Annotated in this window: 168 protein-coding genes and 2 tRNA genes (1 of these 170 only partly in view); 86 read left to right on the top strand and 84 right to left on the bottom strand. The window is 41.0% G+C overall.

All coding sequences use genetic code 11. The features are described from left to right. Positions 1 to 547: 547 nt before the first annotated feature. From rpmH to mnmE, 5 genes are all read left to right on the top strand, one after another. On the top strand, positions 548 to 682 hold the full coding sequence (gene rpmH / locus ACXAFE_RS14315; RefSeq protein ID WP_010376846.1) for a 50S ribosomal protein L34: 135 nt from the start codon (positions 548 to 550) through the stop codon (positions 680 to 682). A gap of 4 nt (positions 683 to 686) precedes the next feature. Then, on the top strand, positions 687 to 1,115 hold the full coding sequence (gene rnpA, locus ACXAFE_RS14310) for a ribonuclease P protein component (RefSeq protein ID WP_010561311.1): 429 nt from the start codon (positions 687 to 689) through the stop codon (positions 1,113 to 1,115). 79 nt (positions 1,116 to 1,194) lie between these two features. Further along, positions 1,195 to 1,461: a membrane protein insertion efficiency factor YidD gene (yidD, locus tag ACXAFE_RS14305; protein ID WP_010561312.1), complete on the top strand. Its 267-nt coding sequence runs from the start codon at positions 1,195 to 1,197 to the stop codon at positions 1,459 to 1,461. Positions 1,462 to 1,469: 8 nt separating this feature from the next. Continuing rightward, positions 1,470 to 3,098 carry a membrane protein insertase YidC gene (yidC, locus tag ACXAFE_RS14300; protein WP_475153576.1) on the top strand — a complete coding sequence of 543 codons (1,629 nt, stop codon included), beginning with the start codon at positions 1,470 to 1,472 and terminating at the stop codon, positions 3,096 to 3,098. Positions 3,099 to 3,191: 93 nt separating this feature from the next. Beyond that, positions 3,192 to 4,556, top strand: a complete 1,365-nt coding sequence (gene mnmE, locus ACXAFE_RS14295; protein ID WP_475153575.1) for a tRNA uridine-5-carboxymethylaminomethyl(34) synthesis GTPase MnmE — start codon at positions 3,192 to 3,194, stop codon at positions 4,554 to 4,556. A gap of 46 nt (positions 4,557 to 4,602) precedes the next feature. Here mnmE and ACXAFE_RS14290 read toward each other — a convergent pair whose 3' ends face one another. The 8 genes from ACXAFE_RS14290 to ACXAFE_RS14255 all read right to left on the bottom strand — a co-directional run bounded on the left by ACXAFE_RS14290 (position 4,603) and on the right by ACXAFE_RS14255 (position 11,747). Further along, positions 4,603 to 5,337, bottom strand: coding sequence for a siderophore-interacting protein (locus tag ACXAFE_RS14290; protein ID WP_475153574.1), 735 nt, complete (start codon positions 5,335 to 5,337; stop codon positions 4,603 to 4,605). A gap of 13 nt (positions 5,338 to 5,350) precedes the next feature. Continuing rightward, positions 5,351 to 6,655 (bottom strand): NtaA/DmoA family FMN-dependent monooxygenase, encoded by a 1,305-nt coding sequence (locus tag ACXAFE_RS14285; protein WP_475153573.1) that lies wholly within the window; start codon positions 6,653 to 6,655, stop codon positions 5,351 to 5,353. Then, the gene (locus ACXAFE_RS14280) at positions 6,648 to 7,478 is read right to left on the bottom strand and encodes an ABC transporter ATP-binding protein (protein WP_475153572.1); all 831 of its coding nucleotides are present in this window, start codon (positions 7,476 to 7,478) and stop codon (positions 6,648 to 6,650) included. Before ACXAFE_RS14280 ends, ACXAFE_RS14285 begins: the two co-directional genes overlap by 8 nt. Positions 7,479 to 7,498: 20 nt before the next feature. Continuing rightward, positions 7,499 to 8,539: a FecCD family ABC transporter permease gene (locus tag ACXAFE_RS14275; RefSeq protein WP_475153571.1), complete on the bottom strand. Its 1,041-nt coding sequence runs from the start codon at positions 8,537 to 8,539 to the stop codon at positions 7,499 to 7,501. Next, the gene (locus tag ACXAFE_RS14270) at positions 8,536 to 9,528 is read right to left on the bottom strand and encodes a FecCD family ABC transporter permease (protein ID WP_475153570.1); all 993 of its coding nucleotides are present in this window, start codon (positions 9,526 to 9,528) and stop codon (positions 8,536 to 8,538) included. The genes ACXAFE_RS14275 and ACXAFE_RS14270 overlap by 4 nt, the downstream gene beginning before the upstream one ends. Before the next feature lie 13 nt (positions 9,529 to 9,541). Beyond that, a complete protein-coding gene (gene fepB, locus ACXAFE_RS14265) occupies positions 9,542 to 10,498 on the bottom strand; it encodes a Fe2+-enterobactin ABC transporter substrate-binding protein (RefSeq protein ID WP_475153569.1) in 957 nt (318 codons plus the stop codon). A gap of 97 nt (positions 10,499 to 10,595) precedes the next feature. Continuing rightward, entirely contained in the window at positions 10,596 to 11,486 is an 891-nt protein-coding gene (locus ACXAFE_RS14260; protein WP_475153568.1) for a helix-turn-helix transcriptional regulator, read from the bottom strand. A 3-nt stretch (positions 11,487 to 11,489) separates the two neighbouring features. Continuing rightward, positions 11,490 to 11,747, bottom strand: coding sequence for a hypothetical protein (locus ACXAFE_RS14255; protein WP_100914457.1), 258 nt, complete (start codon positions 11,745 to 11,747; stop codon positions 11,490 to 11,492). 448 nt (positions 11,748 to 12,195) lie between these two features. Here ACXAFE_RS14255 and ACXAFE_RS14250 point away from each other — a divergent pair, with 448 nt between their 5' ends. From ACXAFE_RS14250 to nadE, 16 genes are all read left to right on the top strand, one after another. Continuing rightward, positions 12,196 to 12,630, top strand: a complete 435-nt coding sequence (locus ACXAFE_RS14250) for a flavodoxin domain-containing protein (protein WP_475153567.1) — start codon at positions 12,196 to 12,198, stop codon at positions 12,628 to 12,630. 428 nt (positions 12,631 to 13,058) lie between these two features. Then, positions 13,059 to 14,948 (top strand): tRNA uridine-5-carboxymethylaminomethyl(34) synthesis enzyme MnmG, encoded by a 1,890-nt coding sequence (gene mnmG / locus ACXAFE_RS14245; protein ID WP_475153566.1) that lies wholly within the window; start codon positions 13,059 to 13,061, stop codon positions 14,946 to 14,948. A gap of 30 nt (positions 14,949 to 14,978) precedes the next feature. Then, positions 14,979 to 15,599, top strand: coding sequence for a 16S rRNA (guanine(527)-N(7))-methyltransferase RsmG (rsmG, locus tag ACXAFE_RS14240; protein ID WP_010561325.1), 621 nt, complete (start codon positions 14,979 to 14,981; stop codon positions 15,597 to 15,599). Positions 15,600 to 15,615: 16 nt separating this feature from the next. Further along, entirely contained in the window at positions 15,616 to 16,401 is a 786-nt protein-coding gene (locus tag ACXAFE_RS14235) for a ParA family protein (protein ID WP_475153565.1), read from the top strand. Between the two features lie 16 nt (positions 16,402 to 16,417). Next, positions 16,418 to 17,326, top strand: coding sequence for a ParB/RepB/Spo0J family partition protein (locus tag ACXAFE_RS14230; RefSeq protein ID WP_475153564.1), 909 nt, complete (start codon positions 16,418 to 16,420; stop codon positions 17,324 to 17,326). Between the two features lie 218 nt (positions 17,327 to 17,544). Continuing rightward, the gene (locus ACXAFE_RS14225; RefSeq protein WP_475153563.1) at positions 17,545 to 17,922 is read left to right on the top strand and encodes an ATP synthase subunit I; all 378 of its coding nucleotides are present in this window, start codon (positions 17,545 to 17,547) and stop codon (positions 17,920 to 17,922) included. Positions 17,923 to 17,937: 15 nt separating this feature from the next. Then, positions 17,938 to 18,792 carry a F0F1 ATP synthase subunit A gene (atpB, locus tag ACXAFE_RS14220; RefSeq protein ID WP_100914453.1) on the top strand — a complete coding sequence of 285 codons (855 nt, stop codon included), beginning with the start codon at positions 17,938 to 17,940 and terminating at the stop codon, positions 18,790 to 18,792. Positions 18,793 to 18,841: 49 nt separating this feature from the next. Next, on the top strand, positions 18,842 to 19,075 hold the full coding sequence (gene atpE, locus ACXAFE_RS14215) for a F0F1 ATP synthase subunit C (RefSeq protein WP_010561330.1): 234 nt from the start codon (positions 18,842 to 18,844) through the stop codon (positions 19,073 to 19,075). A gap of 44 nt (positions 19,076 to 19,119) precedes the next feature. Next, complete coding sequence (atpF, locus tag ACXAFE_RS14210) at positions 19,120 to 19,590, top strand: F0F1 ATP synthase subunit B (protein WP_010561331.1); 471 nt, start codon at positions 19,120 to 19,122, stop codon at positions 19,588 to 19,590. A gap of 15 nt (positions 19,591 to 19,605) precedes the next feature. Further along, the gene (gene atpH, locus ACXAFE_RS14205; protein WP_475153562.1) at positions 19,606 to 20,139 is read left to right on the top strand and encodes a F0F1 ATP synthase subunit delta; all 534 of its coding nucleotides are present in this window, start codon (positions 19,606 to 19,608) and stop codon (positions 20,137 to 20,139) included. Positions 20,140 to 20,153: 14 nt separating this feature from the next. Then, positions 20,154 to 21,695 carry a F0F1 ATP synthase subunit alpha gene (gene atpA, locus ACXAFE_RS14200; protein WP_010561333.1) on the top strand — a complete coding sequence of 514 codons (1,542 nt, stop codon included), beginning with the start codon at positions 20,154 to 20,156 and terminating at the stop codon, positions 21,693 to 21,695. Positions 21,696 to 21,740: 45 nt separating this feature from the next. Next, complete coding sequence (gene atpG, locus ACXAFE_RS14195) at positions 21,741 to 22,601, top strand: F0F1 ATP synthase subunit gamma (protein ID WP_010561334.1); 861 nt, start codon at positions 21,741 to 21,743, stop codon at positions 22,599 to 22,601. A gap of 30 nt (positions 22,602 to 22,631) precedes the next feature. After that, entirely contained in the window at positions 22,632 to 24,017 is a 1,386-nt protein-coding gene (atpD, locus tag ACXAFE_RS14190; protein WP_054979385.1) for a F0F1 ATP synthase subunit beta, read from the top strand. 13 nt (positions 24,018 to 24,030) lie between these two features. Beyond that, positions 24,031 to 24,447, top strand: coding sequence for a F0F1 ATP synthase subunit epsilon (locus tag ACXAFE_RS14185; protein ID WP_237131053.1), 417 nt, complete (start codon positions 24,031 to 24,033; stop codon positions 24,445 to 24,447). A gap of 257 nt (positions 24,448 to 24,704) precedes the next feature. Next, on the top strand, positions 24,705 to 25,352 hold the full coding sequence (locus tag ACXAFE_RS14180) for a YceH family protein (RefSeq protein WP_475153561.1): 648 nt from the start codon (positions 24,705 to 24,707) through the stop codon (positions 25,350 to 25,352). Positions 25,353 to 25,367: 15 nt separating this feature from the next. After that, entirely contained in the window at positions 25,368 to 26,198 is an 831-nt protein-coding gene (nadE, locus tag ACXAFE_RS14175; protein ID WP_475153560.1) for an ammonia-dependent NAD(+) synthetase, read from the top strand. A 64-nt stretch (positions 26,199 to 26,262) separates the two neighbouring features. Here the strand turns inward: nadE and ACXAFE_RS14170 are convergent, their stop codons facing one another. Together ACXAFE_RS14170 and ACXAFE_RS14165 are read right to left on the bottom strand one after the other, a co-directional pair. After that, positions 26,263 to 26,664 (bottom strand): hypothetical protein, encoded by a 402-nt coding sequence (locus ACXAFE_RS14170; protein ID WP_475153559.1) that lies wholly within the window; start codon positions 26,662 to 26,664, stop codon positions 26,263 to 26,265. Between the two features lie 108 nt (positions 26,665 to 26,772). Further along, a complete protein-coding gene (locus ACXAFE_RS14165; protein ID WP_475153558.1) occupies positions 26,773 to 29,292 on the bottom strand; it encodes a zinc-dependent metalloprotease in 2,520 nt (839 codons plus the stop codon). 172 nt (positions 29,293 to 29,464) lie between these two features. Here ACXAFE_RS14165 and ACXAFE_RS14160 point away from each other — a divergent pair, with 172 nt between their 5' ends. The 4 genes from ACXAFE_RS14160 to ACXAFE_RS14145 all read left to right on the top strand — a co-directional run bounded on the left by ACXAFE_RS14160 (position 29,465) and on the right by ACXAFE_RS14145 (position 34,778). Then, entirely contained in the window at positions 29,465 to 31,540 is a 2,076-nt protein-coding gene (locus ACXAFE_RS14160; protein ID WP_475153557.1) for a S9 family peptidase, read from the top strand. A 1-nt stretch (position 31,541) separates the two neighbouring features. After that, entirely contained in the window at positions 31,542 to 32,132 is a 591-nt protein-coding gene (locus ACXAFE_RS14155) for a DUF938 domain-containing protein (protein ID WP_475153556.1), read from the top strand. A gap of 128 nt (positions 32,133 to 32,260) precedes the next feature. Further along, a complete protein-coding gene (locus tag ACXAFE_RS14150) occupies positions 32,261 to 33,568 on the top strand; it encodes an alpha/beta hydrolase (RefSeq protein WP_475153555.1) in 1,308 nt (435 codons plus the stop codon). A 124-nt stretch (positions 33,569 to 33,692) separates the two neighbouring features. Then, positions 33,693 to 34,778 (top strand): GGDEF domain-containing protein, encoded by a 1,086-nt coding sequence (locus ACXAFE_RS14145; protein ID WP_475153554.1) that lies wholly within the window; start codon positions 33,693 to 33,695, stop codon positions 34,776 to 34,778. A 29-nt stretch (positions 34,779 to 34,807) separates the two neighbouring features. On the opposite strand, the gene ACXAFE_RS14140 is transcribed toward ACXAFE_RS14145, so the two are convergent. The 6 genes from ACXAFE_RS14140 to ACXAFE_RS14115 all read right to left on the bottom strand — a co-directional run bounded on the left by ACXAFE_RS14140 (position 34,808) and on the right by ACXAFE_RS14115 (position 39,621). Then, positions 34,808 to 35,302 carry a YcxB family protein gene (locus ACXAFE_RS14140; RefSeq protein ID WP_054979375.1) on the bottom strand — a complete coding sequence of 165 codons (495 nt, stop codon included), beginning with the start codon at positions 35,300 to 35,302 and terminating at the stop codon, positions 34,808 to 34,810. A 6-nt stretch (positions 35,303 to 35,308) separates the two neighbouring features. Then, positions 35,309 to 36,208: a prenyltransferase gene (locus ACXAFE_RS14135; protein ID WP_475153553.1), complete on the bottom strand. Its 900-nt coding sequence runs from the start codon at positions 36,206 to 36,208 to the stop codon at positions 35,309 to 35,311. A 9-nt stretch (positions 36,209 to 36,217) separates the two neighbouring features. Beyond that, positions 36,218 to 36,925, bottom strand: a complete 708-nt coding sequence (locus tag ACXAFE_RS14130; RefSeq protein ID WP_475153552.1) for a substrate-binding periplasmic protein — start codon at positions 36,923 to 36,925, stop codon at positions 36,218 to 36,220. A gap of 149 nt (positions 36,926 to 37,074) precedes the next feature. Further along, the gene (locus tag ACXAFE_RS14125) at positions 37,075 to 38,346 is read right to left on the bottom strand and encodes a hypothetical protein (protein ID WP_475153551.1); all 1,272 of its coding nucleotides are present in this window, start codon (positions 38,344 to 38,346) and stop codon (positions 37,075 to 37,077) included. After that, a complete protein-coding gene (locus ACXAFE_RS14120; RefSeq protein ID WP_475153550.1) occupies positions 38,333 to 39,220 on the bottom strand; it encodes an ABC transporter ATP-binding protein in 888 nt (295 codons plus the stop codon). Before ACXAFE_RS14120 ends, ACXAFE_RS14125 begins: the two co-directional genes overlap by 14 nt. Before the next feature lie 2 nt (positions 39,221 to 39,222). Next, a complete protein-coding gene (locus ACXAFE_RS14115) occupies positions 39,223 to 39,621 on the bottom strand; it encodes a GntR family transcriptional regulator (protein ID WP_475153549.1) in 399 nt (132 codons plus the stop codon). Between the two features lie 66 nt (positions 39,622 to 39,687). Here ACXAFE_RS14115 and ACXAFE_RS14110 point away from each other — a divergent pair, with 66 nt between their 5' ends. Continuing rightward, positions 39,688 to 40,005: a DUF4144 family protein gene (locus ACXAFE_RS14110; protein WP_475153548.1), complete on the top strand. Its 318-nt coding sequence runs from the start codon at positions 39,688 to 39,690 to the stop codon at positions 40,003 to 40,005. Between the two features lie 22 nt (positions 40,006 to 40,027). Here ACXAFE_RS14110 and ACXAFE_RS14105 read toward each other — a convergent pair whose 3' ends face one another. Further along, complete coding sequence (locus tag ACXAFE_RS14105; RefSeq protein ID WP_475153547.1) at positions 40,028 to 42,016, bottom strand: winged helix-turn-helix domain-containing protein; 1,989 nt, start codon at positions 42,014 to 42,016, stop codon at positions 40,028 to 40,030. Positions 42,017 to 42,180: 164 nt separating this feature from the next. Here ACXAFE_RS14105 and ACXAFE_RS14100 point away from each other — a divergent pair, with 164 nt between their 5' ends. Then, positions 42,181 to 44,415, top strand: a complete 2,235-nt coding sequence (locus ACXAFE_RS14100) for a DUF5916 domain-containing protein (protein WP_475153546.1) — start codon at positions 42,181 to 42,183, stop codon at positions 44,413 to 44,415. Positions 44,416 to 44,456: 41 nt separating this feature from the next. On the opposite strand, the gene ACXAFE_RS14095 is transcribed toward ACXAFE_RS14100, so the two are convergent. The 4 genes from ACXAFE_RS14095 to ACXAFE_RS14080 form a co-directional block, all read right to left on the bottom strand. Beyond that, the gene (locus ACXAFE_RS14095; RefSeq protein WP_475153545.1) at positions 44,457 to 44,630 is read right to left on the bottom strand and encodes a hypothetical protein; all 174 of its coding nucleotides are present in this window, start codon (positions 44,628 to 44,630) and stop codon (positions 44,457 to 44,459) included. Positions 44,631 to 44,652: 22 nt separating this feature from the next. After that, a complete protein-coding gene (locus tag ACXAFE_RS14090) occupies positions 44,653 to 44,916 on the bottom strand; it encodes a hypothetical protein (protein ID WP_010561357.1) in 264 nt (87 codons plus the stop codon). Between the two features lie 107 nt (positions 44,917 to 45,023). Next, the gene (locus ACXAFE_RS14085; protein WP_475153544.1) at positions 45,024 to 46,904 is read right to left on the bottom strand and encodes an ATP-binding protein; all 1,881 of its coding nucleotides are present in this window, start codon (positions 46,902 to 46,904) and stop codon (positions 45,024 to 45,026) included. Continuing rightward, entirely contained in the window at positions 46,897 to 47,856 is a 960-nt protein-coding gene (locus ACXAFE_RS14080; protein WP_475153543.1) for an ABC transporter substrate-binding protein, read from the bottom strand. Before ACXAFE_RS14080 ends, ACXAFE_RS14085 begins: the two co-directional genes overlap by 8 nt. A gap of 187 nt (positions 47,857 to 48,043) precedes the next feature. On the opposite strand from ACXAFE_RS14080, the gene ACXAFE_RS14075 reads away from it, so the two are divergent. After that, on the top strand, positions 48,044 to 48,787 hold the full coding sequence (locus ACXAFE_RS14075) for a helix-turn-helix domain-containing protein (protein ID WP_475153542.1): 744 nt from the start codon (positions 48,044 to 48,046) through the stop codon (positions 48,785 to 48,787). An 80-nt stretch (positions 48,788 to 48,867) separates the two neighbouring features. Here ACXAFE_RS14075 and ACXAFE_RS14070 read toward each other — a convergent pair whose 3' ends face one another. Next, positions 48,868 to 49,281, bottom strand: coding sequence for an MAPEG family protein (locus ACXAFE_RS14070; RefSeq protein WP_475153541.1), 414 nt, complete (start codon positions 49,279 to 49,281; stop codon positions 48,868 to 48,870). A 99-nt stretch (positions 49,282 to 49,380) separates the two neighbouring features. On the opposite strand from ACXAFE_RS14070, the gene ACXAFE_RS14065 reads away from it, so the two are divergent. Then, positions 49,381 to 50,373 (top strand): GlxA family transcriptional regulator, encoded by a 993-nt coding sequence (locus tag ACXAFE_RS14065; protein WP_475153540.1) that lies wholly within the window; start codon positions 49,381 to 49,383, stop codon positions 50,371 to 50,373. Between the two features lie 22 nt (positions 50,374 to 50,395). Here ACXAFE_RS14065 and ACXAFE_RS14060 read toward each other — a convergent pair whose 3' ends face one another. Then, positions 50,396 to 51,670, bottom strand: coding sequence for a Xaa-Pro dipeptidase (locus ACXAFE_RS14060; protein WP_475153539.1), 1,275 nt, complete (start codon positions 51,668 to 51,670; stop codon positions 50,396 to 50,398). Positions 51,671 to 51,858: 188 nt separating this feature from the next. On the opposite strand from ACXAFE_RS14060, the gene ACXAFE_RS14055 reads away from it, so the two are divergent. The 4 genes from ACXAFE_RS14055 (at position 51,859) to ACXAFE_RS14040 (ending at position 57,552) form a co-directional block, all read left to right on the top strand. Next, on the top strand, positions 51,859 to 53,007 hold the full coding sequence (locus tag ACXAFE_RS14055; protein WP_475153538.1) for an efflux RND transporter periplasmic adaptor subunit: 1,149 nt from the start codon (positions 51,859 to 51,861) through the stop codon (positions 53,005 to 53,007). Between the two features lie 9 nt (positions 53,008 to 53,016). Next, entirely contained in the window at positions 53,017 to 56,145 is a 3,129-nt protein-coding gene (locus ACXAFE_RS14050; RefSeq protein WP_475153537.1) for an efflux RND transporter permease subunit, read from the top strand. 165 nt (positions 56,146 to 56,310) lie between these two features. After that, positions 56,311 to 57,342 carry a GGDEF domain-containing protein gene (locus tag ACXAFE_RS14045; protein WP_475153536.1) on the top strand — a complete coding sequence of 344 codons (1,032 nt, stop codon included), beginning with the start codon at positions 56,311 to 56,313 and terminating at the stop codon, positions 57,340 to 57,342. Between the two features lie 9 nt (positions 57,343 to 57,351). Next, on the top strand, positions 57,352 to 57,552 hold the full coding sequence (locus ACXAFE_RS14040) for a hypothetical protein (RefSeq protein ID WP_054979358.1): 201 nt from the start codon (positions 57,352 to 57,354) through the stop codon (positions 57,550 to 57,552). 11 nt (positions 57,553 to 57,563) lie between these two features. Here the strand turns inward: ACXAFE_RS14040 and ACXAFE_RS14035 are convergent, their stop codons facing one another. Continuing rightward, on the bottom strand, positions 57,564 to 58,346 hold the full coding sequence (locus tag ACXAFE_RS14035) for a TSUP family transporter (RefSeq protein WP_475153535.1): 783 nt from the start codon (positions 58,344 to 58,346) through the stop codon (positions 57,564 to 57,566). A 453-nt stretch (positions 58,347 to 58,799) separates the two neighbouring features. Here ACXAFE_RS14035 and folM point away from each other — a divergent pair, with 453 nt between their 5' ends. Genes folM through folX form a run of 3 tightly spaced genes read left to right on the top strand, consistent with a single transcriptional unit; the run spans position 58,800 to position 60,436 of the window. Then, positions 58,800 to 59,507, top strand: a complete 708-nt coding sequence (gene folM, locus ACXAFE_RS14030; RefSeq protein WP_475153534.1) for a dihydromonapterin reductase — start codon at positions 58,800 to 58,802, stop codon at positions 59,505 to 59,507. Positions 59,508 to 59,516: 9 nt separating this feature from the next. Then, on the top strand, positions 59,517 to 60,071 hold the full coding sequence (gene folE, locus ACXAFE_RS14025) for a GTP cyclohydrolase I FolE (RefSeq protein ID WP_010561370.1): 555 nt from the start codon (positions 59,517 to 59,519) through the stop codon (positions 60,069 to 60,071). Positions 60,072 to 60,073: 2 nt separating this feature from the next. Then, the gene (gene folX / locus ACXAFE_RS14020; RefSeq protein ID WP_475153533.1) at positions 60,074 to 60,436 is read left to right on the top strand and encodes a dihydroneopterin triphosphate 2'-epimerase; all 363 of its coding nucleotides are present in this window, start codon (positions 60,074 to 60,076) and stop codon (positions 60,434 to 60,436) included. Here the strand turns inward: folX and ACXAFE_RS14015 are convergent. After that, positions 60,433 to 60,855, bottom strand: coding sequence for a YqaA family protein (locus ACXAFE_RS14015; RefSeq protein ID WP_475153532.1), 423 nt, complete (start codon positions 60,853 to 60,855; stop codon positions 60,433 to 60,435). The two genes, folX and ACXAFE_RS14015, sit on opposite strands and share 4 nt — an antisense overlap. A 91-nt stretch (positions 60,856 to 60,946) precedes the next feature. Here ACXAFE_RS14015 and ACXAFE_RS14010 point away from each other — a divergent pair, with 91 nt between their 5' ends. Then, positions 60,947 to 61,444 (top strand): TlpA family protein disulfide reductase, encoded by a 498-nt coding sequence (locus tag ACXAFE_RS14010; protein ID WP_475153531.1) that lies wholly within the window; start codon positions 60,947 to 60,949, stop codon positions 61,442 to 61,444. A gap of 118 nt (positions 61,445 to 61,562) precedes the next feature. Next, on the top strand, positions 61,563 to 62,012 hold the full coding sequence (locus ACXAFE_RS14005; protein WP_010561374.1) for a c-type cytochrome: 450 nt from the start codon (positions 61,563 to 61,565) through the stop codon (positions 62,010 to 62,012). A 68-nt stretch (positions 62,013 to 62,080) separates the two neighbouring features. Here the strand turns inward: ACXAFE_RS14005 and ACXAFE_RS14000 are convergent, their stop codons facing one another. Then, positions 62,081 to 62,734, bottom strand: coding sequence for a cytochrome b/b6 domain-containing protein (locus ACXAFE_RS14000; RefSeq protein WP_475153530.1), 654 nt, complete (start codon positions 62,732 to 62,734; stop codon positions 62,081 to 62,083). A 219-nt stretch (positions 62,735 to 62,953) separates the two neighbouring features. Between ACXAFE_RS14000 and ACXAFE_RS13995 the strand changes: the two genes are divergently transcribed. The 3 genes from ACXAFE_RS13995 to ACXAFE_RS13985 are packed head-to-tail and all read left to right on the top strand — an operon-like array spanning position 62,954 to position 64,787. Next, on the top strand, positions 62,954 to 63,778 hold the full coding sequence (locus ACXAFE_RS13995) for a helix-turn-helix domain-containing protein (RefSeq protein WP_475153529.1): 825 nt from the start codon (positions 62,954 to 62,956) through the stop codon (positions 63,776 to 63,778). A gap of 26 nt (positions 63,779 to 63,804) precedes the next feature. Next, entirely contained in the window at positions 63,805 to 64,491 is a 687-nt protein-coding gene (locus tag ACXAFE_RS13990) for an AzlC family ABC transporter permease (protein WP_475153528.1), read from the top strand. Then, positions 64,485 to 64,787, top strand: coding sequence for an AzlD domain-containing protein (locus ACXAFE_RS13985; protein WP_475153527.1), 303 nt, complete (start codon positions 64,485 to 64,487; stop codon positions 64,785 to 64,787). Before ACXAFE_RS13990 ends, ACXAFE_RS13985 begins: the two co-directional genes overlap by 7 nt. A gap of 35 nt (positions 64,788 to 64,822) precedes the next feature. On the opposite strand, the gene ACXAFE_RS13980 is transcribed toward ACXAFE_RS13985, so the two are convergent. After that, on the bottom strand, positions 64,823 to 65,974 hold the full coding sequence (locus ACXAFE_RS13980; RefSeq protein ID WP_475153526.1) for an iron-containing alcohol dehydrogenase: 1,152 nt from the start codon (positions 65,972 to 65,974) through the stop codon (positions 64,823 to 64,825). Positions 65,975 to 66,116: 142 nt separating this feature from the next. Here ACXAFE_RS13980 and ACXAFE_RS13975 point away from each other — a divergent pair, with 142 nt between their 5' ends. From ACXAFE_RS13975 to ACXAFE_RS13965, 3 genes are all read left to right on the top strand, one after another. Then, positions 66,117 to 66,989 (top strand): LysR family transcriptional regulator, encoded by an 873-nt coding sequence (locus ACXAFE_RS13975; protein ID WP_475153525.1) that lies wholly within the window; start codon positions 66,117 to 66,119, stop codon positions 66,987 to 66,989. 83 nt (positions 66,990 to 67,072) lie between these two features. Further along, positions 67,073 to 67,555: a glutathione peroxidase gene (locus ACXAFE_RS13970; RefSeq protein WP_054979349.1), complete on the top strand. Its 483-nt coding sequence runs from the start codon at positions 67,073 to 67,075 to the stop codon at positions 67,553 to 67,555. Between the two features lies 1 nt (position 67,556). Beyond that, entirely contained in the window at positions 67,557 to 67,997 is a 441-nt protein-coding gene (locus tag ACXAFE_RS13965) for a MarR family winged helix-turn-helix transcriptional regulator (protein ID WP_054979348.1), read from the top strand. 286 nt (positions 67,998 to 68,283) lie between these two features. Here ACXAFE_RS13965 and ACXAFE_RS13960 read toward each other — a convergent pair whose 3' ends face one another. Next, positions 68,284 to 68,463 carry a PA3496 family putative envelope integrity protein gene (locus tag ACXAFE_RS13960; protein ID WP_040641207.1) on the bottom strand — a complete coding sequence of 60 codons (180 nt, stop codon included), beginning with the start codon at positions 68,461 to 68,463 and terminating at the stop codon, positions 68,284 to 68,286. Between the two features lie 278 nt (positions 68,464 to 68,741). Between ACXAFE_RS13960 and ACXAFE_RS13955 the strand changes: the two genes are divergently transcribed. Then, positions 68,742 to 69,560 (top strand): YggN family protein, encoded by an 819-nt coding sequence (locus tag ACXAFE_RS13955; protein WP_475153524.1) that lies wholly within the window; start codon positions 68,742 to 68,744, stop codon positions 69,558 to 69,560. Positions 69,561 to 69,633: 73 nt separating this feature from the next. Here ACXAFE_RS13955 and ACXAFE_RS13950 read toward each other — a convergent pair whose 3' ends face one another. Both ACXAFE_RS13950 and ACXAFE_RS13945 read right to left on the bottom strand, forming a co-directional pair. After that, a complete protein-coding gene (locus ACXAFE_RS13950) occupies positions 69,634 to 72,336 on the bottom strand; it encodes an HD domain-containing phosphohydrolase (protein ID WP_475153523.1) in 2,703 nt (900 codons plus the stop codon). Between the two features lie 76 nt (positions 72,337 to 72,412). Continuing rightward, complete coding sequence (locus ACXAFE_RS13945; RefSeq protein ID WP_475153521.1) at positions 72,413 to 73,276, bottom strand: diacylglycerol/lipid kinase family protein; 864 nt, start codon at positions 73,274 to 73,276, stop codon at positions 72,413 to 72,415. Between the two features lie 221 nt (positions 73,277 to 73,497). On the opposite strand from ACXAFE_RS13945, the gene ACXAFE_RS13940 reads away from it, so the two are divergent. The 3 genes from ACXAFE_RS13940 (at position 73,498) to ACXAFE_RS13930 (ending at position 76,328) form a co-directional block, all read left to right on the top strand. Next, complete coding sequence (locus ACXAFE_RS13940; RefSeq protein WP_157813522.1) at positions 73,498 to 73,638, top strand: hypothetical protein; 141 nt, start codon at positions 73,498 to 73,500, stop codon at positions 73,636 to 73,638. 400 nt (positions 73,639 to 74,038) lie between these two features. After that, the gene (locus tag ACXAFE_RS13935; protein ID WP_475153518.1) at positions 74,039 to 75,667 is read left to right on the top strand and encodes a sensor histidine kinase; all 1,629 of its coding nucleotides are present in this window, start codon (positions 74,039 to 74,041) and stop codon (positions 75,665 to 75,667) included. Beyond that, on the top strand, positions 75,648 to 76,328 hold the full coding sequence (locus ACXAFE_RS13930; protein WP_475153517.1) for a response regulator transcription factor: 681 nt from the start codon (positions 75,648 to 75,650) through the stop codon (positions 76,326 to 76,328). The genes ACXAFE_RS13935 and ACXAFE_RS13930 overlap by 20 nt, the downstream gene beginning before the upstream one ends. A gap of 85 nt (positions 76,329 to 76,413) precedes the next feature. On the opposite strand, the gene ACXAFE_RS13925 is transcribed toward ACXAFE_RS13930, so the two are convergent. Both ACXAFE_RS13925 and ACXAFE_RS13920 read right to left on the bottom strand, forming a co-directional pair. Continuing rightward, positions 76,414 to 76,707 carry a DUF3718 domain-containing protein gene (locus tag ACXAFE_RS13925; protein ID WP_475153516.1) on the bottom strand — a complete coding sequence of 98 codons (294 nt, stop codon included), beginning with the start codon at positions 76,705 to 76,707 and terminating at the stop codon, positions 76,414 to 76,416. A 295-nt stretch (positions 76,708 to 77,002) separates the two neighbouring features. After that, complete coding sequence (locus ACXAFE_RS13920) at positions 77,003 to 77,296, bottom strand: DUF3718 domain-containing protein (RefSeq protein WP_105173070.1); 294 nt, start codon at positions 77,294 to 77,296, stop codon at positions 77,003 to 77,005. A 240-nt stretch (positions 77,297 to 77,536) separates the two neighbouring features. On the opposite strand from ACXAFE_RS13920, the gene ACXAFE_RS13915 reads away from it, so the two are divergent. Continuing rightward, positions 77,537 to 77,627 (top strand) — tRNA-Ser (locus tag ACXAFE_RS13915). A 19-nt stretch (positions 77,628 to 77,646) separates the two neighbouring features. Then, positions 77,647 to 77,739, top strand: a tRNA-Ser gene (locus ACXAFE_RS13910). A gap of 464 nt (positions 77,740 to 78,203) precedes the next feature. Here the strand turns inward: ACXAFE_RS13910 and rraA are convergent. From rraA to ACXAFE_RS13890, 4 genes are all read right to left on the bottom strand, one after another. Then, positions 78,204 to 78,695, bottom strand: a complete 492-nt coding sequence (gene rraA, locus ACXAFE_RS13905; RefSeq protein ID WP_475153515.1) for a ribonuclease E activity regulator RraA — start codon at positions 78,693 to 78,695, stop codon at positions 78,204 to 78,206. A 102-nt stretch (positions 78,696 to 78,797) separates the two neighbouring features. Continuing rightward, the gene (locus ACXAFE_RS13900; RefSeq protein ID WP_237131344.1) at positions 78,798 to 79,115 is read right to left on the bottom strand and encodes a YbjQ family protein; all 318 of its coding nucleotides are present in this window, start codon (positions 79,113 to 79,115) and stop codon (positions 78,798 to 78,800) included. Positions 79,116 to 79,259: 144 nt separating this feature from the next. Beyond that, a complete protein-coding gene (locus ACXAFE_RS13895; protein WP_010561392.1) occupies positions 79,260 to 79,937 on the bottom strand; it encodes a LipL32 family surface lipoprotein in 678 nt (225 codons plus the stop codon). Between the two features lie 98 nt (positions 79,938 to 80,035). Then, complete coding sequence (locus ACXAFE_RS13890) at positions 80,036 to 80,914, bottom strand: helix-turn-helix domain-containing protein (RefSeq protein WP_475153512.1); 879 nt, start codon at positions 80,912 to 80,914, stop codon at positions 80,036 to 80,038. A gap of 167 nt (positions 80,915 to 81,081) precedes the next feature. Here ACXAFE_RS13890 and exaC point away from each other — a divergent pair, with 167 nt between their 5' ends. Together exaC and ACXAFE_RS13880 are read left to right on the top strand one after the other, a co-directional pair. Continuing rightward, positions 81,082 to 82,602 carry an acetaldehyde dehydrogenase ExaC gene (gene exaC, locus ACXAFE_RS13885; protein WP_100914415.1) on the top strand — a complete coding sequence of 507 codons (1,521 nt, stop codon included), beginning with the start codon at positions 81,082 to 81,084 and terminating at the stop codon, positions 82,600 to 82,602. A 210-nt stretch (positions 82,603 to 82,812) separates the two neighbouring features. Beyond that, on the top strand, positions 82,813 to 83,745 hold the full coding sequence (locus ACXAFE_RS13880) for a tetratricopeptide repeat protein (RefSeq protein WP_475153510.1): 933 nt from the start codon (positions 82,813 to 82,815) through the stop codon (positions 83,743 to 83,745). Between the two features lie 9 nt (positions 83,746 to 83,754). On the opposite strand, the gene ACXAFE_RS13875 is transcribed toward ACXAFE_RS13880, so the two are convergent. The 5 genes from ACXAFE_RS13875 to ACXAFE_RS13855 form a co-directional block, all read right to left on the bottom strand. Next, a complete protein-coding gene (locus ACXAFE_RS13875; RefSeq protein ID WP_475153508.1) occupies positions 83,755 to 84,240 on the bottom strand; it encodes a hypothetical protein in 486 nt (161 codons plus the stop codon). A gap of 186 nt (positions 84,241 to 84,426) precedes the next feature. Next, positions 84,427 to 86,601, bottom strand: a complete 2,175-nt coding sequence (locus tag ACXAFE_RS13870; RefSeq protein ID WP_475153507.1) for a cation:dicarboxylate symporter family transporter — start codon at positions 86,599 to 86,601, stop codon at positions 84,427 to 84,429. A gap of 58 nt (positions 86,602 to 86,659) precedes the next feature. Then, on the bottom strand, positions 86,660 to 87,397 hold the full coding sequence (gene deoD, locus ACXAFE_RS13865) for a purine-nucleoside phosphorylase (protein ID WP_475153505.1): 738 nt from the start codon (positions 87,395 to 87,397) through the stop codon (positions 86,660 to 86,662). After that, positions 87,397 to 88,176, bottom strand: a complete 780-nt coding sequence (deoC, locus tag ACXAFE_RS13860) for a deoxyribose-phosphate aldolase (protein ID WP_475153504.1) — start codon at positions 88,174 to 88,176, stop codon at positions 87,397 to 87,399. Before deoC ends, deoD begins: the two co-directional genes overlap by 1 nt. A 407-nt stretch (positions 88,177 to 88,583) precedes the next feature. Then, on the bottom strand, positions 88,584 to 89,492 hold the full coding sequence (locus tag ACXAFE_RS13855; RefSeq protein ID WP_475153503.1) for a DUF808 domain-containing protein: 909 nt from the start codon (positions 89,490 to 89,492) through the stop codon (positions 88,584 to 88,586). Between the two features lie 108 nt (positions 89,493 to 89,600). On the opposite strand from ACXAFE_RS13855, the gene ACXAFE_RS13850 reads away from it, so the two are divergent. Continuing rightward, positions 89,601 to 90,263 (top strand): MliC family protein, encoded by a 663-nt coding sequence (locus ACXAFE_RS13850; protein WP_475153502.1) that lies wholly within the window; start codon positions 89,601 to 89,603, stop codon positions 90,261 to 90,263. Here ACXAFE_RS13850 and ACXAFE_RS13845 read toward each other — a convergent pair. Beyond that, the gene (locus ACXAFE_RS13845) at positions 90,260 to 90,607 is read right to left on the bottom strand and encodes a thiol-disulfide oxidoreductase DCC family protein (RefSeq protein WP_475153501.1); all 348 of its coding nucleotides are present in this window, start codon (positions 90,605 to 90,607) and stop codon (positions 90,260 to 90,262) included. The genes ACXAFE_RS13850 and ACXAFE_RS13845 overlap by 4 nt on opposite strands. Before the next feature lie 105 nt (positions 90,608 to 90,712). Here ACXAFE_RS13845 and ACXAFE_RS13840 point away from each other — a divergent pair, with 105 nt between their 5' ends. Next, positions 90,713 to 91,012 carry a DUF6482 family protein gene (locus ACXAFE_RS13840; protein ID WP_475153500.1) on the top strand — a complete coding sequence of 100 codons (300 nt, stop codon included), beginning with the start codon at positions 90,713 to 90,715 and terminating at the stop codon, positions 91,010 to 91,012. On the opposite strand, the gene ACXAFE_RS13835 is transcribed toward ACXAFE_RS13840, so the two are convergent. Further along, positions 90,993 to 91,589 carry an acyl carrier protein phosphodiesterase gene (locus ACXAFE_RS13835; protein WP_475153499.1) on the bottom strand — a complete coding sequence of 199 codons (597 nt, stop codon included), beginning with the start codon at positions 91,587 to 91,589 and terminating at the stop codon, positions 90,993 to 90,995. The two genes, ACXAFE_RS13840 and ACXAFE_RS13835, sit on opposite strands and share 20 nt — an antisense overlap. Positions 91,590 to 91,655: 66 nt before the next feature. Between ACXAFE_RS13835 and ACXAFE_RS13830 the strand changes: the two genes are divergently transcribed. Beyond that, complete coding sequence (locus tag ACXAFE_RS13830) at positions 91,656 to 92,201, top strand: glutathione peroxidase (protein ID WP_237131355.1); 546 nt, start codon at positions 91,656 to 91,658, stop codon at positions 92,199 to 92,201. 179 nt (positions 92,202 to 92,380) lie between these two features. After that, positions 92,381 to 95,137, top strand: coding sequence for a PKD domain-containing protein (locus ACXAFE_RS13825; protein ID WP_475153498.1), 2,757 nt, complete (start codon positions 92,381 to 92,383; stop codon positions 95,135 to 95,137). Between the two features lie 54 nt (positions 95,138 to 95,191). Here the strand turns inward: ACXAFE_RS13825 and ACXAFE_RS13820 are convergent, their stop codons facing one another. From ACXAFE_RS13820 to ACXAFE_RS13805, 4 genes are all read right to left on the bottom strand, one after another. Next, complete coding sequence (locus ACXAFE_RS13820) at positions 95,192 to 98,008, bottom strand: TolB family protein (protein ID WP_475153497.1); 2,817 nt, start codon at positions 98,006 to 98,008, stop codon at positions 95,192 to 95,194. A 96-nt stretch (positions 98,009 to 98,104) separates the two neighbouring features. Then, positions 98,105 to 99,613, bottom strand: a complete 1,509-nt coding sequence (locus tag ACXAFE_RS13815; RefSeq protein WP_475153496.1) for a PH domain-containing protein — start codon at positions 99,611 to 99,613, stop codon at positions 98,105 to 98,107. Further along, positions 99,606 to 100,130 (bottom strand): PH domain-containing protein, encoded by a 525-nt coding sequence (locus tag ACXAFE_RS13810; protein WP_475153495.1) that lies wholly within the window; start codon positions 100,128 to 100,130, stop codon positions 99,606 to 99,608. Before ACXAFE_RS13810 ends, ACXAFE_RS13815 begins: the two co-directional genes overlap by 8 nt. 91 nt (positions 100,131 to 100,221) lie before the next feature. Further along, positions 100,222 to 101,073, bottom strand: coding sequence for a D-hexose-6-phosphate mutarotase (locus ACXAFE_RS13805; RefSeq protein WP_475153494.1), 852 nt, complete (start codon positions 101,071 to 101,073; stop codon positions 100,222 to 100,224). Positions 101,074 to 101,259: 186 nt separating this feature from the next. Between ACXAFE_RS13805 and ACXAFE_RS13800 the strand changes: the two genes are divergently transcribed. The 4 genes from ACXAFE_RS13800 to ACXAFE_RS13785 all read left to right on the top strand — a co-directional run bounded on the left by ACXAFE_RS13800 (position 101,260) and on the right by ACXAFE_RS13785 (position 106,135). Next, entirely contained in the window at positions 101,260 to 102,186 is a 927-nt protein-coding gene (locus ACXAFE_RS13800) for an endonuclease/exonuclease/phosphatase family protein (protein WP_475153493.1), read from the top strand. Positions 102,187 to 102,357: 171 nt separating this feature from the next. Continuing rightward, on the top strand, positions 102,358 to 103,437 hold the full coding sequence (locus ACXAFE_RS13795; RefSeq protein ID WP_475153492.1) for a DUF2157 domain-containing protein: 1,080 nt from the start codon (positions 102,358 to 102,360) through the stop codon (positions 103,435 to 103,437). After that, on the top strand, positions 103,434 to 104,228 hold the full coding sequence (locus ACXAFE_RS13790; RefSeq protein WP_475153491.1) for a DUF4824 family protein: 795 nt from the start codon (positions 103,434 to 103,436) through the stop codon (positions 104,226 to 104,228). Before ACXAFE_RS13795 ends, ACXAFE_RS13790 begins: the two co-directional genes overlap by 4 nt. Positions 104,229 to 104,437: 209 nt before the next feature. Continuing rightward, a complete protein-coding gene (locus ACXAFE_RS13785; protein ID WP_475153490.1) occupies positions 104,438 to 106,135 on the top strand; it encodes an alkaline phosphatase D family protein in 1,698 nt (565 codons plus the stop codon). 59 nt (positions 106,136 to 106,194) lie between these two features. Here the strand turns inward: ACXAFE_RS13785 and glmS are convergent, their stop codons facing one another. Together glmS and ACXAFE_RS13775 are read right to left on the bottom strand one after the other, a co-directional pair. After that, positions 106,195 to 108,018, bottom strand: coding sequence for a glutamine--fructose-6-phosphate transaminase (isomerizing) (gene glmS / locus ACXAFE_RS13780; protein WP_475153489.1), 1,824 nt, complete (start codon positions 108,016 to 108,018; stop codon positions 106,195 to 106,197). A gap of 74 nt (positions 108,019 to 108,092) precedes the next feature. Continuing rightward, complete coding sequence (locus ACXAFE_RS13775) at positions 108,093 to 108,857, bottom strand: DeoR/GlpR family DNA-binding transcription regulator (RefSeq protein ID WP_475153488.1); 765 nt, start codon at positions 108,855 to 108,857, stop codon at positions 108,093 to 108,095. Between the two features lie 146 nt (positions 108,858 to 109,003). Here ACXAFE_RS13775 and ACXAFE_RS13770 point away from each other — a divergent pair, with 146 nt between their 5' ends. Both ACXAFE_RS13770 and ACXAFE_RS13765 read left to right on the top strand, forming a co-directional pair. Continuing rightward, entirely contained in the window at positions 109,004 to 109,918 is a 915-nt protein-coding gene (locus ACXAFE_RS13770; protein WP_475153487.1) for an aspartyl protease family protein, read from the top strand. Positions 109,919 to 110,003: 85 nt separating this feature from the next. Beyond that, positions 110,004 to 110,687, top strand: a complete 684-nt coding sequence (locus tag ACXAFE_RS13765) for a hypothetical protein (protein ID WP_100914392.1) — start codon at positions 110,004 to 110,006, stop codon at positions 110,685 to 110,687. Positions 110,688 to 110,711: 24 nt separating this feature from the next. Here ACXAFE_RS13765 and glmU read toward each other — a convergent pair whose 3' ends face one another. Next, on the bottom strand, positions 110,712 to 112,073 hold the full coding sequence (gene glmU / locus ACXAFE_RS13760; RefSeq protein WP_475153486.1) for a bifunctional UDP-N-acetylglucosamine diphosphorylase/glucosamine-1-phosphate N-acetyltransferase GlmU: 1,362 nt from the start codon (positions 112,071 to 112,073) through the stop codon (positions 110,712 to 110,714). Positions 112,074 to 112,437: 364 nt separating this feature from the next. On the opposite strand from glmU, the gene ACXAFE_RS13755 reads away from it, so the two are divergent. After that, positions 112,438 to 114,684, top strand: coding sequence for a TonB-dependent receptor domain-containing protein (locus ACXAFE_RS13755; RefSeq protein ID WP_475153484.1), 2,247 nt, complete (start codon positions 112,438 to 112,440; stop codon positions 114,682 to 114,684). Between the two features lie 40 nt (positions 114,685 to 114,724). On the opposite strand, the gene ACXAFE_RS13750 is transcribed toward ACXAFE_RS13755, so the two are convergent. Beyond that, complete coding sequence (locus ACXAFE_RS13750; RefSeq protein ID WP_475153482.1) at positions 114,725 to 115,537, bottom strand: class I SAM-dependent methyltransferase; 813 nt, start codon at positions 115,535 to 115,537, stop codon at positions 114,725 to 114,727. A 220-nt stretch (positions 115,538 to 115,757) separates the two neighbouring features. Between ACXAFE_RS13750 and ACXAFE_RS13745 the strand changes: the two genes are divergently transcribed. Both ACXAFE_RS13745 and ACXAFE_RS13740 read left to right on the top strand, forming a co-directional pair. After that, complete coding sequence (locus ACXAFE_RS13745; protein ID WP_475153480.1) at positions 115,758 to 118,946, top strand: amidohydrolase family protein; 3,189 nt, start codon at positions 115,758 to 115,760, stop codon at positions 118,944 to 118,946. Between the two features lie 273 nt (positions 118,947 to 119,219). Further along, positions 119,220 to 120,293: an ABC transporter substrate-binding protein gene (locus tag ACXAFE_RS13740; protein WP_475153478.1), complete on the top strand. Its 1,074-nt coding sequence runs from the start codon at positions 119,220 to 119,222 to the stop codon at positions 120,291 to 120,293. 75 nt (positions 120,294 to 120,368) lie between these two features. On the opposite strand, the gene sodX is transcribed toward ACXAFE_RS13740, so the two are convergent. From sodX to ACXAFE_RS13720, 4 genes are all read right to left on the bottom strand, one after another. After that, positions 120,369 to 120,659 (bottom strand): nickel-type superoxide dismutase maturation protease, encoded by a 291-nt coding sequence (sodX, locus tag ACXAFE_RS13735; RefSeq protein WP_010561425.1) that lies wholly within the window; start codon positions 120,657 to 120,659, stop codon positions 120,369 to 120,371. Positions 120,660 to 120,976: 317 nt separating this feature from the next. Further along, positions 120,977 to 121,420: a hypothetical protein gene (locus tag ACXAFE_RS13730; RefSeq protein WP_475153476.1), complete on the bottom strand. Its 444-nt coding sequence runs from the start codon at positions 121,418 to 121,420 to the stop codon at positions 120,977 to 120,979. Between the two features lie 131 nt (positions 121,421 to 121,551). Further along, entirely contained in the window at positions 121,552 to 122,934 is a 1,383-nt protein-coding gene (gene ccoG / locus ACXAFE_RS13725) for a cytochrome c oxidase accessory protein CcoG (protein ID WP_475153475.1), read from the bottom strand. A gap of 203 nt (positions 122,935 to 123,137) precedes the next feature. Next, complete coding sequence (locus ACXAFE_RS13720) at positions 123,138 to 124,559, bottom strand: sigma-54 interaction domain-containing protein (protein WP_475153473.1); 1,422 nt, start codon at positions 124,557 to 124,559, stop codon at positions 123,138 to 123,140. Positions 124,560 to 124,733: 174 nt separating this feature from the next. Here ACXAFE_RS13720 and ACXAFE_RS13715 point away from each other — a divergent pair, with 174 nt between their 5' ends. The 3 genes from ACXAFE_RS13715 (at position 124,734) to ACXAFE_RS13705 (ending at position 127,297) form a co-directional block, all read left to right on the top strand. Beyond that, positions 124,734 to 125,690, top strand: coding sequence for an ABC transporter ATP-binding protein (locus ACXAFE_RS13715; RefSeq protein ID WP_475153470.1), 957 nt, complete (start codon positions 124,734 to 124,736; stop codon positions 125,688 to 125,690). Beyond that, complete coding sequence (locus tag ACXAFE_RS13710; protein WP_475153468.1) at positions 125,683 to 126,867, top strand: ABC transporter permease; 1,185 nt, start codon at positions 125,683 to 125,685, stop codon at positions 126,865 to 126,867. The genes ACXAFE_RS13715 and ACXAFE_RS13710 overlap by 8 nt, the downstream gene beginning before the upstream one ends. A 220-nt stretch (positions 126,868 to 127,087) precedes the next feature. Then, positions 127,088 to 127,297 (top strand): hypothetical protein, encoded by a 210-nt coding sequence (locus ACXAFE_RS13705; RefSeq protein WP_010561433.1) that lies wholly within the window; start codon positions 127,088 to 127,090, stop codon positions 127,295 to 127,297. Between the two features lie 83 nt (positions 127,298 to 127,380). On the opposite strand, the gene ACXAFE_RS13700 is transcribed toward ACXAFE_RS13705, so the two are convergent. The 3 genes from ACXAFE_RS13700 to ACXAFE_RS13690 all read right to left on the bottom strand — a co-directional run bounded on the left by ACXAFE_RS13700 (position 127,381) and on the right by ACXAFE_RS13690 (position 129,105). Next, positions 127,381 to 127,854, bottom strand: coding sequence for a Dps family protein (locus ACXAFE_RS13700; RefSeq protein WP_475153465.1), 474 nt, complete (start codon positions 127,852 to 127,854; stop codon positions 127,381 to 127,383). Between the two features lie 73 nt (positions 127,855 to 127,927). Next, positions 127,928 to 128,557 (bottom strand): PGAP1-like alpha/beta domain-containing protein, encoded by a 630-nt coding sequence (locus ACXAFE_RS13695; RefSeq protein WP_475153463.1) that lies wholly within the window; start codon positions 128,555 to 128,557, stop codon positions 127,928 to 127,930. A gap of 11 nt (positions 128,558 to 128,568) precedes the next feature. Further along, positions 128,569 to 129,105: a YaeQ family protein gene (locus ACXAFE_RS13690; protein ID WP_010561436.1), complete on the bottom strand. Its 537-nt coding sequence runs from the start codon at positions 129,103 to 129,105 to the stop codon at positions 128,569 to 128,571. A gap of 85 nt (positions 129,106 to 129,190) precedes the next feature. On the opposite strand from ACXAFE_RS13690, the gene ylqF reads away from it, so the two are divergent. Together ylqF and ACXAFE_RS13680 are read left to right on the top strand one after the other, a co-directional pair. After that, the gene (ylqF, locus tag ACXAFE_RS13685; protein WP_010561437.1) at positions 129,191 to 130,135 is read left to right on the top strand and encodes a ribosome biogenesis GTPase YlqF; all 945 of its coding nucleotides are present in this window, start codon (positions 129,191 to 129,193) and stop codon (positions 130,133 to 130,135) included. A 62-nt stretch (positions 130,136 to 130,197) separates the two neighbouring features. Next, complete coding sequence (locus tag ACXAFE_RS13680) at positions 130,198 to 131,001, top strand: ABC transporter substrate-binding protein (RefSeq protein ID WP_475153461.1); 804 nt, start codon at positions 130,198 to 130,200, stop codon at positions 130,999 to 131,001. Positions 131,002 to 131,864: 863 nt separating this feature from the next. Here ACXAFE_RS13680 and ACXAFE_RS13675 read toward each other — a convergent pair. Next, on the bottom strand, positions 131,865 to 132,368 hold the full coding sequence (locus ACXAFE_RS13675; RefSeq protein ID WP_475153459.1) for a hypothetical protein: 504 nt from the start codon (positions 132,366 to 132,368) through the stop codon (positions 131,865 to 131,867). Between the two features lie 158 nt (positions 132,369 to 132,526). Between ACXAFE_RS13675 and ACXAFE_RS13670 the strand changes: the two genes are divergently transcribed. Further along, positions 132,527 to 133,012, top strand: coding sequence for a transposase (locus ACXAFE_RS13670; RefSeq protein ID WP_475150640.1), 486 nt, complete (start codon positions 132,527 to 132,529; stop codon positions 133,010 to 133,012). Then, positions 132,964 to 133,851, top strand: coding sequence for an IS3 family transposase (locus ACXAFE_RS13665; protein WP_475152377.1), 888 nt, complete (start codon positions 132,964 to 132,966; stop codon positions 133,849 to 133,851). The genes ACXAFE_RS13670 and ACXAFE_RS13665 overlap by 49 nt, the downstream gene beginning before the upstream one ends. A gap of 72 nt (positions 133,852 to 133,923) precedes the next feature. Here ACXAFE_RS13665 and ACXAFE_RS13660 read toward each other — a convergent pair whose 3' ends face one another. Both ACXAFE_RS13660 and speE read right to left on the bottom strand, forming a co-directional pair. After that, entirely contained in the window at positions 133,924 to 135,939 is a 2,016-nt protein-coding gene (locus ACXAFE_RS13660; RefSeq protein WP_475153458.1) for a glycoside hydrolase family 97 protein, read from the bottom strand. Positions 135,940 to 136,081: 142 nt separating this feature from the next. Next, a complete protein-coding gene (gene speE / locus ACXAFE_RS13655; protein ID WP_475153456.1) occupies positions 136,082 to 136,942 on the bottom strand; it encodes a polyamine aminopropyltransferase in 861 nt (286 codons plus the stop codon). Between the two features lie 172 nt (positions 136,943 to 137,114). Between speE and speA the strand changes: the two genes are divergently transcribed. The 4 genes from speA (at position 137,115) to ACXAFE_RS13635 (ending at position 142,085) form a co-directional block, all read left to right on the top strand. Beyond that, positions 137,115 to 138,989, top strand: a complete 1,875-nt coding sequence (gene speA, locus ACXAFE_RS13650) for a biosynthetic arginine decarboxylase (protein WP_475153455.1) — start codon at positions 137,115 to 137,117, stop codon at positions 138,987 to 138,989. 95 nt (positions 138,990 to 139,084) lie between these two features. Continuing rightward, positions 139,085 to 139,972, top strand: coding sequence for an acyltransferase (locus tag ACXAFE_RS13645; RefSeq protein ID WP_475153613.1), 888 nt, complete (start codon positions 139,085 to 139,087; stop codon positions 139,970 to 139,972). Continuing rightward, positions 139,972 to 140,883: an acyltransferase gene (locus ACXAFE_RS13640; RefSeq protein ID WP_475153454.1), complete on the top strand. Its 912-nt coding sequence runs from the start codon at positions 139,972 to 139,974 to the stop codon at positions 140,881 to 140,883. Before ACXAFE_RS13645 ends, ACXAFE_RS13640 begins: the two co-directional genes overlap by 1 nt. 11 nt (positions 140,884 to 140,894) lie before the next feature. Then, entirely contained in the window at positions 140,895 to 142,085 is a 1,191-nt protein-coding gene (locus ACXAFE_RS13635) for a mechanosensitive ion channel family protein (RefSeq protein WP_475153452.1), read from the top strand. Here ACXAFE_RS13635 and ACXAFE_RS13630 read toward each other — a convergent pair. Both ACXAFE_RS13630 and ACXAFE_RS13625 read right to left on the bottom strand, forming a co-directional pair. Then, positions 142,075 to 143,016, bottom strand: coding sequence for a histidine kinase (locus tag ACXAFE_RS13630; protein ID WP_475153450.1), 942 nt, complete (start codon positions 143,014 to 143,016; stop codon positions 142,075 to 142,077). The two genes, ACXAFE_RS13635 and ACXAFE_RS13630, sit on opposite strands and share 11 nt — an antisense overlap. Beyond that, a complete protein-coding gene (locus ACXAFE_RS13625; protein ID WP_475153449.1) occupies positions 143,009 to 144,148 on the bottom strand; it encodes a sensor histidine kinase in 1,140 nt (379 codons plus the stop codon). Before ACXAFE_RS13625 ends, ACXAFE_RS13630 begins: the two co-directional genes overlap by 8 nt. Positions 144,149 to 144,533: 385 nt before the next feature. On the opposite strand from ACXAFE_RS13625, the gene ACXAFE_RS13620 reads away from it, so the two are divergent. After that, positions 144,534 to 145,307: a substrate-binding periplasmic protein gene (locus tag ACXAFE_RS13620; protein ID WP_475153448.1), complete on the top strand. Its 774-nt coding sequence runs from the start codon at positions 144,534 to 144,536 to the stop codon at positions 145,305 to 145,307. 73 nt (positions 145,308 to 145,380) lie between these two features. Further along, a complete protein-coding gene (locus ACXAFE_RS13615) occupies positions 145,381 to 146,022 on the top strand; it encodes a YiaD family glycine zipper/OmpA-like lipoprotein (protein ID WP_105173122.1) in 642 nt (213 codons plus the stop codon). Positions 146,023 to 146,081: 59 nt separating this feature from the next. Here the strand turns inward: ACXAFE_RS13615 and ACXAFE_RS13610 are convergent, their stop codons facing one another. Together ACXAFE_RS13610 and ACXAFE_RS13605 are read right to left on the bottom strand one after the other, a co-directional pair. Next, positions 146,082 to 146,429: a rhodanese-like domain-containing protein gene (locus ACXAFE_RS13610; protein WP_475153447.1), complete on the bottom strand. Its 348-nt coding sequence runs from the start codon at positions 146,427 to 146,429 to the stop codon at positions 146,082 to 146,084. 2 nt (positions 146,430 to 146,431) lie between these two features. Beyond that, positions 146,432 to 146,620 (bottom strand): YgaP family membrane protein, encoded by a 189-nt coding sequence (locus ACXAFE_RS13605; RefSeq protein WP_010561454.1) that lies wholly within the window; start codon positions 146,618 to 146,620, stop codon positions 146,432 to 146,434. Between the two features lie 134 nt (positions 146,621 to 146,754). Here ACXAFE_RS13605 and ACXAFE_RS13600 point away from each other — a divergent pair, with 134 nt between their 5' ends. The 3 genes from ACXAFE_RS13600 to ACXAFE_RS13590 are packed head-to-tail and all read left to right on the top strand — an operon-like array spanning position 146,755 to position 151,429. Beyond that, positions 146,755 to 147,060, top strand: a complete 306-nt coding sequence (locus ACXAFE_RS13600; RefSeq protein WP_054978265.1) for an ArsR/SmtB family transcription factor — start codon at positions 146,755 to 146,757, stop codon at positions 147,058 to 147,060. A gap of 13 nt (positions 147,061 to 147,073) precedes the next feature. Then, positions 147,074 to 150,373 (top strand): efflux RND transporter permease subunit, encoded by a 3,300-nt coding sequence (locus tag ACXAFE_RS13595; protein WP_475153444.1) that lies wholly within the window; start codon positions 147,074 to 147,076, stop codon positions 150,371 to 150,373. Between the two features lie 3 nt (positions 150,374 to 150,376). Continuing rightward, complete coding sequence (locus ACXAFE_RS13590) at positions 150,377 to 151,429, top strand: efflux RND transporter periplasmic adaptor subunit (RefSeq protein WP_475153443.1); 1,053 nt, start codon at positions 150,377 to 150,379, stop codon at positions 151,427 to 151,429. Between the two features lie 28 nt (positions 151,430 to 151,457). On the opposite strand, the gene ACXAFE_RS13585 is transcribed toward ACXAFE_RS13590, so the two are convergent. Then, positions 151,458 to 152,333: an EamA family transporter gene (locus tag ACXAFE_RS13585; RefSeq protein ID WP_475153442.1), complete on the bottom strand. Its 876-nt coding sequence runs from the start codon at positions 152,331 to 152,333 to the stop codon at positions 151,458 to 151,460. A gap of 365 nt (positions 152,334 to 152,698) precedes the next feature. Between ACXAFE_RS13585 and ACXAFE_RS13580 the strand changes: the two genes are divergently transcribed. Further along, positions 152,699 to 152,869: a hypothetical protein gene (locus ACXAFE_RS13580; RefSeq protein WP_475153440.1), complete on the top strand. Its 171-nt coding sequence runs from the start codon at positions 152,699 to 152,701 to the stop codon at positions 152,867 to 152,869. Here the strand turns inward: ACXAFE_RS13580 and ACXAFE_RS13575 are convergent. From ACXAFE_RS13575 to ACXAFE_RS13565, 3 genes are all read right to left on the bottom strand, one after another. After that, entirely contained in the window at positions 152,859 to 153,545 is a 687-nt protein-coding gene (locus ACXAFE_RS13575; RefSeq protein ID WP_475153438.1) for a pseudouridine synthase, read from the bottom strand. The genes ACXAFE_RS13580 and ACXAFE_RS13575 overlap by 11 nt on opposite strands. 31 nt (positions 153,546 to 153,576) lie before the next feature. After that, positions 153,577 to 154,032: an NfeD family protein gene (locus ACXAFE_RS13570; RefSeq protein WP_475153437.1), complete on the bottom strand. Its 456-nt coding sequence runs from the start codon at positions 154,030 to 154,032 to the stop codon at positions 153,577 to 153,579. A gap of 65 nt (positions 154,033 to 154,097) precedes the next feature. Continuing rightward, positions 154,098 to 155,015: an SPFH domain-containing protein gene (locus ACXAFE_RS13565; RefSeq protein WP_475153435.1), complete on the bottom strand. Its 918-nt coding sequence runs from the start codon at positions 155,013 to 155,015 to the stop codon at positions 154,098 to 154,100. A gap of 149 nt (positions 155,016 to 155,164) precedes the next feature. Between ACXAFE_RS13565 and ACXAFE_RS13560 the strand changes: the two genes are divergently transcribed. Further along, entirely contained in the window at positions 155,165 to 155,527 is a 363-nt protein-coding gene (locus ACXAFE_RS13560; RefSeq protein WP_475153433.1) for an outer membrane protein assembly factor BamB family protein, read from the top strand. Positions 155,528 to 155,552: 25 nt separating this feature from the next. Here ACXAFE_RS13560 and ACXAFE_RS13555 read toward each other — a convergent pair whose 3' ends face one another. The 4 genes from ACXAFE_RS13555 to ACXAFE_RS13540 all read right to left on the bottom strand — a co-directional run bounded on the left by ACXAFE_RS13555 (position 155,553) and on the right by ACXAFE_RS13540 (position 161,592). Continuing rightward, a complete protein-coding gene (locus tag ACXAFE_RS13555; RefSeq protein ID WP_475153431.1) occupies positions 155,553 to 157,685 on the bottom strand; it encodes a TonB-dependent receptor plug domain-containing protein in 2,133 nt (710 codons plus the stop codon). Between the two features lie 109 nt (positions 157,686 to 157,794). Beyond that, on the bottom strand, positions 157,795 to 158,823 hold the full coding sequence (locus ACXAFE_RS13550) for a metallophosphoesterase (RefSeq protein WP_475153430.1): 1,029 nt from the start codon (positions 158,821 to 158,823) through the stop codon (positions 157,795 to 157,797). A 137-nt stretch (positions 158,824 to 158,960) separates the two neighbouring features. Continuing rightward, positions 158,961 to 161,111, bottom strand: a complete 2,151-nt coding sequence (locus tag ACXAFE_RS13545) for a response regulator (RefSeq protein ID WP_475153429.1) — start codon at positions 161,109 to 161,111, stop codon at positions 158,961 to 158,963. A gap of 157 nt (positions 161,112 to 161,268) precedes the next feature. Next, positions 161,269 to 161,592, bottom strand: coding sequence for a DUF3718 domain-containing protein (locus tag ACXAFE_RS13540; RefSeq protein ID WP_475153427.1), 324 nt, complete (start codon positions 161,590 to 161,592; stop codon positions 161,269 to 161,271). A 664-nt stretch (positions 161,593 to 162,256) separates the two neighbouring features. Between ACXAFE_RS13540 and ACXAFE_RS13535 the strand changes: the two genes are divergently transcribed. Further along, a complete protein-coding gene (locus tag ACXAFE_RS13535; RefSeq protein ID WP_010561467.1) occupies positions 162,257 to 162,622 on the top strand; it encodes a DUF4870 family protein in 366 nt (121 codons plus the stop codon). 59 nt (positions 162,623 to 162,681) lie between these two features. Here the strand turns inward: ACXAFE_RS13535 and ACXAFE_RS13530 are convergent, their stop codons facing one another. Further along, entirely contained in the window at positions 162,682 to 163,587 is a 906-nt protein-coding gene (locus ACXAFE_RS13530) for a response regulator (RefSeq protein ID WP_475153612.1), read from the bottom strand. 82 nt (positions 163,588 to 163,669) lie between these two features. Here ACXAFE_RS13530 and ACXAFE_RS13525 point away from each other — a divergent pair, with 82 nt between their 5' ends. Then, complete coding sequence (locus ACXAFE_RS13525; RefSeq protein ID WP_475153426.1) at positions 163,670 to 164,467, top strand: chromosome partitioning protein ParA; 798 nt, start codon at positions 163,670 to 163,672, stop codon at positions 164,465 to 164,467. A gap of 1 nt (position 164,468) precedes the next feature. Here the strand turns inward: ACXAFE_RS13525 and cysC are convergent, their stop codons facing one another. From cysC to cysG, 5 genes are read right to left on the bottom strand one after another with little or no spacing between them, the layout of a single operon-like run. Beyond that, positions 164,469 to 165,065: an adenylyl-sulfate kinase gene (cysC, locus tag ACXAFE_RS13520; RefSeq protein ID WP_475153424.1), complete on the bottom strand. Its 597-nt coding sequence runs from the start codon at positions 165,063 to 165,065 to the stop codon at positions 164,469 to 164,471. A 22-nt stretch (positions 165,066 to 165,087) separates the two neighbouring features. Continuing rightward, positions 165,088 to 166,812 carry an SLC13 family permease gene (locus ACXAFE_RS13515; protein ID WP_475153423.1) on the bottom strand — a complete coding sequence of 575 codons (1,725 nt, stop codon included), beginning with the start codon at positions 166,810 to 166,812 and terminating at the stop codon, positions 165,088 to 165,090. Positions 166,813 to 166,814: 2 nt separating this feature from the next. Then, positions 166,815 to 168,233, bottom strand: coding sequence for a sulfate adenylyltransferase subunit CysN (cysN, locus tag ACXAFE_RS13510; RefSeq protein WP_475153421.1), 1,419 nt, complete (start codon positions 168,231 to 168,233; stop codon positions 166,815 to 166,817). Next, entirely contained in the window at positions 168,233 to 169,132 is a 900-nt protein-coding gene (gene cysD / locus ACXAFE_RS13505; RefSeq protein ID WP_475153419.1) for a sulfate adenylyltransferase subunit CysD, read from the bottom strand. Before cysD ends, cysN begins: the two co-directional genes overlap by 1 nt. A 37-nt stretch (positions 169,133 to 169,169) precedes the next feature. Further along, positions 169,170 to 170,594 carry a siroheme synthase CysG gene (gene cysG, locus ACXAFE_RS13500; protein WP_475153418.1) on the bottom strand — a complete coding sequence of 475 codons (1,425 nt, stop codon included), beginning with the start codon at positions 170,592 to 170,594 and terminating at the stop codon, positions 169,170 to 169,172. A 264-nt stretch (positions 170,595 to 170,858) separates the two neighbouring features. Here cysG and ACXAFE_RS13495 point away from each other — a divergent pair, with 264 nt between their 5' ends. Then, positions 170,859 to 171,038: a hypothetical protein gene (locus ACXAFE_RS13495; RefSeq protein WP_138631491.1), complete on the top strand. Its 180-nt coding sequence runs from the start codon at positions 170,859 to 170,861 to the stop codon at positions 171,036 to 171,038. Positions 171,039 to 171,122: 84 nt separating this feature from the next. Here the strand turns inward: ACXAFE_RS13495 and hemB are convergent, their stop codons facing one another. The 5 genes in view from hemB to tatC are tightly spaced (at most 4 nt apart) and all read right to left on the bottom strand, a layout consistent with a single transcriptional unit that may run on beyond the window. After that, entirely contained in the window at positions 171,123 to 172,136 is a 1,014-nt protein-coding gene (gene hemB, locus ACXAFE_RS13490) for a porphobilinogen synthase (protein ID WP_475153416.1), read from the bottom strand. Next, a complete protein-coding gene (locus tag ACXAFE_RS13485; RefSeq protein WP_475153415.1) occupies positions 172,136 to 173,992 on the bottom strand; it encodes a sensor domain-containing diguanylate cyclase in 1,857 nt (618 codons plus the stop codon). Before ACXAFE_RS13485 ends, hemB begins: the two co-directional genes overlap by 1 nt. Continuing rightward, positions 173,983 to 174,771: a TatD family hydrolase gene (locus ACXAFE_RS13480; protein ID WP_475153413.1), complete on the bottom strand. Its 789-nt coding sequence runs from the start codon at positions 174,769 to 174,771 to the stop codon at positions 173,983 to 173,985. The genes ACXAFE_RS13485 and ACXAFE_RS13480 overlap by 10 nt, the downstream gene beginning before the upstream one ends. 4 nt (positions 174,772 to 174,775) lie before the next feature. Further along, on the bottom strand, positions 174,776 to 175,273 hold the full coding sequence (locus ACXAFE_RS13475) for a type VI secretion system-associated protein TagO (RefSeq protein WP_475153412.1): 498 nt from the start codon (positions 175,271 to 175,273) through the stop codon (positions 174,776 to 174,778). A gap of 1 nt (position 175,274) precedes the next feature. Continuing rightward, on the bottom strand, positions 175,275 to 175,668 hold the 3' portion of the coding sequence (gene tatC, locus ACXAFE_RS13470; RefSeq protein ID WP_475153411.1) for a twin-arginine translocase subunit TatC. 365 nt of this gene lie beyond the right edge of the window; 394 of the gene's 759 nt are visible here — the last part of the coding sequence; its start codon lies beyond the right edge, outside the window; it ends in the stop codon at positions 175,275 to 175,277.

The raw sequence follows: 175,668 nt of genomic DNA, 5'->3' as shown, positions 1-175,668 counted from the left end.
GGCAACCCCCAATAATATTCCCGCTCACCAAAATAGAGCAGAAATTAAGCATCAAATCCAAGTTAAGACTGCCATTATGAAGCTAGTTTATCCACAACATCAACATTGATTTTTATATTTTTTATGATCTGGCACAGGTAAATATATAACTTGTTATTTTTAAATGCTTTTTAGTTAAAAAATAATGTGGATAAATTATTAATAAAAAGCTTGATCAAAATGATTAAAGTAGATCTATAAAAGTTTTCCAAAGAAAAGTCGCAATTTTTACACTATCATTGTGGAAAACTTTATTTTAAAATTGATCCTCGCTGGATCAAACAGAGAAATACTGTACGATCTCACCTTATATAAAGGTAAATGTAACTACCTTGTTAAGATTAGAACGGCTTTAATTCAATGCCTATAATTAACGCGACTATTGTGTGTTTTTTATTGACTTTGTGTGTGCTTCTCTATAACATCTCGCGCTCGCAATGGCACCTGTGCCAGGATCGCGACCTGCATAGGATGTTTTAATTTTTAACCGATCGGATGGAATATAGTTATGAAAAGAACTTTTCAACCTAGCGTTCTTAAGCGTAAACGTACTCACGGTTTCCGTGCACGTATGGCGACTAAAAATGGTCGTAAAGTTTTAGCACGTCGTCGTGCTAAGGGCCGTAAGGTTCTTTCTGCTTAATATAGTGGAAGACTTTCGCTTTGGTAGGGAGTTACGTCTGTTAACTCCCTCACACTACTCCCGCATCTTCAATGAGCCTGCTCGCGCAGCAAATCAACACTTTACTCTTTTAGCAAAACGAAATGATCTAGACCATCCACGTCTTGGTTTAACTATAGCTAAAAAACGCGTTAAAAAAGCGGTACAACGTAATCGCATTAAACGCCTTGCCCGTGAAAATTTCCGCTTAAACCGCCATCAACTCGACAATATTGATATTGTTTTAATGGTTAAAACTGGCGTTGATGAATTATCTAACGAAGAGTTACATAAGCAATTAACTAAGCTTTGGCGCAAAATTAATGAGCGTTGCCAACCTGGCTATAAGCCAAAACCACGCCCTAATCACTGGCAAAAAAACAAAAACGCAAAAAAACCGAATAACAAAGCCTAATAAACCTGTTGTTGCATAGCAAAACTAGGCAAATTTAGGTAAAGTTAGCTCACCTTTTAATCAGGCACTTTTTCATTAAATGCACTTTTTATTTGCTCTGCCGAGTAATCTGATGATCTTAATTATTAAGGTGTATCAAAAACTACTCAGTCCACTGCTTGGCCAAAACTGTCGTTTTACCCCGACATGCTCAAGTTATGCGATAGATGCAATAAAAATACATGGATTTGTAAAAGGGAGTTGGTTCGCAGCGAAACGCATTATAAAATGTCACCCTTTGCATCCAGGTGGGGATGATCCCGTGCCTGATAAACAAAATTCACTTAAACAACACCGCGAGAAATAAGAGCTGTTATGGAATCACAACGCACGTTTTTATTTATCGGTTTTCTTTTGGTAAGTTTTCTTTTATTCCAACAATGGAATATGGATAACAACCCGCAAGTAAATACCGAGACAAGTGCTACAACGCAAACATCTACAAACCAGTCTGCCAACAATGACTTTGTTCCACAGTCATCAACTGGCGACTTACCTGTAGCGAACGTCGCAAACTCACGTCAAATTATTGATGTAACAACCGATGTATTTTCTGTAAAACTTGATACCTTTGGTGGCGATATCATCGAAACCAAGCTATTAAACTTCAAAGAAAAAATCGATAGCGAAAACCCATTTATGTTGCTTGGCGTGTTAGACGGCAATCAATATTTCTCACAAAGTGGCTTAATTGGTTTACACGGACCAGACGCATCATCTGACGGTCGTCCAACATACCAAGCAGCACAAACAAGTTACCAGTTAAAAGGTGATGAGCTACGTGTTCCACTTACATTTGTTAAAGACGGTGTTAGCTATACCAAAACATATATTTTCACAGCGGGTCGTTACGATGTTGCTGTTGAATATCAAATTGCTAACAACACTGCTGAAACAAAGCAAGTTCAGTTATTTACGCAAATTAAGCGTTCGATCACCGAAAAAGGTGGCATGATTGACCAAACATATTTAGGTACAGCTTACGGTACAGCAGAAGAGCCTTACGAAAAGTACAGCTTTGACGACATTAAAGAGCGCGACCTAAATATTAACACTACAGCGGGTTATATTAGCTTTATCCAGCACTACTTTGTAAGTGCATGGGTGCCAAACCAAGAGCAACAAAATAACATCTACACTAAGGCTCGCAACGATAATTCAGTTATTATCGGTTTAAAGGGTCCACTAGAAAACGTTGCAGCAAATAGCACGCATACAATTAGCTCTACTTATTATATGGGTCCTAAAGATTCTGCTACGCTTGAAGCGTTACAAACAGACTTAGACCTAACCGTAGACTACGGCTGGCTATGGTTTATTTCACAGCCTCTACACTCATTACTAATGTGGTTATATGGCTTAATTGGTAGCCTAGGTTTAGCAATCATCGCGATTACTGTTATCGTGAAAATGGTGCTTTACCCACTTACTAAAGCGCAGTACACCTCTATGGCTAAAATGCGTAACCTTCAGCCAAAAATTATGGCGCTGAAAGATCGTTACGGCGATGACCGTCAGAAGATGGGTCAAGCAATGATGGAAATGTACCGCAAAGAAAAAGTTAACCCTATGGGTGGCTGTTTCCCACTATTGCTACAAATGCCAATCTTCCTAGGTTTATTCTATGTATTCATGGAATCAGTAGAAATTCGTCACACTGAATTTTTATACCTAAATGACCTAGCAGCAATGGACCCATACTTCATCTTACCAATTCTATTTGGTGCAAGTATGTTCCTAATGCAAAAGCTACAGCCAATGACGGTTACTGATCCAATGCAACAGAAAATGATGACTTGGATGCCTGTAATGTTCTCAGTATTCTTTATCTGGTTCCCATCAGGTCTTGTAATGTACTGGCTAGTATCTAACTTAATTTCAATTGCTCAGATGCTATACATCTACAAAGGCATGGAAAAGAAAGGTATCTCGGTTAAATCATAACCCGAACTAAATAAATGAAAGGCGGCACAGTGTGTCGCCTTTTTTATGTGTGCCAGTTACAATATAAGTAACTAAAGCTATCAACTCATCTCTATGTTTAATCAAGATACCATCGTTGCTCAAGCAACGGCCCCCGGTAAAGGCGGTGTAGGCATTATTCGCGTTTCTGGCAAACTATCACAACAAGTTGCTGAAAAAGTCTTAGGCAAATGCCCAAAACCTCGCTATGCCGATTATCTACCGTTTAATACCTTGCAAGGCGAACAACTCGATCAAGGTATTGCGCTGTACTTCAAAGGCCCTAATTCTTTTACTGGTGAAGACGTACTTGAACTACAAGGCCATGGTGGCCCAGTAATTATTGATATGCTGCTGCGCGAAATTACGCAAATTGACGGTGTACGTTTAGCAAAGCCCGGTGAATTCAGTGAGCGCGCGTTTTTAAACGACAAGATGGATTTAACCCAAGCTGAGGCGATTGCAGATTTAATTAATGCCAATTCAGAGCAGGCAGCCAAAAGCGCTCTGCACTCGCTGCAGGGGCAATTTTCAAAACATATCGATACGCTGGTGGAACAAGTTATTCACCTGCGCATGTATGTTGAAGCTGCCATAGATTTCCCCGATGAAGAAATCGACTTTTTATCAGATGGTAAAGTCGCCAACGACCTTAACGCTATTATTGAACAACTTGATAACGTCACCGCACAAGCCAAACAAGGCGCGATTATGCGTGAAGGTATGCGCGTAGTTATTGCAGGTCGCCCTAATGCGGGTAAATCGAGTTTACTTAATGCGCTAGCAGGCCGTGAAGCAGCTATTGTTACAGATATTGCCGGTACCACACGTGACGTTTTACGCGAACACATCGATATTGACGGTATGCCGCTGCATATTATCGACACTGCAGGTCTGCGTGAAAGTCCAGATGTAGTTGAGCAAATTGGTATTGAGCGCGCTTGGCAAGAAATTAATCAAGCAGATCGCATATTGTTTATGGTTGATAGCACCGAAACAAACGAAACCGATCCCGTAAAAATTTGGCCTGAATTTGCTGAGAAATTACCACAAGGCATGGGCATAAGTGTGATCCGCAATAAAGCCGACTTATCGGGCGAAAGCATTCAAATTGATGATTCACAGGAATCTCCTGTACTAAGCGTGAGTGCTAACAGTGGCGAAGGCGTTGAACTGGTTAAATCACACCTTAAACAAATCATGGGTTTCCAAGGCGCTACCGAAGGCAGCTTTATGGCACGCCGCCGTCACCTTGATGCTTTGGAAAGTGCAGCGTATCACCTATCAACAGGCAAAGATCAGTTAGAAATGCACATTGCAGGTGAAATATTGGCAGAAGAGCTGCGTTTAACCCAACAATATCTCAACGAGATCACCGGTGAATTCTCCTCTGATGATTTGCTTGGCAAAATCTTCAGCTCGTTCTGTATTGGTAAATAGCGTCAATACGTTAAAAGGCCAGCAATTGCTGGCCTTTTATATTGTTCTAACTAAGCTCTTGATGAGCAGCCACTTCACCTTTTTGCCAATAAACACTAAAACGCTGATCGTACTTATTAAACTGAGCACTCTGCTTAATACATTTACGCACAATTTTAATCATGCTTCCCTCACCTGCAGCCCATACAAGCCCGTCTCGCATCATGGTCTGCTGTGCTTGCAATGCGATTACTAATTTATGTACTGAATCAAAGTTAAACACATCAACTTTTGCGGTTAAGTGGTTGTTTAAGTACTCGGTGCAACCATTAAGCAAGTAAACATGTGTTTTAACAATGCTAGCAGACTCTTCTATTCGCCTTGCAATAGCGGGCAGTGCTGTATTATCACCAATCAATATTTGATGCGCGTAGCTGTTATTTGTGGTAATCGATGATCTGGGTCCAGCAACAATTAAGCTATCTCCCAACTTTGTATTGCAAGCCCAATTACTTGCAACACCGCCAGAATGCTTTTCAAAATCTATGGTTAACCGGTTATTAATATGAGAGAAATAACGCGGCGTGTAATTTCGCATAATGGTTTCATCGTTAATCTCACCAAAAACAAGCTTTACATGATCATCAAAGTTAGGCGACACAAAATTACTTAGTGATTCTCCACTAAATACAATTCGTATAAATTGCTCACCAATATGCTGAATATCCTCTACAAAAACATCGCGAAAAAGCACATCAAGAAATACCCGCTCACCATTACTAACAACGTCTTCCAACTGCATTACTACTCCTTAGTTATTTTGCACGTAGATGAGATAAAAAAGTGTCGCTGTCATAACTGTTATGAAAGACACCTCGATTAATAAGCTCAGGTACCAGTTTATCGAGCGCTAAATTTAACGAGCTGGTAGCGCCTCCGGGTAATAAAATAACGCCATCTATCGCGCCATCGTTAAACCAATCCGCTATTTCGTCTGCTGCTTGTGATACGGTACCGATAATTTGCCAATGAGATGATGCAGCCACTTCAGGCGATTTAAGCAATTCATCTACCGAGATCGGTTGCTGCTCTATTTTGTTACGTAATAACTGTGCATGTGTGCGGCTGCGAGGTGCAACTGATACTGACTGTAACATTGCTGCACTTATCACGGCATCGCTTGCCAGTGTAGATACATCTATTCCTGTTGCTTGCTTAATAAAGCCAATACGTTTACTTAAGCTTTTACTCGATTGTGTCTCGCTATAAAGCTGTTTAGCCTGAGCCTCAGATTCTGCTAAAAACAAACTTACTCCCGATAGCACACGAATATCTGACTTATCACGTCCAAGCTTGCTCGCTCTTTGCCTTAGCTCATTTCTAAGCGAAATAGCGACTTGTTTATTTGGTGTTGCGGCGAATATGGCATGAGCCACTGTTGCAGCAAATTCTTTACCTGTATCCGATGCGCCCGCTTGCACAATAGGCAAGGTTTCATCTTTAAATGCAGGTATTGAAAGCGGCCCCGCCACCTTAAAGTAATTACCATTGTGGTTTATCGGCTGAATTTGCGCACTATTCGCATACTGGCCTGTATCACGATTGAAACACAGTGAATGATTAGGAAAGCTTTGCCATAACGATTTTACAATCTCTGTGAATTCTGCTGCTTGTGTATACTTTTCCTCTGCTGGTGGCATCACCTCAAGACCAAAGTTTTGCTGACCATCCAATGCAGTAACAATATTCCACGCGATGCGCCCTTTGCTGATCCAATTTAAAGACTGTAGTTGACGAGCAACATGAAATGGCTGATTAAATGTAGTGGAAGCGGTCGTTATCAGGCCAATGTGCTGCGTATGAGTCGCAACCGCGGTTAATAATAACGTCGGATCAAGGCCACTAAATCCCGGTGAGTTTTCTAGCTCAGCATAATCAACAAATAACGAGTCTGGTCGAAACACAAAATCGAGTTTGAGTGCTTCTGCACGCTTTGCTAAATCAATGTAATAGTCGATATCGTAAAAGGCTTCGATTTGTGAATCGGATTGCCGCCAACTTGAGCCAGACACCCAAGTAGGCGCCAATGACAGCCCGATGATCATTGATTTATTAGTCATTTCCCAACTCCATACTAAGTTTTGATGTACTGTGTAACGGCACGATCAAAGGGGATTGTGTAGTTTCATCAAAATGCACATGAGCTTTAATGCCGAATACGTCTTGCAACAGCTCGCTTGTAATGACTTCGGTTGGCGACCCAGTTACAACTATTTTTCCGGCTTTCATCACAATTAAATGATCAGCAAAGCGTGCAGCCTGATTTAAATCGTGCAGCACCATAACTATGGTGTGCTTATGCATATGATTAAGGGTTTGGCACAGCGCTAACACATCCAGCTGATGTGAAATATCAAGAAAAGAGGTAGGCTCATCCATCAAAATAGTCGCCGCAGATTGCGCTAATACCATTGCAATCCATGCACGTTGGCGCTGACCACCAGAAACACTATTGAGCTGTTTATCAGCAATATCGAGTAAATCGGTTTGCCGTAGCGCATGAGTAATAGCTAATTGGTCTTGCTCACTGTTGTTTTGAAACCAGTTTTGATAGGCATAACGCCCCCGTGATACAAGCTCTTTAATTGTTATCCCTGCGGGCGAATGCGGGTTTTGTGGTAAATAAGCAAGTCGCTTCGCCCGTGTTTTAGGCTTCAATTGCGCCAAGTTTTCTTCTTCAAAAATCACCATGCCGTTATGCGGTGTGGTTACATTTGCCAGTAAGTTAAGTAATGTCGACTTACCACACCCGTTAGGGCCAACAATCATAGTAACTTTGCTAGCGGGGATGGTGATATTTAAGTTTTTAATAATGGGTGTATTGCCATAGTTAAACGACAAGTTAGCCGCTACAAATTTATCTGCTAAGTTAAAATCGATCATCTCGCTAACACTTCTCTTAATTAATGCTGTTTGCGCGTTAGCAACATCAGTAAGTACACCCCACCAAATACACCAACAACCCGACCAACAGGTAAAACATAAAAATCAGCTAGCAATAAGCCAATTAAATCGGATAACACAAGTAACAAAGCACCAATCAGTGCACTGGTAAAAATGGGTAGTGTGCGTTTAGAAAGCAACAGACGTTTTGCAATATGAGCAGAAGCTAAGGCAATAAATGCAATTGGCCCGACAGAGCCAGTCGCTAGCGCAGCTAAAATAATCGCGATAAGCAATAAACAGTTATTGGTAACACGTACATTTACACCCAAGCAATGAGCGGTTTGCATGCCCATTTCAATCAAGCTTGCTGCACGGGAAAAATACACCGCAATAGGAAGTAATATAAACACCGCGAACATCGGCATTAAGGCGTGAAACCAAGTACGTGCAGAGAGTGAGCCAGCTAACCAAATATTTGCATGAGCGGTATTGTCTAAATTCCCTTTAACCAATAACAAACCATTAATTGCACTTAAGGTTGCACCAACGCCAATACCAATTAACACCAACTGATTGCGATCAAAACCATGATCTTTTTTTGCCAATAGAAAAACCAATAACGCAACGCTCAACCCACCCAAAACAGAAAACAGAGCAATACCAAGTAAGTTATGTTCAAAGAAAACAAAGTGAGTAATCGCGCCAGTCGCTGCTCCAGTGGTGAACCCAATAATATCTGGTGAACCCAGCGGATTTTTTGATAACGATTGAAAAATAGCGCCCGAAATAGCGAGTGCGCCACCGGCGAAACATGCTGTTAAAGCGCGGGGTAAGCGAATATCGAACACTATTTTCTCAACAAAAGGAGAATTAGATTGATTCAACAACACCTGCAAAAGAGTTGCAAAATCAAGTGTCATTTTGCCTTGCATCAAATGCAGTAGCATGGCGCAACATAACAAAACGATTAACCCAAAACACAATAGCCAATCGCGTGGCACAATTAACCAAGACATGTTTGCTAACTTAAAAGTAAACTCTTTATTAATCGCGGTCATAACTTGGCCAAAGTGCGATTGCGCACCAATAAAACGAAGAATGGGCCACCAATTAGCGATAACATAATACCCACGCTTACTTCAGCAGGGTAAACAAGCACACGTCCAAGAATATCGGCGAGCAACGTTAACAATGCCCCCTGTATTATTGTTACCAAAAGCAATTTATTAATATTGTTGCCGACAAAATATCGCGCTATATGAGGCGCACATAAACCAATAAATGACAAGGGTCCAGCGGCTGCCGTTGCAGAGCCGCTAAGTAATACAATCACCGCAAAAGTCGCTAACACGGTTTGTTTAATATCAACACCATTGGCAACAGCTGTTTCGTTTCCCAACATCAACATATCAATGTCTTTTGCAATGCGAAAAGCAATTACTAAACAGACTAATGTAAGCATTAAAGTAAACACTAAGGTGCTGTAACCACGCCCAGCTAACGAACCAACGACCCAATGACGATACTGATCAAACACAGACAAATCGCTATTAACGGTGATGATTTGTGTCACTGAAAAAAACATCGCTGTGAGTGCTACACCAGCCAGAATCAATTTAAGTTTATCGCCATTGGTTTGCTGCCTGATGGCAAATATATACACTAGGTATGACGCCACGCCTGCACCTAGCATTGCCGCAATGTAACGAATAAAAATTGAGTGACTTTGTAACACCGCAATAACCAGTGCAACCGCTAAACTGGCCCCAGCATTTATGCCTAGTAATCCAGGTTCTGCTAATGGATTACGCGTAAGTACCTGAATGAATAATCCGGCAACCGCAAGTCCTGCCCCTACCGTTAATGCCAGGAAAGTGCGTGGAATACGCAAGTGGAAAACCAATAAATGATCGGTATTTGATGCATCAAAGGCTAACAAGGTATTCACCATATTTGCGATCGTAACGGTCTGATTGCCAACACATAAGCTGATCACAACGAGCAGTAAGGCAAACATCAGCCAAAAAACTGATAACTTAATTTTCATAACCGTTTATTAATCAAAGAGGTTTAGTCGTAAAGTCGCGTTTAATTTGCTGTATAACCTCAAGTGCACTGTAATAGTCGATGCGAAAAGAGTTCGCGCCTAATGCATATACTTGTTTGTTTTTAATTGAATTGAGGTTTTGTAATACAGGATCATTTAATACCCTTGGTACCGCGGAAGAATCGACTCGTAGTAAAAAGGTGGTATCACCCTTTAATTGACTCAATTTTTCATACTCTGCACGAACAAAGTCACCTGTGGCTTTTGTTCCTGAGTGCCAATGTGCAATAGGCTCTTCCAATTTAAAACCAAGAGATGCTAAAAGCTGACCGTGTGCACTTTTTACCGTCGCAATGGGATTGGTAATACCCGGCCCGTTGTAGCTAATGATATTGGCCTGCCCTGATGGGATCGTTATTTCATTTTTTGCTTGAGTTAATACACGTTCAAACTGCAGAATTACAGCATCGGTTTGAGATTCTACCCCTAACCCTTGTGCTAATTGCTGCGCCAATTGTTGCCAAGTAAGCACGCCATAATCTACCGTTATTACTGGCGCAATTATTTTAAGTTCATCAATATGAGCGAGCGCTGAGTCAGCGCCATTTACCGATACAATAATTAGATCGGGTTGCTGTAAAAATGCGGCTTCTAAGTCAACTTGTCCTGCGGGCCAAAGTGGCGCTACTTTCTTTGCTTGAGCAACATTTTGCCATTGCGCAAAGAAACTGGCCGTTGCAGTTTGAGCACTTGCAATTACTGGTGCATCCATCGCTAATAAAGTGCCGGTAACAGTAACCGAAGTGGATAAAATACGCTTTGGCTTTGCAACTATCTCCGTTGTTGAACCATCCGCATTAACAAAATTACGAGGAAATTCAGCAGCAAACGCTATATTACAAAACTGAATATAGACTAAAGAACCAATAAAAAGATAACGGAATAAACTTACACAACGACTGAGAAACATAGCATTTATTTTAAATGATAATTATTCTCATATTTTTACAAATAATCCTGCTTACAACATTCTTTGAAATGGCAAAAACATTCGCAAGTGTGCCAACTTATACTTTCTTTTTAACCGATTTAGGTGAAACGCCAAAATAACGTTTAAACGCTGTTGAAAAGCTATTAGGTGTTGAATAACCCGCAACTTCAGAGGCTTTACTCACATTTCCTTGCCCATTTTTAAGCATTTCATAGGCCATTTCGAGTTTAGCCTGCACAACAAAGTCTGAAATTGTAACGCCAAAGGCTAACTTAAAATGTCTTTGCAAGGTTGTTTTAGATAAATGAAATTGCGTTGCGATACGATCATTAGTAAGTGATGATGCTAAATTTTCAAATACCCAGCGCTTTACTTGTTGCATTTTAAGGTAGCTATCACTTGAAAGAGTACGATGCATAGCTTCATTATGATTATTACGCTTCAAGTAAGATAAGCCTTCTAATAGCAACTCAATAGCGCGACTTTCTAAATAAAGCCCCGTTAGATCCGTGCTAATCGCTGGTGGGTCGATCATTTGATTCACTATCGCAATCGCATGATCGGATAGTGGCCAATGACAATGAGCTAAATGCGGTAAATAGTCGTTTAATGCCAACCCTGAATGATCGAGCCATGTAGCACTAAAACCAATAGTTATACGCTTGGTGTAACAGTTTAAATGAGAATTCCGTGTAAATTGATCTGCTTGATTTAGATAAACAGCCGCAGCACACACTTTAGCGTTATCTCGATTATCAAGTTCCAGCTGATGAGGCCCAAAATGTAGCGACAAACGCCCTTCTAATACAATAAACAATCGCAACCCAGCATCAATTGATGCAAACCAGGTGCAATCATGTTGCTCATGTTGTGCACCAAAATGAAAACTTAAACCAGGCCGTAAGTTATAGTTTTCATAAGGCCTCATAACCAATGGCTTTGCTGCGCTGGATTTAAAATGACCCATACTTTACTTATTATTCCGTACTTGAAAACTACTTTGACCTAGCTTTTTAAGTAATAATGCAAGGCGATCTAAGCGCCATGATCTGAGCTCATCTACCCTTGCCTGACGAATAGTGTAGCCCTTTCCTGTTTGCGTATTAATCGCAAATAAGTGATACTTATTGGCCTCCAGGTTCGATTCTTGCGCTATAAAATCTGTCATAGAGCCAGTTTCAACCAAACGAACAAACTCACCTTCTTTGATCCGATAAAAATCAATCACTACATATCACCAATATAGATATTACATATTGCCATTTTGTCACAATGCGATCGAAAAAACAGATCAAACTTCGATTGACCATGCTAAAAGATCGACAGTTTTTAGAATATTTGGATCTTAAAACCAGTTAGTTAGATCTAATAAAAAAGCCTATCTCGAGCTGCATTGAATAGATCTATCCACAACGTCTTAAACTTGATGTTTTAATCAATGCTAAATGGATTTACATAGTCTTTGTTAAGGAGTAATAAAGAAGTTAGCAACGAGTTTTACACAGATTGATCGCAAATTTATTAAAACATTCTAAATAATAAAAAACACGTAATAACAACAACCTAAACAAAATACGTTGATTAAACAAACAAACTATTTCTATCCACTGTGAATAAGATCTTTTAACTAAGCTATTTATACCTTAAGATCGAGAAAAATACCTGATCAACTCATCATGAAAAATCTAAGCATTATTGTTGGTAGCCAAATGGGTTCGGCAGAATATGTCGCTGAACAGATCCAAGAGGCGTTAGTAGAACATGACATTCATGCAACTGTGCACGAGCATCCTGTACTTTCAGAGATCAAAGATAATGCTTGGTTAATATGCACTTCAACTCATGGTGCTGGTGAGTTACCAGATAACATTCAAAGCTTTGCGTCTGATTTAGCTGAAGTAGCACAACTTACACATCTAACATATGCGGTAATCGGTTTAGGCGATTCTAGCTACGATCAATTTAATCAGGCAGCGAAAGACCTAGATGAACACCTAGCTAGTAAAGGCGCTGTGAAGCTTGTTGACCGCTTAGAAGTTGACGCCCAATCGGAAGAATTACCTGAAGATATTGCACTGGCTTGGCTTCCACAGTTGTTAGCCAAGTTGTAATCACAGCACTAGGCTATTGATCATATGAAAAGGTTATTCACAATTTTTAATATATTTAGATCGAAATGTGGATAACCCTTGATCTAACCTTGTATTTATAGATGATTATGCATTGGATATAATTTTTACTTGATCGAGATGTTGATAACTAGGCAAGTTGATCAGTGCTTTTAAAGTACTTGATCCGATCATATCAACATCAATTGATCTGACTTAACTTACTGAAAGTAAAGTTGTAGTTAGACTTATCAACAGAAACAGGGCTACTATATAATAAAAATAACAAGATCTTTCTAAAGATCATTTATTTTATATTAGATCAGCTCTTTAGATCGTGTTCATTATTTAATCGTTTCACTTCTTAGAATTTCTAGGTAGAATACGCATCCTTTCAAAATCTAACTCGGATATTACGCAGGATCCTTTACATGCTATTTCATGAACAATTTGACGTTATTGTTGTTGGTGGTGGACATGCTGGTACAGAAGCAGCACTCGCTTCTTCACGCATGGGAATGAAAACATTACTGTTGACTCATAATATTGATACCTTAGGTCAAATGTCATGTAATCCTGCGATCGGTGGGATCGGTAAAGGCCATTTGGTTAAAGAAATCGATGCACTTGGTGGCGCTATGGCACAAGCGATCGATAAAGGTGGTATTCAGTTTAGAACGCTTAATTCTTCTAAAGGCCCAGCGGTGCGTGCTACACGAGCACAAGCTGACAGAAAGCTTTACAAAGAAGCAATTCAGCAAACCTTGCAAAACCAAGAAAACCTTACCATTTTCCAACAATCGTGTGATGATCTCATCGTTGATGGCGATACCGTAAAAGGTGTTGTAACTCAAATGGGGCTTAAGTTTGAAGCGCCAAGCGTAGTTTTAACTGTAGGCACTTTCTTAGGTGGTACAATTCACATTGGTATGGAAAACTTTAGCGGTGGTCGCGCTGGTGATCCACCGTCTATTGCCCTTGCTAAGCGTTTACGTGAATTGCCATTCCGTGTTGATCGTTTAAAAACAGGTACGCCGCCACGTATTGATGCACGTACTGTTGATTTTTCAGTAATGCAGCCTCAACCAGGTGATACGCCAACACCAGTGTTCTCATTTATGGGCAAACAATCTGATCACCCAACGCAGATCCCTTGCTATATCACTTACACTAACGAAAAAACGCATGACGTTATTCGTGAAAACTTACATCGTTCACCAATGTATGCTGGTGTAATTGAAGGTATCGGCCCACGTTATTGCCCATCGATTGAAGATAAGATCATGCGTTTTGCAGATAAAGACAAGCACCAGATCTTTGTTGAGCCGGAAGGCCTTACTACACACGAATTATATCCAAATGGTATTTCGACAAGTTTACCGTTTGATGTGCAAATGCAGATCGTAAGATCGATTAAAGGCTTTGAAAATGCCCATATTTGCCGCCCTGGTTATGCAATTGAATATGATTTCTTCGATCCTCGTGATTTAAAGCAATCTTTAGAGACTAAGTTTATTAATGGCTTATTCTTTGCGGGCCAAATTAACGGTACTACCGGTTATGAAGAAGCCGGCGCACAGGGCTTAATTGCAGGTATGAATGCTGCGTTACAAGTACAAGGTAAAGATGCTTGGACACCACGCCGTGATGAAGCATACACAGGTGTACTGATTGATGACTTAGCAACGCTTGGTACAAAAGAACCGTACCGCATGTTTACAAGTCGTGCTGAATACCGTTTATTATTGCGCGAAGACAATGCCGATCTACGCTTAACAGCAAAGGGTCGTGAACTTGGTTTAGTTGACGATGCACGCTGGCAGGCATTCAATGAAAAGATCGAAGTGATGGAGCTTGAGTCTCAACGCTTAAAAGATACGTGGATCCATAAAGATCACCCGGCACTTGAAAATGTTAATGCCTTACTGAAGATGCCATTAACGCGTGAAGCAAGTCTTGCTGATCTGGTTAAGCGCCCTGAAGTGAGTTACAATGATCTGGTTGCGATTGACGGCTTAGCACCTGAAACCACTAATGCACAAGCGCATGAGCAAGTTGAGATTCAAATTAAGTACGCTGGTTATATTGCACGTCAGCAAGACGAAATCGATAAGCAATTACGCCATGAGAATACCTTATTGCCAGCTGACTTTGATTACAGCAAGGTATCGGGTTTATCAAATGAGGTTGTTGCCAAGTTAACTGATGTACGTCCAACTACTATCGGGCAAGCATCACGAATTTCAGGTATAACACCTGCGGCAATTTCGCTATTATTAGTGTACTTAAAAAAACAAGGTTTATTACGCAAATCAGCTTAGTGCTGATTTGCTGCTTTCTGGGTTCATTACGTGATTCGCAATAAATTAGACGCCTTATTGGCAAAAACATCCATTTCATTATCTGAAACGCAAAAACAGCAACTGGTTAGTTATGTTGAAATGCTTGATAAATGGAATAAAGCTTACAACTTAACATCTGTTCGTGATCCACAAGAAATGGTGGTTAAACACATTCTTGATTCGTTAGTTGTTGCACCGCATTTAGACGGCAATCACTATATTGATGTTGGTACGGGCCCTGGCTTACCAGGTGTGGTATTAGCAATTGCTCATCCTGATAAACAATTTGTGTTATTAGATAGCCTTGGCAAACGCATTCGTTTTTTAAATCAAGTTAAGCTAAATTTAAAGCTTAAAAATATTACTCCGGTGCAATCTCGCGTTGAAGAATATCAACCAGAACAACCATTTGATGGCGTTTTAAGTCGTGCCTTTGCATCTTTGCAAGATATGGTAGACTGGTGTCAGCACTTAGTGGATCACTCTGGTCGTTTTATTGCGCTAAAAGGGCAATTTCCTGAACAAGAAATTGACCAATTACCGGCCTCGATTGAATACCAAGATAAAGTAGTATTAACAGTGCCTGAGCTGGATGCCGAAAGGCATTTAATAATTCTAAAAAAGAACTAATTTGTTAGGGGACACCGTGGCTAGAATCATTGCAATTGCAAACCAAAAAGGTGGGGTTGGCAAAACCACCACTGCGGTAAATTTAGCAGCGTCAATGGCTGCTACTAAGCGTAAAGTGCTGTTAATCGACCTCGATCCACAAGGTAATGCGACTATGGGTAGCGGCGTCGACAAATACGATGAAATTGCCACTACTTACGATCTTCTTGTTGAAGAAAAACCTTTCGATGACGTTGTTATTAAAGAAACCTCTGGCGAATATCACTTAATTGCAGCAAATGGCGACGTAACTGCTGCTGAAGTGAAGCTTATGGAAATGTACGCGCGAGAAATTCGCTTGCGCAATGCGCTTGAAAAAGTAGCCGACCAGTACGAGTTTATCTTTATTGACTGCCCTCCTTCGTTAAACATGTTAACGGTAAATGCAATGGCCGCAGCAGACTCGGTACTTGTGCCGATGCAATGCGAGTATTTTGCATTAGAAGGTTTAACAGCGCTGATGGATACCATCACGCAGCTTGCTAAATTAGTAAATCCAAAATTAGAAATTGAAGGCATCTTGCGAACCATGTACGATCCGCGTAATCGTCTAGCAAATGACGTGTCTGACCAATTAAAACAACATTTTGGTGAAAAAGTATACCGCACGGTAATCCCTCGTAATGTACGCTTAGCTGAAGCGCCAAGTTTTGGTGCGCCTGCAATGTACTACGATCGCGCATCAAGTGGTGCTAAAGCATATCTTGCATTAGCTGGAGAAATGCTGCGTCGTAAAGAGAAAAAAAGTCAGGCCGTTGCTTAATTTCTGAGGAATATGAATGTCTCCTAAAAAACGTGGTTTAGGGCGCGGCTTGGATGCCCTGTTAACATCTGCAAAACCAAAAGCGCAAGATGTTCAAGATCAATCAGTCGCGCAAACTGACGGTGTTAATGAATCTGCAAAAGCGACGCCGCCAAGTGAGCTACAAAAACTTCCGATTGAATTCTTAAATCCAGGAAAATATCAACCGCGTAAAGACATGTCAGAAGAGGCGCTTGAAGAACTGGCCTCTTCAATCCGCGCACAAGGGGTGATTCAGCCAATTGTGGTGCGTCCAATTGCACATAATAGCTACGAAATTATTGCCGGTGAACGTCGCTGGCGTGCGGCGCAACTCGCTAAATTAGAAGTTGTTCCTTGTTTAATCAAAGAAGTACCTGACGAAGCGGCTGTTGCCATTGCATTAATTGAAAATATTCAACGTGAAGACTTAAATGCGATGGAAGAAGCGGTTGCACTTGACCGTTTATTGAACGAATTTGAGCTGACACATCAACAAGTTGCTGATGCTGTTGGTAAATCACGTACAACCGTCACTAATTTGCTGCGTTTAAATAATCTCAATGAAGATGTTAAACGTTTACTCGAGCACGGCGACATTGAAATGGGTCATGCCCGCTGTTTATTAGCACTTGATGGTGAGGACCAGTCGGCCACTGCGCGTATAGTAGTCGCAAAAGCACTTACCGTGCGTGAAACGGAAAAACTAGTGCGTTCAGTGCTTGAACCAAAGCCTGAAGCGCAACCAAAAGAAAAAGATCCAGATGTATTGCAGTTAGAACAGCAGCTTGCTCAAAACTTAGGGGCTAAAGTTGAAATTAACTACAATCAGAAAGGCAAAGGTAAACTGGTTATTTCGTATACCTCTCTTGATGAACTTGACGGTATTTTAGAGAAAATTAATTAACGCTATATTAATTTTCGATATACATTTCATTAATATTAACTAATAGTCTAAAAATACCTTAAATTTTGCATAAAAATCACGGTTTAAAGCCTGTTTATGCACCTTCCAAAAGCCTATAAATAAACGGCTTTCAAGTTGCAAATCTGGCAAAAATAAGTATAATTTTGCCAGTTTTTTGTACCCTGTTTCATTGTGCATCGTGAAGGTTGATTATTTTTGTGGCAAATTCTTTAGCAAAACCTTTACGAACCAAAGCACTGAAGTTTATTTATTTGCAGGGCGTAGTAGCGCTTGTAAGTGCGTTAGTAGTTTGGCTTGGTTGGGGAGTGTTAGCGGGTAAATCGGCGTTAATGGGCGGATTTGTCGCGTTGCTTCCCAATTTTGTATATACCCTTTATGCGTTTCGCTTTGCAGGGGCCAGACAAGTACAACAAGTATATTCCTCGATTAAACGAGGAGCTGGATTAAAGTATTTATTAACCATTTTGCTATTCGCACTGGTACTTAAGTCGTCAACAGTGGTGTTGTTACCATTTGTCTCGGTTTATGTGTTGGTGATGATTGTGAGCTGGTTTGCACCGATTTTTTTTCATTAACTTTTGGGATAAAACATGGCTGAAGAAGTAACTCTATCGAGTCACATTCAGCACCACTTAACAAATGCTAAGATGTGTTCGACCGATGCTGGTCTTGCCTTCAATAAAGCATGTGCTGACAGTGGTTTCTGGACGTGGCATATCGATACCCTTGCTTGGTCTATCGGATTAGGGATCTTATTTTTATGGATCTTCCGTAGTGCAGCAAACAAAGCAACTACCGGTGTACCGGGTAAGTTTCAATGTTTCATTGAGATGATTGTTGAGTTTGTTGGCGACAACGTACGTGATACTTACCATGGTAAGAGCGCGTTAATTGCTCCGCTTGCACTGACCATCTTTGTTTGGGTTTTCTTAATGAACCTAATGGACTTAATTCCTGTTGACTTCTTACCTGCGTTTGCTGGCTTTGTTGGCGAATCAGCGTTTGGTATGGATTCACATGATGTCTACATGAAGATAGTACCAACCACAGATATCAACCTAACAGCTGCATTAGCGCTAGGTGTATTCTTGCTGATGATTGGTTACTCAGTAAAAATTAAAGGCATCAAAGGTTTCCTTGCTGAACTTACGCTTCACCCATTCAGCACTAAGAACAAAATCGGTATGTTGTTCTTAATTCCGTGTAACCTTCTTTTAGAAACAATTGCGTTAGTTGCTAAGCCGTTTTCACTAGCACTACGTTTATTCGGTAACCTGTATGCAGGTGAGCTTATCTTCATCCTAATCGGTGCAGTTGGCTTAATGCAGTTACCATTACACTTTATTTGGGCAGTTTTCCATATCTTAGTTATCGTTCTTCAAGCATTCGTATTTATGATGCTGACGATTGTTTACCTAAGCATGGCAAGCTCAGACAACCACTAATTTATACACTTTTTTAATTTAACTTTTAATTTACATTTTGGAGATAAAAATGGAACTAATGATTGGTCTTAAGTACATCGCTGTGGCTCTACTTATCGGTTTCGGTGCTATCGGTACTGCAATCGGCTTCGGTAACATGGGTGGTAAATTCCTAGAAGCATGTGCTCGTCAGCCTGAACTAGCGCCTTCACTACAAGTTAAAATGTTCATCCTAGCTGGTCTTATCGATGCGGTAGCAATGATCGGTGTAGGTATCGCAATGGTATTGTTGTTCGTACTTTAATTTTATTAATCGTTGAACAGCAAACTATTTAAGGAGGAGCGGTCGTGAACTTAACTGCCACTCTAATTGGTGAATTAATTGCGTTTACGGTTTTCGTACTTTTCTGTATGAAATATGTATGGCCACCGCTAAACGGCGCAATTGAAGCTCGCCAGAAAAAAATTGAAGAAGGTTTAGCTGCTACAGACAGAGCTGAAAAAGACTTAGAGCTTGCTCAGCAGAAAGCAGCTGACCAGCTTAAAGAAGCGAAAGCGCAAGCAGCTGACATTATTGAACAAGCTAAAAAGCGTGCGACACAAATCGTTGATGACGAGACATCTCGTGGTCAAGAGGAGCGTCAAGCTATCATTGCTCAAGGTCACTCAGAAGTAGAAGCTGAGCGTAACCGTGCTAAAGAAGAACTACGTAAACAAGTTGCTACATTAGCAGTTGTTGGCGCAGAGAAAATTTTAGAGCGCGAGATCAATGAAGCGGCACATAGCGACATCGTTGAAAAACTTGTTGCGCAGCTTTAATAGGAGGGTATGAGCATGTCTGAATTGACTACCATCGCTCGCCCATACGCGAAAGCGGCTTTTGACCTAGCGGTTGAAAAAGGTGCTGTAGAAAGTTGGAATGAAATGTTGTTCTTCGCTGGCGCATTAGCTAGCGATGAGCAGGTTAAAGCCCTACTTTCAAGCATCCCATCTGCAAAAGAGCAAGCTGATGTAATCATCAAGCTAGGCGCAGAGCAGATCAACGAACAGGGTCAAAATCTTATAAAGCTAATGGCCGAAAATGAGCGTTTAGCCGCTATTCCTGCTGTTGCTACGTTATATGCTGAGTTTAAATCAGAATATGACAAAGAAATCGACGTTGACGTGGTTTCTGCAACTGAGCTTTCTGCAGAGCAGAAAGCTACTCTTAGCGCAGCATTGGAAAAACGCTTCGCACGCAAAGTTAAGCTGAATTGTAGTGTTGATGCTAACACTATGGGCGGTCTAGTGATTAAAGCTGGCGATACTGTGATTGATGGAACAGTACGCGGCAAGCTAAATCGTCTTTCAACAACACTACAATCGTAATTGGGAAGAAGAGCATGCAACTTAATTCCACTGAAATTTCAGAACTAATCAAAAAACGTATTGAGCAGTTCGAAGTTGTAAGTGAAGCACGTAACGAAGGTACTATCGTATCTGTTACAGACGGTATCATCCGCATTCACGGTCTAGCTGACTGTATGCAAGGTGAGATGATCGAGCTTCCTGGCAACCGTTATGCTATCGCACTAAACCTTGAGCGTGACTCAGTAGGTGCAGTAGTAATGGGTCCATACGCAGACCTTAAAGAAGGCGTAAAAGTACAAGCAACAGGTCGTATCCTTGAAGTACCAGTTGGCCCTAAACTACTTGGTCGTGTTGTTAACACACTAGGTGAGCCAATTGATGGTAAAGGCGCTGTTGAAGCTGCAGGTTTCGAACCTGTAGAAAAGATTGCACCAGGTGTAATCGAGCGTCAATCAGTAGACGAGCCAGTACAAACTGGTTATAAGTCTATCGATGCGATGATTCCAGTAGGTCGTGGTCAGCGTGAGCTAGTAATCGGTGACCGTCAGACTGGTAAAACTGCCCTAGCAATCGATGCTATCATCAACCAAAAAGACACAGGCGTTAAGTGTGTGTACGTAGCGGTTGGTCAAAAAGCATCTACAATTGCTAACGTAGTACGTAAGTTAGAAGAACATGGTGCACTTGAAAACACTATCGTTGTTGTTGCATCTGCTTCTGAATCAGCAGCGCTACAATTCCTAGCGCCATTTGCTGGTTGTACTATGGGTGAATACTTCCGTGACCGCGGTGAAGATGCATTAATCGTATATGATGACCTGTCTAAGCAAGCTGTTGCTTACCGTCAGATCTCACTACTACTTAAGCGTCCACCAGGTCGTGAAGCATACCCAGGTGACGTATTCTACCTTCACTCACGTCTTCTAGAGCGTGCATCACGTGTAAACGCTGATTACGTTGAGAAGTACACTAACGGTGAAGTGAAAGGTAAGACAGGTTCATTAACTGCACTTCCAATCATTGAGACTCAAGGTGGTGACGTATCTGCGTTCGTACCTACAAACGTTATCTCAATCACGGATGGTCAGATCTTCCTTGAAACTGACCTATTCAACGCAGGTATCCGTCCAGCGGTTAACGCTGGTATCTCGGTATCTCGTGTAGGTGGTGCAGCACAAACTAAGATCGTTAAGAAACTAGGTGGTGGTATCCGTCTAGCGCTAGCACAGTATCGTGAACTAGCAGCGTTCTCACAGTTTGCGTCAGACCTTGACGATGCAACTCGTGCTCAATTAGAGCATGGTGAGCGTGTTACTGAGCTAATGAAGCAAAAGCAGTACGCTCCAATGTCTGTTGCTGAAATGTCTCTGTCACTATTCGCTGCTGAAAAAGGTTATCTAAAAGACATCGAAATCAACAAAGTACTTGATTTCGAAGCTGCGTTAATCTCTTTCGCTAACAGTGAATATTCAGCGCTTATGACTGAAATCAACGAAACGGGTAACTACAACGCCGAGATCGAAGCTCAACTTAAAGAGCTTTTAGAGAAGTGTAAATCTACACAAACTTGGTAAGTTATTGAATGGTGACTTCGGTCACCACTGATTCGGAGATAAGTCATGGCCGGCGGAAAAGAGATAAAATCACAGATCGGGAGTATTAAAAATACTCAGAAGATCACCAGCGCAATGGAGATGGTTGCCGCTTCTAAAATGAAGAAGGCACAAGATCGCGTGGCATCAAGCCGCCCATACGCTGAAAATATACGCAAAGTGATCGGTCGTGTTGCTCAGGCTAACTTAGACTTTAAACACCCGTTTTTAGAAGAACGTGATGTAAAGAAAGTTGGTTACATTATTGTTTCTACTGACCGCGGTCTATGTGGCGGCTTAAACTCAAACGAGTTTAAGAAAGTTGCACTAGACGTTAAAGCGTGGAAAGAAAAAGGCGTTGACGCTGAATTTGCTGCCCTAGGTAGCAAAGCAGCAGGCTTTTTTCAGCGTTTTGGCGGTGAGTTATTAGCAAGCAGAGCAGGGCTTGGTGATGCTCCTTCAATTCAGGACGTAATTGGTCCTGTAAAAGTTATGCTTGATGCATACTCTGAAGGAAAAATTGACCGCTTGTTTGTTGTTTACAACAACTTTGTAAACACCATGAAGCAAGAGCCAGTGATCGATCAGTTATTACCTTTGCCTAAAGCTGACGAAGAAGTTTCTAGCCACTCTTGGGATTACTTATATGAGCCAAACCCAGAGGCAATTTTAGAAACTCTTATTAAACGCTTTATCGAGTCTCAGGTATATCAGAGTGTTGTTGAAAACGCTGCATCTGAACAAGCTGCACGTATGGTTGCGATGAAAGCCGCAACAGACAACGCGGGTGACTTAATTGATGAGTTGCAACTGGTATACAACAAAGCACGACAAGCCGCGATTACACAAGAAATTAGTGAAATCGTGTCAGGTTCAGCAGCCGTTTAACGGTTGGCAAAGTTAACGAGAGGAATAGACATGAGTTTAGGTAAGGTCGTCCAAATTATCGGCGCCGTTGTGGACATTGAGTTTCCACAAGACAACGTGCCAGCCGTATATGACGCACTAAAAGTAACAAGCGGTGAGCTTGCTGGTTTGACTTTAGAAGTTCAACAGCAGCTTGGCGGCGGTGTGGTACGTGGTATCGCACTAGGTACTACTGACGGTTTACGTCGTGGTACTGAAGTAGACACAACTGGCGAGCCTATCAAGGTTCCAGTTGGTACAGCGACACTAGGTCGTATCATGAACGTACTTGGTGACCCAATTGATGAAGCGGGTCCAATCGGTGAAGAAGAGCGTTACTCTATCCACCGTGAAGCGCCAAGCTACGAAGATCAGAGCAGCTCAGTTGAACTTTTAGAGACTGGTATCAAGGTAATCGACCTTGTATGTCCATTCGCTAAAGGTGGTAAAGTTGGTCTTTTCGGTGGTGCTGGTGTTGGTAAAACAGTAAACATGATGGAACTTATCCGTAACATCGCAATCGAGCACAGCGGTTACTCAGTATTCGCAGGTGTTGGTGAGCGTACTCGTGAGGGTAATGACTTCTACCATGAAATGAACGAATCAAACGTACTTGATAAAGTATCACTTGTTTACGGTCAGATGAACGAGCCACCGGGTAACCGTCTACGTGTTGCTCTTACAGGTCTTACAATGGCTGAGAAGTTCCGTGACGAAGGTCGTGACGTACTTTTCTTCGTTGATAACATCTACCGTTACACACTAGCGGGTACAGAAGTATCAGCACTTCTAGGTCGTATGCCATCAGCGGTAGGTTACCAGCCTACACTAGCTGAAGAAATGGGTGTACTTCAGGAGCGTATCGCATCAACTAAGACTGGTTCAATCACGTCTATCCAAGCAGTATATGTACCTGCGGATGACTTAACGGATCCATCTCCAGCGACTACGTTCGCTCACTTAGATGCGACAGTTGTACTTTCTCGTGATATCGCGTCACTCGGTATTTACCCAGCGATCGACCCACTTGATTCATCATCTCGTCAGCTTGACCCATTAGTAATCGGTCAAGAGCACTATGACGTTGCACGTGGTGTTCAAACAGTTCTTCAGCGTTATAAAGAACTTAAAGACATCATTGCAATCCTAGGTATGGACGAGCTATCTGATGAAGATAAGCAAGTTGTATCACGTGCTCGTAAGATCCAGCGTTTCCTATCTCAGCCATTCTTCGTAGCTGAGGTATTCACAGGTGCACCTGGTAAATACGTATCACTGAAAGATACTCTTGAGGGCTTCAAAGGCATCTTAGGTGGTGACTATGACGATCTTCCAGAGCAAGCGTTCTACATGGTTGGTTCAATCGACGAAGCGATCGAAAAAGCCAAAGACATGTAATTAGGGGGCTGTTATGGCAATGACTATACATCTTGACGTAGTAAGCGCAGAAGAGACAATTTTCTCTGGTCGCGTTGAATCACTTCAAGTATCAGGTAGTGAAGGTGAGCTAGGTATTTTACACGGCCACGCACCACTACTAACACCCCTAAAGCCAGGTATGGTTAACTTTGTTAAGCAAAACGGTGAAGAAGAAATGATTTACATTGCAGGTGGTACGTTAGAAGTACAACCTGGCACTGTAACTGTTCTTTCAGACGTTGCAACACGTGCAGAAGACCTAGATGAAGCAACTGCATTAGAAGCGAAGCGTCAAGCTGAAGAGCATATGGCGAACGCATCTGCTGCAGACTTCAACTATGCTGAAGCTGCGATTGAGCTTTCAAAAGCGATTGCGCAGATCAAAGTACTTCAGTCTCGTAAGAAGTAATCAAACCTCACATGGTTTAGTAAAAAACCCGCCAATAGGCGGGTTTTTTGTTTTTATCAGCCTTGTTAACAATACCAGCTTACTTAAATAGCTAACTTTTCAAGAGGGTTAAACATTTGCTCACATACTTAAGCAGTTTGGTATAAGTCCACTTTTACCGAATTTCAAAAAACACACGTGTAATTAGTATGTTTTGGTTTTTTCATTTTCTAAATTGCGGTATATAAGAATCACAACTTGTTACTCAAGGAAGTAAGATGGAACTCAATTTAACGCCAGTTGAACAACGCATTATTGGTTGTTTATTGGAAAAACAACAAACCACGCCTGATCAATACCCTCTTTCGCTCAATAGCCTGACTAACGCCTGCAATCAAAAGTCAAATCGTGAGCCTGTAATGGCTTTGTCGGAATCTGACGTACAAGAATGCTTAGATTCACTTGTTGCAAAACGTCTTGTAACGGTTGATGAAGGGTTGTCGGGCCGTGTTAGTAAATATGCTCATCGCTTTTGTAATACAGAGTTTGGTTCAATAAAGCTAACCGATCAGCAAAAGGCGATTATTTGCTTAATGTTGGTACGCGGTGCACAAACGCCCGGTGAACTGAGAACACGTTCTAACCGTTTAGCCGAGTTTAGCAATGTGACTGAAGTTGAAAGTGCCTTAAATGACTTAGTAGAGCAAGATTATGTTGTGAAACTAGAGCGCGAACCTGGTAAACGCGAATCACGCTTTATGCATTTATTTGGTGATGCCGATATTTCTGAACTAACGGCAGTGAATTCGAATGTGCAATCGACGGTTGTGGCTAGCCATCAAAGTGATGAAATGGCACAATTAAGATTAGAAGTCGCTCAATTACGCAGCGAACTTGCAGAGATAAAATCACATCTAGGTTTATAACATTGGAGATAAACAGTGCGCGCTGAAATCATGGCTGAAATGAAGGTACTCCCTTTAATCGATCCACAAGCAGAAATTACACGTCGAATTGCTTTTATTAAATCTAAGCTGGTGGAGTCAGGTACACGCAGTTTAGTGCTTGGTATCTCTGGTGGTGTTGACTCATCAACGTGTGGCAAACTTTGTCAGTTAGCGATTGATGAATTAAACCAAGAAAATGCTACTGATAAATACCAGTTTATTGCCATGCGTTTACCTTATGGTGTGCAAGCAGATGAAGATGAAGCGCAACTTGCTGTTGATTTTATTCAGCCATCAAAGCGTGTCACTGTAAACATTAAGCCTGCAACCGATGGAATGCATTCAGAGGCGCTAGCTGCCCTTGAGACAGCAGGAATTGAGCCACCAGCACAAAGTGCAATTGATTTTACCAAAGGCAACGTAAAGGCACGTCAGCGCATGATAGCGCAATACGAAATTGCCGGGTTAACCCAAGGTTTAGTGGTTGGCACAGATCACAGTGCCGAAAACATCACAGGTTTCTATACTAAATTTGGTGATGGTGCATGCGATTTAGCGCCATTGTTTGGCCTTTCTAAGCGTCAAGTTCGCTTGTTAGCTAAAACGTTAGGTGCACCAGAGTTACTAGTAACGAAAACGCCAACTGCTGATTTAGAGTGTGATCGCCCTGGCCTTGCTGATGAAGATGCACTTGGCGTGAGCTATGATCAGATTGATGACTTTCTAGAAGGTAAGGAAGTATCAAAAGAAGTTGAAGAAAAGCTGATTGCGATTTATTTACGTACCCAGCATAAGCGTCAGCCTATTCCAACAATTTATGATTAATACTTAACAACGTTATGATATAAAAAACCGAGGTTAATCCTCGGTTTTTTGTTGTATATGATTTCTATTTATTGCGTGTAATTCCCAGTGCTAGCTGCATTACTACCTCAACAGGCACTCGGTTAGTATTTTGGTCACTTGGCTTATAAGTCATTTTTGGCATGTCTGTTAGTTGTTGCTGTGTCATCCAATTACTTGGTGTAGTTGAAATCAGCTCTTTTGTAACTTCGTTACCGTTTGAATCGATGACTAGCTTATATGTCATCATTCCAGGTTGATCCGGCATCCAAGAGGGGCGCTTACCATGGAATTTTTTTGGTTTTTGCGGTTGAAATACCCAGTATTTCTTTACTTCAGTTTGCTCTACTTGTATAGGAGCTTGTGTGAAGTAAGGCTCACTTACTTTTTCAGTTGAGTTACATGCACCTAGTATCAGTGTAAGTGAAACTAAAATCGCTTTTTTCATAAATCATATCCTTTGATAATAAGTCCAGCTAATACAATACAATAAAAAAGCCGAACAATAAATGTTCGGCTTTTCAGGTTTTTGCCTAAAATAGCTTAGCGATATTAATTACGCTTTTAATGCTTTCTCAATTAGCATATCAATATAGGCTTTTTGCGCTTTCGCAGCATCTGACGCGCCCCAAGATAGGCTTGTACCTTGAATATCTTGTAGTTGCTTAAATGCAGCTGCTTTTGCCAAGTTATCGTGCTTTGATGGCTTGTTGATACCCGCAATTTTAATTAACGACTGCACATACTCAGTTTGTACGTTGTGGCTTACTGATGAAGCTGACTTTGCGTCAACAAAAACGGCAGCGGTTAAGTCATTTAAGAAGCTGTTCACATCGTATTCGTTACCGTATTTTGTGGTATCCGAAATACGCGTCATTACATTTGGGTGTAATAGCTGAGCTAATACATTCTTTTGCATGCGCAGTACCATAGCGTGGTACTTAGGATCTTCGTTTTTACCATAATGACTAAAGCCGCGACGCTGGTGTTGCATCTTGTTAAGCAGAGGCTCCATTGCTGATAGTGTATCTGGTGCAAATACATGATCAGTTAATACGTTCATTGCCTCTTTTTGTTTAGCAAGTGGCACTGGCGTGTAAGGTTGTGTATTACTACCAACATTGTCACGCTCAACATAAACACCGCCAATGTAACGTGATACAACGCCTGCTTGAGCGCGATATTGACCAAATAGCATATTTGCTTTGATCAGCAGCTCTTGATACGACTCACCGTCATTTAGCGCTGTTTGCTCAAGTTTACCGAATGTTTGGTTTACTAATTCCATACGATCTTTGGCATATGCCACTGCGTTTGATGACATATCGCCAATCATTACGCGTGGGTCGATATGTCGACCTGGTGCGCGCATATCATCGGCATCATTACCAAATGCTAAACCGTGTTCGCTAGAGCGTTTTAAAATTGATTCTAAACGCGCCGCTTCTGCCGCAGCATCAGTTAAACCTTGTGAGTAACCATACTCAATTGCCCAATCATCGTAAGGGCCTGGCTTATCTTGGAAGTAATCGCCTTGGGTCATGCCTTTTGGTGCAATGTTCGCTGGCGTATAGTCCATTACTGAACCGGTTAAAATACCTTGCGTTTTAGCTTTGTCATGAACTTCTTTTTCGTTCCACAAAATTGACGCTTTCATATTGTGGTTAAGACCAAGCGTATGGCCAACTTCGTGAAGAATAAGCATTTTTAAGCCTTGCTCTAAAATTTCTTTCTTCTCGATATCGGTTGTTGCTAGTGAGTTAGCTAACATCATGCCTTGTTGTAATTCATGACCTTGGCTGCAATGTAACCCTTCTTGGCTTGCTATCTCATGGTTGTGGGCGCTTGATGATGCCGCTTGGCTGTATAAGCTGTCCATCATCCAACGGTTTTTCATAAACACGTATTCAAGCATGATGTCAGAACCTAAAATTTGGCCTGTTAGTGGGTTTGCAAGTGATGGGCCGTAACCGCCAAATGGAGGACGTGGTGAAGAGGTCCAACGTAATACGTTGTAGTTAATGTCGCCTGCGTCCCAATCAGCATCGTCTGGCTGTACTTTTACTTCAATAGCGTTTTTAAAACCCGCTTTTTCAAATGCTAAGTTCCATGCTAATACGCCCTCTTTTACTGTTTCGCGCCATTCAACAGGTGTAGTGTTTTCAATCCACCAAGTAATTGGCTTAACAGGCTCAGAAATAGCGGCATTAGGATCTTTCTTAACGAGATTCCAACGGTTAATGTAATCTTGATATGGCGCCCAGTCGCTAGTGGTCATGTCGTCAAATTGCTGACCAAAATAGCCAACGCGAGAATCATCTTTACGTGGTTGGTAATCGTTTTGTGGCAATTCAATAAATGAGTGCTGCACTTTTACCGATACAGTTCGTGGGTCGGTTACCGATTTTGTACCACGCACGCTTGGGTTGGCATTTTTAAATACATAATCAACAACGACATCTAAGTTGTTTGTGTAATTACGGTTACTAAGAATACGCGATTTTTTGTCGTCTAGCTTACCTGGGTTAAAACGCTTTTTAGCGTTTTTATCACCAGCGCGTTTCCAAGGAGATACCTTATGCAGTGCTTCGCTTTTAAATAACTTATCTACTTTAAGCGCAAACTTGCCTTCTTCTTCTTTTTCAATTTTTAAGCTTGCTAATACAGCTTCACTGATATTTGCATCGCTTGCTTTGGCAATTGCATTATTAGGATCAAACTTATAGCGTGGTGTTTTGCTTATAATATCAATGCGGTTGAAGTGACGGCGGAACTCAATTAATTTGGTTTCGCGGTAAGAGCCACGTACGTGGCCTGCATCAATTACTCCGTCAACCGTATGTGCAAAGTAAACGTAAGGCTTATTTAAGTTTGCCTCACTAATAACCATCATGGTTTCGCCGGTTTTCTTATCTTGATAAAGATTAAATAACCCTTCAGAAGCGGTTTTTTTCTCAAGCATTTCTGCGAGTGTTTTATCTTTCTTTTCGTCTTTTTTCTTGTCGTCTTTTGCCATTGCTGCGCCGCTGGTGGCGAAGCTTAGTGCTACAGCAAGTGTAAGTAGCTTTAATTTCATTGTGTTTCCCTTGGTACCTTCAAAGTGAAATTTTTTGTTTTTATCAATAAATGAGTCTACCCAAAGCAAAAATGGATTTAAAACGTAAAAAGTAACTTAATGTTAACGATGCTTAATTTTGCTAAACTGCGGCTATTACTAACGCTAATACTTTGGGTTTACTGCTCACTCCATGACAACTTTACGTTTAGACCGTACACCTAGTGCACCAATTGCGACTAAAACAGCAAAAACACTTCGTTCACACAATCAAGAACGCATAGACAACTACTACTGGATGCGCGATGACGCACGCGCTGACCAAGCGGTGCTTGATCACTTAACCGCTGAAAATAGCTATTGCGATGCAGTATTAAAACCAAGTGAAACACTGCAAACTGAATTGTTTGAAGAGCTTAAAGGCCGCATTGAAAAAGATGACAGCACCGTACCAGTAAAAGACGGTAAGTATTGGTATCACAGCGAAGTAACTGGTGACGAAGAATATGCGCGTCATTACCGAGCCACCAGCGCGACTGGCGATAATAAAACTCTTTTATTAGATGTTAATATGCTTGCTAGTGAACATGAGTTTTACGACTTAGGTGAAATTGGCATTAGCCCAAATGATGAATTACTAGCCTATTCAGAAGATACCGATAGTCGCCGCATTTACACCGTACGTTTTAAGCATATTGATTCAAATACCTATTTAGACGATGTACTTGAAAATACTGAAGGCCAAATTATTTGGGCCAATGATAATAAAACAGTATTTTATGTAAGGAAGGACTTACAAACTCTGCTCGGCTATCAAGTCTATCGTCATGTGCTGGGTACATCGCAAAATGATGATGTGCTGGTTTATGAAGAAGACGATCACAGCTTTTACATGGGGCTTGGCAAAAGCCGTGACGATAGCCTACTGATGATAGATCTTGCAGCTACCGAAACTACCGATTGCTTGGTACTTGATGCGAATAATCCAATGGGCGAATTTAAACGCTTAATTCCTCGTGAAGAAAACCATATTTACGATATTGATAAGTTGGGCGACGAATACGTTATTTATTCCAACTGGCAGGCGAAGAACTTTTGCATTTTTACTGCTACGGCGCAAACTATTCAAGACAAATCACTGTGGCAATCGTTTGTGGCGCACCGTACTAATGTACTGGTTGAAGGTGTTGAGTTATTTACTCAGTTTAAAGTCGTGACAGAGCGCGAATTGGGCCAAATTCGTTTTGTTATCTACCCAAATAACGGTGAGCACTTTGCCCTTGCCTTTGACGACCCATGCTTTTTTGCCGGTATTGGTGATAACCCAGAGCCAAATACCGATAAAGCGCGCATTTTTTATTCGAGCTTAACGACACCGAGTAGCTTATTTGAGTTTGATCTAAATACGGGTGAAAAACGTATATTGAAGCAGCAAAAAGTCTTAGGTGAATTTGATGCTTCAAACTATCAAGCGGAACGCTTGATGATCACTAGCCGCGATGGTGTCGATATTCCTGTGTCGCTGGTGTATCGTAAAGATTCTTTTAAACAAGATGGTACAAATCCGATTTATCAATATGGTTATGGTGCTTATGGTATTACTATCGATCCCAACTTTTCTGCGCATAACTTAAGCTTACTCGACAGAGGATTTGTTTATGTCATTGCCCATGTACGCGGCTCTGAAATGCTTGGCCGTGAATGGTACGAGCAAGGTAAAATGCAACATAAGCAAAATAGTTTTAATGACTTTATCGATGTAACACGAGCGCTGGTTGAAAGTGGTTATGGTGCTAAAGATAAAGTGTTTGCTTCGGGCGGCAGTGCTGGTGGTTTATTAATGGGTGCTGTGGTTAATCAAGCACCAGAACTTTATTTAGGTATTGATTGCACAGTGCCTTTCTTAGATGTGTTAACCACTATGTTAGATGAAAGCATTCCACTAACAACAAATGAGTATGATGAATGGGGTAACCCAAATGAACGCGATGCCTATGAGTGGATTAAAGCGTATTCACCATACGATAATATTAGCGCGCAAAACTACCCGAATATTTTAGTAACAACCGGTTTTCATGACTCGCAAGTTCAGTATTGGGAACCGATGAAATGGGTTGCCAAGTTACGTGAATACAAAACAGATAATAACTTACTCTTATTTAAAACTGATATGGACAGTGGTCATGGTGGCGCATCTGGACGCTTTAAAAGCTTAAAAGAGCGTGCACTAGTACTCGCTTTCTTCCTTTCGTTACTTTCAGAGAAATAGTATGCAGCCCTACTCTAAAGCCTGTGAGAATAATAAAGATCCGATTTTATCCATTCTTAAATCGGCATTTTCTAATGCAACCAGTGTTTTAGAGATAGGTTCAGGTAGTGGGCAACACGCGGTGTATTTTGCCCCTGCACTTGCTCACCTTAGTTGGCAAACCAGTGATGTGTTGGCAAATCATCAAGGTATGATGGCATGGCTTGATGCCTTTCCAGCACCTAACTTATTGCCGCCGTTGGCGCTTGATATTGCAGAGCCCTGGCAAATAGCACAGCACGATGGCATGTTTACCGCCAATACCCTGCATATTGTTAGCCCTCAACTTGTTGAAGCGTTTTTTGATAAAGTGAACCGCTTTTTAATGCAAAATGGCACGCTGTGTATTTATGGCCCATTTAACTACCATGGTGAGTTTACATCACTGTCAAATGCAGAGTTTGACCAATGGTTAAAAGTGAAAGACAACACCCGCGGTATTCGAGATTTTGAATGGATCTGCCAACTAGCAGAAAAAGCGGGTCTTGAATTGATTACCGATCACGAAATGCCAGCAAACAATCGTTTGCTAGAGTTTATTAAGCGTTATTAACGTTCCCACCAAGCGAATTTCCAGGCATTGTTTACATTCGTATAAGTTATTAGATAATTTTAGATCAGCTTATCTTGTAAATTGAGGTAGTATTTTGTTATTCCAATAAAAACCTAAAGGTTGGTTTGATGAGTAACGTATTTAAAATATTAGGCATTTTACTATTTTTTATAAGTGCCAGTAGCTTTGCAAATTGCTTATCTCAAAGTGCGGACGTTAAGTTAATCAACCACTCAATTAGCGAGGGTAGCTATCGATTTTTAGCTAAGTCAGATGTTGCTAAAGTAGTTGATTTATCCGACCTTAATTTCGAAGGTTATTTAGTTCAAACCGAGCAGCAAATAACAGCGCTTAACCCCCGTGCAAATGTACCTTGTCCAGTTAATAACTATGTTTTAAACCAGCAAAATATTAGCGCACCAACCATTACTGATTTAGTAAAGCCGTATCAGTTAACGCACGCAAATAGCGATAAAGTGGTGCTGCTAATCCATGGTTTAACCGATTCGCCATATAGTTTTCATGATTTATCCGCGTTTTACCACCAGCAAGGATTTAATGTACGTACTGTGTTGTTGCCAGGTCATGGCACTGCAGCAGAACATTTACGCTATGTTGATTACAACGATTGGCGCGCACTTAGTGCATTTGCGATTGAACAATCACTTAATGATTTTGAGCAGGTATATTTGGGCGGCTTCTCAACGGGTGCCGGTCTTATTTTAGATTATATGCTTACGCGAAAGTCTCTGAGCCCTAAACTGTCTGGTGTAATGTTGTTTGCGCCAGCGACAAAGGCTAAAAATTCAATGTCGTGGCTAGCGCAATATATTGACTATGTGCCTTTTTTAAATTGGCTTGATAAAGACGCAGATATTGATTTTGCTAAGTATGAATCATTTCCGATTAATGCCGGTGCACAAGTACATCATTTAATGAGCGATGTGTATCCATTGAAAAAACGTCATATTACGCACAATGTACCTATGTTTGTTGCCGTGCCTGAGCATGATATGACGATTGATACTACCGCGACTCTTGATTTACTGCTCCAGTGGCAGCGTAAAACCCCTACGCCACTCACTTTGGTTTATTACGGCGAACGTAACAACGCAAATCAGCTGAGCGCATTTGAAAATGTAAAACTAGTAACACCTCAGTGTATGCCAAAGTGTGATGACCAACTACAAATGGCTCATACTGCAATTCCAAATGCGCCAAGCAATATCCATTATGGTGAGCATGCAGTATATCGAAACTGCGGCCATTACTTGGCGGACGCAGAAAAATACAATGCTTGCAAAGTAACGCCCAATATTCCAGCTTCAGAAAAAACACCGCTTGCTGGGCAAAAGCATGTGCTTTTTCAACGCTTAAGCTACAACCCTTATTATTCTGAATTAACTAATGAACTTGCACTGTTTTTAGCTAAATAGTGTTACGTGGCTTGGTATTGTGCGAGATTAGCTTTTTACCAAGTCTGCATTAAACTTAGTGCTAGTTGTTCGGCACTCGAATGCACTTAGTTAACTTCTACAACAATAAATATAAAAATTAAAAATGCAGCAAAATAACTCTCATACAACCGAGCTATGGCGAAGCTTTATTGAAGTTGATGGCTTACACAGCGCCGAACTAAAACGCCGAGTTTTTTCGTTTTTGGCAATGTCTGGTATCGCTTTGGTAGTGTTTTCGGGGCTATTGTTAGCGAATTTTCAAACCTACCCGTGGCTTTTGAGCATTACTTTATTGGGCGCACTTATTGCCGTATTTATTAATGTGGTTATCTATTTTAGTACTCGACAACTTAAATATTGCAGTATTGGCATTGCGTTAACGGTATTGCTACTAAGTATTTTATTGGTTTACACCGGCGGAAAGGAAAATACTGCGCTTTATTGGATTATGTTTTATCCGGTTGTGGTGTTTACTATGTTAGGCGTGCGTTTTGGCTTGTTGTTAACAGCATTTGCGATCGGTGCTATTGCGTTTCAGTTATATGGCCCAGATTTTGGTCAAGCAAATTATGGTCACGTTGAAAAATCTAGATTTTTATCGGGTTTTTCGCTGGTGGTATTTTTTGCATTTATTAGTGAATATTTTCGCGATAAAAGTCATCAAGCTATTACTAATATTACCTACAATCAAAAACAAAAAGCCAATACCGATGCGTTAACGGGTTTGCCAAACCGTCGATTTATTGATGCGATTTTCTTAACTAAAATGGAAAAATCGACGGCGGAATTTCTGCCAATGACGGTAATAATGTGCGATATCGATCGCTTTAAAGCGGTAAACGATAATCATGGCCATGATGTTGGTGATAAAGCGCTGATGCACATAGCAAAACTGATGCAAAATCAATTGCGTTATTCAGATGTAGTAGCTCGTTATGGTGGAGAAGAGTTTATTATCTGCTTGCCCCACGCATCGATGCGTCAAGCTGTGCAAATCGCAGAAAAACTAAGAAAGAATATTGAAGATCATCCGGTTAATTTGGAAAGTGGCGAAAATTTAGCGCTAACTGCCAGTTTTGGGGTGGCAGAAGTACATTCAGTGGTTGCCTTTTACAATGCGGTAAAACAAGCTGACGAGGCCTTGTATAGCGCTAAGCGAAATGGCCGCAACCGTGTCGCAACGCTTTAGCACCAATGGATAACACGGCAAATACTGTGTTATCGCGTTATCTTCACCTTATAAACTGCAATCTGCTTTTCAATGTAGCTTTCGCTGTCTGCTGGCATAAATGCTTTTGAAAGATAAGTTTGTTGGCCTTTGTAATTAACAAACAGCATGCCTTTTGGTGTGTGAATGATTTCTTTGATCTGATCCCATTCAAGCAGTGACTCGGTATAGGGGTTTTTACTTTCAATGCCATCTTCATTTAGGGTGATTGTGACAGTCGAGTTAGATGCCCTGCTCCACATCTGGCGCGTAAGCCACCAAGGACGGCGATAGTAGAAACTAATAAATTCTAAAATGCCTAAACCAACCATAATGTAAGGTGCTACACCACCAATATCGGTAAAGATAATAAGCCCCATTCCTATGCCAATAAAACTGCCTGCAAAACCGTATTTTGGTGTTTGGTGAGGACTGTGTGGCAGTGATTCGTCAAAACACTCTTCAAGGTATGCTTTGTCGAGCGTGAATTGGTAACTAATGGTCATTGGTATTTAACTTTTACTCATAAATAAAGCGAGAGATAACATTAATGGCGTAAGGTTTGCTGCAGCAGCTACCATACCCATCGCAGGCAAATGCTGTGCTATGTTATCGCCTAAACGGCACAAGTATACCAAGGAAACCAAACAAAGTACGATAGGCAGTAAAGCGATTAATGCAAGCTTAGGCAGTAAACCAATTTTTACTAAATATACTAAGCCAGCAAATGCCGTAAACAATGACAGCGCAAATACCCAGCGAGCAACGTTAACGCCATAGTGAATAGCAATATGATTACGACCGGCTTCTCGATCAGCTTTTATATCAGGTAGCTGATTTATTAGTAATAAATTATTGGTCACCAAAAATGGTACTAAGGTGATGGCTAATAATGACAAATGCCACTCACCTGTTTGCACTACATAAGCGCCAATAGGCATTAAAATAGCAAAGCCGATACCCGGCGCAATAAAACATAACCAAGGGTGTTTATTCAGTACCTTGGTATAACTCACCACTATCAATAGACCAAGCAAACCAATTGGAACTAGCGCAGCGCCAATGCGAAAAATAAAAAATACACCGATTAATATCACCGCAATTACAGAGCCAACAGCGTATCGCTTAACTATCGGGGCGAGAGTTGGGTTTTGTTTTAATAAACCGCTGCCACCGCTAAAAGGCGTGCGGTTGGTATTTAAATCTAAACCACTTTGAAAATCCTGATATTCATTGATGGTATTCACCGCAATTGCTGCGAGTATTGCGCCAAGCACGCTTAGTAGCGCATCGAACATATCAATGGTTTTGCCTTGATAAGCACAGTATGCGAGTCCAACTAAACACGACAGCGGCGCTAGCGTTAAAAACGGTGGGCGAATGGCGGGCAGCGCGGCTATGTATTTATTCATGGCTCATTCCTAATTAAGTTTATATTCTTCCTTAAGCGCGAGATGCTGATTTTTCAATTTATCTAAACTCGCTTGAAATGCTTCAACTATTTCATCGGGGGTATCTTTACTAAAGGCAATGTAATCATCAATCACCTTCAGCAATAGAATACGCTGAAATAGATTGCTGCCAAGCTTTCTTTGTTTTATAGCGGCGTTTAACCCTGAGCGTGAAATTGCTAATAGGTCGACACGCTTTGCTTTGAACAAAGCTAGCGCATCACCCATACTTTTAGCAGCAAGAATCTGTTGATGTGGAAAATCAGTTTCGTAGATAAGACTTTGCGTTACGTCATTGCGAATAACCGCAATAGATTTATCATAAACTTGCGAAATATCGGTAATAAACAAGCGGGTGTTCGGCTGCGCAATAATGTAATACTCAGCGGTAAATAACGGCCCTACCCATTTAAATTTTGCTGCACGATCAGCTGTTTTAGACATGGCGAATAATGCGGTATTTGGTTTATCGCTAATTTCTTTATAGCCGCGTGCCCAAGGCACAACTAATATAGGTTGCTCGGCGATACCTTGATCGTGCCAAATGAGTTTTAATAAATCGACCGATAAGCCGATTAATTGGTCGTTGTAATAATAACTTGAAGGCGGGTAAAGCTCGGTATAGTAAGTGATTGGATGCGTTTTTTCTGCAGCCGCAAGGTGATGCGTGATAAGCAAACAACTCGCAACAAAAGCTAAACTAATTTTTATATTTAAAAATCGAAAGAACGGCACTGCACTACATAATTACTACTTTTATTTTACTCTAGCTTATTGAATTACATAGAACAATGCATTTTATTCAATCATCTTTGACCTAGTACAAGTTAATTGATAATTCTTTCAAGTGGTTGGCGCATCGCCAATTGTTGCGTGAAATACCGCATTGGAATAGTAATCAAGGCAACCAAAATACAAATCAAATAAATACTAAGCTGCTCACTGGTGTAATGTACTAGTCCAAACACACCGACTTCTAATACACAAATCACAGCAAAAAGAGCGATATTCTTTAGATTTATACAGCCTGAAAAGTATACGATTAATAAAGGCGCAAACGCTAAAAACATTGTTGTTGCAAATACGGTTAAAAATACGATTTTCATTGCTTCTTGCGCATCTTGCTTAAATAAAGTGATGGCAAACATTGCAGCAAAAATAAGCACTGTATTACGCAATACCACTTTATCAAATGCGTAAATAATGTGTTTGATCAACTGACTAGTGCTGTCAAAACAGTGAGCTATCGATTTTATTTGATGTTTAAGCTGGTTGAATTCTTGGTAAACCGGAAATTGGCACCCGAGCACGAGCGATAACAACATAAAGTTTATAAGTACTTCGTTATCTGTGGTCGCAAATAAAAAGCCAAAAATCGCGGCAAAATAGCCACCTAAATAGCCAATTTTCGTTTGTGGGTAACATACTGCCCACGCGATATCTTTGTTAAATGACTTTTTAAATTTAGCGGTAAAAGTAGCTAATTTTTGGTTCCACCAAATGACTGATTGGCGGTCAGTTGGTACTAAAGTTTTACTGAGTTTAGTTCTGCCTGTTGGTGACTGAAAGGCGCTATAGATTGCGTAGCAAGCGGTTAAAAAAATGATTATTTGGGTTATTTCATGCGTTGCTTCAAACATCATTAAAATTAATAGGGATGAGCTAAACAAGTTACGCAAAATATTGTGTACAACTGATCCGCTCGAGTTTACTAGTAGTCCAATAATCGAAAAGCTAACCGGTATTAAAATGTAATGGAGTGAAAGCTCACTGCTCAATGTAATAAACGAACTCACTAGTAATGCACCAATCACCGCTAAAATAAGAGCACTTTTTAATATTGAGAAACGGTAAAGCGTATTTACAGCCCATAGGTAATGCGTTTTTAGTTTTGCCAACCCAATTCCCAGCAAAAAGCCAAAAAATAGTGATGGCAAACAGGTTATTAGCAAATAGGTTTTTACATAGCGAAAGGTGCTTGGGTCGAGCGATTTTTGCAGCCACAACACATTAAATACGACTGAAAGCACAAGCATAAATGGCAGTGTTACTGTGCCACTGCGCATTAAAATCCACGCGTTTGATTTAAACAAACTCATTTGCCACCTCCAAATACCAGTCTTCTAGGTTGATTGGCAGAATCGTGGCATCAATATCGTAAAAAGCACACCACTCGTCTATCGGCTTTTTCAATGGTGCAATAATGCAAGTGTTGGTTGTGTCACCAAATTGTTGAATTCTGCTAATCGACGTGTCTTTTTCCAGCAGGTTAACTTTTGATGTGTTTGTAAAGCTAAGTTTGGCAATGCTTGCCTTGAGCGCATCAAGCTCGTAGTAGTGGCGGATCACACCAAATTGCAGTACCGCAACGCGATTGGCGATGCGTTCTAAGTCAGACACAATATGAGTTGAGAAAATCACCGTAGTACCGTGTTCACAGCACAAATCGATCACTTCTTTTAAAAAGGCGCGGCGCATATTGGGATCAAGGTGTGCAACAGGCTCGTCTAAGATCAGCAGTTCAGGGCGAATTGATAATGCCTGCACCACATCTAGCATTTGTTTTTGGCCACCAGAAAGCTTGCCAATTACCTGATCATGGCTGATGCGCCAGCGCTTTAGCAAAGTTTCGCAATAGGCTTTATCCCACGATGGAAAAAACTGACTAATGTAATCAATGTATTGCGCTACTTTCATCCATTCAAATGCAGAACTGGTTTGCGCTACATAGCCAATTTTTTGTTTTTTACTTTGTGGTAATTCATGCCATTCATAATCCCATAGTTTAATTGTGCCTTGATCTAATTGGCGCAGGCCCATAATCGATTCTAATAGGGTGCTTTTACCGGCGGCATTTTTTCCAAGTAAGCCAACAATATCGCCTTCGTTAACTTGCCAATTCAGTTTATCGATTACGCGCAAGCTTTTGTATGATTTGATGGCCTTTTCGATGGTGATAATAGGTTGAGTCATAGTTACGTCCTGTTGCTTAGCGCAGAAAGTGCATTTTGTACTAGGGTTATAATCGCGTCGTCAGAAAGCTTTTGCTGCTTTGCTAACGTTAAAAATTGATCTCGCTGAGTGAGCAGTGCATCACTGTAATTACTAATGTTGTGTTGCTCGGCAACCAACATGCCAATGCCTTTTCGTCTTTCCAGCACACCTTGTTGTTCTAATTGCGAGAATGCTTTAGAAATCGTCATTGGATTTACTTGTAAGCTAGATGCCATTACACGTACCGAAGGCAACTGTTGACCCGGTTGTAACAATCCCGCACGAATGCCCTGCTTGGTTTGCTCCATCACCTGACGATAAAGCGCACTCGATGCTTGGGTATTTATGGTGTAAATTGCATGAATTAAATCTATGCTCATAGTGTATTAGTAATTTATAGGTGTATTAATACACTAATACAGTTTAAAATTAAGTCAATAAATAAAATGAAATTAATTGCAACGCTCAACTACCCTGTAGTGATCCATTATTGCGGTGATGATGAATTGGAATATGTTGAAAGCCAGCATCAGATGCGAGATTTACTGGGCAGTTTAGTGATAAATGACGGTGTGATTGATAGCAGCGGAAACTACTATCGTGTTATCAGCAATAGCGAGCTTTTACAGATAAATTCATTCAACTTAGAAGAATTCACACTGTTACTGCAAAAACATGCCTTTGCTTTAGCAAATTGCTGTATTACTAAAATGCATTTTGCCAGTTTTGAAGAAGGTTTTTCCTTTGTTAAACAAAGCGGTTAACCCTAGTTAACCTGAGATCGAGTTAGTTAATTTGCTCTGGCGATAAGCGCTTAATATCACCTTCGATAGCTTCCATGCGTGCAATAGTGAGTTGCTCGTACGGGTCAATATCAAAATGCCAAATTAAATTACCTTGTTTTACCAGTGTAATATCGTTTGGGTTAGTAAGATCAAGTCGCCAAATTTTATCTTGCTTTGACCATGATGATTGCCAATACAGTGCATTGTTTTTAATGCGAATATTGTGCAATAAATTCGTTTGCTCGCGGCTAAGTTTTGCTAGATTTTCGCCGTTTTCTGTTAAATCTATTTTGCTAATTAATTGATTGTCTTGTAGCACTAACCAACGGCTATTACTGCTATCGAAATAGGCAAACTGTGCATTTAAATCAATGCTTTTAAGCATTCTGCCTTGTAAATCATAGAGCTGTATTTTAGTGCCATCAAAGGCGTAAACCGTTTGTATATCATACCAGCCGGCATTTTTTATAGTGCTATTTAGCTCAGTAGTAAACTGCAAAATCAGGCTTTTACGATCGTATAACGCTAAATCCATATCGCGGTTCGACAGCAGCATGCTTAAATCTGGGCGCCATTCTAAAAACTTAACGTATTCATAGCCCTTGTGATTAGAAAGGCGTGTTACCTTGTTGTCGGCATGCAAATACACTTCGCACACGCCGCTGCGACGCGACATAAATGCGGTTTCACCTAAACTATTACTGACAGGTAAATAATCGATGCTTGAGGTTGAGAAAATCGGCAAGTTGTCTTTATCTCGAATATTCACCTGCCAGCTTTCAATTGCGGTGTAGATATCACCGTTTTTATCAATTGAAGCACTGGTGAAAAGACCTTGAGCGGTGTTGTAAATAGGGTAGCTTTGACCATCGCGGTGCGTTGCTATTAAGTTGTGGCGCTGACTTTCATCGTTACTGACAATGGCACCGTTATTTGGGTTATAAGCTACAAGCCAAACTGGAAATGGCCAGCTCAGTGCTTCTTTGCCATCGAGTGACACCAGTTTGCTGGTGTGGTCAATATAATTAAATAGAAAATAAACGCGATTGTCCCATGCCGAAATAGCCCCTTTATACTCAGCTTGAGCAGGGCGCTCAAGTGGCATCGCAATAAGTTCTTCGGTACCAATGCGGTACAAGTAGGGCACTAATACACCTTGCTGTAAGATGCTTAAAATAAGCTCGTCATTTGATTTCCAAACAGGCGGTTTTGCAGACTCACACACTATGCCGTTAGCGCGATGGCTAGTGGCACCTTGCGGTGAAATAATTGAAAGCTCACATTTATCTTCAATAAATTGCCAATACGCTAATAGCTTTCCTTTGTGTTGCCAAGCGGGAAAACCAACACGATGGGCAAAGGTGCGATTGAATAACTGTTGGCCCTGCTTATCTGTGATGGTGAGCGTTTTGATATCTTTAATGTACGCCATTAAATCGTGTTCGCGATGTACGCTTACATCAAATTCTAACCCTAAATCGTAGCTCACATCATGAAGTTCATAATGCGGAATTTCAAACTCACTTTCTTGGCTATTAAAAAACGCCCAAACGCTAAAACACACGACTAAAATAGGCAGTGCAGCCAAAAGCGGGTGAAACTTTCGACTACTGCGTTCTATGGTTTTTACTTGTGCTGGCGCATTGCTAACAAGCTCAACATCGGCAATAAAACAGTAGCCTTTTTTGGGCACTGTTTTTATAAAGCGAGGGTTACGTGAGCTATCACTGAGTAGTTTTCGCAGCTTAGTTAACAGTTGATACAGACTGTTTTGTTCAACTATGGTGTTTGGCCACAACGCGGTTTGAATGTGTTCTTTTGAGATAACTTGCTGCGCATTATTTATTAGCATGGCAAGTAACTGAGACACTTGAGGCTCAAGTTTTTCTATCTGACCTGTTTGCCATAGGCAAAGCTCATCTTTAGCTGCATTAAATTCAAACTCTGCAAATCTAAATGTACCTTGTCTTGGGGGATGAGCGTTTTCCATAGCTGTTTAAACAGGCCTTTTGTAGTTTTAATAACAAAAATACGGTTTTGCAGATTAAAGTCAATAAATATAAGACTTCTAGCAGCTTTATTAAGAAAAAAATCAGCTTTTTAAGCAGCTTTTTCTGCTGATATGTAATGCAAATAAACCGCATATGAGCCGTTATGAAAAATCCGTTAATTTACTCTTTTACACTTGTGAGCTTTGCCACACTGGCCGAGCAATCGGCAATCACATTAGATGGTCAGCTCGCTGAAAATATATGGCAGGATGCCACTCAATACCAAACCTTTTATCAGGTAGTGCCAGCCACCTTGTCAGAACATAAAAACAAAGTGGAAGGGCGAGTCTACAGCGATGAAAAAGGCATGTATATTGGCATGATTAATTATCAGCCAAAGGAGCAGCGTAAAAAGCAATACAATTTGCAAGATGCGTTTATGCAAGCTGATTTCAATCGCTTTGTTATCGATTTCTCAGGCGATGGCAGTGGCGCGTATTTGTTTGCGGTAACGCTGGGTGGCGGTATTCAAGATGCGGTACTAACGCCGCAATTAGCAACCGATTATGATTGGGATGGCGCTTGGCAATCTGCATTTTATGAAGCTGATGATTTTTGGTCAATAGAAGCGTTTATTCCATGGCATGCAGTGTCGTTTCGCCATAAACAAGATGACAACGGCTACTCTCAAGTGGGTGTATCGCTTCAGCTTTATGATTTAGCGAAAAACTATATTTATGGTTCGCAGCCACAAACCACCGGCAATAGCGATTTTTACATTGAAATGCCAAAAGTGCAGGTAAAAATACCACAGAGTCAGCAGTGGGCATTTGTGCCTTATGCCAGCTATTCAAATGATTTTGTGGCGAATGATGGCGATGCAAACTTAGGGTTTGATTTAGTTTATAAGCCGAATCACCACCAAAAGTTAAGTGTTGCGGTGAATCCTGATTTCGGTCAGGTCGACAGTGACGAAGTGGTGCTGAATTATTCTGCAGTGGAAACACTGCGCACTGATAAGCGTCCGTTTTTCACTCAAGATATTAGTGTGTTTAGCATTCCGTCTGAGCGCAATACAAAGCTTATTCACACTCGTCGTATTGGTGCAGGTAGCGATGATAACAGTGAATTAATTACACCAATTGATGTGGCTGCGCGTTTTGTCCATCAGGGCGAAAATTTGCAGTTGGCGGGTTTTGCTGTAGCGGAAGATAATCTAGCCTCAGACGCGGGCAAAGACTTTTATGCAGGGCGCATTAATTACACTCAGCAAACGGCGCAACGAAATTGGCAAACCGGGGTGTTGGCAACTAAAACCAAGCGCCCATGGTTAGATAGAGACGCCTACAGTTATGCTTGGGATAGTCAGTATCAAAGTGATACCTGGTCAGGCCAGGTTGCATTAATGCACACGGATATAAGCGAGCAGGGAGTAAGCACGCAAGGTACGGGTATATCACTAAATGCAAAGTACCAATTTAATGTAAATACATCAATTTCAGCTAATTACTTAAGACTTGATGATAGTTTTGATAATAACGACTTAGGTTACAGCGAACGTAATAATTGGCGTGCTAGTGAAATTAACTTTAGCCATGCTATCAACACTGACAATAAGTGGTTTAATCGCGTGCTACAAAAGGCCAGTATTAATTATCACACCGATGATACTGGCTTAAAGCTAACCAGTAATCCGCAATATCTAGTCAACCTAAATTTAGAAAACGGCGGCCAATTTGAAACCATAATTAATTACTACGCAGGAGCATGGCACGACAACTTAGGCTATGGCACAGACGCAGTTTATGTTGATGATAATTGGACTTCTCGCGTGATGTACATTAGTCCTTATACAGGCATGTTTAGCTGGGCGGCGAGTTACCAAAATGATCAAGAAGGGTTACATGGACGCGCTGATCAGTACGCTGTTGATTTAACGTTAATGCCTCACCCAAATTGGCGCATAGCATTTAATAATTACTTTCGTACTGGTGATGGTTGGCTGGTAGCAAATCAACAAAATGTGATTACTGAATATGACCGAGATTACTACGCAAACCACATTAAAATTTCAGGTTTAATTTTAGACAATCTTGAATTCAGTTCGACCTTTCAGTGGGCGAGTTTGAAGGCGCAAAGTAAGCAGGTTTATCGTGTTTCGCAAAATGGTTTGCAAGCCGACACTCGCGATACCAGCTTTGATGATTCGCGTTTCAACTTGCAATTAAAACTGCGCTATAAAATGGGCGCGTATTCAGATATTTATTTGGTTTATGGACGTGGTGGTAACGAATTAATTGAACGCGATTTAACTAACAACCGCTTTGCAACACTAGAAAGTAGTTGGCAGCAGCCCGATCAAGAGTTTGTTACATTTAAAGTGCGCTATCTGTTTTAACTTGTACCTTTAGCTAACACCAAAGCAAAAACCTAACTGCCCTAGGTTTTTGCTTTTTTCTTGCCTTTTACAAGCTTTATCCAAAACGCTAGCTCAAACAACACACCTAATACAATTACCAAAAAAGTACCGCTTTGAAACGAAACTGTATAAAAGAAAATGGCCGTGATAAGCAGTGCCGCTAAAATTAGGTAGTGAGTAACAGTTGAAAACATATCGATTCCTTAAGTTGTTTTCTTACGCGTTGGCTTTAAATAGCAACTGATTTTGGCCTGCCGACTTTAAATAAAAGCGAATTTCTTGGCCTAATCGTGTTGTTACCTGGCTGATAATAAAATCACCCATTTTTTCAAGCTTAGCTAAGTAGTTAGTGCGATTTTTAAATGACTGCTTAATTAAGGTTTGCTTTTGTCCGTTGATATAAAGCTTTGCATCCTGCTGATCATTTTTTGTTAAGCGTATTTGCTGTCCAGCTAACACTAATTTATATGTTTTAAGCATAATGCCTCCTTAATTCGTTAAGGCTAGACTAAGCAAAATTTAAAAACGATGAGCTTAAAAGTGTTTAAAGGCGATATTCGGTGATAACTGGATTTATTTAACCTGACTTATGGGCGATTGGCCCATTGATTGATCATATTGAGTAAGTCTTTTTCAACCAAAGGTTTAGATAAGAAGTCATTCATACCAGCGGCTAAACACTTATCTTTGGTTTCATTCTGATTGCTGGCTGTTAACGCAATAATGGGGGTATTAGTATCAAATTCGCGTATTTGCTTAGTGGCATCAAAGCCATCTAATTCAGGCATTAGGCAGTCCATGAAAATAATATCAAATTGCTGTTCTTTTGCCTTCGCTACGGCTTCAAGACCATTATTTGCTGTTGTTACAGTATGTTCAGCAAGCATCGCTTTTGCGATATGTTGGTTTAATGGCACATCGTCTACCAGTAAAATAGCTGCATCGACTACTTTTTCAATATTGTGTGCGGCGTCTAGGTTAAGCTCTGGTTTTTCAGCTTCATCACACGGTAAAGTCACAACAAAACGTGATCCTTGGCCAAGTTTACTGGCAACTTCAATTGCGCCATTCATTTGTTTTACTAGGGCATTACAAATGGCTAAACCTAGACCTGTGCCGCCATATTTACGGGTTGTACTGGCATCTGCTTGAACAAACTTAGTGAATAAGGAGTCAATTTGCGCTTCGCTTAAACCTATGCCGGTATCAACAATGGTGATGGTGAGTAAATATTTGCCTTGCCCTGTTGCGGTTAATTCTACCGACACCGACACAGTGCCTTGCTCGGTAAATTTAATCGCATTACTAATTAAGTTGATTAATACCTGTTTTACGCGCACATCATCAAGTGCCACATAAGATGTTTGATTAGTATAATTTGCGATAATACTAACGTCTTTTTCCATCGCCGATGCATTAAACATATCGACAACGTTTTTTAGCATTTGATTGATTTCACACGGCACAGGGTGAAGCACAAGTTTGCCTGCTTCGATTTTCGAGATATCTAAAATATCATTAATGGTTGCGAGCAATTGCTGCCCCGAGCTGGTGATCACATCAAGTTGTTGCTGTTGTTGTTCGGTCATTGATGTTTTGGCAAGCAGTGTTGCTGTGCCAAGTACACCATTTAGCGGCGTGCGAATTTCGTGACTCATTACGGCGAGGAAATCAGACTTAGCTTGCGCGGCCAATTGGCTTTTTTCGGTTTCTTTCTTTAATTCGGCCTGTTTGGTTAGCAAGTTATCGAGCAAATCGTTATATGCATTGACCAGTTCGCCAATTTCATCGCTGCGTTGAACCGATACTTTTTTTGGTTTACGAGATTTAATCCCAGCGCGAATAGAGTTTAATAATTGATATAGCGGCACAATTGCTTGGGAGCGAATCACATAAATACTCATTGCCATGGTGATTGAAAAGCCAAATAGGGCAGCGAAGAAAATATATTGGTTAGACAGCGCGATATAGTTGCCTAATTGTTTAGTGTTTATCACCAAAATAACAATTAGATCTTCAAGTGCGCGGCGGTCTTCTGATACCGCTTCAAAGCTGGCTAAATAAATAAGCTGGTTATCAAAATAAAAGTAATCGGGCGCTTGGTTAAAGTTTAGGTTATTGAGTAGTTGGCTAAAGCGAAAGTGAGAAGAGGTAAAGGATTCGCCAATTAATTCTGCTTGGTTGCTTGCTAAAATAACCCCTGAATCTGCTTTGGCAATAAGTACATGATCCACTGCATCGTTTGCACCGATTGCACTTGTAACGCGTTTAAAGTTTGCGGTGCTAATGCGATTGGCTGTGGCAACAACAATGCTTTCAATAATTAACTCGGCTTCATGCTTCATCATTGCTTTAGAAAGCTGGGTTGCATTGTGTTTATTAAACAATACTAACCCCGCCAACACGGTGATATAGATAATACTGAGCAGTAAAGTTATTCGCTTTCCGAGCGTTAAGCCTTCAGTCACTTAATTTCCCTATAGATAAAAACTGCGAGAGCGCTTTGCACTCAAAATTTATACTATTTGTTTCATTTAGCACAGTACACACTTGCTGCATGTTTTGCGATAAGCCTTTTGGCGAGAGTATCTCTCGCTGCTCATTTGCGGGGAACACCTTTAAATCCTGAAAAGCTGCGGCAAATTCATCCGCACTGATGCCTTCACGTTTAGCCATAATATTGTTTGCTTCTATTGGATGTTGCTTTGCGTAATCAAGAGCCGCTTGCCATGCTCCATGAAAGCGTTTTATCCACTCTGGATTTTGTTCAACGAGACCACTTGAAACCGTTACCACATCTAAAATCGTTTTAGGTATTTCACGCGAATCAAACACCTTTTGTAACTCAAATTCATTTAATAGTAAGTTGGAATAGGGAGGATAGGTTACGTAAGCGTCGATAATATCTTTATCAAATGCGTTGGGCGCATCAAGCTGCTCAGTGTTTAGCATTTCAATGTCATTCAATGCTAAGTCGTGCTTTGCTAGGGCTTGATGCAAAAAGAATGAACCTAGTGAACCAAGCTCAACACCTACACGTTTATTTTTAATTTGGCTAAACTCGCTAATGTCCGGCTTTGCTAAAATCATATCGCCGCCGTTTGAATAATCCGTTACTAATACAATGGATATCTGCTTTTTATGCTGCGCAGCTAGCGATACTGCTTCGATCATAGTACTGGTCATGGCATTTGCTTTACCTTGTCTGAAAAAGCGTTTTACTTCAGCTAATGACGGTGCTTCAATGATTTCTATATCTAATCCTGCTTGTTTAAATAGCCCTTTTTCATTCGCTAAATATAAAAACTCGTAACCTGGCCATGGATTGATTGCCAATTTGATTTTTGGATTATGAGGCTGAGAGCATGAGCTTAATACCAAGCTTGTAAAAATAAGTAGTATCAGGTGGATTGGTTTCATTTTTTGTCTTCGCCTAACGCTTTTTTATTTAGTATAGAAAACCTTGTGATAAGTGGTGTAAATCAAAGTAAAAATATGAAATTCTTCAATATTCTAAAATATTCAGCTGTTTATTTTCCAATGACTAGCCAAGAATAAGTGTGTTTGCTGGCCAGCGACGGACAATTAACGAATTAAGGAATATAAAATGACATTAGGTGAAAAGTTAAAACAATTAAGACAAGAAAAAGGGTTAAGCCAACCTGAATTAGCAGCTGAAGCCGGTATTGAACAATCGTATTTATCAAAGTTAGAAAATGATAAATCGCTACCATCGAATGATATCTTGCGGAAAATACTCGCTGCGTTTCAGGTGTCACTGAATGACTTTGTAACAGACGAATTAGTGCAAAAAGACATGTCACGGCTAAAGCAAATACCCGATGTAGAGCAGCTTATTGCACAAAAATCACAAAACCAATTTGCGCAAAGACGCAACTTTTTATTGGCAGCTAGCTTAAGCATTGTACTGGCAGCGACCTTGTTCTTTATTGGTTACAGTAAACTTATTTTTAATGAGTATGTTTACCACTATGAATCGATTGGCGTAGTCAAAGATGACGAACCAGCAGATATATTTTCGCGGTGGGAAAGGTATTATTTAAATACAGGTGAGGAGTTGTCGGCATTACAAAGGCAGAAAAAACATAAATCCTTAAGCTTAGAAATGGCAAAGCGTCGCGTTACATTAGTGCAAATGACACCTGAATATAAAGGCCCAAGCTATACCGAAACAGTTGCAGGGGGCAGACGCATTTATAAGCTTGATAACTTAATGAGTAAAAAGATTCGCCGCCCAATTAACTCATGGCTGCAAGTGCTTGGCGTACTGTTATTTGCATCAGGCATAATGGGATTTGTATTAGAAAGGCGCTTATTTAAACTGAATTAGGGTTAATAAAGCTAAGCTTAATAAAATAAGCCGATCATGTTAAAGCACTTAATGGCTAATTAAGTGCTTAACGTTTTACCTTAGAGCAACTGAGTTAATAAAAACGTCATCCACATTGCCATAAGTAATAGTGCACTTAAGCCAAATGCATAGGTACGCCTTTTTAAATTGCGTGCGGAGATATGCTCTAAGGCATGCCAAAACCGTAGCGCAACATAACTCCAAGCAGCAATCATCCAAATGAGCGTTTCAATAGAATGAAACGATAAAAAACCTAACAAAATAATAAATAAAACTGGCTGTTGAAACTGATTGTCATAACTGCGCCCTGCTAACAGAATGTCTTGCGGCATTTCGCGGTAATCGAGATTTTGTACTGTTTTATAATTGAGTTGTTTTTTACGTACCGCAACAATGCGCTTTGTCGCTGCGCGGATCAGTAAATAAAAGGTCAGTACTAGCAGTGCCAAAATAGGGCCGTATATCCAAATCATGTGTCTTTTTCTCCTTAAGTAAACACGATAAGGCCTAGTGTATTGCTAAAAAGATTGCTATAAAGTGTCTTAACTGACTAAAAAAGGTTAATTAAAGACATGCACAAAATTGGTATATTGGTTAATCAAGGTGTGATGGCAACCGCAGTTACAGGTGTAATTGATGTACTCAATGTGGCGAATGGTGTTTACAAAAAACGCACTGGCGCAAATGCAGATGCCTTTAGTTGGCAGTTAATCGGTGTCGATAAAAAATACGTAGAGTCGAGCCAAGGATTAGTATTTAAAGCAGATGTATGGCTTGAAGAAACCAGTGAATTTGATGTGGTAATTTGGCCTGGTAGCCAATATCGCAGCGATCAGGACCTTTGGCAGCTATGCAAAAGCCTAAAGCCGTTTCATCCGCATATTGTTAAGCTTGCCGAAAATGCTGAATTGGTAATGTCGGGATGCACTGCTGTACCGCTGCTGGCGCACACAGGCTTACTGGCTGATAAAAAAATTACCGCGAGCTGGTGGCTAGATAGTTTTTTTCAACGTCATATAAAAGGGGGCAAACTCGATACCAGTGAAATGTTGCGACTTGATGGTAAGTTTTTAACCTGTGGTGCAACATCGAGCTTTTTGCTATTAACTTGGTACTTGGTGCGCCATTACTTAGGTAAAGATATTGCCGACACTGTTGCTCGTTATCTATTGATAGATACTGAGCAGGTAAAACAAAGCGCATTTTTTGCGTTGAATGATTTACCTGAGCATCAAGATGGGGAAATGAGAAAGCTAGAGCAGTGGATCAGCGATCACTTGGATAGCAGTATTGATGTATCAACTATGGCGTATAAGCTTAATATTAGTGAGCGTACATTAACTCGTCGATTCAAAAAGCTGTTAGGGGTTGCGCCTATGCAATATGTGCAAATTGCACGCATTGAACGCGCGTGTGGTTTATTAAAAACAACCAGTAAAACAGCGCAGCAAATTGCATTGAGTTTAGGTTATCAAGATGACGCCGCGTTTCGTAAATTATTTATTAAACATAAAGGCGTTGGTATGGGCGAATACCGCAGAAATAAAGAATTTTTTGAATTGTAAAAAAGGGGCAAATGCCCCTTTTCTATTTCATTAAATTAACTTCAACCTTGCCGTCTTTTATAACGAGATCAACCTGCTCCATTGTACTGATATTCTCAAGTGGATTACCTTTAACCGCGATTACATCGGCAAACTTACCTGTATCTAACGAGCCAAGAGAATCTTGCTGTTTAAGTAACGTTGCGGCATTAATGGTTGCCGCTTGTAGCGCTTGTAACTCAGTCATGCCAAATTTCACCATGCGGCTAAATTGGTGGCCGTTGTCACCGTGAGGATATACACCAGCGTCAGATGCAAACACCATATTCACCCCCGCTTTTACCGCTTTAGTGAAACTCGCACGCTGACGCGAACCTACTTTACGTTCTTTATTTAAACTTTCTTCTAGAATACCGGCCTTTTTACCCTCGCTAAGAATATATTCGGTGTTGTAGATATCCATTGAGAAGTAAGTGCCTTTTTCAAGCGCTAACTGGATTGCCTCATCATCTACAAAGCTGACATGCTCAACCGAATTAACACCTGCTTTAATTGCCGATTTAATACCATCGGTACCATGGGCGTGTGCAGCAACCGTTAGGCCGCGTAAATGAGCTTCATCGATAATCGCAGTCATTTCTTCTTGTGAATACTGCTGTGCGCCTACTTTGGTGCCTTTTGATAGTACGCCACCGGTAGCGCAAAATTTAATAACATCGGCGCCGTATTTGATGTTTTCACGCACTTTTGCTCGCACTGCCCAAGGGCCATCGGCAACACCTTGACTCGTCACTGCATGTTCATGGGTTAATAAATTATTATCACAGTGTCCGCCAGTAACGCCTAGGCTTGGCCCAGCCGCAAAAATACGAGGGCCAGGTACGTCGCCCTCTCTAATTGCATCTTTTAGCGCGATATCGGCGTAACCTGGTGCGCCTAGGTTACGTACTGATGTAAAACCGGCCTCTAATGTACGTTTTGCATTACGCACTCCGGTAATTGCAGAGCGTTGCGTAGTGCGTTGCAGACGTTTGTAACCATGTACCTGGGCGTCACTTGTTAAATGCACATGCATATCAAAAAGCCCTGGCAATAGTGTATAGCCTTTTAAGTCCATAATTTTGGCATCAGGTGCGTAACCTTTGCGATTGCTTTTGCCAACGCTCACAATTTTATTATCTTCAATCACTAGTGTGGCTGGTTTAATTAATTTGCCTGTATTGATATCGATTGCCGCATCGGCATTTAATACAAGCTGCTCCGCCATTGCCGAAAAACTACTGAGTGTTGCTAACGCAATAAGTGTACGTTTAAACATAATTACAAACTCCTGCTGATTTTTTATTTGTTATCCCATAGCTGTTCGTAATAGTGAAGAAAAACTCGATAATTAACCAAGTTAAAAATCCACACGGCAAAAATAAACGTAACATCATGGTCATAGGCTAAAATTATTTGAAAAATTAGGTTATATTTAGCGTGTATAAAATCAACAGGAAGTCATAAATGAAAGCGTTACTCGTCAAGATTTTAGTACCAATTGGTATTTTTATTATCGGAGCCTTAGGTTTTAGTTTAATCAAAGCAAGCGCCGCCGATGATGGCGAGAAAAAGCCTGTTGATACCCGCCCTACGGTAAGTGTTTCAACATTAAAAGCGGTTGAGCATCAAGTTGTATTAACCAGTTTTGGTGAGGTAAAGCCACTTGAAACAACGCGCTTAGCGGCGCAAGTATCGGGCGAAGTGATGTCTTGGCATAAGAACTTTGTCGTGGGTGGCTTAGTAAAACGTGGTGAAGTGTTATTCACCATTGAAAAAGATAATTATCAGGCTGCATTGTTGCAAGCCGAAGCCGCACTTACTAGTGCACAAGCGGCGCTAATTGAAGAACAAGCAAAAGCACAAGTTGCGGAAGATGAAGCCAAACGCTTTCCGAATAAACCACGCACCGATTTATTCTTAAGAAAACCACAAGTGCTTAGCGCACAAGCACAAGTAAAATCAGCACAAGCAGCATTAATGCGCGCACAGCGCGACCTTGCTGATTGCGAAGTAAAAGCACCTTACGATGCGCTAATTATTTCGCGTGATATTGGCGTTGGCCAGTTTGTTAATAAAGGCACTCAAGTGGCCCAGCTAAACAACATTGAAACTGCTGAAATCATTGTACCGATTGCTGGTTTTGATAGTTTGTTTTTGCCTTCACCGCTTGCTGAAACACCCGTAAATATCTCTTATAAAGGCGTTAATGGCTTTGCTCGCCAAGGTAAAATTGCGCGTGACTTAGGGGTAATTGATAGTGCAACGCGAATGAGCCATATCGTGGTTCAGGTTGACGATCCATATAATCTTAAAAGCCAAGGTAGCGACTTAAAATTTGGTAAATATGTCGAAGTGTCGTTTAGCGGTCAGCAACTATCGCAAGTATTTAAATTGCCACAAGAACTTGTGAATAACCGTACTGTATGGGTTGTTGATAACGAGCAAAAGCTGCAAGCCAAAGAAGTAAATATATTGCGCAGTGAAGGGGCATTCTTTTTGATTGATAAAGGCCTTACTAATGATGAGAAGCTGGTACTAACACTGCCGGAATACCCGCAGCAGGGCATGGCGGTAAAGCTAGCAGCAAGTAAATCAAGCGAAGCGCTAAAGTAAGGGCCAACCATGAAACACAATCAACAAACAGGGTTAATTGCCTTTTTTGCCAATAACTCAGTTGCCGCCAACTTAATGATGTTCTTCATTATTTTAATGGGCATTGTGAGCTACGCAACGATTCAGCGACAAATGTTTCCCAGCATTGAAATTAACTATATTACGGTTAATGCCAACTACCCAGGCGCCTCTCCACAAGAAATTGAAGAAGGCATTTTAATCAAGATTGAAGAGTCGATTAAAGACATTACTGAAATTGAAAAAAGTATTTCGCGTGCGTTTCGTAATGGCGGTAGCGTAACCCTAGAGATCGACCCTGATAAAAACTTGGCTGAAGTACTCGATAAAGTAAAACTGAGAGTGGATGGCATTGCCACTTTTCCTGCTGGCATGGAGCCCGTTACTGTTTCGCAGATAGAATTTCAGCAAGATGTTATCAATATGGCGTTAGTCGGGGATTTACCGCTCACTCAGCTAAAACCAATTGCACGCCAAGTTGAGATTGAATTGCTGCAATTAAAAAATGTTTCACTGGTTAACTTAAGCACGCCTGACGATGAAATAGCGGTTGAAATTCAACCCGATCAGCTGCGTAAATATAATCTTACCTTAAGCCAAGTAAGTGATGCGATTCGTCGTTATTCTGCCAACATTTCAGCAGGCCAACTAAAAACCGACTCAGGCATTATTTCTGTGCGTGTAGAAAATCAGTTTTATAAAGGTGATGAATTCCGTCAGGTCCCAGTTAAGGTGGGCAGCAATGGCGCAAAAGTATTGTTGGGCGATATTGCTGAAATTAAAGACCAATTTGTTGAAGGTGAACGCTATTTCCAAATGTCGGGTGCCAATGCGATTTCTTTATCGGTAAAAGCAACTAAAGATCAGAATATGATTCCGGTAGCGGAATCGGTAAACCGCTATATTGAAGAGCGTAATAAAACACTGCCACCGGGCGTGCAGCTTGAAAGCATTGTTGATATGACATACTACCTAAATGCGCGTCTCGATATGATGCTGAAAAACCTGTTTCAAGGTGCGATTTTAGTTGCCTTAATGCTAACCCTATTCTTGCGCTTTAAATTGGCACTTTGGGTTATGGTAGGTCTGCCAGTGTGCTTTTTGGGTGCCATGATGATGATGCCGATGGTCGGCGTTAGCATTAATATTGTATCGCTTTTCGCCTTTATTATGGTGCTCGGTATTGTGGTTGATGATGCCATTGTAATTGGCGAAAGTGCCTATAGTGAAATTGAACGGTCCGGCCCCGGCGTAACAAGTGTGGTGCGTGGCGCGCAGCGGGTAGCGACACCTGCGACTTTTGGTGTACTAACCACCATTGCGGTATTTGCGCCGTTTACGCTATCAAGTGGACCTGAAAGTGCATTTTTTGTCAGCATCGCGGCAGTCTCTATTTTGTGCTTAATCTTTAGCTTGATTGAATCTAAGCTAATTTTACCCGCTCACTTGGCGCACACCCATTTTAGTGAAGTAAAAACAGATGGCTTTAGAGCCAAGTTTAACAAGCGATTTTTTGGCTTTGTAAATGGTCCTTATCAGCGTTTTGTTATTAAGTGTGTGGAATGGCGCTACGCTGTATTTGCTGTATTTGTTGCGCTACTAATGATTAGTGTTGGCTTGCTTGCAGGTAACTATGTGCGCGTTGTACCAACGCCAAAAGTACCACATGACTTCCCTACTATTCGTATTGAAATGAACGATAACGTTTCAGATATGCAAACAATTTCCGCGTTGCAAACAATTGAAGCTGTGATCACACAAATAGACAAAGAAACCCAAGCAAATACCGGACAAACTATGATCCGCGACATGTTGGTATTTAACCAAGGTCGTACCGAAGGCCAACTTGTTGTTCCTTTGGTTGATGAAGAATTAAGACCATATAACACCTTTGAACTGTCGCGTCGTTGGCGTGAAGCATTACCCGAAATTCCGGGGCTTAAATCAATTAATATTCAAGATGATGTAAACGGTGGCGGTAATGATGGCGAATTTGGTTATCTGTTATTTGGCCCAGATATCGACACCTTAAATGCTGCAGGTCGTCAGTTTATTGCCATGCTGCAACAACAAAAAGGTCTGTTTGATATTAGCTCGACAATCGACCCTGCCAGTAAAGAAGTGCAAATCAGCTTAAAGCCTGTTGCGTATGATCTGGGGCTTAATCTTGCCAATATTGCTAATCAGGTAGGCGCGAGTTTTTATGGTGGCGAAGCGCAGCGAGTCATTCGTAATGGCGAAGAAGTGCGGGTAATGGTGCGTTATCCTAAATTAACACGCGAAGCGTACTCGTCACTTAAATATACCGTTATCACAACACCTGGCGGCAAAGAAGTTATGCTAGGAGATGTTGTTGATTTAGTTGAAAAGCCGGGTATTAGTTATATTCGCCGTGAAGGCGGTTATCGCAGTGTGTATATTTGGGGCGCGATTGATGAAGAAGTGGTTGAGCCTGACGCCGTTGTTAAATCGGTTAAAGACGAATTACTCCCACAACTTAAAGACCAGTTCCCAACAGTAAAATCTGAACTTGGTGGCTCAATTGAAGAGCAGCAAGCGCAGGCCAATGAGCAGAAACTGTTTTTCGTAGCTGGTATGTTTATTGTGTATATTTTACTGGCAGTGCCACTGAAGAGTTATTTCCAGCCGTTAATTATTATGTCGGTGATTCCATTTAGTATGGTGGGAGCAATTTGGGGGCATTTCTCGTTTGGTTTAGATATTTCATTGATGTCGACCTTTGGTCTTATTGCTGCAGCTGGGGTGGTTATTAATGACTCCCTAGTTATGACCGACTTTGTTAACCAAATGCGTGCGCAAGGCGCATCGATAAAAGAGGCGGTAACAAAAGCGGGGTGTGCACGTTTTCGTGCAATTACACTGACCTCAATTACCACATTTGTTGGGGTATTACCGATTATGTTTGAAACCAGCTTACAAGCACGCTTTGTTATTCCAATGGCGGTTGCTCTTGGCTTCTCGGTGCTGTTTGCCACATTGGTAACACTCGTGCTAGTGCCATGTATGTACCTTATCTTACAAGATCTTGGTAACGGGCTTATTTGGTTATGGAATAAAATCACCAGCCTTCTTGGAAGGAAAACCAGCTTACAAAACTAACTGAAAAAGCCCTATTTATTAGGGCTTTTTTATTGCTTTAAATCGCTATAAATCTGAATAGTTTTTAGCAATTCAATTTTCCTCGACTACACTTTTTAAGAACACTTATATTGCGGCTAAAAATCGTACACGAATTATAGCTACGGAACGCATAAGGATTATAAAGTGGAGTTTCGTTTGAAGAATACCTTATCTCACTCAGCTGAGTGTTTACGCAAAGCGGTGCCGTTAATGGTTAAGTACAATATTGCGGTTACGCCCGCAAATTATGCGCTTTGGTATAGCTATGTATCAGGTAACCATCCCAAGTTAAATCAAAAGCTCGACTCTGCATTAAGAACCTTTGGTACTTGCCCGCCAGCATTGTCGCGGGATTTATTTGAAGAGTTTTTATCAGACAAAGATCTTGAGCTGTTTGATTCAGTTGCTGAAGACATTAATGCGGTTGTTGCTGAGGTTGAAAAGAACGTAGGGCAAACCTTAAATTCAGCCAATGACTTTAGTGAAGTTTTGAGCTCATGTAATCAAGAGCTAAGCGATTTTTCAAAAGAAGACGCATCAGAACGAGATATTTTAGAATTAGTTAATAAGCTGTCGGAAGAATCAAAAAGTATGCAGCATACAACCGAGCGTTTTCAGCAGCAATTACGTGCTGCATATCAAGAGATTTCCAAACTGCGTAGTGAGCTCAATGAATCGAAAAGAGCGGCATCAAAAGATGGTTTAACAGGCCTTAATAATCGTAAGTCATTTGACGAAGATCTCGACCTATTGTGCAACAGTCACCACAGTGTTTTAAAGCTCTATTTAACCATTGTGGATATCGATAATTTTAAACAGTTTAACGATGATTTCGGTCATCAAAAAGGTGACCTCGTACTAAAAGTGGTTGCTGAAAGATTAAAAAAACACGCCGATGAACTGAATGCTGCGTATCGCTATGGTGGTGAAGAGTTTTGTATTTTGAGTCAGTTTAAAGATAAGCGCTCAGCAGTTAATTATTTAGAAAAAATCCGTGTCGATATTGAACGTTTGGCGTTAAAAGACAATAAAACAGGTAAATCATTGCGCAGTATTTCAGCCAGCTTTGGTGTGGCTGAGTTTGATGGTGAATCGTGTGAAATGCTTCTCGAGCGTGCAGATAAAGCACTGTATAAAGCGAAAGAATCAGGTAGAAACTGCATTATTGTTGCTTAAGGAACAACGATGACAACGTTAATTGAAATGTTAGCGATGCAAAGAGCGCAAAGCGAAGGACGTCTTAAAGTGACGGCTGATGATATTATGTGGGCGCAAGCCAACATAGATTGTTTTGAAGCGTTGCGAGATTGTATGGGATTAGATGTTGCCGATAATGACGTACTATTTGACGACCAAATACGCAGCTCTGAACGTTTACCTGAGTAACCTGAAGAGTTTTATAAGTTGCCAATTATTTCGTACAAGGTAAAGGCAACTTCAAGACCAATGAGCATTAGCAAAAAGCTTAATAACACCGATTTAGGTACTTTTGCGCAGCAATATGCGCCAAGAGGTGCGCCTATTACAACAACCGGAATCGCCGCCAATACATATTGAGATATTGGCGCGGTTATCGCGTTTAAATATAAGAAATTTATACCGCTAGCAAATACTGATGTTACCGCCATAACGATTACTGACGTGGCAGTCGCGACTTTTAAATCAGCTTTAAAATGCAGCATTAACAAGGCAAAAATAGCGATATCTGCCCCTGAGCCAATCAAGCCACTGACGATACCGCCTAACAACGCCACAAATACCACTAAGGCATTTTTCTTTTTACAGCTTAAGTCTATATCTAACTGCTGTTTACCTTTCCAATGAGCACGAAGCAGGGTGATGGCAAAGACTAATAAAAAAACGCTAAACAGTGATTTTGTGACCAATCTAGGCAGAAGATCAGCAATAAACAACAAGCTGATAGCGACGCCGGGTAATGCGCCAAAAAGCGCAAGTAATACAACCGAACGGTAATATTTGATGCCGCTAAATATAATGGTGAGACTGGCAGCGGTCATCCCAAAGCTCTGAATAGCAAGTGAAAATACTTTTGCAGTAGCAGGTTCAATTGCCAGCACTTTAGTCATGACTGGAAAAGCAACAGCACCGCCGCCAAGCGCTGTACCGCCTGCAACAAATGACCCGAATGCCATGGTAATCGCAATACTAATTTGCGACATAAAATTAGCCAAGGCACTGTTTATTCCCTGCATGAATAGCCAGCAAATATAAGTGCTAGCTAAAAATAAAAGGGGAATGTATTGACGGTAGCTTCGGTTTTTAAAATTCATGGACAGCGCTGTCATTATTGGTTGCTTACAAAATAGCAAAGTATTTGATGCAAAGACAAGGTAAATAATTAAAGCGTTACCTTGGTGTGCGCTATCGGCTAACTCACATAGAATATGCCACGCAGCTTCCGCTGTGTATAAAACCCTATCAAGCTGCTACAAAAATGAATTTACTGAAGCAAGCAACCAAGAAATGGCATGTTACAGATCTAAGCGTCGTGAAAAACAGTATAAATCTCGGTGTAATTTAGTTTAATTTGCTTAACCACTTAATAAATCAAGAAGTTAGGTTTATAGTTAAATTAGAAACAAAAAAACTCAACGATAATTTATTAAAACTATATGGCAACAATATTAATTACCGGCGCGGCGCAGCGTATTGGCCTTGATTTAGCAAAGCATTTTTTAAATAAAGGCGACAAACTGATTATTACTTATCGCACTAAACATGCGTCAGTAAATGAGTTGTTGGAGCTTGGCGCTATTTGTTTAGCATGTGACTTTGAGCAAAGTGATGCCGTAGAAAAGTTGGTAGAACAAGTTAAAAGCCACACTAACGAACTCAGTGCGATTATTCATAATGCATCAAGTTGGGATTGCGAAAGCAAGAACCCAGACTTTAATAATTTATTTGATAACATGATGAATATTCACGCAAAAGTGCCCTATTTATTAAACTTAGCACTCACGCCTTTATTGCAAAATAGCAGCGACGAGCACAGTGATATTATCCATATTACTGATTACGTTGTTGAAAAAGGCAGCCCAAAGCATATTGCTTATGCCGCAAGTAAAGCGGCACTTGATAATTTAACGCGTTCATTTTCTGCCAAGTTAGCGCCAAAAGTGAAAGTGAATTCGATTGCGCCGTCATTAATTATTTTTAATGACCATGATGATGATGCATACCGTGCAAAAACCCTGAAAAAATCGATTATGGCGTTAGAACCCGGCACAGCAGAAGTTATTAATGGTATCGAAATGATTCTAAACAGCAATTATATGACAGGACGCACATTGCAACTCGATGGTGGTCGTCACCTAAAATAGGATAGAACAATGGAAAAGAAACTAGCTGAAAACTACCGACAAATTATTGAAGCGGTTGGCGAGAATCCAGAGCGCGAAGGCCTGCTTGATACGCCAAAACGAGCGGCTAAGGCAATGGAGTACCTGACAAAAGGTTATCGCCAAACGCTTGACGAAATTACCAACAATGCAGTGTTTACCTCAGATGCCGACGATATGGTGTTGATCCAAGATATCGAGCTGTATTCAATGTGTGAGCATCATCTATTACCCTTTGTTGGTCGTTGCCATATCGCCTATATTCCTGATGGTAAAGTACTTGGGTTATCAAAGTTTGCGCGCATTGTTGATATGTTTGCACGCCGCTTTCAAATTCAAGAACAGCTTACGCATCAAATTGCTGAAGCGGTGCAACAAGTTACTAACGCGAAAGGGGTAGGTGTTATTGTTGAGGCTAAACACATGTGCATGATGATGCGCGGTGTAGAGAAACAAAACTCTAAAATGCGTACGTCTGTGATGTTGGGTAATTTCCGTGAAGATCCAAAAACCCGCAATGAATTCTTGCAGTTAGTTAAGGGGTAACTATGCTCAATGCGATTATAAATATAACAAATTTACGCCTGCGCACTTACATTGGCTTTAACCCTGAAGAGCGTGAAAAAAAGCAAGATGTGGTGATTAATATTGAAGTGCATTATCCGGCCGATATGGCCTGTGTTACCGACCAAGTAGACCAAGCGGTAAACTACAAAGACATAACCAAAGCAGTGATTGAGCTGGTGGAAAATGGCCACTTTTTGCTGCTTGAAAAATTGGTGGCCGATGTACTGGAAGAATGTCATCGCCATTCAAGTGTAACATTTGCCAAAGTGTCTATCGATAAGCCACATGCATTGCGCTTTGCAGATTCGGTATCGCTTACGCTTGCATGGCAAAAGCAAAACTAAAAAAACTGTAGCGCCATAGCGATAACTATGGCGTATCGCAGTGCTTTTCCAATAGCTACAAGCAATACGAAAATAGAAAACTGCACCCGCATAATGCCAGCAACAAAGGTGAGTGGATCGCCCACAATGGGCAGCCAAGCTAATAATAAACTCGCTCTGCCGTAACGATTAAAGCTATGCTGTGCTTTTTCTAGTTGCTGCTCAGATACTGCAAACCACTTTCTATCTTTAAAGCGATTAAGCTCTTTTCCTAACCACCAATTAACGCAACTACCTAAAGTGTTACCCAATGTTGCACTAAACCACAGCAAAGCAATGTTGTATTGTTGCTGGGTGAGATAAGCAAGCATGCCTTCAGAGGCTGTGGGAAGTAGTGTTGCAGCAATAAATGCGGTAAAAAATAGTGATAGGTAGCTCAAACAAGGACTTAAATATTACTCAGTGATAGCTTGACGCATGATGCTAAATTTTTAACACTGAGTCCAGCGTAAATAATTATATGGAATATAAATGAAATACCTATTACCTCTGATGTTGCTAGGAACGCTAGCAGGTTGTGCGCAAACGCCAAAAAATCAAACCACCTACCAGAAACCCAATTACGAAACCTATATTGCTCAAGGTGAATCTTTTCCTATCTCACAATTTAACGATATGAAAGGGGAGACGGTTGAGTTGGCCGAAGACAAGCGCAAGTTAGTGTTACTTTTCGCCACTTGGTGTAGTGATTCACAGCGTTTTGTTAAACAGTTAATGGCATCGCCACTTATCGCAGACCCTGATCTGCAGATTGTTGCGATTGGTCGAGAAGAAGATACGCAAAGCTTAGTGAACTTTTCAGAAAAGTTTGCAACTAACTTCACCATGGTGGCTGATCCAGAACGTAAAATTTACAGTCAATTTGCCAACGCGGGTGTGCCACGCATTATCTTGTTAGATAAGCAAAATCGCGTGGTTTCAACCTTGATTGGTGAAGCGCCAAACACCATTGAAAAAGTACTTTGGTAACAAAAGAATACACCATTTGAATCTTATAACGCGTAAATTCGCGGATTGGTCGTTTCCAGTTGCAGCATTGAATGGGATGCTGTAATAATTGGTAAGTTAATAATATTAGGGGCAAACTATGAAATTAAGAACATTAGTTCTTGCAGCTGCAATTGCTGCACCAGCACTTGCAAACGCTAACCCTGCATTCAAAGAAGCAGAGGATGCTATCGAATACCGTCAACAAGCGTTTCAGTTAATTCGTACGCAAATCGCAAATATGGGCGATATGTTAAAAGGTAAAGTTGAATTTAACGCGGAAACTTTCCAAATGCGTGCTAACAATGCTGCGGCATTATCGAAAATGCCTTGGGAAGCGTTTTACGCGGGCACAGACAAAGGCGATACGTCTGCACTAGCGGCTGTATGGTCAGACAATGAAACGTTTATGCAAAAAGCAAATGCGTTTGCTGATTATGCGGATAAACTAGCAGTTGCTGCACAGTCAGGTGACCCAAAAGTAATTAAACCTGCATTTGGCGCTTGGGCAAAAGGTTGTAAAGATTGTCACAAGTCTTTCAAAGATTAATTGCTTAAGTTAATCGCAAAAAAGGTCAGCATATGCTGACCTTTTTAATGTGGTTATTTGGTGTTAGTTTAGCCTATCAATGTACTAATTGACTCAGCGCCCCAAACGTAGAGAATAGCCGTGGCAAGCACTGCAAAGATCGCAAAGCCTAGCCAACCGCTTTTCATTTTGACACTTTGTTTATAACTTTCTGCTGTTTTGCCTGTGATCATAGGTGGCACAAGTGCTTTGCCTTTTAGTTTATAAACAACAATAGCCGCAATATGCAGTGCGATTGCAACCAAGATTAAGTCAAAAATTTTATGATGTAAGCTGCCAGCAAGCGACGATAGGTCGCTGCTCACCATAGCTACTAACGGGCCATCATACATTATATCGTCTGTGGTCATTAAACCCGTAACGGCTTGCGAAACAAGTAATATAAGAAACGCGATCACCATATAACTACCAGCTGCGTTGTGCCCTGGTTTTGCTTGTTGCTGCCCTTTAATCGCTGCGATAGTGCTTTTCGGTGAATGCAGTAATGCCGATAATTTTGCAGTATCACTGCCGATAATGCCCCAAATAATACGTGTTGCTAATAGTGCTAATAGTGTGAAGCCTGCGACAAAGTGCACTTCCATAAGGCTGTTTTCAGCCGAATAGTAAAGTGTTGCAACTAATGCGACCATGCTCCAATGGAAAAAACGGATAAATCCATCCCATACTTGTGTTTTTTGCATTTTGGCCCCTAAAGCGTGTTATAAAAATAAATCAATATGTAAGGTCTTTAAACCCAAATTGAAGTCTTACTATGTTGCCATAAATCAGATGAATACGATAAGCAAATACGTTAAACACCATAAAAAATGTTATTGAGCAATTTTGTACAATTTTAAAAAAACCGCTTGGCTATACTGATTGTGTAAATATTTTGCTCCCTTTATTTTTGAGAAGCGTTCATGGAAAAAACAGTCTTTCAATATCATCAGGATTTAAATGGACTCGAAGTACTAAAAGCGCAGTATAAGCAGCAGAATTTCGCACGCCATAGTCATGAAGGTTATACCATAGGGTTAATTGAAAATGGTGCACAGCGGTTTTTTCGCAGTGGTGAAAATCATGTCGCGCCAGCAAGCAGTATTATCTTAGTTAATGCAGACCAAGTACATAATGGTCAAACTGCGACGGAGCATGGCTGGGGTTACCGTGCTATGTATCCAACTCCAGAGTTATTTGAAGGGCTAACTGATGGGATTGGTAAAGCAAAACTAGGCGCGCCTTATTTTGAACAAGCGGTAGTGTTCGACCCTGTATTAGCAAAGCAAATGGCGGTTACCTTTGATTTACTCGCGACTGAGAAAAGTGTGTTGGCAAAGCAGTCAGCATTGTATCAATTATTAATTAATTTAATTGCTCGCCATAATAAACGAGCTTTTAATTTAAAAGGGCTATCACGCAAACCACAACTAAACTCGGCGCTTGATTATTTGCGCGATTATTATTTCGATAATATTAGTCTGACCGAACTTGCCGCGATTGCTCATATGAGTCCGTTTCACTTTATTCGGCAGTTTAAGGCTGAAACAGGTATGACACCGCATGTTTATCAAACGCAATTTCGTATAAATCGCGCCAAGCAAATGCTACGCTCGGGGCTTGCGATTAATGAAGTGGCACTATCCGTTGGTTTTTATGACCAAAGTCACTTTCATCGATATTTTAAGAAGAATATGGGGTTGACCCCTAAGCAGTACAGCAAGGCAGTACTTTACCAAGTCTCATAAATTATTGGTCAATCAACGAGAATTAAATGAAAACAGCAATTGCTAAAGGGTTTTGGGATATGCTCCCACTCAATCTAGCGGTGATCCCATGGGGTATTTTATGTGGCTCGCTGGCAGTGCAATCGGGTTTTAGTCCGCTAGAAGCACAGCTAATGTCACTATTGGTGTTTGCCGGTTCTGCGCAACTTGTTGCAATAGAACTAATCGCTGGTAACGCCTCACTTATCACCATTTTAGTCACTACTTTTATTATTAGTGCTCGCCACTTTTTGTATGGCTTAAGTGTGCGCCATCGTTTAATTGATAAGCCGCTTAAGTGGCGTTTAGGCTTGGGGTTTTTACTAACGGATGAACTTTTTGCTTTTTCACATCACCATAGGGCATATCAAGGGAAAGTAAGGCTAATTTACGCCTTAGTTGCGGGCGGCAGCTTTTATATCGCTTGGAATATTTGGACACTTATAGGTGTTGTTGCAGGGGCGTTACTGCCAGACCTAACTCAGCTTGGGTTAGACTTCGCGATCGCCTCAATTTTTATCGCCTTGGTGATCCCAAGTATCAACAATTGGCCAGTTTTAATAGCGTGTTTAACCTCGGCTATCAGTATTGTTATTTTTAAACTTTGGCAATTTGAACTTGGACTTATTTTCGCCGCACTGCTTGGCATGAGTGTGGGTTATGTGCTTGAAAGCAGGCGAGGTGCAAAATGCTAGAGATTATTTTTTTGATGGCATGCATCACATTCACAACGCGTTTTTTATTTTTATCTAAGCGTTTGCCCTTTAGCATAGGGCCTAAAATGCAGCGTTTTTTAAGTTTTAGCGCGCCGTGTGTGCTTACTGCGATTTGGGTACCGATTGTATTTGTACAAAAGGGGGAGTTGGCTATTTCGCTCGATAATCCGTATTTAATCGCAGCAGGTGTTGCCGTTTTACTGGCATATCGCTTTAAGAATTTATATGTCACTACCGTGGTGAGTTTGGTGGTGTTCTTTTTACTGAAACTCTAACTGCTTTAAAGCAGTTAGAGTTTAGCAGTGGGCGCTTAAACCGATGCCTTTAATACTGCGCGGCTTATATCAAGTGTTACTTGTTGGCTTTCACCAAGCTCAGTCATACCGTGACGTTCAAGCTGTTCAACGACAGCATCAGCTACTTTTTCATCTAACTGGTAATCGCTTAAACGCGTTGGCATGTTTACCGAGTGGAAAAACGCCTCGGTTTTTTCAATCGCTCGGTCAATAGCTAAGTTTTTATCTTGCTCTGTAATACCCCAAATGCGTTCAGCATACTGCAATAACTTCGCTTCTTTTTGTTGGCGCATCGCATTTATCATGCGTGGCAGCACAATCGCGAGAGTTTGCGCGTGATCTAAGCCGTATAATGCAGTTACTTCATGGCCAAGCATATGTGTAGACCAGTCTTGTGGTACACCTGCACCAATTAGCCCATTTAGCGCCATAGTTGCCGACCACATTAGGTTTTCTCGAACCATCATGTTATCTGGTTCTGCGAACACACGTGGACCATCTTCAATTAGCGTATGCAATAAGCCTTCAGCAAAACGATCTTGCACTTTGGCACCATGGTCAAATGTTAAGTATTGCTCCATAACGTGCACAAATGCGTCAACGATACCGTTCGCTAATTGTCTTTCAGGTAATGTTTTTGTTACTTGTGCATCAAGTACAGCAAACTTTGGTTGTACTTTTTCACTCGCGAACGGCAGCTTGTCGTTGGTGTCGAGCTTAGATACAACTGAATAGCTATTTGATTCCGAGCCTGTAGCAGGTAAGGTAAGTACAACACCAATTGGCAGGGCGTCTGTTACTTCTGCTGCTTTTGCTAAAATATCCCATGGTTCACCATCGAACTTGGCCGCAGCAGCAATAAACTTTGTGCCATCAATAACGGAGCCACCGCCTACCGCAAGTAAATAATCGATGTTGTGCTCTTTTATTTGTGCAACTGCACGCATTGCGGTTTCATAACTCGGGTTTGGCTCAATACCCGAAAACTCAAAAACTTGGTGTTCACTCAGGGCATCGGTTACCTGCTGGTAAATACCATTTTGTTTGATACTGCCACCGCCATAAATAACCAGTACTTTTGCTGACTGTGGGATCTCGTGTTGAATACTTGCGATTTGGCCTTGGCCAAAAATAATTTTAGTTGGATTTACAAAACTAAATTCCATTGCATTGCCTCAATTAGGTACGGTAATTAAAGCCAGTCTAACGTTTTTCTGAGTTGGGAAAATCCCCACCGTTGACAAATCACTTTTGCATGTATGCAATAATAATTGTGTTTTAATTTTTATTTTTGCATAGGTGCTCGGTATGAACTGGCAAGGGATCAACGAATTTTTGGCTGTAGTGGACAGTGGTAGCTTTACTCAAGCCGCTAAAGTGCTTGATGTGTCAACATCACATATTAGCCGTAGCGTCTCGCAGTTAGAGTCGAGATTGGGTGTTGCGCTTTTAAAACGCACAACGCGTTCGCTTAATTTAACTGAAGCAGGGCAGCAATATGCAGCCTCATTACACTCGATTCAATCTGCAATGGAAGAGGCTAACCTTGCGCTGCAAGGTGAACAACAAGAACCGAAGGGCAAAATTAAAATCTCGTGTGCCGGCGATTTTGCCTCCAAGCAAATAGCACCAAAGCTCGCGCAGTTTTGTCAGCGGTATTCACAAGTGTCGATTACCATGGATTTTAATAACCGCAATGTAGATTTGATTGCCGAAGGCGTTGATTTAGCGATTCGATTTGGCCGAATGGCAGACTCTAATTTGATTGCACGGCCTCTTTCAACACGTGTTATGACTTTAGTTGCATCGCCTGAGTACTTAGCAAAGTTTCCTGCACCAAGCCATCCAGAGCAATTGATAGAGCATAATTGTTTAATAGCGGTTACTAACCGTTGGCGCTTTAATATGGGCGACAATATTAAAGAGTTTAAGGTGGCTGGACGTTGGCGCAGCAATAATGGAGAAGCGCTGCTGCAAGCGTGTTTATCTGGCTTGGGCATTGCTCATCTAGCGTATGATATTGTTGGTGACTATATTGAAAGTGGCAAATTAGTAAGCTTATTAGACTCATATCAAGTTGCTGATAACGCCTCTTGGCTGGTTTACCCCAACCGTGATCTAATGCCCTTAAGAGTACGTTTATTAATCGATTTTTTAATTGAAGAGTTTAAATCGAGATGACCGGGATTTATTTCAATTTTTGAACTATTATTGTGCGATTATATCGCGCACGATATATTTGACTGCAATAGAGGAGAAAGCTAATGGCACCATTTTATCAATTTAGTATTAACAGTTTGCAAGGTCAGAATATCGACTTTGCAGATTTTGCAGGCAAAGTCGTATTAGTTGTAAATACTGCGAGTAAGTGTGGATTAACACCACAATATGAAGGTCTTCAAGCGTTACACAAAAAGTATAGCGACCAAGGTTTAGTTATTATTGGTTGCCCATGTAACCAGTTTGGCCAACAAGAACCAGGCTCGCCAGAACAAATTCAGGGCGAATGTTTAATTAACTATGGCGTTGATTTCACTATGACAGAGAAAATCGATGTAAATGGTGAAAATAGCCACCCACTTTATAAGTATTTACGCACTGAATTGTCGGGTATTTTAGGCAATAAAATTAAGTGGAACTTTACTAAGTTTTTAATTGGCCGAGATGGCAAACCAGTTAAGCGTTTTGCGCCTACAACAAAACCGGATGCGCTTGCTAGCTATATCGAAAAAGCGCTGGCGCAATAGTATGACAAGTAAGCCTGAGCAACTGTTAGAAAATCAACTTTGCTTTCCAATTTATGCGGCGTCACGCTTAGTGACGCGGCTTTATCAGCCTGAGTTGGACAAATACAAACTAACGTATCCGCAGTACGTTATTTTACTGATTTTATGGCAGCAAGATGGCGTGACTGTAGGTGAAATTGGGCAGCAGGCAATTTTAAACAATAATACATTAACGCCTATTTTAAAGCGTATGGCCGACAATAACTTAATTGAGCGCAGGCGTGATGATTGGGATGAGCGAAAAGTACGTATTTATTTAACTGATTACGGTAACTCCCTACAGCAGTCGCTTTCGTGCCTACCTTCACAACTGGTAGATAAAGTAGGGTTAGATCTTGATAAGGCGGCCCAACTAAAAGCACTGCTCGGTGATTTAATGTCGCAGTTAAACGAACACAGCTAACCTAAATTTAGGTGAATTCGTTCAGGTTAACTAAAGCGTTTTGTTCTTTGTTGTTGCTTATTGATTTAGTCCGCTGGCCTACAAAGCAACGCCGATATCAAAAAGCTTTGAATTTGAACAGAGTTTAGACCACAAAGCTCAACAAGCTCTACTTTTATGGATTAATTTGTATTGGCTGATTTTTATTATTTTGTGTGACTAAGTTTGGAATTAGGGTTGTGCAATGCCCGCCACATAAAGCATCAACAGTGGCTAATTATTTTTTGAACAATGGCGCGAAATGCTGTTATAGCTCATCCCAGTAATTGTGGGTGTCATCCATGCCAATGGATTTTCGTAATCGCTTTCTTTCTAAAATATCTTCTAAACGTTTTTTAACTTCGCGTTTATGTTCGTTTTCTTGGTTGTTTTCTAAATCGCTATTTAGCGGCTCTTGATTGTTTATGTTTTGGTAATTGTCTTTCATGATCACCCTCAACATTAAATGTTTAAGCACTCATAAACAGTAATAACCATTATTGTATTTTGCGCAAGTAAATATATTTCAAATTACTTGGTCAAATACACAAATCATATGGTTAAATTTACTATTTTTTAGTTTTTACATGCTTTTATAGAAACTTTTAAAGTCATGAAAAATAGTTATCTATTTGTATTTTAATTGTTTTTTAAATTTGGCACTGACCTTGATATAGCTAAATCAACGAGAGAAAAAATTAAAACGCAAAAGATACGGGAATCACTATGAAAAAATTACTTTTAACAACAGCAGTGGCAGCGTGTATTGGCTTATCAACAAATGCAGTAGCACATCAAGATGGTCACGACAGCAATATGAGCTTTTCGTCGGATAGCTGCAATTTAGAATTTAATAACACCTTAGCGATTACGCCTGATACGGTTAATATCAAAGCCGAGTCAGGAGAAGTGGTTATTGACCAAGATGGTAACTTGCAGATTAATGGTGAGGCGCAGTCACTCTCTGCAGCGGATCAAACATTACTTGCCCGTTACTCTAGCGATGTGCGCGGTCAGGTTCCACAAGTGGCTGAGATTGCGATGGAAGGTGTCGCGTTAGCAGGTGTTGCCCTAAGCGAAGTGGGCAATGCATTTGGCTTAAAAAATATGGCTACAATGGAACAAATGATGTCAGAGATTGGCGATGAAATTCATGCGGCATTTTATGACGGCGGCACATTCATAATGGATCAGGGTCGTTTCGATAACATTGGCGACACATTCGATAGTAAGTTCGATCAGCAGATGGAACAAGCAATGGAAGAAATGATTATGGAATCCATTGGCAGCTTGCTGATTACGCTAGGTAGCGAAATGTTAAGTTCTGGCGGCGATATGAGCGAGTTTGAGCAGCGCATGGAACGTATGGGCGAGCAAATTGAAGAAAAAGTTGAGCTACAAGCGAAGAATATTGAGCAAAGAGCCGACCAAATGTGTTTTGACTTTAAAGACCTAGCAATGCAAGAGGATGAGTTACAAGCACGTATTCCGGCACTTGCAAATTACGATGTATTTAAAGTGGAAACGAAAAAATCATCAATCTAAATTAAGGATGTTGAATTTAGATTAAAGCGTCAGTCATCAATGTAAGGGAGCCTAGGCTCCCTTTTTATTCGTACTAGTTCATTTGTTCAGGTTTTAGATATTGCTCAGCGTATTTTTCGGGAATTTTTTCTGAAATGAAAAAGTTTAATAAGGTTTGATCTAATTCTTCATTTGCGGCCAACTTTTGCATAATTTCAAGCGCTTGAGTAAGGGTTTTGGCTTGTTTATAGGGACGATCTGACGACGTTAATGCTTCAAAAATATCGGCAATGGCCAAGATTCTGGCTTCAAAGCTAATCGCTTCACCCGACAAGCCTTTAGGATAACCTTGTCCATTGAGCTTTTCGTGGTGTGCTCCGGCTATTTCAGGTACTCGATTTAAGTGCTTCGGGAACGGGAGCTTTTCAAGGATTTCTATTGTTTGCACAATATGGTGATTAATCGCGTAGCGCTCTTCGTTATTAATTGTTCCTGACCGAATACTCAAGTTATAAAGTTCACCCAAGTTATTTCTCAAAGCAGGCTGTACTAAGGTATATTTTTGCTTGTCACAATTTAGGTTCTGATCTGCTAGCAAATGACTTGTTTTATTCACGAGCAGTCCGATATCCTGAGTTAGTTGGGTTGAGTCATAGCGGGTAAGCTCTTCTTGCGACAGACCAAGACGTTCGTCAAAATAAGGTCGCCACATACGTTGTGATATTTTTTCGAGTTTAGTGATGTCACTGTCAGAAACAAATTCGGCTGTGTTGCAGTATGCAACATGGGCAAAATCTTGTTCTAGCTGATTTATTTGTTGCTGCAATTGGGCTTCAATTTGGTCTTTGTCTACGCTAGCTAGTTGCTGCTTTAACGCAGCAATTTCTAAATCACGTTTTACAACCTCAAAACGCGTTCTTATTTCGTGAATTCGGTTATAGATAGTCTCAAGACGCGTTGCTTTATCAACAATATACTCGGGTGTTGTTACTTTGCCACAGTCATGTAGCCAAGCGGCAATAGAAAGTTGACGTTTTGCACCATCATTAAACTCAAATTGAGGAAATAGCTGCGAGTTACCAGCGTGCGTAGCTAATGCTGTTGCTAGCTCAGGTACGCGCTGGCAATGCTTACCTGTATAGTGTGACTTAGTGTCTATTGCACCTGCAATAACGTGAATAAAGGAATCAAGTAGTTTTTCTTGTTTGTTAACTAGCTTCCTACCTTCGATTGCTACACCAAAAAATGTAGCTACTTGTTCTGCTAATTTTAAGCTGATGGTTTGTTTTTCTGTGGAATTTGGATACAAATAAATTTGTAACCCAATTACTTGTTGCTCTCTGTTTTTAAGTGGAACAAGTAGCTGATAAAGCGCATTATCGCTTTGCGATAATAACGTCTTTAAATCGTTGGGTAGAGCGCTGGTTTTGCTGACTTCATCAAGTTGATATAGTTTTTGCCAGTTAATTTGAGCGAGTGTATTTGTATCGTATTTTTGGCCATCAAAACAGAGTAGTTCTGCGCACAATTTATTGTTTTGTGTAAGTAGTATTAAGCACCCTTGTGCAACCATCATATTAGCTGATTGGCTTGCTATTTTGTCGATAAGCCGCTGCAGGTCGTTTTCTTTTGACAAAGTAGCAAGCAAACTAAAAAACTCATTCAGATTGCCATATAGGTGCTTTAAGCTTATTTTCAAATCCTCAATTTCTTCGACTTTTATATAATTAGAGAAAGGCTTCGGAGTTTCGAAATTTGCTAATTGCGAGGCATAATTTTCAAGTTGCCGAATAGGGCGGGTCATTAATCGAGCGAGGAGGTAACTGATAGGAATTAGAATTAAGCTGACGCTCAGAACGACAAGTAACCAAACATAAAGTTGGTTGTAAATTGGCTGCAAAATATACTCGGCTTTTGTTGCAGCAACTAGCATAACTCCTTGTTTTGTCTGAGGCTCAATGTGTGTTGCACTCATGTACCACTTATCATCGTTTGCAGTGACTTCAGTAAGTTTAGTTAGATTGGTTGATCTAACTAATGTTGCCGATTGGGCTAACCATGTTTGCCATGGCGCAATTTGATGCTCCTCCAGTTGAATACTTTTGCTATCTTGCAATGCGAGTATCTTGTTGCTGCTATTCATCAAAAATAACCAAGTATTAAACTTTAATTTGTCGTGATACATAGATGCATAGAGTGACGTAGAATTTAAATCAACACTTACGGTTAATTGGTTCTGTTGTTTTACTAGTGAAAATATCTTTTTGTTGCTGTATTGGTCTTGGTAGGGTTCTACTAAGGCTAAAGTGTTCGATTTTTGGGCTTGGGTATACCAGGGTCGCTTTGTGTAGTCGATGCTTGCAGCAAGTTTTTCTTGGTCTAATAATTCAAGTGATTGCGTATAATAGATGCGAACCTCTTGAGCGGCGTTAAGGTTTTGCACAATGAAGTAAGTGTTAATTGGTGCATTGGCGAATAATGCCGTTTGCTCTTCAGTACGTTGGTGTAGCGCCCATAGCTCCCCCTTTTGAGTTGCAAACATAATTGCATCAACATGAATATCTTTATGTAAGAACATACTAAGTTCTTTTAAAAGCAGTGGTGGAAATTCATCGAGTAGGGTTTGTTTTGCTTGATAGCGATATATCAAACTGCTAAGCACTTTTTGTGCATTACTATAATCGGAGCGAATGCGTGTAAGCACTTCTTTTAATGCTTGCTGGTGGTTGGTAAGTGCTTGTGTAGTAGCAGACTCTAAACGACTTTGATATTGCAAAAAGATAAATACGCTGCTCATTAGTGTGCAAAAAATGAAAACAGCGATGGTTGAAACTTTAATAATGCTCAGTTTTGGCATAAATGCATCACAACAATTAAATTACTTTTATAGTTAACGCACTTTTTGCTACTTCAATCACCACAGGTGTGTAACCTGCTGATTCTCCATCAGCTTGCACCGGCAAGTTTGGGGTTGAGACTTCAAGTTGTGTAAATGCGTGTTCCTTCACTTCCTGCAGCGTAACATGTTTACCGTAATAGAGCTTCGGTAATGCCCAGAGTTTTTTAGCTAAATGTGTTTTTTCTACACTGTAGCGTATTAAATGCGATGAGTTTAGCTCTGCGTTGGGCGCAATTTTCATACCGCCACCAAAGTATTTGCCATTAGCAAACACCGTAAGAAAGTTTTTATAGTGTGTTTCTTTACCTTGCTGCTTCAACGATAAGAGTGACTCTTTAAAGAAAAAAAGACAAGCAAGGGTATGATATAAATAGCTGAAGCGTGCCAACCAACCTTTATTTCCTTTGGTGCGCTCTACAATTTCAGCGTCAAAGCCTACGCCTGCGCTATTAATAAAATAACGCGCATTAACTTTTCCTAAATCAATCGTCATTAAGCGGTCGCTTTGTACTAACTGCTTTAGTTGTTGTTTGCTATAGGCAAAGTTGCGCATAAAGTCGTTACCAGTACCGCACGGTAAAACGGTAATTGGTTTGCTGCTGTACGCCATGCAATTGGCCAGTAAGTGTAGCGTGCCATCACCACCAAGCATGATCACTTCGGTGTATTCTGCTAAATGTTGTTTAAAGAAAAGTTTGTTATCCGCTAATACTGCTGAGGTCGTAAAAATATAGTAGCTATGTTGTTGCTGCTTTAAGGTGGTAACAAGCCAATTTAACCAATATTTTTTTTGTTTATTTGGTAGTGGGTTTAAAACAATTAGATAATGTTTATTCATGAAATGGTGATTAATAAAACGCTAAGCACAAGCTTGCCCGTTTAAGGCTTTTAGGTCAAATAGATAGGATTGGGTTTTGCACATTTATGCAGTTTATATGCAACTATAGTTATTTTAATTTCGCATTAGAAAAATTCATGTCATAATGGTAATTTTATTGATTGGATTTTAACCATGTTTAAACGCAAAATAGCACCTAGTTAAACAACAGGAGCAATCACATGACTAAACAAGCGTTAAATCAAGGTGGCCAATCTCAAGGTCAATTAACTCGTTCTAATAACGGTAAAAAAAGCTTATTGGCTAAGTTAAACCGCTATGGCAAAAAACTCGCATTAGCAGGCGCAGTTGCATATAAATAAATGATGATTTATTTGCGACCGTTCGCACCTGTTTAAAAGGCTGTAATTTTATAAATTACAGCCTTTTTTAATTTAATAATCTAATGCTTTTTAAAGTAAACTATGTTGTTTAACTAATTTTTAAATATGACTTAGGAAAGTTTAATTAATTCAACAGGCTTAATTTAGCTGTTGTCATTACTATATGTCTCGCGTTCCTGTATTACCGTCGGCTTTAATTGACGCAAGAATGTTTCAGTCGATGGTATTTTCAGGGGACAGGAACGCAATCCCAATATTGTTGTTGTGAGAGTTAATAGGTAGGTGAATTATTAACTCTTTTTACTTCTAACAATATAGTAAACTCGCAGATTTACGGCTAACTTAGTATTTATGCACTAATTAGTTGGTAACCCATTGAATGGAAAAGCAGTTGAATCACCTTCCTTATCAAATCCAAAGTCGCCTTACTCATAAATTACTTATCGCGTTAGTGATTATTTCACTGTTCAGCTCGGCGATGGCAGGTCTTTACTTTGATAGTTCAAACCGCTTTAAAGACAATGCACAAAAATCAGAACTTGTTCATAAAATTCTTAATCAGTATTCAAATATCGCCCTTTACACTTTCGAGAAGCTTGTTGCGATTGGTGAAATGTCGCGTAACGGCATTGTGCTTGCGCCTGAGTTACGTGAAGAAAATGAGCAAAAGTTGCGTACAGCAATTGTTGAAGTACGTAATTCCCTGTTAAAAAAAGTAGCCTTGGCACCTGAGGTCAGCACGCAAAATGAGCTCGCATTGTTAGACCGGGTAACACAAAAAGTTGAGCGCATTATTACGACTTCGCAAGAAATCAGATCGCTGATTACGCGCGGTGAATTATCTGAAGCGCAAAGCCTGTATCGTTTATTGCAGCAACAGGGCGTGCATGCGGAGTTTAATGCCTTAATAAGTGAGGCCGTAAAGCAAGAAAATTTACAGGCTGAAGCGATTCGTGATAACAGTAAAATTATGTCTGAGCGCAATAACCGCTACTTGGCAATTGCACTAGGACTATTAAGTTTGTTTATGATGCTGACCATTTGGTTTTTTTGGCAGCGTATTTCAAAGGCAACAAAACAACTTCAGTTTGCAGCTAGTCAGTTTACAGCCGGTAAACTAGAACACCGTATTCCAAAACTAAAAGACACCGAATTTGCCAAGCTTGCAGATGCCTTAAACTTTATGGCAAGTGAGCTAAAAACAAAACAAACGGAATTGGGTGAGGCTAAACTTCAGCTAGAAGAAAAAGTACAAGAGCGGACAAAAGCCTTGGCTTTGAGTAACGAAAAATTGGCCTATGTTGATAAGCAGCGTCGCCAATTTTTAGCTGATATTTCTCATGAATTACGCACGCCTCTTACAATAATTCGCGGTGAATCAGAGATCTTGTTACGCAGTCATTCAGAGAATGTTGATGATTACCTTGAAACACTTGTTGCAGTTGTTGATCAAGTAAGTCATACCACTGCATTGATCGATGATTTGATGCTAGTTGCGCGGTCGAGCGCAGGTGAGTTAAGGCTTTCTTGTAGTGAAGTGAATCTATCAAAGTTGATTCAGGATTTGTGTTATGTGTACCGTCGTAAAGCGCAAGAGCGTAAACAAGATATCGTATTTGATATTAGCGAAGAGATCAGTCTTGAGCTTGATGAACGTAGAATTCGCCAAGTACTAATGATTTTGTTAGAAAATGCACTTAGTTACTCGACTGAACATGCGATTACAGAAGTAACAGTAATGTGTCGCCAGCAAGTGGTCATTATTAAAATAATTGACGCAGGTCAGGGTGTTACCAAGCAAGAGTTGGAAAATATTTTTGAACGCTTTTATCGTAGCAACCGTTCAAACACACCAGGTTCGGGGTTAGGTCTGCCTGTTGCAAAGGCGATAGTTGATGCGCATGGCGGTCATATTAGTTTAAAATCAAATGCTTCAGGTGTAGGCTCTGTGGCGACTATACTATTACCATTAAATGGTGAGGAACGTAATGAGAATTTTATTAGTTGAAGACGATGACCGCGTAGCGAGTTTTTTAGAGCGCGGATTACGTGCTGAAGGGTACTTTGTGGTGCGTGCCAGCGATGGTAAAGAAGGATTAGATCTGGCGCTTGAAGGCGACTTTAATCTGATTTTGCTCGATATAATGCTTCCCGGTTTAAACGGCTTAGAAGTGTGTCAGGCATTACGCATTAAAAACTTTGAGATTCCAATCATTATGCTGACTGCCATGGATGCCTCTCAGGATATTGTTCACGGCTTACGTTTAGGTGCAGATGATTACGTAACTAAGCCTTTTGCATATGAAGAACTGTTGGCGCGAATTGAAGCGGTTACGCGTCGCAAGCCATCGCAAAAAGCACGCTCGAATACCTTAACGTTTGAAGAGTTGAGTTTTGATCGCGACAGTTACATTGTAACCTTGGCAGGTAAAGAAATTTCGCTAACAGTTAAAGAGATGGCGATTCTTGAATTACTAATGACAAATCCTGGCAAGTACCTTAGCCGCGAGCGCATTTTAAGTAATGTTTGGGGTATGGAAATGGATCCAATGACCAATGTTGTTGATGTATATATTGGTAAGTTACGTAAAAAGCTAATACTGTCAGATCAAGACGAGAGCATGATAGAAACTAAGCGAGGCATAGGCTACCGGTTGGTTTGTGCATAGTTGCAAAGGCATCTAAGCTTTAAGAATCAAAAAGGGCGAGCTTACTTAAGTAAACTCGCCCTTTTAACTTCAGGTAATTGGTGTATTAGCGCTTAGCAATATAATCTGTGGTATCGCTAAATTGTTTTGCTACTTTTGCGTTTTTGATGTCTTGTGCAAACGCTTCAAGCGACTTGCCATTACATAAAATATTTTCAGCAGCTTTACGTACGTTTTTGTTTTCCTGCTTAAGTAAGCGACGTAATTTACCGTCTTGCTCATTTGCTGCTGCGGCGCAGATTTTTGACGATAAGCTATTATCCGATGGTGTTACTTTAGCGGCTGCGTTAAAAGATAAAATGCTTGCTGCTGCGATAGTTGCTGTAATTAGTTTATTCATGTCTCATTCCTCATGGCGGTGAAGTTAAATCGTTTTGTTGGGTTCTATATTACGAATTTTTAAAAGGTCGAGTTCGGTAAGGTGATTAGCGGTAATGTTTGGTGATTGATGGTAAATATGCGTGATAGGTGAAATTTGGCAAAAAGCTATCGTTGAAGGTCAGTTTTAGTAGATAAAAATTTCAGCTGTTTTTTGTTGATGTATCGAAAGTAGAAAAATCAGACAGCGTTTAAACACAGAAAAGGGCGAGTTTACTTAGGTAAACTCGCCCTTTTAACTTCAGGTAATTGGTAGATTAGCGCTTAGCAATATAGTCTGTGTTATCACTAAATTGCTTTGCTACTTTTGCGTTTTTGATGTCTTGCGCAAACGCTTCGAGTGACTTGCCATTACATAAAATATTTTCAGCAGCTTTACGTACGTTTTTGTTTTCCTGCTTAAGTAAGCGACGTAATTTACCATCTTGCTCATTTGCTGCTGCGGCGCAGATTTTTGACGATAAGCTATTATCCGATGGTGTTACTTTGGCGGCTGCGTTAAAAGATAAAATGCTTGCTGCTGCGATAGTTGCTGTAATTAGTTTATTCATGTCTCATTCCTCATGGCGGTGAAGTTAAATCGTTTTGTTGGGTGCTATATTACGAATTTTTAAAAGGTCGAGTTCGGTAAGATGATTAGCGGTAATGTTTGGTGATTGATGGTAAATATTGATGATAAAGGTGCGAAAACTGCTTTTTTTAATAAAAATGTTAATTTTTTGATGTTTATTTGAGCAAACAAACTTTTTGCTATTTACAGTTTACGGTTGGCTGAGTATTATTTTGCGCATGGAGAGATGGCTGAGTGGTTGAAAGCACCGGTCTTGAAAACCGGCATAGGTTAATAGCCTATCTAGGGTTCAAATCCCTATCTCTCCGCCATTTTAAATGTATTTGCGCTGGAGAGGTGGCCGAGTGGCCGAAGGCGCTCCCCTGCTAAGGGAGTATAGGGTTTGTAGCCCTATCGAGGGTTCGAATCCCTCCTTCTCCGCCATGTATAAAGCAAAAACCCTGCAACTTGTTGCGGGGTTTTTTGCTTTATGGCTTGTGAAGCGAGGTTTTGGTTCGGACCCTTAGTTCGACACTCTTACCTACGAGAAAGGTCAGGAACACTTTCGACCATACGCAGTGTGCCCGTAGGGCAAAATATAGGGATATATTTTGTAATCCCGACTAACTCCGTTACACAACCCAAAACAGCATCATATTGTTGCGGGTTTTTTGCTTTATGGCCTGTGAAGTGAGGTTTTAGTTCGAAGCTCTTTATACGAAAGAATAGTCAGGAACAATTTGAGCCGCGAACGCGCCACGCAGTGGGCGAGTGCAGGATGCACAAGCGCTAATCCACTCCCCTCCGTTACACGAACTAAATTAAAACCTCATATAAATAGTTTGCAGGGTTTTTTGCTTTATGGCCTGTGAAGTGAGGTTTTGGTTCGGACCCTTAGTTCGAAGTGCTTATCCCAATTCAATCAGTTGTGATTTGCTTATTAATAACCCATTGCGATCGCCATAAATCCAATCGCCATTATGGACAGTGACGTCTAAAAAGCTGACGGCTCTTACTTGTTCGCCTAAACCCTGTTTTTGCGTCTTTCGAGGTACGCAGCCTCTAGCCATAATTGCTAAAGACATCTGTTCTAAAATTTCAACATCACGCACACAGCCGTTTACAATAATACCTTGCCAATTATTTTCGATGGCGAACTTGGCAAGATTATCGCCTAAAAATGCGAATTGTTGAGCGTTATTGGCGTCGACGACTAATACCTTACCGTCACCGTTGCTTTTGAGTAATTCACCAACCTTGGAGTTATCATTTGGACATTGGATGGTGATTGCTTGGCCTGTGAACGTTGTAACTTTGCCAAAATGAAGTAACCCTGCGCTAGCCACTTGAAGTTGGTCAGAATATTCGTCGTATAGGTCGGGAGTGGTGAAGTGTGTCATAAGCAGTGCCATTTATTTTGTTGTAAATAAATTAAAGCACTGCTTGGAATGTGTAAAAAATTTATCTCGTCAATAACTGACATTTCTAGCTGAAATAATTCATTATCTAGAGATTTTTACAGCTGTACCGTAAGCGAGGATCTCCGACATGCCTGCGGCAACTGCGCTTGTGGTAAAGCGTACATTAATCACGGCGTCTGCACCTAAGCGCTGTGCTTCTTCTGTCATTCTTGCTTGAGCGACTGAGCGCGCATCAGTCATCATTTCCGTGTAGCCTCTAATCTCGCCACCAACGATAGTTTTAAGACCTGCCATAATGTCACGACCTACGTGTTTAGAGCGTACAACATTACCTGTTACTAAGCCTAGAGATTGCGTGATTTGATAGTTAGCGACTTGTTCGGTATTGGTAATAATCATTTTCTTACTCCTGTTTTGCTTGTAGCTAGAGTAAGGGGATTACGGAATTAAGAAAGAAGAAGAATGATAAAAGGGTGGCAAACAGGATAAAAGGAAAGTGAGCTCGACTTATACCGATTGGTATAGGGTCGAGCTCGAAACTAATTAACCTTCGTTTACTAGGTTATGTAGTTCATCTAACGAAGCTGCAATTTTAACGCCTGGTACGTTTGTACCAACAGTAGCTTCAAAAGAACCTTCAATCGCTGAGCGGAATGAAGTGAAAGAGATGCGATATACACCACGAACAAGTGCTTTTGTTGGGTTGTTGATATCTGAAGTTTGACGCAGTAGAGAGTTGTAGCTCTGACCACCTGGATTCTGTGGTAGTTCGCTGCTGTCGTCATTGTAAGTCAGAGTTTGTAGTGACTTACCGCCGTTTTTGATTTTCGCTGGGTCAATAATGTCCATACGATCTAACACAATGTAAGTATCGAAATATGTTTTAGAATCATTTTCGAAGTTATTTGTGTAGTTTACGTTTACGAAGTCGCTATCAGAAGGCGTTGATGTTGCTGGTGAAACCATAGATACGCCAATTTCATCTACTGCCGCTGGTACCCAAGCGTATAGGTAGTAAGCGTCTTTGTTTTTGTATTTACCTTCTGGTTTTACAGATGCGTCAACATAACCAAAGTAGTTAGTGTAGTTAGCATATGGTAGACGTGCTTCAACACCCGCAACACCTTGTGTTACAGAGCTTTTAAGAGCAGGACCAGTACCAGACATACATGCAGTTAGAGCTAGAGCTGAAGAAGCAGCAAGAAGTGCTTTTTTTAACATTGAAATTTCCTTTTCATTCCGTGTTATAAAATCGCGGGCTATAATACAGAGCTGCGGTGTTTTTTCAATCTATTTAAGTAATTAATAGATGAAAAAATCTAAACTGTTTGGTTTTGGTAGGTTCTTGGGCTGCAACCAAATGTTTTTTTAAATCGGCGGCTAAAGTAGCTTAATTCGCTAAACCCGTAGTCATAGCATACCTGAGTAACCGCGGCTCCTTGCTTAAGCTTTGCCGCGGCCGCTGTTAGCTTTTGTTCAACAATAAAGGCTTGTGGTGTGCACCCTAATTGGCGCTTAAATTCTAAAAATAACTTACTGCGTCCCATACCTGCACTTTTACATAGCATTTCAATTGAGATTGGCTTGGTTAAATTTTGTTTTATAAAGCTAATGGCCGATTGTAATCCGTTATGGCCAATTTTGTGATTGCAATGCTGCAACACCAATTCGCGCGAGCGATCTTGCAGCATACGAACGAGCAACTCACTAATACCAAGATCGATCAACACCTCTCGGTCTTGCTGGTTTTCGCTAAAGGTGTCAACTAATCGTTGATAAAGCTGTTGAGTAAACGGGTTGTTGCTCAACTGCAATGTGGCGCTTTGCTCATTGTAATAGGCTTGTTCTAGGCGCATTCTCTCAGCTACTTCCTGCACTTTTTTACTGTCAACTTCAATGGTGAGACATGAAGTCGGGGCGTTCAAATGTGCCTCAGGAAAATCAATTTCAACGTGTTCACCTCCGGCAATAATAAAGCTTTGTCCCGGTAAAAATTCTTGTCCTTGTTGCAGGCTGTGATGATGCATCACTTTTTTACCGGTATGCATAGCACAAAACATTAACTGTTCAGCATGAAATGGAATGCGCTCACAAGCTTGGTAGGTATCGTAAACACACAGTTGTACATGGTCGCTATTAAATGCAGCTCGATTATCAATTAAGGTGCTAACTTTACTGCGTTTTTCCTGTAACAACATACCTGTTCCTCCAAACTTGTAGAGATTCATAATGGCTAAATTGTGCACTCTCAGTCAAGTTATTTGGATGCAGAGTCAAGCAACAATTATTTTGAAGTACTAGTCTGAGGAAGCACATATTCAAGTTGAAGAAAGCCTCTAATAACAACACACATAAAGGAAGCAAAATGATTTACGCAAATCCAGGGCATGCAGATGCCAAAGTACAGTTTAATGAGCAGTATGAAAACTATATTGGTGGCGAGTGGGTTGCTCCTGTTGACGGCAAGTATTTCGATAATACAACACCGGTAACAGGAGAAGTCATTTGTCGGATACCTCGCTCTAACGGTAAAGATATTGAATTAGCCCTAGACGCAGCGCATAAGGCAAAAGATGCGTGGGCACAAACATCGGTAACAGAACGTAGTAACTTGCTACTAAAAATAGCCGATCGAATTGAGCAGAATCTTGAAATGCTGGCGGTTGCAGAAACATGGGATAATGGTAAAGCAGTACGCGAAACACTTGCAGCTGACCTACCACTGTGTGTTGATCACTTCCGCTACTATGCAGGCTGTATTCGCGCACAAGAGGGTTCAATTGGTGAAATAGACAATGGTACGGTTGCGTATCATTTTCATGAGCCTTTAGGCGTAGTTGGTCAAATTATCCCATGGAACTTTCCATTATTAATGGCTGCTTGGAAATTAGCGCCAGCACTTGTGGCAGGTAATTGCGTTATCTTAAAACCAGCGGAGCAAACTCCTGTATCAATTCTTAAGCTGATGGAAGTCATTGGGGATTTATTGCCAGCAGGTGTATTGAATGTGGTTAATGGCTTTGGCGCCGAAGCAGGCCAAGCACTTGCAACCAGTACACGTATTGCAAAAATTGCGTTCACGGGATCGACGCCAGTTGGTGCGCATATTTTAAAATGCGCCGCAGAAAACATCATTCCATCTACCGTTGAGCTTGGCGGTAAGTCACCGAATATATATTTTTCAGACATTATGCAGCAAGATGAAGAATATATTAGTAAGTGTGTTGAAGGTGCTGTGTTGGCGTTCTTCAACCAAGGTGAAGTGTGTACATGCCCGTCTCGCCTCTTGGTGCAGGAAGACATTTATGATGAGTTTATTGCGCGTGTTATTGATCGCACTAAACAAATTAAGCGCGGTAATCCGCTTGATACCGAAACTATGGTTGGTGCGCAAGCATCGCAAGAGCAGTTTGATAAAATACTTAGTTACCTAGCGATTGGTAAGGACGAGGGCGCAGAGCTCTTAACCGGTGGTGGTGTTGAGCAAGTATCTGAAGAGCTAGGCGGCGGTTATTATATTCAACCAACCTTGTTTAAAGGTAACAACCAAATGCGCATTTTCCGTGATGAGATTTTTGGTCCTGTTGTCAGTGTTGCAACCTTTAAAGATGAAGCTGAAGCGCTAGCAATTGCTAACGACACGGAGTTTGGTTTAGGTGCAGGACTTTGGACTAAAAATATGAACCTTGCGTATCGCATGGGGCGTGGAATTGAAGCAGGACGTGTTTGGACTAACTGTTATCATCATTACCCAGCACATGCGGCATTTGGTGGTTATAAGAAATCGGGTGTAGGTCGTGAAACCCATAAAATGATGCTTGAACACTATCAAAATACTAAAAACCTGTTAGTAAGCTATAGCGATAGTCCTTTAGGTTTCTTTTGATCCCCTTTTAATTATTCTTAAGCAATAAGGGCTCTCATTTTAGAGCCTTTTTTATTAAATTAGCCAAAGAGAATTAAGTATCGCTGTTAAAATTTTGTAAATACATGTTCTTTATACAGTTGTTAGTTGTAAGAAAATATTTTAGTGGTTGTTTTGTTTGCCTAGTTACAGTAAAAAAGAACGTAAATTAACCAAAACAACGGACTGTATATGCTATTTTTTAATATAAAAAACCAAGCATTTGAACACCCGCAGTATATTCAATGTAGTCAATGTCACCAAGTCGCGGTTACAGCACATACACAATTAAAGTTTGTTCGTTTTGGTTTAATTCCCTTATTTCCATTTGCGTTAGAGCGCGCTTCATATTGCGCCAATTGTAGCGCTAAAAATGTGCCTGAAAATAGTCAATATTCGAAAGTGCCAATATTTCACGTATTAACTAAATTTATTGGTACTGTATTAATCATTTTGATGCTGAATTGGCTTTGGCAGCAGCATACTCAGGCACAGAATATTGAAATAAACATTGTTAACCAGCCGCAGATAAATGATTTCTTTTTTATTGATTACAGTAAGTTTTTAAAAGAGGATTATTATCAAAAGCGAGTTGTCGCGGCTAAGGTAGTTGCAACTGAAAATGAGACGATCACCTTAAAACTAAGTCGCTACAACTACAGTCGTGAGCGCGACCTTAAACTGTCAGCGCGCAGTGATAATTTTGTGCAAAAGGGTTACTTTTTTAGTGACAGTCAGACTTTTAGCCAGCAGCAAATAAAAGATTTTTACGACAATAACACCATCTATGCAGCTTACCGACCTAAAGATCTAAAATTGTTCGGTGGTTTTGTTGTAATGCCGAGCAATCCAAAGCCCTTATATGCCGGCTTTAAATTGAATAAAGCAAATCAAGAAGGCATTGCCGCCTATCAGGAGAAGGATTTCTCGACAGCGTTTGAATATTTTAGTGAAGCCGCAGAGCAAGGCGATAGTTGGGGGCAATATAATCTGGCGAAAATGTACTTAGCCGGTGAAGGAACAGATAAAAACAGGGTACAAGCTGGGCACTGGTTAACGTTGTCGGCTAAGCAAGGGCATAGCAAAGCGCAGCAGCTGTGTGATGAGCAGGACTTGTGTCAATAGTCGCGTTGGCTAGCTAGCGCGTTCCAAATCTTCAATACACGCCTTACACAAATCGAGATAGCTGTGGATATTGTTTTTCGTCCAAAACTGTTTGATGTGTGTGTCTTGTTGCAAAATAAAGCTATTAAACTCTTCAAAAGCAACAGGGGTGTAATTGGCTACATAATGTTTGAAGGCTTGTTGCACCGATTTATGGCCTAATGCTGAATCGCTAATCACACTTTCAGATGCTTCGACAAGTAATCCACTAAAGCGTAACAGTTCAACTTTAGGCGAGCCTAAACGCTGCACTTTAAAAAAGCGTTCGCGTAGTAGCTTTTGTTCTTCTTTCGCCAGCTCAATAACGATTTCACTTAGGTATTTTGTTTCGCGGTTAGCCCCATCAAGTGAGCTCGATAGCTGCCTCGCTTGGCGCTTAAAGTTCTCACCCCGCACATAGAGAAAAATCATGGCGAATACTGCAAGGGCAATGCTACCCATAATGGTAATATTCATGGCTATCCTAAACGCGTTTTATTGTTGTTATACCAATTTTACTTATTATGCGATTGCTCTAACGAGCTAAATGGCGCGTTAACTCTGTTAACAATATTTTTGTAGATTACCTGTATGTTGCCTTAGTTAAAAGCCATTTATTTGCCGTAATAATTGCTCATAAAATCAGTGCAATTGATATATAAACTAGTCTTTAACGTCTGATTTTTCAAGAATTATATCATCAAGAACAGACCAGCGACGCACATAGGGTTTGCTGCCTTTACCTAAAATCCAGTAGTCGTAGACTTCTTGCACTCTGCCACTGGCACGGCGAATGTCGAGCCACGAGTTAAGGTAATTTGCCAAGTCATCGTGACGTTTAGCAACCGCAAATCCTGTGGGATATTTCGCTTTTGAACCCTCAGGAACGACAACGCCAAAGTCAGGATAAAACATGGTCCACGCAAAGCCTGCTTCAGCACTAATTAACAAGGCATCGTACTTATCTGGGTTGGCAAAAAAATCACGATAGCTAGCAATATTGGTAAGTGTGTAATGTTTGTTGCGTTCAAATTCTTTACCGAGTAACGCTTGGTATTCTATTGTTGCGAAGTTAAGTGATTCATGAGCTTGCAGCGCTTCTAAGGTTTGAAACTCTTTACTGCGGTGGTCAAGGGTCACTAAGGCAAGCTTTAGCTCAAGCACCGGATCGGTAAATAAGACTTTTTCGATATCATCTAAGTTAATTTCCAGCCCCGACATAGCAATATCAAAGTACCCTTTGTTGAGGTATTCCACCAGTTGTGGCTTTTTAAATGGGATAAATTCCACTTGCACGCCCAAGTCTTCGGCAAGTTTATGTGCCAAGCTAATATCAAAGCCAACGAGCTCATCGTTGTGATTAAAGTAGCTAAACGGTACGTTGTCTGCAATGTAACCAACGCGCAGTAAATTACGCTTTTTAATTACACTGATATTGGTAAGCGATAACTTGCCATCTTCATATGCCTTTGGCACATGATTTAGTACATGTTCAGGCACTTTGTCACTTACCACCATATTGGCAATAATATCATCCGCAGCATGTGAGCTTTTTAATAGCTGAGAGTTAACAGTGTAGGCCGCGAGCATACAGGCAGGTAATAACCCGCCAATTAATGAAAAATATAAAATGCTTTTTGCACGCTTATAACTCAGTTGCTTGCGCACATAAAAAATACTTAAAAAAGTGACAGCGACGATATACACCACAGTAGTTGGAGAGACAAATTTGGCGCTGATCACCGACATTGCCAAATACAGCTGATAGGTATCTGCTGGCACGCGCACGGTTTCCAGCATGTATGGAATTGCGATATGTACATTGGCAAAATAGCTGAACAATGCGCTGATGGTAATATTTGGTACATCAGCTAGGGTTGCTTCATGACCTGTGAGCCAGGCTGCAAATAATACAAAAATGAGCGTGGTAAGCTTACCTAAGCTCGGGAATGTAAAGGCTATTGGCACCAGCACTTCGGCAATGTGATCTGAATTGGCATCGGCAATATTGTTTTTATGCATATAGCTTTTAATGCCTTCGGTGATCACGGGTAAGGTTATAAATACATTACCTGTGGTAAATGCAGCGATTAACGCATTGCGTGCAACATCAATTAGCTCATGATATTTCACTGGTGTAAGCGCCGCGACCAACATAGGTAGCAAAACAAACATCAGAAACAGGCCAAGCAAAATTACCAACACAAGATACACTTGCAACGTACTCAGTTGGTCAACACTCATAGTACCTGCTGAACTTGCGGTAATAGCAAAAATACCAATCGGAAAAATCTTAACGATTTTCTTTGAAATAACAGAAAGCCCTTCACCAACAACATCTAATATATTGAGTAAACTGCTTTTACGCACATTGCCCATTAACGCCATACCCAAAGCAATACAAAAAATTACTAAGGCGGGCACATTGCCTTCAGCCATTGATGCAAAAGGGTTAGAGGGGATATAACGAGCTACAAAATCGATTTCTTGCTTGGCGGAAATGAGCGCGGTAGAAAAGAAGGTACCGGCATCGTGCTTAGGTAATGTAAACGCAAAGCACCAAATAACAAATAAGCCAATCCCCCATAACGACAGCATGACTGTTGCCGCTTTAAGTAAAATAGAGCGTACTTGATCGGGTTCGAACTTACCAAGACCAACAACCAGCGAAACCACAATGTACGGGAAAATTGTGATTTGCATTAGCTTAATAAAGCCATTGCCAACTGGCTGTAAAAACGCCAGTCGTTCACCAAAAATAAGACCGAAAATGACACCGCCAATCAGTGCCCACAGCATGAGGTTTTTAGTCGCAAAAAAGTCGATAAGTTTCTTCATTGATCCACAAATAAGTAAGGGCTTAGGGTCATTTGACCCTTGTAAGCCCTGTATTTAATCATAAATTGGCGGTTGTTTGTAACGCCAAGGTAATCATTTCAGCGAAGGAAGTTTGTCTTTCTTCACTACTAAGGTGAGTATCGTGCGTAATATGATCTGAAACCGTTAAAATAGTTAACGCATTTGCACCGAACTCTGCGGCAACACCGTAAAGGCCCGCGGCTTCCATTTCGACACCTAAAATGCCCATTTTATCCATTAGCTCGAACATTTCTGGTTGCGGTGTATAGAATAGGTCAGATGAAAACACATTGCCTACTTTCACTGGTAATTGTGTTTTATTCGCTTGTGCTAAACAAACGTTCAGCAAGTTAAAATCAGCAATTGCGGCAAAGTCGTGGCCTTTAAAGCGCATGCGATTAACTTTTGAGTCAGTACAGGCACCCATAGCAATAACGATGTCTCGTAGTGCTACTTGATTCGATACCGCGCCACAACTGCCTACGCGGATAAGATTTTTTACACCATATTGTGTGATCAGTTCTTTTGCATAAATTGAGCAGCTTGGTATACCCATACCAGAGCCCATAACCGAAATTCGCTTACCTTGAAAATAGCCGGTGTAGCCGAGCATATTACGTACATCGTTGACTAACACAGCATCATCAAGAAAATGCTCGGCAATATATTTGGCACGCAGCGGGTCGCCCGGCAGTAAAATGGTTTCGGCAAAGTCATTTTGTTTTGCATTGAGGTGCGGCGTAGCTGCAAATTCAATTTGATCAAATGAGACCATTAATAGTCTCCTTGTGTTGAATCTTTTGAGGTATTGATTTGCAATACGGTTTTTACATCACCTAATAAGCCTGATGCACCAAAGCGGAAGTTGGCAGGGTTAACCCAATCAAGATCAAAAATACTGGTGACAAGTTCAATGTATTGTTTGGCATCCGCCACTGTGCGTACACCGCCAGCGGCTTTAAAGCCAACTTGTTTGCCACTTGCTTTAATTGTTTCTAACATGATTTTTGCCGCATTTAATGTGGCATTTACAGGTACTTTACCTGTGCTTGTTTTAATAAAATCGGCGCCTGCCTCGATTGCAACGCGAGATGCGCTCGCAATAAGCTCATCGCTTTTTAGCTCGCCAGATTCGATGATCACTTTTAATAAAACAGTGTCGCCACAGGCAGCTTTGCATTGTTTTACAAGCTCAAACCCAACCGTTTCATCGCCGTCAATAAGTGCGCGGTAAGGAAATACAACATCCACTTCATCTGCACCTAAGCTTACAGCATGCTTGGTGTCTGACACGGCTTTATCAATGTTTTTGTCGCCATCTGGAAAGTTGGTTACAGTGGCAATTTTTACATTTGAATTGAGCTGTGTTTTTGCGAATTCAATGTATTGCGGGTAAATGCAAATGGCAGCGGTATGGCCAGCGTTATTGTTTGCTTGCAGGCAAAGGGCGCTGATTTCGTCATCGCTTTCCGAGCCAGTTAAGCTGGTTAAGTCCATGCACTGTAGGGTAATTTTTGCCGCGGCTGTTAAATCTAATTGGGTGTTTAAGGTCATACTTTTCTCCAAATATAATACCAATTCTGTTAAGTATGTGATCAGGCATAGCGCTGGATAAATGAAATGGTAACAAGGCGGAATTTTTCTTATGCAGTTGTTCTACATTGATAAATTCTAACGCAGTTAGCATGATATTTAGTCCGCTAGGGTGATCAGCTAGTTAAGTGAATTGGTATAAAAGTAATCCCAGAACAATTGAGGAGGGAGAGGTACACTCTCGATCAATAAGCTCACTCATATGCTCTAAGAACATGAGTGGACTTGGTTCCTTGAAGACTTATGATTGTAGCGATCTCCTGATCCTAGCACCATAATTTAAATCCATTTATACCAAGCGCTATTGTCAGCTATTTTGTTGCTAACAGCTAGCGCTAATTTAGTGTTACATGATCTACTTCATATTTTTATGCGCGGCGTATTTGCTTCTTCACTTTAGTAAACAAAAGTGTTGCTGCGACTACAATTGTACCTGAGATAAAACCGATAATGGCATTAAATAATGTAGGTAATAAAAAGTTTAGGTCTGTATTAAGTAACAGATTGATTGCTGAAGTGAGCTCATCTACAAGATGATGTAAAAAGTCGCTGCCATGGACAAGAATACCGCCACCAACTAAAAACATTGCAAGTGTGCCGACAATTGCCAGTAATTTCATCAAATACGGGGCGAAAGAAAGCAGCCCTCTGCCAATGGTCTGTTGCCAAACATGAGGTTGCTCTATTAATAGCAGCCCTGCGTCGTCAATTTTTACAATTAGCGCCACTAAGCCGTACACACCTATCGTCATGAGTATTGCGATAACGCTCAATACCGAGAGCTGTGAGCTAAAGCTTTCGCTTGCAACTGTGCCTAATGAAATAACAATAATTTCGGCAGAGAGAATAAAATCGGTGCGAATAGCGCCTTTGATTTTTTGTTGCTCGTAATGCTTATCGTGAATATCTATCTGCGGCTCTTTTTGCTCGCCATGTTTACCATGCAGCCAAGGAGCAAGTACTTTTTCACAGCCTTCATAACACAAAAATAAGCCGCCAAGCATTAATAGTGGCGTTATCAAAAACGGTGCAAATGCAGAGATAAGCAATGCTAATGGCACTAATATTAACTTATTTACAAAGGAACCTTTTGCCACTGCCCATACTACGGGTAACTCGCGATCGGCTTTTACGCCAGAAACTTGTTGTGCATTTAAGGCAAGGTCGTCACCTAATACACCTGCGGTTTTTTTTGCTGCTACCTTGCTCATTACCGCAATATCGTCGAGCAAAGTCGCGATATCATCTATGAGGGTGAGTAAGCTTGCTCCTGCCATTTTTTATTCCTTCAATTATAATTCACGCAGAGTTAATCCAAATTCTGTTAAATATATTGGTATAACTACTTTACAACTATAGTGTTTTTCTCTGTAAAAGGAATCAAGATGTTAAGACATGTTTTTTTGCTTTTGAGTTTAATGATGCTCTGTGCATGTAATTCAGTTGGGTCTGAGTTAAACAGTGAAAGCGCACAAACAGATTCATCAATAAATGCTGTCACCATGATGTTTGAGTGCGAAAATGATTTAAGCTTTGTCGCACGATTAGAGGGGCAAACGCTATGGGCGTTTTTGCCTCAGCAAACGCTTGCGCTTGAGCCAACCAGAACGGCATCGGGTGCGAAATATCAAAAAGCAGCGGATTACGTTTGGTTAAAGGGTGACAATGCGATGGTGAATTACCAGCAAACACTTTATAAAAACTGTGTTAACAACCGTCAAGAAGCTATTTGGCAAGACGCAAAGTTTCGTGGTGTTAGCTTTCGCGCAGTTGGCAATGAACCTGGTTGGTTAATTGAAATAACACCAAATGTTCACGTTAAATATCTTACTAACTACGGCCAGTTTGAGACTGTCTTACCTTATAAAGAACCGATTGAAACCGAACAAAGCAGCTTGTTTGAGCTAACTGAAAGCCAAAACACGCTATTATTTGAAATTATTAACAAGCCATGTACCGATTCAATGTCTGGTCAAAAATTTGCATCCAGCGTAGTTGGCCAGTTTAACGGCAAGGAATTCTCAGGTTGCGGTAGAGGGTTGTTTTAAAGTTGGCATTGTTCACAGCCATAACGTTTTTCATAACGACGTTCAGCCCAAACATTATAAAAATGATTCACCAGCCAATAAATACCGGGAATTGAAAAACAATAACTGACCCAGCCAATCGGGTGTGAGCGCCACAGTTTAAAGTTTGCGTTCAACCCGATATGCCAGGCGCCTTTTTCGTCTCGCAAATGTAATAGCTTCAGCATATTCGTTCGTTGTTGCCGAGGAAAGTTTTGCGAATGAACATCTTTAAATTCAAAGCGCTCGCCAGATAGCTTGCGCCAAAGTGAAATTTCTTTGCTGCAAAGCGGGCATTGTGCATCGTAGTAAACAGTATTCTTCATATTTTTAACTCCTCTTTTAGTAATACGTAGTGACTTTGAAAAAGTTTGAACGAATGTCGAAGTTTTTCCGTATTGCTTAAAAAGTCACCCAATAAGGTAATTGTTATGCGTAAAGATGAGTTTAAAAATCAAATAGAAAGACATTTGCTTATTCCAACCATTTTTGGCTATGCAGATGCGAATCATTATTTAGTTGGCGCGGAAGATGAAGACGGAAACTTTTATTCCCTTTCTGATGAGCAAGATAAAATCATGGTTTTTAACTCAATGTTTGAGGCTGAAACGTGTTTAAAGTCGCTAGGGTTTACCCGTGCAAGTCTGCATTTTCAAACAGCGTATGATGAGATGATTGGCAACGATAAAAGCAGCGATACTCGCATTACAATCAGTTTAGGCGAGCAGTAAGCTCGTCTCGTTTGCCTAGAGCAAACAGAGTGGTATCGTGGTAAAGCAATTGAAAGTTTGACTCTATGCGATCAGAGTTATCATTGTACCAATCCATTAATATTTCGAGTGGAACGGCATTTCTGAATCGTTTTCCTGTGTTATGCAGGGCGAGTTCAATACCTTGCTGATGACTGTAACTCGCAAACCAGTTTTCGTTAATAATACGCGACGTTTTGATTAGGTATTTTTCGGGCAAAGTTGCTCCGTACAGAGCAAGCTCAGCTTGCAAAACTTGATAGAAGGAGGTGCACAAAGTTTGATATTTAGCATTTAGCTGTTTTGCCAGTAAATGGTCAAATAAAATATCCAGCCCAACTCCGGCGTAACGACGCATCTCTGTAAACTCACTTTTAAATTGTTGGCACACAGGGTGGGCGTCAGTAAAGCTATCGATGCCACGATGTAAACGTATTCCTAATTCCAACTCTACTGGCAGAAAACTAAGCTGACTGCCTTTTACAAAATCGCCAAGTAAGTTGCCAGTCAAACTAGTCGATGTTAAGTGAGCCAAATGTAAATGTGCAAAATAATTCAAATTTTGTTCGATCTTAAAAGTAAAAATAACCGTATACTGGTTATATTAAAATAACTGGAATCACTTATGAAACGTTTAAAAAATATTGTGTTAACTTCGTTGCTCGCGCCATCACTGTTTGCATTTTCAGTTTCGGCTGCCGAGTGTAACGACTTTACCAACCAAGATGTCCGCAAACTACGCTCTAAAGAAAGCATCAATTTATGCCAGTTTAAAGATAAGCCACTATTGATTGTGAATACTGCAAGTAACTGCGGCTTTACACCTCAATTTGAACAACTTGAAGCGCTTCATAAAGAATATAAAGAACAGGGTTTAGTTGTGTTGGGGTTTCCATCAGATAGCTTTTTTCAAGAAGAAAATGATGAGAAAGACACCGCCGAAATGTGTTTTATTAACTACGGTGTGACGTTTAATATGATGGCAACGAGTGATGTAAAAGGCAGTGATGCCAATCCTATATTTAAACATTTAGCAGATAAAACGCGATCGCCAAGTTGGAACTTTAATAAGTACTTGGTAAGTAAAGACCGTCAAACAATCACGCATTTTGGCTCTCGTGTAAAACCACAAAGCGATGAATTAAAGCAAGCGATAGAAAAAGCGCTTTGATTACGTTTTTAAACAATTGATGTGGAACTTAGGGTTTTAGTCTGACTCTAACTTTGGTACAGTTTTTACTCGTTGTGTCATTTGTTGGCGCAACGAAAATACCTTTAAACATGTAAAAGGAATTGCATGCAGGTCATAAACATTGATTGTTTGTGATTCCTCAGTAATAAGGATATTCAATGAAATCTTCACATTCTTCTGTTAGATTTTTAGCCTGCAGTACTGCGCTATCCGTTTTTCTATACGGATGCGGTGGGGGCTCGTCTGATAACGATACATCGCCCAACCCCGATCAGGGCAATCGCGTGCCAACTGTTACTATTAATGGAGATAACAGCGCACAAGAAGCGAGCGTAGTAACACTTAATGCTGCGGCTAGCGATAGCGATGGCTCGATCAGCAAATATGCGTGGTCAATCACATCGGGTGAGAACGTTACTTTAAACAATAGCGATCAAGCCTCAGTCGATCTCACTTTGCCAGATGTAAATGGCGATACTCAAATCATCATTAGCGTAACGGTAACCGATAATGATGGCGCAACAGCGCGCGATGAACACACACTTACAATTGTAGATAACGCAAATAACCAAGCGCCGAATGTGGTAATTAATGGGGTTTCTGAGGTTGATGAGCAGAGTGAGCTTAACCTTACCGCTACTGCCAGCGATAACGATGGCGAAATTGTCAGCTATTTCTGGCAACTAATAAGTGGCGAAGGAGTCACGTTAAACGATACCGATAAAGCACAAGTAAAAGTCACCACAGCAGATATCGATGAAGATCAGCAAGTTACTATTGCCGTTACGGTAACTGACGATGATGGCGCAGTTGCGACTGCACAGCATCAGCTGCTAGTAAAAGCAAGTGCGCAAACTCAAGTATTTACATTGAAAGGTCGCGTTAATAATGGCGCTAATTCAGCTGTAAATTTAACGGTTGGCGATAAAATTGTTACAGCAACTACCAATGGAAGCGGTGAATTCAGCTTACCCGTTGAACTTGAAGAAAGCTATGACTCGCATTTAGTTAAGCTATCCGCGCCTAGTAATTCGGTATTTTTCCCGGAGTTTAATTTTGTTTCACAATTGCTGACATTAGGCGAGTTAAAGCAACGTGCAGGCAACGATAATATATTAACTGAGGATGAGTACTCTGGCGTTAGCGTTGGTGCTATATCAACGGCTCTATATTACATGCTTGATGATAGAGAAAACATTACAACCACAGAGCAGCTAGAAAACAATTATGACAGGATCTATTCAGGGGAATTAGCAATCAACGCTAATGTACTGCATATGTTACTTAACGGTAACCAGGGTGAAACCTATCCCTTACCTACAGGGGTTACAACACTTGGGCAGCTGTTTGGAAATGACTTATTAATCAGTGAGTTTAGAGAGCGTATGCTGGATAGCTATCCATCGGATACGGATGATAATCAAAAGCTAATTGCTGAAACAACTACTTATCCTGCAATTAATGAAACTAAGCAGTTAATTTTTTCACCTGGGTTTAATTTGTACACCATAGGCCGCCACTATACGCTAAACCCAGATGGTACGGGCAATACAGTGCTAGAAAATGGTAATAGCGGCGAACTTAAATGGTCTATTGATGAGGCAGGAATATTAATTCTGGAATATAAAGTGCCTATTACCCTGCGAATGGGTGTTCATCATATCAATGAAAAAACTGACGCTTATGAAGAGCAGTTATTAACGTCTGCGTTTTATACTGTTTTTCAGCGTGGTAACACGATCGAAGGAGTTCTAAATGAAAGTATTCGCCTTGTCGATAAGAATGGCACTGTTGTAGAGGGTAATTATGACAATGTGGTGCACGGCGGATTTACCGAAAAACAAAACGCGGCCAAATTATCCGAAGCGGATTTTCTGGGAACGTGGTTTATTGATGATGTATTTACACCAGAGGGCCTCTATTTCACCGAGCCAGCAGTTGCTAATCTGATGGCTGACGGCTCTGCCAGCATTGAAGTGCCAAGTGTTGATTTTTATACTAATAATGCCAAGTGGCAAGTGACTAATGGCAATTTAGAGATAATCTCTGGTAGTGGTGATAATGAGACTCGCTTTACTTACTATGTGACACATAAAGACGAAATCGGTTATGCGTTTGTTGCAAATGTAACCAATGGCGGCCAGCAATTCGCACGTAACGGCATCATGGTGAAGCAACAAACTGCAACAGGCTTTAACGAAAATGACATTGTAGGTCATTTTAAAGAGGTGACAGGACAGCGCATTCAGTTCTCGGAAAACTTAATTATTTATGATGACCTGATTGTGCGAGAGGATATCGACAGGGACGAAAAGGTTGCTCGTATCGATGAAAACGGTATTTTGCAATTAGAAACGTATTTAGATAGGGATACACTTGAACTATGTCGAACAGACAGTGGTGGGCGCTGCTTTTTGTCGAGGCAAACATCTTATCGTTTATTTGCTAAAGACACGAACCAGTATGTTGTTATGCTCACAGAGTCAGGCTTTGGCAGTAATGGTGAGCGAGCTTTCGGTATTAGTAAAATTACGCGCATAGTAAAACAAGACGGCATCAATATTACGCAATTTGATTACGGCATGTTGAACAGTTTGCGTTTAAGGGAGCACTTACCAAACGGTCAAGAAAATGATTATTTCTTCAGTGAGTCATATGTCAGTGATGGGGAAAACGAACCTAGATATTCACTCAGCGTTAGCTATGCAAATGGTGAGTATGAAGACACACCATTCTATCTTGATAATGGTATTGCTTATTTCACGTTAGCGGGCAAATCGATGCAAATGTCGCTTGAGCAGTTTGAGCGAGATACACTGACTGTTTGCTTACACGAAGCGGGCGCTACATGTACCGACGCAGATAAAAAGCAGTTAGATATGCGTTGGAATGCCGCAGAAATGCCGGCACAATAATTAAAAAAGAGAGGCTTAGCTGGGCCTCTCTTTTTTTACTTTTCTAATCGGTTGTTACAGGCTATACCATAGACCAATCCACCCCCGTACCTCATCTTGAATGGTATCGCCTTCAATTTTTGCTATGCCAAAATCAATATTAATATCATTTAATACAGAAGGTGCAACGGCAAAGTCGAATTGACTATTTAACTTAATTCCGTAGCTAGTGGCGAGTTCGCTGTTATTGAGCTCATGCTGCGATACATAAAGCCATGGTGTATTTTGCTTAAACGCAAACCCAGCTCCAAAGCGCTGATAATCATCACTTAATGCGGTATAAAACGGTAGTTCATTAATGAGTGAGCGATCAGCTTGTGCTTCTGGCTTAATTAAACTGGACGCGAAGCCACCAATATTCATTAGCATGTCATCACGTTGTTTTGTTTGGTAATCAACGTAAAGTGGCATATTCCAAGCTTTACCGAATAGCGCTACGTTTGCATCAAAGCCTTGCCAACTGCCATGTGAGCTATCACCACTGTAGATACGTGCAGACGCAGTTTGACCAATCGCAAATGTTTGCCAATCACGTTGCCAAATTTGATTCGCGCCAAGAGCAAGCCATTGGTTATGGCTATCACCAATATCTTTGTAGCTATACGCAAGATGACTATTTAATTTAAATGCTCCGTTGCGATAAGGGTAACTGGCCTGCAGATAGGCGCCTGTAGCGTCTTCCTCAGCAGCTAGTACATCCGGGTGTTGATATTGATTTGCGGCTTTAAGTTTATAATCAAATGCGTGTGCTAAAAATTGCCATTTATCGAGTTGATATTTCACGTCTAAATAAGCACCGTTTAAAGCATTTTTATTGTCGATTGCGCCACCAAATTGCCAACTCAACTTATTGAGCAGATCTTTACCTTTTACACCCACGTGTAACAGTGCAGTACTGGCACTATTGTATTGCTCAGCAAGTGTAAACGACATTGTTTGATTTGATGGCGAATAATCGCGCTGTGCGCCAGCCGTTTGTTGATAAATTTTCGCTGGCGGTAAGCTTGGCTGCTCAGCTTTATCGGTCGCAGCTTTTGGTGATAATGCGCGCTCTGTTACTTCAGTTACACTTGCATTGTCACTTAGTTGGTAAATATCAGGGCCTTCAGAATTAACCGCTAAATACAGTAAACCATGCTGTTTGCTTGGCATTGGGTATTGCATAACTTGCTGCCCAGCGCTTAGCTGTTCTAACTTATCTGATGCAAAGGTATAGCGATAAAGATTAGTTTGACCATTTACCCCTGCAACATAGTAAATACTTTCGCCATTTTCGCTCCATTTAGGATATGACAAAAATTGGTAGCCCTTTGGCATTGGCACACTTACATCGTTATTTGATGTTAAATCTTTTACCCATAGCGCCCAATTTTGGTTGAGCTCAGTTTTAAGATAAGCCAGCTTGTTATTTTTGTATTGCGGGAAGTCGTAAACGGTTTGTAGAGACGGTTGGGTTAAATCGCTCATTTCACCCGACGTTAAATCAATTTTTACCAGCTGTGAGTAGCCATATTCAACGCGCTCGGCATAAGCTGTATTGCTGTCAGCTAAGGTAAAGCGGCGCACGTTAGCAAACTGAGTAAGTTGTTTGGTCTCACCAGTTTCGCTGTTCCAGCTAAAGAGATCTTGGTGCAGTGTATTCATTTCGTTGTTGGCAACGCTAAATGCACCGTATACAAGCGTGCTATTATCACGCCAAACTGGGTTTAAAATACCTTTGCGATTAATTGAGTTAAGGGTTTCTTTTGTTTCTTTTTTGAAGCTGGTGGGTTTGCTGTTTGCAATATCTTTTGCGTCGTCTTCTAGCAGCTCTTTTTGCGCTTCTTCAAACTCTTTAATAGCTTCAGCATTTTCTTCTGTTGCATAAATGGTGAGCTTGGTATTGCCGTCTTTGTCTTTACTAACAATGGCAATTTTGTCTTCATCTGGTGACAGGCTCGGCGCTGTTTGAATGTGATTGAGATCGAACCAGCGTTTCGTTTCAAGTGCGGTTTGATTCTCTTCTTGTGTTAGTGCTTTATGGGTATATTCAGCAACAAAGCGACGATACAGTTTACTTGGCTTTTCAAGAAATACGCCGGTAAACGCGCTATCGAAGTCACGTTTTTTAATCGCTTGCATACGTGTCCATACTGCATCTAATTGCTCTTTGCTGTAGTTATGCTCAAGCCATTGTAAAAAACGCACACCAACGAGATATGCCATAGAACCTGCCATATAGCCACCGTCTTCTTCGCTTAGCTGGCTATAACTTGGCAAACTTCCTTCTTTAGCAAATTGCGTGATTAGTGATTCAACATAGTTATCGTGTAAACGGCCGCGGCCAGTCATTTGCGATTCAAGCAGCGTTGCATAGCCTTCAGCAGCCCAGCGTGGTGTCGGGTTGTGAGCAATATCATAGGCACTTGAGAAATTACGTAGCTTTTGACGCCACTCACTGCGTGTTGGCTGTGCTAAATGCACTAAGTGCACATATTCATGTAATACGAGTAGTTGCTGCCAGCCAGAACTATTTGAAATCACGGTATCTGACTGAGGTGGTGTGGCAAAAAATGCCATCATAGGGTCCACACTACTTGGAATAGCGAAACCGTTTGACTGGTTGTAAGGATCGAAAACAATCACATCAACTTGTTTTTCTAATACACGATTTTGTTGCTCTTTTACTTTTTCGCGAACAACCTCAAGCTCGTTGGCAGCCGATGTAGCCCAGCTTTGGTAAGCTTTCGGGAAATGAACTTTAAAGTTCTCAGTTTCAATGGTTTGCCAGTTATCGTTGGCTGAGGTTGCAAAGCTTGCGGCAACCATCAATGAGAGTAGCGACTTTTTCATATTATTTGTTCCTTTAATTTTATGCGGGCTAGCTTACTGCACGCATAAAACTAAAAAAAATAATAGTGATAAGCGGATAATCTTAATTATTGATGGTTACATCCAGCGCTTTTTCGATGTTTCTGCCAGCAGCACTAGTCTGTTCATAACGTCATTTACGTCACTTTGTGGTAAATAGGGCACGCTAATGCCACCACTCGCTAACTGAAAGCGCAATGAACTAAGGTGTTGTTTGCGCATTGGCGGTGTTTGTGTAGTAGCAATTTGTTGAATTTTAAAGCCTTTAAACACTTTATAACTTACGCCAATCAGCCCTTTTCGAGTAAACACTTGCTCTCCGTCAAAGTAAAAGCCAAAGCGTTTGTAGCGCAAAAAACTCAAAACCACACCCAGTAATAATGGCGCAATTAATACTGGCCACGCGCCATCAAGTAGCGGTTTAAACAAAAAGGCACTAATGATGGAAATAGGCAGTAGCCAATAAAGCACGAAAGTCTTGTAAAAGTAGTTAATGGCGATTGGCTGAAATGGCACATTGGTAATGTCTAACTGTTTATCCCAGCATAAATTCATTACATCGTTCACTTGGCTTTTTGTCAGTACAGGCACAATTAACGACTGTCCTTTTTTTACCGTATTTGCATGGCTGTTATTAATTTGTTTGCAGTTAATGGTGTAGCGTTTAAGCAGTTTTGCAATCCAGTTTTGTTTGACTTCAATTGACTGAATTTTACTAACGCTTAGCGACATTTGATGGCGTTCAAATAATCCTGAAATACGCTTTATTTTGTTGTTTTCTAAGCTAAGTTCATAATTGTAAAAACGGATAACTGCGCCCAGTACCGATGCGAATACAAACAAGGCAATACCGCTTAGAATAATGGTGGCACCCGCGGCCATCTCGGCATATTCATTATTGGTCACAAGATTATTAAAAAACTGTGTAAGCGGCGCGGCAAAGTCTTGTTTAATATAGTCAGTAATTTGCTCAGTGAAAGGCGCAAGTGCTGCCAATACTAAAAACATCATGCCAGACATTAAGCCAAACTTTGCCACTTCAAAATTCGCTAATGTTAAATCAGGTGACTGCGCAGCTTGTTGCGATTCGCTTTGTTGCTCGGTTTGCTGCGGCTTGGCTCGGTAATTAAATATTTGGTCGCGCAACGTATTTGCATAATGATCCGATACCCCCGGTAACACAACCTCTTGCTGGGCCGAACCCGCAGCATCAAAGTGGCAGTTCACTGCTGAAAATGGCGAAAAGTAAAATGGAATTGCCAAATTAACGTTTTGTACTTTGGCAAAGTTAAGTGTGACGCGCTCTTTTTTAAATACACCTTTACGCAAAATAATTTCGTGCTCGGTCACTTTGTAGCGAAAATTAAAGTAATAAAGAGTCGCGTAAGTCACTAAAATCAATGCTAATACGCTGGCACCTGAAGCAAACCAAAATAGTTTATTCTCAACTTGGGTGACCCAAATAGCAAAGGCTGGCGCAATATTAATGAGTCCGTCTTTTACAAAGCGCACAATAAAGTGCAGCACAAAATAAATAATCGCAATTGGCGATAATTTTTGCCAAGTGGCTGTATTACTATTACTCATCGTCATGACGCTCGCTTGCAGTGTTTGCCAAGATAAATTGTCTTAGTTTACTGGCGCGTTCTTGGCTAAGGCCATGAATTTCGAGATCAGCGCCTGCACCGCCAGCAGTAAACAATTTTAACGTGGCGAGTTTGAGTTTACGTTCAATAGGGTTACGGTGGGTTTCAATATGTTGAACTCGATTAAAAGGAATGGCGATGGTGCGTTGCCAAATGACCCCTCGTTTTAATAGTAAATCGTGCTCTCTTAGTGCGATAGATGTCATTGCCACGCTACGCTTGGTAAACCAAGCTACGTATAAGTTTATCAATACTAATGCACCTGCAACCAATGCGATTATGATATTTTCAACTGGCGATAAAAAATAAAGAAAGATCACAACAGCGATACTTGCGGGTAATAAAAATACAAAGGTGCCAATCAATGCTTCTTTGGTTGCCAGTTTATCCAGCGGTTTAAAGTCAGCTTGGGTGAAATCTGGTAGTGTTTGTTCGGATATTTGATGGTTGCTAAACACGAGATGCCTCTTTGTTTTTATAATGTGTGCCTATTAAAGCAAAAAACTCAGCAAATGCTGAGTTTTTATGATTTTCGGCAATATAGCGTGATTAAAGCCAGCGCACAGTATGAATTAACGAATGGCTTTCGCCAGGTTGCAGTGTCACTTTGTCATCCATCACATTAGCGGCTTCTAAACACAGCATGGTATGGAACTCGTCATCGCGAAAGTTACTTAGGCGCTTTGATTTTTCAATCCACGGATTCCACAGCACACACGAACTTGAATTTTTACGGCCAACTTCAATAATACCGTCTGGTGTATTAATGGTTTGAACCAAAGGTGTGTTTTGATAAACCATATCAGTTTCGCGGGCAAAATTCACAATTTCGTTTTGTGCAAATGGACCTTCACCAAACTCAATATAGTTAGCACCTTGCAGGCCATCCACTGTGGTGTTTTCAATTTCAGGGGTAGGGAAATAGGTATGCAGTGCTTGAGTTAACTCAAATGCCGCATTGCCAGTATTCGTGTTTACCAGTGCAATGTGCAAACTATCGCTCAGCGTGAATACGACTTTTAAGCTTGATTGATGTGGCCAGTACTCTGGATTAACTTGGCCCATTGGCAGCGAAAAACTCACTACAATGTTATCTTCGTTTTCAATTACTTCTTCTGCACGCCAAAGCATAGTGCGGGCAAATCCGTGTTGCGGCCAACCGTCATTGGCACTCATGCCAAACCAAGGCCAACAAATAGGAATACCACCGCGAACGCCTTTGCCGACTTGATAGTCTTCATCTTGCGATACCCAAATTAAAGGCTTTTTGTCTTTTGGCGTAAATTCGGTAAGTTGCGCGCCTTGGAGAAAAATTTTAGCGCTGCAAAAGCTCGACTCAACTGATAGGTATTCTAGTCCTGAATCAGTATGCTTAACGGTAACAGAAGGAGATAAATTCATAAGGCATCCTTGTAAAAGGGAACTCAATTTAATGCAGAAAACAAGATAACCAATGCGTGATCATTTAGCAAATCAGTAAATTTCATATAGTTCTAGGTAAACTAACGTCATCTTATCGCAAACTTCATGTGATTTAGTTATTTGCCTTGATATACTGAAATTCTTTTTCACAATATGAACACACACATGAAAAAATCTCTTATTGCACTGGCAGCAGTGGCAGCATTAATGGGCTGTCAGCAACAAGAACAGGCGTCATCGCCGAGTGTTGTAGCAAGTGATACTGCTAATTTAAAATTAGTGAGCTGGAATATTGAGCATTTAGCTGACGAGGTTGGTAAAGGCTGTAAGCCACGTAGCCAAGCTGATTACCAAGCGCTCGCAAGTTATGCCGCAACCTTAAATGCCGACATAGTCGCACTGCAAGAAGTGCAGTCAGAAAAAGCGCTTAAACGCGTGTTTCCTGAATCACAGTGGCAGTATGTGGTTTCAAGTCGTGCCGATAACGAGGCGTATGAGTGCCGTGGTCATGATGGTTTATTTTCAACACCACAGCGTACCGCATTTGTTGTTAAAAAAGGTATTAATTTCACCGCTCAAGATGACTTTAAAGCACTTGCTCTTGATAACCCAGGGTTACGCTACGGTACCTCAATTAGTCTCAACAATGGTCAGCTTGAAGTGCTAAATGTGCATATGAAAAGCGGTTGCTTTGTTAGTGACTATCGCAAAGATACTAAAAAAGCCTGTACTACTTATCAGCAACAAGGACCTATTTTAGAAAAGTGGGTTAACCAGCGTGTTGAAAACAAGCAAGCGTTTGTAGTACTGGGGGATTTTAACCATCGCTTGGTTGATCAAAATAATCGTTTTTGGCAAGATCTAAGCAAAGAAGACGGCGAGCGTATTTTATTAAGCAGCATGCAAAACTTAAAAAGTTGCCATCCTAAATACAAAGCGCCAATCGATCACATTATTACTGGCCCAATTTCAACTCAGTGGATTGTAGATGGTTCTCAAAAAGTAGATGCGTTTGGTAAGCAAGGCGAGCTAGATTACAAAGATATGTTAAGTGATCACTGCCCAATAAGTTTAACGCTATCAATTAAATAGTCGAAAGAAAGCGCACGATAGTGCGCTTTCTTTTCTTTCAAACCTTTCTCTATTCTTCGCATTTAAATAAACCTGTATACCCAAGCTAACATCAAATTGGCTCTATATTGCTTGTTTTTTAGCTACCAGTTGAGCCAATATATTAGGTACATAACGTGATTGGGTTTTTACATGGATGAATCTCAACTAAATCAAGCGGATGCTCAGCAGAGGGTGGATCAGATACACGCCTTTGAATCTGAACTGGCACAATTACAACATGCTGGCGTGATCACCATGCCAGTTGAGCAGCAACAAGCTGTTTCTCAGTATCATCAGCAGCTTCTCACCCAGTTAGCCAAGCAATTTGACGTTGATACGACAGCTCAGTCTAAGCACCTAACATTAGGTATGAAAATCGCTTCGCTGTTTGGTGCCTTGGCGATGGCGGTGAGTTTATTCTTTTTGTTTTATCAATTTTGGGGATATTTAAGCACAAGTGTGCAAGTAGGCATCTTAGTCACTACGCCCATTGCATTGTTCTGTGGTGCGATAAAGTTAGTTGAAAATGAATCTCACGGTTATTTTGCCAAAATAGCGGGTTTGGTTGGGTATGCGGGGTTCGTACTTAACGTAATGCTGCTTGGGCAGATTTTTAATTTAACCCCGTCGCCCAATGCGTTTTTGATTTGGTCCGGATTCGCCTTTATTTTGGCGTATGCTTGTAACGCGCGAGTATTGCTGTTTTTTGCAATTGTGAATGTGTGCAGCTTTATTGCAATGAAGGTGGGCGCATGGAGTGGCATGTATTGGATCAGTTTTGGCGAGCGCCCTGAAAACTTTATTGCGCCGAGTATATTACTGTTTTTAGTACCGCATTTTATTAATCAGCGTGCATTTAGTGGCTTTGCTGCTATGTACCGCATTTTGTCTCTGATCATACTGTTTTTAGTTGTGCTTATTTTGTCAAACTGGGGTGGTGTAAGTTATTTCAATTATGATGATGACCTTGTTGAAGGCGCATATCAAGTTGCTGGTTTTGCGTTAAGCGCAGCGGTAATTTGGCTTGGAATTCGCAAAGAGTGGCCGGGTGTTGTGCAAACTGGCAATGTATTTTTTGTGCTGTTTCTTTACACCAAGTTCTTTGATTGGTGGTGGGATTGGATGCCTAAGTATCTATTTTTCTTTGTACTTGGGTTATGTGCGCTACTTGCATTATTGGTATTTAAGCGAATTCGTAAGTTAGCCAAACACACGAGGACAAGCGCATGAAAAAGTACTTAATTTACGGTATCGCGTTAATTGTTTTTACCAATATTTTTATTTTAGGTGGTGTTCTTTATAATCGCTCTGGTGAGCCAACGGCACAGCTAGTTTTATCTGAACGAGAAGCACGCTTGCCATATTTATCTGGTTTTGAAAAAGAAAACTCGGGCGTAGGGCTTTCAATTTCTTGGCGTGCATTGGCAAACGAAAAAGGCGAGCTTGCTTATTACAACAACCGCAGTATAAACCTAACCAAGCAGCAGTTAAGAGCGCTAGGGTTTACTGAACTTGAAGTCTCTGAAGATGGCTGGGCACAGGAACGTACGTTATTTTTTGCGCTTGAATACGATGGCGAGCATTATCAAAAGTCATTAGCAAATGCGCAGAGTTATTATGAAAAAGCGCTTGCTCGTTTTGAGTTGGATACTAATGATGAACAGCTCAAATACGCCAAAGAGCGAGCCTCTGAGGCATATCAACAAGAGTTGCATCGCAATAGTCGTTTGTTCTTTTTAGAAGCGGCACAAGACTATAAAACACTTGCAACTAAATATGCAGAGCAAAGCAATATAGTTATCGTAAAAGGAAATGCGAAGCCCTACTTTAATGATTACAGCAAAGATCACTCTTTGCATTTGCGTGCGCTATTGGTGAACAGAATTAATGTACCTGCTCATTTCGTAGAAACTTTGGCAAACCTAAAAACATCACGAGGACAAACAAAACCAGGCTATAGCGTGACGGTTAATTGGGGCAAACGTTTGGAGCCTTGGATTGTAGATATACAGATGAATTAATACACAATTTTAAAGCGTATATCTAATAGCTTGTTAAAAACGCAAAACACAGTGCGGCTGCAAAGTTACGGCAGCCACATGTTTATTGTCATTTTCTTGCCGCAAATGTGACACTTAACTGTCGTCAGTTCTCAATATCGGAACGGTATATTTTCTCAAGGGACTATTACGCATCGGATGCGCCAATTCACAACTGAGAAAATATAACAATGAAAAGAGTAATTCTATTAAGCTTATTGCTGCCTAGCGCACTATTTGCTGCACCCGAAGTTCACTATCAAGAATGTAAAACCACGTTTGACTATGCGCTGGCAAAATACCAAGGTACAACCGACAAAAATAATAGCGGTAGCCAGTGGTGTTATTTAAAAACACCGAAAGACGGTGAAAGTTGGGGTAATGTGCGTACTGAGTCTATTCCTGAGTTTAAAACCGTTTCAGGTAAAACGTGTTTAGCACCGTCTAGTTATCAAGGTGAAAAATTCTATGGCTGTACCACCCGCAATCATTCAACGCCATGGTGTTATGTTGCCGATGGTGCGTGGGAAGAATGTGACGCGCCAGCGCCTGAACCGCTGTTAACTCATACACAACCACAGCAAAGCAAACGTTTAGACAGAGTAGCATTAGGTAGCTGCTTTAAAACCAAAGGGGATATGCCAGCAGCGTTAGCACGCTTAATTGGTCATCAACCTGACCTATTTTTATGGTTAGGCGATAACATTTATGCCGATACCACAAACATGGCCTTAATGCGTCAGAAATACGATGATAAAAAGCGCAACCCTGATTATCAGCAGTTTTTAAAGGCCAACATCCCAGTTATGGCAACATGGGATGATCATGATTTTGGGCGCAACAATGATGGCAAATATTATCAAAAACGTGCAGAGAGCCAGCAAGAATATTTACGTCACTTTGATGTTGAACCATCGGATCCGAGGCTTAATGGTCAGGCGGGTATTTACGAAGCTAAATTGCTCGGGCCAAGTGGTGAGCAAACCCATGTGATTACACTAGATGCGCGATATTTCCGCTCACCTACTTTTAGTAACTATGGCACCTGCGAAGGTGATAACAGCACGATTTTGGGCGAACAACAATGGCAGTGGCTTGAAGCTGAGCTCAATAAGCCGAGCGAAATTAAAATTATTGCCAGCGGTATTCAAGTATTACCACCGCTTCACAAAGGAAGAAGCTTAAATAGCTACTGTGCATATGGAAATGGCAACCAGTTTAATCAAGCGATTGCCAATTTAAATGAAGAAGCGATGTCTGGCACCAGTTACGAATCATGGGCTGAAATGCCCACTCAGCGAGAAAAGTTGTTACGACTTGTGCAAAAGTCGGTAAATTCAGGCAAGACGAAAGCGGTTATTTTCTTATCAGGCGATCAGCATTGGGGTGAATTGTTACAAAAAGAGATACCGGCTAGTCCAGAATTTGGTGCACCCGTTACCGTATACGAAGTGACGGCATCAGGCTTTGGTCAAAACTGGCCTTATGATATTGAAAACCCGCTGCGCTTGCCGATTTATGCCGATTCGCAAGGCAACGGTGACTATTCAAAACAATGTAAATTACCTTACAAATATGCGTTGGTTGAATACCAAGGGTGTATTACACGTGATCACGATAAACCTTGGTGCTATACCGAAGTGGATGAGAACGGCAAAGGTATTGAAGGGGCGTGGGGTAACTGCGCACCAAGCGGCGCTGAAATTCCAACCGGTAAAGTTGGCGTTGTGAGTAGCAATATTAGCTCACTAACAACGGGTAATCGTCATTTGATTAATAAGTCGGGCAGCAACTACGGCATGCTTGATATCGATTGGCAAAACCGAGAAATAAAACTGTCAATTCAAACAGCCAAAGAAGAAGCCGTTTCTACAATTGTGACGTTTTAATACTACTTAAAAGGGCAATAGAAAAGGCGCGAATGCGCCTTTTTTGAATGTAAAAATGCTTACTCAACCGTAACTGATTTTGCTAGGTTACGCGGTTGGTCAACATCGGTCCCTTTAATTACCGCTACGTAGTAAGACAGCAATTGAAGTGGAATGGTGTACACAATTGGTGCTAGTACATCGTCAACTTGATTGACGTTAATAACACGCATTGTGTCATCTGAGACAAACTCAGACGCCTTATCAGCGAATACATAAATAATACCGCCGCGTGCACGTACTTCTTCAACGTTTGATTTCAGCTTTTCAAGTAGCTCGTTATTTGGTGCAACAACGATGATTGGCATATCGGCATCAATCAGTGCTAATGGACCGTGTTTTAACTCACCTGCTGCATACGCTTCTGCGTGAATATACGAGATTTCTTTAAGCTTAAGTGCACCTTCCATTGCAATTGGGTATTGATCGCCACGGCCTAAGAAAAGTGCGTGATGTTTATCAGCAAACTCTTCAGCTAAGTCTTCAATGCCTTCAGCAAGAGACAGTGATTCTTCCAGCTTGTTTGGCAGTGATTTAATGGCATTGACAATTTCTGCTTGTGGCTGGCCTTTTTCTTGGGCAATTGATGCAACTAACATAAGTAAGCCAACAAGCTGAGTGGTAAAGGCTTTTGTTGATGCAACGCCAATTTCAGCACCCGCTTTCGTCATAAACGCAATATCTGATTCGCGCACTAGCGAGCTGCCAGGCACATTACAAATCGTCATTGAGCTCATGTAACCTTGCTCTTTAGCTAGGCGAAGTGCAGCTAAGGTATCGGCTGTTTCACCTGACTGAGAAATGGTTACCAGTAGGCTGTTTTCATGAACAAATGATTTGCGATAGCGGAACTCAGAAGCAATTTCAACGTTACAGCTAACACCTGCATATTGTTCTAACCAATAGCGTGCGACCATACCTGAGTGGTATGAAGTACCGCAGGCAATAATTTGCACATGCTTTACTTGCTTGAAAATATCCGATGCCGTATCGCCAAATGCGTCAACTGCAACTTTATCGCCATCAATGCGCGCTTCTAGGGTATTGCGCACCGCAACAGGTTGCTCGTAGATTTCTTTGAGCATGTAATGACGGTACTCACCTTTGCCTGACGCATCTTGGGTGATGTTAGATTCAACTACATCGCGTTCAACAGCATTGCCATCGATGTCGAAAATTTCAACTGAATCACGAGTAATACGGGCAACGTCGCCTTCTTCTAAGAAGATAAAGCTGCGCGTTACTGGGAGCAGTGCTAACTGGTCAGAAGCAATAAAGTTTTCGCCTAAGCCTAAACCGATAACGAGTGGACTACCAGAACGAGCTACGATAATTTCATTCGGGTTTTCTTTATCAAAAACCACGGTGCCGTAAGCACCTTCAAACTCTTTTACCGCTGCTTGCACAGATGCAAGTAACGAATCATGGCTTTGGCGTAGCTGGTGGATTTTATGCACCATTACTTCTGTATCAGTGTCCGATAAAAACTCGTAACCATCACCACGCAGTTGCGTGCGCAGTTTATCGTGGTTTTCAATAATACCGTTGTGCACAAGCGCAAGCTGCTGGCTCGAAATATGTGGGTGAGCATTGGCTTCAGTCACGCTACCATGGGTTGCCCAGCGAGTATGCGCAATACCTGTTGTGCCTTTTACATCTGCATTGGTAAGTGCAGCATCAAGATTAGCAACTTTGCCAACTGCTTTTACCGTATTTAGCGCTTTGTCGTGGTTGCCTAATGCTACACCTGCTGAGTCGTAGCCACGGTATTCAAGGCGCTTTAGGCCTTCAATTAAAATTCGGTTAACTGGGCGTTCTGCCACAGCGCCAACAATGCCACACATAATAGTCTCCTTAAATTGCACGGTATGTGAGCGTTAAATGGGTTACAGGTTTGTTGTCGGAACCTGCAAATGCGTTACTTGGCACAAATAACAGTCACTTGATGTTGTTCAATTGCCTGCTTAGTGTTGTCGTCTAAGCCATCATCAGTGACTAAAAAATTTACTTGCTGCCACGGTATTTCTAAATTCGGTATCTTCTTACCAATCTTGTTTGATTCAACAAGCACAATTACTTCTCTTGCTGCATCAGCCATAACGCGACTCAAACCGATCAATTCATTGAATGTAGTAGTACCTCTATCAATATCAATGCCATCGGCACCAATAAACAGTTGATCGAAGTCGTAAGAGCGCACAACTTGCTCGGCAACTTGCCCCTGAAAAGATTCCGAGTGTGGATCCCAGGTGCCGCCAGGCATTAATAAAGTTGGCTCATTTTCTAATGAAAGCAATCGGTTAGCCACATTGATGGCGTTGGTCATTACAACTAATCCACGCTTGTGTGAAAGCTCAGGGATCATGGCCGCTGTGGTGCGCCCGCTATCAATAATAATGCGGTTATGATCTTTAATGAGATCAGCTGCTGCTTTTGCTATTTGCATTTTGCGAATCGGATCGAGCTTTTCGTCGCTATTTGCAACGATCTCTTGTGGCAATGCCATTGCACCACCATAACGGCGTAATAGCAGTCCACTTTGTTCAAGTGCGGTTAAATCTTTTCGAATCGTAACTTCCGACGTTGCAAATTGTTCAGCGAGCTGTTCAACGCTCACTTCACCAAGCTCGTTCACTTGCTGCAAAATAGTATGGCGTCTTTGTTGGGTGTTACGTTTCGTCATTTTATCAATAAGTTTCGTTTCGAAAGATGAGCTATTTTAATCGAAACTTAACAGATCGCAAGTGCTTATTTTATGAGCCTGTTTTGCATCTAAACTCTGCTTGTGTGAAAATACTTAATGGAAGTGAAAAGTTACAAGGAATCAGAATGTTAAATGGAATTAAATCGATATTTCTTATCGCGTTATTATACTTATCTCCTAATGCACTTGCTGGTGCAACACAATGGATGGACTTTAAGTTAGAGCATGGCCATATCAAAGTGCCTGTAATCGTTGGTGGTGTTAAAGCGCATGCTATCTTAGACACTGGCGCTAATGTAAATGCAATTAATGGACGGTTTGTTAGACATAATAATTTAGACCTAAACAAAGGTTCTAGTATTTATGTCAAAGGTGTTTTCGACACTGAAAAGCGTAAGACTTATAAAAATGTCCCGATCAACTTATTTGGTACCGATATTGAATTAGACGATATGGTCGACTTTCAATTAGGTCCATCTGATGATGCTATTTTGCTTGGCTCTTCATTTTTTTCCCTTTTTATTGTACAAATTGACTATCCCAATAATAAAATGCGTTTGCTAACGCGAGATACTTTTGATTTAAAAAAGCTAAAAAATATTGAGATTCAAAATCAAAAGGGAACAGGCCTGCCTATCGTTAAAGTTAATTTCACACAAAATGATTCTGCATGGCTATTGTTAGATACCGGTAACACTGGCGGTATTATGGTTGAACGTAGTTATGCAAATAAGTTGGAATGGTTGGACAGCTATCAGACCGAAACAGGTTTACTTATTGGAGTGAATAAAATAAAAGGAACTGAAAGTTTTCGCATTGATTCACTGAAATTTGGACCTTACACCCTTGAAAATGTGTTGGTGTCAGTTCCTGCAGAAGGGGAGCGAAGTAATTTGGAAAGTCGTTATGAGGTGAGTACAGGTTCACGTTTGAGGGGAAGAAGAGTTAGAGGTTTGCTTGGGTACGATATTTTAAAGCATTTTGTTTTGACGATAGATTATAAAACAGGATCTGCACATATTAGTTTACCAGAAGAATAGCTTGAAATATCAGATAGCTGAACATTGTAGTTATACAGTGATTTATTTATAGTGCGTAAAGCGTTAATAAAAACAACAAGATGCTATGAAGGAAAAAAAGCAATCCAAACTTCACTTTTCGCAAGATAAGGTGAATCTATTTTTGGCGCTGTGCGCCATTATTATTTCAGCAGCCTCATTTTATGCCACCTTTTTACAAGCCAATGCGGCAGAAAAGCAGGTTAAAGCGGCAACTTGGCCTTGGATGCAGTTTGTTTCTGGTAATGCGAATATGGAAAAACGCAGCCAAGAGATTACCTTTACCTTAAAAAACTCTGGCGCAGGGCCTGCTCTTGTTAAATATTTGAAGTACACCTACCAAGGTAAAGAGTATTACGATGTTTATGACTTTATCACTGCGTGTTGTTTTGACATTAAGGCCTATGAAACGGCGCTGCAAGAACTGCAAAAGAAGTCACCGAAGGTTAATTTCTTTAGAGAATTTGGCTGGATCACCACCTCATTTGCGCAAAATGCACTTGTGCCACCAGGAGGCTCAATTAGTCTTTTAGCGCTTGAAAAAACCAAGTACAACGAGAAATTTTGGCAGATACTTGATAAAAAACGCTTTAAAGTAAAAGCTGAGGTGTGTTACTGCTCAATACTCGAAAACTGTTACATCAGTAATGGCAAAGGTGATACGCAAGAGGTTGAAATGTGCCCAGCAATTGTTGAATCAAAACCAATTGTAAAAACCACACCCGTAGAAACAAAAAAAGCCGCTAAATAGCGGCTATTTTCAACAGCCTTGCTGTTAGCTTTTCTTAACAGGGCGCTGCCAACCATCAATATTACGTTGCTTTGCACGTGATACCGCTAGTTGCTGCTCTGCAACATTGGCGGTAACAACTGAACCTGCGCCAATTGTGGCTGTTTGACCAATTTCAACAGGCGCTACTAGCGAGCTGTTTGAGCCAATAAACGCGTTATCGCCAATAATGGTTTTAGATTTATTCACACCATCGTAGTTACAGGTAATGGTGCCGGCGCCAATATTCACTTTTTCGCCAACTTCCGTATCGCCAAGGTACGTTAAATGATTCGCCTTAGAGCCTTTGCCTAAGCGGGTCTTTTTCATTTCGACAAAGTTACCAATGTGCGAGTCTTCTTCCATAATGGCACCTGGACGAAGGCGCGCAAATGGGCCAAGTGTACATTTAGCAGCAACCTTTGCTTCTTCAACAATAGAGTTAGCTTTAATCACCACGCCATCGCCAATTTCGCAGTCTTTTAGCACGCAGTTCGGGCCAATAACAACATCGTCACCAAGTACTACTTTGCCTTCAAATACTACGTTGACATCAATTTGTACGTCTTGACCTGTGGTGACTTCACCGCGTACATCAATACGCGCAGGATCAGCTAAACTTGCGCCATTTAGCATTAAATCTTCAGCTTGCCACGCTTGATAAGCGCGCTCTAATGCAGCTAGTTGCACGCGATTATTAGCACCTTCTACTTCCATTAAATCGCTTGGTTGGGCAGAGGTAATTTCAACGCCATCAGCGTGCGCCATAGCAACAATATCTGTTAGGTAATATTCGCCTTGCGCATTGTTATTGGATAAGCGGCCGAGCCAATCACGTAACAAACCGCCGTTAACCGCCATAATACCTGAGTTAATCTCAGTGATTTTTAACTGCTCTGGGTTGGCATCTTTTTGCTCAACAATACCCACAATATTGCCATCTTTACGCTCAATGCGTCCATAGCCTGATGGATCATCTAAGTTGACGGTTAAAATAGCGAGGCCTTTACTTGGTGTTACATCAAGCAGTGCTTCTAATGTTGATTTTTTGGTAAGTGGTACGTCGCCGTATAGAACTAATACGGTATCGTCATTCGCGATATACTCTTTTGCCTGTGCCACCGCGTGCCCAGTACCAAGTTGCTCTGCTTGTAATACCCAGTTCACATCGTTATGCGCTAGGTGCTCTTTTAATAACTCGCCGCCATGACCGTATACTAAGTTAGTGGTGTTAGCGCCAAGCGATAATGCATTATCAATAACGTGTTGCACCATAGGCTTGTTGGCAACAGGGTGCAGTACTTTCGGCAGTTTTGAGCGCATACGAGTGCCTTTACCCGCAGCGAGAATAACAGTGGTTAATGCCATTAAATTAATTTCCTTTTTTCACATCGATAACAATCCAACATGGTTAGTGTTAAATAAACCCACTCCCTGTGCCGATTAAACTCACGTTTTAAGATGAGTACCTAAATCATACTGAATTGTAAAAACGGCGGATATTTTAACCTGCATTGCAATTAGTTAAAACAGTGTAAGCGTAATAATAAAACTCAGTATAAAATCGTATTATTGTCTTAATTTCACCAGTTCTTTTTTAATTAAATACTTATTAATCGTTTGTTAAATACTGATTTTAAATGCTTTTTTAGTAATTTTAGATGTTGAAAGCCTAGAGTAGATACTTTAACCTTAACGCGAGTGCGAATAATTATCGTTAAGGAAAATGTAAATGAACTTCTCTCGTACGCTAGTTTCAACAGCCATTCTTTTAGGCTTATCTACCATAGCGTTTAATGCACAATCCCAAAATAACAATGAAAAATCAGCAGGTGAGCAAGATATTGAAACGATTTCAGTATTTGGTCACAAGCTAACAGTGGCAAAGCATGATGCCGCGGCATCAATCTCACAAGTTAACGACGAACACATTAAGCGTAACCAAGAAGCTGAACTAAGCAATATTTTGAAAGAGTTACCGGGTGTTGATATGACAGGCAGTGTAACGCCACTTTCAGGTCAACCAGCGATTCGTGGTTTATATGGCGAACGTATTTTTGTATCAATTGATAATGTGAAACGCAAAACAGAATCAGATGGCGGTAGCAATATTGCAACTATTAATAGCTTAGGTATAGACCCAGCCCAATTAAAGCAAGTTCAGGTACTGCGTGGCGCAGATTCGTTAACCGTAGGTTCTGGCGCAGTAGGTGGTAGCATTCGTTTGGTTACTAAAGATGCAAGCGATTACTTAAATGGTGAAGAAGGCTTTGGCGCTCGCGCTCAGGTAATGCACCAATCTGTGTCTGAGTCGAATAGTTTTAGCGGTTCTTTATTTGCATTAACTGCGCAAACAGACACGGTTTTGCATGCCTCTTATGTTGAATTTTCAGATATTGATATTGTTCCAAGCGAAGATAAAGGCGACGAAGTTGGTGAGTTAGCCAAGTTGGAAAAAATCAGTAACGACTCAGCTAGAACCAACGCAACAATTAAAAACACGTGGTATTTAGCACCAGATCATAGTTTACAAACCAAATTAGATTGGAGTGAAACCGAATCGCTTAATCAGCCGTATGGGCAGCGTTTAGATTTAGCACTGCGTTATCCTACATTGTCTGAAGACTATAAAAATGACTACATTGAATTAATGAGTAGTTATACCTACCAGCCTACCTCACCACTTATCGATTTAGATGTGCAGGCGGTGTTCTCAAAGAAAAGTTACGATGAAGTAACCATGGGGTACATTGTAAATCGTGGTAATAAAATAGCGTTCGATAAATTAAGCGATGGCAGCAATACACGTACAGGTTTAAGGGTTGCTAACTTATCTGAATTCGAAGGCGTGATTAATCACAAATTAGCGCTTGAGTTCAATTTTGAATATGAAGAATTTGAACAAAATGAGCTTGAAGAAGGTGTTAGCTCAACGTTTTACGGTAAAAGTGATTCAACTAATTTCTCATTTGCGGCAATTGACCAAGCCAGCTTTTTAAACGATAGATTACTAACTACAGCAGGCCTGCGCTATGATGTCTTCGATCGCAGTAGTAACACATTTGATGACTACGATAATAGCGATAGCGGCGAGTTATCCAGTGAATTAGGCGTAACTTATAAAGCGACTGACTTCCTTAACTTTTATGCCAAATATGCAGAAGCATTTCGCGCACCTTCAGTACAAGAGCTGTATAAAAAAGACGAGTGGCGCTGCCACATTGGTGGCAAAATTTGCTATCAAGAACCGCAGCCTGATCTAAAACCAGAGCTATCAGAAAATATTGAAGTGGGCTTTGGCTTAGATTGGTCTAACGTTGCTTTTGCCGATGTGTTCACTGTTAAGGCTATGTATTTTAATAACGATATCGAAAACTTTATCGATAACGTACCGTTTATGTATTACGTCGACGAAAATGGCAATAAGCAGTTAGGTTCACCAGGCCCTAACCCTAGCAATGGTGTGCCGGTTGCTACGCACCGTGATTACAGCGCGAAGAATATCGGCAAACTTGAAAGTAGCGGTGTTGAATTAGAGCTGCATTACTCGCTTAGTAAGTTTGATGCGTATTTAGGGTATTCCACAATTGAAATGGATGCGTATGGCGTACCTAATTTCTTTTTAGGTACCATTGAAAATGATAAACAAGCTTACACAGAAGCGCCTGCAGATAAACTAACGCTTAATCTAAATTACCAAGTGTTTGATAGCCTGAATGTGGGTGTGCAGATGCTTGCATATGCTGAGCAAAAACGCTTGCCAGAAGCCTATTTAGACCGAGGTTGGGGCACTGATTCATATCAACTCTACAATGTTAATGCGAGCTATCAAGGCGAAGGTGTGCTTTCCGGTTTAGGCGTTGTTGTGGGGGTGGATAATATTACTAACGAACGCTACTTACGTGCGCCAGCGAGTAATGCAACAGATGCGGGTGAACTAGGACGTAACTACAAAATTACGCTAAGTTATCAATTCTAATGTAAAAAGCAGGCACACTGTGCCTGCTTTACTCGTCTGTTTATAGCTTAGGTTTTACAAACTTAAGCGTGAAACGGTTACTTTCGCCAATAGCTAAGTATTTGGCTTTGTCTTTATCACCCAATGCAAGTGTTGGTGGTAGTGTCCAAACGCCCTTCTCGTATTGGGCTTGATCGAGCGGGTTGGCATTAACACCTGAACTTGCTACCAATTTAAAGCCCGCTTTCTTAGCAGCAGCTTCAACCACACTTTGCTTGATATAACCTGACTGACGAAATGCTTCTGCATCGAGGTTTTCAGGTAATTTATGATCGACCACACCTAACACACCACCTGGCTTAAGCGCTTTGAACGCGGAATTTAATGTGGTTTGCATCATTTCATCACTGGTCATGTAAAAGTTATGCAAGTTACGGAATGTCAGTACCATATCTGCACTACCAGCAGGTGCCATATCAGGACTAAGCTTAGGGTGGAATTCGGTTATTTCTGTTTTGCTCAGCGCAGGCGTATTTTTAATTTTTGCTTGATACTTAGGTAGATGTTTATTGAAGTAACCCACATCGGTTCCTGATGGAAAGTGTGCTGCAACAAACTTACCTTTCTCAGCAACAACAGGTGAGATAACTTCGGTGTACCAACCACCTCCAGGCCAGATTTCAACGACTGTCATATCCTCAGTTAAGCCGAAAAAGTTAAGTGTTTGCTGAGGATTACGAAATTCATCTCGCGATTTATTTTTGTCGCTACGTACTTCGCTTTTTACTGCTTCTTGTAATGTTGTTGCGTGTACGGCTGTGATCGAGCTTGCTGCAATGGCTGCAGTAATCGCTAGGTTAAGTATCGTTTTCATTTTTAGTCCCTAAATATAATTTTTCAGTACAAGATAATCATAAAACTGTTGAATGTTTAAGCATTTTGCGATTGAACTTGTTGCAAAATATTTCCAATTTGGTTGTTGATAGTTTTTTAATCGAATTTTTAAGTGGTTTTAACTCACCCAAACTAGCTAATTCACCACGATTTTGTTTCAATTCATTACAGAATAAACGTGACAACAAGAAGACTCCGAGATGAAGCAAATATTAAAGACCTCACTTGCGATGGCAGTGAGCTTAGCGTTGTGCTCACAGGCCGGCGCAGAAGAAGCAAAAAAAGAAGAGATTAAAGAGTGGCAAGTTGAAGCGCCACAAGGTGAATTTTTAGATGCCAACATCAAAGTGCAACAAGGTACTTGGATGAACGTAGATGTAAGCCCAGATGGAGAAACACTGGCGTTTGATCTACTTGGTGATATTTACACAATGCCAATTTCAGGTGGTAAAGCAACTAAGCTGACGTCTGATATTCCTTGGCAAATGCAGCCGCGTTTTAGCCCAGATGGCAAAAAGATCGCGTTTACGTCAGACCAAGGTGGCGGCGACAATATTTGGCTAATGAACATTGATGGCTCAAACCAAGTTGCGGTAACCAACGAAACATTTCGTTTATTAAATAGCCCTGTGTGGAGCCCTGATGGCGACTTTATCGCTGCGCGTAAACACTTTACGGGCACGCGTTCACTTGGCGCTGGTGAAGTATGGCTTTACCATAAAGCAGGCGGCAAAGGTGTGCAGCTAACTAAGCGTGCAAACGATCAAAAAGATTTAGGTGAACCAGCATTTTCACCTGATGGTCGCTATGTTTATTTCTCACAAGATGCGACACCAGGTAAAACTTTCCACTACTCAAAAGATTCTGTTGCGGGCATTTATAAAATTAAACGCTACGACCGCGAAACTGGTGAAATTGAAACCATTATTGAAGGCATGGGTGGCGCAATTCGTCCAACGCCATCACCGGATGGTAAAAAGCTTGCTTACGTAAAACGTGACGATTTCCAATCAAGTCTTTATGTATATGACTTTGCAACGGGTGAGCATACAAAACTGTACGGTGTGCTTGAACGTGATATGCAAGAAACATGGGCAATTCACGGTGTTTATACGACCATCGCTTGGACCCCTGACAATGAAGAACTGATCTTCTGGGCGGGCGGTAAACTTCATAAGTTGGATGTTGAAAGTAAGAAAGTAAGCGACATTCCATTTGAAGTGGAAACTAGCAAGAAATTACAAACGGCATTACGTGTTGCACAAAACCTTGATACCAAAGAGTTTGACGTAAAAATGCTACGCAATGTGCAAGTTTCGCCAGATGGTGAAACTGCGATTTTTGAAGCTATGGGTCATATTTATAAGCGTGATTTAGAGTCGGGCAAAGTAAGACGCTTAACTAAGCAAAGCGATCACTTTGAGTTCTTCCCGTCGTTTTCTCGCGATGGTAAGAAGATAGTGTACGTTACTTGGGATGATAACGAGCAGGGCACTATTCGTGTGGTGTCAGCACGTTCAGGTCGCGGTAAAGATATTGTTGAAACTAAAGGTAAATACGTTGAACCCACCTTTAGTCCAGATGGTGATACTGTGGTGTACCGTAAAATTAAAGGAGGTGCGATTCTTGACCCAAGTTACTCGGTAAAACCGGGTATCTATGCTGTAAGCAGCCGTGGCGGTGACGAAGAATTTATTACCAAGCATGGTATTCAACCGCAATTTGGTGCTGAGAACGACCGTATTTATGTAATGCAAGCATGGCCAAAACCATCGCTTTCTGTGGTTGAACTAGCCAGCAAAAAAGAGCGCAAACTATACGAAGCAAAACACGCGACTGAATTCCGTGTATCGCCGGATGGCAAGTACTTAGCGTTTGCTGAGCGTTTTAAAGTATTTGTAACGCCATTTGTGGAGCGCGGCAAAACCATTAATATCGGTCCGAAAGATAGTCAGTTCCCAGTGGAGCAGCTATCAGTTCGCGCTGGTGAAAACATTAGTTGGAATACGTCAGCTGATAAACTTTACTGGTCGCTAGGTCCAGAGCTTTACCATGCAGACTTAAACGGTGTGTTTGATATTGCCAAAGATGAGTCAAAGTCGTTTAAAGTTGAAAACGGCCAAAACATTGGCTTTAAACAAAAAATGGATGCACCAAAAGGTGTAATTGCACTTACTGGCGCACGCATCATTACCATGAAAGGTGATGAAGTCATTGAAAATGGCGTTATCGTTACCGACGGTAAGCATATTAAAGCGGTTGGTACTGTGGCAGATGTGAGCGTACCAAGTGATGCATTAATTATTGAGATGAATGGCAAAACCATTATGCCGGGTCTTGTTGATGCACACGCGCACGGTTCGCAAGGCTCAAATGAAATTATTCCTCAGCAAAACTGGGAAAACCTAGCAGGCTTAGCATTTGGTGTAACGACAATTCACGATCCATCAAATGACACAACCGAAGTATTCGCTGCCAGCGAAATGCAAAAAGCCGGTAAAATTGTCGCGCCGCGCATTTTCTCAACCGGTACGATTTTATATGGTGCGAACATGCCTGGTTACACCAGCCATGTTGATAGCCTAGACGATGCGAAATTCCATATTGAGCGTCTACAAAAAGTGGGGGCGATTAGTGTTAAATCGTACAACCAGCCTCGTCGTAATCAGCGCCAACAAGTTGTGCAAGCTGCACGTGAACTAGGCATGATGGTAGTACCTGAAGGCGGCTCATTACTGCAGCATAACTTAACCATGGTGGTGGATGGTCACACGGGTGTTGAGCACTCACTACCAGTAGCGAATATTTATGATGATGTTAAGCAGCTGTGGAGCCAAACTAAAGTAGGTTATACACCAACGTTAGGTGTTGCCTACGGTGGTATTTGGGGTGAAAACTACTGGTACGATAAAACAGATGTGTGGTCGCACCCAATTCTGTCGAAATACGTACCTAAGAACAAGCTACTACCGCGCTCAATGCGCCGCGTTAAAGCGCCAGATCATCACTATAATCACGTCAATAACGCTCGTGTTTCGAAAGAATTACAAGACTTAGATGTACTCGTAAATATTGGTGCACACGGTCAACGTGAAGGGTTAGCAGCACACTGGGAAATGTGGATGTTCGCGCAAGGGGGCATGGCACCACTTGAGGTGATCCGCACTGCAACCATCGACCCTGCAACGCACTTCGGTTTAGATAAACACATTGGTTCACTTGAAGTAGGTAAGCTTGCCGACTTAATGGTGATCGATGGCAACCCGTTAGAAAATATTCGCGATACTGATAAAGTAACGCACACAATGATTAACGGTCGTTTATTCGATACTGCAACGATGAATGAAGTAGGTAAGAAAAAACGCGAAAAGCTGTATTTTGAAAAATAAGCTTTACGTAATCTGATTTCAGGTTAAATAACGAAAAGGCTGAACCTAGGTTCAGCCTTTTTTATTTCCTCTAACAATATCTATTTACCTACCGTTATCGAACTTTTTCAAATATATTCAAAGGCTTTTCGAAAATGAATCTCAATCGATTAGTCGCAAATTTACACTAGCACACAACCGAGCGAGAGAGCTGCTCTGATTAGTTGAGAACATGCAGCTATATTTTTGTTTAAGTTATATACTTATAGCCATCTAGATGCAGTAAGGTGTAGTGTGAAAGTGAATAGTGTCGTGCGTGTTTGGTTGTTTTTAATGCTGCTGATGTGGTCAGTATTTGCTAGTGCCAATTCCCATATGAAAGTTGTTTTTATTAACCCGGGTTATGCCACAGATAATGATTCTGGCGACTTTTGGCCAAACGTGAATCACTTTATGGTTGCCGCAGCAAACGACCTCAACATAGATCTCGTATCATTGCATGCTGAACGCAATCATATTCTGATGAAAAAACTGGTTAGCGACGCGATAGCGCTAAAGCCCGATTACTTAATTCTGGTAAATGAAAAGCAAATGTTACCGCAAATGCTTGAGCAGCTTGTTGGCACCGATATTAAAGTGTTTTTGTTGCTCAATAAATTTAGTCGCTCACAGCAGGCATCTCTGCCAGATAACATCAAAAGCAAAGTAATAGGATGCTTATCGCCGAACAATAAAGAGGTAGGTGAACAGCTTGCACAGGCATTAATTAAACGCGCTGGTAAGTTTAAAAAACAGCAGCTTACTATGTATGCACTGCTTGGTGATTATAATACACCGGCGGCAGAGGAGCGTCGCTTTGGTTTGCAGCGCGCTTTAAAAAAGCACCCTCATGTGAGTTTAATTGATTCAACGGTTGCTAATTGGTCGGAGTCGAAAGCTTACAAAAAGACCTATGGCGTATTGTCAAAGCACCCCGCAGATATTATTTGGTCGGCAAATGACGCAATGGCGTTTGGTGCAATTGCAGCGGTAAATAAGCTAAAGCAATCAGATAAGGTCATTATTGGCGGCATTAATTGGGATGTTCATGATAAAGGATATGCGACCGATGTGTCTTTTGGTGGGCATGTAACATTAGGCGCAAAAGCATTATTGATGCTGCACGATAATCACCTTTATCCTGAAAAAGCGGGCGCTATGAGTCAGCAACTCGCAATTTTTGAATCCTCGGACTCACCCGCTCGAGCGCCGTTTGGCAAACTATTACGTGAACAAGAGTTCGAACAAATCGATTTTTCGCGTTTTTCTATATCGTCGCAGCAACCGCTAGAGTTTAACTTACAAAACTTGGTTAATACTCGGCATTAAAGTCTGTTGAGTATTGCCGCTCTTTTATTGTGGAAGGGGTTTTTTGATGCGCTCGGAGCGTAATCTCGTAACGGCTTAGCGCAGGTTGCAAATCATCACGCCGATGATTTGCTCAGCGCTAATCGGTCCTATTTGGCAGCAAGCCAAACTGTTAGGGTCGTCACCAGCTAACCAATAAAGGCCATTTTTATCTTGATAGGCAATGCGTTGAATTATGGCGCCAAAAATAGGGTGTGCAACTTTAACTATTTGCCCTTTTTTTAAATGTTTCATACTGCCAAAGCTATGTAATAGCACGTAATTATTGGGCATTATCGCGGGCGACATGCTGTTGCCAGTTACTTTATTTATGCTTAATCCGAACATTTTTTGTGTTCTCTGTTTTAAGCGATGCGTCGCAATTTGCCGTAACAACTTCAAATTTAAATAGTTTATCGAGCTGAGTTAGAGCCCTATTCAAGCTTGCTGCTTTTTTCATATTCCCTCCTTAGCAAGGTTACGCATTTTTATCTTGTAACTGACAAAAACAAATAGTAATACCGTTGGTGTTATCCATGCTAAGTGAATGAACAGGTCAAACAATGGGTTTTGATCATGTCCTGTATGTGCCACAAGGCTGTGTGGTAGCAATAAACATGCTGCTATGATTTTGATGTATAGATTAGACATACCAACCCCCCTAACTAGTGCACTAACGCAGCTTTTAATTTTGCGTTTTTAATATCTGCGGGTGCGGCGCACACATGGTCGAGCACATCCATACAGCGCGTGTAATTTGCATGCTTTCTTTTAAATGCCGAAATGCTTTTAAATGTGACCGAAGACATCTGTAAGGCATGGCTTTGCGCATGCTCTGAGATAGCTTTATCGTTGGCTTGCTGCAATACGCGATAATGGGCGTGCAATAAACATTGCAGTGCACGTTCTAGCTGGCCTTGTTGTTCGTAGGTGGCAGCGAGGTTCTGATAACCGCATACCCAAGCTTGCATCGCTTCTAAGTTGCTAATTTTTTGTTGCCATAGCAAATCAACCAGCTCAATAGCGCGATTGTAGTAGCGTTCCGCTTCTAGCCAATTATGTGAATCAAAACACTCATTGCCTTTAATCATTGTGGATTGCCAGCTCATATTTAAAATACCTAACCTACCAACTTAATGATAATGATTATTGATCGCGTTTGAGTTGTTGTAAAGAAAAAAGGCTCAATTAGATTGAGCCTTGCGTGCTAGGGAACTTAGCTATAAATTGATTTTACAGCTTAGGGTTTATAAAACTTAGACTGTTTAATGATTTGGATATCAGGTTGCTCAATAGCTTGAACTTTAAAGCGAACATCCGTCACTTTTTGTTTTAAATCATAGCCATCAGCCGTAATCGTGACTGGGAACTGGCTCATTTCACCAGCTGGAATAACAATGTTTTGTGGTGCGCTTAGTACAAAACGTGAGTCTTCGAGCAGTGTTAGCGTGTAATTCAGAGTATTTTGCGTTTTATTGGTAATTCTTAGTGTGTAGGTGTTTTCAGTTAACCCTTCGTAATTCACGCGATAAAGCGCATTTCGGTCACGCAGAATACTGGTTTCAATAGGTACTCGTAAGTTTATCCAAATCAGCATAGTGACGATTACTAAGCCGGTAAAAAATCCATAACCTACTAGCTTTAAACGGAATTTATCGGTCTTTTGGCCAGCTAGTTGGTGTTCACTGGTGTAACTAATTAAACCTTTTTGGTAATTAAACTTATCCATGGTTTCGTCACATGCATCAATACATGCGCCACAGTTAATGCACTCGTATTGCATGCCGTTACGAATATCAATACCGGCAGGACACACTTCAACGCATAGGTTACAGTCAACACAATCACCTAAACCAAGTTGTTTCGGATCATCTTTACGTTTGCGGCGACCGCGTGATTCACCACGTTTTTCATCGTAGGCAACAACATACGTATCTTTGTCGAACATTACTGCTTGAAAGCGAGAATACGGGCACATGTAAATACACATTTTTTCTCTTAAGAAACCTGCGTTACCGTAAGTACATACGGCAAATAGACCTACCCAAAACCAAATCAAGCCAGACCAATCTAAGGTTACTAAATTGCTATATAACTCTTTAACAGGCACAAAGTAGCTAAGAAAGGTGGTAGCAGTTAAAAATGAAATAGTCAGCCAAGCTAAATGCTTAAGGCCTTTTTTGCGAAATTTTTCAAATGACATGGGTGATTTATCAAGCTTAATGCGTTTATTGCGGTTGCCTTCCACTTTTTCTTCAACCCAAATAAACATCATCATCCACACCGTTTGCGGGCAGGTGTAACCACACCAAACTCGACCGAGCCAGGTGGTAACAAAAAATAGCGCAAATGCACCCGCCATAAATATCCATGCTAGCAAGGTGAAATCTTGCGGGAATAAGGTGGTATTAAAAAAGCGAAACTGCTGCGCGCCGATATCGAGTAATATGGCTTGCTGACCTTGGTAAGGAATAAAAGGGATTAAGATAAATGCCAACATCAATGCCCAGCCAATATAGCGGCGTAACTTTTGGTATTTACCTTTTTGTGATCTGACGTAAATTGGCCCCTCAGTTTTGTAGGGCTTAATGATCAGATCTTCTTCTTTGATATCAAACTTCATAATATTTCTCGACAGTAGATAGAGCATTGCGCTTATCTAGTGCTTAACAAATACTATGCCAACAAAGGGTTTTGATAACCATTTGAAATATAAGGTTAATTGTTGTTTTGTGTTTTTACCTAAACCACGATATTTCGTGTGTCCGCGATATATCGTGGATTTTAGCTGCTGTTTTTATGATAAAAACAGCTAAAAACGTCATTTTATACTCGTGTAATACCAAGTTTTTTCATTTTTGAGCGCAGGGTGCTTTCAGGTAGATCAAGTAGTTTGGCCGCGCCATTGCTGCCGCCTATTTTACCTGAGCATTGTTCAAGCACTTGCTCTATGTAAGTGCGCTCCATTTCTGCTAGCGTAAGTTGTGCAAAGTTACTGGCATCTAAATTTGCTTGAAAATCTTGCTTGATTTGAATCAGCGAACTCTGACTTAAGATGACTTCGCGTTCGAGTACGTTTTGTAGTTCACGAATATTGCCGGGCCAATGATAGGTTGCAAGGCGCTTTAAACTGGCCTTGCTGATGCCTTTGATTGGTTTACTCAATTTGCGAGCCAGCTCCGAAATAATATTATGACAAAGCAAAGGCAAATCATCTAAGCGCTCTCTCAGAGCAGGCATAGTAAGGGGGAAAACGTTAAGGCGATAATATAAATCCATACGAAACTCGCCTTGCTGAACCATTTTTAATAGGTCTTTGTTGGTTGCTGCGATAACGCGAATATCAACCTTAATTGTTTGGTTACCGCCAACACGTTCAAATTCTTGTTCTTGCAGCACACGCAGCAATTTGCTCTGTGCTTCAAGGCTTAGCTCGCCAACTTCGTCTAAAAACAAGGTGCCTTTATCCGCTAGTTCAAAGCGTCCTTTACGTCTTTCGGTAGCACCAGTAAATGCGCCTTTTTCATGACCGAATAGCTCGCTTTCTAACAAGCTAGGTGTGAAGGCCGCGCAATTCACTTTAACCAAAGTATTGTGACAGCGTTTGCTTAAGCGATGAATGTTACGGGCTATAAGCTCTTTACCTGTGCCGTTTTCACCTAATATCAGCACAGTGCTGTCGGTTTTACTGACTAAACTTACTTGTTCAAGCAATTGCTTAAATCGCGGGCTTTGTCCTACTAAGCCAGAGTCGCTCCAGTTTTCGTCGATTTCACTTTGAAGATACGTATTTTCTGCTTGTAATTGTTCAGATAAGGCTTGTACTTGGGCTAGTGCTTCACGCAGTGCGCGATCGCTTTCTTGTTGTTTAGTTACATCGCGGAAGATTGCAACAGCACCAACTATTTCGCCATTTTTATAAACGGGAGTTGAGGTGTATTCAACAGGAAAGCTTGAACCATCTTTGCGCCAAAATACTTCGTGGCTAATACTGCGCTCCTGGCCGTCTTGCATGGTGGCATAAATATTACATTCATGCGCTGGGTACGGGCTGCCATCGGCGTGGCTATGATGGTGATATTGATGAATTTTTTCGCCGAGTAATTCGCCGGCTTGCCAACCTGTCATGCGTTCTGCTGCAGGGTTTATAAATACTGCTTTTCCTTCTAAATCAAAGCCATAAACGCCTTCACCAACCGCATTTAGCAATAGCTCTGAGTCTGCTAGCAAGTTTTTAAGATTATCCATATATCACAACCCACGAAATATCGAGGGCTAATAATGCCAAGCTTAACATCAAATTACCAGCAACTAATCATCTGTACTTTAATGATAAGTGGCAATATAAAATGACGAGCGATCTGTTTATCCCTTTGTTTACCCGTAAAATATTGCAAACAATAAGAAAAAGCGGGAAAAACAATGACACAGGCAATGATCCGTGTGGAAGAGGTAAGCAAGCAGTACGCCTCAACTAAAGCGGTTAATCAGTTAAGCTTTGCGGTAAATAAAGGCGAAATTTTTGCCTTACTAGGGCCTAACGGCGCAGGTAAATCATCGCTGGTACGTATGTTAGTAGGTTTTACAAAACCTGATAGCGGAAAAGTATCAATTCAATTAGATGGCCGCTACTTTAGTGAAATTCCGGCTAACAAGCTGGGCTACTTACCAGAAGATCGCGGACTGTATGGCGAAAAAACCTTACTGCAAAACCTTCATTACTTTGCTGCACTGCATGGTGTAAGTAAACAACAAGCAAAACGAAATATTGATTACTGGCTAAAGCGATTTGATTTACTAGGCCGCGAAAATGAACCGCTTAAATCACTTTCAAAAGGTAACCAGCAAAAAGTACAGCTGATCACCGCAATTTTACACAGCCCTGAAATTGTTATTTTGGATGAGCCATTCTCTGGACTCGATCCGATTAACCAAGAAAAAGTTGTATTGTTTTTAGCAGAATTAAAGCAACAGGGAATGACGGTTATTTTAAGTGCCCACCAAATGGCGATGGTAGAAAAAATGGCTGACAGAATGATGTTAATGAACAAAGGCGAAGCTGTTTTATATGGTTCACTTAGTGCGATTAGAGAGCAAATTGGTGGTGCATTAGAACTTGAAGTGAGCTTTAGCGGTGAATTAAATGCCGAAGCACTGCAAACGCATTTTGGCGACATTAACTACCGCCTAAATAAAGCGAATACCTTGGTTGTTACGTTAAACGACAAAGCACAGCTAAATGAGGCGTTAGCAATCTTGCCTAAGTTAGGTCAAGTCGAGCACTTATCGAGCCGCACCATGGATTTACATCAAATGTATTTAAAAGCAATTGAATCGCACCAAAAGCATGCGTTAACTGAGGAGAGTAGTGATGAATAACCAAGTAACACAAGTTGCTAAATGGGAGTTTATGCACTTTTTCAAATGGAAGCAGGAGCTTATTAGCAAGTTAATTATGCTGGTAATCGCTGTGGTTGTGTTTTTTTGGCAAAGCGCGTCAAGTTTTACCAGCACTGATTATCGCATTGCCATTTCGGCTAATAGCCCTTTTGAAATGACCTTGGACGGTTATGCGTTCACGCAAACACAAGACGATAAAGAAAAGCTTATTTCTGCCCTTGAGACGCAAGAATTTGATGCTGTGTTACTCATTGATGAAGCCATGAGTCCTGTAAACATTGAGTTTATTAGCAAAGGAAAAATGGCGTGGCAACAGACGCTGCAAAATGCGCTAAAACAGCATTATGTTGAAAAAATCAGCGATAAACTTTCGCTTTCGGCGCAGCAATTAGCATTGATTAACAACCCAATTTTAGTTTCAGCTGTGTATTTAGACCAAAATATCAAAAGTGAAGAAAGCCATTCAAGCGCTACAGCAATAGGTGTTTTAGTGTTGTTATCGGTTGGTATTTTTATGTCGTTTGCACAGGTGTTTGTCTCGATTACGGGCGAAAAGCAGCAGCGTGTAACAGAGCAACTCTACGCCACAATGAGCGCACAAACTTGGGTCGACGGTAAAATTCTAGGTCAAGTATTACTGGCATTGAAAGCCATGTTAAGTACTGTTATTTCAGTATTACTCGGTGTTGCATTTTTACAGGTGATTATTCAAGGGCAAGCACTCGACTTGTCGTTTATTGATTGGTATTTGTTGCCTTGGGTATTGGCGTTTGCATTGCTCGGCCTTTATTTCTCAACGGCATTTATGGCGGCAATTGCAGCTGCGATTGATGATCCAAACCACAGTGGCAAGTCGTCATTTATGATGATCCCGCTTGTGCCAATGATTTTAGCGTTTGTATTAATGGATAGCCCAAGTGGTTGGGTTATGACGTTTTTAAGTTACTTCCCACTTACAGCATTTGCTGTAATGCCAGTTAAAATGGCGTTGGTTGATGTGGCGATTTGGCAACCTATTTTGTCACTGGTACTGACGCTGGTATTGTGCATCTATATGCGTGGTGTGGCTGGGCGCTTATTTAAAATGGGCATGGTGATGTATGGTAAAGAGCCAAGCTTTAAACAAATGTTAGGGTGGGCGATTTCAGAACGCTAAAATTAAAAAGAGGCATCGGCCTCTTTTTTTAAGCATATTTACTGCCAATTATTTCTGATTCGGTCGAATTTTTGAGCTAAATCAAGTTTCGCATCGGCTGATAATTGGTTAGGAAATAAACTTGATTTAAGTCAATTCTCAATCTCAAAACGGGCGCATACTTAATTCCAGAAACCGATTTATCACCGATAAGTTGGATAGTTTAAGAAGGAATTTCGTTATGAGAAATGTGCAAAAATCAGAAATTATCGTTACGGTTATCGCAGTATTAGCATTAGTTGTTACTGTTGTGGGTCACTTAGCTGGTGCAAGCATTGCTAACTCAAGTTCGTTTGGCATTATTGCAGCGCCTGTACCTTTGCTACTATTTATCATTGCATTTGCAGCGTATAAGTATGCTGCATCTCATGACGAAGATTCAGGTCATTAAACTTGTCCCAATTAGTTTTACTTTACTTGCGACAAAGGCAGCGTTAGCTGCCTTTTTTCGTACTAATTTGAAAATAATTTAACTTAGTTTAAGTAAGCGTTTAACATCCAAACTAGTTTCTCTTGCTCTTTAATATAATCACTCATTAGTGATGCTGTACCTTCATCCTCAGCGTCACCGGCTAATGTTAGTAATGAGCGCTGTGTTGCTATTAACTCACTAAAGCCAGTTAGTAGGTTGCTAATTGCTTCGCGCCCAGCACTAATGTTCTTTGCTTCAGTTATCTTGCTGTTGGCAAGGTAGTCTGAAAAACCGTGCAGCGGTTCACCGCCTAACGTTAAAATTCGCTCAGCGATTTCATCGACTTTCAACAATAAATCGTTGTAGATTTCTTCGAATTTAGCGTGCAACTCGAAGAAGTTTTCGCCTTTAATATTCCAATGAAAGCCACGGGCGTTCATGTACTGAATTTGGTAACTGCTAAGTAAGGCATTTAGTTCAGCAACTAAGTTGTTTGTAATCGTTTTGTCTAATCCAATAATTGAAACGTTTCTCATAACCCACCTCATATTTAATATATTTAATTTGTTTCGATGGGTTTATTATCAGACAAGTTTTTAATTGAATAAATCACTTAAAGTCGATTGCTGTATTCTGTTTTTGTGATGATAAAATGGACTCAATGTAATCCATTACTTTGCGGGAATAAATGAGACTGGTATGGCTTAAATGAAAGACTTTGTGCTCTGCCATACCTTTGAGTTTAGTTTCATCAAGCAATACAGTACCGTCAGACTCACTGTTTTTCTTAATCAGTGGCATTAAACCAAGTGGCAGGTCGCCCGCAATACTGTAAAGTTTGGCGCTAAATGGCCAATCATGATTTTCAGATAAAAGAAACTCAACACTATTTTTTAAAAATAAGTCAAAGCCTTTATCTTTCATGTGCTTGGCAAGTGTGGCGCCTTTGTGGGGGGTACCTAATGTGATGACTTTTATAACACTTGCAGCATGATGGCTATTGGCTTCAAGATAGGCGCGTGCAATTAACCCGCCCATTGAGTGGCAAACAAACGCGGTATTTTCACCGTCAATAAAGCTATCGATTTGCTGAAATATAGTTGCAGTATTTGGCGATAAGCTTTGATAACTTAAATTCAGGGTATCAAAGCCAAGTTTTGTTATGCGTTTACTTAATGGCAGCATAACAAAGCCCGACATATACAGACCATGCAAAATAACTACTTTTTTTATCGCCATACTACTTTCACTTATAAAATGGTGATCGGCTCGATAAGTATTGAATCGGTATCGTTGCTGACCCAAACTTGACCATCTTGCACAGTAACAGACAACTGCATATGTCTTGCTGCTAATGGAATAAGTTGTTGAGACTGCTCAAATGGAAGGCTAAACACGCGTAAGTTGGTGTGCTGGAAAAACTTACCTTGATGCTTTTCAAGCCATACTTTTTGGTCGCCGTCGCCATAGGTATATAAAATGGCTTGTTTTGACTGGTTGCAGGCCTTTTTTAAACGTTTTTCGTCAGGTAAACCAAGATCGATCCAAGTTTCGATTTCATCGCTTAATGACTTTTGCCAAATTTCAGGCTCATCGTCAGCGCACAATCCTTTAGTGAAGCTCAACGTATCTGAAGCATTTAATGCAAATGCTAAAATGCGGATCATTAAACGGTGGTCGTTTTCAGATGGATGCTGAGCAATTGTTAGACTGTAATCACCGTAGTGGTGTCTATCCATGTCGCTTAGATTAAGCGATAGCTTATGTACTTGTGACTTTAACGCCATAATTTCTATTAATGTAAGAAAGGTTACTGCTATTGTAACTGAATATAGTTAAAATACGCGTACTTTCATGCTTTGGAGAAAATAAATGGCGATTCAGTGGTTTCCTGGTCATATGAATAAGGCGCGCAATGAGATAAAAGAAATCATGCCGCAAATGGACGTGATTATTGAAGTGCTGGATGCGCGTATTCCTTACAGTAGTGAAAACCCGATGGTTGGCGACTTACGTGGTGATAAACCCGTGATTAAAATCTTAAATAAAGCTGACCTTGCCGACCCTGAAATGACCAAAGCGTGGATGACGTATCTTGAGCGTGAAGCGGGTGTTAAAACCTTACCGCTTGATAACAATAAATCGAGCGAAGTGCATTTAATCAACGACCTCTGCAAAAAGCTAGTACCGCATAAAGTAGGTGCTGATAAGCAAATTAAAGCCATGATTATGGGTATTCCAAATGTTGGAAAATCAACACTTATCAATACATTAGCTGGCCGCATTGTTGCTAAAACAGGTAATGAACCAGCGGTAACTAAGGCGCAGCAAAAGATCCGTTTAGAAGACGGCATTATGCTGTACGACACGCCAGGAATGTTATGGCCAAAAGTTGAAAACGAAAATTCAGGTTACCGTTTAGCGGCAACCGGTGCGATTCGTGATACCGCAATTAACTATGAAGAAGTGGCGAGTTACACTGCTGAGTATTTATTGTCGGCCTACCCAGCGTTATTAAAATCACGTTATAAAATGGATGAATTACCAGAGCAAGACTGGGAGTTTATTGAACAAGCAGGGCGTAAACGTGGCTGTATTCGTTCAGGCAACCAAGTTGATACCCACAAAATGTCTGAAATTCTGATCAATGAACTGCGCGATGCCGTGATTGGCCGTATTTCGATGGAAACGCCAGAGATGCGTGAAGAAGAAGAGGTTATGGTAGCTGAATTACGCGCCAAAGCCGAAGCTAAAAAGCAGGCACGTGAAGAAGAGAAAAAACAACGTCGTGCTCGCGCCCGTAAAAATCGCCGTTAAGCTTGGATTTAGAGTAATTATTCACTACAGTTAAAACAGTGTTTAACTGTAGTGAATACCTAGTGCGTTACCTATCTAATTGTTTGCCAATTCTTTTTTTAGTCAGTTTTGCTTGCACAGCAAAACAAGAAATTTATTTTGCGACAGATTTATTGCCAGAAGAAGGTACACGCAAAGCAGATCTTGTATCACAGCTAGTTTATTACGTTACCGATGAGCTTAAAAACGACTACCGAGTAACATTTCAGCAAACCAGTCGCGAGCGAGAGTGGCGACTAATTGAAAAACAAAGCAACATTTGTGTTTATAACAAAACCTACACACCCAAAAGAGCAAAACTTGCAGTATTTGCAAGCCAGCCATTAATTGTTTATGCGCCTAATCGCTTAATTTTAAATCGCGATATTGGTACGGCTACATCGCTATCGTTAACAACTGCATTATCGCTTGGTCTTAATATTGGCGTTGTAAAAGGGCGCAACTATGGCGAAAAGCTCGATGAATTAATTACGCAAAATTCTGAGCTGTTGTATGTTGGCGCGGGAAGTTACAAAGCAGAACGTTTAGAAGTGATGCTCAAACAGGGTAAACTCGATGGCATTATTGAATATTCATCGGTATTCAAAAGCCGTCAGCCCGATGCCAATATTGGTAAAGACTATTTTATTTATGCGTTAACGGAAGCACAGCAAGCAGTAAAAGGTTACTTAGCGTGTGCAAAGTCAGGTGTTGGTGAAAAGTTTGTTGCCGATTTTGAAAACGTTATGAATAGTGCTGGCTATCGTGCATTTGCCATAAGCAAATTACACGAGGCAGGCGATTTAATTGAGGCTGACTTCATTATTGAGCAGTTGGGATACAAATAAAAAAGACCTCGTCTTGAGGCCTTTTGGTTTCATATCTACCGTCACCGATATGAGCAATGTAGCAAGTAATTCGTATAAATTGGCTACTAGCAACTTAACTTCAGGGGCGTGAAGCGCTGCTGCTAGCAGCCGTAGCTTGTTAATTAAGTATAAAAAGCTACTAAGGTCGAGAAACACAAAGAAGTGTGAGTGCGAGTTATGCTTCTTTGTTGAGATTGATTATCAATTAGATCTTGATGGCTGTCAAATACTTTTTGATAATAATTCTCATTAATATTGTAACAACTAAATTACACAGATTAAAAATAAAAAAGGCCTCGTTCTGAGGCCTTTTGGTTTCATATCTACCGTCACCGATATGAGCAATGTAGCAAGTAATTCGTATAAATTGGCTACTAGCAACTTAGCTTCAGGGGCGCGAAGCACTGCTGCTAGCAGCCGTAGCCTAAAAAGCTACTAGGGTCGAGAAACACAAAGAAGAGTGAGTGCGTGTACTGCTTCCTTGTTGAGATTGATTATCAATTAGATCTAAGAAACTGTCAACACTTTTTGAGAATAATTCTCATTATTTTTAAGGTGTTTTGGTGGGGTGCTTTTAATCTTTTGATTTATATGGCTTTATTGTATTTAAAAATGTTGATTAATTTTTTGTTTCTGAACTGGTTACAGAGTTGGGGGCTTTTTATGCAGTGGTTTTTTCTAAAAAAAGCATAAAATTTCATATTCTGGTTACCCTCTTTGTAATAAAAATGAAACCAACTGGCCGTATACTAATTTCAAATACTTCGCTGCTGAACGAACTATTTCCCTTAGGTTATTTGGCCGACTTCGCTTTTTGCAAAGTCGGCTTTTTTATATCTAATTTATTTGAATTTTACTGTTTTTGTACTGCGGCTATAACTGCGAGATTCAGGTTTAGTCCACTCACCTTTTTTGAAGTAGCTGGTGCTCACCACTATTTTACCGTCGCTTAAACGGCTTGAAGATTTTACTTTGGTTATGCCATCTTTATTACCCGTGACATCCTCATATGCGATGAATTCATTTTCTGCCGTTATTTCCAGTTCACCTTGAGTATAAAACCCCGCCGTAGTGAAGTAGAAAAACACCAGCTTTTGCTTTTTGTTATCCCAAAAAATTAACGACTCACCACCGTATGCGCCGTCATTAATTGAGTGTAGGGTGCGTAATGTTGTGCCATTTAGAGCGCTTTCCCAGTGGCTTACATCAACGGCGCCATTACTAAAAGTTGATTCCCATGTGCCTAAATAAGGCTCAAAAATTTTCAGTTTTTCGTCTAATGCTTGGGCTTGGTTAGCGAATGTTTGCAGCAACAAACACATGGCTATAACAAATAGTTTTTTCATTCGGTCTCTCTTTCGTCTTATTATTATTGAGTAAGTGTTTATTAAAAACACAACTAGCTTTGCGATCACTTAAGCTTAGTGAAAATTAGGCAAAAGAAAAGCCCGCTCATTGAAGTGACCCCCAATAGTTGGACATTCCAATTACTGGGGGTCTTTTTATGTCTACATACAGTAGAGAGTTCAAACTAGAAGTAGCAGCTCAAGCCAATACCAAAGGTTCACGTCTGCTTTCAAAACAATTCAATGTTAGTTCACGGCAAATTCGGTATTGGTGTTTAGTGTTTCGTCTTCATGGCAAAGATGCTTTTTTGCATAAGCAAAAACCTTACATAAAAGAAGCTCGCCTAGCGATGATTCAACGAATGAAACGGGAAGGATGGTCTTTAACTTACACTAGTGCCTTTTTTGACTTGTCTTCTCCCGGCATGTTATCCGAATGGTTTTGCGCTTATAATTCGGGAAAATTAACTCACTTGAAACCACTCAGAGCAAACATGCGCAAGCCTGCCAAAGCTAAAAACTCGAAAGAAATGACTGAAAAAGAACTAAGAGAAGAGCTTGAGTACCTCAGAGCGGAGAATGCTGTCTTAAAAAAGTGGAATGCCTTGGCTCAGGAAAAACCAACAACGAAAAAGCAAAAGTAGTGAGTGAGCTAAAGGCTAAATTTAAACTATCGCATTTACTCAAGGCCAGTGAGCTACCGAAAAGCGTTTACTATTACCATCGTAACAAAGGCGATAGTCACGACAAATATGATGCGATAAAGCAGCAAATAAAGTCTATATTCCATGCTCACAAAGGACGGTATGGTTACAGGCGAATAACGTCAACATTACGCAACTCGGGTACGCTCATTAACCATAAAACCGTTCAACGCTTGATGCAGCAATTGTCACTGCAATCGACTGTGAGGCCGAAGCGTTATAAGTCTTATAGGGGCGCACTAGGTAAGCATATCGACAATACGCTTAACAGAGATTTTAATGCGGTGAAACCAAATCAAAAATGGGTAACCGATATTACAGAATTTAAGGTAGCTAACCAGCGTGTCTATCTGTCACCAATCATTGACCTGTTTAATCAAGAAGTTGTTAGTTATGAGGTTGGAACCTCACCGAGGTTAAGTCTAGTTACTGATACATTAAATAAGGCTATTAAGTTGTTAGCATGGCATGAGCGACCGCTCATTCATTCTGATCAAGGTTGGCAATATCAACATCAGTTGACCAGAAAAATCATTGCAGATAACAGCTTAACACAAAGTATGTCCCGTAAAGGAAACTGCTTAGACAATGCCGTTGCAGAAAACTTCTTCGGTATATTGAAAACGGAAATGTATCACGGTTATGAGTACAAAAGCGCAACCGAGCTGGAAAATGCCATTAAAGAATATATAGAATATTACAATCACAAACGAATTAAGCTGAAACTAAAAGGCCTGAGTCCGATAGAGTATCGAAATCAGGCCTTGGTAGCCGCTTAGAAATGAGTCCAACTTAATGGGGTCACTTCACATTTGTTAGGGCTTTGGTATGCCATTTGGTATGAGCAAGTATTAAAGCGCTTTAAAGCGAATTGCTACGCCACCGCCCGCCGCCATTTTCAGGACAAGCTCGTCATTTTGCGTAACGGTTTTGTTGTAGATCGCCATTTCGTATGGTTTGTCGACCCAATTAGCGGTTTCGCCATCGCTATACACTTGGGCAATGTATTTGCGATTTGGTTCGAGAAAGTTAAGGTTAATTTTCTCGCTGCGTGCATTTTCATCAGTTACTGCACCTAAGTACCAATCATCAGAATGCTTATCTTGTCGTGCAAATACAATGTATTCACCTACTTCGCCAGCAATTGCGCTACTTTGATTCCAGTCTGTCGGTACATCTTTGATAAACTGGAATGCTTCTGGTTTTGCGCGGTAATTACGGGGTAAATCGGCTGCCATTTGAATCGGGCTGTAGAGCACAACATAAAGCGCTAACTGTTTTGCTAGCGTGGTTTGCGGTCGATTAGTGTCACTTCCCAAGCCATTAAACGATAAATCAAAAATACCTGGCGTAAAATCCATTGGCCCAGACAGCATACGGGTGAACGCTAAGGTAGGTACATGACTTGGCGGATTAGGCGGCGTACCCCACGCATTGTATTCCTGTCCGCGTGCGCCTTCACGAGAAATCCAATTTGGATAAGTGCGACGCAATCCGGTGTCTTTAATTGGTTCATGGGTATTGATGCTAATTTTATGTTTGGCAGCAAGTGCTACATTGGCTAAGTATTCATTTACCATAAATTGGCCGTCATGCCACTCGCGCTTTACTTGGCCTTTTTCGTCGACTCGCTTGATATTACCTCCATCGGCAACGTAGCCGGTTTTAACTTGGCTAACACCGTGTGTTTGGTAAAGTGCAAATGCATCTTGCATTTGGTTTGCGTAGTTACTTACATTGCCAGATGTTTCATGGTGACCCACAATCGCCACGCCTTTGGCTTTGCCATAAGCTGCTAGCTCGGCAAAGTCAAAGTCAGGATATGCTTGGGTAAAATTAAATACATCTCCATTATGGAACCAGTCTCCATCCCAGCCAATATTCCAACCTTCAACCAATACACCTTTAAAGCCATTTTCGGCAGCGAAATCGATATATTCTTTGGTTAGCTGGGTTGTAGCTCCGTGTTTATCACCGCTGCCCCAAGTATTTTCGCCAATATGCATTCCCCACCAAATACCTACGTATTTGCTTGGTTCGACCCAATCAACATTCCCTAATTTATTTGGCTCATTGAGGTTTAAAATTAAGTCTGAATTAGCAAGGCCAACTGCCGAGTCGCTGATCTGAATAGTACGCCATGGTGTGGTAAATCCATCGTTTGTTTTGACTAATGTGCCATCGCTCCAAGGGGTTAAATCGGCACTAAATTGTCCATCGCGGCCTTGCTTTAATGTCATCGCAGCAAAATCAACGAGCGCGGCTTCATGAATGCTAAGGTGAATATTGTCATCGCGCTTAAGGGTTATTGGCGTATGAACATGACGCGCCAAATTAAGTGGTGTTTTGTTGTAAACATATTCGTAGCGATTCCATTCACGTGCAGGGATCCACCAAGATTGTGTCGCGTGTGACTCGGTAAGGTTAAATTGTGTCAGTTCTTTGCTGATTTCTGCACCAAGATAGCCTTGTTTAGTGGGTAGTTCGTATCGAAAACCAATGCCATCATCAAATACTTTAAATGTGATGTTAAACGTGGTGTCAGCTTGTGAGAAGGTTAACGCGAGTTTGTTGTGATTATCTTGAACTGACTGGCACTCCCCCCAAGGTTGTTGCCATGTTTCATTATGTGAGGAAATGGTCGAACCGCTGATTTTTGCGTTATGGCCAAGACTTGGATGCTGGCGAAAATCAAAACCAAGGCTTGATGGACTAATCAGTGTTTGATCGTTGAAAATTACTTGGTAGCTCGGCAGTTCTTGTTCATCGGATACAACTACTTTAATTTGCTGATTCGGCGAACTTACAGTAACAGTTTTTGCCTGCAGGCACGGCGCAAGCATAAGCAGTAAAAGCGCTTTTTTCATCTTGTTTCACTTGTTGTCAATGTGGGAGCATCAAGAGTAAAAGCTTGCGAAAAATCACACCAGCACTTGCAAACGTATTCAATAACGCAAAAAGCCCTCAAAGAGGGCTTTAAATTTTGGTAACGACTTAACGCATTTGCAATTATTTAGCCAAAGCACGCTTTAGGAAGTTAGGTGTTGCCAATGCGCCTTGATGAATGCCTACGTTGTAGTACTCAGTGTTAAATGTTGCATTTTCAACATCTTGTGCTCTAAACGCTGTGAAGTTTTCGCCTTTACGTGCCATCGTTGCTGACCATAAACCCGATGGGTAAATTGGTTGTGGGAATGGCAGTGTTTGTAAATCTGCAAAACCAACGTCTAACATTGCTGCACGGGTTTCACGCAGCAATTGTTGATGCATTAATGGCGATTCGCTTTGTTGAATCAAAATGCCGCCAGTGCGCAATGCTTTTAAACAGCTAGTATAAAATGCATGGTTAAATAACCCTTCACCTGGACCAACTGGATCGGTACCATCAACAATAATGACATCGATTGATTCTGGTGCAGCTTCAGCCATAAATTTAATACCATCATCAAACATTACAGATGCGCGTGGGTCGTCGTTTGATTCACATAATTCAGGGAAGTATTTTAACGACATTTCAGTTACTACTTCATCAATATCAATTTGATGAACGGTTTCGATGTCCGGGTGTTTTAGTACTTCACGTAATGTGCCGCAATCACCACCGCCAATGATCACAACATTTTTTGGTGCAGGGTGTGAAAACAGCGCAGGATGGCTCATCATTTCATGATAGAAAAAGTTCTCGCGTGTACTTACCATAGTACAGCCATCAATAATCATTAAATTACCAAAGTCTGTTGTCTCATACATTTCAACAAGTTGAAAAGGTGATTGTTTTGACTCTAGTTTTTTATTAATGCGCAGTGAAAAAGCACTGCCATCACGATCACTTATTTCGGTGAACCAAGTATTAGCATCTAAATTAGACATAGTAGTTTTCACTTACCATTTATGTGTTTAAAAATTGCGGCAATTTTGCCAGCGAAATGCGTGTTACTCAATTAGAAAATAAAATTATAGCCGAACAAATGAATTTTTATGGCTAGTGTGTAAAAAGCAAATTAAAATATCGCTAACTATCTGAATTTATGAAGACCTTACATTGGCTATAACTAACGCACGTGAAACATACAATATCGCTCATTGGAGCGAAGGCTACTTTGATATAAATGAACAAGGTGAAGTGGTTGCATTTCCAGATAAAGATCACAGCAAAGCGGGTGTTTCGCTGGCAACCTTAACAGAGCAATTTAAAGAGCAGGGGTTAACCTTACCTGTGCTTGTGCGTTTTACCGATATTTTACAGTCGCGTGTTGATACCTTAGTTAATGCATTTGCTGATGCTAAAAGTAATCGTAATTATCAAGGTAATTACACCTGTGTCTACCCGATTAAAGTGAATCAGCAATCATCTGTAGTTAAAAAGTTACTCGCCCACCAAAGTAATAAAGTAGGGTTAGAGGCAGGTTCTAAACCTGAACTAATGGCTATTTTGGGTGTAGCGGATAAGCCTATTCGCATTGTATGTAATGGCTACAAAGACAGTGAATTTTTACGTTTAGCGTGTATTGGGCAAGCCATGGGGCACGATGTAAATATTGTGGTTGAGAAGCTTTCGGAGCTTGATGTACTGCTGCAAGAAATTGAAAAGTTAGGTATCGAGCCGGGAATTGGTATTCGCATTCGCTTAAATTCAGTAGGCAAAGGCAAATGGCAAAATACCGGTGGTGAAAAAGGTAAATTTGGCTTAACTGCTAGTCAGGTACTAAGCGCAATTGAGCGCTTAAACAAAGCGGGCAAAGGCCATTTATTAAATTTAGTGCATTTTCATATTGGCTCTCAAATAGCCAATATCCGTGATATTCATCGCGCCTTAAAAGAATGTGCGCGCCATTATGCAGAGTTATGCCAAATGGGCGTGGCGCTAAAAACCATTGACGTGGGTGGTGGCCTAGGTGTGGATTATGAAGGTTCTGGCTCGCGTAATTCGTGTTCAATGAACTACACGGTTGCCGAATATGCGCGTAACGTAGTGAATACCTTTGCCGACACCTGCGAAGCACTTAACTTACCGCAACCAGATATTATTACTGAATCAGGGCGTGCACTTACGGCGCACCACGCAGTATTGATTACCGATGTGATCGATGTGGAAGAAGCGCCAAAGTTACACAGCGATATTGTACTTTCAGATAATTCGCCGCAAGTATTACAAGAAATGTGGCAAGCCAAGCAGCGTTTAACACCGCGCTTAGCGCTTGAAATTTATCACGATGCAATGCACTTGTTCAGTGAGGCGCATGAACAATATGTGCACGGTTTATTATCGATGACCGATTGGTCGCAGATTGAAACCTTATATTTTGACATTTTGCGTGCTGTACGCGGCCAACTTAATGCCAGTGCCCGTTCACACCGAGAAGTAATTGATGATTTAAATGAAAAGTTAGCAGATAAACTCTTTGTTAACTTCTCTTTATTCCAATCACTGCCAGATGTTTGGGGTATTGAGCAGCTGTTCCCGGTAATGCCAATTGAGCGCCTCGATGAATCATGCTCACAGCGTGCAATTATTCAAGATATTACCTGTGACTCGGATGGTCAGATTCGTGAATACGTTGATGGTGCAGGTGTTGAAGCAAGTTTGCCGATTCCGCCTTACCGTCCGGGTGAACAGTATCACCTAGCAATGTTTATGGTTGGCGCGTACCAAGAGATTCTAGGTGACCTACATAACTTATTTGGTGATACAGATTCAGTGCATATCGAGCTCACTGACGATGGCTTTACGACCACTAATGCGTTGAAAGGCGATAGTGTTGAAGATGTACTGAAATACGTGCATTACAATGAGGGCGCATTAAAAGCGAACTATCAAAGTCGCCTTGCAGCGAGCAATTTATCAAGCGATACCCAGCAAGCGTATTTCGATGAATTAGCCGCAGGCTTAAGTGGTTACACTTACTTCGAAGACTGACCTGTTGGTTAGGCTATTTATTGCTGAGTGAAAAAAGGCTAAAATATGGCCTTTTTTAGCTTGTTCATCCAGTAAATTCGATAAGTTGCGTGATGTTGTATTATATAAGAGCCGTTATTTCACTACTGTTTTATACCGTTAATACCTTATTTTGGTTTGTTCCAATTTTTATTTCTGGGGTGTTAAAACTTTTACCGATCAAGCCATGGCAAGCAATGTGGAGCGCCGTTGCTAAGTGGTGTGCGAGTCGTTGGGTTGGTACTAACAGTATTATTCAATACATTTTCACGCCAACTAAAATGGTGGTAACGGGTGATCACGATTTTACCTATAAAGATTGGTACCTAGTGGTTGCTAACCATCAATCTTGGGTTGATATTTTAGTGATGCAGCGTGTTCTGCATAAGAAAATTCCATTTTTAAACTTCTTTTTGAAAAAAGAGCTTATTTACGTGCCATTTTTGGGCTTAGCGTGGTGGGCGCTTGATTTTCCATTTATGAAGCGCGCGAGTAAAAGTCAGCTAAAAAAGAACCCATCACTGCGCACCAAAGATATGGAAACGACCAAAAAAGCGTGTGCAAAGTTCAAGCATGTTCCTGTGAGTATTGTGAACTTTGTTGAGGGTACCCGCTTTACAAAAGATAAGCATACACGCCAAAAAAGCCAGTTTGATAACCTGCTAAAACCTAAAGCAGGTGGTGTTGCGTTTGTAATGGAAGCAATGGGCGAACAACTTAATAAACTTGTTGATGTGACTATTTGCTATCCAAGCGGCACACCAAGCTTCTTTGATTACTTAGCGGGTAAAGTGCCTGAAATTCGTGTGCACATTGAGGTTAAGCCTGTTTCAGCAAGTTGGGTAGGTAATTACTCGAGTGACTCAGAGTTTCGGGTGCAATTTCAAAACGAATTAAATACGCTTTGGCAAGGTAAAGATCAGCAGCTTGTTGAGCTAAAACAACAGCAAACTGAGGGCGTCTAATGTTATCGAGATTCCTGCCAGGTGTGCTGTTAGCACCGATTATTTTTGCTATTTTAGTCGGTAACGTCGTGCTGTGGGGCGGTGTTATTTTTGTTATTGGCTTACTTAAAATTGTATTACCACTACAAATTATCCGAGATATTTTACACATTGCTTACGCGGCCTGGTGCAAGGGCAACTATTTAGGCGTGTGGTTGGCGTGTGACAACTGGCAAGTTGACATTGAAGGTGAGCTCGACGAGAAAGCGTGGTATTTGCTTATCGCAAACCACCAAAGCTGGCTTGATATTATGGTATTGAGTGGCTTAGGGCGTTTACCTGCACCTAAGTTCTTTCTAAAAGATGAATTAAAATGGGTGCCTTTTGTTGGTGCAGGTGCATGGGCAATGGACATGCCGTTTATGAAGCGCGTAAGCAAAGCTAAAGTGGCTAAAAACCCAAAACTTAAAGGCATGGATGTAGAGCGTACTAAACGCGCGTGTCGTCATTTTCGATTAAACCCAACCACCATAATTAACTTTGTTGAAGGCTCACGTTACACAGAAGCGAAGCACAAAAAGCAGCGCAGTCCATTTAAATATTTACTTAAACCGAAAGCAGGAGGTATTGCCTTTGCCCTTGAAGTACTTGGTGAAAAAATGGATGGCTTGTTAAATACCAGTATTGTGTATCACGGAACATCCGAGACAATTTGTAAAGACATGCTGTTTGGCAAGCTCACTAAAATACATGTCGATATAAAAGTACAACCCATCTCTGCAGAGCTAATTGGTAATTATCAGCATGACCGGGAGTTTAGGGTTGAGTTTCAACAAAAACTAAATGTAATTTGGCAAGATAAAGATCTGCAAATTAGTTTAATGCAAGAAAACGAGCAGTTACCAACGATTAAACCAGCGCATTCGAGTTAAAAAGGATTTATATGAGCAAGGTAGAAAAGCTAATATCCCCTTGGGTTAAAGAGGCATTTCCACATTTAGATTGGCTGTCACAAGTGCTTTCTATTTGCTCTGGCGTATTGCTGCTAATCATTATTTACTATGTGGCGCGCTGCCTGGTATTACCGGGCTTTGAAAAACTAACCGTTTATATTTCACCACATCGATTAGGCCAACTTAAGCCGCTATTTAGCAAACTTAATAGGCGCCTAGCGGGGTTTATATGTAGTGTGGTGTTTGTATCAGGCTTTCGCTATTTTTACCTGCCTGGTGATGAAGGCGAGGTGTTTTACCGCTCAATTGGCCAGATTATTGCCATTATCTACAGTGGCTTTATTTTTAGCTCGGTTATTAGCATCGCAGGGGCTGCCTATAATCAGCTGAGTTTTGCGAAAGAAGTGCCAATCTTGGGCATTATCCAAGTAGCTAAGCTTATTACCTTTATCGTGACGTCTATTCTCATCATTAGTGTGTTAATTGACAAATCTCCGGCTTATATTCTATCGGGTTTTGGTGCGCTAGCGGCGGTGCTGTTATTGGTATTTAAAGATACTATTTTGGGCTTTGTTGCGAGCATTCAAATTGCCGCAAACCGACTGGTAAAAGACGGCGATTGGATCCAGTTTGACCAATACGGAGCTGACGGTGAAATTGAAGAGTTAGGGTTAAATACGGTTAAAGTACGTAACTGGGATAAAACCATTACTACTGTGCCAACTTATGCACTTATTTCTCAGTCATTTAAAAACTGGCGCGGCATGCAAGAGTCTGGCGGCAGACGCATTAAGCGAGCGATTCACCTTGATTTGAATAGCATTCGTCTTATCGACAGTGACTTCCTAGAAACCCTGAAAAGTAATGAATTTATCACCCAAGTGCTCAGCAATGAAGAGTTAAATAACGCAAAAGCGCAGAGTAATGTGAAGTTATTTCGCGCTTATGCCGAAGAGTATTTGCGCCAGCATGAGGCGCTTAATCATAATTTAACATTGATGGTACGCGAGCTTGCGCCTAGCGCAGAAGGTTTACCGGTAGAGCTTTATTGCTTTAGTGCAGATAAGCGCTGGATCCCGTATGAGCACTTACAAGCCGATATTATGGATCACTTGCTAGCAAGTTTAACCATGTTTGGTTTACGCCCTTATCAGCACGTTACAGGTCAGCTTACAGGCTAATAATCAGGCTTAATACCTTATTGTGATATTGAATGCTCGCTTGTTGGCTGGCAAAAAACTCAATGTAGTGGCTTTTTATTCGCGAAATAATAAGGCGTGGTTGATAACTAAAGCCTGAGACGCTCACAACACAATTTTGTTGTTCAAATGTAACGTTTACGTGCAGTGGTTGAGACACTTTCAAATTTAGCATATACAGCAAGTTGTAGACTAATAATGGCGGCACAGTGACCGATTGCTGTGCTAATTCTGGCGCGATCTTTACTGTTAAATCGCCTGCATTAGCTAGCCGTTGCATGTATGACAATGCACTTAGTTCTTGTTGTAATTCAACTAGATCTTGTTTTCCGGCTTGCAGCTTGTAACGCAGCAGCTCTGCTAAATCGGTAATAGATTCGCTTGCCTTATCGGCATCTTTATCCATTAACGTTTCAATATTATCTAAGCATTGATAGAGAAATGCGGGTTGAACTTGCTGCGATAGCATTTTAAGTGAATGACTTTTAATGCTTTTTTCGATACTGGCTTTTTCTCGAATTGCTTGTGCACTGACATAACCAATAGTCCAAACAAGGCTTAAAAATAGGTTAAATTTGGTGAGTAATTTTACTAACTGCTGTCTGTCACTGGCCTCGACATACCAAATATAACTAAGCAAAGTACTTGGCAAATATAAAATAGCGACAGTAATAATCACTGCACTCAATACCACTAACGCACGATAAAACCGTTGCTTCTGCAGCATGCGCTTGATAAAGCTGCGGGTAACAAAGTGCCAAACAGATACCAATAAAAGGGTATACAGCAACCATTCGTGAGCATATTTTAATAGTTTTTCTGGCGCAAAAAAGGTCACTGCAACTAACGGGAAAAACAAGATTAATACCGTGATAATGCCTTGTGCAACGTAATAATCGTACGACTTATTCACCTGTCTTGTCCTTTTTCAACGGGATCTGTAATTCAACGCTGAACTGGTCATCACTGCGTTCTGAATTGATTGTGAAATTATCACGATAAAGTAATGCTAAGCGCGCTTCAAGATTAGCTAACCCTGTGCGAGTGCCATCAGCTTGACGTGCGGTTTTATTAATTGGATTACTTACGGTGATTGACAGTTTTTTATCTTGTTTGGCAACGGAAATAGCGATGGTACCGCCTGAAGGAATTTGCCCGATGCCATGTTTAATCGCATTTTCGATCAAGGTAAAAATACTCATACTTGGCACAAGCATAATTTCACATTCACTAGGCACCTTTAAGTCGACATTGAGGCGCTCTTCAAAGCGCACTTTTTCAAGCTTTAAGTAATGGCGGCAAAGCAATAGCTCTTGTTTAAGTGCAATACAGTGTTGTTTATTATCGAAATGGTGTTTAAACAGCTGGCGGAACTCTAATAACAGCTTTTTAGCTTCGCTAACATCCTCGTACAGCATGCCGCGAATGCTATTTAATGAATTAAATAAAAAGTGTGGGTTAAGTTGATATTGCAGCACATCGAGTTGTTGCTGCTTTAGTTTTTCTTTTAATTTGTGCTTGTGCATAATGCCGTAAGCTTGCAGATAACACAGCATGTAAAAGCAGTAAAAAATACTGTGTAGAAACGCTTCAACGTAAAAATATGCCGGACCAAGCGGTTTGTCGTAACCCTTAATACTGGTGCTAATAGTGAAGGTCATATAAGAGTTATTTTCGCCCGAATGGTCATAATCGGGGTCGGTTACTTGTTTTGTGCCACCTTCTATTTTAAATAAAAAGCTACCAGGCACAGAAACCGTATGTGTGTAAGTCGCGCTGGCAAGACCTGCTAATACGCACAAAATTAAACCCGCAAAATAAGCTTTTTTACCACTGTTTGACCTTTGCCTAATGAGTTTTAGTGGCAGATAGATAATCAGCAGTGGTAGCAAAATAATGTGTATGGTGTAGTGGATTAGGCGTTCAGAATCAACACCCTCAACTCGCAATGGGCCAAACTCCCAGATAAAACTGACAAGAAGAATAAGTGAAAACAGCAGTAAGTTTATACCTATTACTACTTTATGTTTTGTCAGCCAATGCAAGTGTCACCTAATGTGAGGGAAAAACTGTTTGCAAAATATAGCTTTTTAAAATAAATGGCAATAATTGATTGCTTATAGGGCTATGCCATAATTAATAATGTATGCTGAACTGAGTGCTAAGTTTTGTTTTAATCCGCGCCAAACGCAGCTATATCGTTGTACTACGGGTAAATTAATAAATATTTACATTTGTTTAAATATTGTAGCCTAGGGTTTTTTTGGGGGGGCTTTTTGGCTAGAATCACGAAGGTCTATTAAACTTTGTTGTTTTATTTGGTTTTATTGGGCAGTGTCTAGCGCAATATAATTGCTTAAATTACAATAGACTCTAGGTATGCAACCGCAGAACAAGGATTTTTTGCCACTCTGTAGTTAAGGCAGAATTGTGAAAATAAAATACGCAGCACCCTTTATCATCTTTGTTTCGCTTCTAATGGCAGCGCCAAGCTTTGCTAGCAGTCGTTTGGTGGTTGCTGTTGACCATGCACCTCCATACAGTTACACCCAAGGTGAAACCCGCCCCCGAGGTTTATTAATCGACATTATGATGCGCATTTCTAAGCAGCTTAATGTATCTTTACAGCTTATTCCATGTCCTATTTCGCGCTGTGTGCAGTTAATTAAATCAGGCCAAGCCGATATTGGTGGGGCGTTTATTAAAACACTAGAACGTCAACGTGATATGGCATTTCTTGAACCGGCCTACATGGTATTGAACTCACCATTTGTATTTTATGCACAAACCGAAAGCAAAACAGTGGTGAATACATTTGATGACCTTTACGGGAAGCGTATTGGTATTGTGCGTGGTGCGGCGCATTTTGCTCGTTTTGATAATGACCAAAAGTTAATGAAAATTGCGGTGCAAAGCGAAAAAGTAGCGATGGATTTACTTTTGAAAGGTCGTTTAGATGTGGTTATTGCTGTTGAGCAAACAGCTGACCATTCACTGAGTGTCTTAAATCAGCCTTCACACAGGCTTAAAAAACTAACCTACCGCCATGATGAGCCGATTCTCGGTTACGCAGTGGCTTCAAAGCGTTCAGAAAAGCAGAAGTTGATCGAGCAAGTGCAAGTTGCCCTGCTGGATTTAGCAAAAAGTGGAGAGTTGTCACAAATCGTAGATCTGTACGACTTACCACCAGTTGCAGTGAAATAACTTCGCAATTCAGCGTTTATTCAGACATACCACACTACATTTTTATAAAACTCCAAAGATAAAGAGAGAGACAATGACTTACTTCTCGTCACGTAAATTACTGAGTGTTTCTATTTTGGCTGCGGCTATTGCAGCGTCAGGTTGTGCTACAACCAATGCGGAAAAAGGTGCGATGATAGGTGCTGTAACTGGCGCAGTAATCGGTAAATCTACCTCTAACCACAAAAATAAACGCGCGGTGATTGGTGCTGCTGTAGGTGCCATTGCAGGTGCCGCGATAGGTGATTACATGGATCGTCAAGAAGCAGAAATGCGTGAGCAGCTTTCAGGTTCAGGTGTTGAAGTAGTCAGGGAAGGCGATAACTTACGCTTAGTGATGCCATCAAATATCACTTTTGCGAGCAATCAATCAACCATTACGCCACAATTTCACGACACCTTAAATTCAATTGCGAATGTATTGAGTCATTATGATAAAACGTTTTTGAGCATTGAAGGGCATACTGATAGCAGCGGTAGCGAAAGCTATAACCAAACGTTATCAGAGCGTCGAGCACGTAGTGTGCAGCAATATTTAGTTAACCAGTCAATTATGCAAGCGCGTTTATCTGTTGTTGGCTACGGTGAAATGCGCCCAGTTGCGAGCAATGAAACCGCTTCCGGTAAAGCCAAAAACCGCCGTGTTGAAGTACAAATTGTACCTAACCAAGCGTAATCAAAAGCTACAACTTATTAGCTAAATTAAGGCTTCCGATTGGAAGCCTTTTTTGTGCTTTAGCAAAAAGTATCACATACATTTTCAGCTTTGCAGCTGATCACTGTTACCTTGTTATAACCAATACGTTTTAGTTGTTCAGCCGCTAAAGTAGCACGCCCGCCCGTTGCACAATGCAAGTAAATTGGTCGCTCTGCGTCTTTTTCAATTTCAATCAACTTCATTTCGAGCACGCCACGGGGAATATTAATAGCACCTACCGCATTTTTTATTGCGTGTTCAGCGGGTTCACGCACATCAATAAGTAAGCCATTGTTTTTGGCTATTTCACTTTTTGCTTGTGCAGCATCCATTTTTACAACATGTTCAGATGCAAGTTTAATAAGATCTGGAATAGTCTTCAGCACGGTTAATCCTCCAAGCCAAATTTACGAAGTATCGTCATCATTGGGCACCACTTAGTAAACGCTGACTGTAATAAATTAACAGCGATAAATAGCGTGAAAAAGATCCAGTTTGGGTGCACAAAGTGCGTTAGTAACAGTGACACTATCAGCATCACACCGGCAATTAATCTTAGTGCATCATTTACTTTCATTCGAATAACCTACTTAAAAGTGGAGTTGCATCTAAATATATTAGAAAAACCTAAATTAGTAAATTCTAATATTAGACTTTTCTAATATAACAGCTTATACTTTGCTCAAATTTGAGAATAAAGAATTGACGCCTATGATGTTAGATATGGACAAAATGCTTGAAAATGCAGCAGAAGCAGAGCAGTTTTTAAAATTGATGGCAAACAAAAATCGCTTAATGATTTTGTGTACATTAAATCAAGGTGAGCTAAGTGTTAGCGAGTTGAATCAAGCTGTACCATTGGCGCAATCTGCATTGTCACAGCATTTAGCGAGTTTACGTAACTCGGGCTTAGTAGAGACGCGTCGTGAAGCGCAAACTATTTATTATCGTATTGTCGATCCGCGAGTGAGCGCCATGTTAAGCGCGCTTTACGATATGTTTTGTCAGCCTGAATAGCAAGGATAGGGTCATGAGCACATCACACCCAATTGATCGTTTAGTTGCAAGTTCACTGCAAGGGCGTATTCCACTGGTGATTTTTATTTTCGCTTTGTTAAGTGGCTTGTTAGCGCTTAAATTCACCGCGCGAGAAGAAGAGCCACAGATAGTGGTACCTATGTTGGATATTCTGGTATCGGTGCCAAATATCAATGCCAATCAAGTGGAACGACAAGTAACCATTCCCCTTGAAAAACTGTTGGCGCAAGTGCCAGGTGTTGAACATGTTTACTCAGTAACACAAACCGGAGGAACAACCGTTACGTTGCGTTTTTATGTAGGCGAAGACCGCGAAAAAGCGATTTTAAACACTTACAATAAATTGTATGCCAATCAACATTCTATGCCGAGTATCGTGGCGAATTGGCAAGTAAAACCAATTGAAGTTGATGATGTGGCCATTATGATGCTCGGCTTATGGAGTGAGCAGCCGCAACTTTATGATGATTATGAATTACGCCGCATTGCACAAGAAGTTTCAACTCACTTACAAGCGATAGACGATACCTCTGAAGTAAAGGTTATTGGTGGTCGTCAGCGCAGTGTGCAAGTTTACTTAAATACCACTAATCTAGCCGCCTTTAATACAACCGTAATGGATGTTTATAACGCGATTAATGTGTCAAACCAATTAGCAGCGGTTGGTGTGCAGGTATCGAATAGCGAAACTGTAGTGCTTGAGGTGGGTGATTTATTTAGACAAAGCGATGAATTAAATCATTTAGTAGTTAACGTCATAAACGGTAAGCCCGTGTATTTATCGGATGTTGCAACAATTCAAGATGGACCAAGCGAAGCAACAAGTTATCAGTGGTATAGCGAGGCAGGTGCCAATTCAGCCGATCACCCTATGGTGACGATTAGTATTGCGAAACAAGCAGGCAGCAATGCAGTTAACCTTGCCAACAAAGTACTAGAAAGTATTGATGTGTTAAAAGGGCAGCTGATACCCAAACATGTCAATGTTGCAGTATTGAGAGACTATGGCGAAACGGCAAATGAAAAGGTTAATAACCTTGTTTCGTCATTAGCATTTGCAGTATTTACCGTGGTGGTATTTATCGGTGTCTTTTTAGGTTGGCGACCTGCCATTGTTGTTGGTTTAGCTGTGCCGATTTGTTATGGCTTAACACTTATTTTGGATATGGCCTTTGGTTACACCATCAACCGAGTCACCTTATTCGCGCTGATTTTATCACTGGGTTTGCTGGTAGATGATCCAATTACCGGCATCGATAACATTAAACGTTTTATGCTAAAAGGCGACGGTAAAACGAGTCAGATAGTGGCCGCTATGAGCGAAATTCGCCCCGCTCTAATTATGTCTACGGTAACGATAGTGTTGGCGTTTGTGCCAATGGCCTTTATTACCGGCATGATGGGGCCTTATATGGCACCTATGGCATTTAATGTGCCAGTTAGTGTGATTGTGTCTACTTTGGTCGCGTTATTCGTCACCCCGTGGTTGGCAAGTAAATTACTTAAAGATTCTACTAAACAACAAGAAAGCAGTAATAGTGGTGACCTTTACCATAAAATCTTAACGCCAATTCTAGCGTCGAAATCGCGTGCTAAAACAGCGTTATGGTTAACGCTGGGTCTTTTCATTGCCAGTGCATTACTACCTGTTTTTCGCACGGTACCGCTCAAGTTATTGCCTTTCGATAATAAAAATGAAGTGCAAATACTTATCGACCTACCTGAGCCAGCCAGTTTAGAGCAAAGTGCAGCGCTCTCTGGTGAAATTGCCCAGCAAGTAAAGCGTGTTGCGGAAGTTAAAGCGGTTGCCGTTTATGTCGGTGAGCCCAGCGCAATCGACTTCAACGGCATGGTTCGCCAATATTATATGCGCACACGAGAAAACCTTGCTGAAATACGCGTATTACTGGTAGATAAAAGTGAACGAGAGTATCAATCTCATGGTGTCGTCTTACGCTTGCGAGAATTACTTGCGCCATTTAATAAAGATGGCGTGAATGTAAAAGTTGTTGAGGTACCACCTGGCCCTCCGGTGTTATCAACGTTAGTTGCCGAAGTATACCGTGACCCATTTGTTGCACTCGAACAGCAACAATTAGCGGCACACAATATCGCGGCGCGTTTAGCAAGTGAGCCACATGTAGTGGAGGTTGATACCACAATACAGGCAAAGCAACAGATTAATCGCTTTGTGGTAGATAAAGAAAAAGCCGCACTTTCTGGTATCGCAACGGAAGATATTAAACGCACATTAATGATTGCAGGATTCGGCGTTGAAGCGGGCAGTATCGCCAATCAATATGAGGCTGAGCCGCTGGCAATAAAATTACGCATACCATATCAAACGCGCAATCAAGCTAGTGAGCTTGATGGTCTGTATATTCGTGGCCGAGAGGGCATTGCGCAAACCGATTTAGGTCTTGGTTTAGAGGCTGCGCCGCAACCATTAGTTGCCTTAAGTGAATTAGGCCAGTACCAAACGTTGAACGTTACTCAGCCTATTTATCGTAAAGACTTACAGTCAGTGATTTATGTCACCGCCGAGTTGAATGGTCGCACGCCTGCGGAAGTAGTCGCAGATATTAACGCTGATCAACGTGAACAACTTAACGATCAACAAACAAACCATGTTGCTTGGCAAGATCGTCATTATCTTAATAACGGTGGCGGTGATGTGTGGTCAATTCCAAAAGGCACTTGGCTTACGTGGAGTGGTGAAGGCGAGCTAAGAATAACCGCGCGCGTATTTAGAGATATGGGTATCGCGTTTGCCTTTGCGCTCTCGGGGATCTTCTTTATTTTACGCTTACAAACCGGTTCTTATGCGTTGTCGGGTATAATTATGTCGGCTATTCCGCTTACAGTAATAGGTATTATGCCGGGTTTTTGGTTAATGAATCAGTTTGGTGAGCGAGAGATTGCAGCGAGCCCAGAACCTGTTTTGTTTACCGCAACAGCGATGATTGGCATGATAGCGTTGGCCGGTATTGTGGTTCGCAATTCACTTATTTTGGTTGAATTTATAAGTGCTGCACGTGCACAAGGTGCTGCGATAAAAGAAGCGCTATTAATGGCTGGCAGTGTGCGCATGCGACCAGTATTGCTCACGGCTGGTACCACATTACTTGGTAATTTAGTGATTATTCTTGACCCCGTATTTAGTGGTTTAGCGCTAGCAATTATCTTTGGCATTATTTCCTCTACCTTATTCAGTTTGATCATTGTGCCCGCTGTTTACTATCTGGTTTTCGACGACACAAAAAACAGCGCGCAAGACGCTCAGGAGCAATAAATCATGACAAAAAAAACGTTATTAATTCCGGTTATTGCGATTCTCGCGTTAGTGGCAATGATCATCATGATGGCGGGTGGTTTCAGCGACAAAATTGCGCCGAGTACCGCATCGCCTCAATTACAAAATGTGCAAACTATCACTATTGAACCCTACGCTTATACCGATAGGCTTTGGTTGCCAGCCAACCTTATCGCAAAGCAAAATACACAAGTAGCGAGTCGTATTTTAGCAAATGTGACCTCAGTAAATGTTCGTGCTGGCGATATGGTGCAAGCAGGTGATGTGATTGCTGAGTTAGACAACCAAGATCTCAAAGCGCAAGTGCGTCAAATTGAAGCACAGGTTGAAGCCGTTTCGGCTCAGTTAACGCAAGCGTCGTTACAATTAAAGCGTAATAAAACGCTTCGTGAGCAGGGATTGATCTCTGTTAATGATCTGGACTCTGTTCAGTCTACATTTGATCAATTACGAGCAACCAAACTAAGTTACGAGCAGCAGCGTGATCAAGCTAATGTAACGCTAGCTTACAGCAAGATCATTGCACCTATAGCAGGTAAAGTGGTTGATCGTATGGTTGAACCGGGGGATTTAGTCAATCCGGGGCAAGCCGTTGTAGCGCTTTACAATCCGAGCAGCATTCAAATTAGTAGTTATATTCCTGAAAGCCAAGCGGTAACCCTAACCTTAGGTCAAGCGTTGCAAGTGGAGTTATCGGCGTTACAGCAAGTAAGAACGGCGCGGATCAGTGAAATTGTGCCGCTTGCCGACAGTGCAGCTCGCAGCTTTGAAGTAAAGCTCGATTTAGCGGGTGATAATCTTGATGGTTTGGGTTTGATGCCTGGAATGTATGCCAAGGTGGGTATTGATAAGGCCACACGCGATGTTATCGCAATTGATAAGCAATATATTCAGCAATTTGGTCAGTTATCAAAAGTATTTGTATTGGAAAGCAACCAAGTAAGCGAGCGATTTGTGCGTTTAGGTCAGCAGCTTGATAATAATCTGGTGGTTATTATCTCGGGTTTATCTGCTGGCGAAAAATTGGTTATTTAGCTTATTGATTTAGCTGCCCTCTAACTTGCTATTGCCACATTACTAAAATAGCAGCGAGGGCAATGAGGATTAAACCGAGCAACTCATTTTTGCTCGGTTTTTGTTTTAGCCAAAATATCGCAAGTAAAATAGTAAACAGTACTTCTATTTGCCCCAACGTTTTAACATACGCGACGTACTGTAAACTCATTGCACTAAACCAGCCGATTGAACCAATACAACTCGTTACGCTAATGGCGAATGTGGTGGGCAAGTGCTGTTTTAATTTGCTAAATGTATGCCTTTCTTTTATCGCAATGTGCGCAATTAAAATGATACTTTGCAGTGTTAATACCCAGAGTAATACCCATGCAGCGCTGTGTGGAAATGGTAAATCAAGGGCAATACTGGCTTCACGTACCGAAAGAGAGGTTAAAGCAAATGCGCTGCCGCAGCTCAAACCAATCAGCACGGTTTTTAATTGAAAGCCTTGGTTTAACCTCAATCCACTTAAAACAAATACCGCCAAAGCGCCAATTAGCACACCAAACCAACCGAGCGGTGTAAGTGCACTGCCAAAAAATAATGCACCTAAAATAGCGGCAACAAGCGCCTCACTTTTTGCCAGCCCTGCACCAATTGCGAAATTTTGTTGTTTAAATAAAACCACCATAAGCGCTGTCGCAAGGATTTGCATGCCTGCAGCAATGGCAACATAACTAATGAATTGACGGTTAAACTCGGGGTAAGCGATTGGCTCAAATTGATAGAGCAAAACAAGGTAGGTAAGTGCTATCGGAGTGGCAAATAAAAAACGCGCTAAGGTTACACCGAGTGTGCTGACATCTTTACTTAATTTACTTTGCAGGCCATTGCGAAACGTTTGCATAAATGCTGCTAACACAGTAAAGAAGACCCAAAGCATTAATAAGTACCTTAATCAACAAAATAGCATAGTAACAGGTATTGCTAGGCTAGGTCGGTGAATTGCTATGGATGTGAAAAAAATTCATTAAAAGTGCGACATTATGTCGCAGGCAGTTTTTTATAGCTGCTTTATACTTGGTTTTGTAGCTCGCTCATTGCTACATATTTTCCACACAATGCTATTGTTGATTTGCCGCAAGTTTTGCGGCTTATTTTTTTCTTAGCTCGTCTATTTTTTATTCTAGATCAAAGTTTTTTCGGCCAAAAAATCTAAGCTACACCCAGCTTATATAAAGCTTATTCTTTTTTATTAATGTTTGAATCAACCCCTGATTTGGTTTAGCACAACAGCAAGGAATTGTTATGAATACCAATAAATTTTTAGAGCTTTCTTGGGAATACTTAGACGTAATTGTAACGACGGTATTTTTTATTGGCACTATGGCTTATCTAGCGATGAATGGTATGGAAAAAGCGTTACTACCAGGTAGTTTGATAGCAAGTCTTTATATGTATGTTCGATTCAGGAAGTAATTTGGGCTTTTGCTATTTCACAGTACTTGCCGGGTGTTAGATTCAGCTCGGCGAGTGATAAACGTGCTATTCTTACTCTCTTTAAATCAACCACATAATTACCACAATATTTTGTCATGCGGCGGATCTGACGGTTTAGTCCTTGCGTTAATATAATACGAAATTGCGTTTCGTTGATTTGCTTAACCTCACAGTGACGGGTAATAACGCCTTTTACAGGCACGCCACTCATCATTTGCTGGCAAAACTCATCGGTAATAGGTTTGCTAGTGGTGACGATATATTCTTTTTCTTTATCAAAGTCAGGATGATTGAGTTGTTGGCACAGCTCTCCGTCATTTGTAATCAGCAATAAGCCGTGAGAGTCTTTATCTAAGCGTCCGATTGGAAACAGCCTGATTTGTTTTGGCAGTAAATGCACTAGGCTGGTGGGATCGCTCTTAATAAGTTTGCAGTCAACGCCAATCGGCTTATAAATTGCGAAGTAGGACTTTGTTGTAAGTGGTTTAACCTGCTGACCGTTAACCTCAATAACATCACTGCCATCAACATGGTCAATATGATTTGCTGGGCGACCATTGACGAGCACACATTTATCGTCAATTAAGCGAGAGGCTTGGCGTCTTGAACACACGCCAGCATCGGCAATAAATTTTGCCAATCGTATTTTATTCACGAAATGTAATTTATCCCGAGTGTAGGTTAGCTTAGTTAATGGTAGTAATTTGCAGGCACATGCTATCAGCATCGACAACCTTGATACGGCTGCCTTTATTTATCTGACCTTCAAATGTCACTTTCCAAAACGTATCGCCTATTTGAATACGGCCATGTCCGCCGCTTAAGTCGTGCTCAACTATCAGTTCGCGGCCTATCAGACTGGCTGCGCGTTGATTAAGTGGGCCGTGATCAGAACGGTTGTTAAATTCTTTAAAGTATTTCCAGTACGCGATAGAAAAACCAAGCGCAGACAGTGCAAACAAAATAATTTGTGTTTGCCAGCTAAGTTCTGCAAATAACGCGTTAATAATCGCGAGCAAAAAAGCAGCAATGGCCGTACCGAGTAAAAAACCAGATGCACCTAATGCTTCGGCACCAAGCAGCAATAAGCCGAGTGATAACCAATGCCATGGTTCTAAATTATTTAATAGTTCCGAAATCATAACTGCTCCTAAAACACAGCACAGCGGCAAGCTGTGCTGTTGTTAAGTATACATGTTTGTATAGTTTATTTCTTGCCAAACGCTTCTTTTGCAATTTCAGCAACGCCGGCAATCGACCCGAGCATATTGCTTGCTTCTAGTGGGATCATCATTACCTTGTTGTTATCTGATTCGGCCAATTTACCGAGTGATTCCATGTACTTTTGTGCGATGAAATAATTAATTGCGCGTGAGTCTCCATTTTGAATTGAATCAGATACTAAGCGAGTTGCTTCGGCTTCTGCTGCCGCTAAACGTTCACGCGCTTCAGCTTCGCGCTTAGCTGCTTCTAATTGACCTTCGGCTTTTAAAATTTCAGCTTGTTTTTGGCCTTCGGCAACCTTAATTGCTGCTTCACGCTCACCTTCAGCTTCTAAAATATTGGCACGCTTTTCACGTTCGGCTTTCATTTGGCGAGCCATGGCATCCACTAAGTCCATCGGTGGTGCAATATCTTTGATTTCGATGCGGGTTACTTTTACACCCCAAGGATCGGTTGCTTCATCCACCTTTACCAGCAGTGAACCATTAATCTTATCGCGGTTCGAAAGCATTTCATCAAGCTCCATCGAACCAAGTACCGCACGGATGTTGGTCATTACTAGGTTACGCATAGCGCGTTCTAAGTCATTTACTTCATACGAAGCTTTAACTGGATCGAGTACTTGATAGAAGCACACTGCATCGGTGGTAACTTGTGCATTGTCTGATGAAATAACTACTTGTGGTGGTACATCAAGTACTTGTTCCATCATATTTTGTTTACGGCCAATGGTATCTACAAATGGGATAATTAACTGTAGGCCTGGCGGTAAAGTTCGGGTGTATTTACCAAAACGCTCTACCGTATAAGTGTAGCCTTGCGGCACCATTTTTACCCCTAGGGCTAAAATAATAAATACGACGGCTAAGCCAATTATTATCGTAATATCAAACTGTTCCATAATTGCATCTCCTGTTTAACTGGCTTCAATTTAACGTTTTTTAGCTCGAAATAACAGATTTAATGATGAGTGGGGAATGGCAGTGTTGAATGGTATTTGCTTTTTTAATGAAATCACGCAAGCTGGTATTAACACTAAACGGAGGGTTTATGAATTATCTTATTTTGGGTATTAATGGACATGTCGTTGCAATTAATAAAGACGATGGCAGTGAGCTTTGGCGTAAAAAGTTAAAATCAGGAACAATTACGGTAGTAACTAGCGATAATACCAAGGTGTACGCATCTTCTTCCGGTCATTTATTCTGTTTAGATAAAGCCACAGGCGAACAGATATGGACTAATTCGCTAAAAGGCTTGGGTTACGGCACATGTATTATCGACGTCGGTAATCATGCAGCGTCTGTTAGCGTAACGGTTGCTGGTAATGCAGCTGCGACTGCGGCAACCACGGCGGCGACAACAGCAGCTATTGCTGCGTCGGGCAGTGTATCAGCGGGTGATGGTGGCTAATGCCTGTCATCTAAATCTTAGTTAGTTAAAATTCATAACTCAATGTTGCGCGAACATTGCGTCCTGCCTGTGGGTATGGGTGCAATGTTGTGCCCCCTTGTTGAAACTCGGTGTCGAGCAAATTATGCGCAGTTAATGCGAGGTTTAGGTCGTTACTTAACTGATAATCAAGGGCTGCGTTGAGTAATATAACGTCATCGACTTTATGATTAGGCGCATTGAAATTTGCACCTTGATTTGGGTAGGGATCGCTGATTTCTTGGCCATTCAAAATAATATTAATGGGTGATGTTTGCTCACCAATGTAGCGCACAGTTAGACTTGCATTTGCATCTTCAAAAATTGGCCAGCTAGTAACTAAGTTTGCCGTGATGCTAGGTACATTATTAATATCATCACCGCTCGTGGCAAAGCGTTCAGAGTCAATAACCGCTTGATAACCCAAAGTAGCATGCCATGTAATATTACGCTTGGTAATACGCGATTCTAACTCGATACCCCAAGTTGTTAACTCGCCGGCATTAGAATAATTGGGTTCATTTGCACCAGCATAGTTATCGCGAAAGATAAAGTCATCGAGCTGATTGTAAAATACGTTAACGGCGCCATAAAACTGATGTTCAGGCAGCTTTATGCTAGGTGTCAGTTGTAATGAGGCGAGCTTTTCGGGTTTTAGTGTTTGCGCACCACGAAATGAGCTTAACGTACTAAAGCGGTTCCAATAGGTTGCGTCGACAAACGAAGTGGCATAAGACGCTTTAAAATTATAGCCGTTTTCCCCTTGGTAAATAATCGCCAAACGTGGACTTAAATCGTCAATATTATCGCTGCCAGTACGATTTTTTTGATCGTACCTTGCACCTGCATTTGCTAGCCAATGTTCTGATAATCGGTATTTCACTTGTGCAAATACTGAATAAATCGATTCGCTGCTTTCTTTTAATAGTGGTGTTTGCTGGTCAGCCGGAAGGTAATCTTCACCATTTAGCGATGCTTTGAAATCAGAATCGGTTACTTTCATATGATCTAGCTGTAAACCGACCAAATAATCCCATTTACCAATACGTTTACTGAGGTGAGTTAGTAACCCTGAAGAGCGTTCCTGCCAATAAACGCGAAGGGCATTATTGGTTGTTGGCTGTGTTACCACTACCGTATCTACTTCATTTTGATCAAAATAAAGCTCTTGATGCCACTGCCAATCAAATAAAGTATCGCTGTGATTTACATTGAAGTGCGATGCAGTATAGCCAAGCCCTGGACCTGTTCCCTTATATTTTCTGATTTCATCGTAATTATATCCTTCACCGCTAATACCACCGGCAGAAAAGGGCTCAATATAATGTGAGCTTCTGGTGTTGGCGAAAAAGCGCCAATCTTGGTAGTTAAGTTTAGCGCCAATATCATATGTATTGGTGTCTTGATAAGCACCTAGGTTTGCTTCTGCATCAGCAATCGGGTTGGGCGAGTAGTTGTCTTGTGGGGAGATTGCGTGTGTTTCACCTTCTGCAGAAAATGCTTGTGCCCATGCCAGTAAATCCCAGCTATCACCGTGTTTACCATAGGTTAGACTAGCTTGTTTATGTCCTTGATCCCCGATAGTTACAGCTAGTTTGGAGTTTTCGAGCTCTGCAGCTGATTTTAAAATGATATTGACGGTGGCTGTGAGTGCCACATTGCCATAAATTGAACTCGACGGCCCTCTTAGCACTTCTATTTGTTTTATTTTGTCGAGGCTAATGGCGTAGTCGGGTGATGCCATTGAGTAGCTTCGGCTGTTTAGCCTGTGGCCATCAATCAAGAATAATATTTTTTGTTGTGAAGACGTAAATACCCCACGAGCTGCAATGTTAGGCTCATTTTGGTCTTCAACATGGGTGATGTTTGGAACATAGGTGACGAGCAAATCTTTAATGTTGCGAGCACCTGATTGCGAAATCATATTTGCGGTAATAACGGTGACCGGAACAGGCGCTTCACTCAGTGTCTCTTTTGTTAGAGAGGCAGAAGAGACCTCGACATTAAGTAGTTGTTCTAATGAGAGGCTAAATAAGTCATTGTCCTCATTGGCTGTTAAAAATGATGAATTTAGCGCTAGCAACAAAGTGCTGGGTAGTGTGAGCCATTTTTTAGTTTTGTTGGTGTTCGCTAAATTCATTTTGCCACTCTTAACACTTGAGTATGTTTGTAAATACCTGAACTCAAATAAAAAGCCTTAAGGCCTAGGATGACTTAACATCTTGCCATATTTATAAATTCGCGCAAGCTTATTGCAGTGGCTTTTGCTCTCCCGACATTAAACCACGTTTGAATTCGGCATTTTGCCAAAGCAATATTTCGCCTTTTTCTCCTCGCTTGATTGAGCTATCAATCGCGATGATTTTGCTGTTAAAGCGTGTTTCAATGGTTGGCATTGAGGTGTGCCCTACAATAACCTTTTTGGCATTAAGTTGTGATAAAACGGCATCGACTTGTGTATCGTTGAGCGCGTCATCTCTAAAGTAGCCGCGGTACCAAATAGGGCCGTTACTGCCATGTAGTGTTAGCCACGTTGGGTTTTCTTTTAATGCTTTTTTGCCTAAACCAATGGTTTTGCGAAACTCACTATTGGCTTGCTCTAAGCTCAGTTTAAGATCTAAGAAGTCTTGGTGAATGCCACCGTGTAGGAAAATAAAACCATTGATATTAATGATGGTCGACTTGCTGCGTAGCCAGCGCCCTAATACGCTGTTGTTACTGTATTGCTGACGTAAGTCGTTATTAAAATGCGATACTGCATGCACATATTTCGGGTGCAAATATCGTTGATCGTCACGTAGTACCATGTATTCGTGATTACCTAGCAGATAATGAAGCTTTCCGCCAGCCGCTAATGCCTGTTGTTCTAATTTATAAATTAACCACAGCGCTTCAGTAACTGTATCGCCACGGTCAAAAATATCACCGGTAATCACTAAATGCCCTTTACCGAAAGACCAATTTAGAGATTGATCGATAACCTTGTTATTCACTAATAAGGTTTTGAAAATATCAAACTGCCCATGAATATCGCTAATTGCCGCAATCTTTTCGACGTCTTGAAAGCTGTCTATTTGATTTGCGTTAAAGGTTGGCGTTATTGTCAGTGGGCCATTGTACTCTGACACCGTTTTTTTATTGGCAACGATATCAATGCGCTCAATTTTATTCTTGTTGTAAAACAGATACGGGCCATCGTTATATAACGTGGATGCACTGAGTGCGCCTGAAAAGGCGATGCTGATAAGTGCAGAAACAGCAAACCAAGATTGAGTCATAACATTTTCTTATATGGTTATTAGTCGATGTCTAGCGTGGCGAAGCTATAGCGAACACGCAACTCTTTCTTGCTCGTTTTTATATCTATTTTATATTTAAGCCAGTTTAATTCTTTGAATTTAAATGATTTTGCTGTTTATAGTTGCTCGCGCGCATACTTTAAATAACTTGTTAAGCTTTGCTGCCAAAGTTGTTTTAAATACTCGTTATCAAATACTAACTTGTTATTTAGTAAGTCTCGCTCACTTTGCTTTAGTGCCAATCCGAAACGGTTAAAGCCTAGTTGCAATGCTGTACTGGCTAAGCGATGTAAGGTGCGAATTGTTTCATCAGTTTGCTTTTCAAAACCTGTTTCGCAGCGCGCTAGTTTATCGCGTAGCGACATAATAAATTCATCGTAAATAGCGTTAAACTCTTCTTGCGCAAAAGATGCACTTAGACTTTGTGCTGCGCTTGCATCAAATAATATATCTTCGACATTCTGGCTAGCTTGTGAAAAAGACTGCTGTTGCGAGTTAAAAATGGCTTGGCGCAGCTTTTCGAGTTTAATTGGTTTGCCGACAATATCTTTGATACCGAGTGTTAAATACTCTTTTACCTCGTCCGGGCTTAAGCTTGCGGTAAACGCTAAAATTGGCGTATGAGAATTAATATGTTCGATGTTGTTTAGTTTTTTTACAACTTCCTGACCTGAGAAATCAGGTAAATTCATATCGAGTAACACTAGGTCAAATGCCTGTTGTTGTAGTATTTGAATCGCTTCTTCGCCGGAACTTGCCAGTGTGACTTGGTGTTGATCCATCGCCATAAACTCAATTGCGAGCTTTTGATTTAACGGAAGATCTTCAACTAGTAATACAGATAACCCAGTAAGTGTATCGGCTTTTTCTTTGGTTTGTTCAACAAGGCTTAGCTCACCAAGGCTAAAACGAATATCAAAACTAAAACGGCTACCTAAATCGAGTGTACTTTCAATATTGAGCTCGCTCTGCATTTTATTAAGTAATCGCTCACTTATTGCTAACCCTAAACCAGTTCCACCCTTTATTTTTCCAGCCTCACTTTGTACATAAGGCTCTTTTAATTGTTCAATTTCTGATGCCGCAATGCCAGGGCCTGAATCTGTTACAGTAAATCTTACAATATGCTCTAGTGGCGCTTTAGATAAAACTTCAACCGACAGTGTAACTTGGCCTGTGTCGGTAAACTTAATCGCATTTCCGAGTAAATTAATCAGTACTTGGCGCACGCTTTGTTGGTCAAAGTAATAGCAAGCTTTTTTCGGTAAGTTATTGTTGAGCTTGAAATCTATACGTTTTTGTTGAGCGAGAGGGCGATATAACAAGCATAAGTTTTCGAGCCAAGGCGTTAATTCTATGTCTTCCTCAGTTCCTGTTTCAGCATTTTGTTCTAAACGTGCGTAATCAAGTACTTTACCAATTAGTAAGTTGAGTGATTCTGAAGAATTAATGATTGCTTCACAATAAGGTTTTACTTTGGCACTAGGTGATTGGTTTAAAATTAATTGAGCGCTACCCATAATGCCGTTAAGTGGGGTTCTTATCTCATGGCTCATAGTACTTAAGAATAAACCGCGTAGCTCCGCATCTTGTTGGGCTTTATCTTTCAGGGCTGAAAAATGAAGGGCTTTTCGTTCACTGCACAAATAGGCCATACCCAATGCGTAAAGTAATGGGCTGACAATACCAGTAACCATAGCACCGATGGCAAACCATTCATGTTTAAATAATTCGGGTGTGCCTAGCGGCATAAGGTAGTAAGTACGAATTGGGTAAACAGTAATAAAAATGAGCGCATGGCATAAATAAATATGTTTAGAGAAGCGGTGATTTGACGTATTCATTGTGAACATAATCCAAAGGATCATAACGCCTTCAAGAAACCGCTGAAGGTTAAATATTAGTAATCGATTTTGTGCATTTGATTCACCATAGGTATACCAAGAAAACATGATGATGCAGCAGACCGTTACCAGGTTAAATAGCTTTATAGCGATACTATTAATCGCAAAAAAACGCTGTAAGCAATGAATACTTAATATCGAGCAGCTAAGAATGATTAAACTTGCAATACCCGCTTTAATATCGATAACGCGGTATAAATAGAGAGAATAACTAAACAGAGCCAGTAACATTAAGCTCGGTAAAAGCAGATTGGTAAACGCCCCATCGACGCTTTTATTTTCTCGCCAAACTTGAAAGCAAATAAACCACGAGAGTAATAAAACAACGCCACTAACAATGTAAAGGGTATTTAAATCAAGCATATCAAGACTTCTGTAAGCTGTATTTAGCTATGCTATCTTAACGGTGGCTAAAAAAGCAAAAGGCAAACATTAATTGCTCGCCTTTTAGTTATTGGATTGGGATGTCATAACTAAGATTAGTTATGTTGCTTTACAAAAGCAAGAATCTTTTTAACATTTATTTTACAATGTTGTTGTTTGCCAGTTGCTCTTGGCTTGGTTCAAGCCTTAAGTGGGCAATCGCTTTGTATGAATTGTGCTTTTGTGCAAATTCAGAAAGGGAAAGGCCATTACAAAACAGCACCTCTTTAGCTTGATGTTTACGCAATCTTGCTTGTTTTAAGCGTTTAGTAATAACCACTGGTTTATCTTTAATAATTGCAGCGCAAAGGCTTGAGTCTGCTGACGAGTCTGTTGTAACTACTTGCTTGCTATGTGCAAAAGATGGTGCGCTAGTTAATGAGAGTAGTGCGATTCCTGCTGTAATTAATAGTGTTTTCATTTTCGTGTCCTTTAATGTGGCGTTGGGTAAAGTGCACTGAAAAGGTAACTTAAAATTTTCACAAGTGTGTTTGAAAACTATGATGCGCTGTAAGCAAGTATGTAGGAATTTTCTGTTTAAAAAATAATCGATTAACAAGTTGCATAATAAAATACGGGTATTCACATTAATATTGTTGCTTATTTTGCAATTAAATTCCGTTCGCCATTTAAATCAATCCGACTGCCTTAGGTTATTTAGTTAAAAATGTAAAAAGGAGCAAAAAGGTTAATTTTTTAGCGCTGTGTCATAACAAATAATTTGTTACACATGTATAGCGAGAACAATTATAAAAAAGACGATTTGCTTCAATACGCTCTGTTGATTCAGTAAATTTGTGTGATGTGAGTATTATTAAGGCAAGCTTGAATTAAGTTAGCACTAAGGTAGGTTGTAATGCTGCCTTTAGTTGTTGCAATAAAGCCACGCAAGTACAGTGCAATAAATCTAAATTACGGTCTAACTGAATATCGATACAAGTAAGCAGTAGAATTATAGTTTACTGTTTTTCAGACAGTTTTTTATCTTAACAGCTCCGCCCAGTGATTCTCTTATTGCAATAATTTCAGATGCTTGTAAATTAAGCATTCTGGCAACAAATAAGTTCATCATAAGGAGATAAAAGGTGACTGACCAGGTAGTTGAAACTAACGAAAAGCAAGATGCGTCGGCAAAAAATGGCGCTAAAATTAACTATGTACTTTACCTAGCGAGCATTATTTTAGGTATTACAGGTTTGATCGGCGTGATCATGGCATATGTTAATAAGAAAGATGCACCAGAATGGCTACAAACACATTATCAGTATCAAATCCGTACGTTCTGGATTGGCTTATTGTATGTTGTGATTGGAACAATTCTATCTGTTGTTGTAATCGGTTTCGCAATCATTCTATTTTACCTTGTTTGGCTAATTGTACGTTGTGTTAAAGGGCTTAAAGCGCTGGACAAAAACGAGCCAATCGAGAACCCAACATCTTGGATGTTCTAATCAGTTGATTTGAGATGTAGAAGGGCGCCTAACGGCGCCCTTTTTGTTTTTCTTACGGTTTAAAAACCAATTATAGTTACTCGACCTTGAGCCAAAGGGGGGATTTGTATCGAGATATCAAGTCGCCGATTAGTGGGTGTCTTGTAGAGGCTCTCTAATTTGGGAAAGGATTGGTCGATAAAGTTAGTACTTTTTAAGCGTAAGCTTTTTCGGCTTTGATGGTCAAGAAATGCCACAGCGACCTTTTGCAGTATCTGTTGGCTGGTTTCCATCACATATTTACTTGGGCGTTTGGTTTTAATAACGCGCTGAATATGCCCATTTGTTACGTTTGGGTTGCCTTTTGCCAAGGTACACGCGGCATAAATATCGAGTAAGGCCACTGAACGTACTTTTTGTGTTTCACAGTCTTCAAACACCGCCATAATACAGGGCAGTTTAGATTCATCAAATACCTGTGCTTTGATAGTGTTTATTGTTAATTCTGAAGATGTGAGCTTTACCAAGCTTTTTTCGAGTTGATCAAGGTTAGGCAGTGCCAGCCCTTCTGAAAGCTCTTCTATCTCGTCGAGTATAATCTCGCTTTGTTCTACTCCTTGCACTAAAGGCAGTAATTTTTCGTAAAGCTCTTGGTCATCAAATGGCTTGCTGAGTACAAAATCAGCTCCCGCTTTTTGTGCTTGTTCGAGTTGCTTTGTATCGTCGATGGTGGTGATCATACCGATTTGCGTATTTAACTGCTTTTTACGAATCGCCTTTATTAATGCAATTCCGCTGAGCTCGGGCATATTCCAATCAGTCAGTAAAATATGAGGTTGCCACTGCCCAATGATGGCAAGTGCATCAATCGGATTATTTGTTTTTTTTATTGAAAGGTGACGATAACCAAAACCTTCAAGCGAGCGTCTTACAATTTCAAGAGTCGCTTTGCTATCGTCTACAACAAGTATTCTCAAAATTAACATCTGCAATTGTAGATAATTCATTCAGTATAGTCGCAAAAAATAATCAAGACTATACTTAACTCACTGTCTTACTGGAGAAGTTATGAATATCCCAGGTTTAACCTCATTCAAAGTTTTAGAAATACTCGCGCTGGACCTAGGCTTGCTTATTCTTTTGGGTTGGTTTGTTATTTTATGGCTGATCCTTCGAGAGTTTAGAAAATTCGCACATAAAGCGGGTGGTAATGGTTCTCATATCGACGATAAATTGATCGCGGAATATCAAGATTCAATTGAGATGGCGCTCAATTACAGCGCTGATAACCGCGATACACTCGATGCGTTAATTCGTGTGCAACAAGGGCTAGAAAATCAACTTGCTAATATTAAAGCATCGACGTCAGATCACATCAGTAAAGAAGAAAAAGCATCAATGGATGATTTGAATGCGCGTTTAAAAAAAGCTCATAAATTAATTCATAAGCTGAAAGGTGATTTAGACTCCAGTGTGAAAAAGCTAAAAATTACCCGCGAAAAACTTTACTCTCAGTACGACACAGTTGAGCGTTTAACCAAAGAAAACAAAAAAATTAGCGAGCAGTTTGAACAGTTAGAACGAGAATACGTGCAATTAACATCAAACCCCTCAACAACTTCAAGTAGTGACGAAAATAACAATTTAAAAAGAGCGCTGCAGCAATACAAAAAGCAAATGGCAGAGCAAGACCAAGTCATTCAACAGTTAATGGCGCAAGGCGCAGATAATCCCGATACAGAAGAAGCGAAAAAATTACAGCAAAAATTGTTAGAAGCGGAAGAGCGATTAACCCATCTAGTAAAAGAAAAAGATTTTGTAGAGAAGAAATTTCTCGACTTGCTACAACAAGTCGAGAAAAAGTAATTTATATAATATTGCGCTGTTTTAGTTCAGCAATTATTTGGTTTACTGAATCGGCAACTTTATTTGCGCCTGTATCCAGTGATATCTCAGGTGATTCTGGTGCTTCATAAGTTGAATCGATACCTGTAAAGTTTTTAATCTCACCTGCACGCGCTTTTTTGTAAAGACCTTTCGGATCACGCGTTTCACATACTGCTAACGGGGTATCTAGAAATACTTCAATAAACTCACCGCCATCTACTAGCTCGCGTACCATTTTGCGCTCGGCCTGAAATGGTGAGATAAATGCACTCAGTACAACAAGCCCTGCATCGACCATTAACTTAGCAACTTCACCCACGCGGCGAATGTTTTCTTGGCGATCTTCATCGCTAAATCCTAAATCACCACAAAGACCATGGCGCACATTGTCGCCATCGAGCAAGTATGTGTGTACTCCCATTTCATGAAGTGCCGTTTCAAGGGTATTAGCAACGGTGCTTTTCCCTGAACCTGAAAGACCTGTGAACCATAAAATGCATGGCTTATGGCCTTTTTGCGCTACGCGGTTTGATTTCTCAACATGGTAGTTGTGCCAAACGATATTTTCGTCACTCATAATGGGTTCTACAATCCGTTAATTAAAATGGAAAAACAATAGGTATAAAGATCAGTGCCGTAATGGAGTAAACCAGCGACATTGGAATGCCAACTTTAATGTAATCTTTAACTTGATAATTGCCTGCACTGTACACCATTAGATTTGTTTGATAACCAAACGGTGAAATAAAGCTAGCTGATGCGCCAAACGCTACAGCCATTATAAATGGCAGAGGGCTCACGCCAAAGCCAATTGCTAATGAGTAGGCGATAGGGAACGACAGTGCAGCTGCTGCATTATTGGTAATAAGTTCAGTACACAGTAGGGTTAGTAAGAATATAACCACAAGCGCTGTATACGGGCCAAATTGACCAACTAAACTTAATACAAACTCTGATATTTGCGTCGCCACACCAGTATCGATCATCAATTTGGCAAGACCAATGGCACTGCCGACGATAACAACTAACTCGATTGGAAAACGACGTTTTATTTCACCGACTGAGACTACGCCCCATAACATAAAGCCTATGAGTAGTACAATGAGGCCTTTTACCAACGGCACGATATCAAAAATACTTAGGCCAATTACCGCAATAAAACCCGCAAACACACAGTGAGACTGTTTTTCATCGAGGTGGCTTTGTAAGTCGAGTCCTGAGATATAAACGAATTCGCGTTTGAGCTTTTTGTTTGATTGGAAGTCGCTGCTTGGCGCTAAAATAAGGCTGTCGCCAGCTTGTAATTGAATATTGGCAAAACTACCCTCTAAGCGACTATGGCCGCGACGTATAGCCACTACTGCTGCTTTAAACTCCTTACGGAAGTTAGCATCTTTAAGAGTTTGTCCAACCAACGAACTGCTATGACTTATAACCACTTCAACAAAGTGCTCAACTGCCATTTCGTGTTTATCATGGATAACTTCTAATCCGTCAAACTGTTTTAATAACGGCACCGATTTTAAATCACCTGAAAACAGTAAAATATCACCGGCTTTAATTACTTGCTTTGGCGTTACTGCGGCAATGCGTTTTTCACCGCGTATAATCTCGGCTAAGAAAATATCTTTTAATTCACGTAAACCGTTCTCTTCAACCGTTTTGCCAATTAATTTAGAGCTGGCCTTTACTTTGCCTTCGAGGTAAAACGGTGTGACTTCATCGTCGGCTTCTTGATAATTGGGCAGAAATTTTAATAACAGCAAAATTGCAATTAAACCAGCACTTAAAACCGCCAAACCAACCAAGGTGAAGTCAAAAAAGCCGAGAGGCTCCATACCAGCTTCAACTGCAAAGCCATTGACAATAAGGTTAGTTGAAGTACCAATTAAAGTGAGTGTGCCACCCAATATTGCCGTATACGACAAAGGCAACAATAGCTTTGACGGGGCATGGGTTTTGTTTTCTTTTACTGCAGAAATGAGGCTTGCTACCACAGCAGTATTGTTGGTAAATGACGATAAAAAGGCGGTTGATAAGCCTAACTTAGTGACTGACTTTGATAAGCTTCCTTTTGCTAAGGAAGTTGACAGTTTACGAACAAACGCTGTTTTTTCGATGCCAATACTTATTAAAATCAACAACACAAGTGTAATAAGGGATGGGTTAGTGAAGTTAATTAGCACGCCTTCTAAATTTATCAGACCTGCTAAATAACTCACACTAATTGCACCAGCAAAAACCCACGCAGGTTTTAGTCGCGTGCCAAATAGGCAGGCGACTAAAACGAACATAATAAGGCTAAGGCTGACTTGCTGATACATACTTATAGCTTTGAAATATCAATTGCTTGCCAGTGAGGGAAGTGTTTACGCACTAATGCATTAAACTCAACTTCAAAGGCACTAAAATTAGATGGTGCTTGTTGTGTATCGGCAGTGTCAAGTACTTGTTCAATCATACCAGCCGCAACTGTTAGGTTTGATAGGCGATCAATCAAGATAAATGAGCCAGTTTCACGATTGGCAACATAAGCGTCAGCGAGCACTTGTTCATCAATTTCAATTGTAACAATAGCGATTTCATTGAGCTGAAGGCTGTCTGCCTGACCGTGTGCGAGCGTGTTAACATCGATAGTGTGGTCAATCGCAACGACTTTTGCAGTTGTTTTCTTAGTTGCCAACTTAACACTGTATTCTTTGCCTAATACTAACGGTGCTTCGTGCATCCATACTAATTTTGCTTGCAGACGGTTTGAAATTTTAGCCGTACTATTTGCTGGCACAACTACATCACCACGACTGATATCAATTTCATCGTTAAGTGTTAAAGTGATAGCTTGTCCAGCTTCCGCGCGCTCTAAATTGCCATCAAAAGTTACGATTTCTTTTACCGTTGAAGCTTTACCCGAAGGTAGCGCTTTAACTGCTTCGCCTACTGTTAATCCACCGGCTACTAACGTGCCTTGGAAACCTCGGAAATTGAGGTTAGGGCGTGTAACTAGTTGTACTGGTAAACGCGCTTCAAACTCAGTATTTGCTGCAGCCGCAGGCGAGTCTTCAAGTAACTCAAGCAGCGGAGCGCCCGTGTAATACGGTGTTTTCTCAGAGCGTGTTACAACGTTGTCACCTTTTAGTGCTGACATTGGAATAAAGCGAATGTCTTCTACATTTAGCTGCTCTGCAAAGTCTAAATAGTCTTGCTGAATTTTGCTGTAAACGGCTTCATCAAAATCCACGATATCCATTTTGTTGATCGCTACAACAAACTGTTTAATACCCAGTGAATCACAAATAAAGCTATGACGTTTGGTTTGCACTTGCACACCGTAGCGGGCGTCTACCAGAATAATCGCTAGATCTGCGGTAGATGCACCGGTTACCATGTTGCGCGTGTACTGTTCATGCCCTGGTGTATCAGCAATAATAAACTTACGCTTATTGGTTGAGAAATAACGGTAAGCAACGTCAATTGTGATACCTTGCTCGCGCTCTGCTTGCAGGCCATCAACGAGTAGTGCTAAGTCTAGTTCTTCACCCGCATTACCTACTTTTTCGTTATCTTTATGAAGTGCAGCTAGCTGATCTTCATAAATTTGATGGCTGTCGTGTAACAAACGGCCAATTAGTGTTGATTTACCGTCATCTACGCTACCACAGGTTAATAAACGCAATAAGCTTTTATCTTGTTGACGCGATAGGTATTGCTCAATACCTAATTCTCTTACTTCATTTGCTGTCGACATTAGAAATAGCCCTCACGTTTTTTCTTTTCCATAGAACCAGACGAATCGTGGTCAATTGCACGGCCTTCGCGCTCAGATGATGTTGATAACAACATTTCTTCAATGATGCCAGTTAAGGTATTTGCTTCTGACTCAACCGCACCTGTTAGTGGGTAGCAGCCTAAAGTACGGAAACGTACAGAGCGTAGCTCTGGCTCTTCGCCTTCATGTAGTGGCATACGTTCGTCATCAACCATAATCAGTAGACCATCGCGTTCAACAACAGGGCGCTTGTCCGATAAGTAAAGCGGCACAATTTCGATGTTTTCTTGGTAGATGTACTGCCAAATATCAAGTTCAGTCCAGTTTGATAGTGGGAATACACGAATGCTTTCACCTGGATTTACTTGGCCGTTATAGTTGCTCCAAAGTTCCGGGCGCTGGTTTTTAGGATCCCAGCGGTGATTTTTATCACGGAACGAATATACACGCTCTTTTGCTCGTGATTTTTCTTCATCACGACGCGCACCACCAAATGCAGCATCAAAGCCATACTTATCAAGCGCTTGCTTTAAGCCTTGAGTCTTCATAATGTCAGTGTGCTTAGAAGAGCCGTGAGTAAACGGGCCAACGCCCATTTCAATCCCTTCCGGGTTTTTATGCACAATTAGTTCAAAATCGTATTCTTTTGCTAAGCGGTCACGAAACTCGATCATTTCGCGAAATTTCCAATCGGTATCTACATGCAGTAGTGGAAAAGGAATTTTGCCTGGGTAAAAAGCCTTGCGCGCTAAGTGCAATAACACCGATGAATCTTTACCAATTGAGTAAAGCATCACAGGGTTTTCAAACTCAGCCGCAACCTCGCGGATAATTTGAATACTTTCAGCTTCTAGTTGCTGAAGATGGGTTAATGCCATGATTTTGTCCTAAAACGTAAAGTTAATTCTAAATTCTTTATGCCGCATTGGTGAGCAGCTGGCTGCTCGACAAATGTGACTGCTGTGAATTACCAAACCAAGCAAGCTCTTTGCTAAGGTTGGCTACTTCACCAATAATCAGTAATGCTGGCGATTTAATTTGCTCGCGTTCAATTAAATTTGCCAAGTCATTGAGTTCACCTGTTACCACACGCTGTTCTTTACGTGTGCCATTCTCAATAATCGCTACAGGCGTCTCAGGTGCGCGCCCATATTCAATCAGTTTTGCTTGAATATGCGGCGATTTAATTACACCCATGTAAACTGCAAGAGTTTGATTTGCTTTCGCTAGAGATTGCCAATCAAGTTCTTGGCCCTCTTTTTTACAATGGCCTGTGACAAATTGAATTGCCTGCGCATGATCGCGGTGCGTAAGCGGAATACCCGCATATGCCGAGCAGCCTGCTGCGGCAGTAATGCCTGGTACAATTTGAAACGCAATTTGGTGCTTTGCCAGCTCTTGTACTTCTTCACCGCCGCGACCATAGATAAATGGGTCACCGCCTTTTAAACGGCATACTTTTTTACCCTGTTTAGCAAGCTCAACCAAGATTTGGTTGATTTCATCTTGCGGTACGCTGTGATTACCTAAGCGTTTGCCAACACACACCAGCTCTGCGTCTTTACGCACCAGTGCCATAATTTCGTCAGACACTAAATAGTCGTATACGATAACATCCGCAGTTTGCATTGCTTGCAGTGCTTTTATCGTTAAAAGCTCAGGATCACCAGGGCCGGCACCAACCACAAACACTTCGCCGCTCAACTGGTTGTCACCAGCTAAGATGTTTTCAAAGGTTTGTTCTGCAGCAGCAATATCACCTTTTGCTACTTGCGCTACTGCATCTGACGTAAATGCTTTTTCCCAAAACATGCGGCGTTTGCTAAAGCTATCTAACTGGCTTTTTACTTTATCGCGGAAGTTACCCGCAAGCTGCGCTAATGGGCCAATATGCTGTGGGATTATGGTTTCAAGTTTTTCACGTATGCGACGCGCAAGCACCGGCGCTTTGCCTGCGCTCGAAATGGCAATCGTAATAGGGCTACGATCCACAATCGATGGAAAAATAAAGTTGCACTTAGGTTGGTCATCAACCACATTTACGAAAATATTCTTTGCTTCAGCGGCATCAAAAACGGCTTTGTTAACATTTTCAAGATCGGTCGCCGCAATCACCAAGCTATGGTTGTTAACATGTTGCTCAATAAAGTAATCGTGGATAAGGGTTACTTTTTTAGCGTTACTAAGCGCTATTAATTCCGCACAAAACTCAGGCGCAACAAGGGTAATGCTGGCATTAGCCTGCAGCATAGCTTGGCATTTGCGATGTGCTACATCACCACCACCAACAATTAATACAGGCTTATTTTCAAGCTTGGTAAAAATTGGAAAATAGTCCACGTGTTGTCCCCTAAGAAAGCGATAATTTTGCGCTGTGTTATCAGGCTGATTGCGTTACAGGCAAAGATTTAGCATGGAGCATAGAGAAGAGCTTAGAAAGAAAAAAATAACTTTAAATCTAGCTATATTCCTTTTAGTTATATACCGACTTTAATTTTGGTTTAAGCAAGTAAGAACAAGGGGTTTAATTAAAAACGTTGTGTTTAGTAGCGATTAGCCATTATAGTTATTAGATATAAATTTTTATTTTGAGCTGAGACAGCGATGTTGCAAGTGATCTATTTATGCCTATTTGCCTGTTTTGGCGCAACGGCAACCTGTTTTTTGCAGTTTATGTATTTTTATTGGATTAAGCGAGAAATGAAGTTGGTTTATTTGCAGCGCGCAGGCGCAGGCCTTGTGCTTGCGATACTCTGCTATGGTTTTATTATGGTGCTGCATTAGGGGCTATTAAATTGTGCTGCGCGGCGATAATTTTGCTGGCAACAATAAAAAAGGGCGCTTAGCGCCCTTTTCTGTTTGTTTAATCTAGTCTTTTTCGTTTAACCAAATCGCAGCTTTCTTAGCGAAGTAGGTTAAAATGCCATCGGCGCCAGCGCGTTTAAAAGCAAGTAATGACTCCATAACGATTGGTTTTTCAGCTAACCAACCATTTTCGATTGCCGCCATGTGCATCGCGTATTCACCGCTTACTTGGTAGGCAAAGGTTGGTACGCCAAATTCATCTTTTACGCGGCGTACCACGTCAAGGTAAGGCATGCCAGGTTTTACCATCACCATGTCTGCACCTTCTTGCAGATCTAATGCGACTTCACGTAGTGCCTCGTCTGAATTAGCAGGATCCATTTGGTAGGTCTTTTTATCAGCACCTTTTAAATTACCAGCAGAACCGACTGCGTCTCTAAATGGACCATAGTAGCTCGAAGCATATTTTGCCGAATAAGCCATAATGCGCGTGTTGATAAAACCGGCATCTTCTAATGCTTCACGAATCGCACCAATGCGTCCGTCCATCATATCTGATGGGGCAACAACATCTGCTCCTGCCTCGGCATGAGACAGTGCTTGCTTAACTAGAATGTCTGTTGTGATGTCGTTTAGTACGTAACCGTCTTCATCAATAATGCCGTCTTGACCGTGTACCGTAAAAGGGTCGAGTGCAACATCAGTAATGACGCCTATTTCTGGCACTGCTTGCTTGAGTGCTTTAACGGTACGCTGTGCTAGTCCTTCAGGGTTGTACGCTTCTTCTGCTTCAAGTGATTTTTTATCTGCTGGAGTCACTGGAAAGATTGCGATTGCAGGTACACCAAGTGCAGCAAGTTCTTTTGCCTCTTCAATAAGTAAATCTATCGAAAGACGTTCAATTCCTGGCATAGAATCAATTTTTTCACGACGACTTTTTCCCTCTAATACAAATACTGGATAAATTAAATCGGCCGTTGTAAGTACGTTTTCTTGCATTAATTTGCGTGAGAAAGGGTCTTTACGCATACGACGCATGCGTGAATATGGGAATAAATCTAAACCTGATTGGGCCATTATAACTCCTCGGGGTCTTTGGGTGACTGGGTTGAATCGGCAATAAAAACACGATTTCGACCTTGCTGCTTGGCGCTATAGAGTGCCTTATCTGCCCAGTCGGTATATTGATTTGGATCTAAGCTTGCATCGGCAACCTTGCTAAATATGCCGGCGCTAATCGTCAGTTTTACATCACCAGAGCTGGTTTTTATCGCATGTTTTGCAATATTTTGACGAATGGTTTCAGATACTAACTTAGCACCTTGGCTATCGGTATTTGGTAAAATCAGGGCAAATTCTTCACCGCCATAGCGACATGCGATATCAGATGGACGACGCAATGCCCCTTTGATACTCGCTGCAACATACTTAATCGCTTCATCACCCGCTAAATGACCATACTCGTCATTGATTGGTTTGAAATGGTCGATATCCAACATCACTACAGCTAAAGGTGTTTGCTCACGGCGGGAGCGACGAAACTCCATGGTGATTTTCTTATCAAAATGACGGCGATTACGCAGCCCAGTTAATGCATCAAGTGTATTTAGTTCTTCAAGCTCAAGGTTCTTTTCTTGTAGTTCTCTAAGGGTCACTTCTAGCTCAAAAGTACGCTGCTGTATTTTACTTTCTAATTCTTCTTGGTGTAACTCTTGTAAGCGAATCGTTTCACTCTGAATGGCTTCGTTAGCTTCCGCTTCTGCAAGGCGTTTTTGTTGCTGACTTACCTTAATATCACGCTGTTGAATATATTGGCTAATTGCAATTAATGTAAGAGCAATACAGCTAATTAGATAGCTTACACCAAACACCACCATAAGCTGGCTAAAGTAGATACTGTAAGAAAAGAGCAATGCGCCTTTATACAAAAGGGTGATTAGCAGCGGTAAAATACACACTACAAGTAATTGTGCTTTGGTGTCTTTTTTCTGCGCGCGAATGCCGGTTACTAGTAACAAAATAAGTACATGAATAAGCGCAAAGATAACCGCCACAGTAAGGGCTATGGTGTAGCTTAAAAAAGGTGTTATAACTACTAAAGCTAAGCTGATACCAAGCGTAATGCGCAAACAGGCAACGTGTGGCTTTGCAAGGCTATGTAGCCCTAAAATTCGTTCGGTAAGAATGTTTAATGGGACGAGTACAAAGATGGTTAACGCCGGAATAATGGTATGAATTAACCAAAAGCTTTGGTCAGAAATATAGCGATAAACATAGCCGAGTAGCCACGCAAATAAAAACCAAACGCAAATATTAAACACTGCTGCAAGGGCAAAGCTTTGCTTTTTAGTAATTAAAAACAGCACAGATAAAATCAGCGATGATGCAAACATCACTCCTAATATCAGCCCCATAATTAGGTTGAACTTGGCTTTTTTCTCAATGTACTTATCGTGCTGCCAAAGCGATAAGTTAAGCTTCATTACACCTGCTGTTTCAGCTTTTATATAGTATTCATAATGTGTATTTGGTGACAGACTGAGTTTAAATATCTGATCAGCATCTTTTAAATAGCGCGTTTTAATCGGCATGCTATCACCAAGTGTAAGCTGGGTTTGCGCTAAGTTGTTGCCTTTTTGATACAACGTGAGCTTATCGATATGAACAAATGCGTTAAACAAAAAGAGCTCTTGCTGCATCTGTGTACTATTATTTATCTTAAATTTCAGCCAAACAGGTGAATTACCCAACCCAAGATTGACTTGCCCTGATTCAACACGTTGCCAGGTATGTACTGGGATTTTCTCAGGAGAATCACTTGGTACTAGGCTGTAGTCAAATACTAACTGCGTGTATCCGTTTAATTTAGTATTTAAGGTATTTGCTTGCAGTGCACATGAGAATAACAGGCAAATAAACAAGATCAGTCGCATGCACTTACTTCCAAGGTAAAGAGTTTATGCGCATTGTTAAATGCTGCATCAGCGACAACTTCTAGAGGTAACCCATACAACTCAGCGGCTTGTGCAACAACATGTGTAATATGCATTGGTTCACAGCGGCGAGATTTTGGCTGAGGTTTTATATTGCGTGGTAACAAATACGGTGCATCGGTTTCAAACAACAGCTTGTCGAGCGGAATTTGTGGCAATAATTGACGCAACGTATCTCCACGGCGTTCATCGCACAGCCAACCCGTAACGCCAATATAAAAACCAAGTTCTAAGTAAGCCTCTAACGCTTGCTCACTGTCAGTAAAGCAATGCACAACGCCTGGCACTTCGGCTTCTTTTACTATTGCTAAAAAGTCTTGGTGCGCATCACGCTGATGCATATAAAGTGGTTTATTAAGCTTATTTGCCAGTGCTACTTGCGCGGCAAATACTTCGCGCTGTTTGTCGCGTGGTGAAAAGTCTCGATTATAATCGAGGCCGCACTCACCAATTGCAACCACGGCGCTATCACTTGCCAGTGACGCGATGGTTTCGCAATAATTGCCTTGTGCTGTTTTCGCATCATGCGGGTGAATGCCCGCACTTGCTGTTAGATTAAAGGTGTGGGCGAGCGCAATAGCTTGGTGGCTATCATCAATGTTTGATCCAATTAGCAGCATATTTTCAACGCCTGCAGATTGGGCACGGCAAACTACATCTGCTCTGTCTTTGGCAAATTGCTCGCTGCTGAGGTTTACACCGATATCAAAGTAACGCATACGACTATTTACGTTTTACTTTAATGCCTCTATTTCTACCCTCAACTTTCATCGTAAATGAATTAAAAAGACCACGAGAAATGATAACAGTCTCACCTTCTTTAACTGAGAAGTATTCTGTACCTATTTGATGCCAAACATGACCATTCTCTAACGTTACCATAAGTTCGCCATGTGGTTTTTTCTTAACGCTAACTACAACCGAAGTAATTTCATCAGTTTCTTTATCAAGCTTTTTGTGTTCAAGGCCAAAGTTGTCTTTTTTCGGTTTGGCCAGGTTTTCGTTGTTAGTTGATGTGCGTTTTGAGTCAGGCTTAGCTTTTTTATTGTTGTTCGCTTTTGCTGCTGTAAGCTCTTTTCCTGCAACAACTTGGTCATAACACTGCAAGCGCTGAAAATCATTTTCGATAAAACTACATGCTTTTAATGCCTGTGTATTAATTTCTTCTGCACTTAGCGGCAAAGTAAGTAGTGAGAATAAAACAATAGATAACTTTTTCATTTTAGTTTTTAGCCTCTTCAGGGTCTGTGTTCTTTTGATAAAATCCTGCTAGCAGTAAGCCTAACTCAAAAAGGGCTAGCATGGGAATAGCCAACAATGTTTGCGATAAAACATCTGGTGGCGTTAAGAACATCGCAATAACAAATGCGCCAACGACAACGTAAGGTCGCTTTTCTTTTAGTTTTTCTTTTGTTGTCGCACCGCTCCAACACAGCAGCATAATGGCGACAGGAATTTCAAACGCAATACCAAACGCGAAGAATAGCTTTAAGACAAAGCTTAAATAACTGCTGATATCGGGTGTAATGGTCATTACTTCAGGACCAATGCCAGTGAAGAATCCCAGTACAATTGGCATTACAAGGTAATAACAAAAGGCAATGCCGCCATAAAAT

It is taken from the genome of Pseudoalteromonas sp. ABV4_021 (assembly GCF_056159365.1).
The sequence above is the reverse complement of the archived record's forward strand: the minus strand, read 5'-3'. Positions and strand labels throughout refer to the sequence as shown.

What these genes read in the sequence shown, in the direction of transcription:
- mnmG (WP_475153566.1), top strand. Translation starts at nt 13,059, where the DNA reads ATGCTATTTCATGAACAATTTGACGTTATTGTTGTTGGTGGTGGACAT.
- ACXAFE_RS14070 (WP_475153541.1), bottom strand. Translation starts at nt 49,281, where the DNA reads ATGATTTGGATATACGGCCCTATTTTGGCACTGCTAGTACTGACCTTT.
- ACXAFE_RS14250 (WP_475153567.1), top strand. Translation starts at nt 12,196, where the DNA reads ATGAAAAATCTAAGCATTATTGTTGGTAGCCAAATGGGTTCGGCAGAA.
- ACXAFE_RS13605 (WP_010561454.1), bottom strand. Translation starts at nt 146,620, where the DNA reads ATGAAAGTAAATGATGCACTAAGATTAATTGCCGGTGTGATGCTGATA.
- fepB (WP_475153569.1), bottom strand. Translation starts at nt 10,498, where the DNA reads ATGTTTCTCAGTCGTTGTGTAAGTTTATTCCGTTATCTTTTTATTGGT.
- ACXAFE_RS13495 (WP_138631491.1), top strand. Translation starts at nt 170,859, where the DNA reads ATGTTGCAAGTGATCTATTTATGCCTATTTGCCTGTTTTGGCGCAACG.
- ACXAFE_RS13975 (WP_475153525.1), top strand. Translation starts at nt 66,117, where the DNA reads ATGAACTGGCAAGGGATCAACGAATTTTTGGCTGTAGTGGACAGTGGT.
- glmU (WP_475153486.1), bottom strand. Translation starts at nt 112,073, where the DNA reads ATGGCATTAACCACTGTTATTCTCGCTGCGGGTAAAGGCACTCGTATG.
- folE (WP_010561370.1), top strand. Translation starts at nt 59,517, where the DNA reads ATGGAAAAGAAACTAGCTGAAAACTACCGACAAATTATTGAAGCGGTT.
- ACXAFE_RS14095 (WP_475153545.1), bottom strand. Translation starts at nt 44,630, where the DNA reads ATGTTTTCAACTGTTACTCACTACCTAATTTTAGCGGCACTGCTTATC.
- ACXAFE_RS13800 (WP_475153493.1), top strand. Translation starts at nt 101,260, where the DNA reads ATGAAAAAATCTCTTATTGCACTGGCAGCAGTGGCAGCATTAATGGGC.
- ACXAFE_RS14165 (WP_475153558.1), bottom strand. Translation starts at nt 29,292, where the DNA reads ATGAAATTAAAGCTACTTACACTTGCTGTAGCACTAAGCTTCGCCACC.
- ACXAFE_RS13595 (WP_475153444.1), top strand. Translation starts at nt 147,074, where the DNA reads ATGAGCACATCACACCCAATTGATCGTTTAGTTGCAAGTTCACTGCAA.
- ACXAFE_RS14160 (WP_475153557.1), top strand. Translation starts at nt 29,465, where the DNA reads ATGACAACTTTACGTTTAGACCGTACACCTAGTGCACCAATTGCGACT.
- ccoG (WP_475153475.1), bottom strand. Translation starts at nt 122,934, where the DNA reads ATGAAGTTTGATATCAAAGAAGAAGATCTGATCATTAAGCCCTACAAA.
- ACXAFE_RS14090 (WP_010561357.1), bottom strand. Translation starts at nt 44,916, where the DNA reads ATGCTTAAAACATATAAATTAGTGTTAGCTGGACAGCAAATACGCTTA.
- atpB (WP_100914453.1), top strand. Translation starts at nt 17,938, where the DNA reads ATGGCTGAAGAAGTAACTCTATCGAGTCACATTCAGCACCACTTAACA.
- ACXAFE_RS13600 (WP_054978265.1), top strand. Translation starts at nt 146,755, where the DNA reads ATGATGTTAGATATGGACAAAATGCTTGAAAATGCAGCAGAAGCAGAG.
- ACXAFE_RS14260 (WP_475153568.1), bottom strand. Translation starts at nt 11,486, where the DNA reads ATGGGTCATTTTAAATCCAGCGCAGCAAAGCCATTGGTTATGAGGCCT.
- ACXAFE_RS14080 (WP_475153543.1), bottom strand. Translation starts at nt 47,856, where the DNA reads ATGAAACCAATCCACCTGATACTACTTATTTTTACAAGCTTGGTATTA.
- rpmH (WP_010376846.1), top strand. Translation starts at nt 548, where the DNA reads ATGAAAAGAACTTTTCAACCTAGCGTTCTTAAGCGTAAACGTACTCAC.
- ACXAFE_RS13705 (WP_010561433.1), top strand. Translation starts at nt 127,088, where the DNA reads ATGAGAAATGTGCAAAAATCAGAAATTATCGTTACGGTTATCGCAGTA.
- ACXAFE_RS14010 (WP_475153531.1), top strand. Translation starts at nt 60,947, where the DNA reads ATGAAATACCTATTACCTCTGATGTTGCTAGGAACGCTAGCAGGTTGT.
- ACXAFE_RS13965 (WP_054979348.1), top strand. Translation starts at nt 67,557, where the DNA reads ATGACAAGTAAGCCTGAGCAACTGTTAGAAAATCAACTTTGCTTTCCA.
- ACXAFE_RS13480 (WP_475153413.1), bottom strand. Translation starts at nt 174,771, where the DNA reads ATGCGTTACTTTGATATCGGTGTAAACCTCAGCAGCGAGCAATTTGCC.
- ACXAFE_RS14055 (WP_475153538.1), top strand. Translation starts at nt 51,859, where the DNA reads ATGAAAGCGTTACTCGTCAAGATTTTAGTACCAATTGGTATTTTTATT.
- ACXAFE_RS13815 (WP_475153496.1), bottom strand. Translation starts at nt 99,613, where the DNA reads ATGAGTAATAGTAATACAGCCACTTGGCAAAAATTATCGCCAATTGCG.
- atpA (WP_010561333.1), top strand. Translation starts at nt 20,154, where the DNA reads ATGCAACTTAATTCCACTGAAATTTCAGAACTAATCAAAAAACGTATT.
- ACXAFE_RS13980 (WP_475153526.1), bottom strand. Translation starts at nt 65,974, where the DNA reads ATGGAATTTAGTTTTGTAAATCCAACTAAAATTATTTTTGGCCAAGGC.
- ACXAFE_RS13485 (WP_475153415.1), bottom strand. Translation starts at nt 173,992, where the DNA reads ATGCGACTGATCTTGTTTATTTGCCTGTTATTCTCATGTGCACTGCAA.
- ACXAFE_RS14110 (WP_475153548.1), top strand. Translation starts at nt 39,688, where the DNA reads ATGAAATTAATTGCAACGCTCAACTACCCTGTAGTGATCCATTATTGC.
- ACXAFE_RS13925 (WP_475153516.1), bottom strand. Translation starts at nt 76,707, where the DNA reads ATGAATAAACTAATTACAGCAACTATCGCAGCAGCAAGCATTTTATCT.
- ACXAFE_RS14280 (WP_475153572.1), bottom strand. Translation starts at nt 7,478, where the DNA reads ATGATCGATTTTAACTTAGCAGATAAATTTGTAGCGGCTAACTTGTCG.
- ACXAFE_RS13690 (WP_010561436.1), bottom strand. Translation starts at nt 129,105, where the DNA reads ATGGCGTTAAAGTCACAAGTACATAAGCTATCGCTTAATCTAAGCGAC.
- ACXAFE_RS13875 (WP_475153508.1), bottom strand. Translation starts at nt 84,240, where the DNA reads ATGAATATTACCATTATGGGTAGCATTGCCCTTGCAGTATTCGCCATG.
- ACXAFE_RS14185 (WP_237131053.1), top strand. Translation starts at nt 24,031, where the DNA reads ATGGCAATGACTATACATCTTGACGTAGTAAGCGCAGAAGAGACAATT.
- ACXAFE_RS14155 (WP_475153556.1), top strand. Translation starts at nt 31,542, where the DNA reads ATGCAGCCCTACTCTAAAGCCTGTGAGAATAATAAAGATCCGATTTTA.
- ACXAFE_RS13845 (WP_475153501.1), bottom strand. Translation starts at nt 90,607, where the DNA reads ATGAAGAATACTGTTTACTACGATGCACAATGCCCGCTTTGCAGCAAA.
- ACXAFE_RS14285 (WP_475153573.1), bottom strand. Translation starts at nt 6,655, where the DNA reads ATGACTAATAAATCAATGATCATCGGGCTGTCATTGGCGCCTACTTGG.
- cysC (WP_475153424.1), bottom strand. Translation starts at nt 165,065, where the DNA reads ATGAGTGACGAAAATATCGTTTGGCACAACTACCATGTTGAGAAATCA.
- ACXAFE_RS14065 (WP_475153540.1), top strand. Translation starts at nt 49,381, where the DNA reads ATGCACAAAATTGGTATATTGGTTAATCAAGGTGTGATGGCAACCGCA.
- atpH (WP_475153562.1), top strand. Translation starts at nt 19,606, where the DNA reads ATGTCTGAATTGACTACCATCGCTCGCCCATACGCGAAAGCGGCTTTT.
- ACXAFE_RS14005 (WP_010561374.1), top strand. Translation starts at nt 61,563, where the DNA reads ATGAAATTAAGAACATTAGTTCTTGCAGCTGCAATTGCTGCACCAGCA.
- yidC (WP_475153576.1), top strand. Translation starts at nt 1,470, where the DNA reads ATGGAATCACAACGCACGTTTTTATTTATCGGTTTTCTTTTGGTAAGT.
- atpG (WP_010561334.1), top strand. Translation starts at nt 21,741, where the DNA reads ATGGCCGGCGGAAAAGAGATAAAATCACAGATCGGGAGTATTAAAAAT.
- ACXAFE_RS13870 (WP_475153507.1), bottom strand. Translation starts at nt 86,601, where the DNA reads ATGAAGAAACTTATCGACTTTTTTGCGACTAAAAACCTCATGCTGTGG.
- ACXAFE_RS13950 (WP_475153523.1), bottom strand. Translation starts at nt 72,336, where the DNA reads ATGAGCAGCGTATTTATCTTTTTGCAATATCAAAGTCGTTTAGAGTCT.
- ACXAFE_RS13670 (WP_475150640.1), top strand. Translation starts at nt 132,527, where the DNA reads ATGTCTACATACAGTAGAGAGTTCAAACTAGAAGTAGCAGCTCAAGCC.
- ACXAFE_RS13530 (WP_475153612.1), bottom strand. Translation starts at nt 163,587, where the DNA reads ATGTTAATTTTGAGAATACTTGTTGTAGACGATAGCAAAGCGACTCTT.
- ACXAFE_RS13955 (WP_475153524.1), top strand. Translation starts at nt 68,742, where the DNA reads ATGAAAAAATTACTTTTAACAACAGCAGTGGCAGCGTGTATTGGCTTA.
- ACXAFE_RS13590 (WP_475153443.1), top strand. Translation starts at nt 150,377, where the DNA reads ATGACAAAAAAAACGTTATTAATTCCGGTTATTGCGATTCTCGCGTTA.
- ACXAFE_RS13830 (WP_237131355.1), top strand. Translation starts at nt 91,656, where the DNA reads ATGAAACGTTTAAAAAATATTGTGTTAACTTCGTTGCTCGCGCCATCA.
- ACXAFE_RS14140 (WP_054979375.1), bottom strand. Translation starts at nt 35,302, where the DNA reads ATGACCATTAGTTACCAATTCACGCTCGACAAAGCATACCTTGAAGAG.
- ACXAFE_RS13935 (WP_475153518.1), top strand. Translation starts at nt 74,039, where the DNA reads ATGGAAAAGCAGTTGAATCACCTTCCTTATCAAATCCAAAGTCGCCTT.
- ACXAFE_RS13840 (WP_475153500.1), top strand. Translation starts at nt 90,713, where the DNA reads ATGCGTAAAGATGAGTTTAAAAATCAAATAGAAAGACATTTGCTTATT.
- ACXAFE_RS14290 (WP_475153574.1), bottom strand. Translation starts at nt 5,337, where the DNA reads ATGCAGTTGGAAGACGTTGTTAGTAATGGTGAGCGGGTATTTCTTGAT.
- ACXAFE_RS14120 (WP_475153550.1), bottom strand. Translation starts at nt 39,220, where the DNA reads ATGACTCAACCTATTATCACCATCGAAAAGGCCATCAAATCATACAAA.
- ACXAFE_RS13945 (WP_475153521.1), bottom strand. Translation starts at nt 73,276, where the DNA reads ATGAATAAACATTATCTAATTGTTTTAAACCCACTACCAAATAAACAA.
- ACXAFE_RS13825 (WP_475153498.1), top strand. Translation starts at nt 92,381, where the DNA reads ATGAAATCTTCACATTCTTCTGTTAGATTTTTAGCCTGCAGTACTGCG.
- ACXAFE_RS14180 (WP_475153561.1), top strand. Translation starts at nt 24,705, where the DNA reads ATGGAACTCAATTTAACGCCAGTTGAACAACGCATTATTGGTTGTTTA.
- ACXAFE_RS14275 (WP_475153571.1), bottom strand. Translation starts at nt 8,539, where the DNA reads ATGACCGCGATTAATAAAGAGTTTACTTTTAAGTTAGCAAACATGTCT.
- ACXAFE_RS14100 (WP_475153546.1), top strand. Translation starts at nt 42,181, where the DNA reads ATGAAAAATCCGTTAATTTACTCTTTTACACTTGTGAGCTTTGCCACA.
- ACXAFE_RS13550 (WP_475153430.1), bottom strand. Translation starts at nt 158,823, where the DNA reads ATGACTCAATCTTGGTTTGCTGTTTCTGCACTTATCAGCATCGCCTTT.
- ACXAFE_RS13570 (WP_475153437.1), bottom strand. Translation starts at nt 154,032, where the DNA reads ATGATTTCGGAACTATTAAATAATTTAGAACCATGGCATTGGTTATCA.
- ACXAFE_RS13730 (WP_475153476.1), bottom strand. Translation starts at nt 121,420, where the DNA reads ATGAGCTGGCAATCCACAATGATTAAAGGCAATGAGTGTTTTGATTCA.
- ACXAFE_RS13985 (WP_475153527.1), top strand. Translation starts at nt 64,485, where the DNA reads ATGCTAGAGATTATTTTTTTGATGGCATGCATCACATTCACAACGCGT.
- ACXAFE_RS13990 (WP_475153528.1), top strand. Translation starts at nt 63,805, where the DNA reads ATGAAAACAGCAATTGCTAAAGGGTTTTGGGATATGCTCCCACTCAAT.
- cysD (WP_475153419.1), bottom strand. Translation starts at nt 169,132, where the DNA reads ATGGCATTAACCCATCTTCAGCAACTAGAAGCTGAAAGTATTCAAATT.
- ACXAFE_RS13785 (WP_475153490.1), top strand. Translation starts at nt 104,438, where the DNA reads ATGAAAAGAGTAATTCTATTAAGCTTATTGCTGCCTAGCGCACTATTT.
- ACXAFE_RS13970 (WP_054979349.1), top strand. Translation starts at nt 67,073, where the DNA reads ATGGCACCATTTTATCAATTTAGTATTAACAGTTTGCAAGGTCAGAAT.
- speE (WP_475153456.1), bottom strand. Translation starts at nt 136,942, where the DNA reads ATGTCTAATTTAGATGCTAATACTTGGTTCACCGAAATAAGTGATCGT.
- ACXAFE_RS14060 (WP_475153539.1), bottom strand. Translation starts at nt 51,670, where the DNA reads ATGTTTAAACGTACACTTATTGCGTTAGCAACACTCAGTAGTTTTTCG.
- ACXAFE_RS13475 (WP_475153412.1), bottom strand. Translation starts at nt 175,273, where the DNA reads ATGAAAAAGTTATCTATTGTTTTATTCTCACTACTTACTTTGCCGCTA.
- ACXAFE_RS13715 (WP_475153470.1), top strand. Translation starts at nt 124,734, where the DNA reads ATGACACAGGCAATGATCCGTGTGGAAGAGGTAAGCAAGCAGTACGCC.
- ACXAFE_RS13615 (WP_105173122.1), top strand. Translation starts at nt 145,381, where the DNA reads ATGACTTACTTCTCGTCACGTAAATTACTGAGTGTTTCTATTTTGGCT.
- atpE (WP_010561330.1), top strand. Translation starts at nt 18,842, where the DNA reads ATGGAACTAATGATTGGTCTTAAGTACATCGCTGTGGCTCTACTTATC.
- ACXAFE_RS14125 (WP_475153551.1), bottom strand. Translation starts at nt 38,346, where the DNA reads ATGAGTTTGTTTAAATCAAACGCGTGGATTTTAATGCGCAGTGGCACA.
- ACXAFE_RS13560 (WP_475153433.1), top strand. Translation starts at nt 155,165, where the DNA reads ATGAATTATCTTATTTTGGGTATTAATGGACATGTCGTTGCAATTAAT.
- exaC (WP_100914415.1), top strand. Translation starts at nt 81,082, where the DNA reads ATGATTTACGCAAATCCAGGGCATGCAGATGCCAAAGTACAGTTTAAT.
- ACXAFE_RS13580 (WP_475153440.1), top strand. Translation starts at nt 152,699, where the DNA reads ATGAATACCAATAAATTTTTAGAGCTTTCTTGGGAATACTTAGACGTA.
- ACXAFE_RS13695 (WP_475153463.1), bottom strand. Translation starts at nt 128,557, where the DNA reads ATGGCGATAAAAAAAGTAGTTATTTTGCATGGTCTGTATATGTCGGGC.
- rraA (WP_475153515.1), bottom strand. Translation starts at nt 78,695, where the DNA reads ATGACACACTTCACCACTCCCGACCTATACGACGAATATTCTGACCAA.
- deoD (WP_475153505.1), bottom strand. Translation starts at nt 87,397, where the DNA reads ATGGTCTCATTTGATCAAATTGAATTTGCAGCTACGCCGCACCTCAAT.
- ACXAFE_RS14050 (WP_475153537.1), top strand. Translation starts at nt 53,017, where the DNA reads ATGAAACACAATCAACAAACAGGGTTAATTGCCTTTTTTGCCAATAAC.
- ACXAFE_RS13795 (WP_475153492.1), top strand. Translation starts at nt 102,358, where the DNA reads ATGGATGAATCTCAACTAAATCAAGCGGATGCTCAGCAGAGGGTGGAT.
- ACXAFE_RS13555 (WP_475153431.1), bottom strand. Translation starts at nt 157,685, where the DNA reads ATGAATTTAGCGAACACCAACAAAACTAAAAAATGGCTCACACTACCC.
- ACXAFE_RS14040 (WP_054979358.1), top strand. Translation starts at nt 57,352, where the DNA reads ATGACAACGTTAATTGAAATGTTAGCGATGCAAAGAGCGCAAAGCGAA.
- ACXAFE_RS13745 (WP_475153480.1), top strand. Translation starts at nt 115,758, where the DNA reads ATGAAGCAAATATTAAAGACCTCACTTGCGATGGCAGTGAGCTTAGCG.
- ACXAFE_RS13820 (WP_475153497.1), bottom strand. Translation starts at nt 98,008, where the DNA reads ATGAAAAAGTCGCTACTCTCATTGATGGTTGCCGCAAGCTTTGCAACC.
- ACXAFE_RS13710 (WP_475153468.1), top strand. Translation starts at nt 125,683, where the DNA reads ATGAATAACCAAGTAACACAAGTTGCTAAATGGGAGTTTATGCACTTT.
- ACXAFE_RS14115 (WP_475153549.1), bottom strand. Translation starts at nt 39,621, where the DNA reads ATGAGCATAGATTTAATTCATGCAATTTACACCATAAATACCCAAGCA.
- hemB (WP_475153416.1), bottom strand. Translation starts at nt 172,136, where the DNA reads ATGGCCCAATCAGGTTTAGATTTATTCCCATATTCACGCATGCGTCGT.
- ACXAFE_RS13660 (WP_475153458.1), bottom strand. Translation starts at nt 135,939, where the DNA reads ATGAAAAAAGCGCTTTTACTGCTTATGCTTGCGCCGTGCCTGCAGGCA.
- ACXAFE_RS13900 (WP_237131344.1), bottom strand. Translation starts at nt 79,115, where the DNA reads ATGATTATTACCAATACCGAACAAGTCGCTAACTATCAAATCACGCAA.
- yidD (WP_010561312.1), top strand. Translation starts at nt 1,195, where the DNA reads ATGCACTTTTTATTTGCTCTGCCGAGTAATCTGATGATCTTAATTATT.
- ACXAFE_RS13540 (WP_475153427.1), bottom strand. Translation starts at nt 161,592, where the DNA reads ATGAAAACACTATTAATTACAGCAGGAATCGCACTACTCTCATTAACT.
- ACXAFE_RS13920 (WP_105173070.1), bottom strand. Translation starts at nt 77,296, where the DNA reads ATGAATAAACTAATTACAGCAACTATCGCAGCAGCAAGCATTTTATCT.
- ACXAFE_RS14105 (WP_475153547.1), bottom strand. Translation starts at nt 42,016, where the DNA reads ATGGAAAACGCTCATCCCCCAAGACAAGGTACATTTAGATTTGCAGAG.
- ACXAFE_RS14035 (WP_475153535.1), bottom strand. Translation starts at nt 58,346, where the DNA reads ATGTCGCAAATTAGTATTGCGATTACCATGGCATTCGGGTCATTTGTT.
- atpD (WP_054979385.1), top strand. Translation starts at nt 22,632, where the DNA reads ATGAGTTTAGGTAAGGTCGTCCAAATTATCGGCGCCGTTGTGGACATT.
- ACXAFE_RS13775 (WP_475153488.1), bottom strand. Translation starts at nt 108,857, where the DNA reads ATGACGAAACGTAACACCCAACAAAGACGCCATACTATTTTGCAGCAA.
- ylqF (WP_010561437.1), top strand. Translation starts at nt 129,191, where the DNA reads ATGGCGATTCAGTGGTTTCCTGGTCATATGAATAAGGCGCGCAATGAG.
- ACXAFE_RS13940 (WP_157813522.1), top strand. Translation starts at nt 73,498, where the DNA reads ATGACTAAACAAGCGTTAAATCAAGGTGGCCAATCTCAAGGTCAATTA.
- ACXAFE_RS13545 (WP_475153429.1), bottom strand. Translation starts at nt 161,111, where the DNA reads ATGCTTGATTTAAATACCCTTTACATTGTTAGTGGCGTTGTTTTATTA.
- ACXAFE_RS14270 (WP_475153570.1), bottom strand. Translation starts at nt 9,528, where the DNA reads ATGAAAATTAAGTTATCAGTTTTTTGGCTGATGTTTGCCTTACTGCTC.
- deoC (WP_475153504.1), bottom strand. Translation starts at nt 88,176, where the DNA reads ATGACCTTAAACACCCAATTAGATTTAACAGCCGCGGCAAAAATTACC.
- ACXAFE_RS13880 (WP_475153510.1), top strand. Translation starts at nt 82,813, where the DNA reads ATGCTATTTTTTAATATAAAAAACCAAGCATTTGAACACCCGCAGTAT.
- ACXAFE_RS13700 (WP_475153465.1), bottom strand. Translation starts at nt 127,854, where the DNA reads ATGAGAAACGTTTCAATTATTGGATTAGACAAAACGATTACAAACAAC.
- ACXAFE_RS13755 (WP_475153484.1), top strand. Translation starts at nt 112,438, where the DNA reads ATGAACTTCTCTCGTACGCTAGTTTCAACAGCCATTCTTTTAGGCTTA.
- ACXAFE_RS13675 (WP_475153459.1), bottom strand. Translation starts at nt 132,368, where the DNA reads ATGAAAAAACTATTTGTTATAGCCATGTGTTTGTTGCTGCAAACATTC.
- ACXAFE_RS13790 (WP_475153491.1), top strand. Translation starts at nt 103,434, where the DNA reads ATGAAAAAGTACTTAATTTACGGTATCGCGTTAATTGTTTTTACCAAT.
- sodX (WP_010561425.1), bottom strand. Translation starts at nt 120,659, where the DNA reads ATGTTCGGATTAAGCATAAATAAAGTAACTGGCAACAGCATGTCGCCC.
- ACXAFE_RS13765 (WP_100914392.1), top strand. Translation starts at nt 110,004, where the DNA reads ATGAAGGAAAAAAAGCAATCCAAACTTCACTTTTCGCAAGATAAGGTG.
- ACXAFE_RS13960 (WP_040641207.1), bottom strand. Translation starts at nt 68,463, where the DNA reads ATGAAAGACAATTACCAAAACATAAACAATCAAGAGCCGCTAAATAGC.
- ACXAFE_RS14230 (WP_475153564.1), top strand. Translation starts at nt 16,418, where the DNA reads ATGTCTCCTAAAAAACGTGGTTTAGGGCGCGGCTTGGATGCCCTGTTA.
- ACXAFE_RS13850 (WP_475153502.1), top strand. Translation starts at nt 89,601, where the DNA reads ATGTTAAGACATGTTTTTTTGCTTTTGAGTTTAATGATGCTCTGTGCA.
- folM (WP_475153534.1), top strand. Translation starts at nt 58,800, where the DNA reads ATGGCAACAATATTAATTACCGGCGCGGCGCAGCGTATTGGCCTTGAT.
- ACXAFE_RS13995 (WP_475153529.1), top strand. Translation starts at nt 62,954, where the DNA reads ATGGAAAAAACAGTCTTTCAATATCATCAGGATTTAAATGGACTCGAA.
- ACXAFE_RS13895 (WP_010561392.1), bottom strand. Translation starts at nt 79,937, where the DNA reads ATGTTAAAAAAAGCACTTCTTGCTGCTTCTTCAGCTCTAGCTCTAACT.
- ACXAFE_RS14170 (WP_475153559.1), bottom strand. Translation starts at nt 26,664, where the DNA reads ATGAAAAAAGCGATTTTAGTTTCACTTACACTGATACTAGGTGCATGT.
- ACXAFE_RS14000 (WP_475153530.1), bottom strand. Translation starts at nt 62,734, where the DNA reads ATGCAAAAAACACAAGTATGGGATGGATTTATCCGTTTTTTCCATTGG.
- ACXAFE_RS13635 (WP_475153452.1), top strand. Translation starts at nt 140,895, where the DNA reads ATGAGCAAGGTAGAAAAGCTAATATCCCCTTGGGTTAAAGAGGCATTT.
- glmS (WP_475153489.1), bottom strand. Translation starts at nt 108,018, where the DNA reads ATGTGTGGCATTGTTGGCGCTGTGGCAGAACGCCCAGTTAACCGAATT.
- ACXAFE_RS13640 (WP_475153454.1), top strand. Translation starts at nt 139,972, where the DNA reads ATGTTATCGAGATTCCTGCCAGGTGTGCTGTTAGCACCGATTATTTTT.
- ACXAFE_RS14075 (WP_475153542.1), top strand. Translation starts at nt 48,044, where the DNA reads ATGACATTAGGTGAAAAGTTAAAACAATTAAGACAAGAAAAAGGGTTA.
- ACXAFE_RS13855 (WP_475153503.1), bottom strand. Translation starts at nt 89,492, where the DNA reads ATGGCAGGAGCAAGCTTACTCACCCTCATAGATGATATCGCGACTTTG.
- ACXAFE_RS13515 (WP_475153423.1), bottom strand. Translation starts at nt 166,812, where the DNA reads ATGTATCAGCAAGTCAGCCTTAGCCTTATTATGTTCGTTTTAGTCGCC.
- ACXAFE_RS13805 (WP_475153494.1), bottom strand. Translation starts at nt 101,073, where the DNA reads ATGAATTTATCTCCTTCTGTTACCGTTAAGCATACTGATTCAGGACTA.
- folX (WP_475153533.1), top strand. Translation starts at nt 60,074, where the DNA reads ATGCTCAATGCGATTATAAATATAACAAATTTACGCCTGCGCACTTAC.
- ACXAFE_RS13720 (WP_475153473.1), bottom strand. Translation starts at nt 124,559, where the DNA reads ATGGATAATCTTAAAAACTTGCTAGCAGACTCAGAGCTATTGCTAAAT.
- ACXAFE_RS13930 (WP_475153517.1), top strand. Translation starts at nt 75,648, where the DNA reads ATGAGAATTTTATTAGTTGAAGACGATGACCGCGTAGCGAGTTTTTTA.
- ACXAFE_RS13770 (WP_475153487.1), top strand. Translation starts at nt 109,004, where the DNA reads ATGTTAAATGGAATTAAATCGATATTTCTTATCGCGTTATTATACTTA.
- ACXAFE_RS13525 (WP_475153426.1), top strand. Translation starts at nt 163,670, where the DNA reads ATGAATATCCCAGGTTTAACCTCATTCAAAGTTTTAGAAATACTCGCG.
- ACXAFE_RS13890 (WP_475153512.1), bottom strand. Translation starts at nt 80,914, where the DNA reads ATGTTGTTACAGGAAAAACGCAGTAAAGTTAGCACCTTAATTGATAAT.
- ACXAFE_RS14145 (WP_475153554.1), top strand. Translation starts at nt 33,693, where the DNA reads ATGCAGCAAAATAACTCTCATACAACCGAGCTATGGCGAAGCTTTATT.
- ACXAFE_RS13585 (WP_475153442.1), bottom strand. Translation starts at nt 152,333, where the DNA reads ATGCTTTGGGTCTTCTTTACTGTGTTAGCAGCATTTATGCAAACGTTT.
- ACXAFE_RS13750 (WP_475153482.1), bottom strand. Translation starts at nt 115,537, where the DNA reads ATGAAAACGATACTTAACCTAGCGATTACTGCAGCCATTGCAGCAAGC.
- ACXAFE_RS14150 (WP_475153555.1), top strand. Translation starts at nt 32,261, where the DNA reads ATGAGTAACGTATTTAAAATATTAGGCATTTTACTATTTTTTATAAGT.
- ACXAFE_RS14135 (WP_475153553.1), bottom strand. Translation starts at nt 36,208, where the DNA reads ATGAATAAATACATAGCCGCGCTGCCCGCCATTCGCCCACCGTTTTTA.
- mnmE (WP_475153575.1), top strand. Translation starts at nt 3,192, where the DNA reads ATGTTTAATCAAGATACCATCGTTGCTCAAGCAACGGCCCCCGGTAAA.
- cysN (WP_475153421.1), bottom strand. Translation starts at nt 168,233, where the DNA reads ATGTCGACAGCAAATGAAGTAAGAGAATTAGGTATTGAGCAATACCTA.
- ACXAFE_RS13565 (WP_475153435.1), bottom strand. Translation starts at nt 155,015, where the DNA reads ATGGAACAGTTTGATATTACGATAATAATTGGCTTAGCCGTCGTATTT.